Origin of the sequence: Cupriavidus sp. Agwp_2 (assembly GCF_040784895.1) — a bacterium.
Lineage (GTDB): Bacteria > Pseudomonadota > Gammaproteobacteria > Burkholderiales > Burkholderiaceae > Cupriavidus.
Genome location: NZ_CP088084.1, coordinates 916,867 through 1,141,059, shown reverse-complemented (window position 1 = coordinate 1,141,059; position 224,193 = coordinate 916,867). Strand labels below are relative to the sequence as shown.

Here is a 224,193-nt window from a genome sequence, read left to right as displayed (position 1 = left end):
ATCACGTAGCCGAGGCCCCAGGAGCGCAGCCACGTCAGCGCAAAGCCTTCCGAGAACCCCATATTCAGAGCGAGCAGGGCGAAGGAGATGATCCCCGTGGTCACGACACCCATCGACAGTGCGAAGGCGATTTTCCGTTTCAGATGCAGGTCCATGGCTACTTCCTTTGTGATGAAAAAATACCAATCGGTATATTTTGGGGCAAAAAAATCAGGCGAGGTCGACCACGGTTTTTTCCACTGCCGACATGACGGCCTTGTTGTAGGCCGCGTTTCCAGTCAGCCGCGAGATCATGACGGCACCCTCGATCAGCGCGATCAGGGTGACGGCGGCCTGCTCGGGATCGACGTCCCGGCGGAATTCCCGCGAAGCAATGCCTGCCTTGATGACCGATACCAGATTCGACTGCCAGCTCCGGAAAGCCTCCAGGGCCTTTTCCCGCAGGGCGGGGTGGGTGTCGTCGGCTTCAATGGCGGTGTTGAGCAGCGGGCATCCGCCCTCCGGAAAACCTTCAGGAAGGTTTTCGTACACGCCAGTCAGGGCAAGCAGCTTTTCCATGCTGGTGGTTTTCGCGGCCATTTCGTTGCGGACCGCGGATTGCACCTGCTTCCAGTTGTGGTCGAATGCAGCCAGAGCCACCTCTTCCTTGTTGGCAAAGTTGCCGTAGACACTGCCCTTGGTCAGGCCGGTGGCCTCGGTCATGTCGGCCAGCGATGTTCCGGCATAGCCCTTTGTGTTGAAAATGGGCGCTGTCTTCTCGACGATGAGCTGGCGGGTGCGTTCGGCTTTGTTCATGCAGGCCAGAATATACCAATCGGTATTTTTGTCAAGGACAGTCCATCCATGTGATGGCTGGCCCATGTCGCACGAGGTGTCAGCCGAAGCAAACGCCATGATTCTCAGTCCTGGTGCTGCACTTCCGGCGGGCGGCGAAAGCTGATTGCCAGGCGGTTGAATGCATTCATCAGGCTGATGGCCATCGTCAGGTCGGCGAGTTCCTTTTCGCTGAAGACCGCTTCGGCCCTGTGGAACGCGTCGTCCGGGACGTGCGTTTCCGCTACGCGTGTCACCGACTCCGCCCATTCGAGTGCGGCCTGCTCGCGCTCACTGAAAAGGTCGCCTGCCTCGCGCCAGGCTTGCACGAGTGCGAGCTTCGTGACCGACACGCCTTTCTTCAACAGGTCTCGCGTGTGCATGTCCAGGCAGTAGGCGCAGCCATTGATCTGGCTGACGCGAAGATAGGTCAACTCCACCAGGACGCTGTCCAGCCCCGACTGCAGGATGTATCCGTAGACATTGCCGAATGCCTTGACACCGCCAGGAGACACTTTTGTGTAGTCCAGCCTCATTTCGTGCTCCCTTCGTAAGTCGTCAGGTTTTTCTCGCCGCTATCCACCACGAACACGGCCAGGAGCTTCGCCGGTTTTGTCCGGCTCGCGTTGCGGCTGACCGGATGATGCGATCCGGGCTCTTCGTGGAAGCTTTCGCCGGCCTTGTAGACGCGCTCCGGACCGTTGTCCACCTTGCTCGCAATGCTGCCTGAGACCACATAGGCATAGATGAACGCTGACTTGGCGTGGTAGTGCGGCACCGAGGCGCCGCCAGGCGGATAAACGACTTCCACGGCGACGATCGATTTCCCCGGAATGTTCGTGATCGATCGCGAGAAGTTTTCCTTCACCGTTTCTTCGGGGCCGTGCGCGGCCGCGGCGCCGCTGAATGCCATGGCGGTTGCCGCCATGAATGGCAAGAGAATGCGTTGGGGTTTCATGTCGATCTCCTAGGTAAAGCCTGGTCCTGAGTTTTAACTGCGACTTATACAGTCGTAGTAACGATAGTGGATCGTCAGCGAAAGCGCAAGTCCTGCGCGCAGGTTCACCGTGCGAGGCAGGCACTAAAAAAATCTTGCGTTTCTTAACTACGACTCATATGATCGTAGTTAAGGGCCGGATGTGCTCGGATTTCGCCGACGCATCCATGCGCGCCACGCAACCGCAACCGCAACCGCCGGCCCTGTCACACGAAACCGAGGTTTGATTCAGGAGCTTGAAGATGTCCCAACGCATTCTTGTCATCGGCGCCGGCTTTGCCGGCATGTGGAGCGCACTGGCTTCGGCCCGTCTGCTTGACCAGGTCGGGCGCACCGACGTGGAAATCGCGCTGGTCGCGCCGGAACCCGAACTACATGTCCGCCCGCGTCTCTATGAGCAGAATCCGAACGGGATGAAGGCGCCGCTGCAAGAGATCTTCAAGGCCGTCGGCGTGCGGTTTATCCAGGGGAGGGTGGAGCACATCGACGTCGCGAACCGCAATGTGAGCATTGCGGGTGTCGGCACGGAGGGCTCGCGCCAGCGCATCGGCTATGACCGCCTGGTGCTCGCCGCGGGAAGCCGGCTGTTCCGTCCGCAGATTCCTGGCCTGGACCAGCATGCATTCAATGTCGACCAGGTCGCCGACGCAGCGCAGCTCGAAGCGCATCTCCATAACCTGGCCAGCCGGCCGGATCGTGCCGGGCGCAATACGGTGGTGGTCGCGGGTGCCGGCTTCACCGGCATCGAGACGGCCGCGGAAATGCCGGCCCGACTGCGCGAAGTCCTGGGCGAGGACGCCGCAGTGAACGTGATCATGGTGGAGCGCAATGCCGAGATCGGACCTGACCTGGGTGCGGGGCCGCGACCGGTGATCACGCAGGCGCTGACGGAGTTGGGCGTGACCTGGAAGCTCGGCTCTGGCGTCGCTGCCGTCGATGCGACCGGCGTGACGCTTGAGAGCGGCGAGCGCATCGAGGCGGATACGGTGATCTGGACGGCAGGTGCCCGTGCCAGCGAACTTACCGCGCAGATTCCGGCGGAGCGCGATGGCCTGGGCCGGCTGCACGTCGATCGCGATCTCAGGGTCAGGGGTGTCGATGAGGTGTTCGCCACCGGCGATTGCGCCTATGCCGCGACCGATGACGAAGGCAACTTTGCGGCGATGTCCTGCCAGCACGCAATGAACCTCGGCCGTTCGGCGGGGCACAACGTGGCGGCGGACCTCGTGGGCGAGGCCATGATCCCGTATAGCCAGCCGAAGTATGTGACCTGTCTGGACCTGGGGCCGTGGGGCGCTGTCTACACGGAAGGCTGGAACCGGCAGGTCAAGCTGACCGGCGGCGTGGCCAAGGCGCTGAAGACGCGGATCAATACCGAGTGGATCTACCCGCCGAGCGCGGATCGTGCGGAAGCGCTGGCGCTGGCTGACCCGCGCCGCATCGTTGTTGCCTGACGGCACGCGCAAAAAGCAAACAGGGCGATCCAACGGATCGCCCTGTTTGCATTGCATCCGCTGCAGTCCTGTGCGCGGAGCGAGGGAGCCTCGATGCGCTCAGGCGCTCTCGCGTTTTCGTGCGCGCAGTTTCCGGCCTGTCGCCCCGCGGGTTGGCTGCCCGGTCCGACAACCACCGCACCGCGTGTCCGCCATAGCTGGCGGGCGCCTTGTCGGTAGTGCGCTGGGCGAGATCGCGGGCCGGGCCGCAAGGACGCCTATAGTGAAGGCCGGCACCGCTCTCCTGCCTCCCACGCCATGCCATCCCGAAAGACAGCCGTCCGCGCCCTCGTGGCCACCTGCGTGATTGCCGCGTTGCTCTTTGCGCCGCTCCCCTGGCAGCCGATGACAAGGATCCACAGCGAAGCCACGATCCAGCGGCCGCCCGCGGAGGTGTTCGAATATGTCTCGACGCCTGCGAACTGGCCGGCATGGCATCCATCGTCGCTGGCGGTGCGCGGCGCCACCGACCATTCGCTGCAGGCGGGCGAGCAGGTGACGGAGGACTTCAGGGTAGCGGGGCGCGAAGGGACAGTCGTGTGGACGGTAGCGGAGCGCCGGGCACCGACATCCTGGCGCATCGACGGGGACATCGATGGCAGGAAGGCGGGGACGGTCACCTACACGCTGACGCCGGTCGGCGCCGGCACGCGGTTCGAGCGTGAGTTCACTTACCAGGCGCCGACCTTGCTGTTTTCGCTGCTCAACTGGGCAGCATTGCGCAAGCAGGTCGAGGCCGAGTCGACGGAAGCGGTGCGGCGCCTCAAGGCCAGGCTTGATGGCGGCGCACGCTTGGAGTAGTCCTGCGTCGCCCTACCGGGGTTTGAACGTCAGCGCCAGCCCGGCTTCGGCCTCCAGCATCTGCCGGTCCTGCCCGGACACCAGCAGCCCCTCGCTGCGCGAGCGCAGCGCCTGCGCCGCTTCGCGCTCGCCCGGCATCGCGATCGCATCGAAGCCGTCGGCGAGCGGCGAGGCCTTGGCGCGGCCGACCAGTTCGTCCGCGCGCGCGAAGTAGTCGCCGAGCGGCAGCCCCGCATCGGGCCTGAACGCGATAAACGCATGCCCGACGTCCTGCGGCTGCGTGAAGTCGCTGTTCTGGTTGCGTACCTCTCCGCCGAAAGCAGCACCAGACATCACGCCCGCCATCAGTTCCATCATCAGCCCGAGCCCGGAGCCCTTCGGGCCCGCCATCGGCAGCACCACGCCATCGATGGCGGCATTGGGATCGGTGGTGGCCTGGCCGTTGGCGTTCAGCGCCCAGTCCGGCGGGATCGCTTCGCCACGGCGCGCGGCGCGGCGGATCTTGCCGAAGGCCACCACGGAAGTCGCCATGTCCAGCATGATCGGCGTACCGCGCGCCGGTGCGGCAAAGGCAAAGGGGCTGGTGCCGAGAAATGGCGTGCGGCCGCCCCAGACCGGCATCAGCGGCGGCGCATTGGTCAGCACCAGCGCGCCGAGGCCCGCATCCAGCGCCTGCTGCAGGTACGTCGCCGCCATCCCGAAATGATTGCTGCGCGAGGCCAGTACCAGGCTGATGCCGTGCTGCCGGGCGCGTGCGATCGCCTCGTCCATCGCCTTGCGGGCGACGATGTAGCCCATGCCGTTGTCCCCGTCGACATGGGCCGTCGCCCCGTTGCCAGGGGTCACCGCCAGTGTCGGCGCGGCATTGACCAGCCCGAGACGCAACCGCTTGGTATAGACCGGGATGCGTCCGATGCCGTGCGAGGCAACGCCGCGCGCGTCGGCATCGACCAGGCAGCCGGCAACGTAGGCGGCATCGCCGGCGGGCAGGTAGGCCGCGAAGATGTCGGTCACGGCTTGCAGGAGGCAGGGATAGGGCGTCGGGTTCGTGTCCACGGTCATACCTGAGAAGAAGGGAGGAAGTCGGACAAGGGTGCGCGTCAGCTCAGCTTGATCTGCGCCTCGCGGATCAGCGCGCCCCACTTGGCGTGTTCGGCGCGGATATGCGCGGCAAAGGCCGTGGGCGAGGTCGGCGTCGCGACGCTGCCTTCCTGCTTCAGCCGTTGCTGGACGTCAGCCCGCGCCAGCACTTGCAGCGTGGTAGCGGACAGCTTGGCCGTGATGTCCGCCGGCAATCCAGCAGGCGCGACCAGGCCCAGCCACGTGGTGGCCTCGAAGCCCGCGAAGCCCTGTTCGGCGACCGTCGGTACCGACGGCAGCGCCGACAGCCGCTGCGCGGAGGTCACCGCCAACGCACGGATACTGCCGGCGGCCAGCTGCGGCATCACCGAGACCGCATTGCCGAAATAGGCCGGCACCTGTCCGCCCAGGAGGTCGTTCATGGCCGGGCCCGCGCCCTTGTACGGCACCTGCATGACCCGCACGCCGGCACGCCGCGCCAGCATTTCGCCGGCCAGGTGCCCGACCGTGCCGTTGCCGGCCTGTGCGATTCCCATCTCGCCGCTGCGCGCCCTGGCTTGCTGCAGGAAGTCGGCCAGCGCACGGAACGGCGCATCCTTCCGCACTACCAGCACCACCGGTTGCGCCGCCACGCCCGCAATCGCGGTGAAATCCTTGAGCGGATCGAACGGCATCTTCGGGTAGAGGCCCGGATTGATGGCGAGGTTGGCGGCCTGGCCCATGCCGATGGTGTAGCCATCCGGCGCGGCCTTCGCGACCATGTCCAGGCCGATATTGCCGCCGGCACCCGGCTTGTTGTCGACCACCAGGGTCCAGCGCGCCAGCGTGGTCAGTTTCTCGGCGATCAGGCGCGAGGTGGCATCGGTGCCACCGCCAGGCGGGAACGGCACCACCAGCCGGATGGGCTTCTGCGGCCAGGGGCCCTGGGCGCGTACCAGGCCGGAAGCGGCCAGCGCCGCGGCGGCGCCGCACTGGAGGAATTGGCGTCGTTGCATCGTTGTCTCCGTCATCGTTATGGGTAAGCCGGCGCGGATGCCGCTCAGACTGGCAGGCCCTTGGCCCGCAGCGTGGCGTCGAAGCGTTCCGGGTCCGAGGTGCCAGCCGCATTGCCGGCGCGGATCTTCGCTTCCTTCTGCAGGTGGGCGCGGGTGCGCTCCAGCACGTCGGCCGCCTGTGCCGCCGGGACCGCGATCACGCCGTCCGCATCCCCCACGACCAGGTCGCCCGGCAATACGGCCATGCCGGCGCAGACCACCGGCACGTTGATCTCGCCAGGGCCGTCCTTGGTCGGGCCGCGATGGGTATTGCCGCGCGCAAAGATGGGCATGCCGTCTTCCGCCCATTCCAGGACGTCGCGGATCGCCCCGTCGATCACCAGCCCGCCGAGCCGCCTGGCCACGCAGGTGGTGCGCATCAGGCCGCCGACCAGCGCCTGGGTCAGGTCTGCCCCGCCGTCGATGACCAGCACATCGCCGGCGCGGACCATCATCAGGGCCTTGTGGATCATCAGGTTGTCGCCGGGGCGCACGCGCACGGTCACGGCGGGCCCGCACAGCACGGTCTCCGGCCGGCGGTGGTAGGGGCGCAGGCCGATGGTGCCGACCTGTCGGCTCATCGCATCGCCGATCGCCGCCACGGGCAGCTCGCGGAATGCCGCCAGCAGCGCGGGCGCGAAGCCGTCGGCGCAGGGGTTGATGCGATATCCCGCCGGCCAGGACAGGGCGGTGGCTTGCTCGGTGCTCATCGGGGTCTCCTTGGGAAGCATCGTGGAATGGGTAAGGGGATAAGGGGGCAAGGGGAAAGGGGTCAGGCGCTGCGCCGTACTGCCGGCGCGAGAACGCCTGGATTCACGCACCACGCCGGCGCGGGCGGCGTCCCTTGCAGGTAGCCGAGCACATTGCGCACGGCACCGCTGGCCATGGCGGCCAGCGCCGCGGGCGTGGAGCCGCCCACATGCGGGGTCAGCACGACGTTGTCGAGCGCGAGCAGCGGGCTGTCCGCGGGCAGCGGTTCGACGGCCATGGTGTCCAGCCCCGCGGCATGGAGATGGCCGCTGCGCAGCGCGGCGGCCAGCGCCGCTTCGTCGACGACTTCGCCGCGCGCGGTATTGACCAGGATCGCGCTCGGCTTCATCGCGGCCAGTTGCGCCTGGCCGATCAGGCCGCGCGTCTGCGCGGTCAGCGGAATGTGCAGGCTGACCACGTCGCTGACGGAAAGCAGGGCGTCCAGCGTGTCGCAGCAGTCGACGTCGGCGGGCCGTGCCGCAGCCCCGGCCAGTGCGGGATCGAACGCGGCGACGCGCATGCCAAGCGCCAGGCACACGCGCGCAACGCGCTGCGCCACCTGCCCAAAGCCGACCAGCCCGATGGTGCGGCCGTGCAATTCCACGCCATCCTGCGCGCGCGACCACCGGCCAGCACGCAGTTCGCGATCCATCCACGGCACGCGGCGCGCCGCCGCGAACATCAGCGCCAGCGTCAGCTCCGCCACGGACTGGGCATTGGCGCCCGGCGTCACGTAGACCGGGATGCCGCGGGCGGTGGCGGCGGCGACATCGATATTGCTGACGCCTACGCCGTGCTTGGAGATCACTTTCAGCGTCGGGCAGGCCTCGATGGCCGCGCTGGTCAGCTCGACGGTGCGCGAGATCACCGCATCCACCGGCAGGGTGGCGAGCAACGCCTGCAGCGCTTGCGGGTCACTTTCCGGCAAGTAGTGGACGCGGGCGTTGGCGGCTTCCAGCAGGCGGACGCCGGCATCGGCAAGGCGCGGCGCGGTAACGAGGACGGTGTAGGGCATGGCTCGGATCGGTTGGAGGATGGAGCGAATTCTTGTCCGCCGATTCGATGCCGTCCAGCTTATAATTTTTTGGTTTTGATAAACGAAAGTAATCAGTCGGGCCAATCATAGCGACGGCCGACTGCATGCCGCGGAGCGCTGCCATGGACCTGCGTGACCTCAAGTACTTCCTGGCCGTCGCCAACGCCGGCAACTTCCGCCGCGCCGCCGAACTGGTGCACCGCAGCCAGCCGACCCTGACCAAGGCGGTCGACCGCCTTGAAGCCTCGCTCGGCGCCGCGCTGTTCGAGCGCGACGGCAGGGGCCAGAAACTGAGCGCGGCCGGGGTCGCGCTGCGCGCCCGCGCCGCCGGCCTGCTGCAGGAGGCCGACCTCGTGCGCGACGAGGTGGGCGCCATCGCGCGCGGCGTGGCGGGCACGGTCAGGCTGGGCAGCGGCCCCCTCGGCGCGGAATACCTGCTGCCGCCCATCTGCCAGATGCTGCTGCGCGAAGCCCCCAACGTGGTGCTGCAACTGAGCATCCGCCACAACTACGAACTGCGCGACGACCTGCGCGAAGGGCGCGTGGATGTGATCCTCGGCTTCGTGCCGGACCAGGAGGATGACGAGTTCCACTGCGAGACGCTGCTGAAGGACACCGTCGTGGTCGCGGCCGCCAAAGGGCATCCGATCTTCCGCGTGCGCAAGCCCGGGCTGGAGTCGCTGGCCGGCTATCGCTGGGCGCTGCCCAACCGCGCGGTGCCGAGCCGGAACTGGCTCGACCAGACCATGGAATCGCGCAACCTGCCGCGGCCCGTGGTGCAGATCGAGACCAACTCGATCCCGCTGATCCCGCGCGTGGTGGCCGACACCGAGCTGCTGACCTTTGTCTCGCGGCGCACCTTGCTCGCCAGTGGCGGCGACCTGCTGGAAGTGCCGCTGCCGGCGGCCACGCTGGTGCGCAATTTCGGCGTGACGTTCCGCAGGGGGGCGCCGCTGTCGCCGGTGGCGGACAGGCTGATCGGGCTGCTGCACGAGTTCGGCAAGACCTTGTTTGACCGGCTGGATTGACCGGTAGCACGGATGCCAAGACCGCCGCGTGTGCCGCCGGGCGCATAACGCAGCGCGAGCCGGCGAGCGCCATCCGGCTTGTACTTCGGCGTGGATGATGTAATACGTATCCATGCCGTGACCTCGCGCAAAAGTCGGCCTTTGTTCGCCTGGCAGCGAGAGACCGCCCAACAACCCGGGCTATCGCCCCGTCATCTCCTCGGGAGGGGAATGATGGAACAACTGCTGGTTGACGCGGTAATCTTCCTCGCCGCGGCACTGCTCGCCGTGCCGCTGTCGGTGCGCTTTGGCTTCGGCTCCGTGCTGGGCTACCTGATCGCCGGCGCGGTGATCGGGCCCTGGGGGCTGCGGCTGGTCACGGATGTTGATTCGATCCTGGACGTGTCCGAGCTGGGCATTGTGCTGATGATGTTCATCATCGGCATTGAAATGGACTTCGAGAAGCTGTGGGCGATGCGCCGCTCCATCTTCGGCTACGGCGGAATCCAGGTCGCGCTGTGCGCGGCGCTGCTGGCCGCGATCTTCATTGTCTTCGGCGTGCAATGGCGGGTTGGCGTGGCGGCCGGGTTTGCGCTGTCGCTGTCGTCCACGGCGATGGTGATCGCGATCCTGGAGCAGAACCGGCTGATGGACGCGCCCGTCGGCCAATCCAGCTTCGGCATCCTGCTGTTCCAGGACATTGCCGCGATCCCGATGATTGCCCTGTTGCCGCTGCTTGCGCCGGTGGCGGCGGACGCCGGCATGTCCAGCGGCTGGGCTTCCGCGGCGAAGGCGCTGGCCATGCTCGCGGCGGTCGTCGTGATCGGGCGCTTCGTGCTCAAGTACGTGCTGCGCATGATCCAGCGCAGCGGCACGCGCGAGATCTTTACCATCTTTGCGCTGCTCTGGGTCATCGGCATCGCGCTGCTGATGCACGTGGTCCACCTGTCGATGTCGCTTGGCGCGTTCGTGGCCGGGCTGCTGCTGGCCGGGTCTGAATGCCGCCACGAGATCGAATCGGACATGGCGCCGTTCAAGGGCATCCTGCTCGGCCTGTTCTTTATCGCGGTCGGCATGTCGATCGATTTCTCCGTGCTGGCCAGCAAGCCGCTGCTGGTGGCGGTGCTGGTGGTCGCCCTGGTGGTGGGCAAGTTCCTGGCACTGATGTACCTGGCGAACCAGATCGAATTGCCGCGCCAGCATCGCATCTACTTCGCCCTCTTGCTGTCACAGGGCGGTGAGTTCGCCTTTGTCGTGATGGGCGCCGCGCAGGCGGCGAACCTGATCGACGCCGAGCAGCTCTCCGTCGTCACGGTCGTCGTTGCGCTGTCGATGGCAACGACTCCACTGCTGTTGCTTGCCCACCGCAAGCTGCCACGCACCCGCGCGGCACCGCGCCAGGCTGAGGCGGATGGCCAGTAGCGGCCCGAGTTCGCCAGCGCCGCAAGCAACCCGATCGCGCCACGGAGGTGCCTAGCGATGACTGTCCTCAACTGGCTGCGCCGTCGCGGCAAGCATCCGGACGGGGCGCGCGATGCAGAGCGCGCCGCGCTGGCGGAGCGCGTGACCAGGCTTTGCCCATACGTGCGGCTGGTGGGGGGCTACCGCAAGCAGCTTGCCCCGGCGCTGGCCATCGCCGACCGGTACGTGCGCGATGTGGTGGCGGGCTTGCCGCCGGCGTCGGTGGCAAGCGAGGCAAGCTGGGACAGCGATCCCTATATCCATGCCTTCTTCGGCACGGCGCAGGACGTCATGCCGGTGTTCAGCCGGTCGCCGGACCTGCGCGACTATTTCAGCGGCGCAGCGTCCGCCGCCGAGGCCTATTGCGTGCTCGGGATGGACAAGCTGGAACGCCGCACGCTGGGTGTGGCGCTGGAAGGCGATGTCATGCGCACGGAGGTGCCCCAGACCACGGTCAGCTTCGCCGATCACCAGGTCAGGATCTGCGCGCCGACCGAAGCGGCGCTGCGCGAGGAAATCGCTTCCCGCATACTGGACCAGCTCGCGCTGCAGGCACTGGGCGATGTGGCTGGCGGCACGTCCCGGCGCGACCGCATCGAGCGCGAGCAGACGCTGCTGACCACGCGGCTGCACCTGCTGGAAAAGCAGGGCGTCGGCATGCGCAGCGTGCTTGGACAAGGCGGCGAGGCGCAAGCCGGCGAGCCCGAGCGGCTGCGCGAGCAGGTGGCACAGAACGAGGCTGCGCTCGCGGCACTGAGCGAAGAGGGCGCGCAGGGCGGCCGGGCCGGCATGCCGGAGCGCCAGCTGCACGCGCTGGTCGACGCGCTGACGCATGCCGAGGCCAGCTTCAAGGTCGAGCGGGAAGCGGTGCGGCTGAGCGCCATGAACATCGTGCTGCCGCCCGGCAGTGCCGGGCCCGGCGCGGACCTCCAGCTGATGACCGCGCGGGTTCCCGGGGATCCGCCGCTGGTTCGCACCTTTGCGCTGGTGTGCGTGGCCCGCGCCGGCATGTTGTCGCCCATGCAGTTGCTCGATGAGGCGGCGCGCATGCTGTGAGCCCGCGTGGAGCGGGCCGCCCCGGCGTCAGGCCATTGCCAGCACCAGGTTGCGATAGATCTCGCACGCGCCGTCCAGCTGCTCCAGCGCGATCGATTCATCGATGGTATGCGCGTCCTCCTCGCACCCCGGCCCCAGCCCGATGGTCGGGATACGGCGGCGGCCGGCCGATTCGGAGCCGTTGGTGCAGAACGCCCAGCTTCCGACCTGCGGCGAACGCCCGGCTTGTGCGATGGCGCGCACCGCGGCCTGCACGAGCGGGGTGCTTTCCGGCTGCTGCCATGCCGGCAGCCAGCGGGTCGGCCGCGCCGATTCGCCGGTGAAGGTCCGCACCTCGTCGTCGGACACCGCCAGTGTGAAGTCATGCAGGCCATTGGCGCGCAGGCAGCTGCCGATCTGGCCGAGGATGTCCTCGCGCGTCTCGCCGCCCAGGGTGCGGCGGTCAAAGCGGATGGTGGCCGAAGTCGGGATCATCGAGATCGACGGATACGGCGATGAGACGATATCCGTCGGCACCAGCAGTGCGGCGCCAAGGACCGGGTCGACCGGCAGTTGCAGGCCTTCCAGCGCCGTCAGCGCACGCGCGGCGGCGAGCAGAGGATTGACGCCAAGGTGCGGCGTCGCCGCATGCGCGGGTTTGCCGTGGAAGGTGAGCTGGATTTCCAGCCGGCCTTTCTGTCCCGTCTTGACCTGCAGCTTCGAAGGTTCGCAGATAACCACCGCATCCGGCTCGCAACGGCCCAGCACCGATGCCAGCGCATGTCCTTCGATCACTTCCTCCAGCACGCTGGCGCAAACCGCGACGCGCTTGCGCAGCGGCCGCTCCCGTGCCGCGGCGGCAACGCCGCAGATAGCGGCGGCGATGCCGCCCTTCATGTCGGTGCTGCCGCGCCCGTACAGCCGGCCGTCGTGGATGGTGCCGCCGAACGGCTCGAAGCGCCACGTGCCGGTGACAGGCACCACGTCCATATGGCCGTCGAACAGCAGCGCCACGTCCGCGTCCTCGGGGCCGATCAGCCCGAGCACGCTGCCGTTTGCGTCCATCGTTACCGACGTGAAGCCGGCTTCGGTCATGCGTCGGGACAGCAGGGCAGCGAGGTCGCCCTCCTGGCCAGACAGGCTGGGAATGCGCACCATCTCGCGGGTCAGCGATGCGACGTCACTGAGATTGCTTGCGGGATCGATCATGTCGGTAAGTCTCTTGTTGTCAGCGGTTGACCAGCGCGGCCGGCACGCGCAGCACCAGCAGCGCGCCGATCACGGTGAAGGAGGCGAGGAAGTACATGCCCCAGTCGGTCGAGCCCGTGAGGTCCTTGATCCAGCCGATGGCATACGGGCTGGCAAAGGCGGCGAGGCCGGCGAAGGAATTGATCGCCGCAATGCCGGCCGCCGCGCTGCGCCCTTCGAGGAAGGCGGTCGGCAGGCTCCAGAACAGCGGCGAGCAGACCATGCACCCGGCCGCCGCCACCGACAGCATCGCCACCGCGAACGCGGGGTTATGGCTGAACATCGTGCTGAGCGCCAGGCCGGTGCCGCCGACGAGAAACGGGATGACCATGTGCCAGCGGCGCTCGCGCGTCTTGTCGGAATGCCGGCACACCAGGATCATCGACACCACCGCGAACGCATTCGGGATCGCCGTCAGCAGGCCGACGTCGAGCAGCGAGACCACGCCCGTCGAGCGGATCACCGATGGAATCCAGAACGCCAGGCCCGAGAGGCTGGAGACCGTGCAGTAGCAGATCAGCGCCATATGGATCACGCGGCGGTCGCGGAACAGCCTGAGCAGCGATACGTGCTCGGTCTTGCTTCCCTTTTCCGCCGCGATGTTGTGGGCGAGGCGGTGCTTCTCGGCCGCGCCCAGCCAGCGTGCATCGGCGATGCTGTCGTCCAGGTACCAGAGCACGGCAAGGCCCAGCACGACCGATGGAATCGCTTCGAGCAGGAACATCCATTGCCAGCCGGCAAAGCCGTAGTGCTCGTGCATGCTCTCCATGATCCAGCCCGACAGCGGCCCGCCAAGGATGCCGGCCACCGGCACCGCGGTCATGAAGACCGCGATCACCTGGCCGCGCCGGTGCGACGGGAACCAGTAGGTGAGGTACAGGATGATGCCGGGATAGAAGCCCGCCTCGGCGGCGCCGAGCAGGAAGCGCAGGATGTAGAACTGCGTCGGCGTCTTTGTCAGCGCCATGCAGGCCGAGATGCAGGCCCACAGGATCATGATGCGCGCCAGCGTCTTCTTGGCGCCGATGCGGTGCATCAGCACGTTGCTCGGCACTTCGAACAGGAAGTAGCCGATGAAGAAGATGCCGGCGCCAAGGCCGTACACCGTGTCGCTGAACTTGAGCTGGTCCAGCATCTGCAGCTTGGCGAAGCCGACGTTGACGCGGTCCAGGAAGGCCGCCACGTAGCAGGCCATCAGGAACGGCAGCAGTCGCCAGGCCACCTTGCGGTAGAGCGCGTTGTCGTGCGCTGCCATCGTGTCGGATGTGTTCGGGGTCGCGGCCGGGGCGCGAAGCGCCGGCGCGGATTGCAGGGAATCGCTCACTATGTTCCTCCTTTGGATTTGGTGAGACAACAACGCCCCCTGCGGGCGCCCGAAGGCGCCTGCATGTTCTTTTTATCTCGATTAGGGAAGGGGGCGGGAAAGTGCGCCGGTTACGCGGCGGCCAGCGCCTGCGGTGGTGTGGCGCCGCGCTGGCTGGTGATGCGGCCGTAGGCCTCGGGGCGGCGGTGCCGCGCGAAGTTGAAGGTCGTGGTCTTGTACGACTGGCACAGGTCGAGGTCGCAGCGCGCGATGGCCAGCTCGTCGCCCTTGGTCGAGCAGGCCGCGACGATCTCGCCCGACGGCGCGATGATGCAGGTGCCGCCGATCATCTCGCAGCCCTCTTCCTTGCCGGCCTTGGCCACGCCGACCACCCAGGTGCCGTTCTGGTAGGCGCCGGCCTGCATCACCAGGTGGTTGTGGAACATCGACAGGTCGTCGTGCTCTGGCGCGGGCGGGTTGTGCACGGGGGTGTTGTAGCCCAGCAGGATCATTTCCGCGCCTTGCAGGCCCATCACGCGATAGGTCTCCGACCAGCGGCGGTCATTGCACAGCGCCATGCCCATGACGCCGCCGAACCCCTGCCAGACGCCGAAATCGTCGCCCGGCTCGAAATAGCGCTTTTCCAGATGCTGGAAGGCGCGCCAGGGCTCATGCTGGTCGTGGCCGGGCAGGTGCACCTTGCGGTATTTGCCGATGATCTTGCCATCGCGGCCGACGAGGATGGCGGTGTTGTAGCGCCGTTCCGCGCCACCTTCGCGCGCCAGTTCCGCATAGCCGAGATAGAAGCCGATGCCGAGCCGCGCGGCGGTGTCGAACAGGATGCGCGTCTCGGGGCCGGGCATCTCGCGCTCGTAGAAGGCGTCGAGGGCTTCGGGGTCTTCCATGTACCAGCGCGGGAAGAAAGTGGTCAGCGCCAGTTCCGGGAACACCACGAGGTGGCAGCCCATTTCGTGGGCATGGTGCAGGTGGGCCAGCAGGCGGGCGACGACGTCGCGGCGCGAGTCGCTGCGCTGGATCGGACCGAGCTGGGCTGCGGCAACGTGGACGATGCGGGACATGATTGGGAGTCTCCTGTTATGCGGGGAATGTCAGGCGGCAAGTTCGAGCATCAGGTCGAGCAGCACGTCGGCGCCAGCCTGGATGTCGCGGTCGTGGGTCAGTTCGGCGACGTTGTGCGAAAGGCCGGCCACGCTCGGCACGAAGATCATGCCGGCGGGGCACATGCGGGCGAGTATCTGGGCGTCGTGCCCGGCGCCGCTCGGCATGCGCCGCACGCTGTGTCCGTGCCGGCGCGCGATGGCTTCGACGCGGTCGACCATGCCGGCGTCGAACGCCACCGGTGCGAAGTCGGCCAGCGTGCGCTGGCTGAGGCGAACGCCCTCGGCCTTCGCCACGTCCTGCGCATAGGCCAGCGTGCGCTGCACCGCATCCGTCAGCACGGCGCCGTCGGTATTGCGCAGGTCGACCGTGAACACCGCGCGGTTCGGGATCACGTTGACGAGGTTCGGGAAGTACTGCACCTGGCCGACGGTTGCGAGCTGCGCGCCGCCCAGCTCGCGCGACAGGTCGCGCACGAAGCAGGCGACGCGCGCGGCGACCAGGCCCGCATCGTGGCGCAACCGCATCGGCGTGGTGCCGGCATGGTTGGATGTGCCCTCCACGGTGAATTCGGTCCAGTGGATGCCCTGCACGCCAGTGACCGCGCCGATGGCGATGTCCTCGTGCTCAAGCACCGGGCCCTGCTCGACATGCAGTTCGACGAAGGCATGCACGCGATTGCGGCCCACTGGCGCAGGGCCGGCATAACCGATCCGGGAAAGGTTCTCGCCAACCGTGGTGCCATCGATGCCGCGCGTGCCAAGCGCCTGCTGCAGTGGCAGGTCGCCCTGGAACACGAGGCTGCCCATCATGTCCGGGGCAAAGCGCGCGCCTTCCTCATTGGTGAAGAACGCAACCGCCAGCGGGTGGCGCGTGACGATGCCGGCGTCGTCCAGCGCGGCCATGACTTCCAGGCCGGCGAGCACGCCGAGATTGCCGTCGTAGCGCCCGCCCGTGCGCACGGTGTCGATATGCGAGCCGGTCATTACCGGCGGCAGGTCTTCGCGGCCGGCGCGCACGCCGACCACGTTGCCGATACCGTCGATGCTGACCGCCAGTCCCAGCTCGCGCATCCACGACACCACCAGATCGCGCCCCGCGCGGTCTTCGTCGGTCAGCGCGAGCCGGCAGACCCCGCCGCCGTCGATGGCGCCGACTTCGCCGAGCATGGCGATGCGGCGCAGCAGCCGAGGCAGGTCGATCCGCGCGGTTCGCGCAAGGTCGAGGGTCGCGTTCACGCTGCCTTCCTTACGTCTTCCGGCAGGCGGCCGACGATGCGCTGGTACAGCGCCACATCGGTCGCGCCTTCGCTGCCGAACACCAGCACCCGGCTGGCGGCGTCGAGGCCAAGCTGTTCGCGCGTGGTGGGATCTGCCATGGCGCCAAGGCAGCCGGCCAGCCCCGCGACCGCCGATTCGCCGGCGACGATGGGGGCATCGCCATAGCGGCCGTCGGCCAGCAGGCGCACGCTTTCCAGCGCGGAGGCATCGTCGATGGTCAGGAACGCATGCGCGCCGGGATGCAGCACTTCCCAGGCCAGCAGCGAGACTTCGCCACAGGCGAGCCCGGCCATCACCGTGTCGAGGTCGCCATGGACTGCCACCGGCTTGCCGGCGCGAGCGCTTTCATACAGGCAGGCGGCCTGGTCCGGCTCGACCACGATAAAGCGGGGGCGCTTGTCGCCGAGCACTTCCCAGAAGTGCGCGCACACGGCGGCTGCGAGCCCGCCCACGCCTCCCTGCAGGAACACGTGGGTCGGCAACTGGCCGTCCGGCAACTGGCGCAGCGCCTCGTCGGCCATCACCGCGTAGCCCTGCATCACGTCCTTGGGCACTTCCATATAGCCTTCATAGGAGGTGTCCGAGACCACGAAGCGCCCCAGCCGGGCCGCGTCCTCGGCCGCCTGGCGTACCGAATCGTCGTAGTTGCCCGCGGTGCGGACCACCTGCGCGCCGTATTGCTCGATGGCGGCCTTGCGGCCTTCGCTGACGGTGGCGTGGATATAGATCACGCACTGGCAGCCGAAGCGTTGCGCGCCCCAGGCCACGGAGCGGCCGTGGTTGCCGTCAGTGGCGCAGGTGACCGTGATATCCCGCACCGCGTCGGCATAGCGGCCCGATAGCAGGTCGTCGACCGACACGTCGCCCACACCCAGCCGGCTGCCGATCTCGCGCACCAGCAGGCGGCTGACCGCGTAGGCGCCGCCCAGCGCCTTGAAGCTGCCCAGCCCGAAGCGGTCGCCTTCGTCCTTGTAAAGGATCTGTGCGACACCGGCGGCTTGTGCAAGGCCATCGAGTGCGACCAGCGGCGTCGGCGCGTAGCCCGGCCAGCGGCGGATCTGCGTGGCGGCGCGGGTAAAGGCTTCGCCGCCGAGCACGGCTTGCTGGCGCGTGCCGTAGGGCGCGCCGGGCGTGGCCGCCGGGTTCAGCGCGCACTGCAGCTTCAGGTTGGGGAGCGGGTGGTTCAAGACAGTCTCCTGGGTTGGGTTCTAGCGATGTAAATCGCCGTAGTGGTCATGCAGCGATTCGATTTCTTCGAGCCGCTCGCGCGCCGCGTCGCCGAGGATCAGCGCGAGGCCTGTGCAAAGGTGGTTGATCAGGCTGACGGCCGCGACATAGGAGTCGAACACCGCCGCACCGTGGTTGACGCAGCGAAGCACCACGTCAGAGCGCGCCGGCAGGTCGGTCGCGCTGGGGTCGGTCAGGATCACGACCTTGGCGCCGACGCGGTTGGCGTGGGCCACCATGGGCCACAGCAGCGTCACGCGCCGGCGGAAGTCCATCACCAGCAGCACGTCGTCTGCGCCGAGGTCGGCCAGGTCTTCAGCAAGGTTCAGCCCGGCGCCCGGCGCCAGCGTCACGCCCGGCCGCAACTGGGTCAGCAGCGCCCACGCGTATTGCGCCAGCACGCGGCCGTTGCGGAAGCCGGCGATAAAGACCCGCCCGGCGCCGGCGAACAGCGCGACGGCGCGCTCGACATCGGCCGGATTCAGGCGGTCGAAGGTCTGGGCGAGGTTCTGCAGGTCATTGGACAGATGGCGTGCCAGCGGCGCCTGGTCGTCGGCAGGAGCCTGCACGCCGGCCAGCTCGTACAGCGGCGAGCCGCGGTCGGCCTCGTCGCGCAGCAGGGCGCGGACTTCATTGAAATTCTCATAGCCGAGGCGGCGGAAGAACCGCCCGGCGGTCGCCTTGGACACGCCGGCCTTCTGCGCCAGTTCGGTAGCCGAGTAGGCGGCGAGGTTGCCAATGCACTCCAGGGTCACGGCGGCCAGGCGGCGCTCGCTTTCGGTGAGCTGGTCGTTCAGTGCGAGGATCTTGTCTTGCAACGATGAGGTCATGATCGGGTCCGAATGAAACTTCGGTTTCAGAAATATAGGCTGATGAAACTTTGGTGTCAAACAAAATTATTCATGAAACTTTGGTTTCATGATGGGGATTGTCGCGCACATGCGAGCGTCGGGTCGAGGGCGGCCCTCGCTTCGCTAAAATCACCCGATAGCGGTTTCATTCCAAAAGGCTCAAGCGTGGCACTCCAGCAGGGTTTCATCCTGACCCGGCATTGGCGCGATACGCCGGCCGGCACCGAGGTCGAGGTCTGGCTGGCCACCGACGACGGGCCGCGCCGGCTGCGCCTGCCGTATCAGCCGTCGATTGCATTTGTCCCCGAGGCACAACGCGAGCGTGCCGAGGCGCTGCTGCGCCGCGAGCGCGAGGTCGAGTTGCGCCCGCTGAAGTTGCAAGACTTCCGGGGCAGGCCGGTCATGGGCCTGTACTGCCAGCAGCATCGGCAGCTGATCCAGCTCGGCCGTTCGCTGCGCGAGGCCGGCATCGACCTCTACGAAGCCGATATCCGCCCGCCCGAGCGCTACCTGATGGAGCGCTTCATCACGGCGCCGGTCTGGTTCGAGGGCGAGCCGGACGGCGACGGCGTGCTGTGCAACGCCCAGCTGAAACCCGCGGCGGACTACCGGCCCACGCTACGGCTGGTGTCGCTCGATATCGAAACCAACGCCTTCGGCGAGCTTTACTCGATTGCGCTCGAAGGCTGCGACCAGCGCCAGGTCTACATGCTGGGCGACGCGCCAGCGGCACCGGTCGATGTCGATTTCTCGCTCGAATATTGCGCGGCACGACCCGAGTTGCTGGAGAAGCTGAACCAGTGGCTGGCCCATCACGACCCCGACGCGATCATCGGCTGGAACCTGGTCCAGTTCGACCTGCGCGTGCTGGTCGAGCATGCCCGCCGCTTGCAGGTGCCGTTGCGCCTCGGCCGCGGCGGTGCGGAACTGGAATGGCGCGAGCACAACGCACAGCAGCACTATTTCGCCAGCGCGCCGGGACGGCTGATCATCGATGGCATCGAGGCGCTGCGTTCGGCCACGTGGAGCTTCCCGTCGTTCAGCCTGGAATCGGTGGCGCAGACGCTGCTCGGTGAAGGCAAGGCGATCGACAATCCGTACGACCGCATGGATGCCATCGACCGCATGTTCGAGCAGGACAAGCCGGCACTGGCGCGCTACAACCTGCGCGATTGCGAACTGGTGACGCGGATCTTCGAGAAGACGGAACTGCTGTCATTCCTGCTGGAGCGCGCCACGGTCACGGGACTGCCGGCCGACCGCAGCGGCGGTTCGGTTGCCGCCTTCACGCATCTCTACATGCCGCTGATGCACCGGCAGGGCTATGTCGCACCCAACCTCGGCGAGCTGGCGCCGGAGGCCAGCCCGGGCGGCTTCGTCATGGATTCACGGCCGGGGCTCTACGAATCGGTGCTGGTGCTGGACTACAAGAGTCTCTATCCGTCGATCATCCGCACCTTCCTGATCGACCCCATCGGCCTGGTCGAGGGCCTGGCGCATCCTGGCGATGCCGACTCGGTGCCCGGTTTCCGCGGCGCGCGCTTCTCCCGGACGAAGCACTGCCTGCCGGCGATCGTCGCCCGGGTCTGGCAGGGCCGCGAGGCCGCCAAGCGCGACCGTAACAAGCCGCTCGCGCAGGCGCTCAAGATCATCATGAATGCGTTCTATGGCGTGCTGGGGTCGAGCGGGTGCCGGTTCTTCGATCCACGGCTGGCGTCATCGATCACCATGCGCGGCCACGAGATCATGCGGCAGACCCGCGCGCTGGTCGAGGCGCGCGGCTACGAGGTGATCTATGGCGACACCGATTCCACCTTCGTCTGGCTGCGCCGCGCGCGCACGGAAGCCGATGCGCAGCAGATCGGCCGCAGCCTGGTCGCCTGCGTCAACGACTGGTGGCGCGACCACCTGTGGCAGACCTATGGCCTGGAAAGCGCGCTTGAACTCCAGTTCGAGACCCACTTCCGCCGCTTCCTGATGCCGACCATCCGCGGCACCGACCTTGGCAGCAAGAAGCGCTACGCCGGCCAGGTGGAGCGGGCCGACGGCACGGTCGAGATGGTGTTCAAGGGGCTGGAGACGGTGCGCACGGACTGGTCGCCGCTTGCGCAGCAGTTCCAGCAGACGCTTTACGAGAAGGTCTTCAACCGCGCGCCATACCAGGACTATGTGCGCGACATCGTGCGCCGTACGCTTGCCGGCGAGCTCGACGAGCAGCTGGTTTATCGCAAGCGCCTGCGGCGCAAGCTGGAGGACTATCAGCGCAACGTGCCGCCGCACGTGCGGGCTGCCCGCATCGCCGACGACTACAACGAGCGCCACGGCCGCCCACGCCAGTACCAGCATGGCGGCTGGATCAGCTATGTGATGACCACGGCAGGGCCGGAGCCGCTCGAATGCCGATCCGCGCCGATCGACTATGGCCACTACGTCGGCAAGCAGCTGCAGCCGATTGCCGATGCGATCCTGCCGTTCCTGGACGACGACTTCGAGCGGCTGTTGTCGGGGCAGATGACGCTGTTTCCGCAATAGGCCAGCGTGACAGCACCCCTGGCGTCAGGCGCCTGCCTGATGGATGGCCGCCAGCAGGTCGTCAGGATGGACCATCAGCTCGCGGACTTGCCACAGCGCCGGATATTGGTTGAGTACGCTGCGCCACCGGGGCGATTCCAATAGCCCGTGCCAGACAGGGGCAAGAATCGCCGCTTCCGCGGGTTGGCCTTCCCACAGGTCGCTGGCGAATTCGAGGCTGGCCTGCGCCGACAGCAGCTGCATCCGGCTGGCCGCACTGAGCAGGCGCGGCCTGGCTTCGGCGGGCGCATCGCAGCAATACAGCACCAGGCCTGCCAGGCCGGCCTGACTGGCCTCATCGGTGCGCAGCGCGCTGAGCGAGGCACCGTGCAGGCGCACGGTCCCTTGCTGCGTTTCGAACGCATAGACGACGTCCTTGTCGGCATGTGCCAGCAAGTGCAAGCCGCGCAGCAGCTTCGGCAGGTCAGTCGTGGCGGCATCGACGGAGGCCTTGGCCTCTGCGAGCAGGCAGATTTCCCAGGCTGGTGCTGCATCGGATGCCGGCAGTTGCCTGAGCAGGACGGCGTCCCATTCGGTCTTGGCACGTTCATGCGTGGCGGGGATCGAGGCCGGTACGCGCATCGAGGTCACGACGCGGTATGACGCCTGCGCTCGCTCGGCCTCGTTGAGTCGCTGCGCCAGTGCCTCCAGTGCCTGTGCGGCCTGCGCTTCGGTGGCGGCGCCACGCTGGCGGGCGGCGGCGCCTTGCGCACTGGCCGTGGCGCTTCCCGAGCGCGGGCCATGCCGGTCCCATAGCTCCCGGTATTGGCGCACCAGGTCATCCGCCTCCAGTGCTTCGAGACGCTGCAAGCGCTTCAGCGCGGGACTGTCGAGCAGCCGCGCCAGGCCCGGCGCTTCGCTCGCTATCTCCGGCATATCGAGCAGGCCACGTACGGTATCGTGCAGCGCGGACCACGATGACGCCGAGGTGGACGCATGAAGCCGGGCCAAGGCCTCACGCTGCGGACCCGGCGCGAGACGCTGCTGCCGGCCCGGATGGGCGATCGCGTTGACGGCCATGTAGACCTGGCGGCGATCGGGGTCGGCGCCCGCGGACAACGACGCGTACTCGCGCACGTGCGTCGCCCGGTGCCGCATGACCATGGCCTGGAAGACCGGGTCGCCGGCGTCCGTGCGCAACGCTTCGCGGATCAGGTGCGCGAGCGCATCGATAAAGCGGTCTTTCAGGGCCGCGGCTGGCGTTTCACCGCTTGCCATCGCCGCGCGGGCCTGTTCGATTGCGAGCGCGAGCGTCGTTGCCGGGCTGGCTGCCTGCTGCCCGGATAGCTCGGCGGCGCTGGCCGGCAGGCGATAGCGGCGCGCGACGGCGCGCAGTGTTGCATTGAGCAAAGGAGGCGAGGGCAACGGTGGCATGGCAAGGGGCGGCACAGTGCGGCACAGGGGCGGCACAGGGGCGGCACAGGGTCGATGCACGCGGATCTGGTCAAGTCTCGACAATCCGTACGGGTTTGTCCACCGTGCGGGGGCTCGCTGTACGTTATTGACGGGTTTCATGACATGCGGCGCGTTGCCGGAAATCCGGCCGTGACCGCCCCCGGCCGCATGGCGTCGCGGCGTTTCCACAGCCCGGTCCGTACGCTTCCTTATTCGCCTTGCGCCGTAATAGAATCGGGACTTTACAAATAGCGTGCCGGGTACCGACAGGGTTGACGCGTCCTGTCGTCAAGGTCCTGGCATGACAACAATCTCCGGCGACCGCGTGGCCGGGCAGGGCGGGTCGATTCACACCGTATGCACGCATTCACGTATGACGCCGTCCTGGCGAACGACGGAGCGGAATGGGCCCGCGACGACGAGGCGGATGGCGCGATGCCAGCCCCCGCCGGGCGGCACGGCTGGGCCTTGCTGGAAACGTCGGAAGGGCTGGCCCTGCATGTCAGTGTCACCGGCCAGATCCTGAACGCGACCCGGGCGTCGGGCGCGCTGCTGGGCCTTCCGTACGCGTATCTGTGCCGCGCGGCCATGCGCGACATTCTTCCCATTGGCGAATACGAACGCGCCGCGGCGCTGTGGCAGGCCTGCCTGCTGGATGGCCAGGCCCGGCGGGCCACCGTCCGGTTCAACGATGCCTCGGCCGGAACCCGCTACCTGGAGCTGCATGTCTGCCGCGACATCGACGAAGCCGGGCTGGCGTCGCTGCTGCTGTTCGGGACCGATGTCACGGCGTGGATGCAGAAGCTGCAGCAACTGACCGAGCAGTCGCTGATCGATCCGCTGACCGGGATCGGCAACCGCGACCTCATTCGCCGCCGCATTGAACAATACCTGGCCGGGGAGCATTCGGCGGGACGCCGGCTCGCTGTCGCGCTGATGGACCTGGACGGATTCAAGAAAATCAACGATTCCCTCGGGCATGGCGCCGGCGATGCCTTGCTCAAGGAAATGGCAGCCCGTTTGCGCGGCGTGCTGCGCGGGACGGACACCGTGGCGCGGCTGGGCGGCGATGAATTTGTCTTGCTGCTCGAAAACATCGTAGCCGACGAAGCCGCAGCCGACATCCTGGAACAGGTCATGCGGATTTGCCGGCAGCCATTCCAGCTGTCGGCGCGCCAGATCCGCGTCACCACCAGTATCGGGCTGGCCTTCGCCACCGGTGTCGAGGATTCCGACGCCGAGCTGCTGCGGCGCGCCGACCGGGCCATGTACGAAGCGAAGGCGCTGGGCGGCAATCGGTATTTCCGCTATTCGCCGGAGTTCGACGAGAAGCTGAACGAGCAGTTCCGGATCGAGCAAGACCTGTTCGAGGCCGTGCATAACGGCGAATTGTCCCTGCAGTACCAGCCCATCGTCAGCCTCGACGGCAGCAACCTGTGCGCGGTCGAGGCGCTGATGCGGTGGGAGCGGGCCGGCCGCCCCGTGTCTCCCGAGATCTTCGTGCCGGTCGCTGAAAACAACGGCCTGATCCATCATCTCGGCGCCTGGGTGCTGCGCTGCGCTTGCGCCCAGCTTGCCATGTGGGATGCAAAGGGTGCGCAGGTCGGCTACGTGTCGGTCAATGTGTCGCCGGTGCAGTTCAGCCATCCCGGCTTCGCCGACCAGGTGCGCAGCGCGATCCGCGATACCGGTGTCAGCGCCGGCCGGCTGGTGCTGGAAATCACCGAAGGGGCGCTGATGATCGATCCCGAAGCGGCGGGCAATGTCCTGACCGAGTTGCGGGCGCTGGGCATCCGCTTTGCCGTGGACGATTTCGGCACCGGCTACTCCAGCCTGTCGTACCTGCGCCGGTTTCCGCTGTCGGCGCTGAAGATCGACCGCAGTTTTGTTGCCGACATGGTCGATTCGCCGCACGCGCAGACCATCGTCTTTGCGGTCCTCTCGCTGGCGCGCGAGCTTGGGCTGGTGGCGATCGCCGAAGGCGTCGAGACGGCATGCCAGCGCGAGCTGCTGGCCGCGCAGCGCTGCGAGATGGCACAGGGCTGGCACTATGGGCGCGCCATGAGTCCCGCCGACCTCGAAGCGGCTTTTGCCGCGGGCAGGTGGCGCCTGGACGCCCCGACCCTGTTGCCGCAATGAGGCATGGCCATGGATAAACAGGCATTCCTCGACCAACTCTGGGCCCGGCTGGCCGAGCAGGGCGATTTTCCGACGCTGCAGTATTGCATCGATCATGTGTTCAGTTCGCTGGATGCGGAGCGCAACGTCGGCGAAATGGCCAGCAGCATCTTGTCGGACTTCAGCCTGTCGCAGAAGATCATCCGGCTGTCCAACTCCGCCATGTACCGCTCGTTCGGGGGCGAGGTCACCACCGTTTCGCGCGCGATCATGGTGCTGGGGGTGGATACGGTCATCCATCTGACGCTGGGCGTGCGCGTGCTCGACTTCTTCCAGACCATGCCGGAAAACCGGCCACGGGCCGCGCAAGCGCTCAAGCAGGCCATGGTCGCGGCGGAATTCACCCGGACCCTGGCGGAAGCAAGGGGCATCGCCGACGGGGAAGAGGCCGTGGTCTGCACGCTGATGCACCATGTGAGCCGGCTGCTGCTGATCCTGTATGTGCCGGAGGCGTGGGACCGCATTACCGCAATGTGCGAGGCCGGCGCGCAGGCCGGCGCGCAGATCAGCGAGGACGAGGCCTGCCGCGAAGTCCTGGGCGTGTCGCTTGGCGAGATCGCCCGGGCGGCTGCGGTCAAATGGCGTTTGCCGCCGCTGATCGCCGGCGCCATGAGCGCGCCCCCGTTGCCGGAAGGCGCCATGCCGGAGACGCACGCCGACTGGCTGGGCGCCGTGGCCCGGTTGTCGTCGCAGGCGGCCGCGTCGATCCTCTCGGGCCAGGGCGACCCAGCGGCCGACAGTCCGTTGGCGGCCGATACGGCGCTGCGGGCGCAGGCGGAACGGCTGGGCCTGGAGCCGGGGCACCTCGGGCGGGCGCTGGAGCAGGCCAAGGTGCTCACGACCTCGATGGCGGCCACGGACGCCGCCAGCCAGGCCGGGGACGACGCCGGCGAGCAAGGCGGCAACCCCGCCGACGCGCTCGCCAGGCTGCAGCGGGCGGTCGCCGAAGTCCGGCAGGAGGGCAGGGCGATGTCCATTGCCGAGCTTGCGCCCTTTGCGCTGGAGTCCGCCATGCGCGCGCTGAATTTCTCGCGCTGCTTCCTGATGCTGCTGAATCCATCGGCGCGGCGCTTCGGTGCGCGGCTCGGCTTTGGCGAAGGCATGCGCGACAAGCTCGACCAGTTGTCCTTCGAGGAAGGCTTCGTTCCGGACGTGTTCCACTTCGCCACGCTCGCTGACCGGCCATTGCTGATCGAGGACACCTTTGACAACGAGGCCGCGCATCGCGTGCCGCGCTGGTATCGCGAGGCCATGCCCGATGCCCGCGCGCTGCTTCTGATCCCGGTGCGGGTGCGCAATCGCTGCGTTGCCCTGATTTGCGGCGACTGGGGCAACGCGCGCTTCACCGGGGCACTGTCCGGGGAGGAGGCCGACGCGATCGCCCAGCTGGCGGGAGAGATTGCGGCCGGCTTCCTGCGGTCGGCGCCGGCGCGCTAGGCCGGCGGGGCTGGCGCTGCTGCCTCCGGGACCTTCTTCAGGCAGCCCCGGGGAACGGTGCTGCGCTGCACACATGGATTTGTAGCGCGCCAAGGCACACAATGCCTGCATGAAAGCCGCCCTGCATCCTGCCCGCGCCGTCGCCATGGGGTTCCTGCTGGCCATCGTTGCGGGCAGCGTGCTGCTGATGCTGCCCTGGGCGCGCGAAGGCGGCGGCAGCGTGCCGTGGCTGACCGCTTTTTTTACGGCGGTGTCCGCGGTGTGCGTGGCCGGGCTGATCGTGGTCGATACCGGCACGTACTGGTCCGGCTTTGGCCAGGCAGTCATCATGGTCCTGTTCCAGCTTGGCGGATTCGGCATGATGACGGCGTCGACGCTGCTGGGGCTGATGGTCAACCGCTCGCTGAGGCTGCGCACCAAGCTGCTGACCCAGGCCGAGACCCACGCGATCGGGCTGGGCGATGTCGTCGGCGTGGCCAGGCTGGTGCTGGTGGTGACCATCGGGGTCGAACTGGTGCTGGCGGCCTGGCTGGCGTTGCGGCTGCATTTCCTCTATGGCGCGCCGTGGGACGACGCCGCCTGGAACGGGCTGTTCCATGCCATTTCCGCCTATAACAATGCCGGCTTCTCGACACATGCCGACAGCCTGATCCGCTATGCGGCCGACCAGTGGGTGCTGATGCCGGTGATGGTGGCGGCCCTGGTCGGCGGCATCGGTTTCCCGGTGCTGCACGACCTGCGCAACAAGACTTTCCGCCCGCACCGCTGGTCTCTGCACAGCAAGCTCACGCTGGCCACCACCGGGGTGCTGTTCCTGGTAGGCCTGGTCGGGGTGCTGATGTTCGAGTGGACCAACGCACGCACGCTCGGCCCGATGGCGCCGGGAGACAAGCTGTTGTCGGCGGCGTTTGCCTCGGTCTCCGCGCGCACCGTCGGCTTCAACACCATCGACATCGGCGGCCTGACCCATGAAAGCATGGCGCTGCACTACTTCCTGATGTTCGTCGGCGGCGGCAGCGCCAGTACCGCGGGCGGCGTCAAGGTCGGCACCATTGCCATCCTGGCGCTGCTGGTGATCGCCGAGATCCGCGGCCGCGGCGACAGCGAAGCCTTCGGGCGCCGCGTCAGCAGCTCCGCCCAGCGGCAAGCGATCACCGTGCTGGTGCTGGGCAGCGCGCTGACGACGATCGGAACGCTGGCCATCCTGTTCGTCACGGAATTCCCGACCGACCAGGTCATCTTCGAGGTCATCGCGGCCTTTGGCTCCGCGGGCCTGTCCACCGGCATCACCGCCGACCTCCCGCCGTCGGCGCACCTGATCCTGGCCGCGCTGATGTATGCCGGCCGGGTCGGCACCATCACGCTCGCGGTATCCCTTGCCATGGGCGAGCGTCGTACGCCGTACCGTTACCCCGAGGAGCATCCAATTGTTGGCTAGATTGTTTTCCGAACAGTTCGCCTTCTCGGCAGGCGACAGCGTGGCCGTGATCGGGCTCGGGCGCTTTGGCGGTTCCGTGGCGCAGTCGCTGATGCGCCTGGGGCATGACGTGATGGGCATCGACCGGGATCCCGACCTGGTGCAGCGCTGGTCCAACGTGCTGACCTGCGCGATCCAGGCCGACTCGACCGACGTCAATGTCATGCGCCAGCTCGGCGTGGCCGATTTTTCACACGCCATCGTGGGCATCGGCACGGATATGTCGTCCAGCCTGATGACCCTGATGGCGCTGACCGAGCTGCAGATCCAGGACATCTGGGTCAAGGCGTTTACGGCCGAACACGGGCAGATCGCGGAGCGCATCGGTGCGCACCATGTGGTCTATCCGGAAGCGGACATGGGCGCGCGGGTCGCCCACCTGATTACCGGCAAGATGATCGATTTCATCGAGTTCGATGACGGCTTCGCCATTGCGCGGATCCATGCGCCGGCCTGCACCCATAACAAGACCTTGCTGATGTCCCACGTCCGGGAGCAATTCGGGGTGACGGTGGTGGGTATCAAGCGGGGCAACGCGGAGTTCGAGCACGCCACGGCGACCACCATGGTCCTGCCCGGCGACCTGCTGGTGGTGTCGGGCCTGACCAGCAAGATCGAACGCTTCGCCGGCAGTTCGGAAAAGGTTTAGGGGCGCGGGGAAGAGCCGCAGGCCGCCGTGTAATATCCCGTAGTTATTGCAGCGCAGCGAGCACCCAGGAGAAGGGCATGACCCTTGCCGATACCGTCCCGCCCCCCGACCTTTACATCACCGCCGAACTGGAGCGCCGGCCTCCGAAAGCCATTGACTACCAGGGCGAGAAGCTTGCGCTGAAGGACATCGCCGCGCAGATGCTCAACCATCCCGGGCAGGTGCTTCCCCGGCTGGTCGAACGCGCGATGCAGCTGACCGGCGCGGCGTCGGCCGGGATCAGCGCGTTCGAGCCCGAGCATGGCACGCCGGGCCTCTTCCGCTGGCGCGACCTGCGCGGCAAGCTTGCGTCCTTCGAAGGCGCCACCACGCCGCGCGACTACAGCCCTTGTGGCGTATGCCTGGACCGCTTCGAGCCGACCCTGACGCGGCATCCGGAACGTTACTATGGCTGGATCGCCGAGGCGGGCGTGGTCTGTCCCGAGGTGCTGCTGGTTCCGCTATACATGGCGCACGGGCAGCCGCTGGGCACCCTGTGGATCGTCGCCGAGGAAGCCGGGCACTTCGATGCCGGGCACGCCGGCGTGATGCAGGAGCAGGCCTCCTTCGTCGGCATTGCGCTTGCCATGCTGCAGAATCAACGCCGCCTGCAGGAGGCGCTGGAGCGGCAGGAAATGCTGACGCGCGAGATGGACCACCGCGTGAACAACGTATTCGCCGTCGTGGATGGGCTGATCCATGCCAGCAGGCTGTCGGCCGGTTCGGTGGACGGCTATGCCAGGAGCCTGTCCGGCCGGTTGCACGCGCTCGCCGCCGCGCATGCACTGGTGCGCGAGGCGTCCGGCACGGAGGCGGATGGCCCGCCAGCCTCCGCCGGCACCTTGCATGAACTGACCCGGGCCATCTTCAAGCCCTATGAAGCGTCGGGCCAAGCCTCGGACCGGACCCGCCTTGTCGTCAACGGTGCCGATGTGCTCCTTGGCAACCGGGCGATCATTAGCCTGGCGCTCGTCTTCCACGAGCTTGCCACCAATGCGGCAAAGTACGGCGCGCTGTCCGAGGAAGCCGGGTGTGTCTCGGTGAGCTGGGAGCGCTGCGGGGAACATCTCGCCGTCCGCTGGCACGAAGAAGGCGGCCCGCCAATCCAGGGGCCCAGCCAGCGGCAAGGGTTCGGCAGCATCCTGTTGCGCAATACGCTTACCCGTCAGCTCGGCGGCACGTTCGAACTGGATTGGCGCGAGCCCGGGCTGGCCGTCATGTTTTCCCTGCCGCTGTCCAGGCTGTAGCGCGCTGCCGGTGACGCGACCTCGGCGTCAGGCAGCCGCGGCCCCTGCGACAGACAGCGCCGATTCGAGTCGATTGCCGCCCAGCGATTTCGCGCGGTAAAGCGCCCGGTCCGCGGCGGCAAGCCCGTCGGCCAACGCCGGCACTTCAGTGTCGAACTGCGCCAGCCCGATGCTGACCGTTGCCGCTATCCGGATGCCGTCGATGCGCTCGGGAATGGCCCCGGCGAAGCGCCTGGCAACAGACTCCCCCAGCGCGCGGGCGCGGCGGGCGTCGTCCCCGCTTAGCAGCGCCGCGAATTCTTCGCCACCGATGCGCGCCAGCAGCGCGTGGGGGCCAAGGACCTCACGCGCGGTTTCCGCAAAGAACTTCAGTACCTTGTCGCCCGCCTGGTGCCCATACCGGTCGTTGATCGCCTTGAACTGGTCGAGGTCGAACGCGAGCACGGCGACCGGGTCGGCACCGGACGCACCGCCCGTGCCTCCCGTGCCTCCCGTGCCTCCCGTGCCTCCCGTGCCCCCCGTGCCTCCCGTGCCTCCCGTGCCCCCCGTCAGCCGCGCGCCTTCTTCAAAGAACCACCTGCGGTTGCCAAGCCGGGTCAGGTAATCGGTCTGGGAGTCGCGCAGCAACTGGCCGTGCGCCTCCTCGCGCACGAGCTTGAGCAGGGCCATCGGCAACAGGACCGAGTACAGCACGCCTTCGTAGATCGTGATCTTGCTGGCAAACGACTGGACAGACGGTCCGTACGCCATCACCAGCCATGGCAGCACGCATGCCCGGGTGGCATAGAAGAGGGCATGGATGCCTGTCACCGCGACGACGACGCGGCGCGCATGCAGCGCTTTCATCGGCTCGCAGCGCAGCATCTCCAGCGTTGTCAGCACGCTAACCAGCGCGATCGGGAACGAGCTGACGTAGTTCCACATGGCATCCTGCCAGCGCATGCCCGCCGCCGCCCACAGTAGCGCCATGCCAATCAGCACGGCGGCCGCCAGGGCGCGGTACTGGCGTCCCCGTAACGAGGCGACCGCGGAAAGGATCAGCAGGTAGCCGCTGAGAATGACGAGGTTGCTCAGGGCCGGGCCGATCGCACCAGGCAAGTCACGGCGGAACAGCACCGCCGCGCAGCCGGCGGCGAGCGTCGCGAAGCCCGCTGCCAGGGTCCGCAACGCCTTGCCGCGGCTGGGATGGGTCCGATGCTCCCAGAACGTCATCCCGGCACTGGCGAGAAGGGTTCCGATGGCAAGGAGGTAAAGAGTAAGAAGATCGACGTACATCCCAAATGTAAAGACATGGCGCCTGCAGATTGCGCCGTGAGGCGAATTCTACGTGGGAAATACGACAGCAGCCTTGCCACGGCAGCGGGTAGAAAGTGCCTTGGCAGGGATCCACTGGCAGGCAAAACCTTCACGACCGCGTTGCCGGACCGGACTGCGGGCGCTGGCATGGACGATGCAGGGTTTCACGATCGTTCCTGACGCCGAAGGAGTCGGCAAATGGCCAAACGGTTCGTGAATCGCCGGCGCGCTGCGGGCATTCGCGGACACAGGCGCGCTGACGGCAACATCGCATGGACTGCACACCCCCGGAAAACCGCATTGCCTCCCTGTTCGCGGCACTGAGCCCGCGTGAAGGCATCCCGCTGCCAGGGCGGGGGCAGACGCTGGCGCGCTGGCAATTGTTGTCTGCCGTGGCGGCAACGCATGGCGCCGTGGTCATCAAGCTGTTCGAAGCCCATGCCGACGCGCTCGCGATCCTGGCGGAGGTAGCACATGCCACGGCGGCCGCGGACACCACCTGGGCGATATGGGCCGCCGAGCCGCCGGACGCGCGCGTCGGCATGACGGCCATGCCGGGCGAGCCCGACGAAGCCCAGTGCAGGCTGGCCCTGCAGGCGGGTATGGCGGGTATGGCGGGTATGGCGGGTATGGCGGGTATGGCGGGACCGTTGACGCCGGTGCGGCTGCATGGCCGCAAGGCGTGGTGTTCCGGCGCGGCGGCGGTGTCGCATGCGCTGCTGACCTGCCGGGACGAAGCCGGCTCGGCCCGGCTGGCGCTGATCGATGCGCGCGCCCCGGGCGTGACCGTGACCGGCGATGGCTGGCATGCGGTCGGCATGCGCGATACCGGCAGCGGCGACGTGCTGCTGGACGACTGCGCGGCGCTCTGCATTGGCGGTCCCGGCGCCTATATCGACCGCCCCGGATTCTGGCACGGCGGAGCAGGCATCGCGGCGTGCTGGTATGGGGCCGTGACGCCGCTGGCGCGGGCCGTGCGCGACACCGTGCAGCGCCACCAGAATCCCCACGCGGCGGCGCACCTGGGTGCCATCGACGGCGAACTGCGCGCCGCGGCGGCGCTGCTGCGCGAGACCGCGGCCTGGATCGATGCCCATCCCGCCGCGGATGCCTTCGTGCCGGCCATGCGCGTGCGCGCCGTGGTGGAAGCCGCGGCCCGGCGCGTGATGCATCGTGCCGGCAATGTGCTCGGCGCAGGACCGCTCTGCCGCGACCAGCGGCTGGCCCAGCTGTATGCCGACCTGCCGGTGTTCCTGCGTCAGAGCCATGCGGAACGCGACCAGGCGGCGCTGGGCGCGCGGCTTGCGGATGACGCGGGTGGGCCTGCCTTCGAACACGCGCTGTGACAACGCAAGCGGAGGGCACACGATGATCGGCGTGGTGGTGCCGGTGCATAACGAAGAACAGTATCTCGAGGCTTGCCTGATCGCGCTGACGGTCGCCTGTACCCATCCGCTGCTGGACGGCGAGCCCGTCGTGATCGTGCTGGTGCTGGACGACTGCAGCGATCGCTCTGCCGCCATTGCCAGGCGGCACGCCCGCCGCCATCTGCCGGCCGGCCATCTCACCTGCCTGACGATCGCCGCGCGCAACGTCGGCAAGGCCCGCCATGCGGGCGCCGTGCACCTGCTGGCGCGGCAGGCGCGCTGGCTGGCGTTTACCGACGCGGACACGCGCGTGGCGCCTGACTGGCTGGTGGCCCAGCTGGCGTTGCGCGCCGATGCCGTATGCGGGCTGGTCATGGTCGACGACTGGAGCCTGCACCCCCCGCATGTGCCGGTCCTTTTCTACGCGCATTACCGCTGGCAGGACGAACATCGGCACGTCCACGGCGCCAACCTGGGCGTCTGTTCGCACGCCTACCGGCGTACCGGCGGGTTTCCGCCGCAGGCCACGCACGAAGACGTCGCGCTGGTGCTGCGGCTGATGGCCATCGACGCCAGGATCGCGTGGAGCTGCCAGCCCCGGGTCGTCACCAGCGGCCGTCCGCGCGGCCGGCTGCCCGGGGGATTCGCCGATCATCTCGCGGCGTTGGCGGCTGCGCCGGACTTGCCGTCGCCGCCGCATGACGGCGCCGGCGAGGCAACGGCGCCCGAGGGCGTCTAGCGCCGCGGGCGCCATGCGTCGTCGACGGCACGCGCGCGTATTGCCATGCGGCTTATCGCGCCCACAAAAAGATTCACTTCACTTCGCGGCTCTCGTCATAGAAGATTTCCGAGCGTCTCCATCGCTGGCCTGAAAGCGCAATTGGCCGGGCGATTGTCCAGTCAACCGGAGTTCACTATGGCACGCATACCGGCCCTGACCCTGCTCGTCATCGCGCTGGCGGCCTGCAGCAGCACGCCGCCAGCGCCGCCGCCCGCCGCACCCGCGACATCGGCCGCGCCCGCAGCGGCGCCGGCCAGCAAGGCACAGCCGCAGCCGCAGGCGCAGCAGAATGCGGTCGATCCCGCGGCCATCCAGGCGCTGAACGACATGGGCAAGTACCTGCAGTCGCTGCGCCAGTTCGAGGTCTTCATCGACTTGTCGGGCGAACGGGTGCTGCAGGACGGCCAGAAGCTGCAGCACACCGCCACGGCTGACCTGGATGTGCAACGGCCGGACCGGCTGCGCGCGCTGATGCGCAGCGCGCGCTCGCAGCGCGACCTGATCTATGACGGCAAGCAGGTCACGCTCTACTCGCCTGCGCAGAAGTCCTACTCGCAGGTGGACTTCAGCGACAACCTGGGCGTGCTGGCGCAACGGCTGCGCGAACGCTTCGGTGTCGAGATTCCGTCGGCCGACCTGTTCCTGTGGGGCACGCCCGCGGCGCCGCTGGACAACATGGAATCGGCCATGAATGCCGGCCAGGACATCGTCGGCGGTGAACTGTGCGACCACTATGCTTTCCGCCAGGGACAGCTCGACTGGCAGATCTGGATCGCCACGGGCAGCCGTCCGCTGCCGCGCAAGCTCCTCATCACCAATCGGGCCGACGAGGCCAGGCCGCAGTCGGTCACGCTCTACAAGTGGAACCTGACCCCGAGGTTCGGCACTTCAGCGTTCGCCTTCACGCCGCCCAAGGACGCCAGGAAGGCGGAATTCGTTCCCCTGAAGGCCACCCGGTAACGGGGCAATGGACAAAAGGAGCATTGCCATGACCTACACATTCGCAAAGCCGCTCGCAGTGTGCACGGCCGCGCTCGTGCTGGTGGCGTCCGGCTGGACCCCGGTGGCCGAGGCCGCCCGCGGTGGCGGTGGTGGCGGACATGCCGCAGCCGGTGGACACGCTGGCGGCGGGCAGCGCGCCGCTGCCGGCGGCGGTAACCGCGAAGCGCGGCAGGTGAACAACCAGCGAGCCGACGCGCGCACCAACAACGTTCGCAACACCAGCGTCAACAACGTCAACGCCAACCGCAACGTCAACGTCAATTCGAACCGCAACGTCAACGTGAACGTCGACAGTCACGGCGGCTGCTGCGGCTGGGACAACGATTACCACCCGGTAGCGACTGCCGCCGCGGTGACCGCGACGGTGGCAGTGACGTCGGCGGTGGTGGGTTCCATGGTGCGCTCGGTCCCGCCGAGCTGCGTGCCGGTCAACTACGGCGGCATGGTCTACCAGCAGTGCGGCAGTACCTGGTACATGCCGCAGGGGCCGCAGTACGTCGTGGTCAACCCGCCGTACTGAAGACAGGCCTGAGCGCGCCGGGCTGGCTGCCTCGCCGGCCCGGCGGGCTTACCCATGGCGCAGCTGCAAGTCATGGAATGACACCAGTTCACCGGCCATCGCACTGGCCGCCACGGTGGGCGGGCTCGCCAGCCACACCTGCCCGGGCCCCGAGCGCCCGGGGAAATTCCGGTTGATCGAGCTGACCGTTACCTGCCCGGCCCGTTCCGACGAGCCCGGCCCGCAGTTGGCGCACGCCCCGCACGACGGCTGCAGGATGCGCGCGCCGGCCGCGTTGAATGTCTCCATGTAGCCCTGGCGGATGCAATAGTCCCTGACGTCGGTGGTGCCGAACTGCAGGTAGAGCGTGACATGCGGCGGCAGCCGCAGGCCGCGCTGCACCGCCCAGTGCAGCACCTCGTGGTACAGGTCGAAGTCCTCGCGCTTGCCGGCGGTGCAGGAGCCGCCGTAGGCGATATCCACGCGCACGCGCCGGTCCAGCGCTGCCAGCGGCAGGCCGTTGCCCGGATCGCCGGGGCGTGCCACCATCGGGCCGAGCGTGCTGCAGTCGAGTTCGATGGTGGCCGCGAAGGCGGCATCGTCGTCGCTGCGCATCCACGGCTCGATCACGAAATCGATGCCGCGACGCTCCTTGAGAAAGCGCACCGTCTGCGCATCCGGCGCGACGATGCCGGTGAAGCCGCCCAGCTCGGCGCACATATTGGTCAGTGTCGCGCGTTCGTCGATGGACATCGCGCGCACGACGGGACCGGTGAACTCGAACACCTTGCCGACCCCGGCGCCGCCCTTGATCGCAGCCTGCGCCAGCAGGTGCAGCACCACATCCTTGGCCGTGACGCCCGGCGCAAGGGCCCCGTGCAGTGCGACGCGGATGCTCTCGGGCATGGTCATGCGGACCGCGCCCGTCACGAACGCATTGGCCATGTCGGTGGTGCCGACGCCGAAGGCCACGCAGCCCAGCGCGCCACTATGCGGCGTGTGCGAGTCGGTGCCCACCACGACCTGTCCCGGCAGCGCATAGCGCTCGGCCATCATCGCGTGCGAGATGCCCGCGGCATGGCCGCCGTCGTCGGCACGGGAAGCCTCCTCGGTCAGCGTGCGGTGGCAGCGCAGCTGGTATGCGTCGACGAACTCGCGCTGTGCCGCGCACATCCTCGCAACGTTGTCGACCAGCCCGCCACGCACGTGCGCCGGGCTTTCATTGACGTAGGAGGTATGGTCCTCGAACACCACGATGCGCTCGGCATCCCTGAGCCGCAGCGGCTTGCCGAAGGTGGCGTGCAGCATGTGGGCGCACATGCCGGTGTAGTACTCGTGGATGAAGCGCCAGTCGGCGCGCACGAAAACGCCGTCGCCCGGTTGCGGGCTTGCCGGGGTGACCGGCGTCGCCAGCAGGTGGCGGTGGACGATTTTCTCGAACAGGGTCTGCGGTGCCGCGGGCGGCGTCGCGGCCGCCGGTTCGACGATGCCCAGGTATTGCTGGCCGAACTTCAGCAGCCCCCCGCTCAGCAGGATCGACGCGGCCAGCGTGTCGCGTCCGGCCACCAGCGTTTCGGCGGGGATCGGCTCGCCTGCCTGCAGGCGCGCAAGCAGGCCGAAGTCGGTCGAGGTGAACAGGCCGATGTTGTCCGCGTTCTGGCGATAGATGCGTTCGAAGCTGCGCGCGATCACCAGCCTGATGCCGGCCAGCTTTTCCGCCGCGGGACTATGCTCGCGCGACGATCCCTTGCCGTAGCGGTTGCCGGCGACCGTCACCGAGAAGCCGCCCTCGCGGATCGCCCCGGGCGCGACCGGGCAGGTGCCTTCGACCTTGTAGCCCATATAGGGATAGCGGCCAAGCTTGTCGTCGTAGTGCGTCAGGATCGGCACCGGCGTGATCTCGTCGGTGGACACGTCGTCGCGCAGAGCCCCGGCTTGCTCGGGCGTGATGGCCTCGCCGCGCAACTGGCGCGCCACGGCATCCGCCGAGTCGGCAAGGAACAGGATGCGGCCTGGGAAATCGGGGGCGCTCATGGAGGTCTCCGGTGGCACGGTGGCACGGTTGGCAGATGGGCGGCACTTTACTGGCTGCGGGGCGTGGACACGAAGCGCTGATCCGGCATCTCTGCTATCTGCCGGTGGCATATCAGGGTTAACCCGTTGTGCTGTGTGTGGCGCGGACGGCAGGCACAGGCAGGCGGTAGTATCGGGACGAAACGAGGCTCGCGGGCTCGCGGCCCGGCATCCTGAATGACCATGCATCGCATCGACCCCGTCAATATCCAGCTGTTCCTCGCCGCGGCACGCGAAGGATCGATCAAGCGCGCGGCGGAAACCGAACACATAGCGCAGTCGGCGCTGAGCCGGCGCATCGCCGAGCTGGAGCGCAGCCTGGGCGTGGTGCTGTTCGTGCGTTCGCCCGCGGGCGTGGTGCTGACCGATGCCGGCGCCCGCGCGCTCGAACTGGGCCGCAAGCTGAATGAGGACATCGCCAGCTTCGCGCGCGAAGTGCAGGATCTGGGCGACCAGGTTGCCGGCGTGGTGCGCGTGTCGGCCAGTCCGTCGGCCATCATCGGCTTCCTGCCCGAGCGCCTGCATGCGTTCAAGGCGGCGCATCCGCTGGTCGAGATCGCGCTGTATGAACGCTCCACCGCCGAATCGATCCGCGCCTGCCTTGACGATCGCGTCGACATCGGCATTGGCGTCGCGGCCAAGACGCCTGGCGGCCTGGAGTCGTGGCCGTTCGCCAGCGATCCGCTCAATGTCGTGATTCCGTCTTCGCACCGGCTGGCGCGGCGCAAGCGCATTCGCTATGCCGAAGTGCTGGAGCATCCGCTGGTGGTGGTGCAGTCCGGCGGCGCGCTCGACCAGGAACTGCGCGAGCAGGCGGCGAACCTGCGCCTGCCGTTCAACCAGAGCGTGACGGTGTCCAGCTTCGAAGCCGCATGCCGCATGGTGGAAGCGGGCCTGGGCATCGCCGTGCTGCCGGCCAGCGCCGGCGCTGCCTACGCCGGCACGCGCGGCTTTGTGCGCGTGCCGCTCGACGAGCCCTGGCGCGAGCGCCAGCTGCTGATCTACGCGCCCTACAAGCAACCGCGGCTGCGGGCGATCGCGGCCATGATCCGCGCGCTGCAGCCGGGCACCGCCGAGGCTATGCCAGCCTGAGATACCCCGTCCAGCGGATTAGCACTCTGCCGCGCGGCGGCGCAGCCCTACACTCCGACCCAAAGCCACCGCTCACGGTGCGATTCAATAAACGGAGACAAGGAATGCGGACAACGCTGTTTCGGCGGGCGTGCCATGCGCTCGCCAGCTTCACGACCCTCGCCGCGCTGGGCAGCCTGCCAGTCGCAGTCAATGCGCAGGAAACCAAGCCGGTCAGGCTGATCGTGCCGACCCAGCCGGGATCGCAGGCCGATGCGGTGGCGCGTGCGCTGAGCCAGCCGCTGGGCAAGCACCTGGGCCAGTCGGTAGTGGTCGAGAATATCGCCGGTGCCGGCGGCGTGCCGGGCACGCAGCAGATCGTCAGGGCGCCGAAGGACGGCTCGACCCTGGGCCTGATCTCGTCGAACCACGTGATCAACCCGTTCATCTACAAGAACCTGCCCTATGACTCGCTCAAGGACATCACGCCGATCACGGTGATCGGCACGCTGCCGCTGGTGCTGGTCGTCAATCCATCCGTCGGCGCGCAAACCACCCGTGACCTGATCGCGCTGCTCAAGTCAAAGCCGGGTGAGTTGAACTATGGTTCGTCGGGCAACGGCACGGTGCTGCACCTGGCTGGCCAGTTGTTTGCCAGCGAAGCGAAGGTGGATATCCGGCATGTGCCTTACAAGGGGGCTGGCAACTACACCACAGACCTGATCGGCGGCCAGGTGCAGGTCGGCTTCCTGACGGTGCAGGCGGTGCTGCCACTGATCAAGGCCGGCAAGCTCAAGGCCATCGCCGTGTCGACCACGCAGCGCGTGCCGGCCTTGCCGGATGTGCCGACGCTGGCGGAGTCGGGCCTGCCACGCTACAGCTTCGATGCCTGGCTGGCGATCGTCGGTCCTGCGGGTTTGCCGAAGGCGAACGTCGCGGCGCTCCAGTCCAGGATCCAGGCCACGCTGCAGGAGCGCGACGTGCTGGAGCATCTGGCGGCGCAAGGCGTGGTCGTGGCCGCCACGGGGGCCGACGCGGCCGTGCCGTTCTTGCGCAACGAACTGGACAAGCACGCGAGGATCGTCAAGCAGGCGGGGGCGACGCTGAATTGAGGCAACGTGCTTGAGGCAACGTGCTTGAGGCAACGTGCCTGAACCCGGGCCCGCCGCTTGCGGCGGGCCTTGTTTTTTTCAGCCTGCCTACAGCGCCGGGCAATCCTCGGAATCCGCGACTGCCGCATGTTGCGCCGGTTGCGGTGGGCTTGCCACGAACTGCGCTGCCGGATGTCCCGGACCGGGGCCTGCCTGTCCCAGGCGCGCACCGCGTTGCAGTGCCACGTGGACGGCTTCGCCCTTGCTGCGTACCCCGAGCGTCTTGTAGACGGCGTGGCAATGGCATTTGACCGTCGCCACGGAAACGTTCAGCTGCCGGCTGATGGTCTTGGCGGGATAGCCGCGCGCGAGCAGTACCAGGATTTCATATTGGCGCGGCGTGAGGCCGAGCAGGTGGGCTTCGCCGGGAGCGTTCACGTCGCCGGGCGAACGCAACGCCACGGTCTGCGGCTTCCCCGCGCTGCCCTTGCGCGTGCCATCGTGCGATGCCACCGCGACACCCGGCCGCTGGCGGAACGGCCCGAGGCTGACCTGGTAGCCGCTGGCGACCAGCCGGATCGATGCCTTCAAGACATCGGGCCCCACCGATTTCGGCAGGCAGCCCACCACGCCCGCCGTGACCTTGTCATCGACCCAGTTCGCGGGCGCGTAGTCGGACAGTACCAGTATCCGCGCTGCAGGCCAGGTCCTGCCGACCTGGCACAGCAACTGCCACGCTGCCTCCGGATCCTCCGGCAGGCCGAGCACGACGAATGCGATGGCTTCACCGGCGGCGCGAGGCGCGGCGATGCTCGCCGGATCGACCGTGACGACCTCACCGACGTCCTCGGCGTCTTCCAGCGTCCTGCACAACGCAACCCGCAGCAAAGCGTGGGATTCAATCAACAGCACCTTCATTGCACGCTTCTCTCTTGCGCGCGGACGCGGCGCCGTGGCCGCGGCAGGGGCGGCAGGCGGCGCGTCCGGCGACCGTGGGTTATGCGGCGACCCGCCCGGCGACAGCCGCCGCCGTGGCGTGGCTCAGCCTGGATTGCGCGAGTTCAGCCGCTTGCTGGAAGCGGGCCTGGGCCAGCTGGGCAAGCCCGGCCTGCGTTTCCGCGGCGATCTCGCACACCTGCCGCGTGTAGGCGCAGGCCTTGTCGGCGGCAAGCGGCGTCAGGGCACTTTGCAGTTCAAGAACCTTGCGCAGGTCCTTGCTGGCGAACAGCGCCTGCATGCGTTGCTGGTTTTCCTCGAAGGCCAACTGGGCGGTCTGCAGGTTCAGCTCGGCGATCCGCTGGAAGCCGGCAAACAGGATGCTGGAGAAGGCGAAGCAGTCAGCAAAGCCGCTGCCGTTGGGGACAGCGAACTGATCGGGCGCGAAAACGGGCATGCAATGGTTTCCTTTGGTCCGCCTGGGCTCAATGCCGGACGACAGGTTGCTGGTAAACACACAACCGGATTGCGTCGAAAGAGGCACCCGGCGTGCTGCGTTGCATCATTTCGCGACCCATTTTAGAGTAAGCACTCTAGACAATGTGGTGTGCCGTCCTAGGGGGATTCCCCGATGGTTTCAGCGTTTTTGCACGATTTTGTATTTTCGCTTTCGTTTTCGATGAGCCTCGCGCTGAGGCGCCCTGGAATCCGCCAGGAGGTAGGGTGGATCACCCAAAAACGCAGTATCCTTCCGTCACGCACGCCACCATAAAGCCACTCTTGCGCCACCCTTATCGCCGGCATCCCATCTTCGCCGGCCTCCTGCTTGTTGTATTCCTGACAGTTCAGCTGGCAGCAGTCGCGTACGCCTGTACCGGTAGCCGCTACCAGATGGAAAACAGCGGCACCGCGGCGGCGATGACCGAATCGTGCGCGGACATGGCGGCCGGCAGTGATGACCAGGGCATTGACCAGAGCGGGCTATGCCTGGCGCACTGCCAGGCCGATTCCAAGAGCTCGGACCATGTATCCCCGCAGATTCCGGCATTCCTGCCGGTGCTGAGGAGCATCGTGGAACCCACGCGCGTGGTCCTTGCCGAGGTTCGCGTCGCGCTGCGCGCAGACGTGGCGGCACGCGGGCCGCCGCCGCTTAACATCCTTCACTGCAGTTTTCAAACGTAGCCTCCAGATCGACGTCCATTCGGTGCTGCCCCGCCAGATCCGGGCAGCTGTCGTCGCTCATGGAGGCTTTATGCTTTCTCTTCGTCGCCTGACCCTGGCGCTGCTCTGCGCGCCTGCCCTGGGCCTGGCGTGGTCGCATGCCGCGGCTGCGCAAGCCGCCCCAAACCTTTCCCTCGCGGAATCCGTCGCGCTCGCGACGACGCACGCGGGTAATGCCGAATCCTCCGTCGGAGCCGTCGAGTCGGCCATGCAAATGGCGGTCGCCGCTGGCCAGTTGCCGGACCCGGTGCTCAAGCTCGGGCTCAACAATGTCCCCCTGAACGGGCCGGACCAGTTCTCGCTTACCCGGGACTTCATGACCATGCGGTCCGTCAGCGTGATGCAGGAATTCACGCGTCCGGACAAGCGGCGCGCACGGGTGGCGCGACTGGAAGCGGAGGCGACCGCCGCCGAGGCGCAGCGTGCTGTCGGACTGGCCAGCGTGCAGCGCAATGCGGCCGGTGCCTGGCTCGATCGATGGTATGCCGAACAGACCGGCGTCCTTCTCGGGCACCACGGCCATCCTCTGGACCTGGCGCTTCAGGCGGCGGCGGCCGCCTATCGCAGCGGGCGTGGCTCGCGCGCGGATGTCCTGGCGATGGAGCTGGAAATCCAGAAGCTGCATGACCGCCTGGATGAAAACCAGGCCGCCGTTGCCACGGCCAGGCTCAATCTTGAGCGCTGGGTCGGGCCTGCGGCAAGTCGCCCATTGTCGGAGCGTCCGCCGCTCGACGTTCCGCAAGGCGTCCAGCAGCTGGCGCAAGGCGCATTCGACTCGGTGCCAGAGATCACGGCGGCGCAGCGCGAAGTGGCGCTGGCGGAGTCGGAGATCCAGGTGGCGACGGAAGCCCGGAAGCCGGATGTGACGGTCGAACTGATGTACAGCCAGCGCGGCCCGGCTTACTCGAACATGGGGTCGCTCAACGTCAGCTTCCCGGTGCCCTGGGACCGGGGCAATCGCCAGGACCGCGACATCGCAGCCAGGCTGGCACAGGCCAATGAGGCGCGTGCCAGGTTCGAAATCATCCGCCGCAATACGCAGGCCATGGTGGGCGCCAAGGTCGCCGAGTTGCAGCGCAACCTCGGGCGGCTCAAGCGCTACGACGAGAAGACCTTGCCGCTCGCCAGCGCGCAGGCGGATGCCGCGCTCACGGCCTACCGTGCCAATACCGGGTCGTTGCTCGCTGTCGCCGAGGCCAACCATCGGGCCATCGACCTGGCGGTGGAGCGCCTGGCGCTGGAAGCGAAGACGGCAAAACTCTGGGCCGACCTGGCCTTTCTGGTCCCGCTTCCCACCGCGCAATCCGAGCCGGCCACCAAGGAGCTGAAATGAAGACCCCGGTCATTGCAGTGGCGGCAGTTTTCGTTGTGGTCTGCGCCGCCATCTATGGCGCCTATCAGCTGGGCGTCGCGCGCGGGACGCAATCGGTGCAATCGGCGCAGTCGTCCGTGGCAACCGGCGCGCACCCTGCGCTCAAGGCTGGTGACACCGATCCGAAGACCGGCAAGAAGATCCTGTACTGGCATGACCCGATGGTGCCCGGCCAGCGTTTCGACAAGCCGGGCAAGTCACCGTTCATGGACATGCAGCTGGTGCCTGTCCACGCGGATGGGGAGGGCGCGGGCAGCGGCGTCACGGTCGACAGCCGTGTCGCACAGAACCTCGGCATCCGCACGGCCGAGGTCAAGGCCGGCCGGATCAGCGCCGTGCTCGAGGCGCCCGGCAATGTTGCCATCGACGAGCGCAGCGTCCAGGTGATTCAGGCGCGAACGAACGGCTTCGTCCAGCAGGTCGCGGTCAAGGCGACGCTTGACCCGGTTCGGCGCGGGCAAGCGCTGGTGACGGTGTACTCGCCCGACTGGATCGCCGCGCAGGAAGAATACCTCGCCGTGTCCCGCATTGCCGCCGATGGCCGGTCTGACCTGCGCAATGCGGCCAGGGCCCGCATGCTGCAGGCAGGCATGACGCCAGGCCAGGTCAGCGTGGTCGAGTCAACCGGCAAGCTCCAGCCCCATCTTGGCATCGTGAGTCCGGTCGACGGCATCGTGACCGAGGTCGCGGTCCGCGAGGGCATGACGGTCTCTCCGGGCATGACGCTGTTCCGCCTGGCCGATCTGAGCCGGATCTGGGTGATTGCCGAGGTCCCGGAGGGGCAGGCCCGCGCCATCGCTTCCGGCCAGGCGGTCAAGGTGTTGCCCACCGGCGCAACCGAGCCACTGGCCGGAAAGATCGAAACCGTCCTGCCGGACGTCAATCCAGCCACGCGTACCATCAAGGTGCGTATTGTCCTGGCGAACAAAGGCAGGCAGTTGTTGCCCGGCATGTTCGTGACGGCCCGGTTCGACAGCGGTGACCAGAAAGACGTGCTGATGATTCCGCTGGAGTCCGTCATCCGCACCGGCCGGCGCAGCATCGTCATGGTGGATGCCGGCAACGCAGGCTTCGTGGCAACCGAAATCAAGACAGGGCGCGAGGCCGCGGGCATGGTGGAGGTGGTGGACGGCCTTCAGGCGGGCCAGAAGGTGGTCACTTCCGGGCAATTCCTCATCGATTCGGAGGCCAGCCTGCGCGGCACCGCGGAACGCATGGGTGCCACCCCGGCGGCGTCCGCGCCGGCGGCGGCAGCGGCGCCCGAGCACGAGGGCCTCGGACGCATCGAGGCAGTCAACGGCACTGACAGCCTGACGATCTCGCACGGACCGATACCCTCGGCGCAGTGGGGCGCGATGACCATGGATTTCGCCGCGCCGCCTGCGGGCCTGCCCAAAGCGCTCAGGCCCGGTGACCGCATCCGCTTCCGCTTCCATCTGGACAAGGACGGCGTGGCGATCCTGTCATCGATCGAGCCGGCCGGCGTTACCCCGGGGAGCAAGCCATGATCGCCCGGCTCATTCTCGCCTCCATCCGCAACCGCTTCCTGGTCCTGCTGGCCACGGTCATGCTGACCGCATGGGGCTTGTGGGCGGTGCGCAGTATTCCGCTCGACGCGTTGCCGGACCTGTCCGACGTGCAGGTCATCATCCGCACGCCATTTCCCGGCCAGGCACCGCAGATTGTCGAGAACCAGGTCACGTATCCGCTGACCACCACCATGCTGTCGGTGCCAGGCGCCAAGACCGTGCGCGGCTATTCATTCTTCGGCGACTCCTTTGTCTACGTGTTGTTCGATGATGAAACCGACCTCTACTGGGCTCGTTCGCGGGTGCTGGAATACCTGAACCAGGTGCAATCCCGCTTGCCCGCCGCGGCCCGGCCGGCATTGGGGCCGGACGCCACCGGCGTTGGCTGGATCTACGAGTACGCGCTGGTGGACAAGACCGGACAGCATGACCTGAGCCAACTGCGTGCGCTGCAGGACTGGTTCCTGCGCTTCGAGCTGAAATCACTGCCCAACGTCGCCGAGGTCGCCTCGCTGGGTGGCATGGTGAAGCAGTACCAGATCGTGCTGATGCCGGATCGGCTGCGCGCCTACAACCTGTCACAGGCCAGGGTGCTGGCGGCGCTCAAGGGCGCCAACCAGGAGACCGGCGGCTCGGTGCTGGAGCTGGGTGAAGCGGAGTACATGGTCCGCGCCAGTGGGTACCTGACGACACTCGACGATTTTCGGCAGATACCGCTGATGACCAGCGAAGCTGGCATACCGGTGCGGCTGGGAGATGTCGCCGTCATCCAGCTCGGCCCCGAGATGCGGCGCGGCATTGCGGAGCTCGACGGCCAGGGAGAGGTGGCCGGCGGCGTCATCGTGATGCGCTCGGGCAAGAACGCGCTGGAAACCATCGAGGCGGTCAAGGCCAGGCTCGCCACGTTGCAGACGAGCCTGCCGGCTGGCGTGCAGGTTGTCACCACCTACGACCGGTCCGCCCTGATCAACCGGGCGGTGGAAAACCTGACGCACAAGCTGGTCGAAGAGTTCATCGTCGTCGCGCTGGTCTGCCTGGTCTTCCTGTTTCACCTGCGCTCCGCGCTGGTGGCCATCGTTTCCTTGCCGCTGGGGGTGCTGGCAGCGTTCCTGGTCATGCGATACCAGGGGGTCAATGCCGACATCATGTCGCTGGGCGGGATCGCCATTGCGATCGGCGCCATGGTTGACGCCGCGGTTGTCATGATCGAGAACGCTCACAAGCATCTGGAGCACTGGCATGCCGACAATCCGGGAGCCGAGCTGAGCGCGCACGAGCGCTGGGACGTGATCGGCGAGGCGGCGGCAGAGGTGGGGCCCGCGCTGTTCTTCTCGTTGCTGATCATCACGCTATCGTTCATCCCGGTGTTCACGCTCGAGGCGCAGGAGGGGCGGCTGTTCTCGCCGCTGGCCTTTACCAAGACCTATGCCATGGCCGCGGCGGCGGGCCTGTCCGTGACGCTGGTGCCAGTCCTGATGGGCTACATGATCCGCGGCAGGATCCCTGCAGAGCAGTCGAATCCGCTCAGCCGATGGCTGATCCGCGCCTATCAACCCGTACTGGCCAGGGTGCTCGCCTGTCCCAGGGCCACCGTGGCAGTTGCCGCGCTCCTGCTGCTTGCGACCGCCTGGCCGGTCATGCGGACCGGCGGCGAGTTCATGCCGCCCCTCGACGAGGGAGACCTGCTGTACATGCCGTCGGCGCTGCCGGGGCTGTCCGTCGGCAAGGCAGCGCAGTTGCTGCAGCAGACCGACCGCCTGATCAGGACCGTGCCAGAGGTGGCCACCGTGTTCGGCAAGGCGGGCCGCGCGGATACCGCGACCGATCCGGCGCCGATCGAGATGTTCGAGACCACCATCCGCTTCAAGCCGCGTGAACAGTGGCGTGCCGGCATGACGACCGACAAGCTGGTGGAGGAGCTTGACCGGGTGGTGAAGGTGCCCGGCCTGTCCAATATCTGGGTGCCGCCGATCCGCAACCGGATCGACATGCTTGCCACCGGCATCAAGAGCCCGGTTGGCATCAAGGTGGCTGGCACGGACCTGAAGGAGATCGACCGCCTGGTGACGCACATCGAAGCAGCCGTCAGGACGGTACCCGGCGTCAGCTCGGCGCTGGCCGAGCGGCTGACCGGCGGGCGCTATATCGACGTCGACATCGACCGCATGGCGGCCGGGCGGTATGGACTCAACATCGAGGATGTCCAGCGCATCGTGTCGTCGGCAATCGGCGGCGACAACGTTGGGGAAGTCGTCGACGGGCTGGCGCGTTTTCCCATCAATGTGCGTTATCCACGCGACTACCGCGAATCGGTCGAGCAACTGCGCAGCCTCCCCATCGTGACCGACAGGGGCCAGCAGATCGTCCTGTCCGACGTTGCGCGGATCCGGGTGGTGCAGGGACCACCGATGCTGCGCAGCGAAAACGCCCGCCTGTCCGGCTGGGTGTACGTGGACATCCGCGGACGCGACCTGCGCTCGGCCGTTCACGACATGCAGGCCGCCGTGGCCAAGGCGGTGCCGATGCCGGCGGGCTACTCGCTGAGCTGGTCGGGGCAGTTCGAGTACCTGGAGCGGGCGAGTGCGAAGCTGAAGATGGTCGTGCCGTTCACGCTGCTGATCATCTTCGTGCTGCTTTACCTGGTGTTCGGTCGACTCGACGAAGCGCTGCTGATCATGGGCACGTTGCCGCTGGCGCTGATCGGCGGGTTCTGGCTGCTTTACCTGCTGGGCTACAACCTGTCAGTGGCCGGCGTGGTCGGCTTCATTGCGCTGGCCGGCGTGGCGGCGGAGTTCGGCGTCATCATGCTGCTTTACCTGAAGCAAGCCTGGAGCGAGCGCGAGGACCGTGGCGAGACCAGCCAGGCCGCCCTGATGGAAGCCATCCAGCAAGGCGCCGTATTGCGTGTGCGCCCGAAGGCCATGACGGTCGCGGTCATTCTTGCTGGCCTGCTTCCGATCATGTGGTCGCATGGTACCGGCTCGGAAGTCATGCAGCGCATTGCCGCCCCGATGGTCGGCGGCATGGTGACCGCGCCGTTGCTTTCCCTGTTTGTCGTGCCGGCGGTGTACCTGCTGATCCGCAGACGCAAGGCAAGACCCACTCCACCTTCTACCCAACCTTCGTTTCAAGAGGAATCAAGATGAAACGCGTCAACACTCTCGCAATCGTGCTGGCCCTGGCGGGCATGCCGGCGGCATTTGCCGCAGGATCGATGGACGGCATGGACATGAAGCCGTCAACCGGATCGAAGCAGGCTGCCCGCCCCGTTGCGGCGGAAATCAAGAAGATCGATGTGACGGCCGGAAAAGTCACCCTCAAGCATGACCCGATCGAAAACCTTGGCATGTCAGCCATGACCATGGCGTTCCCGGTCAAGGATCGCGCTTCGTTGAAGCATTTCAAGGAAGGCGAGTCGGTGTCGGTCATATTCGACAACATCAACGGCAAGCCGACCGTCGTGGAGATGCAGCGCAAGTAAGCGCGGCAGGCACGTGTCGCCGCAGCGGCGCGTGCTTGCCATACACAGTAGAATCGCTGCGACTCCACGCCGAACCACATGCCATGCGGATTCCCCCGGTAAAGGCCATCATCGCCTTCGAAAGCGTCGCCAGGACCAAGAGCGTCAGCCGCGCCGCGGAGGAACTGGGTTTGACGGCGTCCGCCGTCAGCCACCAGATCAGCAATCTCGAGGAGATCCTGGGCCAGGCGCTGTTCTTCCGGCAGGGCCGCGGCCTGGCGCTGTCGCCGGTGGGCGAGCAGTACCTGCGCGATGTCACGGGCGTGCTTGCCGACCTCAACCGCGCCACCGAGCGCGCTTCGAGCCCGGCCAATGTCGAGATCCTGCGCGTCCATTCAAGCCCGAGCTTCGGCCTGATGTGGCTGCTGCCACGGCTGGAATCGTTCCAGGCCGACAACGGCGATATCCAGCTCAACCTGTCGTGCTCGTATGAAGACGTGCCGTTCACCAGCGGCTACTACGACGTCGATATCCGCCACGGCTACGCCCACTGGCGCGACCTGCAGGTGAAGACGCTGCGGCGCGAGACGATTGCGCCGCTGGCCTCACCCGCCTATCTCGAAAAGCATCCGATCCGTACACCGGACGACCTGCTGGCGCAGCGGCTGATCTATTCCGAGACGCCACTGGTGCAGTGGCAGCAGTGGTTCGCGCGGTTCGGGGTGCCGGCTTCGCACAAGAAGACCTTCGATTTCACTTTCGACCGCTCCTACATGTCGCTGGAGACTGCCGCACTGGGGCTGGGGGTGGCGCTGGAAAGCACGCTGCTGGCATCGGTGCAGATCGGCAAGGGCGCGCTGGTGCCGGTGTTCGACGACAGCCATGCGGTGGAGGTGGGCAGCCACCACGTGGTCTATCCGGCGCAGAACGCCGAACTGCCGCGCGTGGCGCGCTTCCTCGCCTGGCTCGACCGCCAACTGCCGGCGCCGCGCTGAGCCGGCGCCCGGCAAGTGCCTGCCGCGGCGCGGGAATCGGCGCCCCGCCGCCGTCGTTTGAAAATTTCTCAGCAATAGCTGAGGCAGACAGCGTTGATCGGCAAGCCGCCAGCGACAAAACTCGACACATCCCAAGTCCAATTTCAAGGAGACAAAGATGCTGGTCGAGAACAACGTAGTCATCATCACCGGCGCGGCCTCGCCGCGCGGCATCGGCAAGGCCACCGCCATGGCCTTCGCCGCGCAGGGGGCCACCGTGGTCATCCTGGACCTGCGCCTGGAAGACGCCCAGGCTGCCGCCGGCGAACTGGGCGACCAGCACCTGGGCCTGGCCTGCGATGTGACGGACAAGGCCGCCTGCGAGCGCGCGGTGCAGGCCGTGCTGCAGCGTTACGGGCGCGTCGATGCGCTCGTCAACAACGCCGGCATTACCCAGCCGGTGCGCACGCTCGATATCCAGGCCGCCAACTACGACGCCGTGCTCGACGTGAACCTGCGCGGCACGCTGTACATGTCGCAGGCGGTGCTGCCGCAGATGCGCGTGCAGCAGCGCGGCAGCATCGTGTGCATGTCGTCGGTTTCGGCGCAGCGCGGCGGCGGCATCTTCGGCGGCCCGCACTACAGCGCGGCCAAGGCCGGCGTGCTGGGGCTGGCGCGCGCCATGGCGCGCGAGTTCGGCGCGGACGGCATCCGCGTCAATTCGATCACACCGGGCCTGATCCAGACCGACATCACCGGCGACAAGCTCACGCCCGAGATGCGCGCCGACATCATCAAAGGCATCCCGCTGGGCCGCCTGGGCAATGCCGCCGACGTGGCCAACGCCTGCGTGTTCCTAGCGAGCGACATGTCCGCCTACCTGACCGGCATCACGCTCGACGTCAATGGCGGCATGCTGATCCACTAAATTCAAGTGAAGCCGCCCGACAGAGGCGGAACCTTCAACAGCCGGGGCACCGCAGGGCGGCGCCGCCAGGCAGGAGACAACCGATGAAGACCAAATACGCGGCTTCGCCCATTGGCGGCGAAGCGACGCTGCACGCCGATTCCGCCACCTTCGAGACCCGCACCTACGCCAAGGTGGTGAAGCGGCTGATTCCGTTCCTGATGCTGTGCTACCTCGGTGCCTACCTGGACCGGGTCAATGTCGGCTTCGCCAAGCTGCAGATGCTGAGCGACCTGCAGTTCAGCGAAACCATCTACGGCCTGGGCGCCGGCATCTTCTTCCTCGGCTACTTCCTGTTTGAAGTGCCGAGCAACGTAATCCTGCACAAGGTCGGCGCCAAGCGCTGGCTGGCGCGCATCATGCTGACCTGGGCGGTGATCTCGGCGTGCTTCGCCTTTGTCACCACGCCGACCCAGTTCTACGTCCTGCGCTTCCTGCTGGGCGTGGCCGAGGCCGGCTTCGCGCCGGGCGTGATCCTGTACATGACCTACTGGTTCCCGTCCGAGCGGCGTGCCAAGGCCTTGTCGATGTTCTTCATGGCGATCCCGCTGGCGGGGATGGTGGGCGGGCCGCTGTCGGGCTGGATCATGCATGCCTTCCACGGCGTGGGCGACCTGGCCGGCTGGAAGTGGCTGTTCCTGATCGAGGCGCTGCCTTCACTGTGCCTGGGCGTGGCCATCCTGTACTACCTCGACAATGGCATCGACCAGGCGCACTGGCTGACCGACGTGGAGAAGGCGCTGCTCAAGCGCAATATCGAAGGCGACAACGCGCAGAAGATGGAGCACATGTCGATCCGCTCGTTCATGGCGGACCGTCGCCTGTGGCTGATGGCAGCGATCTACTTCTGCGTGGTGCTGGGCCAGTACGGGCTGACCTTCTGGCTGCCCACCATCATCCGCAAGGCCGGCGTCGCCGATCCGCTGTGGGTGGGGATCTACACCGCGCTGCCGTACCTGTGCGCCATCGTGGCCCTGCCGCTGGTGGGCATGAGCGCCGACCGCCGCCGCGAACGCCGCTTCCACCTGATCGTGCCGATGGTGGTCGCCGCCGCCGGGTTTGCCACCTTGCCGCTGCTGGGCAGTGTCAGCGCGTCGCTGGTGTGCCTGTGCATCGCCGCCGCCGGCATCCTGGCCTCGTCGTCGCAGTTCTGGGCGCTGCCTACCGCGCTGCTGGGCGGCATGTCGGCCGCGGCCGGGATCGCCGCAGTCAACTGCGTCGCCAACCTCGCGGGCTTCTTCTCGCCCGCCATCGTCGGCTGGCTCAACGACCTGACCGGCAAGTCCACCGCCGGGCTGGTGTTTATCTCGGCCACCGTGGTCTTTGGCGCGATGCTGGTGTTCCTGGTCCCCGCCAGGACCGTGAACCGCTGACGCCCCCCTTTTCCCCAAATGTTGATCGAACCGATTGCTGGAGACACCATGCAACAAGCATCCACCGACCAGGCCGTGTCCTTGCGGGAACACGCCTACCGCATCCGCCGCAACGCCTTGCTAATGGGCGAAGTCCAGGGCCAGGGCTATATCGGCCAGGCGCTCGATATCGCCGACGTGCTCGCCGTGGCTTACTTCGGCGCCATGCGCTACCGCCCCGAAGACCCCGAATGGGAAGGGCGCGACCGCTTCCTGCTGTCCAACGGCCACTACGCCATCGCGCTGTACGCGGCGCTGCTGGAAGCCGGCATCCTGCCCGCGGAAGAACTGGAGACCTATGGCAGCGACGACAGCCGCCTGCCGATGTCGGGCATGGCCAGCTACACGCCCGGCATGGAGATGTCAGGCGGCTCGCTGGGGCAGGGCCTGACCATTGCGGTGGGCCGTTGCCTGGGCCTCAAGCGCAAGGGCTCCGGCAACTTCGTCTACACGCTGTTCTCCGACGGCGAGCTGGACGAGGGCGCGATCTGGGAGGGCATCCTGTCCGCCGCGCACTGGAAGCTGGACAACCTGATCGCGATTGTCGACGTCAACAACCAGCAGGCAGACGGGCCCTCCACGCAGATCATGGCGTTCGAGCCGCTGGTGCCCAAGCTGGAAGCGTTCGGCTGGTTCACGCAGCGCGTCGATGGCAACGACATCGACGCCGTGGCTGCCGCCTTCCGTGCGGCGCGCGAGCACAGCGGCGCGCAGCCGCGCATGATCATCTGCGATACGCGCATGGGGTGCGGCGTGCCGTTCCTCGAACAACGCGAGAAGAACCACTTTATCCGCGTGGATGCCCATGAATGGCAACTCGCACTGCAGGCCCTGGAAGCCGGGAGACAAGCATGAGCAATACCATCGCTACCACCAACGCCACTACCAACGCCAAGCCGAAGCTGAAGACCTCGGCGATGATCGCCTCCATTGCCGGCGAAGGGCAGGCCACCCGGTCCGCCCCCTTCGGCCACGCGCTGGTGGAACTGGGCCGCCAGAAGCAGAACGTGATCGGCATGACCGCCGACCTGGGCAAGTACACCGACCTGCATATCTTTGCGCAGGCGTTCCCCGAGCGCTATTACCAGATGGGCATGGCCGAGCAGTTGCTGATGGGCGCTGCCGCCGGCCTTGCGCACGAGGGCGCGCAGCCCTTCGTCACCACCTACGCGGTGTTCGCCACCCGGCGCGCCTATGACTTCATGCACCAGACCATTGCCGAGGACAACCTCGACGTAAAGATCGTCTGCGCGCTGCCCGGGCTGACCACCGGCTACGGCCCCAGCCACCAGGCGGCGGAAGACCTGGCGCTGATGCGGGCCATGCCCAACATGACCGTGATCGACCCGTGCGACGCGATCGATATCGAGCAGATGGTGCCGGCCATTGCCGCGCACAACGGCCCGGTGTACGCGCGCCTGCTGCGCGGCAACGTGCCGGTGGTGCTGGACGAGTACGACTACAAGTTCGAGCTGGGCAAGGCCAGGCTGCTGCGCGACGGCGCCGAGGTGCTGGTGATCTCGTCCGGCATCATGACCATGCGCGCGCTGGAGGTGGCCAAGGCGCTGGAGAAGGACCGTATCGGCGTGGCGGTGCTGCACGTACCGACCATCAAGCCGCTCGATACCGAGACCATCCTGCGCGAAGCCAGGCGGCAAGGGCGCCTGGTGGTGGTGGCCGAGAACCACACCGTGATCGGCGGCCTGGGCGAGGCCGTGGCGGCCACGCTGATGCAGGCGGGCACCGTGGTGCCGTTCCGGCAGGTCGGGCTACCCGACGCCTTCCTCGATGCCGGCGCGCTGCCCACGCTGCACGACCGCTATGGCATCTCGGCGGGCGTGATGGCGCAATCGATCCGCAACTGGATCGCCTGACGGCCGTCTTGCCCATCACCAATGTCATTCCCGCGTTCGCGGGAATGACAGCAGGGCTCAGATCCCCGCTAGCGCGTGACGCAGCAGCAGCGCCGACAGCACGAACATCGTCACGCCGATCAGCCCGTCCAGCACCCGCCAGGCCCACGGCCGCGCAAACCACGGCGCCAGCCAGCGCGCCCCGAATCCCAGCAGCCCGAACCAGAACAGGCTGGCCGAACTCGCGCCCGCCACGAACCAGCCCCGCAGCGCCGCCGGCTGCTGCGCGCCGATGCTGCCGACCAGCAGCACCGTGTCGAGGTAGACATGGGGATTGAGCAGCGTGAACGCCGCCGCCTGCGCCAGCGCGGCACCGCGGCCCAGGCGGTCCTGTCCGGCCGCCGCCCGCAGCTGGTGCGACTGGCGCGCGCGCTTCAGTGCCCGCCATCCGTATAGCGCCAGGAACGCTGCGCCGGCCAGCGCCAGTGCGCGCGCCAGGCCGGGGCTCTGGCCCAGCGCCCCGGCCATGCCCATGACCCCTCCCGCAATCAGCAAGGCGTCAGCAACGGCGCAGAACAGCACCACGCTGCCGACATGCTCGCGGCGCAGGCCCTGGCGCAGCACGAACGCGTTCTGCGCGCCGATGGCGACGATCAGGCCGAGGCCCAGGGCCATGCCCTGTAGTGAAACCTGTACCGAGACCGACAAAGGAAGGTAAGGGGTGGCGAATGGCGTCATCATGGGCGCAGCTTGCCTGCACGCGCCGATGAAGACAAACTATCTTTCCTTTATTCAGTTTAGAAAAACTTAAGCCATGCTGGACTACTCGGCACTCTCCGCGCTGGCCGCCGTGGTGCGCGAAGGCAGTTTCGAGCGCGCTGCCCGCGCGCTTCATGTCACGCCATCCGCCATTTCCCAGCGCATCCGGCTGCTGGAAGAGCGGCTGGGCTGTGCGCTGGTGGTGCGCGACCAGCCTTGCCGCGCCACGGAGGCGGGCCGCAAGTTGTGCCAGCACGTCGACCGGGTGCGGTTGCTCGAGCAGGATTTGCAGGGAGCGTTGCCGGCACTGGCGCCGGAAGGCATTGCGCGCGTCGTGCTGCCGGTCGCGGTGAATGCCGACAGCCTCGCGACCTGGGCCGCGCCGGCCATTGCGGCCTTCGCGGCGGCCAGCCCCGTGCTGATGGAAGTGGCCGTGGACGACCAGGACCACACCACCGAGTGGCTGCGCAGCGGCGCCGTGCTGGCGGCCGTGACCGCGACGGCGCGCCCGGCGGCAGGCTGCAACAGCCAGCCGCTGGGGGCCATGCGCTACCTGGCGGCCGCCAGCCCGGCCTTCGTGCGGCAGCACTTTGCCGGCGGCGTGGGTGCCGGCACGCTGGCCAAGGCCCCCAGCCTGGTGTTCAACACCAAGGACGAACTGCAGGTGCGCTGGGCGCGGCGGCAGTGCCATCGGCACGTGGAACTGCCCCGGCACACGCTGCCTTCGTCGCAGGCCTTCGTGACCGCGGCGCTGGCGGGCATGGGCTGGGGCCTGCATCCGCAGTCGCTGATTGCGCAGCACCTCGACGACGGCTCGCTGGTCGAGCTGGTGCCGGGTACGCCGCTGAACGTGCCGCTGCACTGGCAATACGCGCGCGCCGCGTCCGGATTGCTCGACGGCCTGAGCCGCAAGGTGCTGGCCGCCGGCCGCGCCGCGTTGCTGCCCCCCTGACTTGCCAGCGGCAACTCACCGGCTTGCCGTCGTCAGTCGTGCAGGTGCTCGTCGACGAAGCGCCGGAACAGCGCCATGCTCGGTGCCTCGGTCCGGCCCGCCAGCGTGAAGAACGCATACCTGGGACCATCGTCGACCGCCGGCGTGGTCACCAGCTCGCACAGCTTGCCCTCGGCGATTTCCGTCCGCACCGCCGCGACGATGCTGAACAGGATCGCGTCCGAGACCAGCACGGCCTCGACCAGGCTGCGCACGTTCTCGCAGCGCAGGCTCAGGCAATGCTCCGGGTCGGCGCGCGGGCCAAAGCGCTTGACCAGCCCGCGCGCGACTTCCGGGCTCAGCGGTGCCGACGCCAGCGGATAGCGCATGACATCGTCGAAGGTCACGGCGTCGCCGGCGGCGGCCTGCTGCAGCAGGGGATGCCCGGCGCGGCAGATGAAGCGGCCCTGCAGCTGCGCCAGCAATTCATGGCGCAGGTCGGTGGCGGGCGCCACGCTGGTGACCTCGACGATGACCGCGTCCAGCGTGCGCTGGCGCAGCTGGATCATCAGCGCATCGGAAGTGCCGAGCGACACCGCCACCTGGATGCCGGGGTGGTGCATGGCCATGTGCCGGAGAAAAGGCGTCATCAGCACCGCGCCGGGGCCCGCGCCCAGCCCGACGCGGATGGCGCCGAGGTGATGGCGGTGGAACAGTTCGACGCTGCGATGCAGCTCGGCCTCCTCGAACAGCATGCGCCGGGCCCGTTCCGCGATCAGCTCGCCCAGCGGGGTCAGCACATTGCGCCGGCCATGGCGGTCGATGAGCTTGCCGCCAAGCTCGTCCTCCAGCGCCTGGATGCTGCGGCTCAGCGCCGACTGGGTCAGGTGCAGGCGCTGTGCCGCGCGGCTGAACGATTCCACGTCCGCAACCATGAGCAGGTGCCGCAGGTGTTTGAGGTGCATCGATGCCTTGTGAATGAGTTTTATGAATAAATTCTAGACGAGTAATGCATTGGACACATAGCAGGCTGGCCGATACGATCCGTCGCACAACACCCACACAAAGCGACGCAAGGCGCCCAGGAGACTGCCATGACCCCAATCCGATTCCAGAACATTGCCCGCCGGCTGCTGCGCGGCGCGGTGGCCGGCCTGCTGTGCGTAGGCCTGGCGCCGGCCTACGCCTACCCCGACCGGCCGGTCACGCTGCTGGTGCCGTTTCCGGCGGGCGGGCTGTCGGATGTGGTGGCCCGCAACCTCAATGCGCCGCTCGCCCGGCAGTTCGGCCAGCCGGTCATCGTCGAGAACCTCGGCGGCGCCGGCGGCGCGATCGCCGCGCAGAAGGTACTGCATGCGCCGGCCGACGGGCACCTGCTGTTCCAGGCCGGTCCGGGCGAGCTGATCACGACGCCGCTGGCCAACGCCGCCATCAAGTACAAGAGCGAGGACTTCCGGCTGGTCCACATGGTCGGCGCGGTCGACCTGGCCATCCTGGTGCGCAAGGACCTGCCGGTGAAGGATGTCGATGAACTCGCCGCCTATGCCGCGCAGGCGGCCCGGGCGGGCAAGCCGCTGACGTACGCCAGCGTCGGCGTCGGTTCGCTCTATCACCTGCTGGGGGCACACCTGTCGCAGACCATCGGCGCACCGATGACGCACGTGCCCTACAAGGGCGGCGCGCCCGTGATCCAGGACCTGGTGGGCGGCATCGTCGATATCTTTATCTCGCCGTTCGGCAAGCCCGATATCGAGCGCATGCGCACCGGCCAGGTCAGGATGCTGGCGGTGCTGTCGCCGAACCGGCTCGACGCGGTCAAGTCCGTGCCGAGCGTCAATGAAAGCAGGGCGCTGCGCGGCTTCAACTACTCGACGTGGGCCGGCGTGTTCGTGAAGAAGGACACCGCCGAGCCAGTCGTGCAGGCGCTGCACAAGGCGCTGGCGCAGACGCTGGCCGAGCCGGCGGTGCGCGCCAGCCTGGATGCCGCGAACCTGCCCGCATCCCGTCCGGCATCGCTGGCGGACAGCCAGAAGGCGTACCAGCAGAGCATCGACCAGTACCGCGGCATTGCCCGTGCCATCGGCCTGCAGCCGCAATGAAGGAAGCCATGCATCCCATCCTGGCAGCGCTGCGGGACAGCGCCGAAGCCTTCGTTGCCATCCGCCGCGATCTCCATCGCCATCCGGAACTTGGCTTCGAGGAACACCGCACCAGCGACATCGTGGCCCGCCTGCTCGCCGAATGGGGCTACGAGGTGGAGCGCGGGCTCGGCACCACCGGCGTCGTTGGCCGGCTGCGGCGCGGCAACGGCGGGCGCAGTCTCGGCATCCGCGCCGACATGGACGCGCTGCCGATGGCGGAAGCCACCGGGCTGCCCTATGCCAGTTGCCATCCCGGCGTGATGCACGCCTGCGGGCATGACGGGCATACCGCCATGCTGCTTTGCGCAGCCAGGCATCTCGCGCGGCATGGCAACTTCAGCGGCACGCTGAACCTGATCTTCCAGCCGGCGGAGGAGGGGTTGGGCGGCGCAAAGCGGATGATGGAAGCGGGGTTGTTCGACAAGTACCCGTGCGATGCCATCTTCGCCATGCACAACGTCCCGGGCACGGCGCCGGGCCGGTTGCTGCTGCGCCAGGGCGCGGCGCAGGCTTCGGCGGATAACGTGACCATCACGCTCGCCGGCATCGGCGGCCACGCGGCGTTCCCGCACAACGCGGCCGATCCGGTCGTGGCCGGTGCTTCGATCGTGATGGCGTTGCAGACCATCGTGGCGCGCAATGTCGATCCGCTGCAAGCGGCGGTGATCACGGTGGGCGCGTTCCAGGCGGGCACCGTCTCCAACATCATTCCCGCGCAGGCGGTGCTCCGGCTGAGCGTGCGCGCGCTGGACCGCCGCGTCCGCGAACAGCTCGAACAGCGCATCCGCGAACTGGTGGCCGCGCAGGCGCAAAGCTACGGCGTGACGGCCCAGGTCGACTACGAGCGCGGCTATCCGGTGTTGGTGAACACGCCGGCGGAAACGGCGCTTGCCGGCCAGGTTGCGCTGGAGCTGCTGGGGCCCGGCCACGTCGACCGCCAGGCGCCGCCGATCGCGGCGAGCGAGGACTTCGCCTTCATGCTGGACGCGGTGCCCGGCTGCTACCTGTGGATCGGCAATGGCGAAGGGGCCGAGGGTGGCTGCATGGTGCATAACCCCGGCTACGACTTCAACGACGGCAACATCCCGGTGGGCGCGGCGTACTGGGCGCTGCTCTGCGAGCGCTTCCTGGTGGACCAGCCATGGCCGGCGCATGTGACGAACGCGGCCGCCCGGACACCTGCCTAGGCCGGCCTGCCGCTCTGCTGCACCAGCCATTGCCGGAAGGTGCGCGCGACCGACGTCTCCACCCGGTCCCGATGCCACAGCGCGTAATAGCCGCCACCGAGTGTGGCGCTGGCCTCGCAGGCGCGTACCAGCCGGCCGTCCTTCAGGCAGCCGTCGATCATGTGGCGCCAGCCCAGCACGATGCCGTGGCCTTCGATCGCGAGCTGCACCAGGATCGGGTAGGCGTTCGACACCACGGTGTTCTGCACGCGTGCCTTGCCCAGCCCGTTCTGCGCCAGCCACGCCGGCCACGACATCCACTGGCGCTGCGCGTCTTCCAGCACCAGCAGCGTCTCGCCCGGCAGGTCGGCCACCGCCAGCCGCCGGCCGCGCAGGTAGCCGGGCGCGCAGACCGGCACCACTTCCTCGTCGTAGAGCCGCTGCGCGGCCAGTCCTTGCGGCGGGCCTTCGCGCAGGTAGTACAGCGCGACGTCGAAGCTGGTGTCGACCAGTGACGCGAGCCCGTCGCTGACGAACAGCCGCACCTGTACGTCGGGATGCTCGGCGCGGAATTGCGCCAGCCGCGGCGCGATCCACAGCGTGGACACGCCCGACGACGCCGCCACCGTCAGCTCGGTGCTGCCCTTGCGCCGCATCACGCTTTCGGTCGCTTCGGCGCAGTCGACCAGCAGGCGCTGGATCTGCTCGGCGTATTGCTGGCCGCTGACCGTCAGGCTCAGCGCGCGCGGCCCGCGCTCGAACAGTTTCTTGCCGAGGAAGCGTTCCAGCTGCGCCACCTGCCGGCTGATCGCGCTCTGCGTCAGGTGCAGTTCCGCGGCCGCGCGGGTGAAGTTGCCGTGCCGCATGGCCGCCTCGAAGGCGACCAGGCAGGGAAGGGGAGGAAGGGGGGAGATGCGCATGGGACGGCCGGACGTCGGGGAACCAGCCGCCCATCTTAAGGGAAAGCCAGCCGAAGGCTTACCCCTGCCGCGCGTGGATGCGCCCGGCCTGCATGACCAGAGAGATATGCTCGCCCTGGCCGCACAGCAGGCTGATGTCCTGCAGCGGGTCGCCGTCGACCACCAGCAGGTCGGCCAGCGCGCCGGCCTTGACCGTGCCAAGCTCGTCCTCGCGCTGCAGCACCGCGGCGGCAATCGAGGTGGCCGAGCGGATGGTCTCCAGCGCGCCGAGCAGTTCGGCGCGGATGCGGAACTCGTCGGACTGGTAGTGGTGCATCTCGCCCAGCAGGTCGGAGCCGAAGGCCATCGGCACGCCGGCCTCGGCGTAGATCGCCAGCGAGTTGCGGCCGGCCTCGCGCACGGTCTCGATCTTGGCGACCGATTCCGGCGGCAGGCCCAGGCGCGCGCCGTCGCGGGCCAGCGCATCGTAGGTGACCAGCGTCGGCACCACGAAGGCGCCGTGCTCGCGCATCACGCGCGCCGCCGCGGCATCGACCAGGTTGCCGTGCTCGATGGTGCGCACGCCGCAGCGGATCGCCCGCGTGATGGCGCGGCCGGTGTAGGCGTGTGCCATCACGTAGGTCTGCGCGGCTTCGGCCTCGGCCACGATCGCGCGGATCTCGTCCTCGCTGTACTGGGTGTTGCCGATCGGGTCGGTCGGCGAGGCCACGCCGCCGGAGGCCATGATCTTGATCTGCGTGGCGCCCTTCTGGATTTCTTCGCGCACGGCCAGGCGCACCGCGTCGACGCCGTCGGCAACGCGCGCGATGGCGCCGGCACGGAAGGCGCACGAGCAGGGCTCGAGCACGTCGGCGCGCGGGCGGAAGTCGCCATGCCCGCCGGTCTGCGACAACGCCTTGCCGGACGGGAAGATGCGCGGCCCGGGGATCAGCCCGGTGGCCACTGCCTGCGACAGGCCCCAGTCGGCGCCGCCGGCATCGCGCACGGTGGTGAAGCCGCGCTCCAGCATCGACTTCATGATCGGCATGGCGCGGAAGGCCACCAGCACGTTGGGCTGCACCGCGTTCACGCCGAGGTTGGCCAGCGCGGCCAGCACGTGCACGTGGCAGTCGATCAGGCCAGGCATCACGGTCTTGCCGGCGACATCGATCTGCCGCGCGTGCGGCGCCACGATGCCTTGCGCGGAGACTTCGACGATGCGCTCGCCTTCGATCAGCACATCGGCGCGCGGCAGCGCGGTGCCGCGGGCGGGGTCCAGGACGTTGCCGCCCTTCAGCAGGATCTGGTTCATGGTCATTGCTTGCGGAGGTAGGCAGGTTCGCGCACCAGCAGCGTGCCGGCGAAGCTGATGGCGGCGGCGATCATCACGTAGAGCGCGGGCGCCATGGTGCTGCCGGTGGTGGCGATCAGCCAGGTGATGATGAAGGAGGCGAAGCCGCCGAAGATGGTGACCGCCAGGTTGTAGGCGACCGACAGGCCGGTCGACAGCACCTTGGCCGGGAACATCTCGGAGAAGGCCGCCAGGATCGGGCCGGTATAGCCAGCGATCAGCACGCCGAACACCAGCTGGAACACCAGCAGCGAGAACAGGCCCGGGACCTGGTTGATGTACACGTACATCGGCCAGGCCAGCACGAAGATCAGCGCGGCCGAGCCCGACAGCAGGATGCGGCGGCCGTAGCGGTCGGCCAGGCGGCCCACCAGCGGCGCGAATACCAGGATCGCCATGCCGCCGACCATGCCGGCCACGAAGCCCGACGACTGCGGCACCTTCAGCACCTTGACGGCATAGGTCGGCATGTAGAACAGCAGCACGTAGGTGCATACCGTCCACAGGATCACCATCGAGAAACTGGCGGCGGTCTGGCGCGGGTAGTCGCGCAGCACTTCCTTCAGCGGCGAATCGGTTTTGTCCTTGGTCTGCTGGAACGTGGGCGTCTCATCGAGGTGATGGCGGATGTAGTAGCCCACCGGGCCGATCAGCATGCCGATCAGGAAGGGCAGGCGCCAGCCCCAGCTGTTGAGCGCCTCGGGCGGCAGCGACGAGGTGACGAAGGTGCCGACCGCCGCGCCCAGCAGCACGGCCACGCCGATGCTGGCCTGGATCCAGCTGGAGTAATAGGCGCGCTCGCGTTCGGGCGCGTACTCGGTCAGGAAGGCGGTGGCGCCGCCCATCTCGCCGCCGGCGGAGAAGCCCTGCAGCAGGCGCGCGAGCACGATCAGCATCGGCGCGAACAGGCCCACCTGCTCATAGGTGGGCGCGATGCCGATCAGCGTGGTGCCCACCGCCATCAGCAGGATGGTCAGCGACAGCGCCGCCTTGCGGCCGACGCGGTCGGCATAGATGCCGATGATGATGCCGCCCACCGGCCGCATGAAGAAGCCGACGCCGAAGGTGGCGACGGCCAGCAGCAGCGACGACAGTTCGTCGCCGGTGGGGAAGAACAGCCGCGCGATGATGACCGCGAAGAAGCTGTAGACGGTGAAATCGAACCACTCGAGGCCGTTGCCGATGACGGTGGCAACGATGGCGCGGCGCCGCTGGCTGGCGCCGATCGGCGCGCTCAAGCGGTCAAGGGTTGGGTTGGCTTGCATGTCACTCCACTCCAGGCGACAGATCAGGGCTATGGGCTACGGAAGATGCCGGGCGCGTATGCCAAAGGCATCGGCAGGCATCGGTAGGCAAGCCGATGATAGGTGTCGGCCCGATGATGAAAAAAACGATATCTGCGCATGGAGGCATGCGCGTAGCGCATGGCGGGGCGGGCGAGGCGGGCGGTGGACCACGGCCAAGCCGCGCCGGGGCAAGGCTGGCGGGCAGCAGGCCGGAAAGCCTTATGCCACGCCGCTGGCAAGGGCGAAACAGGGCATATCAGGGTTTGCCCTGATGCCGGCGCAGGGCATGCGCGCCGCGCATGCCTCGGGCTCGGGCCGCCGGCGCTCAGCCGGGCTCGCGCCGCAACCCCCGCCGCAACGTCTCCACCAGCGCATGGCGCACCGCGCGGGCGCTGGCATCGCTCATGCCGAACAGGTACTGCGCCGACACCCCGCGCATGGCGCCGATGATTGCCACCGATTCGGCCAGCGGGTCGACATCGGCGCGGATATTGCCCGCTTCGATGCCGCGCCGGATATGCCCTTCCAGGATCGCCACCGATTCGCGGTTGAGCCGGTCCAGCGCGTCGGCCACCGCCCCGCGGGTGACCACGCTTTCCGACAGCAGCACGTGCAGCGCGCGCAGCGTGGTGTCGAGCGACGGGTGCCGGCCGACGTAGAAGCCGACGATCCCCAGCACGCTTTCCAGCCCGGGGGCCCAGTTGGCCACCTCCTGGCGCACATCGCGCACGTCCTTGCCGATCTGCTCGACCAGCGCCACCAGCAGTCCTTCCTTGTGGCCGTAGTGGTGCGCGGCAAGGCCGCGGCTGTAGCCGGCGCGTTCGCCCACCTCGCCCAGCGTCAGGCCGGCGATGCCTTTTTCGCACACCAGCGCCATGGCGCTGTCCATGATCCGGCGCGCGGCCTCGTCGCGCCGCTCCTTCTGCGTGCGGCGCCGGGCGGGGGCCGGCGCGGCCCCGACTTCGGTCGTCATCTGTGTTTCTCCGTGGGAATCCGCCGTGGACACGCCGATGGTAACGCAGTGATGCGGGCATAACCCCGCCGCGGCGCCTCGGGATTTCACTTACTTGTTTATCAACAAGCAAGTTATAAGCTTCTCCGGCGGGCATGCCCGACCCACGGACAGACCGGCCCGTCGCGACAAGAAGACCACCAGGAGACAGCTGTGACCGTAAGCGTTTCAAGCAGGAAAGCCTGTGCCGTGGCGATGACGGCATGCGCGCTCGGGTGGCTCGCCACCCCGGCGCTGGCGAACCCGGCCGAGGCCGCCGACTACCCGAAGAAGCCGATCCACATGGTGGTGCCGTCGACCGCCGGGGCCGGCGCCGACATCCTGGCCCGGCTGCTCGCCGACAGGCTCGGCAAGACGCTGGGCCAGCCGGTGGTGGTGGAGAACAAGCCCGGCGCCAGCAGCGTGATCGGCACCACGGCGGTGGCGCGCGCCCAGCCGGACGGCTACACCATCCTGTTCACCTGGACCGCGCTGATCCAGTCGTCGGTGCAGAAGACGAAGCCGCCATATGACGTCTTTACCGACCTCGCGCCGGTCGCGGAAGTGGCCCGCTCCAGCTTCGTGCTGATCGGCGCCGCGTCGGCCCAGACCGGCAGCGCGAAGGATTTCATCGCGACGGCGAAGCAGCGGCCGGGCCAGTACAGCTATGGCTCGTACGGCAACGGCACCTCCTCGCACATCCTCGGCGAGCTGTTCAAGCAGAGCGCGGGCATCAGCATGGTCCACGTGCCGTACCGCGGTGGCGCGCCGCTGCTGTCGGACCTGCAGGCGGGCCATATCCCGGTGGCGTTCCTCGATTTCGCCAGCGCGCGCGCCAATGCCGGCAACGAGCGCATGAAGATGCTGGCCATCACCAGCAGCGAGCGGTCGCCGTACTTCAAGTCCACGCCGACCTTCGGCGAACTCGGCATCCGCGGGCTCGACCTCGAAGGCTGGTTCGGCGTGCTCGCGCCGGGCAAGACCGACCCGGCCATCGTGCAGAAGCTGTCGGCGGCCGTGGCCAAGTCGTTGCGCGACCCGGACGTGTCCCGGCGCATGGAAGAGCTGGGCGTGACCGTGGTCGGCAACAGCCCCGACGAGTTCGCCGCCAAGCTGCGCCGCGACGAAGAGAAGTGGCGCACCGTCATTACCAACGCCGCTATCCGTGCCGACTGAGGCGCCGACCGATCCGGAACCATGACGATGATCCACGCTTCGCCTTCCTTCTTCTCGCTTGCGCTGGCGGCACTGCGCCGCTATCCCGAACGCATCGCGTTCCAGTGGGCCGGCGGCCGGCTGACATACCGGCAGGCCACCAGCCTGATCGGCTGCTACCAGGCTGTGCTGGCGCGGCATGGCATCGGCGCCGGCACCCGCGTGGCCCTGCTCAGCGCCAACCGTGCCGACAGCTGGTGCGCTGGCATGGCAGTGCAGGGCCTGGGCGCTGCCGCCAGCTGGCTGCACCCGATGGGCTCGCTCGACGCGCATTGCTTCCAGGTCGAGGATGCCGACGTTGCGGCGGTCATCGTCGATGCCGCCAGTTATGGCCACCGCGCCGGCGAGATCGCGGCGCGCCTGCCGGGCAGCCGCATCCTGACGCTGGGCGCCGCCGATGCCGGCACCGACCTGGCGGCGCTGGCAGAGGCGGCCGGTGCTGCCGAACCGGTCGACCATTCGTCGGCCAGCGCCATGGCCACGCTGTCCTATACCGGCGGCACCACCGGCCGGCCCAAGGGCGTGATGAAATCGGGCGGCGCCAACGGCCATGTCGCGCTGCAGATGCTGGCCCATTTCGACATGCCGCCGGCGCCGCGCTTCCTGGCGGTGGCGCCCATCACCCACGTCACCGGCACCAATGTCGTGCCGACGCTGCTGCGCGGCGGCACGGTCCACCTGATGGCGCGCTTCGACCCGGACGAGATGGCCGCCACCATCGCGCGCGAACGCATCAACGCGACCATGATGGTGCCGACCATGGTCTATGGGCTGCTCGACCATCCGCGCTTCGATGCCTTCGACCTGTCTGCGCTGGAAACGCTGCTGTACGCTGGCGCGCCCATTTCGCGCCAGCGGCTGATCGAAGGCATCGAGCGCATCGGCCCGGTGTTCTGCCAGCTGTATGGCCAGTCGGAATGCTCGCCCATGACCGCGCTGCGCAAGGAAGACCACGACCTGTCGCGGCCGGCGCTGATGGACGCCTGCGGCTTTCCGCTGGCAGGCTGCGAAGTGCGCCTGCTCGACGACGACGACCGCGAGGTGGCACCGGGCCAGCATGGCGAGATCTGCGTGCGCAGCCCCGCCGCGATGAGCGGCTACTGGCGCCAGCCGGAACTGACGGAGCAGGCCTTTGCCGGCGGCTGGCTCCATACCGGCGACGTTGCCGTGGCCGATGACTGCGGGCGGCTGGTTATCGTCGACCGCAAGAAGGACATGATCGTCAGCGGCGGCTTCAACGTCTATCCGCGCGAGGTCGAGGACGCGCTGGCCACGCACCCCGCGGTCAGCATGGGCGCGGTGATCGGCGTGCCGGATGCCAAATGGGGCGAGGCCGTGACCGCCTACGTGGTGCTGCGCGACGGCAAGTCGGTGTCGGCGGAAGAACTGATCCACCACGTCAAGGCGCTCAAGGGCAGCGTCAATACGCCCAAGCGCGTGGAGATCGTCATGGCCCTGCCGCTGACCGCGCTGGGCAAGCTCGACAAGAAGGCGCTGCGCGCGCGCCACTGGAGCGGCCAGGGCCGCAACGTTGCCTGATCCCGAAAATGTCTTCCTACTGCACCGATATGAACGCCATCCCTGCTCCCGGCCAGCGCCTGCCGCAATCGATCACCCGCCGCCTGTCGCTGCCGCTGATCGCCGCGCCGATGTTCCGCGTCTCAGGTCCGGACCTCGTGCTGGCCGCGTGCCGTGCCGGCGTGATCGGCTCGTTCCCCACGGCGAACTGCCGCTCGACCGGGGAACTCGACGCGTGGATGACGCGCTTCGGCGCGGAGCTCACGCCCGACGACGCGCCGGTCTGCCCCAACCTGATCATGCGCCGCGAGGCATTGCAGCAGGAACTGGACTGCCTGCTGCGGCACCGGGTCGAAATGGTCATCACCAGCGTGGGCGCGCCGGATGCGGTAGTCGGTCCGCTGCACGAGATCGGCTGCCTGGTGCTGGCCGATGTCGCTTCGGTGCGGCATGCGCGCAAGGCCGTGGCGGCAGGCGCCGACGGCCTGATCCTGCTGACCGCCGGCGCGGGCGGTCAGACCGGGTGGGCCAATGGCTTTGCCTTCGTGCGCGCCGTGCGGCAGTTCTTCGACGGGCCGGTGGTGCTGGCGGGCGGCATCTCCGACGGCGTGGGCCTGTTGTCGGCACAGGTGCTAGGCTGCGACCTCGCCTACATGGGCACCCGGTTCATCGCCACGCGCGAGAGCATGGCCGTCGACGGGTACAAGGACATGCTGGTCAGCAGCGAGCTGGACGACGTGATGCTGTCGCGTGCCTTCACCGGGCTGGAAACCAACACGCTGCGTCCGTCGATCGTCGCCAGCGGCCTCGATCCGGCCAACCTGCCCACCGACATGACCCGGGAGCGCGCCGATGCGCTGTACGGAAGCCAGGGGTCCGCCGGCATCAAACGCTGGCGCGATATCTGGAGCGCGGGGCACTCGGTGTCGGGTGTCGCGCAGGTGGAGTCGGTGGGGGAACTGGTGGCACGCACGCGGCAGGAATTCGACGGAGCGCGCGCGGCGGCGTACCGGGCGCTGGCGCCGGTGGCTTGCGCGTGACGCGCCTGGCGCGATCCGCCGCACTACATCACGCGCCCGAACCACCACAGCGACAGCAGCCCCGCCATCGTCGCCAGCAGCGCGCCCAGCGCGGTGAAGAACGCGGTGACTTCCACCTGGTCGCGCTTGTCGAACGCCAGCTTGGCGTGGAGCGCGCGGTACACCTTCTTCAGCTGGGCCGTATCTTCCAGCCGGAAGTACTCGGCGCCGGTCGCGTCGGCGACCTGCTTCAGCACCCTCTCGTCCAGCCTGACGCGGGACGACATGCCGTCGACCGACAGCACCACGCCTTCGGGCGTGCCGACGCCCACGGTATAGACGCGCACGCCGTGGGTGGCGGCGAGTTGCGCGGCCTGCAGCGCGCCCGGGCCGGCGTTGCTTTCGCCGTCGGAGAACACGACGATCGCGCCCGCGCCGTATGAGCCGGGCGCAACGGCATCCGCGTCGCTGTCGCTGGAAGAGGAGGAGCCGCTGCCCGAGACCGCCGGTTTCTTCGGCTGCGGAGTGTCGTCGTTCATCAGGCGTTCGGCGTCGTTGGTGGCCTCCGGCAGCAGCGCGGTCAGCGCGATCAGCAGGCCATTGCCCAGCGCCGTGCCGCCCTGCGGCTTCAGGCGTTCGATGGCGGCAGCAACGTCGTCCTTGCTGCGGCTGGGGGCCTGCGCCACGGCGGCGGTGCCTGCCATCGCCACCACGCCGACGCTGACGCTGGAGGGCTGGTCGGCAAGCAAGACCCTGGCGGCCTGCTGCGCGGCGCGGATGCGGCTGGGCTTGATGTCCTGCGCGCGCATGCTGCCGGACAGGTCGATGACCAGCACCACCGTCTTGATGCGCGAGGGCAGCGTCAGCACGGCCTGGGGCCGCGCGATGGCGATGATCAGCGCGGTCAGCGCCAGCAGCGCGAGGACGGGGGACACGTGGCGGCGCCAGCCTGCGCCGCCGCGGATGGCCACGCCGACGGTCTTCAGCGCGGGGTAGTGCACGGTCGCGCGCCGGCGGCGCGCATCCAGCCACAGGTAGCCGCCCGCCAGCACCAGCACGGTCGCGAGCCCCCACAGCATGCTCGGCCACAGGAAGCTGAAGACAGGCAGCCGGCTTATCGCATCGGTCATGCTGCACCCCTGGCGGTTCCCTGCCGGTGACGCCGCTGGCGCGTGAAGTGCAGCAGCGCCAGGTCCAGCCGGGCGTAGGTCGACAACGTCAGGCACTGCACGCCGGCGCGCGCGAAGGCCTGGTGCAGCTCGGCCTCGCGCGCTTCGGCCGCGGCGGCGAAGCGCTTGCGGAAGGCCGGGTCATGCGTGTCGACGAAGATCTGCTCGGCGGTCTCGGCATCCTGCAGCACGACCAGGCCCAGGTCGGGCAGGGCCAGTTCGAGCGGATCGACCAGCCGCACCGCGACCACTTCATGGCGCCGCGCCAGCATGCCGAGCGATGCCTGCCAGCCGGTCGCGCTGATGAAGTCGGACACGACGAACACGACCGAGCGGCGCCTGGCGACCGAGCGTGCCTGCTCCAGCAGGTCGCGCAGCCGGGTTTCGCCCGGGCACGCCGCCGGCGTGGCATGCATGCGGTCGAGCACGTGCAGCAGCTGGCGCCGGCCCGAGCGCGCGGGGATGACAGGCGCAGCGGACGCAGCGGACGCAGCCTTGTCGGTGGCGCCGCCATAGAGCACCGCGCCAACGCGGTTGCCATAGCGCGTCAGCAGCAGCGCCATCACGGTGGTGAAATCGGTGAGCAGGTCGCGCTTGCGCACCGCGCCCGACCCGAACTCGACCGACCCGCTCAGGTCCAGCACGAACCACGCGGAGACGTCGCGGTCTTCCTGGAACTCGCGCACGTGCGGGGTCTGCAGCCGCGCGGTCACGTTCCAGTCGATATGGCGCACGTCGTCGCCGGGGCGGTATTCGCGCAGGTCGGCCAGGTCGAGCCCGAAGCCGCGGAACAGCGTGCGGTAGTCGCCCTGCAGCAGGCCGTCGAGCCGGCGCACCACTGTCCATTCCAGCCGGCGCAGCAGCGCCTCGGTCTGCTTCGACCCGACCGCGGCCACCGCTGCGTTGGCTGCAGCGGTGGCCGCCGCTTTTGCAGATGCGGCAGCAGGCGCCGGGGCGTCCGCCCCGCGCCGGAACCTAGCGCTCAGCCGCCCGAACATGGGATTCCAGCGGCCGCTCGGGGAGCGGCTGCGCCTGCAGGATGCGGCCGATGAGCTGGTCGGCGGTCACGCCGTCGGACATGGCTTCGTATGACAGCGCCAGGCGGTGGCGCAACACGTCCGGCACCAGGTCGGCCACGTCTTCCGGCAGCGCATAGTCCCGGGCGCGCAGGAAGGCCAGCGCGCGCGCGCCCTCGATCAGGCCGATGGTGGCGCGCGGGCTGGCCCCGAAGGCAATGTAGCGGTCCATGTCTTCCACGCCGTAGCTGCCGGGCTTGCGGGTAGCCGCGACCACGCGCACCGCGTACTGGATCAGCGCGGGATCGACATAGACCTTGCGGCACGTCTCCTGCAACGAGGCCAGGTGCTCGGGCGTGGCGATCGCGCCCACGTTGATGCGCGGGCCGGTGACGCGGTTGACGATCACGACCTCTTCTTCCTCGCTCGGGTAGCCCACCAGCACCTTCATCATGAAGCGGTCGACCTGCGCCTCGGGCAGGGGGTAGGTGCCTTCGGTCTCGATCGGGTTTTGCGTGGCCATGACCAGGAACGGCGAGGGCACGCGGTGGGTCTCGCCGGCGATGGTGACCTGCTTTTCCTGCATGACTTCGAGCAGGGCGCTCTGCACCTTGGCCGGCGCGCGGTTGATCTCGTCGGCCAGCAGCAGGTTGGCGAAGACCGGGCCACGCACGGTGGAGAATTCGCCGGTGCCCTGGTTATACATGCGGGTGCCGACCAGGTCGGCGGGCAGCAGGTCGGGCGTGAACTGGATGCGCTTGAACGTGCCGCTCATGGTCCGCGCCAGCGTGTTGACCGTCAGCGTCTTGGCCAGCCCCGGCACGCCTTCGACCAGCAGGTGACCGCCGGCAAGCATCGCCACCAGCACCCGTTCGAGAAAGTGGTCTTGCCCGACGACCACGCGCTTCACCTCGTACAGCAGGCGTTCCATCAAGTCGGCGCTGTCCGCAGCACCCCTGGCTTGGTCGTTCATAGGCCCTCACGTTTCAGAAAGGAGAAGATCCGATGGCAACGCCGGCGTTTTCGATGGTGACGGCAAAGCCGATGCCAAGGAAAGTGCCGCTCTGGTTAGGGTTGAGGATGGCGGTGACGATGCCAACCACTTCGCCGTCCATGTTCACCAGCGGCCCGCCCGAGTTGCCCGGGTTGGCCGCGGCGTCAAACTGGATGAGCTTGTCCAGGCTCTGCTTGTGGTCAGGCGAGACGAACTGGCGGTCGAGCCCTGACACCACGCCGGCCGACACCGACGGGCCGATGCCGAACGGAAAGCCCACCGCGACGACTTCGCTGCCGGGCGCCAGCTCGCGGCTGGAGCCGAGTGTCGCCGCCGGCAAGTCGTCGGGAATGGATTTGGGCCGGAGCACGGCGAGGTCTTTCTCGGGGATGGCCTGCACCACTGTGGCTTCGGACATGTGGCCGTCGTGGAACCTGACCTCCAGCCGCTTGGCATCGGCGACGACGTGGTAGCTGGTCAGCACCATGCCGCTTTCAGTCACGACCACGCCCGAGCCGATGTGGCGCGCTTCGCGCTTGCCGCCGGCCGGATCCTTGCCGTCGGGCGGGTCGCGCTTGGCAAGCTCATCCTGCGGCGCGGGCTGGGCGGGCGGTGTCGATTTGCGCCGTGTGGCAGGGGGATCACGCTTGGCCTTCGGCGCCGACGCGGCTTCCACGGGTTGTTCCGCCGGCGTATAGCTGCGGATCTCCACCACCGATTCGCGCACCGCCTCGGCCGCCCTGGCCGTGCGCGACGGCAGGCTCTTGGTCTGCAGCGTGTGCAGCACCGCCGCGTCGATGTCTGCCTGCTTGAGCACGCGGGGTGGTGGCTGCGACCGCCAGGCGATGGCCGCGCCCGCCGCAATGACCACGACGACCGCCGTCGAGACCAGCCCGTAGATCGTCACCCGTTTCATCGCAGCCCCCCAGGTCCCGTCCCGCCTTGGAAAATACAGTACCATCCTCTTAACCACGCGCCAAGGAGCAGGGCATGCAGTTTCTCTGGCCGCAGATGCTCTGGTTGCTGCTGGCGCTCCCGGTGCTGGCAGCGGCCTACCTGTACCTGCTCGCGCGGCGCAAGAAATCCGCCCTGCTGTATGCCAGCCTTGCGCTGCCCCGCGCCGCGCTGGGCCCGCGCCAACGCCTGCGGCGTCACATCCCGCCCCTGCTGTTCCTGATCGCGCTGGGCGCGGCTTTGCTGGCCTGCGCGCGGCCCACCGCCACCGTTACCCTGCCGTCCGACACCATCACGCTGGTGCTGGCCATGGACACCTCGCGCAGCATGGAGGCCACCGATGTGCCGCCCACGCGCATCAGCGCCGCGCAGCAGGCCGCGCGTGACCTGATCGTGGGACTTCCGGCCAGCGTGCGGCTCGGCATCGTGTCCTTCGCCGCCACCGCGACCGTGGTGCTGCCGCCGACCAGCAATCGCCAGGACATGCTCGACGCGCTCGATCGCTTCCAGCTGCAGCGCGGCACCGCCACCGGCAGCGGGCTGATCCAGGCGCTGGCGGTGCTGTTCCCCGACGACGGCATCGATCTTGAGGCGATTCTCTTCAACGACGCCGCGAACCCGTTCGGCCGCAGTTCGCCGTCGCTGGACGAGGCCGCCGCCGCGGAGGCCGCGCGCAAGCGCGACCAGAAGCGCCAGCCAGTGCAGCCGGGCACATACCGGCACGGCGCGGTCATCCTGCTCAGCGACGGCCGGCGCACCACCGGCCCGGACCCGATCGACGCCGCGCGCATGGCGGCCGAGCGCGGCGTGCGCGTCTATACCGTCGGCTTCGGTTCGCCGCAGGGTGCCAGCATGCCGGAGTCGAGCCTGTCCTACTTCATGCAGCTCGACGAACCCGCCCTGCGCGCGGTCGCGACGCTGACGGGCGGCGAATACTTCCAGGCGGGATCGGCCGCCGACCTGACCAAGGTGTATCGCCAGCTCAGCGCCCGCTTCGCGCTGGAGCGCCGGGAAACCGAGGTGAGTGCGTTGTTGTCCGCGGCAGCCGTGCTGCTGCTGGTGCTGGCATCGGGGCTGTCGCTGCTGTGGTTCCGGCGTTGACAGGGCCCCGGCGTTAAGAGGAGCCAGCGAGGGCAGGTCGCGTCACGTGGCGCGACATGCGGCACGACACTTGGCGCGTCACGTACCGGTCACTTCGTAGCGTTTCGTATCACAGGCGATTCGCCCTGCGCGTCGGCGCGGCACGCAGGGACAGTACAATGCCGGACGCTTGATTTACCGGACCTGCCTTTTCCGCCACCCCGACCGCTTCGCCCATGTCTAATCTCATCGTCCACGGTGGCACGCCCCTGCGCGGCCGCATCATCCCCTCCGCCAACAAGAATGCCGTGCTGCCGGTGCTTTGCGCCACGCTGCTGACCGACCAGCCGCTGCGCCTGCACGGCGTGCCGGACATCACGGATGTCCGCAAGATCCTCGATATTTTCCGCATGCTGGGCAGCGATGTCCGGCTCGATGAAGCCACCGGCACGCTCGACCTGCACCACCGCGACACCACTTTCGACGCCACCTCGCACCGGCTGCCGGAAGAAATGCGCTCGTCGATCATGCTGGTGCCGCCGCTGCTGGCCCGCTTCGGCGTGGCGCGGCTGGAAGACAACGTCAAGGGCTGCACGCTGGGCGTGCGCGAGATCGACCCGCACGTCGACATCTTCCGCTCGTTCGGCGGCGAGGTGGAGCGCGCCAGCGGCTCGCTGCTGGTGCGCAGCGGCGGCCCGCTCAAGCCCACGCACCACTGGCTCGACTATGCCTCGGTGACCACCACCGAGAACTTCGTGCTGTGCGCGGCCGCCGCCGAAGGCGAATCGACGCTGACCAATGCCGCGTCCGAGCCGCATGTGCAGGAGTTCTGCCGCTTCATGCAGATGATGGGCGCCGATATCGACGGCATCGGCACCTCGCGCCTGACCGTGCGCGGCGGCGGCCGGCTGCGCGGCGGCGAATTCACCTTCGAGGAAGATTTCCACGAGATCACCACCTTCCTCGCGCTGGGCGCGATCACCGGTGGCGACGTGGTGGTGCGCAACAGCACGCCGGGCAATTTCCCGCTGATCGACCGCACCTTCGCCAAGTTCGGCGTGCAGGTGGTGCATGAGGACGGCTGGTCGCGCGCGCTGCTGCAGGGGCCGCTGAAGGTGCAGACGCCGTTCACCAGCAACGTGCTGACCAAGGTCGAGGCCGCGCCGTGGCCGTATTTCCCGGTCGACCTGCTGCCGATCTTTATCGCGCTGGGCGTGCGTGCGCAGGGCAACGCGATGTTCTGGAACAAGATCTACGACGGCGCGCTGGGCTGGACCGGCGAGCTGTCGAAGTTCGGCGCGCATGTGTTCCAGTCTGACCCGCACCGGCTGATCACCTTCGGCGGCAATCCGCTGACGCCCGCCGTGGTGGAAAGCCCGTACATCATCCGCGTCGCGATTGCGCTGTTCATGGTCGCGGCCAGCATCGAAGGCCGCTCGGAGATCCGCAACGCCACGCCGATCCGGCGCGCGCATCCGCGCTTTGTCGAGAACCTGCGCAGCCTCGGCGTCCATGTCGAGTGGACCAGCGAGGAATAATTACAACCCTGCCCGTGGCGCGAGGGCGGCCTGCACCTCGATGACCAGCAGGCTGCCCCTCAAGGCCCGCGCCGCCCCACTGGTTGTAGCGCTCGAAGGCACCTGCCAGGCATGGCGGACGCGGCGCGACAGCGTCGCCACGCCATGCTGCCGCAACCATCCTTCGATATGCGGCCGCCCCGTCTAAGCAAAGAAGAATCCCTGCGTTCGCAAGCGCGCGTGCGGTCCTTACGATGTCAGCTTCGTCGACGACACACGAGGGGAAGCTACAGATGGCACGACGCAACGACCAGATCCGACTGGGCGCGTTTCTCTACCCCAGCGGCCACCATATCGCCGCATGGCGCCATCCGGACGCCAAGGCGGATGCGGGCATCGATTTCCGGCACTACGTCGAACTGGCACAGGCCGCGGAAGCGGCGAAGTTCGACCTGGTGTTTCTTGCCGATGGCGTCGGCACGCGCGGCGACGATGTCGAGTTCCTCAGCCGCACCGCGCACAGCTACCAGGCGCAGTTCGAGCCCATCACGCTGCTGTCGGCGCTGGCCGCGGTGACCTCGCGCATCGGCCTGGTCGGCACGGCCTCCACCAGCTTCAACGAGCCGTACCACATCGCCCGCAAGTTCGCCTCGCTCGACCACATTTCAGGCGGCCGCGCCGGCTGGAACCTGGTGACTTCGTCGAGCGCGCATGAGGCGCGCAACTTCAACCGCGACGATCATTTCGACCACGCCGACCGTTATGGGCGCGCCGAAGAGTTTGTCGACGTGGTGACCGGGCTGTGGGACAGCTGGGAAGACGATGCCTTCGTGCGCGACAAGGCCGCCGGGCGCTTCTACGATCCCGCCCGACGCCATGTGCTGGGCCACAAGGGCGCGCACTTCTCCGTGCAGGGGCCGCTGAACGTGGCGCGTGCGCCTCAGGGACATCCGGTGGTGGTGCAAGCGGGCTCGTCCGAGGCCGGCAAGGAACTGGCGGCACGCAGCGGCGAAGCGGTGTTCACGGCGCAGCAGACGCTGGACGACGCCATTGCCTTCTATGCCGACCTGAAGGGGCGCCTGCCGCGCTATGGCCGTTCGGCCGACGACCTGAAGATCCTGCCCGGCGTGTTCCCGGTGGTCGGGCACAGCGAGAGCGAAGCCAGGGAAAAATTCGAGCAGCTGCAGTCGCTGATCGATCCGGTCGTGGGCCTGGCGCTGGTGGCGGGCCTGAGCGGGGGCTTCGACCTGTCGGGCTATCCCCTCGACGGCCCGATCCCGGAGCTGCCGCCCACCAACGCCAGCAAGAGCCGCCAGCGCCTGTTGATCGACCTGGCCCGGCGCGAACAGCTGACGATCCGGCAGTTGTACCAGCGCGTGGCCGGCGCGCGCGGCCACTGGCAACTGGTCGGGACGCCGGCGCAGATCGCCGACGAACTGGAGGCGCGCTTCCTGGGCTACGGCGCAGACGGCTACAACATCATGTCGCCGCTGCTGCCCGGCGGCCTGACGGATTTCATTGCGCTGGTGCTGCCGGAACTGCGCCGGCGCGGCCTGTTCCGCGAGGAGTACACGGGAACCACGCTGCGCGAGCACCTGGGCCTGGCGCGGCCGCAGCACCCGGCGGTGCGCAACCGGCGCGAGCCGGGCCACGTGGCCTTGGCGTAAGGCAGACATGAGGGGGGCCGCCGCGCGGCGGCCCTGTCACGGGCGCCGCGAGCGGTCGTCTTCCCGGCGGCCCCAGCCGGGCGGATAAAGCGGATGACGCAGCGCGGCATACACCAGAACCACGGTTGCCACGGCGGTGATCCAGTCGAGCAGGTCCATAACCCTCCTTGCGGCCCCCGGGTGACTGGCATGCGCGGGGGAACGCTTCCACCATAGTCCAGCCCTGACGGCAGGGGAACTAAGGTGTACGCAGAACCATATGCCCGCGGCAATGGTCCGCGCCGGCCGGGCTGCGCTAGACCTGTTGCTGGAACGCCAGGTAGTAGCCGTTGCAGTCCGTCATGCCGAACTCGTGCGAGCCGTACGGCATATGCTGCAGCGGCCAGCTGATGGCCACCTTGTCCTTGACCTGCGCGTAGTAGCGCGCCACATCCGGCACGGAGATGTAGACGGTGCCGGTCAGCCCCGGCGTGGTGGCGGGCCAGAGGGGCTGGTCGGTAAACAGCAGCCTGGCACCGTCTTTTTCCACCGTGATCGTGTTGCCGGCGGATGCCACGACCCGGAAGCCGAGCGCGGTGTCATAGAACGACCCCGTCTGGGCGAGGTCAGTGCAATGTAGAAGCAGGGTCAGCGGCATCAGTGCTCCGGCGGCGGCATGGTGACGCCGCAGGCATGCGCCACGGCCAGCAGCTTGTCGAGATCCGGTGCGCCGGGCTCGATTTCCTCATCCAGCCGCGTGAACAGGCGCGAGGCGTTGCCGTTGTGGCTGGTGACCGAGACCATTTCGCCCCCGCCGGCGCCGAAGCGGAAGTAGTGCGTGGTGCCTGCCGGCACATGGACAAAGGTGCCGGCGACCGCCTGGACTGCCTGCCCGCCATAGCCGATCTCGATCGTTCCGCGCGTTACGAAGAATGATTCGTCCCAGTCGTGGCAATGCGGCGGCGGACCGGTGCCTTCGTCGCCCTGCTGCAGGAAGACCTCGTAGCCCTGCGTGGCGGTGTTGGAGGCGAGTACGGTGATCTTCTCTCCGACCACGTTGAGTGCGCGCGCATACGCGTCCGGCGTCACCACAAAGGGTTCTGGCTTCATGATTCGCGCCTCCGTCTGTCGGGACCTGGATCCGGGAATGGCACCGGCGCCCGTGCCGGGCGCCGTGGTGTCAGCCTATTCTAGGCGCGGGCGCCGGGCTGTCCTAGCCCGGAATGCCGCACGCATGGCTCAGCCGCGCGCTCCCGCGTGGTGCGGGCAGCCCGGCGGCGGCTCGCCGATCAGGCTGCGCGCCGACCACAGCTCGGGGAACGGCAGCTCGTCCAGCGTCGGCTTCAGCCACGCGACGCCCTCCGTGCCGAAATAGGCAGGCCGCGTGCCGAAGGTGCGGCGAGTGGCCATCAGGTGGCGGAATTTCCAGTCGGTGAACGCTTCCGCCAGGTCGGCGAGCGTCTCGCCAAGCTGCACCAGCCCGGCGTTGCCGTCCGCGTTGGCGTAGATGTCGCGCCAGGCTTGCTCGACTTGCCGGTGCGGCACGTATGGCTCGGCCAGGTCCCGGTCCAGCAGTGCGCCGGGGATGGCCACGCCCGCCCGTGACAGGTAGGCGAGCACGTCGTCATACAGGCTTGGCGCGGACAGCGCTTCGTTCAGCATGGCCCAGCGCTGCGGCTGCGGGACGAAATGCTGCAGGTGCTCGCGCTGCTTGATGCCGAGCAGGTAGACCATGTGCCGGTAGGTCCAGCCCTGCAGCGCGGTGTCCTTGCCGTGGGCTTCGCCGACACGCGACAGCATCGCCAGCAGGTCGTTCGGCGTCATCCACGCGATCGAGCGCCACGTGGCGTTGAGCGGCGCGTGGTGGGCGATCACGCGCTGCAGCGCGCGCAGCGCCGCGGCGAGGTCGCCGGCGCGCAGGTGGCCCTGTGCCGCCTGGAGCTCGCGGATGATCAGCATCCAGAGCAGCTCAGAGACCTGCGCGACGACGATGAAGCCGAATTCGCCGGGATGGCCGCTGACCGGGCGCTGCAGGCTGTGCAGCGCGTCGGTCTGCAGCCACGCGCTGTAAGGGGTGTGCCCGGCCGCGTCCTGGTCGGGCGGGGCGGACGTGGTGGACGTGTCGCGTGTGGCAAGTTCTGCGGCTTGTGTGGGGTTCATGTCGTGCTCCTCCGGGTGGCAATGCGCTTCAGCAAGGGCTTCAGGCAAGGTTGTGGTCTGGGCTGGACGGCGCCTCCAGCAGGCGTTCGATCTCCAGTGCGATCTTCAGCAGGGCGCCGTCATCGCCGGGGCGGGTGACGACCTGCATGGCGGCGGGCAGGCTGCCGTCGCGGGCGGGCAACGGGATCGAGATGGCCGGGAAGCCGGCGAGGTTGAACGGGGCGGTATAGCCCATCAGCGCCTGGCGCACCGTGCCGGACCAGCCGTCGATCGCGATCGAGTCGGCGCCGTGCGGCGGTGCCAGGCACGGGCAGGTCGGCAAGACCAGGTAGTCAACGGTCGACAGCAACGCCCGCAGCGCGCGGATCAGCCGGTGGCGGGTTTGCTGGGCCTGCGCATAGTCGCCCATCAACAGGTCTCCGGCCAGGGCCAGCCGGCCCTGCGTTGCCTCGCTGTAGCACGCGGCAATACGCGCCGCGTCGTTCCTGCGGAAGTGTTCCATGGCGGCCTCGGCCAGCACGATGCCAGCGAAGGCTTCGTAGGCGCCGTCGAACAGGTTGACGGCGGGCAGGGCCTCGCAGGAAAGCACCTTGCCGAGCCTGGCGATGGCGTCATCGAACGGGGCCGCGACCGCCGCCTCGGGCGGTACCGGCGGGATGCCCGCCAGGACGCCAAGCCGCGCCGACAGCCACGCATCGCTCTCGGGGATGGCGATGCCGAACGCCTCCGCCAGCACGATGATGTCGTCGACGCCCCCACCCAGGAGGCCAGGATGGTCCAGCGTCGGCGCCAGCGGGAAGATCCCGCGCGTCGGCAGTGCGCCCAGCGTCGGCTTGAAGCCCGCCACGCCGCAGAGCGCCGCCGGAATCCTGACCGAGCCGCCGGTATCGGTGCCGAGCCCGGCCGCCACGGCACCGCCGGCGATCGCCGCGGCGGCACCGCCGCTGGATCCGCCCGGGATCCGGCGCGTGTCCAGCGGGTTCAGAGTGTCGCCGAAGGCTGCGCTCGCGGTGGTGACGCCCCACGCGAACTCATGCGTGGTGGTCTTGCCGACCACGATCGCGCCGCGTTCCACCAGGGCCTGCACTACCTCCGCATCGGCGCCCGGCACGTGGCCCAGGTATGCCTCGGAGCCGTAGCGGGTCTCGATGCCGCGGGTATCGATCAGGTCCTTGACCGCAATGGGCAGTCCTTCCAGCGGCCGCGGCTGGCCTGCCTCGTAGCGGCGGTCGCTGTCCGCCGCCGCCTTGAGCGCGCGCTCCCAGTCGATTACCGAAAAGGCATTGAAGTCGCGCTTGCACGCTTCGGCGCGAACCAGGGCCTGCTTGATCTCCGCATGGGCCGTCGTGCGGCCATGGCGGAGCGCGGCGAGCGTGCCGCGCAGGCCCGGGCTGGGGGCGAGGGCGGGGCGGTAGTCCGCCGTCTTCACCACAGGCCCTCCAGCAAGGCATCGAGTGCGGCGTCATGGCCATCGCCAAGGTCGCCAACCTCGTCCGGATAGTGTTGCCGCAGCAGGGCGGCGACTTGCGCCAGCTGCGCGCGGTCGAAGCCGACCATGCGCAGGCGGTCAGGCAGGCCCAGTTGCGCGACTGCCCGCGCGATCCTGTCGGCCAGCATTGCCGCCGCGTCCTGGCCCGCGTGGCCGGCGCAGAAGATCCGCAGCTTGTCGCCATAGCGTGCGCCGCAGGCGCGCAGCACCGGCGCCAGGGTGATGCACGAGGTAACGCTGTGCGGCAACCCGAAGGTGCCGCCGAGGATATGCCCGATGCGGTGGCTGAGGCCGTAGATCACCGACGCCGGGAAGAAATAGCTCTGCCACGCGGCAAGCTGCAGCTGCAGCAGGTCGTCCGCCGTGATCCGCCCCGTGGCCAGCGCCTGCGCGGTATCGAGCTGGCCCGGCCACTTCTCCAGCACCGAAAAGAACCGCGCCACGCCAGCGGCCGCCAGCATCGCGTGCGGATGGCCTGCATCGACCTGGCGCATCCCTTCCACGGCATGGTCGATGCCCTTGATGGCCGATGACAGCAGCAGTTCGCGCGGGGTATGGCGCAGCAGCAGCGGGTCGAGGGCCACCACCTTCGGCACTGTCTCGCGCACGGCATGGCTGCGCTTGAACGGCTCGGGCCCCGTGGTCTCGGTCACGCCGAAATAGTGCGAGAACTCGGATCCCGACAACGTCGTCGGGAAGGCCGCGATGGGCAGGTAGCGGCCGGTCTGCTGGTGGTGCAGGTGCGAGACCGCCTTGGCCGCGTCGAGCACCGAGCCGCCGCCCAGCGCGAGGATCGAATCCGCCTCGGCGCGCACGCAGGCGTCCAGCGCGCGGCGCACGCCGGTATCCGGCGCATGCGGCGGCAGGTCGGTGAAGATGCCGGCGGCGCCTTGCACGTGCGGCTGCAGGTGCCGCGCATGGAAGTCGCGCAAGGGCTCGACGGTAAAGGTCAGCGGGCGCCGGATGCCGTGCTTGCCGAGCGATGCGGCGGCGGCCGGCAGGATGTCGTGGCCCCACAAGACCGCGTCTTGTGGCAGGCAGTTCAGCTGGTTCATCAGTCTCCTCCAGGATGACAGCGCAAGCGGCTGGTCTCTGGATGGAAACGATAGTGGAATGGCCCGGCGTTGAAAGCCTGCCAGCGGCGAACGCAGCGTCCGGGAATCCCGAACGCGGGACTTGCGCGTGCGCCGGCCCCGCTCAGGAAGGATCGAACGCCGTGATCCGCGGAAACTCGGTGGCCAGGAAATCGACCAGCGACCGCACCGCCGGCAGCAGCCCGGTCCGGTATGGAATCAGCGCCGAGATGCGCGCATCCGCGGCGATCCAGCCCGGCAGCACCTGCCGCAACACGCCGGCCTGCAATTCCTGCCGGCAGATATAGCCAGGCAGTGCCGCCACGCCGATATTGGCGCAGGCCGCTTCCTTCAGCGACATCATGCTGTTGCTCTGGAAGCGCGGCTCGACCGGCAGCGTGAAGACCCGGTCGCCGGGGCCTTGCAGCTGCCATTGCAGCGGCCCCTTGCGTGCCATCGAGATGATCGTGTGTGATGCCAGCTGCTCGGGCTGCTCCAGCGGCGGCATCCGTTCCAGGTAGCCCGGGCCCGCGAACAGGCACCACGGCGCGCGCGCCAGCGGCCGCTGCACCAGGTTGGAATCCTGCAGGGGCCCGGTATGCCCGCGGATCGCAAGGTCGAAGCCTTCGCCGACGATGTCGACGAGCCGGTCGGTGGCGACTTCCACGAAACCGACCTTGGGATGCTTGCTCAGGAACGCCGGCAGGATATTGCGCAGCGCGAACTGCGCGACCTCCACCGCGACCGTGACGCGGATGATCCCGCTCGGCTCCGCCATGCGCTGGCGCATCGCCTGCTCGGCGACCTCGGCGCTCTGCAGCAGCGCGACCGCGTACTGGTAGAACTCGGCGCCCACGTCGGTCACGCCGAACTGGCGCGAAGTGCGATTGATCAGCCTGACGCCGAGCGATGTCTCCAGCTCCTTGACCCTGTGACTCAGCGTCGACTTGGGCAGCCGCAGGCTGTCGCCGGCGGCCGTGAAGCCACCGCGGTCGACCACTTGCACGAAGTAATAGACGTCTTTCAGGTCGAGCATCGGACTGGTTGGGGAGGTGTCTGCGTTCGCTCGCATGGTACTGCCTGGGTGCGCGCTTTGCCATGGTGCGGCGCCAGTGTGGCGCCACCGCAGCGATTGTTCGGCGCCCTTGGACATTGCGTACGAGCGTGGGGGGCTGCTCAACCGGATGGGAGCCACTAAGCTGCATTGCACGATAAGAGGAGACACGAACATGGATGTTGCAGGTGTAGTCGATGCGCTGATCCGCGGGCGCCAGACCAAGCGCGGCTTTCTCGATCGCGCGGTGCCGCTCGATACCGTGCGCGAGATTCTTTCCGTGGCGCGCTACGCGCCGAGCTCCAGCAATACGCAGCCGTGGCGCTGCTACATCGCCGTCGGCGACGCGCGCAAACGGCTCGCCGATGCCGCGGTGGATGCGTACCGGGCCGACCCCGAGAACCTGGAGCCTGAATACCCCTTCTTTCCCACGCCGCTGCATGAACCCTATTCGGCGCGCTTCAACACCTTCCGCGGCCAGCTCGGCGATGCGCAGGGTGTGCCGCGCAGCGACAAGGCCGGGCGCAGGCGCGACGTCGAGCGCCAGTTCCGCTTCTTCGACGCGCCGGTCGGCCTGATCTTCACCATGGATCGCCGCCTGGAGCGCGCCAGCTTTATCTGCTACGGCTGCTTCCTGCAGAACATCATGCTGGCCGCCCGCGCCAGGGGACTGGACACCTGCCCGCAGCAGATCTGGTCGCTGCAGTTCACCGTGCTGCGCGAGCACCTGGCCATTCCGGAAAGCGAAATGGTAGTGGCGGGCATGTCGCTCGGCTACGCCGACGACAGCCTGCCGGAGAACCGGATGCAGCTGCGCAAGCTGGAGCTGGAAGAGTTTGTTTCGGTCGTCGGGGCGTGAGCGCCGGCGACAGCGCCGCCATGCCGCATTTTTATTTATTCGCATGGTTTAACTTCAAGTGGGAGAGACAGATGTCGATGATCAAAGGGTTTCATCACCTGACCGCGGGTGTCAGCGGCGCGCAGGAAGACGTGGATTTCTACGTCAGCTTGCTGGGGCAGAGCCTCGTCAAGAAAACCGTGCTGCTTGACGGCGACGACCCCATCTACCACCTCTATTACGGCAACGCCAACGGCGATCCCGGCACGCTGGTGACGTCGTTCCCGTTCCGGCAGAAGGGCGTCAAGGCGCGTCCCGGATCGGGCCAGGTGCGTGTCATCAACTACTCGGTGCCGCGCGACGCGCTGGAGTTCTGGCGCGAACGCTTCGCGTCCAGGGGCGTGGATTACGACGCGGACATGACTGAACGCTTCGGCGAACGACGCCAGCGCTTCTACCACCCCTGCGGCATCGAGTTTGACCTGGTGGAAACCGATCACGACGCGCGCCCGCCATGCACGGCCGCCGGCATTCCCGCCGACGTGGCCATCCGTGGCGTGCACAGCGTCACGCTGTCGCTGCGCGAGGTTGCGGAGTCGATCCTGTTCATGACCGAGGCGCTGGACTTCCGCCATGTCGACACGTCCGGTCCCTACCATCGCTTCGAGACCTACACCGGTGGCCCGGGCATGGTGGTGGAATTCCTGCACGAGCCCGACCGCCTGCAGGGGTCGTCCATCTATGGCGAGGGCACGATCCACCATGTTGCCTTTGCCGTCGACAGCGTGGCGCAGCAAATGGTGCTGAAGGACCGCTTCATGGCCATGGGCCATATCGACACTTCCGAGTCGGTCAACCGCAACTACTTCCGCTCGATGTATTTCAAGTTGCCCGGCGGCGTGATCTTCGAAGCGACGACCACCGACATCGGCTTCGCGATCGACGAGCAGCCCGGCCACTTCGGCGAGGAATTCCAGCTGCCGCCCTGGCTGCGCGAGCGCAAGGACGAACTGCTCGGCCGGCTCGAGCCGATCGCCGTCTAAAGCTTTGTACCTTTACCTCAACTTCCAATGACGATGTCCAAACCTAAAGTCCTGATCGCCTTCTATTCCCGCAACCGCAACACGGAGATGCTGGCCAGGGCCGTTGCCGAGGGCGCCATGGAGCTTGGCGCCGAAGTGCGGCTGCGCCGGGCCCGCGAAGTCGTGGGCCCGGACGTCATGCACCAGGCACCGGGCTGGCTGGAGAACGCCACCGCGATGAATGCGCGCTACGAAGCACCGACGCCGGCTGACGCCGAATGGGCCGATGCCATCGTGTTCGGTACGCCGACGCGCTTCGGCTCGATCGCAACCGAGCTGAAGGCCTATATCGATGGCCTGGGCGGCCTGTGGTTCCAGGGCAAGCTGAATGGCAAGGTCGGCTCGGTGTTCGGTTCTGCCTCGTCGAAGCATGGCGGCAACGAATCGACGCTGCTGTCGATCTACACGCCGATGGCGCACCTGGGACTGATCATCGTGCCGCTTGGCTATGCCGATGCGGTGATGTTCAAGGCCGGCACGCCTTACGGCGCCACCCATGTGTCGAACCGCGACGCCGACCTGCCGGATGACGATCACCTGGCGGTCGCGCGCTTCCAGGGCCGCAGGGTGACCAGTGTCGCCCTGGCGCTGCACGGCCATGGCGAGGTCGCCGCGGTGCCTGCCGCGGTGCCTGCCGCAGTGCCTGCATGAGATAGCGCGGGAAGGTGGCGCAGGTAGGTAGCGCAGGAAGGCAGCACGATTCACCCCGGCGGGCCGGCCTGACTGGTGCCCGCCGGGCAACGCCATGGGTACCGCCAGCGCCTAACGCCCGCGATCTCCGTCAACTACCCTTTCTTCCATGCGGCACCCCGCCGCGATCGGTGCCCCGGGCATCGCCCCAATCGTCCGGTCCAACAGGAGATACCATGACGCAACGCATCAACTACATCAAGCAATCCCCCGAACTGTTCAAGAAGTACCTGGAATTCAGCACGCTGCTCGACAACAGCGCGATCGAGGCCTCGATCCGCGACCTGGTCGAGATCCGTGCCATCAACGGCTGGAACCGCGTGAACGTAGCCTTCCGCACGGTGCCAGGGTCATCCGACAAAGCCTACGGCCTCGACAAGGCCAACCTGGAATAACCATCATGAAACGCGCCAGACAATACGGCATCGCCGCGCTGGTGCTCAGCGGACTGCTGGCCCTGCAGCCAGCGGTGGCGGCACCCCCGGAAGCCAAGGTCACGCTGCTGACGACGGAGCCCTTGCCGCAATACCCGGGCAAGGAAGTGCAGATCATCCTGGTGGAATATCCGCCCGGTGGCGCCGACCCGATCCATCGCCACGATGCGCATGGATTTATCTATGTGCTGGAAGGGACCATCGTCATGGGCGTCAGGGGCGGCAAGGAAGTCACGCTGACCGCTGGCCAGACCTGGCATGAAGGCCCTGACGATATCCATTCGGTGGGGCACAACGCCAGCAAGACCCAGCCGGCGAAATTCCTGGTGATGCTGCTGAAGAACAAGGGTGCGCCGATCCTGACGCCGGTGAAGTAGGGCGCAGCCGTGAGGACGAAGGGGCGCGCTGGCGCGCCTTCGTTCTTTGCGGCCAGGTCGAAGGACTTACTTGGCAAACGCTTTGTATTCGGCAGCCGCTGAATCCGGTCGGCAGGCGCATCAACGGCCCATCAGCGGCACATCAGCTCCCCATCAGCTGCCGCACGCATGGATCAGGAATTCCCGCAGCGCATCGGCCGGCTTGCCCAGCTTGCGACCCGGCTGCCACAGCATGCCGACCTCCATGTCCGGCACCGCGTTGGCGATCGGCCGGGCCTCGATCTGCTTGCCCTCCAGCGACCACGGGCGGTACACCATGTCGGACAGCACGGTGACGCCGAAGCCGTGCGCGACCAGTCCGCGCAGCGCCTCCATCGATCCGGTGCGGAAGGCGACATTGGGCGCGAGCCTGAGGCTGCGCCAGTAGCGCATGGTCGATTCCTCGGCCTCGTCCACCGTGATCAGGATGTAGGGGTAAGCGGCGATGTCGCGCAGTGACGGCCGCTCGACCTCCAGCAGCGGATGGCTGGCCGAGGTCCACAGCTGGCGCCGGGAGCGCATCAGCGTGTGGCGCTTGAAGCGCTGCGGCCGCTCCAGGTTGGACAGCAGGGCGATGCCCAGCTCGATCTCGCCCGCCAGTACGGCGCGCTCGATGTCCGGCCGGTCCATGTCGAGCAGGTCCAGCTCGATATCGGGGTAGTTGGTGCGGAAGCGCGCCAGCAGGCCCGGCAGGAAGTAGCCGAGCACGGTATAGGAGGCGGCCAGCCGCACGCTGCCCTGCAGGCCGTGCACCTGGAAGCGTGGCTCGCGCAGCGCATCCTCGACCGAATCCAGGATCTGGCGCGCATGCTGGTAGAACAGGTGGCCTTCCGCGGTCAGCGTCACGCCGTGCGGCCGCCGCTCGAACAGGCGCACCGCCAGCCGCTGCTCCAGCGCCAGCACGGCATTGGTCACCGCCGATTGCGACACATGCTCGGCGGTGGCCGCCATCGAGAACTGTCCGGTTTCCGCCGCCGCGACAAAGTAGCGGAACTGCCGCAATGTGATTTCCTTGGCAAGTCTCTCCGAGCTTTCGCGCGCCTGGGCCATGATCGTCTCCGGGATATCCGTTTTGCAGATATCAGGTGTTGGAATTCTTGATTTTACGATAGCGAGCGGCCTTCCTACACTGCTCCGGACACCAGAATAAGCACGGAGACATCGTGAACGCACCCCTACCCCACGCCCTGCTCGACACCCTGGCCAGCACCAGCCTGGATGACAAGTACACCCTCGACAAAGGCCGCGTCTACATGAGCGGCGTCCAGGCCCTGGTCCGCCTGCCAATGCTGCAGAAGGCGCGCGACCGCGCCGCCGGCCTGAACACGGCCGGCTATATCTCCGGCTACCGCGGCTCGCCGCTGGGCGGCGTCGACCAGGCGCTGTGGAAGGCCAAGCAGCACCTGGCAGCCAGCGACGTGGTGTTCCAGCCCGGCGTCAACGAAGACCTGGCCGCCACCGCGGTATGGGGTTCGCAGCAGGTCAACCTGTTCCCCAACGCCTCGCGCGACGGCGTGTTCTCGATGTGGTATGGCAAGGGCCCGGGCGTGGACCGCTCCATCGACGTGCTCAAACACGCCAATTCCGCCGGCTCGTCGCGCCATGGCGGCGTGCTGCTGCTGGCCGGCGACGACCATGCCGCCAAGTCCTCCACCGTCGCGCACCAGTCCGAGCACGTGCTGCAGGCCGCCGGCATTCCGGTGCTGTATCCGTCCAACGTGCAGGAATACCTCGACTACGGCCTGCACGGCTGGGCCATGAGCCGATATTCCGGCCTGTGGGTGTCGATGAAGTGCGTCACCGACGTGGTCGAGTCGACCGCCTCGGTCGAGATCGACCCCGACCGCGTGCAGGTCGTGCTGCCGCAAGACTTTGCCATGCCGGCCGGCGGCCTCAATATCCGCTGGCCAGATACTCCGCTGGAACAGGAAGCGCGCCTGCTCGACCACAAGTGGTACGCGGCGCTGGCCTATGTCCGCGCCAACCGCCTCAACCGTGTCGTGCTCGATTCGCCCGACGCGCGCTTCGGCATCATGACGGCGGGGAAGGCTTACCTCGATGTGCGCCAGGCGCTGGTCGACCTCGGCCTCGATGACGAGACCTGTGCCCGCATCGGCATCCGCGTCTACAAGGTGGGCTGCGTGTGGCCGCTGGAGGCGCATGGCGCGCGCGAGTTCGCCACCGGCCTGGAAGAAATCCTGGTGGTGGAAGAGAAGCGCCAGATCCTGGAATACGCGCTCAAGGAAGAGCTGTACAACTGGCGCGAGGACGTGCGGCCCAAGGTGTTCGGCAAGTTCGACCAGCGCGGCAACGACGGCGGCGAATGGTCGGTGCCGCGTGGCGACTGGCTGCTGCCGGCGCACTACGAGCTGTCGCCGGCGCTGATCGCCAAGGCCATCGCCCGGCGCCTGGAGCGCTTCGACCTGCCTGAAGCCGTGCGCGCCCGCATTGCCGCGCGCGTGGCGGTAATCGAGGCCAAGGAGCGCGAGGCCGCGCAGCCGCGCATCGCGGTCGAGCGCAAGCCCTGGTTCTGCTCGGGCTGCCCGCACAACACCTCCACGCGCGTGCCGGAAGGGTCGCGCGCGCTGGCCGGCATCGGCTGCCACTACATGACCTTGTGGATGGACCGCAATACCGACACCTTCAGCCAGATGGGCGGCGAAGGGGTGGCGTGGACCGGCCAGATGCATTTCACCAGCGACAAGCATGTGTTCGCCAACCTGGGCGACGGCACGTACTTCCACTCGGGGCTGCTGGCGATCCGTGCCTCGATCGCGGCCAAGGCCAACATTACCTACAAGATCCTGTTCAACGACGCGGTGGCGATGACCGGCGGCCAGCCGTTCGACGGCGTGCTGACTGTGCCGCAGATCGCCCACCAGGTGCTGGCCGAGGGCGCCAAGAAGCTGGTCGTCGTCACCGACGAGCCGCAGAAGTACGGCGATGGCAGCATGCTGCCGTCCGGCGTGACCGTGTTCCATCGCGACCAGCTCGATGCCGTGCAGCTTGAACTGCGCGACACCGAGGGCGTCACCATCCTGATCTACGACCAGACCTGCGCCACCGAGAAGCGCCGCCGCCGCAAGCGCGGCACGTATCCGGATCCGGCCAGGCGCGCCTTTATCAACGACGCAGTCTGCGAAGGCTGCGGCGACTGCTCGGTCAAGTCCAACTGCCTGTCGGTGGAACCGCTGGAAACCGAGCTGGGCACCAAGCGCCGGATCAACCAGTCGTCGTGCAACAAGGACTTTTCGTGCGTCAACGGCTTCTGCCCCAGCTTCGTCACCGCCGAGGGCGCGCAGGTGCGCAAGCCGGCGGCGGCGGGCGGCAAGGGCGCCGGCGCCGATTTCGACGCGCTGCCGCTGCCTTCCCTGCCCGCGCTGGAACGGCCGTACGGCGTGCTGGTGACGGGCGTGGGCGGCACCGGCGTGGTGACCATCGGCGGCCTGCTCGGCATGGCCGCGCACCTGGAACGCAAGGGCGTTACCGTGCTCGATATGGCGGGCTTGGCGCAGAAGGGCGGGGCGGTGATCAGCCACGTGCAGATCGCGCCGGCGCCGCACGACCTGCATGCCACGCGTATCGCCACCGGCGAAGCGCGGCTGGTGATCGGCGGCGATGCCATCGTCTCGGCCTCGTCCGAGGTGCTGTCCAAGACCCGGCACGGCGTCACCGCCGCCGTAGTCAACAGCGCCAACACCCCGACCGCCGAGTTCATCAAGAACCCGAAGTGGAAATTCCCCGGCGCCAGCGCCGAGCAGGACCTGCGCAACAGCGTGGGCGAGGCCAGCGCGTTTATCGACGCCAGCGCATGGGCAGTGACGCTGCTGGCCGATGCCATCTACTCCAACCCGTTGCTGCTCGGCTTTGCCTGGCAGAAGGGCTGGATCCCGCTGCAGCATGCCAGCCTGCTGCGTGCGATCGAACTCAACGGCGTGTCGGTCGAGAAGAACCGCCAGGCGTTCGAATGGGGCCGGTATCTGGCGCACCACGGCGAGGCTGCCGTGAAGGCGCTGCTGCCGGATGCGCCGGCGCATCCGGCCCACGTGGTGGCGATGCCGCAGACGCTGGACACGCTGATCCGCAAGCGCGAGTCGATGCTGACCGACTACCAGAACGCCGCGTACGCAAACCGCTACCGTGAAGCGGTCGAGCGCGTCCGTGCCGCCGAGCAGAAGCTGGGCGCCGACCGCAAGCTGCCGCTGACCGAAGCGGTGGCGCGCAACCTGGCCAAGCTGATGGCGTACAAGGACGAGTACGAGGTGGCGCGCCTCTATGCCGATCCGTCGTTCCTCGACAAGCTGCGTGCGCAGTTCGAAGGCGAGCCCGGCCGCGACTACCAGCTCAACTTCTGGCTGGCCCCGCCCACGCTGACGAATGCGGGCAAGACTGACAGCAAGGGCCATCCAGTGAAGCGCCGCTTCGGCCCGCGCACGCTGACCGCCTTCCGCTTGCTGGCCCGCCTGAAAGGCCTGCGCGGCACCGCGTTCGACGTGTTCGGCAAGACCGCGGAACGCCGCGCCGAGCGCGCCCTGGTGGCCGGCTACCTGGCCATGGTCGAAGAGTTCGCTGCGTCGCTGAGCGCCGACAAGATGGACACGGCGCTGGCGCTGGCTGCCTTGCCCGACGACATCCGCGGCTACGGGCACGTCAAGGAAGCCAGCATGCAGGCGGCCGCCGCGCGGCGCGAGGCCCTGCTGGCGCAGTACCGCGGGGCGGCACGCCGGGCCGCGGCCTGATCCGCGCCGCATGCAACCGGGGGAAAGCCCGGGCTGGCCGGACCTGACATGGTCCGGCCACAATCGGCTATCCTCCCGGCTGCACCGGAGAATCCCTTGACGCAAGACCCCGTATTCCCCCGCAAGACCCCCACCGACGATGACGCCATACTGCGCCGCGAGGCCATCCGCTGGATGGCCGAGCTGCCCGAGGCCGTGCGGCCGGTGGAACTCGGACGCGCCTTCCCCCGGATCGTCAATACCGTCGCCGCCAAGTGGTTCGATGCGGTCGGCTGCCGGGAGTACCTGAGCGGCCTGCAGTTCGACGACCGCGGCGGCCGCCAGGGCTTTTCGTTCGCGATCGTGCAGGAGATTGCCGCGCTGCGCGAGCATTTCGACGCGGTCTATCCGCCGGGCCACGACGTCTGGCAGAAGGCCTTCGATGCCGGCCAGCGCTGACGCGGCTGGAAGCGGAGGCCCTGCGCAGCTGCCGGAGGACGCAACGGTGTTGCAGGCCCCGGCACGGAGCTGACAGAGGGACGGGGCTGACAGAGGGACGGAGCTGACAGAGGGACGGAGCGGGCAGAGGGTCGGGGGACGGAGGGACGGAGCCAGAAATCAAAAACCTGCAGATCAGACCCGGGACCACCCGCGCTATAGTGGTGCGGCCATTCACGGCATGACCGCACAAGGAGTTCTCCATGGCCGTCTTCTCCCTTGCCGCCACCGTGCGCCGCACCGCGTGGCTCGCCGTTCCGGCGTCCCTGCTCGTCCTGTCTGGCATCGCCAATGCGCAACTCGGCGACTTGCTGAAATCGACGCCCCTGGGCGGCGGCACCGGCGCCACCCAGGGCGCTAGCGCGCTGGGCGGCCTGGGCGGGCTGTCGCTGTCATCCCTCACGTCCGGCACTGCCGGCAACGCCGCCGGCGTGATCGAGTTCTGCATGAAAAACAACTACCTGAACGCCGATGCCGCCACTTCCGCGGTGAAGGACAAACTGCTCGGCTCGGTGTCCGGCGGGAGCCAGGACAGCGGCTACACCGATGGCTCGCGCGGCATCCTGTCCACCAGCGGCGGCAACAAGCTCGACCTGAGCAGCAGCGGCCTGAAGGCCGAAGTCACCAAACAGGTCTGCGACAAGATCCTGGCGCAGGGCAAGTCGATGCTCTGACCAGCCGCGCCACGCGCCCGCGCCTTCACTTCCCGACATTGTCATCGCGGCGTGATAACGTCGCGCGAGGAAAATTTCACGGGGGGAGCAGGCATGCAAGCGGGCATTGTCGAGGCGGGCTATGGATCGGACCCGGTCGGCCTGGTCAGCGGTTTCCTGTTCGCGCCCGGCGGCGCCGTGCGCGAGATCGATTCGCGGGGCGCTGCGGCATGGCTGCAGCAGGCGCCGCAGGATGCCGCGCACGAGCTGCCCCTTCGCCCCTTCGGCCCCTTCCTCTGGCTGCATTTCAACCTGTCGCACAGCGCCTGCGAACGCTGGATGAAAGCGCACCTGGAGTTGCCGGACGAGTACTTCGAGGCGCTGCGACAGGGCTCGCGCTCGACGCGGATCGAGCGGCAGGACGCCGCCTTGCTGGCCGTGGTCAACGATGTGATCTACAACTTCGGCGTCACATCGACGGACATCTCCACCATGTGGGCCCATGCCGACCACCGCCTGCTGGTCACGGCGCGGGCGCGGCCTTTACGCTCGGTGGACCGGCTGCGCGAGGCGGTGCGGCACGGCGAGGCCTTCCGCTCGCCGCTGGACCTGATGGTGCACCTGCTGCGCGACCAGGCCGACGTGCTGGTGCAGATCGTGCGCGAGACCGGCGTGAACGTCGACCAGATCGAGGACCAGCTGCTGTCGCAGCGCCTGCAGGGCAACCGGGCCGACCTCGGCGCGATGCGCCGCGGGCTGGTGCGGCTGCAAAGGCTGCTGGCGCCCGAGCCGGGCGCGCTGTTCCGGCTGCTGAACCGGCCGCCGGCGTGGCTGCAGGAAACCGACCTGCAGGAGCTGCGCGAATCGACCGAAGAGTTCTCGCTGGTGCTCAACGACCTTGCCGCGCTGGTCGAACGCATCAAGTTGCTGCAGGAAGAGATCGCCGCCAAGCTCAACGAGCAGACCAACCGCACGCTGTTCACGCTGACGCTGGTCACCGTGCTGGCGCTGCCGATCAATATCGTGGCCGGCTTCTTTGGCATGAACGTGGGCGGCATCCCGCTGGCCGAGCATCCGCACGGATTCTGGGTGCTGGTGGCGCTGGTGGCCAGCTTTACCGTGCTGGCGGGGCGCTGGGCGTTCCGCAAGCAGCAAGGCTAGGTGCGCCCCGGCCGGGCTGGCATGCCGCCAGTGTGTGCCGGATCCCCTCGGCGTACGGCGTCTTGCGGATCGGCCCGATCAGCCGCCGCGCACGAGCGCTACCTGGCCGCACACGCGGTGCCGCAGTCACTGGAGGAACTGGCCGGGTTTGCCATGATCGGCTTCGACCGGGAGACGCCGTTTATCCGCCGCCTGCTGGAGCGCTTTCCGGCGTTTCCTTGCGAACGCAGGGCCTTCCGCCCCGACAGTGACCTGGCGCAACTGGGCGCCATCCGCGCCGGGTTCGGCATCGGCGTGTGCCAGTCCGCGCTGGCGGCGCGCGACCCGCGGCTGGTCAGGGTGTTGCGCGGCGAGTTTTCCGTGCAGATGGATACGTGGGTCGCCATGCACGAAGACCTGCGCGCCAGCGCGCGCTGCGCGGCCACGTTTGCCGCGCAGGTGGCGGGACTGCGCGGCTACGCGGAAGGCGCGTAGCCGCGGCGCCTGTCAGGTGGCGCTCTTGCGATCCCTGCGAGCGCTGCTGGCGCAAAGCGCAAGGATCGCAGCCGGGCCGGCACTGCTCAGCCAACTCCGGCGCTACTCAGGCGTGACGCCAGTGGCCTTGATCATCCGGGCCACCACCGGCTCCTGCGTATCGAACTCGCGCCGGAATTCGGCACCGCTGCTGCCGGCCGGATCGAGCGACAGCGCATCGAGCCGTGCGCGCATGGCCGGGGACTGGATCGAGGCGCGCGCTTCGGCTTCCAGCTTTGCCTGGATCGGCGCCGGCGTGCCGGCACGCGCGAACAGGCCGATCCAGGCCGGCGAGCGCAACTCCTGCTCCGCCAGGCCGGCCTCGGCCATGGTCGGCACGTCGGGCAGTTCCCTGATGCGCTTGTCGCCAAGCACCGCCAGTGCGCGGATCCGGCCGCTGCGGACCTGCGGGCCGAGCGTGGTCATCGACCCGACCGCCCAGGCGATGTTGCCGCCGATCATGTCCTGCACCATCGGCATTTCGCCCTTGTAGGCGACATGGGCCATGTCCAGGCCGCGCGACTGGTTGAAGTAGGCGCCGACCAGGTGCGGCAGCGCGCCGACGCCGTAGGAGCCGTAGCTGACCTTGCCGGGGTTTTTCGCGGCCCAGGCCAGCAGTTCCTGCACGTTCCTGGCCGGCACGTCGCGGTGGACGGCCAGGATGATCTTGCCGACGGCGAGCTTGCTGATAAATGCCAGGTCGCGCCGCGCGTCGTACGAAACGTTGCGGTACAGGTGCGGCGTATTGACCAGCGGCGTGGAGTGAGTGAGCAGCAGGGTATAGCCGTCCGGCGCGGCGCGGGTCACGGCCTGGACCGCGATCACGCCGTTGCCGCCGCCCTTGTTGTCGACCACAACGGGCTGGCCCAGTCGTTTGCCAAGGTCTTCGGCCAGCGCGCGGGCCACGGCGTCGGTGGCGCCGCCCGGTGGCGCGGGCACGACCATGGTGATCGGGCGCGACGGGTAGCCTTGCGCGCTGCATGCGGCGCTCCAGGCGCCAAGGGTCATCGTGGCGATCGTGGCGATCGCAATCAGGAATGGTTTGCGCATCTTGTTCACCTTGTAAGGAGGGAGGGATCGGCGTGGCGCCTCAGCTCCCGGTCATTTCCTGCTCCTGCAGTTCGCGCCATGCGATCTTGCCGGTGGCGGAGCGCGGCAGGCGCTCGACAAACTGCACGATGCGCGGTGCCTTGTAGTTGGCCATGCTGGCCCGGCACCAGTCGATCAGCGCTGACTCGGAAGCCTGCTGCGCGCCGTCGCGCAACACGATCACCGCCTTCACGGTCTCGCCGCGGTGCGGGTCGCGCGCGGCGATGACGCAGGCTTCGAGGATGGCGGGGTGGGTGTGCAGGATCGCTTCGACCTCGGCCGGCCACACCTTGTAGCCCGAGGCGTTGACCATGCGCTTGAGGCGGTCGCGCATGCGGAAGTAGCCGTCGGCGTCGACGCTGGCCAGGTCGCCGGTGCGGAAGAAGCGCTTGCCGTCGATGGCGATAAAGCTCTCCTCATTGGCGCAAGGCTTGTTCCAGTAGCCCAGCATCACCTGCGCGCCGTGCACCACGATCTCGCCGACCTCGCCCTGCGGCACTTCTGCGAGCGTCTCCGGGTCGATTACGCGTGCGTCGACGCCGTAGGTCGGCACGCCCAGGTGGCCGGTGCGCGGCGCCGCCATCGGGTTGGCGATGATGAACGACGCCGTCTCGGTCAGGCCGTAACCTTCGACGAACTGCAGCCCGTAGCGCTCCTTCATCAGCCGCGCGGTGCTGTCCGGCACGGCCGCGCCGCCGCCGACCACGCACGCCAGGCTGCCCAGCTCGAACGACTCGAGGCCGGGCTGCGCGAAGAACTCCACCAGCATCGGCGGCGGCGCGGCCCAGAACGTGACGCGGTGGCGCGCGATCAGCTGGGCGGCGGTGCGCCGGTCCCAGCGCGGCAGCAGCACGATGGTGCCACCCAGGTACACGGGCGCGTTGATGCCGCTCTGCAGCCCAAGCAGGTGGAACATCGGTGCCACCGCCAGGAAAGTCGATTCGGCATGCGAACGCCGCCACAGCTGCGAGCCCGCCACCGACACCATCACCGTGCGGTGCGTATGCATGCAGGCCTTGGGCGCGCCGGTGGTGCCCGAGGTATAGGGCAGCATGCACAGGTCGTCGGGCGTGCTGCCATAGACATGCGGCGCAAGCGCGCACGCCATCGCATGCCTCCAGTGAACCGCCCCGTCGGGCAAGGCCGCGCCATCGCTGCGCGCGCGCACCCAGTCGGGAATGGCCAGCGTGTCGTCGTCATGCCCGGGCAGGGCATCGCCGTAGTGATGCACGATCAGGTGCCGCAGCGGCGTCTGCCCCAGCAGCGGCGCGATCTGGCCGCCCAGCTCGCCGGCGGCAAAGGCCGCGACCGCGCCGCTGTCGGTAACGATGTGGCGCAGCTCGTCGGCCAGCAGCATGGCATTGGCCGGCACCACCACCGCGCCGGCGCGCAGGATGGCAAAGTAGGCAACGATGAACTGCGGGCAGTTCTGGCTGAACAGCACCACGCGGTCACCGGGATAGACGCCGCAAGCGTGCTGCAGGTAGCCGGCCATGCGCTCGGCCTGCGCCAGCAGCGCGGCGTAGGTGGTGGCGCCATGGTAGAACTGGATTGCCACCTTGTCCGGGAAGCGCCTCGCTGACAGCGCCAGGTTCTCGAACACGGTGGTGTGCGGCGGATGGAACACGCGCGGCACGTCGCCGAGCGTGATGCGGGGCCCGGCCGACAGCGGGCCGGCCGGCGCGGCGACGATGTTTGCGTCGCCGGCGGGATCGATGGTCATGGAGGTCTCCTCTGTGGGATGCGGTGGCCGCGCGCACGCGGCGGCTTTCAGAATGCGGTGTCGCCGTCCAGCAGCCGGCGCGCGATATTGCGGCGCTGGATCTCCGAGGTGCCGTCCGGGATGCGCATGGTGCGCGCCCAGCGGTAGCCCGCTTCCAGGCGCAGCTCGTTGGTCAGACCCATGCCGCCGTGGACCTGCATGGCGCGGTCGAAGACCCGGCCCACCATCTCGGTGGCTGCGGCCTTGACCATCGACACTTCCTTGGTGGCGGGCTTGCCGTGGTCGACCAGCCAGGCGCAATGCCGGATCATTGACTTGGCGGCGTAGATGTCCATCGCGCTTTCTGCCAGCATGATCTGCACGGCCTGATGCTCGGCGATGGGCTGGCCGAAGGTCTTGCGCACCCTGGCGTAGGCCAGCGCCTGGTCCAGCGCCCACTGCGCCAGCCCGACGCAGCTGGCGGCCATGCTCAGGCGGCCGGCGTTGACGCCGTCCAGCGCCACGCTGAGGCCGCGGTCCACCGGGCCGAGGCGGTGGCTGTCGGGCACGCGCACGTTGTCCAGCGAGATGATGCCGATGTCGGCGCCGAGGTGGCCCATCACCGGGATCACGCTGGGCACCGAGAAGCCAGGTATATTGGTGCGCAGGAAGAAGCCGGTGATGCCGCCGCGTCGCGCACGGGCCTGCTCTTCGTCGGTGATGGCAAAGATCATGGCGTAGTCGGCATACGGCGCGTTGGTGATCCATTGCTTGGTGCCGTGGATGACCCAGTGGTCGCCGTCGCGCACGGCGCGCGTGCGCATGCCGAGCACGTCGGAGCCGGCATCGGGTTCGGACAGGCCGAAGCACATGGTGCTCGCGCCGCTGGCCAGTTCGCCGTGCACGGTCTCCAGCAGCGCGGGCTCCATGTGCCTGAGCACCGGCGACAGGCCGTTGGTGAAAGGCGAGGGCAGTACCACGGTCTGCACCAGGTGGCGCTCCGGCCCGCAATGGGCGTTCAGGCGCTCCTGGATATAGACCGCCGCCTGCGGGCCGAGGCCGCCGCCACCCAGCGACTCGGCGCTCAGTGCGGTATAGAAGCCCAGCTCAGCCGAGCGCATGCGCACCTGGCGGCGCAGTGCCAGCACTTCGGGCGCGTAGCGGCCGTCGGCGGTGTAGACGGTGCGCTCGCTGGCCAGCAACGCGCGGTGCTCGTGCTCTAGCGCCGCGACCTCGCGGTCAATGAACTTGAGCAGGGCGTCGCCGAACTCGACCCATTCGCTCGGGATCTCGAAATCCATCTTGGTGTTCTCCTGGTGTGGTATGCCGGGTATGGCCGCGCCGCCTAGCGCACGGCGCCGTGGTCGCGAAGGTGCCGGATCTCGTCCTGGCCGTAGCCGGCGGCCAGCAGGATCTCGTCGGTGTGCTCGCCCAGCAGCGGCGCGCGCCGGCGCACTGCACCGGGCGTGCGGCTGAGCTTGATCGGCACGCCGGCGATCTTCACCGGCTGCGCGCTGCCGGGCTGCTCCACGTCGACCAGCATGCCGCGCACGCGGTAGTGCTCGTCCTCGAAGATCTCCGCCGAGGTGTAGACCGGGCCGAACGGCACCTTGCCGCCCAGGCACCGGCCGATCTCTTCCTTGGTGCGGACCGAGGTGAAGGCCTCGATCGCATCGATAACCTGCTGCGCGTTGCGCACGCGCGCGGCGTTGGTGGCGAAGGCCTCGTCACGGCCCATCTCAGGGCGGCCGATGGCGATCGCCAGCGCTTCCCAGAAGGCATCGGTGGCACAGGCGATCGACACATGGCCGTCGCGCGCGCGGAACAGCCCGAACGGGCACAGCAGCGGATGGCGGTTGCCTTCGGGCGCCGGCACGGTGCCGGTATAGGACGTCTGGTAGACGATGCGCTCGCACATCGCCAGCACCGCGTCGGTCATGGCAACGTCGACGAACTGGCCCTCGCCGGTGTCGCGGGCGCGGTGCACCGCGGCCAGGATGCCGATGCACAGCATCAGCGCGGGAATGGTGTCGCCCACGCCCGGCCCGATCTTGGTCGGCGTGTCACGGTCGGCACCGGTGATGCCCATCATCCCGCCCATGGCCTGCGCGACCACGTCATAGGCCGGCCAGCGCGCGTACGGGCTGGCGCCGCTGCGCGGGTCGCCGAAGCCGCGCACGGTGCCGTAGACCAGCCGCGGGTTGGTGGCGCGCAGCGTTTCGTAGCCCAGTCCCAGGCGCTCCATCACGCCGGCGCGGAAGTTCTCGACCACGATGTCGGCGCCGTCGATCAGGCGGTGTACCAGCGCGCGGCCGGCCTCGGTCTTCAGGTCCACGGCAATCGAGCGCTTGTTGCGATTGACGCTCTGGAAATAGCCGCCGTAGCCGCGCAGGTCGTCGTCCTGGCAAAAAGGACCGGTCACGCGGGTGCCGTCGCCATCCATGGTTTCGACCTTGATCACTTCGGCGCCGTGGTCGGCCAGCATCTGGGTGCAGAACGGGCCGGCCAGCATCTGCGTGAGGTCGATCACGCGCAGCCCGGCAAGGGCGCCACCGGCGGCGGTGGCAGCGCTGGCGGCAACAGAATGCGTGGAAGCTTGCATGTCAGGCTCCGGCATCGGTCAGGCTTCGGCCTTGCCCATCAGCGCGTCGGAGATGATGCGCATCTGGATTTCCGAGGTGCCTTCGAAGATCTTGGTCAGGCGCGCGTCGCGCCAGTAGCGCTCGGCGGCGAAGTGCGTGGTGTAGCCGGCGCCGCCGTGGACCTGCAGGCCCTCGCTGGTGACGCGCTCGGACATCTCGCTGGCGAACAGCTTGACCATGGCGGCCTCGGTCGAGCAGCGCTGGCCATCGTCGATCTTTTCGCAGACGGCATAGAGCAGGGCACGCGCCGCTTCGATCTGCGTGGCCATGTCGGCCAGCTTGAAGCGGATCGCCTGGAAGTTGCCGATCGGCACGCCGAACTGCGCGCGCTCGCGTGCGTACTGCAGCGAATCTTCCAGGCTGCCCTGGGCCAGCCCGATCGAGCGCGCGGCGGTGTGGGCGCGCGCGGTCTCCAGTCCGGCGGTGGCGAGGTAGAAGGCCTTGCCTTCCTCGCCCACCATGCTGGAGGCCGGCACGCGGCAGCCGTCGAAGGCCAGTTCCCAGGTGGTCCAGCCGTGGTAGCCGATCTTGGGGATCACGCTGCCCTTGACGCCCTCGGGCAACCGGCCGCGCGGCTTTTCCACCATGAAGGCAGACAGGCCGCGGTGGCGCGCACGCGGATCGATCTCGGGATCGGTGCGGCACACCACCAGGATGAAGTCGGCCTCGTCGGCGAAGGTGCACCAGTACTTGCTGCCGGTGATGACCCATTCGTCGCCGTCGCGCACGGCGCGGCAGGCGATATTGGCCACGTCCGAGCCGGCATTGGGTTCCGACAGCGAGAACGCGCCCAGGAACTCGCCGCGCGCCATGCGCGGCAGGTATTCGGCCTTCTTCTCCGGGCTCAGGCCCTTGAGCGCACCGATCAGCCCGTTGCCGCGCGCGATCAGGCTGCCCACGCTCATCCAGGCGCGCGACAGTTGCTCGGCCACCAGGCAGTACTCGTAGGCGCCCAGCCCCAGGCCGCCGTATTCCTCCGGGATCAGGATGCCGAAGTAGCCAAGCCCGGCCATCTCGTCGATCAGTTCGCGCGGGATCTGGCCTTTTTCGGGATCCAGCTTGTTGGCGATGGGCAGCACGCGCTCCATCGTGAACTGGCGCGCGGCTTCCTGGATCATGCGGCGCTCTTCGGTCAGTTTTTGCACTTCTGCACTCCTTTCAGGCGATCCGTGTGGCGCCGTCGTTTTCCGTGTATGTCCGTACATAATAGATCGAAGATCGGGTGGGCAGGCAAGCCCGATAGCTGCTACCCACCCGAATAAGGTGGGTTGAATCGGGCTTAATTCGGCAGGTTTTGGGGTATGCGCGGCGAAAGTTGACAGCCCCGTTTTTGCCGTACACTATGTACGGACATAATCGATTCGGGGTTAGACCCCGGCGGAGAGCGAGGAAAGACAATGCAGAAGGACCGCACCGGCAACTTTTTTGAAGACTTCCGCGTGGGCATGCGCATTCGCCATGCCACGCCGCGCACGCTGACGGAAGGTGACCGCAGCCTGTATATCGGCCTGACCGGCAGCCGCACCGCGCTGGGCACCGCCGACACCTGTGCCGCGCAGCTGGGCCTGCCGCGCCGGCCGCTGGAAGACCTCCTGGTGTTCAACACCGCCTTCGGCAAGACCGTGCCGGACATTTCGCTGAACGCGGTTGCTAACCTGGGCTATGCCGAAGTGCGCTTCCTGGCGCACGTCTGGCCGGGCGACACGCTGGCGGTAGAGAGCGAGGTCATCGGCCTGAAGGAAAACTCCAGCCGAAAGAACGGCGTGGTCTATGTGCGCTCGACCGCGCGCAACCAGCATGGGCACGAGGTGCTGAGCTGGATCCGCTGGGTCATGGTGCACAAGCGCGACCACGGCGCCGCTTGCGGGCAGGCCATGGTGCCGGCGACCGAGCCGGTGGTGCCGGCGGCGCGTCTCTGGCACGGCGACCTTGGCCCCGCGGTGCGCGAGATCTGCGGGCTGACCGGCGTGGACGACCTGTGGGAAGACTATGCGACGGGCGAACGGATCGACCACCCCGGCGCCATGACGGTCAACGACAGTGACCACAGCATCGCCACGCGGCTCTACCAGAACACCGCCAGGGCCCACTTCGACGGCTTCGCCATGGCGGCGGCGGGCGGCCAGCGGCTGGTGTACGGCGGCCACGTGATGTCGCTGTGCAAGGCGCTGTCGCATGACGGGCTGGAAAACGCGCTGTCGATCCTGGCCATCAACGGCGGCAGCCATGTCAATCCGACCTACGCCGGCGACACCATCGCGTGCGCGACCCAGGTGCTGGACAAGCCCGACCTGGGGCTCGCGCACGTCGGCGCGCTGCGCCTGCGCACCATCGGCATCAAGAACGCACCCGCCGCCGCCGTGGTGTTCCCGCCAGCGGGCGAGGGCAAGGCCGCGCATCCGGCCAACGTGGTGCTCGACCTCGACTACACCATCGCCATCCCGCGCCGCGGCCGCTGAGCGGCTTACCACCGGCCTACCCCCGGCCACCCCCCGGCTTACCCCATTCGCACTTTGCACCAGGAGATACCCATGACCACCACCCATCCGCGCGACGCGCTGTTTGCCGGCGAGAAGCCCTTCCCCGTACTGGCAGCGTGCGAGCACTTTGCCGGCAGCGAGAAGCTGATCGGCAAAGCCTTCGACCTGCAGGTCGAGTACGGTCCCGTGTTTGACGTGACCTGCGATTGCGAGGACGGCGCAGCCGCCGGACAGGAGCGCGAGCATGCCGCCATGGTGGCGCGCATGATCGCTTCGGAGCGCAACCGGCACGGCCGTGCCGGCGCACGTATCCATGACCCGTCGCATCCGGCCTGGCGCCAGGATGTCGACATCATCGTTGGCGAGGCCGGTGCGCGCCTGGCCTATCTCACCATCCCCAAGGCCACCAGTGCCGCCCAGGTGGCCGAGGTCATCGGCTACATCGGCCAGGCCGCGCGCAACGCCGGCCTGCAGCGCGAGATCCCGGTCCACGTGCTGGTGGAAACGCACGGCGCGCTGCGCGAGGTGTTCGAGATCGCCGCGCTGCCACACATCGAAGTGCTGGACTTCGGCCTGATGGACTTCGTCAGCGGCCACCACGGCGCCATCCCTGCGGCGGCGATGCGCAGCCCCGGCCAGTTCGAGCACGCGCTGCTGGCGCGCGCCAAGGCCGACATGGTGGCCGCGGCACTGGCCAACGGCATCGTGCCGGCGCACAACGTCTGCCTGAACCTGAAGGACGCGGCAGTCATCGCCGGCGATGCGGCGCGTGCGCGCAACGAGTTCGGCTTCCTGCGCATGTGGAGCATCTACCCGGCGCAGATCCTGCCGATCGTCGATGCGATGCGTCCGGACTTTGCCGAGGTGGAAGACGCGGCTGGCATCCTGTGCGCCGCGCAGGACGCGGAGTGGGGGCCGATCCAGTACCAGGGCGAACTGCATGACCGCGCCACCTACCGCTATTTCTGGGAGGTGCTGGAAAAGGCCAGGGTGACCGGCATGGCGCTGCCGGCGCAAGCCGAACGGCGCTTCTTCGGCGCCTGAGCCTGCGGGGCGGCGGCCAGCGCGTGGCTTACAATGCGCGTCAGCCATTGCGAGCCACCCGCCCCAAGCCGCCATCAAGCAGCCATCGTCACCCCATGCGCAACGAACTGAAGGACAAGCCCGCCGCGGCGCCCCGCTATGCCGAACTGGCCAGCACGCTGGTGCGCGACATCCAGGAGGGCCGCCGCGTGGTCGGCAGCCTGCTGCCCACCGAGCCGGAACTGGCCGGGCAGCACGGCGTCAGCCGCCACACGGTGCGCGCCGCGCTGGCGCTGCTGCAGGACTGGGGCTATATCTCGCGCAAGAAGGCGGTGGGGACCATCGTCGCGAGCGCCAACCCCGATGCCGCATACACGCAGTCGTTCGGCACCGCCGAGGATCTCGTGCGCGTGGCCGCCACGGAGGTCCGCAGCATCGGCTCGTCGCGCCGCGTCACGCTGGACCGCGCCGACGCGCGGCTGCTGGAAGCGCCGATGGGCAGCGAATGGCTGCGTTTCAGCGGCACCCGCGTCGACGCGCGCAAGGGCAATACGCCGGTGGCGCATGCGGAGATCTACATCGATGCCGCGCTGGCGCACCTGGAGCAGGCCATCCGCGACAACCCGCAGGTGCTGATCAGTGCGCTGATCGAGCGCGAATGCGGGATTGCCATTGCGGAGATCCGGCAGGTCATCCACGGTGTGCTGATCGACGGGGACCTGGCGCAGGAGCTGGGCACCGAAGCACGCACGGCGGGCCTGCGGCTGATCCGGCATTACAAGGACGCGCAGGGCAAGATCCTGGAAATCACCGACACCATCTACCCGGCCGACCGCGTGACCGTGGCGTTCCAGCTCCGGCGCAGCCGCGTGCAGCCGTAGCATGGCGGCACCGCCTGCACGGCGGGGTTCCTCGCGCTAGCCGGAGCGTGCCTGCTGGCGCAAAGTGTGAGTGCGTGCGGCGAGATAGGGCAGGTTTGCCGCGACAAAGAGCGCCAGCAGCAGCGCGCCCGCGCTCCACGCCAGCGCCGGCACCCACGGCAACAGGCTGGCCAGCACCGCGCCCTTGGCGGCGCCGGACGCCACCATGGCAATGCGCAGGAAGGCGGCGATGGCGAGCACGGCAAACACCAGTCCGGTGAACCTGCCTTCACTGCCCACGTGGCCGGCATCCAGCGCGGCATTGGCCGCGGCGCCGAACATGATGCCCCACATGCCGCCGGCCAGGCATTGCGCTACCAGTACCGCCTGCAGCGACGCGGCGGCAGTGAAGCCGGACAATGCCAGCGCGCCCAGCACCGAGGCGGCGAGCAGCAGCACGTAAGCAGGAAAACGGCGCAACCATGGCGTCTCGGGCAGCAGCACGCACAGGGCAAAGCCGATCCAGAACGCCGGCATCACCCGTACCAGCTCGGCGCTGGCAACGAAGCGCAGGTAGCCAGGCGCCGAATTGATCGCGGTGTGGACCTGGAAGCCCAGCGCGAGCAGCCAGACCGCCGCGAACAGCAGCCACAGGCGCCGCAGGCCGATGCTGGCAGGCGGCTCCGCTGCGGCACGCCGGGATGCCGGCGGCAGTTCGACCCAGCGCAGCGCGATCACGGCGAGCACCAGGGCCGCGCTGGCCGCGACAAAGGGAATCAACGGGGAGGCCTCGCGCAGCCGCGCCGTCAGCACCGGCGCCACCGCACCTGCCAGGCCGATGCCGAGCAGCGACGCCGCCACCAGGAACGACGAAGCCGATCCTTGCAGCCGCCGCGCGATGATCACCATGGGCGGCGCGCGCAACGCCGAAGAGCTGGCGGCCCATAACGCCGTCAGGGCAAGCAGCAGAAGCGGTGAGGAAGCGGACGGCAGCAACACGAACGCCAGCGCGGAAACCACCGACAGCGCCAGGATCCAGCCGCCGAGCCGGCGCATGCCGTTGGCGACACGGTCCGCGGCGATGCCCAGTGCCAGGTCCATGGCGACAAAGATCACCTGGTCCATTACCAGGATCCACGCGACGTGCGCGCGAGGGATGCCGGCCTGCGCGGCCAGTTGCGGCAGGAACGCCACGTAGAGGGTCCACGTGACCGCCAGCAGGAACTGCACGGAGCAAAAGATCAATGCGTGCATGCGGCCCACCTTGCCCGATGTTTTTCTTGGAAGGATAGGGCAAGGAAGGCGCAACGACAGGGGGGCGAAGGCTCGGTGGTTACTGAGCCTTGCCGCTGTTGACCGCGACGGGCGGCCGGCGCGCTTTCAGTCGCCGGACCTGACCGAGCGGACCAGGTTGTTGCGCAGCGTCGCGACTGCCTTCTGCAGCCGCGCGAATTCGTCCGGCGTCAGGCCGGTGGCATCGGCGAGGCTGCCTTCGAGGCGCTTTTCGCGCAGGCGCCGGCCGTTGCGGGTCAGGCTGACCCGCACCTGGCGCTCGTCTTCGGGATCACGCTGCCGTTCGACGAAGCCCATGGCTTCCAGCTTCTTCAGGATCGGCGTCAGGGTGTTCGATTCCAGGAAAAGCTTTTCGCCGAGGCTGCCCACGGTCTGGTCGTCTTCTTCCCACAACGCCACGATGGTGATGTATTGCGTGTAGGTCAGCCCGAGCTGTTCGAGGACGGGCTTGTACGCCTTGCCGAACGCGAGGTTGGCGGAATAGACCGCGAAGCACAGGAAATCGGACAGTTTCGGATCCGCGGTTGCGGCCTTGTCGTTGGCTTTCATGCTCTGGCTCCCGTGTCTGGATGGCGATGCGTGGAATTATAAATCGTATGCGATTGTATCGGTGATGCGATAACCGGATGCGACTCTTGGGCCCCGTACCGCGCCTTGGCGGGCGTGGTGCGGGGCCGCGCGCCTGCGTCAGCCGGTGATGACGTTGATCGCCACGTCGATATTGCCGCGCGTGGCCTTGGAGTACGGGCAGATTTCGTCAGCGGCATGCGCCACCGCCGTCGCCACGTCGTGCGGCACGCCAGGCATGCGCACGTTCAGGCGGGCCTGCAGCAGGTACTCGCGGCCGGTCTGGCCCAGGTCCACCTCGATCTCGACGGCAAGGTCGGCCGGCAGCGTCAGCTTGTGTGCCTTGGCTGCAAGGCCCACGGCGCTGATATAGCACGCCGACCACGCCGCCGCGAACAGCCGCTCGGCGGTGGGGTGCGCATCGCTGCCATTGAAGACATGGACCGGGTTGGCTTCGCTGCCGGGCGACGACAGGCGCATGTCAACGGTGCCGTCATGGCCGCGGGGCGTGTTGCCGGCGGCGCTGAGGATGGTGTAGGTCTTGCCGGTGGCCAGGACTTTGTCGATCTTGCTCATGGTGGGGTTCCTTTCGGTGAGGGTGGTGACTTTGATATCGTATGCGATTACATCGTATACGATATTAATTGGTAAAAAATAAGCAGCTTCCGCTGATTTGTCGCAAGCGTTTCAATCGCATGCGATGGAAAGCATAATGGGATACGGATCGACTGAAGTCAAGGAGAATTTCCACGCCATCTTGCAGGTGTGCAGGGCCGGGCTCAGTCTTCTTCGACAAAGAATTCAATCGCCTCCTGGCCGGCATCGCCGGGCGGCGAGAACGTGATCCAGCCGTGGCCCCGCAGCGTGATCTCGTCGCGGCGCAGCATCAGGTTGTCTTCGCCGTCGATGCGGACGTGGGTGCCGTTGGAGCTGCGGTCGATCAGGACGAAGCGGCCGCCGCGCGGCTCGACGGTAGCCTGGAAGCGCGAGACCTGCCGGTCCAGGATGACGATGCTCATGGTGGCGTCGCGGCCGATGGTCAGCGGCGCCGAGGTGGCGTCCATCTCGAACAGGGTGTCGCGGTAGCGCAGCGACAGGAACAGCGAGCGGCGCGCGGCGACGTCCACCGGGGCGACCAGCGTCAGCTCGGTGTTCTGTTGCCAGATCGCCTCGTAGAGTTCCACCAGCTGGTGCTTGCCCCGCACCTGGATCGGATATAACGCGCGCGTCATCTGCCGCAGCGGTGCCGACAACTGCTCCACCGCATGCTTGCTGGTGATGATCTGCCCGCGCGAGGCCAGCTTGACCAGCCGCGCGGCCAGGTTGACCGTGTCGCCGAACACATCGCCGCCTTCGTCCGACAGGATCGGGCCGTGATGGAAGCCGATATGGATCGACAAGGCAATGCCGGCGATTGGCGCCAGCCCGGCCACGCCTTCCTGCATGTCGAGTGCCGCCTGCATCGCCTGGTCGGCGGCGGGGAACAGCACCATGATCTCGTCGCCGATAGTCTTGACCACGCGCCCCTGCGCCTGCGCGGCGCGCGTCTTCATCAGCGCCAGGCAATGGCGGATGGCGGCGAGAGCCACCGCGTCGCCGGCCTTGTCGTAGAGCCGCGTGCTGTCGCAGATGTCCGCGAACATCACGGCGCCGTCGCATTGGTCAGCTGGCGAACCTGGATCCTTTTGCATCACCGGCGAGATTGTCAGTTTTCCGGGTGGGCCGCGCCGGGCTACTTCAGGCGCGCCACGTCTGCATGATAGGAATTCCACTGCCGGATTGCTGCCCGCACGCGCTCGCCGCCAGTGCGCGAACGCTCAGGTGTGGCGTGGCGCCGACTAGAATGAATCAGCCTGCTTTTGTCCCTGCAACCCGTGAGGAAGATGCCATGGCGGAAATCGAGAAAGACAAGGTCGTCGGGGTGCTGAACCAGATACTGGAAGCCGAACTCGCCGGGGTTGTGCGCTATACGCACTATTCCTTCCTGGTGTTCGGTTTCGGCCGCATCCCCGTGGTGTCGTGGCTGCGCGAGCAGGCCGACGAATCGCTGCTGCATGCACAGCAGGCCGGTGAGTGGATCACCACGCTGGGCGCCTATCCCTCGCTCGGCATCGCCAAGCTGCTGGACAGCCATACCACCGATATCGGCACCATCCTGCGCGAATCGCTGGCCAACGAGCGGCAGGCGCTGGAGCTGTACCGCCAGTTGCTTGGCCTGGTCGAAGGCCGCTCGGTGGCGCTGGAAGAATATGCGCGCGAGTCGATCCAGCTGGAGGAACTGCATGCCGGCGAGGTCGAGAAGATGCTGCGCAAGCCCGGACAAACGTAGCCCCGGGGCGGCATGCATCGGGGCACGCACGTGGCCCGGGTGACGGAAAGGTTGCCCGAGCCCGCTGGCTCGCCTAGACTGGAGTGCGGCCGGCGCCCAGCGCAAGGCTGGCGTACCGATGTGAACCTTTGCGACTTGCACCGCAGGGAGACGATCGATGTTGCCCACGCCCATTTCCGAGAAGACGCTGTCCCGCGGGTTGCTTGACGTACTGATCCGGGCCGGGCTGATCGCCGTCCTGGCGATCTTCTGCTTTCAGATCTTCCACCCGTTTGTCGACCTGTTGCTGTGGTCCGTGATCCTGGCGGTGACCATCTACCCGCTGCAGGTCAGGCTGCGCGCGCGGATGGGAGGCCACGACGGGCGTGTCGCCACACTGATCGTCGTGCTGGTCCTTGCCATCATCCTGGTGCCGACCTACCTGCTGGGCCAGGCACTGATAGATTCGGTGGAGAACGCCATCGCCATGGTCAGGGACGACCGCGTGCATATCCCGATGCCGGCTGAATCGGTCGCCGCGTGGCCGCTCGTCGGGCAGCGGCTCTACGATTTCTGGCTGCAGGCGGCCACTGACCTGACCGCGGTGATGGAAAAGCTGATGCCGCAACTCAAGGGCTTCAGCCTGGCGCTGCTGGGCAAGCTCGCCGGCGTCGGCGTAGCCCTGCTGATCCTGCTGTTCGCGCTGATCATCGCCGGCATCATCATGGCCTATGGCGAGGAAGGGACGCACAGCGCCAGGCGGATCGCCTCGCGCGTGTTCGGGCCGGAGCGCGGCCCCCGGCTGGCCGACCTGTGCACCGCCACCATCCGCGCCGTGGCGCAGGGCGTGGTAGGCATCGCCTTTATCCAGATGCTGCTGATCGGCGTCGCCTTCGTGGTCAAGGGCATCCCCGGCGCCGGCCTGCTGGCGCTGGCGGTGCTGCTGCTCGGCATCATGCAATTGCCGGCGACGCTGATCACCATCCCGGTGATCGCCTTTGTCTTCGCCACCGAGGGCGCCAGCCTGGCGACCATCATCTTTGCCATCTACACCTTCGTTGCGGGTCTGGCCGACAACGTGCTCAAGCCGCTGATGCTCGGCCGCGGCGTGGACGTGCCGATGCCGGTGGTGCTGATTGGCGCGCTGGGCGGGATGGTCACCGGCGGTGTCATCGGGCTTTTTATCGGACCCGTGATGCTGGCGGTGGCCTACCGGTTGTTCTGGCAGTGGGTTGAAGACCAGCCGCCGCCGCAGCCAACCCAGCAGGTTCCTGAATCCATCGAGCAGACCGCGGAATAGCGTAAGCCGGCTCGCCCCATGCCCGACCGCAACCGGCTCAACGGAATGCTGCTGGCCGGCGCGCTGTGCCTGGGCGCGTGCGCGCGGGTGGGGCCGGACTTCCAGCCGCAGCGCGAGGCGTGGACGCCGTCATGGGACAGCCCCGCGCTGCAGGGTGCCACTGAGCAGCGCCCGGCGCCCGACATCCGGCAGTGGTGGCAGGTATTCGACGACCCGACGCTGGAGCGCCTGATCGCCGAGGCCGATGCCAACAACGCCGGCCTGCGCATCGCCGGCCTGCGCGTGATGGAAGCGCGCGCGCAGCTCGGCATCGCCCAGAGCGGCCGCTACCCGCAGTTGCAGCAGGTGAGCACCGACGTGCTCTATACCTCCAGCCGCCAGGCCGGCGGGCGCAACCCGCAGAACAACCGCTTCTGGCAGTTCAGCGCGGGTTTTGACATTGGCTGGGAGCTGGATTTCTGGGGGCGCTTCAGCCGCGCCATCGAGTCGGCCGATGCCGCGTATTTCGCGGCGCGCGCCAACCACGAGGATGTGCTGGTCCTGCTGCGCGCCCAGATGGCCGAAACCTATTTCGCGCTGCGCACGGCCGAGGCGCGGCTGCGCATCGCGCGCGACAATGCCCGGCTGCAGCAGCGCAGCTATGAAATCACCGAGCGCCTGTTCCGCAGCGGCGAGACCGACGAGCTCGACCTGCAGCAAGCCAAGACGCAGTACCTGGGCACGCTCAGCAGCATCCCCGAGTTCGAAGGCCAGATCCTGCGTACGCGCAATGCGCTGGCGGTGCTGGCGGGCCATCCGCCCGGCGCGCTGCCGGAGCTGCCCGACCTGGCGGAGCGGGAAGGGGCCTTGCCACTGATCGACCGCGCCGTGGTGCAGGACGTGCCCGCCAGCCTGCTGCTGCGCCGTCCCGATGTGCGCGCCGCAGAACTGCAGATCGCGGCACAGTCCGCGCTGATCGGCGTGGCAGAGGCCGATCTCTACCCGTCGGTGTCTCTGCTGGGCAGCATCGTATGGTCTGCCAGCACGCTGGCCGGCACGCCCAACGCGCTGGCGCTGGTTGGCGGGCCGAGCCTGCGCTGGAACGTGTTCGACTATGGCCGCATCCGCAACAACGTGCGGGTGCAGGATGCGCGCTTGCAGCAGCTGATCGTGGCCTACCAGGACGCGGTGCGGCAGGCCGCGCGCGAAGCGGACGATGCCGCCAGCAGCCTGCTCAAGTCGCTGGAGCGCGAGCAGATCCTGCGCGACGGCACCGTCGCCGCCAACCGCTCGCTGTCACTGGCCAATTCGCTCTACCGCGAGGGCTATTCCGACTTCCAGCGCGTGCTGGACGCGCAGCGTGCGCTGGCGGCCCAGCAGGACGCCTACGTGCTCAACCGCAGCAGCGCCGTCAGCAACCTGATCGCGCTGTACAAGGCGCTGGGCGGCGGGTGGCACAGCGAACTGCCGCTGGTCGATCCGGCCACGCGCCAGCAGATGCAGCAACGCACCAACTGGGGCGATCTGTTCGACGAAGCCGCGCGGCCGGCCGTGCCCGCCAGCGCCGGCGTTCCTGCGACACCACGGCAGGTATCCAACGCGGAGGCCCGATGAGCGACGCGCCGCAGCCCGCAGCAGTCCCGCCGCCGCCTCCGCCGCCAGCGGCGGCGCCGGCCGCCGATCCGGCAAAGAAAGGCATCCGCTGGGTGCTTGTGCTGATTGCCGTCAGCCTGGTGTGGTACCTGATGGCCGACCGGCTTACGCCGTACACCTCGCAGGCGCGCGTGCAGGCCTTCGTGGTGCCGGTGGCATCGGAGGTCTCGGGGCGCGTGACGCGCGTCCAGGTGCGCAACAACCAGGACGTGGCGGTTGGCACGGTGCTGTTCGAGGTCGACCCGCAGCACTACCGGATCGCCGTCGACCGCGCGCGCGCCGACCTGGAATCGACGCGCCGGCAGATCGGCGCCAGCACCGCCGGCATTGAATCGGCGCAGGCGGCGCTGCGCGCGGCGCGCGCCAACGAGGTCAAGGCGCGTCAGGACAGCGAACGCCTGGAGCGCCTGTACCGTGAGGACCAGGGCACGATCTCCCTGCGCCGGCTCGAGATCGCGCGCGCCAGCCTGGAAGCCGCCACCGCCCAGGTTGCCGCGGCGCGTGCCGAGGTGCAGCGTGCGCGCGAGCAGGAGGGCGGCAGCGCGGAAGACAACGCCAAGCTGCGCAGCGCCGCCACCGCGCTGGAGAAGGCCGAGCTGGACCTGGCCAATACCAGCGTGCGCGCGCGCTCGGCCGGGCTGGTCACCGACCTGCGCACCGAGACCGGCCAGTTTGCCGCCGCGGGCAATCCGGTCATGACGCTGATTACCATCCACGACGTGTGGATCAATGCGGAGATGACCGAGAACAACCTTGGCCACGTGGTGCCCGGCACGCCGGTGGCGATCGTGCTGGATTCGCTGCCAGGGCGGATCTTTACCGGGCGCGTTCGCAGCGTCGGCTACGGCATCAGTGTCGGCGGCCCCCCCACGCCGGCCGGCAGCCTGCCGACGGTGCAGAACAGCCGCGACTGGCTGCGCCCGGCCCAGCGTTTCCCGGTGACGGTGGAGTTCGATCCGGGGCAGCTGTCGTCGCTGCGCGGCGTGCGCGTGGGCGGGCAGGCCGAAGTGATGGCGTTCCCGACGGAGGGCAACCCGCTCAACCCGCTCGGCCGCGCCTTCCTGTACCTGATGAGCTGGCTGTCGTATGTCTACTGACGGCCCCGTGCCGGCACCGCTACCGTCACCGCCATCACCACCGCCGCTACCTTCGCCGCGCGCACGGCGCGCGCTGCGCCTGGCCAGCGGCACCGCGTTGTGCCTGGCGGCCAGCTTCGGCCTGGGCCTGCCGATCCCGATGCTCGCCCCCGTGCTGGCGGTGTTCCTGCTGGCCAGCATGAACCGTCCGCTGGCCCTCAAGGCCGGCGTGGGCCTGTCGCTGGTGGTGATGCTGACCACCGGCAGCGGCCTGCTGCTGATTCCCCTGCTGCGCCACTACCCGGCGAGCGGCGTGCTGCTGACCGGCCTGTGCCTGTTCCTGGCATTCCGCGATGGGCTGCGCGGCGGCAACAACCTGGTCTCGACCTTCCTGGTAGTCGGCCTGACCATGATCTCGTCGGCCGGCACCTTCGACTTCGGCCTGGCCGTGACGGTCATCGCCGCGCTGGTCAAGGGGCTGCTGCTGGCGGTGCTGGCGCTGGCGATCGGGCACTGGCTCTTTCCCGAGCCCGCGGGGACGCCGCCGGCGCCAGCGGCCAGCACGCTGCCGGACGACCTGGCGGCGTGGGTGGCGCTGCGCGCGGCGCTGGTGGTGATGCCCGCCTTCCTGCTCACGATGACCGATCCCACCGTCTACATGCCGATCATCATGAAGGCCGTCAGCCTGGGCCGGCAGAGCTGCACCACCTCCGCGCGCAACGCGGGCCGCGAACTGCTGGGCTCGACCCTGCTCGGCGGCCTGCTGGCGATCGCGTTCTGGGGCGCGCTCAGCCTGTTCGTGCACCTGTGGATGTATTTCCTGTGGATGCTGCTGTTCGCGCTGCTGGTGGCGCGCAAGCTCTACGGGCTCAGTCCCACGCGCCAGGCGCCCGGCTTCTGGCTCAATACGCTGGTGACGCTGGTCATCCTGCTGGGGCAATCGGTGCAGGACAGCGCGGCCGGCAAGGACGTCTATACCGCCTTTGTCGTGCGCATGGGGCTGTTTATCGGCGTCACGCTGTACGCCTGGCTGATGATCGAACTGCTGGACCAGCCGCGCGCGGTGCGCCGGGCAGCACGCTGATACGGACGACGCCTGCTATCCCAGCGCCAGCCCGCCATGCGCCAGCAACTGGCGGAAGACCGCCAGCTGGGTGTCACCGGTCTCGGCCAGCCGGTGGCAAACGTGGACGTGCGCATCCATGTCGCTGTGGCCGCGCAGCGCGTCCTTGCACTCGCGCTCGGAAATCTCCAGGTGTACCCCGGTCAGGATGGCGCGCCCGTAGCCGACGCGCGCGGCCACGATGGCGGGCGGGGTGCTGGCCATGCCCGTGTAGACCGCCAGCACCTGCGTACCGGGGCCGGGCTCGCCCCCGAAATCGAACAGGCAGCCGCCGTGGTAATGCGTGTAGAGCGAGACCGGCGCCGGTGTCAGGTGGTCGGTGGTGCGGATCTCCACGGCGGCGGCGGTGCGCGGCGTGCCGTCGTACAGGCGTCCGCCGGTGAGGTCCGGCAACGAGCCGACCGCCACCGCGTCGACAAAGCGCAACTCGCGCGCGCCGCAGATCGCACCGGACGTGCCGGCGTGAAAGGCAAGTTCGCGGCACGCGTAGTAGGCGCCGGCGCAGATGCCGAGGTAGACGCCACCCCTCTCGACGAAGCTGCGGATGCGTGCGTTGGGTGCGCCATTGAGCGCCGCGCAGTAGGGCAGGTCGGCACCGCCGGGCATCACGAACATCACCGCGTCGTCGAACAGCGTGCGGTCATGGCGGATATCGTCGGCCATGACCGCGCGGATTTCATAGGCGCCGGCCTGCAACTGGTGGCCGATGGTGCGCATCAGGCAGGCGGTCCAGTCGGAGGCGCCGGCGTCGACATAGGTCAGGATCTGGGGCTTGGACATGCTGGTCGTGGCGATTGGTTCGGGGTGGCACAGGCAACGCGTGCCCCTGGCCAGATTTCTACCTTAGTTTGCGCGCTGGCGCAGTACCGGCTTTCCTGGGTGCCGCCCGCGCCGCCATGGTTTCACCGACGGCTTCGCGTACGCATTCCGCCAGCAGCGCCGCCGCGCGCGTCTGGCCGGTACCCGCCTGCGCGATCACCAGCGGCTGGCGCACAGTTTCCTCCAGGATCGGCTTTTCCACGACGCTGGCTGACTGGCCGGACGCCGGCGCCTGCGTGATCAGCAGCGCCGAACCAAGCCCGTTCGCCACCATGCTGCGCGCCAGCTCCAGCGACGTGGCGCGGTAGCGCACCTCCGGCTGCAGGCCGAATTGCCAGAACGGCGCCATCAGGAATTCGCGGCTGTGCGGCAGGTCGATCAGGATCAGCGGCTCGCGCGCCAGCGCGTGCAGCGAGATCGCCGCCTTGCCGCGGGCCAGCTTCGAGCCGGCCGGCACCAGCCCATAGGGCCGCAGTTCCGCCAGCACTTCGCGGCCGATCTCGGCAGGCAGGCCCACGTCATAGGTCAGGGCCAGTTCGATCTGGCCGCCGTGCAGCCAGTCTTCGAGCTGGGCCAGGTCGCCTTCGACAAAACGCACCGCCAGCCTGGGATAGCGCTCGCGCGCCACGCGCAGCACCGCCGGCTGGTAGGCCGGCGCCAGCGTGCGGAAGACGCCGATGCGCACTTCGCCGGCGTCGCCGTCGCCACGCTTGTCAATCTCGAATGCCGTCGCCGCGCCCAGGATCTGACGCGCTTCCGCGAGCTTGCGCGCGCCGAAGCGCGTCAGGGCCAGCTTCGTGCCGGCGTCGCGTGCGAACAGGGCTTCGTCGAACAAGCCTTCCAGTTCGCGGATGGCAACCGAGATGGAGGGCTGCGAGACGTTCAGCAGCCGCGCCGCTGCGGTGGTGCTGCCGGTTTCCGCCGTGGCGGCGAAGTAGCGCAGCAGGCGCAACGAGACGCGCGCGGGAGAGGTTGGCGAAGGCATTAGAAAAGCCTATAGGTGCTACTAGAAATCAATATTTTACTTGATAGCCTGCGCTGCGCAGAATCGGCTGACTGGAACCCGTTGCCGGGCCCGCAAGCCCTGGAGGAACAAGACAATGACCCACCTGTCCGATTTGCCGCTGGCCGGCGTCCGCGTGATCGATTTCTCGCGCGTGCTCGCCGGCCCCTATTGCACCGCGCTGCTCGGCGACCTCGGCGCCGAAGTGATCAAGGTCGAGCCGCCCGGTGGCGACGACTATCGCGCGGTCGGCCCCTTCGCCGACGGCAAGAGCGGCCTCTTCTCCGCGATGAACCGCAACAAGCAGAGCATCGTGATCGACCTGAAGACGGAGGACGGCCTGGCCGTCGCCCGTGCGCTGTGCCGCGGTGCCGACGTGGTGGTGGAGAACTTCCGTCCCGGCGTCGCGGACAAGCTCGGCATCGGCTACGCCGCGCTGCGCGAACTGAACCCGTCGCTGGTCTACGCCAGTGTGTCGGGCTTCGGCCAGACCGGCCCGGAATCGCACCGGCCGGCCTACGACATCATCCTGCAGGCGATGTGCGGGCTGATGGATGCCACCGGCGCGCCCGACGGCGCGCCGACCATGCTCGGCGAAGCCGTGTCCGACGCCGTCAGCGGCCTGTTTGCCTCGTGGGGCGTGCTGGCCGCGCTGCTGGCGCGCGAGAAGACCGGGCGCGGCACGCATGTCGATGTGTCGATGTTCGACGCCACGCTGAGCCTCAGCGCCACGCTGGTCGCGCGCTACGCGGCCACCGGGCTGGCGCCGCGGCGCGTGGGCAACCGCCATCCGTCGTCCGCACCGTTCGGCGCCTACCGCGCCGCGGATGGCTTCTACGTGGTGGCGGTGCTGAACAACAAGCTGTTCCAGGCGCTTGCCGACGCCATTGGCCAGCCGGCGATGGCGCAGGATCCGCGCTTTGCCGATGACGAGACGCGATGCCGCTTCGAGTCCGACCTGCGCGCCATGCTGGAAGGCTGGTCGGCCACGCGCACCGTGGCGGAGGTAAACGCGGCGCTGGGCGCAGCGGGCATCCCGGTCGCGCCGATCCGCAATGTCAGGGAAGCGCTGGAAAGCGAGCACGCCGCGCATCGGCGCCTGTTGACCGAGGTGCCCGACACGGACGGCGGCACGGTGCGCCTGCCGTCGCAGCCGGTCAAGTTTTCCGCGTACGGCGCCAACCGCGTGACGCCCGCGCCGGCACTGGGCCAGCACACCGAGGCCATCCTGGCCGCGCACGATTTCAATAAGGAGAAGCAACATGCATAAGCGAATGGGCGTCGAAGCGGAAGACCTGGAGATTGCCGATGCGATCGGCCGCTTTGCGCAGAGCGAGCTGGCGCCGAACGCCGCCGAAGTGGACCGCGCCGAAACCTCCACCACGCGTTACGTGCCGCAGCTTGCCGAGCTTGGCCTGATGGGCATGAACCTGCCGGAACGCTGGGGCGGCACCGAGACCTCGCCCGTTGCGCTGATCCTGTCATTGGTCGAAGTCGCGAGGGCCTGCGCTTCGACCTCGTCGATGATCGGCGCGCACTACCTGGCCACCGACTCCATCCTGATCGGCGGCGACGACAGCCTGCGCGAACGCTACCTGCCCGCCGCCGCCGCCGGCCGCAAGCTGGGCGCGTTCGCGCTGACCGAGCCGCGCGCCGGCTCCAACCCCGCCGACATGGCCACGCGCGCCACGCCCGAGGGCGACGGGTACCGCCTGCGCGGCGTCAAGCATTTCATCTCCAATGCCGACGCCGCCGACTTTATCGTCGTCTACGCCAAAACCGATCCCGCCGCCGGCACGCGCGGCATCAGCGCTTTCGTGGTGGATCGGCACAGCGCCGGCGTGGAGGTCGCGCCCGCCGAGAAACTGATGGGCATCCGCGGCGCGCCGGCGCACGAGGTGGCGCTGGACTGCTTCGTCCCGGCCGCCAACCGGCTGGGCCCGGAAGGCAGCGGCTTCCGCACCGCGATGAAAGTGCTCGACAACAGCCGCCTCGACGTTGCCGCCACCAGCCTCGGCATTGCCGAAGCGGCGCTGGCGTGCGCGGTCGACTGGGCCCGGCAGCGCCAGGTCGGCGGCGAGCCGCTGGCGCGCAAGCAGGGCCTGCAGTGGATGTTTGCCGACATGCGCACGCGTCTGGAAGCGGCCTGGCTGCTGACGCTGCAGGCCGCGGTGCGACGCCGCGACGGCGAGCCCTTTACCGAGCAGGCATCGATGGCCAAGCTCTACGCCTCGGAGACGGTCGCCTTTGTGACCGATACCGCATTGCAGGTCCATGGCGGCTACGGCTTCACCCGCGAGATGCCGCTGGAGCGGCTGGTGCGCGACGCGCGCATCCTGCGCATCTACGAGGGTTCTTCGGAAATCCAGCGCACCGTGATTGCGCGCGCGGTGCTGGCGTAGGGCAGGCGCAGCAAGACGCCCAGGCCACGCCCAGGCCACGCCCAAGCCACGCCCAGGCCGCATCCGGCGATCTCGCCCATTCAGGAAAACGACAAGGGCGCAGCTGCCCGCCGCTGGCTATAGTCTGCGGGGGCCGCGCGCCGCTTGCGCAATCAATGCAATCAATGCAATCAATGCAATTGATGCGCAACTGGCATGAATGCATGCGCGTCCCGACTCAATCCGAAGGACCGGACCAGGCAGGGCGGCGGACGGCCCTGCAAAGGGGGAGGCATGGACGTCGAACTGCAGCGCGCCATATTGAACAACATCCCGGACCAGGCCTGGCTGAAAGACGCCAGCTCGCGCTACGTGCTGGTCAACGATGCCTTCATGGCCGCATGCGGACGCACCGAGGCCGAGATCCTGGGCAGCACGCCGGACCAGGTCTGGTCGGCGGAATGGGGCCAGGTCTACCTCGATACCGACAAGTCGGTGGTCGACAGCGGCGTGCGCCGCCGCTACGAGGAAAGCCGGCATGGCAAGGACGGCAGCGTGCGCTGGTTCGACACCATCAAGATGCCGATCCGCAACCCGCGCGGCGAGGTCATCGGCACGGTGGGGATCTCGCGCGATATCACGGACCGCAAGCGCTCGGAGCAGGAGCTGCTGGCTTCGCGCGCGCAGCTGCGCGAGCTGTCCGCGCACCTGCAATCCGTGCGCGAGGCCGAACGCACCCGTATCTCGCGCGAGCTGCACGATGAGCTGGGCCAGTCGCTGACCGCCTTGCGCCTGGGCCTCAGCTTCATCGAGGCACAGCAGGGGCCGGCTGCCGACGACGCGTACCGCAAGCACGTGCAGATGCTCAAGGAGATCGCGGACTCGACCGTGGCAGCCGTGCAGCGCATTGCGGCGGACCTGCGCCCGCCGGTGCTGGACGAACTGGGGCTGGCCTCGGCGATCGACTGGCTGGTCGAGTCGGTGTCCGAGCGCAGCGGCATTGCCGGCGAGACCGCGCTTGAGCCGGTAGCGGACCTCAGTGCGGAAGTCAGCACCGCGGTCTTCCGGATCGCCCAGGAAGCCCTGACCAATGCCTGCCGCCATGGCCAGGCCGATCGCGTGCGTGTTGAGCTGCGCGAGGCGGACGGCATGCTGCGGCTGGTGGTTGCCGACAACGGCTGCGGCATCGATACGTCCGTCACCGGCCGCCGCCGCAGCCTGGGTTTGCTCGGCATGCGCGAGCGCGCGCTGATGCTGGGGGGCAAGCTGATGGTGACCAGCGAAAAGGGCTGCGGCACGCGGATCGAGGCGCTGATTCCGCGCGACAGCGTTGCCGGGGCTACCGGCGCTACCGGGGCTACCGGAGGAGACACCAGATGATCCGCATCCTGCTGGCCGATGACCACACCATCATCCGCGACGGGCTGAAGAAGATCCTGTCCACCGTGCCGGACATGCAGGTGGTGGCCGAGGCCGCCGACGGCAACGAACTGCTCGCGCTGCTGCGCGCCGAACTGCCGGACGTGCTGCTGCTGGATATGTCGATGCCGGGCCGCAGCGGCATCGTGCTGATCCAGCAGCTGCAGGCCAGCTATCCCACGCTGCCCGTGCTGGTGCTGAGCATGTACCGCGAGTCGCAGTACGCGGTGCAGGCGATCCGCGCCGGCGCTGCCGGGTATCTCACCAAGAATGTCGAATCGGACCAGCTGATCGGCGCCATCCGGAAGGTGGCGCGCGGCGGCACCGCGGTGTCGGCCACGATTGCGGACAAGCTGATCGGGCAGGCGCGGCAGCCGCTGGCAGCCTTGCCGCATGCGCGGCTGACGGCGCGCGAACTGCAGGTGTTCCAGATGCTGGCCGAAGGGCAGGGCATCAATGAGATCGCACTGACGCTGTCGCTCAGCGGCAAGACGGTCAGTACGCACAAGGCCAACATCCTGGCCAAGCTGGAACTCTCCTCCACCGCCGGGCTGGTGCACTACGCCATCCGGCACGGGTTGCTGGCAGAAGCGGGAGAGCTCGGGGAGGCCAGCCACACCCCATAGCATGGTGCGGCGCAGCTAGGCCGATCCTTAGGTCGAATTCAGCCGATCCTGATGCAGCCGGCGCGCGCCGGCACCTACGCTTCAGGTCACGGGGCAGCGGCTCCGGCAGAACCACAAGACCTGAGGAGACACGCCATGCAGCTGGACCTGCTGATCCGGGACGTGTGCGTCCGCGACGACGCGCCCCTGACCGATATCGCCATCCGCGACGGGCGCATTGCCGCCATCGAACCCGGCATCGACGCGCCGGCGCACGAAGTGATCGAAGCCGGCGGCCGCGCCGCCATCCCGGGCCTGGTGGAACCGCACCTGCACCTGGACAAGGCGCTGCTGCATCGCCGGCTGCCCGCCCGGCTGGGCACGCTGGACGAGGCCATCCGCGTCACCGGTATCCTGAAAAGCAAGCAGCAGCGGCACGACGTGCTGGACCGCTCGCGCCAGGTGCTGGACATGGCGGTCCGGCACGGCACCGTTGCGATCCGCGCCCATCCCGACGTCGACCTGATCCAGGGGCTGATCGGGGTGGAGACGCTGCTGGAACTCAAGGCGGAGTACCAGGACCTGCTCGACCTGCAGATCGTGGCCTTCCCGCAAGAGGGCATCCTGAAGTCGCAAGGTACGCGCGAGCTGATGATCGAGGCCATGGACATGGGCGCGGACGTGGTCGGCGGCTGCCCGTACAACGAGCTCAGCTGGGCCGATACCGTGCGCCATATCGACATGGTGTTCGAGCTGGCGCAACGCTATGACGCGCCGGTCGACATGCATGCGGACTTTGCCGACGACACCGCCGACCAGCGCTTTGCCGCGGTCGACTACATCGCGCGCAAGACCATCGAATGCGGCTACCAGGGCCGCGTCTCGCTGGGCCATGTGACCAGCCTGGGCGCGCTCGACACGGCGCAGCTGGAGCCGCTGGTGGCGCAGCTGCGCGAGGCCGGCATCAGCATCGTGACCCTGCCCGCGACCGACCTGTACCTGGGCGGGCGCAAGGACGCGCAGAACCAGCGCCGCGGGCTGACGCCGGTGAAGGCCCTGCATCACGGCGGGGTCAACGTGGCGTATTCGTCCAACAACATCCGCAATGCCTTCACGCCGTTCGGCAAGGCCGACATGCTGCAGATCGGCAACATGCTCGCGCACGTGGCGCAGCTTGGCGTGCCGGAGCACCAGCTCGCGGTGCTCGGCATGGGCACGCACAACGCCGCGCGCGCGATCGGGCTGCAGGACAGCTATGGCCTGGAAGTGGGCCGGCAGGCCGATATCGTGATCCTCGACACCTTCAAGGTGGCGGACGCGCTGATCGACATTCCGCCGCGCCTGTGGGTGGTAAAGCGCGGCCGCATCACGGTGGTGACGCAGCACCGCTGCGACATCCGCCGGCACGGTTGCTGCGCGCACTGAACCGCCCCCATACCTTTCAAGCTTTCCAGGAGACGATCATGAAGAAGCTGCCCGCCGAAGTCGTGGCCTCGCTGCTGGCCATCACCACCGTTCCGATTGCCGCGCATGCCTCGCACCTGCCGCCGTGGGCCATCTTTATCAGCTGGGCGGCGACCTTTGCCATGGGCGGGCCCTCGCCGGAGAACCTGAAGAAAATCTGGCCGACCTTGCCGGTGGGATCGCTGTTCGCGTTCGTGATCGTGCTGTGCTTCAGGCAGGCCGCCGAGCAGTTCTCGGGGCCGGCGCTGATCGCGGCGGAGATGGTGATCCTGTTCATGCTCAACGCCAGCATGATGTTCCTGGCGCGCGTCTTTTACACGCTGCGTTTTATTCCCGGGATGTTCTTCGGCTTTGCCTCGTACTTTGCCACGCTGTTCGGCGGCTTCGGGCCCACGCCGGGTGATCCCGTCGCCGCGCTCGGCGCCGTCATCGCCATGAATGCAATGGGGCCGGCCTATGCCTGGATCAAGGCGCGCTACTCGGCGCCGGAAAGCCTGGTCGAGCGCCCATGGCCGGCGCACAAGCGCGAGGCCTGAGCCTCCATCACATCGTCATCATCATCGCGGCTGCCCGCGCGGCGCGGCGCAGCCAGTCTTTCCGGGGGAGTGGGCATGGAACATACGATTGAAGTCGATCCCTGCGGCGGCACTTCGCGCAGGGCATTCCTGGCAGGCTCGGCGGCGCTGGCGGGCAGCACGATCCTCGCGCCAGCAGGCGCCGAGGCGGCGCAGGACGCCGCGCCGGCCGCGCCCGCCGCGCGAAAGGGCCTCGCGCATTCGGATGCGGGCATGGTCACCAGCCCGCACGGGCTCGCCAGCCAGGCGGGGCTGGAAGTGCTGAAGGCAGGCGGCAATGCGATCGAGGCCGCGATTGCGATCGGCGCCGTGCTGGGCGTGACCTATCCGCATTTCACGGGGCTGGGCGGCGATGCCTTCCTGGTGATCAGCGACCGCGACGGCAATGTGCGCTCGTTCTCCGGGATCGGGCAGGCCGCTGCAGAATCGCCTGGCTACAGTGGCGCCATCCCGTTGCGAGGGCCGGGATCTGCGCTGACCGCGGCCGCGACGGTCGCGATCTGGGACCGTGCCTTTGCCTTCAGCAAGAGCCAGTGGGGCGGTACCCAGTCGTGGTCGGCACTGCTGGCGCGCGCCACCGAGTACGCGGCCAACGGCTTCCCGGTCACGCCGTCGCAATGCTTCTGGCAGGAGTTCCGCGCCGCGGACCTGCCGGCCTGGAGTGGCTTCGGCCGCGTGTTTGCCCCCGACGGGCGCATGCCGAAGCCGGGCGAAATGTTCCGCCAGCCCGAGCTGGCGCGCACGCTGGACCGGCTGGCGTCGCAGGGCGGACGGGAGTTCTATGAGGGCGATATCGCCGGCCGGCTTGCGGCAGGGCTGGCGCAGGCCGGCTCGCCGTTGCGCGCCAACGACCTGGCGCGCTGCCAGGCACGCGAGGAAGTGCCGCTGCGCGTTGCCTACCGTGGCGGCGAACTGCTGGGCCTTCGTCCGCCCACGCAGGGCGTGACGACGCTGGAGATCATGGGGATCCTCGACCGCTTCGACCTGTCGGCCGTGCCCGAGGGCAGTGCGGACTACTATCACCTGCTGGTCGAAGCCGTGAAGCTGGCGTTTCTCGATCGCAATCGCTACGTTGCCGATCCCGATTTTGTCGACGTACCGGTGGATCGGCTGCTGTCGCGCCGGCACCTGGATGCGCAGGCGCAACGCATCCGCATGGCACGGGCCATGCCGTGGCCGCATGTCTACCAGCCCGGCGACACGGTGTATATCGGCGCGGCCGACCGCGAGGGCCGCTGCGTCAGCATGCTGCAGACGGTGTATTTCGACTGGGGCAGCGGCGTGGTGGTGGGCGACACGGGCGTGCTCTGGCATAACCGCGGCGCGTCGTTCAGCCTCGATCCCGCCAGCCCCAACGTGCTGCAGGGCGGCAAGCGGCCCTTCCATACGCTGAACCCGGGCATCTACCTGAAGAACGGCCGGCCGCGGCTGCTTTACGGCACGCAGGGCGCCGACGGACAGCCGCAGACGCTGGCGGCGGTGCTCACGCGCATGATCGACTACGACATGGATCCTCTGACCGCGCTTGGCCGGCCGCGCTTCCTGCTGGGCAAGACTTTCTCGGACAGCCGCGACAGCCTCAAGCTCGAACAGGACGCCGGCCGGCAGGTGTTCAGTGAACTGGCGGCGCGCGGCCACCAGCTGAGCCCGATCCCGGCGCAGAGCCAGCTGGCCGGGCATCCGGGCGCGATCCGGATCGGTCCGAAGGGGCAGCTTGCCGGCGCGCACGACCCGCGCAGCGACGGCCGTGCGCTGGGGCTGTAGCCGGCGCGCGGCTAGCCGCGCCCGCGCAACGGCTTCAGCAAGTGGGACAGGCCGTTGTGGTCAAGCTCGTGCATCAGCGCCAGCAGCCCGCCAATCTCCCCTGGCGGGAAGCCTTCGCGGGCGAACCAGTTAAGGTAGTTGCCCGGCAGGTCGGCGATCACCGTGCCCTTGTGCTTGCCGTAGGGCATGGTGACGCTGACGAGCCGCTTCAGTGCATCGGAATCGAACGGAGTCATGGTGGCGTCAAATCGGCAGGGCGCTACGCTACCACAGCTTGCGCCCGCCGTTGACGCGCGGGGACTGGCGTCAGGCGCCGTCGAGGAAGGAGCTGCGCTGGCCCAGGCGGGTGCCGAGCGCATCGGGGGCCAGGCTCATGCTGGCGGGGTCGACGGCGCCGGCCGGCGCGGCTGCCTGCATCGGATCGACCGGGGCAGGCGCCATGCCCGGTTGCGCGGGCTGGCCTGCCGGTGCGTACGGGCTGGCTGCGCCCGGGGCTTGCGCGACTTGTGCGGACGGCGCGGTGGCCGGCATGGCTTGCATCGGCTGCGCGGACAGCGCCGGCGGGGTGGCTTGCATCGGTTGCGTGGCTGGCATCGGCTGGGCCGGTTGAAGGGGCTGGGCCTGCTGTGCGAACAGCGGGTAAGACGCGACCATCGCGCCAGCCATCAACAGGGATTTCGCCAGATGTTGCTTCATGCGTGTACCTCCAAAATTGCCTTCAGGCATGGGAAGGGCCACTTTAGCGCCGAGCCACCTGACATTCTGTTTGTTTTTGCAACGGTGATTTACCAGCCTTGCCAAGCCCGCGTGAGCGGGTTAATTACGCGCGCGATGCCAGCGCCACCGCTTCCACCTCCACCTTGAGCCCAAAGTGCAGCGGGCCGGTGGGCACCACCGCGCGCGCCGGCCGCGCTGCGCCCGCCCACGCGGCGTAGATCGCGTTGAAGGCAGGCCAGTTGTCGATGCTGTCGACATAGACGCGCACCTGCACCAGCGCACCGATGCTGCTGCCGGCTGCTACCAGCGCGGCTTCGACGTTGGCCAGCACTTGCATGGCCTGCTCGGCGAATGGCGCGTCGGCCAGCTTGCGGCCGTCCGGCGTGATCGGCAGTTGCCCCGAGATGAAGACCATGCCGTTGGCGACGGTGGCGTGGCTGTAGTGTCCGCCCGGGGTGGCCAGGGTGTCCGGGGAGATCGTCCGGATCGTGCGGTCGCTTGTGTCGGGATTACCAGCCATGCAGTCGGCTCCATTCGGTGGTCTCGCCGTCGGCGGCGAGCGCGTGGTACGTGGGGAACTGCGCACCGGTGGCGCAGGCGTGATTGGGCAGGATACGCAGCAGCGTGCCGATCGGGAAGCGCGCGGCGATATCGCGGTCAGGCTCGCCCTCGCGCGACAGGATGCCGTGTTCCTGGTTGGCGCCGCTGAGCACATAGCCGTCGATGGCCGCGCCGTCGAGCGCGCACACCTGGCCGTAGCCGAAATCGCGCTTCTGCTTCTGCGTGCCGCGGTCGCGGCTCATCGCCATCCAGCCCGCGTCGACGATGGCCCAGCCCTTGTCCGGCTGGTGCCCGATCACTGTGGTCAGCACGCTCAGCGCGACGTCGCCGGTGGCGCATACGCCAACGTTGTGCATGACCAGGTCGAAGAAGACGTAGACGCCCGCGCGCACTTCGGTCACGCCCTCCAGGCCTTGCGCGGACAGCGCGGTGGGCGTCGAGCCCACGCTGACCACAGCGCACGGCAGGCCCGCCTCGCGCAGGCGCTGCGCCGCATGCACGCAGCCGGCGCGTTCCTGCTCGGCCATTGCCACGAGCGCCTCGGGCGTGTCCAGGTCGTAGCTGGAGCCGGCGTGCGTCATCACGCCGCCCAGTCGCGCGCCGCCTTCATGCAGCACGGTGCCGACTTCGATCAGCGCCGGCTCGTCCGGGCGGATGCCCGAGCGGTGGCCGTCGGTATCGATCTCGATCCAGACCTCGAACGCTTCGCCATGCGCGGCGCCGAACGCCACGATGGCGCGTGCGGACTCTACGCCGTCGGTGACGATCCTGAGGTCGCAGCCCTGGCGCCGCAGCGCCAGCGCCTGCGGCAGCTTGCTGGCCACCATGCCAACGCCGTAGAGGATGTCGCTAATGCCGTGGGCAAAGAAATGCGCGGCCTCCTTCAGCGTCGAGACGGTGATGCCGCTGGCGCCCGCATCGATCTGCGCGCGCACGACCGGCGTGCATTTGCTGGTCTTGGCATGCGGGCGGAAGCGCACGCCGAGTGCATCCATGCGCGCCTGCATGCGGTCGATATTGCGCTGCATGCGCGTGGTGTCGATCACTGCCGCCGGGGTTTCGAGTTGCGCCAGCGGGGTTGGGGAAAGGGTCATGTCGTTCACGGGTGGTTCGGTCAATCGAGGTGGCATGGTGTCCTAGTGTAGGAAGCAAACGGTAGCCCGTGGTTAAATGGCGGAACATCAATCGTTAAGCTGAAGTGAATGATCCAGATCGAGGACTTGCGCCTGGTCGATGCGCTCGCGCAGTCGCCGTCGCTGAGCGCGGCCGCGCGTTCGCTCAATGTGACGCCGCCCGCGCTGTCGGCACGGCTGCGCAAGCTGGAAGCCACGCTGGGGCTGGCGCTGGCCACCCGCACCGCCAGGCGGCTGAGCCTGACGCCCGAGGGCGAGCGCTTTGCCCGTGAAGGCGCGGCGCTGCTGGCGCAGCTGGAGGCGTTGCCGGAATCGTTCCGGCGCGAGGACAGCCGGCTCACGGGCACGCTGCGCATCGCCGCGCCGTTCGGCTACGGGCGGCACCACGTGGCGCCGCTGCTGGCGCGCTTTGCCGAGCGCCACCCGGGCCTGCGGCTGCAGCTGGACCTGCGCGAGACGCCGTGGCCTGACCGCCATGATTCCGATGCCGTGATCCACGTCGGCGCGGTGCGCGACTCGTCGTGGATCGCGCGCACGCTCGCGCCCAATGCGCGCTGGCTGTGCGCGAGCCCCGGCTACCTGCGCCAGCACGGCACGCCCGCCGCGCCGCGCGACCTGCTCGACCATGCCTGCATCTGCATCCGCGAGAACGATGAGGACGTGACGCTATGGCGCTTCCGCCGGCCAGCCACGCGGGCCGCCAGGCGCCCGCCCGCGCGCGAAACCGTGCGCGTGGTGCCGGCCTATACCAGCAACGACGGCAGCGTCGCGCGCCAGTGGGCGGAACAGGGGCTCGGGCTGGTGCTGCGCTCGGAATGGGATGCGGCCGATGCCATCGCGCGTGGCGCGCTGGTGCGGGTGCTGGCCGACTGGGAGTGCGACAGCGCCCCGGTGACCTTGCTGGTGCCCACGCGGCGCGGGCGTACGGCCCGCGTGCAGGCGCTGATGCAGTTCCTGGAGGAGGCGCTGGGCAGCGGACGCGGCAGGGCCGACGGCAAGGGCCGCCGCTAGCGCAGCGAAAGCGCCGGCGCGGTTACACGTTGCTACGTGCCTAACGTTCTGCCAACACCTGCGGCCGCGGGGCGCCGCTACATTGCCGGCCAGGAGGACATCACCATGCGAACAATCCTGGCCGCCTGCGCTCTCGCGGGCGTCGCAGTCATGGGCCCGGGCACCGCCCAGGCCCGCGTCAACGTCGATATCGGCATCGGCGTTCCGGGCTATGCCGTGGCGCCGCCCCCGGTCTACTACGAGCCGGCGCCGGTCTATGTGGCACCACCCCAGCCGGTGGTCGTGGCGCCGGCCTACTACGACGACGGGCATGCCCGCGCCTGGCGCGAACAGCAATGGCGGGAGCGCAAGTGGCGCGAGCGCGAGTGGCGTGAACAGAGGCGGCGCGAGCGGGAATGGCGCCGCTGGCACGATGGCTACGACGATTGAGTGATGCCCGCGGCCTATGGCGCCTGAGCGTCTACGTTCGCTGTCGCTTTCCGTGCGAACCGGATGAAGCGCGGGTTCCGGCCGCCTTGACCCGGGTCAAGGCCCAATCGGTCTTGCCGCCTAGACTGGATGCAAACAAGACCGAAGCGAGGGCATCATGGCCTACGACAGCATCCTGGTCCACCTGGACGGCAATCCACAGTCCTGCCGCCGCCTGCACCTTGCCGGCCGCCTTGCCAGCGCCGCCGGCTGCCCGCTGATCGGCCTGCTGGCCGGGCGCGTGCCCGACCCCGGCTGGTCCTACCGCACGGGCAATGCCCAGCGCTGCCTGGCCGAAGACCAGGAGCGCCGCCGGCTGCAGCGCGAAAACATGCACTGCGCCTTCGAGGCAGTCACCCGCGAACTGGAGGTCGTGGCCGATTGGCGTGCCGTCGATCGCGACCCCGTCACGCTGGCGCTGCGCGAAGCGCGCGAGGCCGGGCTGATCGTGTCGGGCCAGTACGATGGCGACAATATCGAAGGCCCGGTCGCGCGGCAGTTGCTGGAAGCGCTACTGCTGGAATCCGGCCGGCCCACGCTGGTGGTCCCGTGCGCCGGCGAATTCAGCACCGTCGGCACGCGCGTGCTGCTGGCCTGGAATGGCAGCCGCGAGGCCGCGCGTGCCCTGCATGACGCGCTGCCCCTGCTGGCTGGCGCGCAAGTCCGCGTGCTCGGCGCCCATACCGCTGCCAAGGAGTTGCGCGCCGATGCCACGCCAGTCAGCCACGCGGTGCAGGTGCTGGAACGGCAAGGCGCCTCGGTCGAGGTCGAGCACGGCCCCGGCGGCGCCGACCTGACCATCGGCGAGCTGATCCTGTCGCGCGCCGCGGACTTTGGCGCCGACCTGATCGTGATGGGCGCCTACGGCCATGGCCGGCTGCGTGAGCTTGTGCTTGGCGGCGTGACCCGCGTGCTGCTGCAGTCGATGACCGTGCCGGTGCTGTTCTCGCACTGAAGCCCGCGCCGCCGCAACCTTCTTGCCGTCTTACTTCAGCTGCGAGGCAAATTCCTCCAGCTGCGTGATGCAGGTATTCCAGCCCTCATGGAAGCCCAGTTCTTCATGCTGCTTGCGCGTGGCCTCGTCCGGATGCATCACGCGCGCGGTGTAGCGCGTGCCGTCGCCTTCGTCTTCCATGGTGATGACCGCGGTCATCGACAGCCATGGCGTGGCCGGGCGATAGCCCGCGACCAGTGCCGAGGTGGAGACGATGCGCTCCATCGGCACCACCTCCAGGAAGCAGCCGGGATTGTCGCTGGTGCCACCGTCGGGGCCTTGCATGAAGGTATGGAAGGCGCCGCCGGGGCGCAAGTCGAAGGCGCGCACCTCGGTGGTCCAGGGCTTGGGGCACCACCATTGCCTGAGCAGTTCCGGATCGCTCCACGCGCGCCAGACCTTGGCGCGCGGGGCCTTGAGCAGGCGCGAGATGACCAGGTCCCGGGTGGCTTCAGGGCTTGTGTTGGGGCTTGCGTTGTTTCCGTTCGGCATCAGACAGTTCCTCCTGGTGAAGCGCTTCGACAAAGGCGGCGAGGCGGTCGGTGCGGGCCTCCCAAAGCGCATGTTGATCGGCCAGCCATTGCTGCGCCTCGGACAGCGGCTGCGGCACCAGCTCGCAGGTGCGCACGCGCCCCGTCTTGCGCGAGCGGATCAAACCGCTGCGCTCCAGCACCTGCAGGTGCTTCAGGAACGAGGGCAGTGCCATCGCGAACGGGGCTGCCAGCGCCGAGACCGTTTCCGGACCGCCTCCGAGCATGGTGACGACGGCGCGGCGGGTGGGATCCGCCAGCGCGTAGAAGACGTCGGACAGCTCGGGAACGGCAGATAAGGCGGATTGGGCGGACTGGGCGGACTGGTCGGCGTAATGGTTAGCCATGTGGCTAAGTATAGGAATGCCGTCGCGTCTGGCAAGGCAAAAAGGCAAACGCCCCGGCGACGGCCGGGGCGCGATTTGCAGGGCGCGTGTTATTGCTGGCGCACGTAGGCCGCCAACGCGCGTACTTCGTCGGGCTTCAGGCTGGCAAACGGCGGCATCGGCACCGCGCCCCACTTGCCGCTGCTGCCGCCGCGGATGCTGGTTTCGAGCTTCGCCTGGGCCTGCGCATCGTTCTTGTAGCGCACGGCGACCTCATGGTAGGCCGGTCCCACCACCTTCTGCGTCACGCTGTGGCAGCTCAGGCAGGCATTCTTTGCCAGCAGCCCCTGCAGGTCGACGCTGGCCGCGGCGGCGCTGGGGGCAGGGGCGGCGGCCGGTTTGCCGGCCTTCTGCGCGATCGCCACGATCTCGGGATCCCTGGCCTTGGCCGAGCCATACGCCACGGCAAGGTAGGCGCCGAGCTGCTCGACCTCGGCATCGTCGATCGGCGCGCCGTAGGCCTGCTGCATCTTCTTCATCTCGGCGGTCCATTGCGCCAGGCTCAGGCCGGGCGGCTGGTAGGAGACGTAGTCGGCCGAATGGCAGATCGCGCATTTCTGCATGGCGATGCCGTAGCCCGGCAGCTTGGCGGGTTTGAGCTTGATGTTCTCCGCCGGCAGCTTGATGTCCTGCGGCGCGGCGCAGGCACTGCCGGCACCGAGCAAGGCGAGCGCCAGCAGCGCGGGGGCGATGGTTGCTTTCATGGCGCGTTCCTCAGGCGATGGTGACCGGCGTGGCTTCGATGACATTGCGGCGATAGCCGGCGGGGTTCCAGCTGGCCTTGGCCGGTTGGGTCTCGCCGTTGTTGCTGGTGGCGCGCACCATCAGCACCGCGGGGCCTTTGCGAGCGAACTTCACCGGCAACTGCCACGCGCGGAACGAGAAGCGGCCCAGGTCCTCCCCGAGCGTTGCGGCCTGCCAGTTCTGCCCGCCATCGACCGAAACCTCGACGGTGCGGATGCCGGCGCCGCCGTCGAAGGCGATGCCCTTCAGCGCCACGGTGCGGTCGGCCGGCAGCCTGGCGCCGCTTTCGACGCTGGTGATAAAGCTGCGCACGGCCAGCGTCGAGATCGGCCGCGTCCTGGCGGGCGGCGTGCCGGGGGCCACGCACTGGCAGTCGTTGTCCGGCACGCGGTAGCCCTTGGTCATGAAGAACGCGTCATGGCCCTCGAACGGGTGGTCGAGCACTTCGATCTCGGACAGGTGCTTGATCCAGTAGGTACCGAAATATCCCGGCACCACCAGCTTGAGCGGATAGCCGTTAAGCAGCGGCAGGTCTTCGCCGTTCATGCCCCAGGCCAGCAGCGGTTCGCCGTTCATCGCGTGCGCGATATCGAGCGACTTGCGGAAATCCGGCGTGCTCGGCAGCACCGGCGTATCCATGCCGTTGAAGGTCACGACCTTGGCCCCGGCCTTGACGCCCGCATGCTCCAGCACCTTGCGCAGCGGCACGCCGGTCCAGCGCGCATTGCCCATCGCGCCGTTGGCGAGCTGCGCGCCGAACACGCGCGGCTCGGCAAAGCCGCGGCTGTTGCCCGAGCACTGGTTTACCGCGACCACCTCGACCGGGTCGGCCAGCTTCTTGAGTTCATCCAGCGACAGCCGCAACGGCTTGCCGACGTGGCCGCCCACGCTCAGCCGGTACGTGTTCAGGTCCACCGACAGCGGGATATTGGCCAGGTGATAGCGCACGAAGAAGGCGTCGTTTGCCGTGATCGGCCCTTCGTTGAACGTGGAGAAGGGCGTTTCCAGGTGCGGCGGGCGGGTGCTGACGCGCACCAGCGGGCGCTTGCCGGGATAGCGCACCAGCGGGCGCGGGCCGTCGGCGAGCGTGACGCCGTCGGTCGCCTTTGCGGCAAGGGCGCCAAGCGGCGAGGCGACCAGCGCCAGCCCGCCTACATGGCGGACGAAGCGGCGGCGCGCGGGGGCGTAGTGGGGATTGCGGTGGGGGTTGCTGTCGGGGGCGACGGCAGGCTCGGCGGGATGGGTCTTGTCTCGCATGGGGGCTTCCTCCTTGGCGCTCGCGGGGTCGGGCGCGATGCGTTGTGGCGCACACTTTGCTCCGGCAGCGTTAGCTTGTGAAACGGGTTTTCCTGCTAGCTGTTATCGATTTAGTCGATATAGGGCTTGAGGTGGCCGGAGAAACCGCTTGCATCGCAGTTTTGGTTTCCCTACACTTACAAAAACGTTTTTGTTAGCGGAAATCCATAACATCTGAGGCGAACTGCGCACAGACGCAGCGGCTTGGCCACCGGCCACCGCACAACCGCCCGGCACACCAAACGAGGAGCCTTTAAATGTCCCACGCCGCCCCCGCGCCGGTGGACGAACTGCTGCCATGGCGGCGCCTGTTCGTCTTCGGCCTCCAGCATGTCCTTGTCATGGCCGCGTCTCCGATCGCGTCCGTGTTCCTGATGAGCAAGGCGCTCAACTTCCCGCCCGCGCTGGCGGTGCAACTGCTCAGCGCCACCTTCGTGATCTGCGGGCTGGGCACGCTGCTGCAGTCGCTCGGCAAGCGCGGCATCGGCGCCAGGCTGCCGTTCGTGATGCTGCCCGGCGGCGCGCCGATCGTGCTGTTTATCCTGATCGCGCAACAGACCGACGTGCAGACCGCTGCCGGCGCGGTGATCCTGACCGGCGTCTTCTATTTCTGCGTGCTGCCGGTGTTCCGGCGCTGCCTGCGGTATTTCCCGCCGGTGGTGGTGGGGACGATGCTGCTGCTGGTGGCGATCAACCTTGCGCAGGTATCGGGCCGGCTGGTCGCGGGGCATCCTGCCGCGGGCACCACGGTCGATCCGCTCAACCTGCTGCTGGCGTTTGCCACCATCGCCTGCACGGTGGCCGCGTCGCGGTTGCTGACGGGCATGCTGGCGCAGCTGGCAATCCTGCTGGGATTGCTGGGCGGGGCGCTGGTCGCGGCGCTGACCGGTGCCTTCCATGTCGGCCATGTGTCGATGACGCCGGTCATCGCGCTGCCCACGCCGTTCCCGTTCGGCATGCCGACCTTCGACGTGGTGGCCGCGATCCCGCTGATGGTGTTCGCCGTGATCTCGATGGTGGAGGCGACCGGCCAGACGCTGGCGATCAGCGATGCGGTCGGCAAGCCGGTGGACCAGCAGCGCGACGTGCCGCGCACCATCCGCGCGGATGCGCTGACCTCGCTGGTGGGCGGGATGTTCGGCACCTCGCTGGTCATCACCAGCGGCGAGAACATCGGCATCGTCCGTGCGACCGGCGTGCGCTCGCGCTTCGTCACCGCGGTGTCGGGCGCGATCCTGGTGGTGTTCGGGCTGCTGGTGCCGGTGTCGTCGCTGATCAGCGCGATCCCCGAGGCGGTGGTAGGCGGCACCGGGCTGGTGGTGTTCTGCATCGTCGGCACCATGGGCATCGACATGCTGCGCAAGGTCGACCTGCGCCATCACGCCAACATGTATGTCGTCGCGGTGGCGCTGGCAGTGGGCCTGCTGCCGATCCTGGTGCCTGGCATCTATGGCGGGCTGCCGGCCAACCTGCGCATCCTGGTCGGCAATGGCGTGGCCATGGGCGCCATCACCGCCGCGCTGCTCAACTTCCTGTTCTTCCACACGGGCTTGCGTGCCGCGGCACCGGCCCCGGCGGTCGGCGACGATGCCGCCGCCACGCACTGATCCCGTTTCCTGAATCGCAATGACTCGACACGATGCAACCTCGCCGGCCTGGCCCGGTGAAAATACTCCGGCACTGCTGCCGGACCTGTTCAAGCAACCGCGCATCCTGCTGCCGGAATGGACGCTGCTGCGCCAGGGCGCGGTGCGCGGGCATGCGGTGGTAGTGGAGGATGGCCAATTCACGGCCGTGGGCAGCGCCGATGAGGTGAAGGCAAGGTTCCCTGAACTGGAAACCCTCCCGCTGCCGCGCATGCTGCTGATGCCGGGCATGATCGACACGCACCACCACCTGACGCAGTCGTTCGGCAAGTCGCTGGTGTTCGGCGAGCCGTCCGAAATCTTCCGTCGCGTCTGGGTGCCGCTGGAGGGCAGCCTGACGGCGGAGCACCTGTACCTGTCGTCCAAGCTGGCGGCGCTGGAAGCGCTGCGCGGCGGCTTTACCACCGTGGTCGATGCCGGCACGCGCAGCGAGGCGGGGCTGGATGCGATCGCGCGCGCGGTCACCGATGCCGGCGTGCGCTGCGTGCTGGGACTGATCTGCAACGACAAGCCCGGCGCCGAAACGCTCGACGCCGCGCCAATCCTGCGCCGCGCCGCCGCGCACCTGGACAAGTACGCCAGCGACCCGCTGGTGGCGCCGTCGCTGGCGATCTCGATCCCCGAAGTGGCCTCCGACGCGATGCTGCACCACGTCTACCAGCTCTGCGCCGAGTCTGGCCGCATCTTCCAGACCCACGCCAACGAGCATCTGGTCGCGGTGGAGCGCTCGCTCAACGCCTGCGGCCGCCGGCCCATCGAACACCTGGCGGCGGTCGGCGCACTGGGGCCGGCGGCGCTGCTGGCGCATGCCACGCTGGTGACGCCGCAAGAGATCCGCCTGCTGGCCGATACCGGCGCGGCGGTGGCCTACAACCCCGTAGCCAGCGCGTGGAAGGGCAACGCGGTAGCGCCCGCCGAAACCATGGCGACCTTCGGCGTGCGCCTGGGCCTCGGCACCGACGGCACCCGCAGCGACGCCTTCCGCCTGCTCGACTACGCCGAGGCGGCGCAACGCTTTGCCTTCGGCATCGGCGTGGGCGATTCGTCGTGCGGCGCCGGCTGGCGCTGGGTCGACATGGCCACGCATGACGCCGCCGATGTCGCGGGGCTGGGCGCACTGACCGGCGAGATTGCCACCGGCAAGCGCGCCGACTTCCTGCTGGTCGACCTCGACGTGCCCGAGCTGGCGCCGTCGTGGGACCTGACCTGGGAGTTGGTGCGACTGGCCAATCGCGACCAGATCCGCGCGGTGTTTGTCGACGGCAGCCTGCGCCTGTGGCAAGGCTGGCCAACCGACTGGGATGCCCGCGCGCTGATGCAGGCCATCCACGCCATGGCCGCGGACACCGTCGCGAACGCGCCGATCCGCAAGCTGCATGACGCGGCCGACGTGCACCGCGCGCGCCATGCCTCCGGCATCGCAACCGGCGAGGCAGCGTGACGATGGACATGACGTGGTTCAGTGTCGGCGTGGCGGTCTTCACCGGCGCGCTGATCCAGGGCGCGACCGGCATGGGCTTCGCGCTGATCGTGGTGCCGGTGCTGGCGCTGGCCGCGCCGGCGATGCTGCCGGGCGCGTTGCTGCTGGCGATGCTGCCGCTCAATGCCTATGTAGCCTGGCGCGAGCGCCACGCCATTGACCTGCGCGGCGCGGGCTGGATCAGCGCCGGGCGGCTGGCGGGCACCTTCGGCGGGCTGTGGGTGCTGGTGGCGATGCCGATGGCGTGGCTCAATGCGCTGGTCGGCGGCAGCACCATTGCGGCCGCGCTGGCCTCATTGCTGGCGCCGGCCTTTACGCCGGGGCGGCTGACGTTTGCCTCGACCGGGCTGATCACCGGCGTCACCGAGACCGCCACCGGCGTGGGCGGCCCGCCGCTGGCGCTGGCCTACCAGCACGCGCCGGTGGCAACGCTGCGCGCGACCGTGGCGCTGTGCTTCCTGGTCGGCGAAGTGATTTCGCTGGTGGTGCTGGCGCTGAGCGGCAAGCTCGGCATGGAGCAGGTGTTCTACGCCGCCGGCCTGTTGCCGGTGCTGGGCGTGGGCATGGTGGCCAGCCATCTGGTGCACCGGCGCATCAACCAGCGCATGCTGCGCATCGGCGTGCTGGTGTTCGCGCTGGTGTCGGGTGCGGTGGTGCTGCTGCGCGGCTAGGCCAGGGGCTATGCGGCTGGCGTCGACGAGGCCCGCACCACCAGTTCGGGTGCGGGCCCGGCGATCACCGTGTGGCTGCGATCGCCGGAGAGGTGGGCGAACAACAACTCTACCGCCAGCGACGCCACCCGCTCCAGATGCAGGTTGACCGCGGTGATCGGCGGCTGCGCGCCGCGGGCGCGGATGCCGTCGTAACGGGTGGCCAGCAGCACGTCGTCGGGCACGCGCTTGCCCAGGCTTTGCAGGTGGGCCATCGCGCCCACCGCAAACGCATCGACCGGCGCGCACAGCGCATCGAGCTGCGGCATCTGCGCCAGCAGCTGCGCGCAGGCATCGGCACCGCCGGCTTCGCCGCGTTCCTCGGGCGCCTTGGCGATGTGGCAGGGCAGGCCGGCCGCCTGCGTGAATTCGCGATAGGCGCGCTCGGTTTCCACATATGACTGCCGCGGCGCGGCGCCGATCATCAGGCCGATATGCCGGCGGCCATGTCCATGCAGGTGTTCCAGCAGCAGGCGCGCGGTTTCGGCGGATTGCAGGTCGACGCAAGGCACCGGCGTCTCGGTCAGCGGCTCGCGCCCGATCGACACGATGCTGACGCCGCGCTCGCGCAGCCGTGCGATATGCGGGTCGCCGGCAATCGGCTCGATCACGATGGCGCCGTCGATATCGAGCGTATCGAGCAATCCGCCCGCGCCTTCCAGCGGCGGCACCAGCACCACGCCAAGCCCGCGCCCCATTGCCGCTTCGGCCGCGATCGCCGCCACTTCCATCATAAACCCCAGCCGCGACGTCCCGCCCGCCACCGCGAACGGCATCGACGACAGCAGCGCGATGCAGTTGGCGCGGCCCGACTGCAGCCGCTGCGCACGCACGCTGGGCCGGTAGCCCAGTTCCGCCGCGATGCGCTTGACGCGCGCGCGCGTGGCCGGGTCCAGCACGCCGCGGTCGTTCAGCGCGTGCGAGACCGTGGTCAGCGACACGCCGGCGGCGCGGGCAACGTCGTGGATGGTGAGGCGGCGGGGGCGGTCTGGCGTGGAATCGGTCATGCCGGGTTTGAGCTGGGAATCAGCCGGAGCATACATCAGCGGACATGGGCAGGTCAGCGGCGCGCGCCTTGCCCGGTTGGCGCCGACGACAATTCCTTCCAATGCTCGCGCGTGAATGCGTAGAGCGTGTCGAGCGCCGGCGACAGCACGCCGAACAATCGGCGCCTTCGACGCCGCGGGAGCGGATGCCATTTCCGCCCGCATGGAGTCTGCACTGGCCTGAGACAGCAGGCCTCAGGTATGGAACTCGCCGGTGGGGGCATCCGAAGAAGGCGGTTGCTCCCAGCCGCTGCGCTCGAATTCGGCGATCACCTGCGCCCCGAGCAACAAGAGTGTCGCCGCGATCTCCAGGCTCAGCAGCACCACGATCGCGGTGGTCAGCGAGCCATAGACCCGTCCCACCTGCGACAGCGTGGTGAAGTACCACACCAGCACATGGCGCGAGATCTCCCACAGCACCGCGGCGAGCACAGCGCCGCACAGGGCATGGCGCAGCGACAGCCGGCCCACCGGCATCACCATGTAGATCGACGTCAGCAGCAGGATCTCGCCCAGGAAGCCGAGCAGGTATAGGAGGGTGGTGGAAAGCCGGTCGAGCGACCAGTCATGGCCCAGCACTTCCACGTGACGTTCGCCGATGGCGATCAGCCCGCCCGAGACCAATGTCACCAGCAGCAGCCCTACACTCAGCACCGCGATATAGCAGTAAGGCAGCACCGCCGAGATCAGGAAATGCCGGCGCCGGATCGCCACCCGATGGACGAAGATCACCGACATGGCGTTTTCCAGCACGGTAAACGCCAGCGAGCTGAAAAACAGCATCGTGCCCAGCAAGACCCAGCCGACCGTGGCGCGGCTGCGCAGGAACGACGCCAGCTCGGGCACCAGCGCCCTGGACTGTCCCGGCACCACCCACTCCAGGTAGCGCGCCAGCGTCGACAGCAACAGCCGTGGGTCGATCACATGCGACAGCGCGATGACCATCAGGATCAGCAACGGCACGATGGACAGCAGCGCGTAATACGCAACCGCGCCGGCAAGCAGCAGGCCCTGGTTGGCGCGAAACTGGAGCAGCGTGCGCCACAGGAAGCGCCCCGGATGACGGAGCAGGTCGCGGACGCGGGCGTCGAGAAGCTGCATGGGGGGCACCGGAGAGTGCAGGTGCCGACATTATGCGTCGGCGGGCGCCCATGTGTCCGGCCCGAGGTGCCGGCAGCGCCCGCGCCGCGACGGCTTGCGCCGCGCGAAAATCAGATCTTGATGTCGATGGTCTGGCCCAGATGCGGCGGATTGCTGGCCGCAACCGGCTGGGGCATGGCCTGCAGCAGTGCAGCCACGCCTTGTGCCTGCATGTCCAGCGACTTGCGCAGCATCAGCAGGCCCACCGCATCGGCGCCCGGATCGCCAGCCAGGCCGGCGGTGACATTGGAAATTTCCATGAAGAGGATTCCTTGGTGAAGGTTGGGAGGGACGGCGGAACGGAACTGCCGCCAACACCCAATGACGGCCCCGGCCGTTCAACCTTGAGGGTGGCGCCTGTTCTTGAATGCTTCCGGCACGACCGAATATCACAGCTCCTGCCCTTCATCGATCACTTTCCGGCGTAGCTTTCAGGCTGCCCCGCGACAGTCGCCCATGCCTGCCACTCGCTACGCCAGCGGCGCCTCCGCCGGCGCCTGCGGCGCCCCGGCCGCCCGCCGCAAACAACCCAGCATCGCTGCCACCGCCGCGCGCGATTCGCCGTCCGCGCGCCAGTACATCGACACCGAGCCGAACCCCGCCAGCCGCAGCGGCACGATGCGCAGTGCCCCAAGTTCTTCCAGCCGGCGTGCGGTACGGTGCGAGGCCAGCCCGACCATGTCGCTGTTGTTGAACAGGGTCAGGTTCAGCACGGTAGAGTTGCTTTCCACGCAGTCCGCCGGCAGCGCGCGCCCGGCGCTGGCCAGCGCGCCTTCCAGCGCGTTGCGGATCGGCGTGCCGCGTGGCCAGACCACCCAGCGGTGGCGGTACAGGTCGTCCCAGGCAACCTTGCCGCCCTGTAGCAGCGGGTGCCGCGGCCGGGCGACGAAGTGGATCGGCTCCATGTAGAGCGATTCGGTGCGCATCTGCGCGTCCTGCAACTCCGGCGCAGAACGGCCCACCACAATATCCAGCTCGCTGCGCGCGAGCTGCCCCATCAGCCGGTCCATGGTGGTTTCCAGCAGCCGCACACTGGCGCGGGGCATCTGCTGCAGCAATTGCAGCGCGGCCAGCGGCACCGTGTCCGCCGCCGAGGCGCCCGAGGTGCCCACCACTACCAGCCCGCTGCCGCCGTCGCGCATGGCCTGCAGGTCGTCGCGGGCGGTGTCGAGTTGCGCCTCGATCCGGCGCGCGTGCTCGATCAGCGACTCGCCGTAGGGCGTGGGCCGCAGGCCGCGCGCCTGGCGCTCGAACAGCGGCAGGCCGATATCGTCCTCCAGGTCTTTCAGCCACTTGGAAAGCCCGGGCTGGGTGGTGTTCAGCATGGCGGCGGACTGGCTCATGTTGCCGGTCTCGGCCAGGCTCAGCAGCATCTGCAGGTTGCGCAGGCGCAGTCTCTGGGTCCAGTCCATGGTGAGTGACCTATACGGTAAATAGTATCGATAAGATGAAAAGTTCATTTCAAATCTTATAGGGCGCGGCGTATAACGACAACACAGACGGTGCGCAGTCATCCAGGCACCCACCCAAAAGCGCTCTCAAAACGCCCTGTACGAAGTTACGGAGACAGCATGTCCGAGCACACCCCAGACCCGGCCCGCGTGGCCTACTACGAAGAAATCGGCCGCAGCCACATGACCCCGTTGTGGGAGTCGCTGCACGCCCTGGTGCCGCCACAGCCGCGGCCGCAGATTGTTCCCGCCATCTGGAAGTACGCGCAGATCCGCCCGCTGGTGATGCAGGCCGGCGGCGTCATCAGCGCCGAGGAAGCGGTGCGCCGCGTGCTGGTGCTGGAGAACCCCGGCATCCCTGGCAAGTCCAGCATTACCTCAACGCTGTATGCCGGCCTGCAGCTGATCCTGCCCGGCGAGATCGCCCCCAGTCACCGTCATACGCAATCGGCGCTGCGCTTTATCGTCGAAGGCAAGGGCGCCTGGACCGCCGTCAACGGCGAACGCACCACCATGCATCCCGGCGATTTCATCATCACTCCGTCGTGGACCTGGCATGACCATGGCAACCCCGGCGTGGAAGACGGCGGCGAGCCGGTGGTGTGGCTCGACGGACTGGACATCCCGCTGGTGCAGCAGTTCGACGCCGGCTTTGCCGAGAACTACCCCGAGTCGCAGCAGCCCGTGACCCGCGCCGAAGGCGACAGCTTTGCCCGCTTCGGCCACAACATGGTGCCGGTGCGGCACCGCGTGATTGATCCCACTTCGCCGGTCTTCAGCTACCCGTACGCGCGGTCGCGCGAGGCGCTGGACCAGCTCTACCGCAACGGCGAGCTCGATCCCTGGGATGGCGTCAAGCTGCGCTACGTCAACCCGGCCACCGGCGGCTGGCCGATGCCGACCATCGCCACCTTCATGCAGTACCTGCCCGCGGGTTTCCAGGGCAAGACCTACCGCAGCACCGACGCCACCGTGTACAGCGTGGTGGAAGGGCGCGGCACGGTGCGCATCGGCGATGCACAGTTCCAGTTCGAGCCGCGCGATGTGTTCGTGGCGCCGTCATGGGCGCCGGTGCAGCTCGGCGCGCTGGAAGACGCCGTGCTGTTCAGCTATTCCGACCGGCCGGTACTGTCCGCGCTGAACCTGCTGCGCGAATCGCGCACCTGAGCCCGCCAACCCTGACCACAGCCGCCGCGCGCGGTGCCGGCCGGCACCGCCGGGCCGGCGCTCACCTGACAAATCCTTGGAAGCCTTGACCATGTCCTACGTCTTCACGCCCCCCGCCACCGTAGCCATCCCCGTTGCCGGCAGCGATGACCAGTTCGCCGTGCGCCGCGTCTACTGCGTGGGCCGCAACTACGCCGCCCACGCCCGTGAAATGGGCTTCGATCCCGACCGCGAGCCGCCGTTCTTCTTCTGCAAGCCGGCCGACGCCATCGTCCCGGTGCAGGCCGGCACCACGCTCGACCTGCCATACCCGGCGCAGACGCAGAACTACCACTACGAGGCCGAGCTGGTGGCCGTGGTCGGCAAGGGCGGTTCCGACATCCCGGTGGAGCAGGCGCTGGAGCACGTCTGGGGCTATGCCGTCGGCCTCGACATGACCCGCCGCGACCTGCAGATGAAGATGCGCGAGATGGGCCGCCCGTGGGAAATCGGCAAGGCCTTCGACGCCTCGGCGCCGGTCGGCCCGATCCACCGTGCCAGCGATATCGGCCACCCGCAGCAGGCCGGCCTCTGGCTGACGGTCAACGGTGAAACCAAACAACGCAGCACCGTGGCACACCTGATCTGGTCGGTGGCCGAGACCGTGGCCTACCTGTCGCAGTTTTTCCGCCTGGAACCGGGCGACGTCATTTTCACCGGCACGCCCGAAGGCGTGGGCGCGGTCAAGGCCGGCGACACCATGGTCACCGGCGTCGACGGGCTGGGCGAACTGACCGTGCGCGTGGTCTGACCCCGCGCCAGGCACAGCACACAGGCAATCCGACCATGCAGCTCTACAGCTTCTTCAACAGCTCGACCTCCTACCGCGTGCGTATCGCGCTGGCCCTCAAGGGCCTGCCGTATGACTACCTGGGCGTCAATATCCGCACCGGCCAGCACCGCGAAGCCGAATACGTCGACGGCATCAACCCGTCCGCTTCCGTGCCCGCGCTGGTCGATGGCGACTTCACGCTGGGGCAGTCGTTCGCGATCATCGACTACCTGGACGCGCGCCATCCCGAGCCGTGCCTGCTGCCGCAAGACCCCGGGCAGCGCGCGCGCGTGCTGGAGCTGTCGATGCTGATCGGCTGCGATATCCACCCGGTCAACAACCTGCGCGTGCTGCGCTACCTGCAAGACGTACTGAAGGCCACGCCCGAGCAGAAGGACGCCTGGTACCGGCACTGGATCGACGAAGGCATGGCCGGTGTCGAGCGGCTGCTCGCGCGCCACGGCCATGGCAAGTGGTGCTTCGGCAACGCGCCCACGCTGGCCGATGTCGCGCTGGTTCCGCAGGTAGCCAACGCGCTGCGGATGGGCTGCGACCTCAGCGCGTACCCGCGTGCCATGGCGGCCTATGCCCACGCCAGCGAGCATCCGGCCTTCGCCCAGGCGGCGCCGACACGCCAGCCAGATTTCATCGCCTGACGCCAGCGGCGCAGGCCAGGAGACAAGCATGAGCAGCACCAACAACGCGACCGGCAAGGTCCTTATCATCGGCGGCGGCATCGGCGGCCTGGCCGCGGCGCTGGCGCTGGCACGCCAGGGCATCCGCATCGAACTGCTGGAACAGGCCGAGCAGATCGGCGAGATCGGTGCCGGCATCCAGCTGGCCGCCAATGCCTTTGCCGCGCTGGATGCGCTGGGCGTGGGCGAGGCCGCGCGCGGCCGCGCGGTCTTTACCGATTACCTCAGCCTGCGCGACGCCATCGACACCCGCGTCATCGCGCAAGTCGATGTCGGGCAGGCGTACCGCGAGCGCTTCGGCAACCCGTATGCGGTGATCCATCGCGCCGACATCCACCTGTCGATCCTGGAGGCGGTGCAGGATCATCCGCTGATCACCTTCCGCACCAGCACCCGCGTGGAGCAACTGCTGCAGGACGACCACGGCGTGACCGTGATCGACCAGCACGGCGAACACCACCGCGGCGACGCGGTGATCGGCTGCGACGGCGTCAAGTCCGCGATCCGCCAGGCGCTGATCGGCGACGAGGCACGCGTGACCGGCCACGTGGTCTACCGCGCCGTGGTCGACGTGGCCAACATGCCCCGGGACCTGCAGGTCAACGCCCCGGTGGTGTGGGCCGGCCCGCACTGCCACCTGGTGCATTACCCGCTGCGTGGCGGCCAGCAGTACAACCTGGTGGTGACCTTCCACAGCCGCGAACAGGAAACCTGGGGTGTGCGCGACGGCAGCAAGGAAGAAGTGCTGTCGTATTTCGAGGGCATCCACCCGCTGCCGCACCAGATGCTGGACCGGCCGAACTCGTGGAAGCGCTGGGCCACCGCCGACCGCGACCCGGTCGAGCGCTGGAGCTTCGGCCGCGCCACCATCCTCGGCGATGCCGCGCATCCGATGACGCAGTACGTTGCGCAGGGCGCCTGCCAGGCGCTGGAAGATGCCGTGACGCTGGGCGCGGCGGTGAAAGCGGCGGATGGCGACTACGCTACGGCCTTCAAGTTGTACGAGCAGGCCCGCATCCCCCGCACCGCGCGCGTGCTTTACGCCGCGCGCGACATGGGGCGTGTCTACCACGCCAAGGGCGTCGATCGCCTGGTGCGCAACAGCCTGTGGACCGGTCGCAGCCAGTCCCAGTTCTACGACGCGCTGCGGTGGCTGCACGGCTGGCGCGCGGAGAACTGCCTGAGCCCCACGCCGTGGCTGTAAGCCGCTGAGCGCGGCGCTTTTCCCCGCAATGACCCGATAGCAATCCGGCGGCCCATGCCGCCGCCGGGCCCTCGCACGCCCCTAATCCTGGCATCAAGGAGGAGACACCATGCCTGCCAGCCAACCGCTTGACGTCACCGCGTTCATCGACCGCCAGCCGCTGTCGGCGTTCCAGGTGACCATCGTCGTACTGTGCTTCCTGATCGTCGCCGTCGACGGCTTCGATACCGCCGCGATCGGCTTTATCGCGCCCGCCATCCGCGCCGAATGGCAATTGACGCCGGCACAGCTGGCGCCGCTGTTCGGCGCCGGGCTCGGCGGCCTGATGGCCGGCGCCTTCCTGTTCGGCCCGCTGGCCGACCGCTTTGGCCGCAAGGGCGTGCTGGTGCTGTCGGTGCTGTTCTTCGGCGCGGCCAGCCTGGCTTCTGCTTGGTCGAATGACCTGTGGACGCTGGTGCTGCTGCGCTTCCTGACCGGGCTGGGCCTGGGCGGCGCCATGCCCAACGCGATCACGCTGACCTCGGAGTTCTGCCCGGACAAGCGCCGCTCTTTCCTGGTCACCACCATGTTCTGCGGCTTCACGCTGGGCTCCGCCTTCGGCGGCCTGGCCTCGGCCGGGCTGATCGACGCCTTCGGCTGGCGCTCGGTGCTGGTGGCCGGCGGCGTGCTGCCGCTGCTGCTGGCGGTGGCGCTGGTCTGGATGCTGCCGGAATCGGTGCGCCACCTGGTGATGACCGGCAAGTCTCGCGAGCGCATCGTCGCCACGCTGCAGAAGATCGCCCCGCATGAAGACCTGCGCAATGCCAGCTTCGCGGTGGGCGGGCAGCGGGTCACCACCTCGCCGGTGCGGCACCTGTTCCGCCCCGAGCTGCTGCGTGGCACGCTGCTGTTCTGGCTGACGTTCTTCATGAGCCTGCTGGTGATCTACCTGCTGTCGAGCTGGCTGCCGACGCTGCTGCGCAGCACCGGGCATTCGCTGCGCACGGCTGCGCTGGTGACGACCATGTTCCAGGTCGGCGGCACGGTGGGCGCCATCGCGCTGGGCTGGCTGATGGACCGGATCAATCCGCACTATGTGCTGGCTTCCAGCTATTCGCTGGCGGCGGTGTGCATCGCGGCGGTTGGCAGCTTTGCATCTGAACCGGTCGCCGCGGGGTTTGCGGTGTTCCTGGCGGGGTTCTGCATTTCCGGATCGCAGGTGGGGGCCAATGCGCTGTCGGCCAGCTTCTATCCGACGGACTGCCGCGCCACCGGCGTGAGCTGGGCCAATGGGGTGGGGCGCATGGGCTCGGTGGTTGGGTCCGTGGGCGGTGCGACGATGTTGTCGTTGGGAGTGGGGATGCCGGCGCTGTTCGTGCTGATCGGGGTGCCGGCATTGGTTGCCGGGATGTCGATGTTCTCGCTGGGCGTGGTCAGGCGGGAGAGGACGGTGGAGAGGCTGGCGGTCTGACCTGGGCTTCGACCGGGGTGGTCGTGGCTACATGGCCGCGCAGGACCGGGGGCCGGGAACGCCTCGGCCGGGACCGGCCCGCCGATCAGGTAGCCCTGCAGGACATCGCAGCCGAGCCTGGTCAGGGTGGCCTGCTGCGCGGCGGTCTCTATGCCCTCGGCGACGATGGTCAGGTTGAGGGTGCGGCCAAGCGCGATGATGGCGGCAACAATGGCGGCGTCGCCGCTGTCGCGCGCAAGGTCCCGCACGAAGTCGCGGTCGATCTTCAGTTCCTTGGCCGGCATGCGTTTGAGATAGAGCAGGCTGGAGTGTCCCGTGCCGAAGTCGTCGATGGCGATGCGCACGCCCATCTCGTCGAGCTGGCGCAGGATCGCCAGGCTGCTCTCCATGTCGCGCATCGCCGTCGACTCCGTGACTTCGACGGTCAGGGCGCGCGGGTCGAGCCGGTGCTTCTCGATCGCGGCGTGCACCGTGTCGATCAGCGAAGGGTGGCCGAACTGGACGGCGCTCAGGTTCACGGCGATGGTCCACTGGCTGCGTCCCGCGGCATGCCAGCGGGCAAGCTGGGCGCAAGCCTCGTCCAGCGCCCACGCGCCGATCTGCAGGATCAGGCCGCTCTTCTCCGCCAGCCCGATGAACTGATCGGGCATCAGCAGGCCACGCCTGGGATGGCGCCAGCGCAAGAGCGCCTCGGCGCCCAGCACGCTGCCGTCGGATGCCGCGATCTTCGGCTGGTAGTGCAGCTCGAATTCGTTGCGCGTCAGTGCCAGGCGCAGGTCCTGTGCCAGCTCCAGCCGCGCCTGCGCATCGTTGTTCATGGCATGCGTGAAGAAGCAGCAGCTGTCGCGGCCCGATGCCTTGGCGTGATGCATCGCCGCGTCGGCATTGCGCAGCAGCGTGCGCTGCCCGGTACCGTCGTCCGGATAGATGGCGATGCCGATGCTGGCGGAGATCTGCAGGGACTTGGCGCCAACCTGAAGCGGCTCGCGCAGGTCGTCGAGGAGGCGCATGGCAAGGGCGCTGGCCTCTTCGGGCGCTTCGATCACGGTCAGCAGCACGATCTCATCGCCGCCGAGCCGGCCGGCGATATCGTCGGTGCCGAGATTGGCGCCGATGCGCCGAGCGGCTTCGGCAAGCACGTGATCCCCGACATGATGGCCGAAGGAATCGTTGATGCCCTTGAATCCGTCCAGGTTGATGAACAGCACCGCCATGCGCTGGCGATGCCGTGCGGCGGCCTGCAGCGCCTGCTCGAAACGGTCTTCCAGCAGCGCGCGGTTGGGCAGCTTGGTCAGCTTGTCGTGCAGCGCCAGGTACCCGAGCTCCTGTCTCGCCGCCGCCAGCGAGGAGGCCAGCGCAGCGGTGCGGGCCTCCACCCGCAGGTCTTGCATTGCCGTCACCAGGGCCATCGCCAGCACGCAGATGGTGATGACCAGGATCGGCAGCGCCAGTTCGTCGCCCGCGAGGCCGGTGTCCGCGGCGCCGCAGACGCTGCCGGGCGCGAAGCGCGCAGCCGCCATGCCGATATAGTGCATGGAAGCGGTGGCGAGGCCCATCAGCCCGGCCGCACCGAGGCGAAGCCGCGTGGTGTGGCGGCCGTGGTGGCGAAGCTGGAAGGCCATCCACAGCGCCGTGCCGCATGCCGACACGGCAACCACGATGGACAGCGCCACCAGCAGCGGGTCATAGTCGATGGCGGGGTGCATGCGCATCGCGGCCATGCCGGTGTAGTGCATGCCCGCCACGGCACCGCCCATCAGCACTGCGCCCAACGCCAGCCGTCGCCACGGCAGGGTGTCCGTGCAGACCAGCCGCAGCGCGAAGCCCGACGCCGCCACCGCGATCAGCAGCGAATACGCGGTCAATGGCAGGTCATAGCCCAGCGGGATCGGCAGCTGCAGTGCGAGCATGCCGATGAAATGCATCGACCAGATGCCAAGTCCCATCACCACGCTGCCCGCGGCAAGCCAGACCTGCGCGGCACTGCCGCGCGCGTTGGCCAGCCGGCTGACCAGGGTCAGCGCCGTATAGGACGCCATCGCCGCCACCAGCACGGAGAAGAGCACAAGAAGATTGTCGTAGCGAGGGGCGAGCACGAATGAAAGCTTGGGGGGCGAAAATGCAGGAACGACGGCAACGGACCGGAATGCTACGCGCAATCAGCGCAAGCAGCAGCGCAAGCAGCAGCGCAAGGAGCGCAAGCAGCACCGACAGGCGACCGTGGTCGCCGTGATCGTCGGTATCTTCGGTATCGTTCCCCTCCTCAGAACGGCAGCGGCCCGACCGCTGACCGGGGCGGCGCAGGCGGGAAGCCGATCGGGTCCGTCTGGCGCTGCAGCGCGTAGCGCACGTACATGCCGGCGTACCACTGCCGGTAGTCGCGCGCATTGTCGATGCCGACCAGGCCCCCGACGTACAGTTGCTGCGCCGCCTGGTACTCCAGGGCCCCCACCAGGTTGTAGGCCAGGCCGGTCTTGGACTGGCCGGCATAGACCGCCGAGGTCTGGCTGGTCAGGTTGTTGGCCCTGGCGAGCGCCACCGCGGCATTGGCCGCGGCCTGGGCGCCGGCATTGGTCGGGAAGTACGGGGCGTCGTCCTCGTTGAACGCCTGCACGCCCAGAGCGCCCCGCACATGGTAGGACAGCCGGCCGCTGCGTCCCTCCAGCGCCAGCGGCACGGTGACCGAGAAGTAGGTCTGCGGGCTGAAGTAGCCGCCATGGCCAAAGGTGAAATAGCGCAGGTTCTCGCTGTAGCCCATCGACGTGAAGTTGATGCCCGAGGTGAAGCGCTGCGTGTCCGAGTCGACCAGCTTCATGTAGAAGCCGCCGCCGCCTTCCCACTTGTTGTTGCGCGCGACATCGTGGCCGGTCAGCACGCTGTAGCCGCCGTAGCCGTAGATGCCGAACGAACCGTCGCTCCAGCCGAGTTCGGCGCGGCCGCCGGTCGCCATCACGCCGCCCCAGGTCAGGCCAGCGCGCTCGTCGCGCGCGCCCGCGTAGGACAGCAGGCTGTCGGTGACCGGGCGGCGCGCCGCGGCCAGGCCGAGCGTGGTCCGCTGCGTCAGCGGCAGGTTCAGGCGCGCGCCGGCGTTGACATCGGTGTAGCGGAAGCCGAGCGGCGTGCTGCCGATGTCCACGCCGAAGCGCTCGGCCTCGTAGGCCAGGCCGAGCGCCACGCCAAACGCACTCTGCGAGCCGGCCGACGTTGCATTCAGGTTCTGGCCGAACAGGTTCTGGCTGGTGCCGGGCACGGCCCAGCCCTGCGGTCCGGCGCCAAAGCGGCTGCCGTTGTTGAAGTCCGAGCCGACCGTGCCCGCATCGAGCGCAACCGGGGTGACCCGCGCCACCAGCTTGCCGTCGCCGACCGGCACCTTGCCTTCGGCCACCACCTGCAGTTCGGTCAGCTGGCTCATGCCGGAGTCGCCGCTGCGGCCGCGCAGCATCGGGCCGCCCGCGAACGAGCTGGTGCGTTGCTGCTCGATCTCGCGCAGCTCCTCCAGCGCGGTCTTCGGGCCGGCGGGCGCGGCTGGCGTGTCGGCATCGGCCAGCCAGGGCAGGCGCGACTGCGCGCCAAGCGCAGGCTGACCCTGCGGTGCCGCGTACGCCTGCGTGGCCACCATTTCGGGCTGCGCATACGGTTGCACAGTCGGCTGCGCCGCGACGGCCGGCGCGCGTCCGGCCTTGGCCGGGCGTGCCGCGGCGCTGGCGGTACCGGCAGCCGCAGGGTAATACGAGGCCGGCGCCATCATCGGGGCTTGAGCCGCCGCTACCGCAGGGGCGCCAGCGGGCTGCGGGATATATGGCTGTCCCGGCGCCGTGCCGGCGGCCTGCCGTACTGCCATCCCCGGCACGGGCGGGTACGGCGCGGGCGATCCTGCCGGCGGCAGCGTCGACGCCTGCCGCTGTCCCGGCAGCCCGACGAAGGGATTGGCCGGCACGCGGTCGAAGCCGCCGCCGGGCTGCATACCGGCGCTGGCTACACCCGCGCGGCTGCCTTCGGCCGCGACCGCGGCGCGGAAGTACTCCGCCGCCCTGGCATTCTTGCCTTGTGCCTTGTACAGGCGGCCGGCCGCGGTCAGCACGTCCGGAGAAGCGGGTGCCTGCTTCAGGGCCGGCTGCAGGGCACGCTCGGCCCAGCCGTATTCCCTGGCGGCCGTGGCGGTACCGATGGCGGCCAGCCGCAGGTCGAGATTGCCCGGTTCCTTGGCCAGCACGCTTTCATAGAGCGAGAGTGCCTTGTCGTTCTCGCCGGCCTGCGCGTACATGCGCGCCAGGCTGGCCCGCACCGACGGGTTGCCGCCGCGCTCGGAGAGTGCCGTGGCGAGGGTGTCGTAGGCGGCGACGAGATCGCCCGCCGCGGTCAGCGCGTCGGCCTGCCGGACGATATAGGCGATGCGGATATCGTCGTAGCCGCGCCGCTGCTCGGGCGTCATTCCGGCGCCGGCGAGCTGGCGCAGCAGGCCGGCCAGCTCCATGTCCTGCTGCGCCTTGAGCAGCACCGCTGCGTACTGGAGCTGCATGCCGACATCGGGCACCACCGCGCGGCGCATCGCATTACGCATCAGCGACAGCGCCCGCGCGGTGTCGCCCGCGTCGGCGTAGCCCTGTGCGATGGCCCCGGTCAGTTCCGCGTCCTGTCCGGCAAAGCGCTCGGCCTGCTGCAGCACGCCGATGGCGGCGGCCTGCTGGCCGGCAGCGGCCAGTTCGCTGGCGCGCGCGGCTTCGGCGTGGACCCACAGGCGTCCCTGGAGCTTGCCCATGTCGGCGCTGCGCCGGTTGGCGGGCACGCGCTCGAGCAGGTCCAGGCCACGCTGCCATTCATTCGATTCGGCGGCGGCCAGCGCGCTGGCGTAGAGCGCTTCGGGGTCGTCCGGCACGGACATCAGCAGGTTGTCCATGACGCCGCGCGCCTGGTCCTTCATGCCCATCGCGAGGTACAGGCGCGCGACCTCCAGCCGCACCCACGCGTTGGTCGGGTCGGCCGCCATCGCGTCTTCAAGCAGGCGGCGCGCGCCGGCCGTGTCGCCTTGCTGCATGGCCTGGCGGGCCTGTGCGCGGGCCTGGTCGGCGCGCAGCCGCCCGAGCGGGGCAAGCTGCCCGCGCTGGGCCGGCGTCATGCGCTCGACCAACCCCAGTGCTTCCGTGGTCTTGTTCTGTGCCTGGAGTACCTCCACCAGCCCGCGCGTGGCCGCAGCGTTGCCGGGCTGCGCGCGCAGCACGCGGCGGTAGCCCGCCTCGGCGGCGGCGTATTGCCGCGCGTCGGCCTGCAGGTCGGCCAGTGCCACCTGCGCGGCGGGCTCGTTCGGCTCGATGCGTTGCGCCTGCTCCAGCAGGCGGCGTGCCTCGGTGGCATTGCCCGCGTCGCGCTGGGCGGCGGCACGCTGCACCAGCAGCCAGTAGCTGGCGCTGTTGCTGGCCTGGCGGTAACGGCTGCCGGAGCCGTGGCGCGACGCGCGCGCGAAGTAGTCCGCCGCTTCCGCGAACTGTTCCTGCCTGAGCCGCAGCACGCCCATGCCGCCGAGCGCATCGGGATCGTTAGGCTGCTGCGCGAGTGCGCCCTGGAAACGCTCGCCGGCGCGCGCAAGGTCGCCGGCGTCCAGTGCCGCGAAACCCTGCTGCACGATGCCTCGCATGGCGTCGGTTGCCGCCGCGCCGGGCTGGCGGGCCGTGGCAGGCTGCCGCGTCGCGGCTTCCAGGCGGGCGCGGATGGCGGCGTCGTCAGGATGCGCCGCCAGCCAGGCCTGGTAGAGCGGGGCGTCCGCGGGGCGCTCGCCGAGCCAGCCCAGCGCGCGGCGCCAGCTCTCGGTGGCGTCCTTGCCAACGTCAGGGCGGCTGGCCAGGCTTTCCAGCTGGCGGATGCCGTCGCGGCGCGTGTTGTCGCGGTAGGTCAGGTGCTGCGCCAGTGCCAGCTGCGCGCGGGCATCGGCCGGGTTGGCGCGCGCCAGGCGCTCCATGCCCTGCCGTGCAGCGTCCCAGCCCTGCGCGGTGCCGCCCAGCGTCTGGTAGTACTCAAGCGCGAGGCCGCCCTGCGGCACGTTGCCGCCGGCGGCTTCCTCATAGCGCCTGACGGCCTGCTCGGATTGTCCGCTGCGCGCGAGCTGGCGCGCCTGCTCGACCTGTTGCCGGGCGCCGGCGGTACCGCCGCGCGCGATCTGGTCGCCCAGTTGCCTGGCCAGCGCGGAGTTTGGGGCCGCTTTCTGCAGGCGGTCCAGGTAGGTGCGCGCCGAGTCCGGCCGCCCCGCCTCCAGCTCGGCAACGCCCATGCCGTACAGTGCGTCTGGCTGCGCCGGGTTCAGGCGCAGCAGCTTCTGCCACACCTCGGCCGCGCGGTCCGGCCGGCTGCGCGCCTGCCAGTATTTGCCTTGCTCGACGAGCGCCTTGACGGGATCTTCCTGCGCCGCGGCGGGCCCGATACTCCCGGCCAGCAGCGCCAGCACCAGCGCATGCCTGCGCATGCGCCGGCTGGAGGACTCGCGAGTCCGGTTCATTGCCGTGCGCATGCCTTGTTTCCGCTCTTGCCCTGCAACCACCGCAGCTCCAGTTGTCCCGACGGGACGAAGTGATAGTGACCGTCGGCGTGCCCGAGTCCGAACAGGCCCAGAACGGTGTCGTAATAGGTCGCCCTGGCCGTGGCGTCGGCCAGGCCTTGCGCGCGTGCGCGCTGCACTGTCGCCACCGGCGAGCCGGCAGCCTGCAGGAAAGGCAGCAGCGCGGCCGAGAAGCCGGCCGGGCCTTCGCCTGCAAGCGCACCGGTGGCGGCGCGCATTTTTTCCGGCGGCGCCTGCCGGCCCTGCATCAGCTGCGCGACCGGGGCGAGCGTTTGCATCAGCCGGCGCGACGCGGCGTCGCCTTTGGGCGTGATGCCGGCCCACAGGTAGACACGGATGGCGTCGTAGCTGCCGACATCGCCCTTGTCCGGATCGATGCCCCAGCCCGCCGGCTGGCCCGGCCTGGACTGGTATGCGGACCAGTCCGGCACGATGCCGCGCGGGGCCACCGCCTGCACCATCGCGGGCACCTGGTTCGCCAGCGCGCCCCAGGGCCCGGCGGGGTCGAACGCGGCCAGCCGGCGCAGCAGCGGCACGGGCAGGTAGCTGGCGTTGAGACGCCATACGCGCGTGTTTTCCGCCTGGTCATGGACAAAGCCCTGCTTGCCGGGCAGCAGCATGGGGCCGAAGCCGGGCAACGTCACCACCTCGTGCTTCGCGACCAGGCGCAGCAGCGCGCGCGCGGCCTGCGCATAGGCGGGCGCCTTCCAGGCCCGCGCGGCTTCTGCAAGTGCGTACGCGTACCAGAGGTCGGCGTCCGAGGCCGGGTTGGCATCCAGGACACCCCATGAGCCGTCGTCACGCTTGCCCCAGCGCCAGGCGGGCAGCTTGTCGGCGAGATTGCCGCCGCCAAGGTTGGCCACGCTCCATTGCCATGCCTTGTCGAAGGTGGCGCGGTCGTTGGCGATCAGCGCGAACACCATCGCGTAGGACTGGCCCTCGGAGGTGCTGTGCTGCTCGCGCACGGACGGGTCGATGACGCGCCCGTCGGCCTGCATGAAGCGGCTGAGGAACTGCTCGTAGAGCGGCCACGGGCAGGCGGTACGCGCGGGGGCGGCTGCGACAGCCGGCAATGCGCCGGCAACCGCGCCCAGCGTGACGATGGCGCCCGCGCCGAGCAGCGCGCGGCGGCGCGGGTCGGGCCCGGTCGGGGTCATGCCTGGCCTGCCTTGCGGCGCCTGGCGCGCTGGCGCAGCATCAGGAACAGTACGGCGGCGAGCAGCGGCGTGGCCAGCGCCAGCATCAGCGCCATCGCGTACGGCCGCTGCGACAGCCACCAGTGCACATAGGTCCAGGGATTGAGCTTGCCAACATGGTAGTTCTGCTGCGCCGCGAGGCTGTCGACCGACGTGCCGCGCACCAGCACCAGGCTGCCCTGTACCCGCGGCAGGCGCTCGGGGTCGAGCAGGGTATCGGTGACGGCATGCAGGCCGCCCGGCGTGTTGCTGGTGATGGCGACCACGCTGCGGCCGGCGGCCAGCGGCGACTCGAACCCGGCCAGCGCCGCATCGGTGCCGGGGCTGTTGAGCGACAGGTTCGCTTCGACCGGGCGGTTGCGATTGCCGTCGGCACCGTTCCACCAGCCCATGACGGTGTCATAGACCCCCGTCAGCGTGAAGCGCTTGCCCGCGCTGGCCAGCGACACCGGCATCTGGTCCGCCCATTGCGTCAGCAAGGGCTGGCTCTGCGCGGTGCCGATCACCAGCAGGTCGCGGTCGGCCACCTGCTGGACCTCGGCGGGCGCGGCGATCCTGACGCCGGTCGCCGGGTAGCCGGTCGACTCGCCCATGCGGCCCATCATCGTCAGGTAGGTCGAATAGTCCTCCGCCGATGGCGTTGCCGGCAGCACCACCGCGGTCTCCGACAGGTCGGCCAGCCGCGTGAACGGGAAGCCGCTGTTGCCGAAGGCGGCCAGGTCGGGCAGGGCGATGAAGTGCGGCAGGCCCGAGATGTCGATGGTCGAATCCGGGTCGATGGCGCCCTTCACGTTGTCGACCAGCACGTCCTTGCAGGCGCCTTGCTTCAGGTAGTCGTAGTAGTAGTGGAACTGCAGCTGCGATTGCGCCGGCAGCATGAACAGGGGCAGGTGCAGCGTGTGGCGTGCCGGCACCGAGCCGTCGGGCAGCACGCGCGCGACCAGTTCGGAAGCCTTGCCCTGATCGTCCTTGAGCGAGCGCAGTGTGTACGCGCGCAGGAACTGGCGGTTGACGTTGACGTTCAGCGTGGACTTGTCCAACGTCGGGCGCGGCGTGTAGCGATAGCGCAGGTCGATCGGGATGCCGCGCGAGCGCCAGCCGAACAGGTCGGGCGGCACGCGGAAGTTCACGCGCACCAGGTCCGGCTGATAGCCGGATACGTTGAGCTGCTCCACCGGCATCAGCTCGCCGAAGCGCACCGGGCGGTCGCTGCGCAGCCAGTTCGGGGCATCGTAAGGCCTGCGCGGTGCCACCGCTTCAAGGCTCGTGATGGTGGCGCGCGGACCCGACAAGGCCTTCGCCCCAAGCACCAGCGCGCGCGCGGCGGTCTTCAATTCGGCGCTGTCGCGGCCCAGCACCAGCAGCAGCTTGCTGCCGGGGTCATTGGGATGGGGCACGACCGCCAGGGTCGGGCCATCGAGCTGCGGCAGCTCGATGCCGGCCGGGCGTTCCTGCTGCGTGGCGAACACGACGGCGTTGCCGCCGGCCGGCACCTGGTTGAGCGAAACCGGGAAGGTGGCGCCGCGGTAGCCCGCCAGTCCGCCGAACCACGACGACACCGCGCCCGCCGCTTCCAGCGCCGCCGGCGATGGCGAGCCGGCGAACACGAACGGCAGCTTCAGTCGCCGGACGTCGCGGCGGTCGAAGAAAGGCAGCGGCAACAGTGCCAGGTCATTGGCCAGCGCCATCGGCGTCACCGTGAGTTCCAGCACGCTGCTGTTGCTGACCGTGGCCCACAGGCTCGAATGGAACGGGTCTTCGCAATCGGTGGTGTAGTGGCCGATCAGCTGCAGGTTGAGCCGGTTGAATTCAGTGATCAGCCGCGGCTCCAGCGTCAGGTCCTTCTCCAGGTTGCTGCCGGCCGTGTCGCGCGGCACGGGCACGGTCTGCGCGACCTCGCCGTTGACCAGCACGTTGATGTGCGAGATCTGCGGCAGCAAAGCGGGGGAGTAGCTGTAGCGCAGCTTCAGGCGCGCACCGGTGACGACCTCGTCCGCGCGTACGGAAAAGGGCACGCCGTTGATCCCATCCACGCCACGCAGCTGGAATGGAAGATCCGCGCCGAGCTGCTTGAGCGTCATCGACACGACGCGGCTGCCAGAGCGGGCAGCGGGAACGCCGGAACCAGCCGTGTCAGTGGTCGTGGCAGATGTCGTGGCAGGGGCGGCGCCAACCCCCTGCGGCGCGCGCGGCTGCGCCTGCGCTGCAGCGCACGCGCTAGCCGCGAGCAGGGGAATGACGCAACGGGCGAGCAGGCTGCGGACCGGAGTGGGCGGCGTCATGATTCAGGCGAATTCCTTGTTGCCAGGTTGGGTATGGGATCGGATGCGGCCGACAGGGTCGGGCGGAGCCACTGCAAGCAAAAAGCCGGGGATCGCGGAGCAGGCGTTTCAGGTGCGTGCCGCCTCTCCGCGCCGCATCAGCTTGCGCAGCTCACGGCCAAGGTGGAAGGTCACGTTGCGGAACCCAAGCAGGCCGATCTGCATGATCTGGCCCAGCGCCAGCCGCGGCGTGTCGTGCCGCTTGGCGCCCCAGGAATCGAGCCATGCGTCGGCCCGGGAGAAGGTGCACTGGATGAAGGCCATTTCCTGCGCGGGGGTCATCTGCTCCAGGCGCAGGCCGGTATGGTTCTGCCCCTGGAATACCACATGGGCCGGGAACACATGCTCGGCGTTCTGCAGGTATAGCGAGACCCCGACCCTCTCACCGACACGCGCCACCACGCCCTGGGGCAGCCGGATGCCGATGCCGCGCTCGGCAAAGTCCACGGTCTCGCAGGTCACGGCGCGGCCGTCGTCGAAGCGCAGCGTCGCGGGCAGCTTCATGGCGACGCGGTGCGCTTCGCGCACCTGCCGCGTCTCGCTTGCCACCGCGATCGATGCGCCGATGATGATCAGGTTGTAGGCGGTCCACAACAGGTTCAGGACCACCGTGATCGCTTCATCGGGCATGCCATGGCTGCCCGCTGCGAGCTGCCAGATGCCCAGGCCGAAGCCCAGCAGGTTGAATACCAGCAGGACCAGGTAGGGGCGCGAGATGATCCAGTCGAAGTACGCCTCCTCGATGACGCCGCCCTTGGGCGTCACGTTGAACTTGCCCGCCGCCGGGTTGATAAAGGCGACCAGCGTCGGCCGCATGATGTACCACGCGAGCACCGACTCGTAGACCTCGTTCCAGAACGAATGCCGGAAGCGGCCCTGGATGCGCGAGTTCGTCATGTTCGCGTGCAACAGGTGCGGCAGCGCAAAGATGGCGATACTCAGCGCCTGCGCATTGATGACGTGCGCGCCGAACAGCAGGTACGCCAGCGGCGCCGTCAGGAACACCAGCCGCGGCAGCCCGTAGAAAAAATGCAGCATCGCGTTCAGGTAGCACAGCCGCTGCGGCAGCGACAAGCCGGGCCCGAGCAGCGGATTGTCGATGCGGCAGATCTGCGCCATGCCACGGGCCCAGCGGATGCGCTGGCCAACGTGGCCGGACAGGCTTTCCGTGGCCAGCCCCGCGGCCTGCGGGATGGCCAGGTAGGCGGTGCTGTACTTCAGCCGGTGCAGCTTCAGCGCGGTGTGGGCATCCTCGGTCACGGTTTCGACCGCGATGCCGCCAACCTCCAGCAGCGGCGCGCGCCGGATGATCGCGCAGGAGCCGCAGAAGAAGGTGGCGTCCCACAAATCGTTGCCGTCCTGCACCAGCCCGTAGAACAGCTCGCCCTCGTTGGGCACGTCCTGGAAGGTGCGCAGGTTCTTCTCGAACGGGTCGGGCGAGAAGAAGTAGTGCGGCGTCTGCAGCATGGCCAGCTTGCGGTCCTTCAGGAACCAGCCCATGCAGAGCTGCAGGAAGGAACGCGTCGGGATGTGGTCGCAGTCGAAGATCGCGACATACTCGCCGCTGGTCTGCGTCAGCGCCGCATTGATGTTGCCGGCCTTGGCGTGGCGGTTATTGTCGCGCGTCAGGTGCCTGACGCCGACCTTCTCGCAGAAGGCGCGGAATTCTTCGCGGCGGCCATCGTCCAGCACGTAGACGTTGATCTTGTCGCGCGGCCAGTCGAGCGACATTGCCGCGAAGACCGTCGGCTTCACCACCGACAGCGGCTCGTTGTAGGTCGGGATGAAGATGTCCACCGTCGGCCACTCCGCCAGGTCCCGCGGCATCGGCAGCGGCTTGCGCTGCAGCGGCCATGCGGTCTGGAAGTAGCCAAGCACGAGCACCACGAAGGCGTAGGCCTCGGCCGCCAGCAGCCCGGCACCGAAGGCCATGTCGACCCAGGACTCGAAGGCCGTGGTCTCGGTCAAGCGCCAGTACATATAGCGGCTGGTGGCGGCCAGCGACAGGATCACCATCATCAGCGTGGCGAGGTGGCCCCTGGTCCGGGAAAGCCATACGGCCATCAGGTAGCAGGCCGCGGCAAAGCCGACCTGCTGCCAGAAGTCCAGCGGCACGGTCACGACGATCGCGAACAGCAGCAGGCCGAGCAGCAGCCCCGCCGTGCGGCCGGCGACGTTGTCGAACGGCAGGTCCGCCAGCCATTGGGCCAGGCCGCTCCTCGGCGACGCCGGCGCGCTGGCGGGCCTGGAAGGCTTCGGGGAAGTCATCAGGCTTGCTCTTGAAGGGTGGCTTGTGGGGTGGCTTGGGGGGTGGCCTGCAACCTGCCGCGCAGCCAGGTGGCGCAGCGGCGGATGTCCTGCCCGGCCTGGCTGTGCGGGCTGCGTTCAACGACGGTGCAGTCGTGCGCCAGCGCCTCCGGGACGGCCTGGTCCTGGTGGATGACGCCGAGGACGCGATCGCCCAGCTGGTTGCGCAGGACTTGCACCACGTCCTTGCTCAGCTGGCGCGCCATGTCGACCTGGTTGATGACCAGTGCGTGGCCGAGGAAGTCGGAGCGGCGCTCGCAGTAGGTACGGATCAGGTCGTCCATCAGCGGCAGGGTGGCGTACGACGCCGCATCCGGAAGCGTCACCACCAGGCAGACGTGCGCACACGACAGTGCCTGCCGCATGTAGGGCGACGGGCCGGGCGGGGTGTCGATGACGACAATGTCGTCTTCGGCCAGCCCGAGCGCGCCCAGCTGGGTGCGCAGCCAGTTCGGATGCGTGGCCAGGTGCTGCTCGAAGGTGGCGCGGTCGGACTCGTTGAGGCTGCCAAACGGCATCACCAGTGCGCGCCCGCCCGGCCAGATGCTTTCGAGCCAGCGCTCGCCGGCGAGCGTGGCGCGGGCGTGGCCGGCGACGTCCTGCACCGGCATGCCAAAGTGCAGGCGCAGCGCATTCTGCGGGTCGAGGTCGATGGCGAGGACACGATTGCCGGCCTGCGCCAGCGTATCGGCGAGCGTGGCCGACAACGTCGTTTTCCCAACTCCGCCCTTGGCGGAGACAACGGCTACGATTTTCACGGACGGATGCTCAGCTGCGCTTCAGGCGATCGAGGAAGGAACGGCGGGCCGGCGTGTGCTCCGGCTGCGCCGCCGGCATGGCCTGGCCCTCAAGCCGCGCGAAGACCTGGGTCAGCGGAGTATGGCCGGCGGGTCTTGGGGCGGCAGCGGGCGCGGCAGCGGCCGGCCGGGGTTCCGCGGCGACATCGGCGGTTGCCGGGGCATTCGCCCAGCCAGCGGGTTGCAAGGGCTGTGCTGGCGTGTTCAGGACCGGATGGGGCGCGCCGGCCTGGACCGGCGGCTGGACCGGCGCGGCAACGACCGGCTGCGCGGCGGCGGGCGCCACCGGCATGCCGATCCCCAGTGCCTGCACCGGCGGCACCACTGTGTTGCGATCTACCCGCAGCGCAGCGAGCAATGGCCAACGCTGCTGGGCCTCTTCGGCAGCGTCCTCGCGGACAATTTCGCGGTAGGTCTCGGGGTGGCCACCAAAGCGGCTGAACAGCTTGGACAGATCGTCGGACTGGCTCATGGCAACAGGAAATCGCCCGCGCCCCGGGCAGGAACGCGGCACGGCTACGGAATCAATGGACTGGGGTGGTGGAACCTGTGGCTGTTCAGCGTCCGAGCCGGAAGCTCATGCTTCCGGTCGCATCGAATGGTGACGCTGGCGTAACCTGCAGCAAGCCGGGCGATCCGAGCGACTGGAACCAGTGCTGGTAGGCGCCAGTCAGGAATGCGGCCTGCCAGGGCGCGGCAATGCCATCATCCGGCCGGGAGCGGGGCGCGCAGTGGTGGCGCACGAGCAGGGCATCGCCGGTGTCGGAAATGCTGGTCCAACCCCAGTCGATGTCCAGCCAGGTCTGTGCGATGGCGCGTTCGAGATCTTCAACCGTATTGCAGGCGCCGAGCGGGAAACGTGCGGCGAAACGGGCGCCGGCCGCTGCCATGATCGCGGTCACGCCGGCATCGCTCAGTTGTGCGGACATTTCCTCGACCAAGGCTTCGATGAAATCACGCCATTGTATTGAGGCGTGACGCTCGGTCAGGTATTGAAGTAAAGCATCGTCCACTTAAGATTCCCCGTTCTCGTCTTATTTTTCTGCGGAACGAATGGTGGCCGATTGTTTAGGTCTGCGCAAAGGTTTTGTAAAAAACACACGATGCGCGCCAGCAACACCTTTTTGGGAAAGCTATGGAAAGCTATGGAAATCTATTAAGTACCTACATATAAATGGAAATGTCGCGTCAAAGTCATTTCAATCTGGCATACGCCATTTGCGGCGCTTAATTCTCACGCGCACCAAAGTCGGGCCTTAAACAACCGCGCGATCGCAGAGGGGCGTCATCGAGCCGAATATGCCAAAAATGCCGAAACGGCATTAAATTGAAATATTCGGCGGCTAATCATTCCACGTCAATCACCCGCCCCGGACACAGAATCAAATTCGGATCCAGCGAACGCTTAAGCAAGCGCATCAACCCCAGCGCCGCCGGCGTGCGCGAATGCCCGAGGAAGGGCTTCTTGTGCGTGCCGATGCCGTGCTCTGCGGAAATGCTGCCGTCGAATTCGCGCACCTTCGGATAGAGCACCTCACTGATCTCATGCTCCGGAAAATTTTCTGCGGTCGCGCCAGGCAGATAGACACTGACATGCAGGTTGCTGTCGCCCACATGGCCGAAGTTGACCAGCTCGGCGTGCGGCCACCGCGCCAGCACCGCCGCGCGCAGGCTCTCGGCGAAGCGGCCGATCTGGCCGATCGGCAGGCTGACGTCGTAGGCGGCATTGGGCGCCCACATCACGGGGAACTCGGCGACCGCGTCGCGCAGTTTCCAGAAGCTCTCGGCTTCCTTCTCGCTGGATGCCACCGCGGCGTCGGTGATCAGGCCGGCTTCCATCGCCGTTTCCAGCATGGATTCGAAGGCCGCGGCGTCCTGGTCGGCGTCATTGCCCTGCAGGTCGACCAGCACATAGAACGGCGAGCCGGCCGGCAGGGGGGCGCGCACGCCGGGCACGCGCGTTGTCACCAGGTCATAGAAATCGGCCCACATCGCCTCGAAGGCCGAGACGCGGCCGGACAGGCGGCGCTGCGCATGACGCAGCAGCGCCACCACGTCTTCGTAGCTGCGCAGCGCGCACAGCGCGGTCTGCGTGCAGCCTGGCAGCGGCGCGAGCCGCAGCACGGCGCGCGTAATCACGCCGAGCGTGCCTTCGCTGCCGATAAAGAGCTGGCCCAGATCGTAGCCGGCGTTGTTCTTCTGCATCTTGTTGAGCGAGCTGACCACGGTGCCGTCGGCCAGCACCGCTTCAAGGCCCAGCACCTGCTCGCGCATCATGCCGTAGCGGATCACGCGGTTGCCACCCGCATTGGTGGCGATATTGCCGCCGATCTGGCAACTGCCGCGCGCGCCCAGGTCCACCGGAAAGAGCCAGTCCGCCGCGCGCGCAGCGTCCTGCACGGCTTGCAGCGTGGTGCCGGCCAGCACGGTCATGGTGCCGGCCTGCGCGTCGATCTCTTCCACGCCGCGCATGCGCTCGAGCGACAGCACCAGTTCGCCGCCGGCGGGCGTGGCGGCGCCCGCCAGGCCGGTCAGGCCGCCCTGCGGCACCACCGGCTGCCGGTGGCGATTGCAGATCGCCAGCACCGCCGACACCTCGGCCGTGCTGCGCGGCCGCGCCACCGCCATCGGCGGCTGGGGATCGAGCGGCGCGTACCAGTCCTTGCGGAAGCGGGTTTCGATGGCATCGCCAACTTGCAGGCCGGCGGAGTCGAGAACGCCGGCCAGTTCGGCCAGCAGGGCGGAGGGGTCTTGCACGGTTGCCATCGAGGGTCTTTCCGGTTGCGTGGATGAGCGGGGGAGAGTGCTTGGGCGCAGCCACGAATGCTATGGCAAGGCCGCGCATGGTGATAAGAGCCAATCGGCGCCGGCGCGGTGGCACCACGCCTTGCGCCCGGCTTCACGTGCTTGCCTTATGCACCGCTCCATGCTTCGTTGTTGATGCGCGCGCTGAACTCGCGCGGCGGCTGGCGCGTGCGGGCCAGGTGATCCATGGCGGGTTCGATGACTTCGGCCAGCTTGTGGAAGGCGGGGCCGATGTCGTCCTCCGGTACGCAGGCGTAGCCCAGCAGCAGCCCTTGCCGCGCCCGCTGCTCGTTGCTGTAGTAGCGCGACAGCGGCCGCGCCGACAGGCCCTGCGTACGCGCCGCCATGCTGATGCCGAGATCGTCGGCGCCCGGCGGCAAGTGCATCACCAGGTGCAGCCCGGCCTCATGCGTGGAGGTGGGCCAGTCCTGGCCGAAGCGCTTCGCAATGGCCTCGCGCAGCAGCCCCTGGCGCTGCGCATAGCGCTGGCGCATGCGGCGCAGGTGCGTGGCGTAGTGGCCTTCCTCGATAAAGTCCGCCAGCACCGCCTGCTGCATCAGTTGTCCCTCGCGGAACAGTTCCGACAGGCCGGTGGCGAAATGCGGCGCCAGCGGCTTGGGCAGCACCATGAAGCCCATGCGCAGCCCGGGGAAGAGCGTCTTGGAGAAGGTGCCCATGTAGATGACCCGGTCGTGCTCGTCCAGGCCTTGCAGCGAAGCCAGCGGCCTGCCCTCGAAGCGGAACTCGCTGTCGTAGTCGTCCTCGACGATCCAGGCGCCGCGCTGCCGCGCATATTCCAGCAGCATGCGCCGGCGCGTCAGGCTCATCACCGTGCCGAGCGGGTACTGGTGCGAGGGGGTGGCAAAGATAAAGCGGGGCGGGTCCTGCAGCGTGGCGGCATCGGGCGCGATGCCTTCGTCATCCACCGGCACCGGGATCACGTCGACGCCCGCGTTGGTCAGCAGGCTGCGCGTGCCCCAGTAGCCGGGGTCTTCCATCCATGCCTTGTCGCCCGGATCGGCCAGCAGGCGCGCGATCAGGTCGATGGCCTGGTGGATGCCGGTGGTCAGGATGATCTGCTCGGGCTCGCAGCGCACCGCGCGCGCCAGCCGCAGGTGCTCGGCCAGCACGCGCCGCAGCGGCATATAGCCGCCGTGGTGGGCATAGGTCAGCAGTTCCGGACGCGGGTTGCGCCAGTGCTTGTTCAGCAGCCGGGCCCAGGTCGCGTGCGGGAACAGCGAGACATCGGGCACGCCCGCCATGAAGGCGCCCCACTGCCGATCCGACGCGCCGGCGTTGGACACGAGGTGCATCCCGCGCCGTGACAGATCGAAACGGTTTGAATTTTGCTGCACTGCGGGCACAGGCGTGGTGCCAATCCGGGCACCAGGCTTGTGCAATGCACTATGGTCGGGAAAAGTCTGCGAGACAAAGGTGCCACGTCCGGTCGATGCGGTGACGTAGCCTTCTGCCAGCAACTGCTCATACGCGTACAAAACGGTATTGCGGGAAACCCCTATCTCCGTCGCCAGCAGCCGCGATGCGGGCAGCTTGCTGCCCGCGGAGATAGAGCCAGCAAGGATTTCCTGGCGAATCAGCTCATACAGCTGGCGGTTCATATGCGTCCCGTTGCGGTCCGCCTGCGTTCCCGCCGGGCGCTCCAATCGCTGCAGCAACAACTCGGACAGAATCGTTTCCTTCAAAGTGGCTCCAGCAAATATCGTGAATATGGATCTATGTATGGTACCAACGATCGTTTAATTTTCCATCCGTGGTTGGCGTCATCGAGAAATTTTTCGTGATTGCCGATCGATGCGTTGGCTTTGCGTCCCCTTGATGCGTCCCCCTCATGCGTCCCCCTCGCCAGGAGAGTTTTCATGTCAGGTCCCGATTCCCTCACGGTCAGTCTGTCCCCCGTACAGGCGGCGGTACCCACCACCGCTGAACTCTCGCAGGCCGTGCGTGAACTCTTGCCCTATATGGTCGAGAAGCTGTCCGGCTTCGTGGCCGCCAGGAGCCCGTCGGGCGAAGAGCAGCCCGCGGCGGACTTCATCGAGGGCGCGCTGGCCGAACTGGGCCTGGCTTCCGAGCGCATCGCGCTGCGCACCGAGGACATCCGCCACTTGCCGATGTACTCGCCGGCGTGCTGCCCGGACGGCGGCCGCTACAACCTGCTGGCGACGCACCGGCCCAGCGGCAAGGGCGGGCGCTCGGTGCTGTTCAACGGGCATCTCGACGTGGTGCCGACCGGTCCGGAATCGATGTGGAGCCAGTCGCCGTTCGCGCCGGTGGTTAAGGATGGCTGGCTCTATGGCCGCGGCGCCGGCGACATGAAGGGCGGCATCGTGTGCGCGCTGGCCGCGTTCAAGGCGCTTGCCAGCCTGGGCCTGCAGCCGGCGGGGGCGGTCGGCTTCAATGCCGTGCTGGAAGAAGAGAACACCGGCAATGGCGCGCTGGCCACGGTGGCGGCGCTGCGCAGCGCGGTTGGGGCCGGCAAGCTGGCATCTTTCGACACCGTGATCATTCCCGAGCCGCTGGGCGAGAGCCTGATGAGCGCGCAGGTCGGCGTGTTCTGGATGTTCATCGAGCTGACTGGCAAGCCGGCGCACGCGGCCTACATGACCAGCGGCGTCAACCCGGTCGAGGCAGGCATCGCGGTGATGGCAGACCTGCGCCAGCTGGAGGCCAAATGGAACCGCCCCGAGCACCGCCCGGCGGCTTACCGCGACCACGCCCACCCGATCAACTTCAATCTCGGCCAGATCCAGGGCGGCGAGTGGAACTCGTCGGTGCCGTGCACCTGCACGCTGGGCGTGCGCATCGGCTTCTTCCCCAGCATGGATATCGACGAGGCCAAGGCCACTGTGGAAGCGCGCATCCGCGCCACCGTGGAGCGCCTGGCCAGCAACCTCGAACTGCGCATCCGCTATGAAGGCTTCCACGCCCCCGGCTGCGAATTCGATCTCGACGTGCCCAGCATGCAGGCGCTGGGCGAAGCGCACCGCAAGGTCAATGGCACGCCGATCCGCCGCGAGGCGACCACGGCAACCACCGATGCCCGGCATTTCCGCATCGGCCTGGAAACGCCGGTGACCTGCTACGGCCCCGAGGCCCGCAATATCCACGGCATCGACGAATCGGTGTCGCTGGAAAGCATGGTGCGAGTGACCACGACGCTGGCCCAGTTCCTGGTGGACTGGTGCGGCGTGGAACCGGCCGGCGACGCGGCCTGAAGAAGCCGCGCGCAAGCACAACCGGCTTGCCATCCCAAAGTCATCACTGCTCCGAGCCAATCCGAGCCAAACTGAGGAACTGCCCGATGAACCGATTCACGATGCGCCTGACCAAGAGAGCATTTTCGATGGCGCTTGCCGCCGCCGGCCTGTCGCTGCTGCCGCTGGCATTGCCGGCAGGTAACGCCATTGCCCAGACCAAGGGCGGCACGCTGTCCGGTATCGTCCAGCCCGAGCCGCCGATCCTGGTGAGCGCGATGAACTCGCAGGCGCCGACGCAGTACGTCGCCGGCAAGATCTACCAGGGCCTGCTGACCTACAGCGCCGACCTGAAGCCGCAGCCGGAGCTGGCCAAGTCGTGGACCATCTCGCCGGACGGCCTGACCTACACCTTCGAGTTGCAGAAGGGCGTGAAATGGCATGACGGCAAGCCGTTCACGTCCGCCGACGTAGTGTTCTCGATCGACAAGATGCTGCGCGACGTGCACGTGCGCACGCGCGCGGTCATCAACAAGTACATGGCGTCGATCCGCGCGGTCAACGACAGCACCGTCGAGATCAAGCTCAAGGAGCCGTTCCCGCCGTTTATCTCGATGTTCGAGACCGGCACCATGCCGATGATGCCCAAGCACATCTACGACGGCACCGACTACCGCAACAACCCGGCCAACCAGAAGCCGGTCGGCACCGGCCCCTTCATGTTCAAGGAGTGGAAGAAGGGCGCCTATATCAAGCTGGCGAAGAACCCCAACTACTGGAAGGCGGGCAAGCCCTACCTGGATGAGCTGGTGTTCTACGTGATCCCCGATTCCGCCTCGCGCGCCGTGGCCTTCGAGAAGGGCGACGTGCAGGTGCTGCGCGGCGGCGATGTCGACAACGTCGACGTCAAGCGCCTGCGCGCGCTGCCCAACGTGGAGTACACCACCAAGGGCTGGGAAATGTTCTCGCCGATGGCCAGCATGCTGCTCAACGAGCGCAAGCCGCCGTTCGACAACGTCAAGGTGCGCCAGGCCGTGATGCACGTGCTCAACCGCAAGATGATCGTCAACAACATCTTCTTCGGCATGGGCAAGCCGGCGGTCAGCCCGTTCTCGTCGACCACGCTGTTCTTCGACAAGAACATGCCCGAGTACGACTTCAACCTGAAGAAGGCGCGCGAGCTGGTCAAGGCGTCGGGCGTTGACGTGGGCAAGTATCCGGTCAAGATCCTGTCGACCTCGTACGGCGCCAACTGGGATCGCCTAGACGAGTACGTCAAGCAGATGCTCGAGCAGCTCGGCTTCAAGGTCAGCATCGAATCGGCCGACGCCGGCACCTGGTCGGCACGCGTCAGCAACTGGGAATTCGACCTGACCACGACCTACACCTACCAGTACGGCGACCCCGCGCTGGGCGTCGAGCGGCTCTACGTGACGCGCAATATCGTCAAAGGCACGCCGTTCGCCAACGTGCAGGGCTACAGCAATCCGAAGGCTGACGAGCTGTGGGCCAAGGCCGGCTCGACCATGGACACCGCGGAGCGCCAGAAGCTGTACAGCGAGCTGCAGAAGATCCTGGTGACCGACGTGGCCAACGCCAACCTGTTCGAGGTGGAGTTCCCCACGCTGTATCGCAAGCATGTCAAGAACCTCGTGACCACCGCCATCGGCCTGAACGAGTCCTTCGACAACGTCTCGCTCGAGAAGAACTGAGCGAGACCGGAGCCACTGCCCGCGCCCGAGCCGGCGCGGGCAGGCAATCTTGAAGCCTGAAATCCGCTGCCATCGCCGCGCCCCGCATGGGGAACGGCGAGGGCCAGCTGCATCCCAGTGCCGTGGTGGCCAGCCCGGCCGCCAGCGTGGAGCAAGCCGTGAACTTTCTATCCTTTCTTGGCGCCCGTCTCGGAAAGGCCGTCGTGGTCGTCCTTGGCGTGGTCGTCATCAACTTCTTCCTGATCCGGATGGCGCCGGGCGACCCGGCCACCGTGATGGCGGGCGAAGCCGGTGCCGGCGACGCCGCCTTCGTCAACCAGCTGCGCGAGCAGTTCGGGCTCGACCAGCCCGTGATGACCCAGCTTGGCATCTATCTCAAGGGCGTGGCGCAGCTTGACCTGGGCTACTCATACCGCAACCACCTGCCGGTGCTGGACCTGATCCTCGACCGGCTGCCCGCGACCTTCCTGCTGATGAGCGGGGCGTTTCTCTTTTCCATCGTGCTGGGCGTGCTGCTCGGCGTGATCGCGGCGCGCACCCGCTACGAGAACCGGCGCCGCTGGATCGACAGCGCGGTGATGTCGGGCGCGCTGCTGCTGTATGCGACGCCGCTGTTCTGGCTGTCGCTGATGGCCATCATCCTGTTCTCGGTGGTGCTGGGCTGGCTGCCGGCCTTCGGCATGGAGACCATCGGCGCCGGCTACACCGGCCTGGCCCGCGTCAAGGACGTGGCGCTGCACCTGATCCTGCCGACGGTGTCGCTGGGCTGCTTCTTCATGGCCGTGTACGTGCGCCTGACGCGCGCTTCCATGCTGGAGGTGATGGGCATGGACTACGTCAAGACCGCGCGCGCCAAGGGCGTTCCCGCTGGCCGCGTGATCCGCGTGCATGTGCTGCGCAACGCGCTGCTGCCGGTGATCACCTTCGCTGGCATCCAGCTGGGCCAGATGGCCGGCGGCGCGGTGCTGACCGAAACCGTGTTCTCGTGGCCGGGCATCGGCCGGCTGATGTTCGATGCGCTGCTGCAGCGCGACTACCAGCTGCTGCTCGGCATCTTCTTCGTGACCTCGGCGCTGGTGGTGTTCTTCAACCTGGTGACCGACGTGATCTACCGCTTTATCGACCCCCGCATCGCCGCGGGTGGCAAGGGAGCCACCGCATGAAAGCCTTCCTGCAACGTTATTGCCGCAACTATGGCGCGGTGATCGGCCTGCTGGTGCTGTTGGGCGTGCTGGCACTTGCCGTGCTTGCGCCGATCTTCTACGAAGAGTCGCCGTGGCTGATGGTGGCCGAGCCGCTGGTGCAGCCGTTCACCGACCCGGCGCTTCCTTTTGGCACCGACATGCTCGGGCGCGACATCACCGCCGGCATGCTCTACGGCGCGCGGGTCTCGCTGCTGGTCGGCGTGATCTCCACCGCGGTGGCGCTCGCCGTCGGCATCGCCGTGGGCGCGGTCGCGGGCTATTGCGGCGGCCGTGTCGACGATGCGCTGATGCGCATCACCGAGTTCTTCCAGACCATTCCGCAGCTGGCCATGGCAGTTGTGATCGTGGCGATCTTCAACCCGTCGATCTATTCCATCGTCGCCGCCATCTCGGTGGTGTCGTGGCCACCGGTGGCGCGCCTGGTGCGCGGCGAGTTCCTGTCGCTCAAGCAGCGCGAATTCGTGCAGGCCGCGGTGGTGATCGGGCAGAAGCCGGTGCGCATCATCGCCACGCAGATCCTGCCCAATGCCATGTCGCCGATCATCGTGTCGGCCTCGTTCATGGTCGCCACCGCGATCCTGACCGAATCGGCGCTGGCCTTCCTGGGGCTGGGCGACCGCAACATGATGAGCTGGGGCTTCATGATCGGCGCGGCGCGCACCATGATCCGCGAAGCGTGGTGGATGAGTGTATGGCCCGGCGTGGCGATCCTGCTGACGGTGCTGTCGATCAACCTGATCGGCGAGGGCCTGAACGACGCCATGAACCCGCAGCTGCGCCGCCGCGGCGAGTGAGCGCCCGCCTGGAAATGCAAAGGACAACTGTGATGAAGACCAGCGACCAAGCGCCCCTGCTGTCGATCCGCGACCTCTCGATCGCGCTGCCCGCGGGCGGCGACCGCCCCTACGCGGTGCGCGATATCTCCTATGACCTGCATGCCGGCGAGATCCTCTGCATCGTCGGCGAATCGGGTTCTGGCAAGTCGATGAGCGCCAACGCCATCATGGGCCTGCTGCCAACCTACCTGAAGCCGGAGCAGGGCCAGATCCTGTTCAAGGGCCGCGACCTGCTGACGCAGGACGAAGCCACGCTGCTCGGCATGCGCGGCAAGGACATGGCCATGGTGTTCCAGGAGCCGCTGTCCGCGCTGAACCCGGTGATGACCGTGGGCGACCAGATCGCCGAGGTCATGCGCGTGCACAACGCCTGTTCGGGCGAGGCGCGTGCGCGCCGGGTGCTCGAATTGCTGGAGTTCGTCGGCCTGCCCGATCCGGCGACGCTGATGCATGCCTATCCGTTCCGCCTGTCGGGTGGCCAGCGCCAGCGCGTGGTGATCGCCATGGCGCTGGCGCTCGAACCGGCGCTGCTGATCGCCGACGAGCCGACTACCGCGCTCGATGTCACCACGCAGGCGCAGATCCTCGACCTGATCCGCCGTATCCAGGCCGAGAAGGGCATGGGCGTGATGTTCGTCACCCATGACTTCGGTGTGGTGGCCGAGATCGCCGATCGCGTGGCGGTAATGGAGAAGGGCGTTCTGGTGGAGATGGGCAGCGCCGACCAGGTGTTGAACCGCCCGCAGCATGCCTATACCAAGCGTCTGATCGGCGCGGTGCCGCACGGCCGTGCCGGCGAGCGCGGGCGCAACGAGAGCGAGACCGTGCTGGAGGTGCGCGACCTGCGCAAGACCTATGTGACCGGCGGCGGGCTCTTCACCAAGAAGCGCGTGGTGCATGCGGTGGATGGCGTCAGCTTCACGGTGCGCCGCGGCGAGACGCTGGGCATCGTCGGCGAGTCGGGCTCGGGCAAGTCGACCATCGGCAAATGCCTGCTGCGCCTGACGGATATCGATGGCGGCGCGCTGATGTTCGATGGCCAGGACATCGCCCGGCTGTCCGAGCGCCAGTTCCGCCCGCTGCGCCGCGACGTGCAGATGATCTTCCAGGATCCGTTTGCCTCGCTCAATCCCCGCCACACGGTGGGTCGCATCATCACCGATGGCCCGGTCGCCAATGGCGTGCCGCTGGCGGCCGCACAGGCGCGCGCCCGTGAACTGCTGCAGCTGGTGGGGCTGGAGGCGTCCGCGTTCGACCGCTATCCCAACCAGTTCTCCGGCGGCCAGCGCCAGCGCATCGGCATCGCGCGGGCACTGGCGCTCGAACCCAAGCTGCTGGTGGCCGACGAGTCGGTCTCGGCGCTCGATGTCTCGGTGCAGGCGCAGGTGCTGGAGCTGCTGGCCGACCTGCAGAAGCGCCTGAATATCGGCCTGATCTTCATTACCCATGACCTGCGCGTCGCCGCGCAGATCTGCCACCACGTGCTCGTGATGCACAAGGGCCGCGTGGTCGAGTCCGGCCCGCCGGGGCAGATCTTCGACGCGCCGCAGCACGCCTATACCCAGCGCCTGATCGGCGCGATTCCCGGCAAGGAATGGGACCCCACTCTGATCCGCGCCGCCGCCTGAGCGGCGCGGGCACCAACCACGTCGCAACCGCAAGAATAACTGGAGAGAAGTGATGAAGAACGCCGAACTGGTTCGCCGCAAGGACGCCGCCACCCCGCGCGGCGTGGGCGTGATGTGCAATTTCTACGCCGAGCGCGCGCTGAATTCGGAGATCTGGGATGTCGAGGGCAAGCGCTATATCGACTTCGCCGCAGGCATCGCCGTGCTCAACACGGGCCACCGCCATCCGCGCCTGGTCGAGGCCGTCGAGAAGCAGCTGGGGCGCTTCACCCACACCGCTTACCAGATCGTGCCATACGCCAGCTATATCGAACTGGCCGAGAAGATCAACCGCCGTGCGCCGGGCCGCTCCGCCAAGAAGACCGCATTCTTCACCACCGGCGCCGAGGCGGTGGAAAACGCCATCAAGATCGCGCGCGCCGCCACCGGCCGGCCGGGCGTGATTGCATTCTCCGGCGGCTTCCACGGCCGCACCATGATGGGCATGGCGCTGACCGGCAAGGTCGCGCCGTACAAGATCGGCTTCGGGCCGTTCCCGGGCGAGGTCTACCACGCGCCGTATCCGTGCGCGCTGCACGGGGTCAGCACCGACGATTCGCTCAAGGCGCTGCAGCACCTGTTCAAGGCGGACATCGATCCCAAGCGCGTGGCGGCCATCATCTTCGAGCCCGTGCAGGGCGAGGGCGGCTTCAACGTCGCGCCGACCGATTTCGTGCGCGCGCTGCGTGCGGTCTGCGATGAGCACGGCATCCTGCTGATCGCCGATGAAGTGCAGACCGGCTTCGGCCGCACCGGCAAGCTGTTCGCGATGGAGCACTACGACGTGGCGCCGGACCTGACCACCATGGCCAAGAGCCTGGCCGGCGGCATGCCGCTGTCGGCCGTGTGCGGCCGCGCCGAGGTGATGGACGCTCCCGCGCCCGGCGGACTGGGCGGCACGTATGCCGGCAACCCCCTGGCGGTGGCGTCGGCGCTGGCGGTGCTGGACGTGCTCGAAAGCGAAAAGCTGATCGAACGCGGCGCCGAACTGGGCCAGCGTTTGATGGCGCGCCTGGAAAACCTGCGCCCGCGTGTGCCGCAGATCGCCGAAGTGCGCGGCGTCGGCGCCATGGTGGCAGTGGAATTCCGCCAGGCCGACGGCAGCCCCGATCCCGACTTTACGCGCACGGTGCAGAACCGCGCGCTGGAAAAGGGCCTGCTGCTGCTGTCGTGCGGCGTGTACGGCAATGTGATCCGCTTCCTGTTCCCGCTGACGATCCAGGACGAAGTGATGAACGAAGGCCTGGACATCCTGGCCGAGGCACTGACGCGCTGAAGCGTTCGCTCCCATCGATACCAACGAGACATTCCATGCAACTCAAGGACTCCGGCCTGCTGCGTGCGCAGGCCTATATCGCCGGCAGCTGGCAAGATGCGGACAGCGGCGCCACCTTCACTGTCACCGATCCCGCCAGCGGCGCCCTGATCGGCACCGTGCCCGGCATGGGCGCGGCCGAAACGCGCCGCGCCATCGACGCCGCGCAGGCGGCACAGGCTGGCTGGCGCCGCAAGACCGCGCGCGAGCGCGCCGCGGTGCTGCGCGCCTGGTACGAACTGATGCTGGCCAATGCCGACGACCTCGCGCTGCTGATGACCACCGAGCAAGGCAAGCCGCTGGCGGAAGCGAAGGGCGAAGTCGTCTATGCCGCTTCCTTCCTCGAATGGTTCGCCGAGGAGGCCAAGCGTGTCAGCGGCGACGTGCTGGCCACGCCCGCCAACGACAAGCGCCTGGTCGTGGTCAAGGAGCCGGTCGGCGTATGCGCGGCAATCACGCCGTGGAACTTCCCGCTCGCCATGATCACGCGCAAGGCCGGCCCGGCCCTGGCCGCGGGCTGCGCCATGGTGCTCAAGCCGGCTGAAGACACGCCGCTGTCGGCGCTGGCGCTGGCCGTGCTGGCCGAGCGTGCCGGGCTGCCGGCGGGCCTGTTCAGCGTGATCACCGGCGACGCCATCGCCATCGGCGGCGAACTCACGGCTAACCCCGTGGTGCGCAAGCTCAGCTTCACCGGCTCGACCGAGGTGGGCCGCATCCTGATGCGGCAATCCGCCGACACCATCAAGAAGCTTTCGCTGGAGCTTGGCGGCAACGCGCCCTTCATCGTGTTCGACGACGCCGACCTCGATGCCGCGGTGGAGGGGGCCATTGCCTCCAAGTACCGCAACGCCGGCCAGACCTGCGTCTGCGCCAACCGGCTCTATGTTCACGACAAGGTCTATGACGCATTCGCCGAAAAGCTGGTGGCAGCGGTGGCAAAGCTGAAGGTCGGTTACGGCGTCGAGCCGGGCGTGCTGCAGGGCCCGCTGATCAACGAGGATGCGGTGGCCAAGGTCGAGTCGCATATCACCGACGCGCTTGGCAAGGGCGCGCGCCTGCTCGCCGGCGGCAAGCGCCATGCGCTGGGCGGCACTTTCTTCGAACCGACCGTCCTGGCCGACGTTACCCCTGCCATGCGCGTGGCCCGGGAAGAAACCTTCGGCCCGCTCGCGCCGCTGTTCCGCTTCTCCACCGACGAGGAAGCGATCGCGATGGCCAACGATACCGAGTTCGGACTGGCCTCCTATTTCTTCAGCCGCGATATCGGCCGCGTCTGGCGCGTCGCCGAGGCGCTGGAATACGGCATGGTCGGCATCAACACCGGCCTGATCTCCAACGAGGTGGCGCCGTTCGGCGGCGTCAAGCAGTCGGGGCTGGGCCGCGAGGGCTCGAAGTACGGCCTCGACGAATACCTGGAGGTCAAGTACCTGTGCATGGGCGGGGTGGACCGGTGAGCGCGCCGCAAGACCGGCCCAGGGCAGTCGGCACGGTGCAGGTCGACAACGAGCGCGTGGTCGTGACCGAGTGGCGCTTCGCGCCCGGCGCCGAGACCGGCCAGCATCGCCATGGCTACGACTATGTGGTGGTGCCGATGACCACTGGCGCGCTGCGCCTGCAGACGCCGGCCGGCGAGGTCACCAGCCAGCTGATCGCCGGCCAGGCCTACCACCGTCCGGCCGGCGTCGAGCACAACGTCATCAACGCCCACGAAGGCGAATGCGTGTTCGTGGAGATCGAGATCAAGCCGGCGGCCGGTGCCGCGGGCGGAGGAAGTTGCCAATGAGCCAAGCCCATCACAACCTGCGCGAGCGCAATGGCGGCCAGATCCTTGTCGAGCAGCTGCGCATCCAGGGCGTGCGGCGCGTATTCCTGGTGCCGGGCGAAAGCTACCTGCCATGCATCGATGCGCTGTACGACCACCAGGACGCGATCACGCCGATCGTCTGCCGCCAGGAAAGCGGCGCCGGCTACATGGCCGAAGCCCACGGCAAGCTTACCGGCGAGCCCGGCGTTTGCTTCGTCACGCGCGGCCCCGGCGCAACCAACGCCAGCATTGCCGTGCATACCGCGTTCCAGGACTCCACGCCGATGATCCTGTTCGTGGGGCAGGTGGGCAACGATTTCTACGAGCGTGAAGCCTTCCAGGAAATCGACTACCGCCGCATGTTCGGCCAGATGGCCAAGTGGGTCGCGCAGATCGACCGCACCGACCGCATCCCCGAGTTCATCGCGCGCGCCTTCGCGGTGGCGACGAGTGGCCGGCCCGGGCCGGTGGTGCTGGCGTTGCCCGAGGACACGCTGTGGGGCAAGGCCACCGTGGCCGATATGCCGCGCTACGTGCGCAGCCACGCGGCCCCGGCGCCGCACGCGCTGGCGTCCCTGGCCGCGATGCTGGAACAGGCCGAGCGTCCCTTCCTGATGATCGGCGGCTCCGGCTGGACCCCCGAGGCGATGCGGCAGATGGAAGGCTTCGCCGAACGCTTCGGCCTGCCGGTGGGGTTGGCGTGGCGCCGGCTGGAATGCTTCGACAACCACCATTCCAACTATGCCGGCCATGTCGGCTGGGGCATGGGCGAGGCACTGCGCGCGCGCATCCGCGAGTCGGACCTGCTGATCGCCGTCGGCACCCGCATGGGCGAGGCCACCACCGAGGGTTATACGGTGGTGGAAAGCCCGCTGCCGCGCCAGCGGCTGGTGCATGTGTATCCCGATCCGGAGGAGCTGGGCCGCGTGTTCCGCGCGGAGGTGCCTATCGTTGCCGACGTCGTCTCGTTCGCGGCCGCGGTGGACGGCCTGCGTCCGGCGCGAGAACACAATCGCGCCGCATTGGTGGAGCGCGCGCGGCACGACTACCTCGACAGCCAGAAGGCGCTGCCCGCGCCAGGCCCGCTGAACCTGAATCAGGCCGCCTGCCTTGTGCGCGAGCGCCTGCCCGACGATGCCTGCATCACCGTCGGTGCCGGCAACTACGCGGTCTTTCCGCACACCTATTACCGCTACAAGGGCGTCGGCACCAGCCTGGCGCCCACCGTGGGCTCGATGGGCTACGGGCTGCCGGCGGCCATCTCGGCCAAGCTGGAGCGTCCGGAACGCACCGTGGTCTGCTATGCGGGCGACGGCTGCTTCCAGATGAACCTGCAGGAGCTGGGCGTGGCCATGCAGTACCGCCTCGGCATCGTGGTGCTGGTGTTCAACAACGGCATCTGGGGCACGATCCGCGCCCACCAGGAACGCGAGTTCCCCGGGCGGACCATCGCGCTGGGCTTCGAGAACCCCGAGTTCGCCGAACTGGCGCGCGCCTACCGCGGCTACGGCGAAGTGGTCGCCAGCGACGCCGAATTCGGTCCCGCGCTGGACCGCGCGCTCGACTTTGCCAGCACGCACAGCATGCCGGCGCTGCTGGAGCTGCGCTACGACCCCGACGGCATCGCGCCGGGCATGACCCTGTCCGGCATCCGCGCGGCGGCGCTGGCGCGCCAGGCGGCAGGCTGAGCCGGCGCTTCTCTTCACAACCACTCAACACCATGCGTGCCTTCTTCTCGGATGATCAGTTGCTGCACGAGCCTCGCCAGTTCATGCGCGCGGGGCGGCTGTGCGCGCCGACCGACGTGCCGGCCCGCGCGGCGGCACTGCAGCGCGCGCTGGCCGCGCGCGGCATCGAACTGGCGGCGCCGCCCGATTGCGGGCGCGCGCCGCTGGAGGCGGTGCACAGTCCGGCCTATCTCGACTTCCTCGCCAGCGCCTACGCGCGCTGGCAGGAACTGGCGCGCCCCGGCTTCGAGCCCGGCATCGAAGTCCTGCCCAATCTTTCGCCGTATCACAACGGCAAGGTCGGCGAGCCGCGCCGGCCTGCGTGCCCGACCGAATCGGTGATCGCGCAGGCGGGCTACTACCTGGGCGACCTCAGCTGCCCGCTCGGCCCGGACAGCTGGCGCGCGATCCTGCGCGGCGCGCACAGCGCGGTGGCGGCGGCACGCCATGTGTGCGAGCGGCAGGACGGCGCCGGCATGGCCTACGCGCTGTGCCGTCCGTCCGGCCACCACGCCCATAGCGATCGCGCGGCCGGCTTCTGTTACGTCAACAACTCCGCCATCGCGGCGCAGACGCTGCTGGCCCGCTTCGGCAAGGTGGCGGTGCTCGACGTCGACGCGCACCACGGTGACGGCACGCAGCAGATCTTCTATCACCGCTCCGATGTGATGACGATTTCGCTGCATGCCGATCCGGCCGACTACTACCCGTTCTACACCGGCTATGCGAACGAGCGCGGCTATGGCGCGGGCTATGGCTACAACCTCAACTTCCCGCTGCCGCACGGCAGCGGCGACGCCGAATTCCTGTCGGCGCTGGACGGTGCGCTGGACGCGCTGCGCGACTATCGCCCGCAGGCGGTAGTGCTGGCGCTGGGCTTCGATACCTACGAGAACGATCCCATCAGCGTCCTGAAGGTCAGCATGGACGGCTACCGCGGCATCGGCGAGCGCATCCATGCGCTGGGCCTGCCGACGGTGGTGGTGCAGGAGGGCGGCTACGAGGTCGAGGCCATCGGGCGCGGGCTGGATGCATTCCTGGCAGGTTTCGCACCCGCGATCGCATAAGAAATGAATGGCGCAATCACCAATACTGGGAGAACTGCAATGACTAGCAAGATCGCCATCAACGGCCAGCGCCTGTGGCAATCGCTGATGGACCTGGCACGGATCGGCGCCACGCCGAAGGGCGGCAACGCGCGGCTGGCCCTGACCGCACTCGACGGTCAGGGCCGCGACCTGGTATGCGGCTGGATGCGCGACGCCGGCCTGACCGTGACGGTGGACCGCGTCGGCAATATCTTCGGGCGCCGCGCCGGGCGCAACGACGCGCTGCCGCCGGTGATGACCGGCAGCCATATCGATACCCAGCCGACCGGCGGCAAGTTCGACGGCTGCTTCGGCGTGCTGGCCGGGCTGGAAGTCATGCGCACGCTCAACGACCATGGCGTGACCACCGAAGCGCCGCTCGAACTGGCGATCTGGACCAATGAGGAGGGCACGCGCTTCGTGCCGGTGATGATGGGCTCGGGCGTGTTCGCGGGCATCTTCCCGCTGCAGACCGCGCTGGACGCCACCGATACCGAAGGCAAGCGCGTGGCGGACGAACTGCAGGCCATCGGCTATGCCGGCACCGACGAAGTGGGCGGGCGGCCGGTGGGCGCATATTTCGAGGCGCATATCGAGCAGGGCCCGGTGCTGGAAGCGGCGGACAACGTGATCGGCGTGGTCACCGGTTCGCTGGGGCTGCGCTGGTACGACGTCACCGTGACCGGTATGGAAGCGCACGCCGGCCCGACGCCGATGCCGCTGCGCCGTGACGCGCTCTATGGTGCCACACACGTGATGCAGGAAGTGGTGCGCATCGCCCATGACTTCGCGCCGCACGGCCGCGGCACCGTGGGCGTGGTCAATCTCCACCCCGGCTCGCGCAACGTGATTCCCGGCGCGGTCAGATTCACGGTCGACCTGCGCCACGAAGACGCCGGCAAGCTGGCCGAGATGGACGCCCGCTTCCGCGCCGCATGCGAGGCGCTGGCGCAGGGCCAGACCACCGGTGCCGCGTTCGACGTGAAGATCGACGACGTGCAGTACTTCCCGCCGACCCCGTTCGCGCCGGAACTGGTCGACCATGTGCGCCGCGAGGCCGTGGCGCGCGGCTACAGCCAGCAGAACATCGTCACCGGCGCGGGCCATGATGCCGTCTACATGGCCAGCGTGACCCCGACCGCGATGATCTTCGTGCCCTGCAAGGACGGCATCAGCCATAACGAAGTGGAAGACGCCCGCCCCGAGCACCTGGAAGCCGGCGCCAACGTGCTGCTCGGTGCAATGGTCGCGCAGGCGGGCGCATGACCGCCGCGGCGCCGGGCAGGTCCGACTGGTGGCGTGGCGGGCTGCTGTTCCTGTGCGTGGTGACGTTGTTCGCCACGGTGGATGCCACCGCCAAGCACCTGGTCGGCCGCTATCCCGCGCCGTTCCTCAATGCGGTGCGATACGGCGCCACGCTGGCAGTGGCGGTGGCCATGCTCGCCGGATCTGGCCAACTGCGCTTCTGGCGCACCCCGCACCGCGGCCTCTTGGTGCTGCGCGGTCTGATGCTGGCGGTGGTCGGCACCTGCTTCATGACCGCGCTGCTGTGGATGCCGCTGGCCGAAGCCACCGCCATCTATTTCATGGCGCCGCTGATGGTGGTGGGCCTGTCGCCGTGGATGCTGGGCGAGAAGGTCGGCCTGCGCCAGTGGCTGGCGGTAGGCGCGGGCTTCTGCGGGATGCTGCTGATCGTACGCCCCGGCGGCGCGGTGTCGTGGCTTGGCACCGTGCTGATGCTGGCCGCCACGCTGGCCTACGCCATGCTGCAACTGCTGACGCGGCGCATGGCGGGGCAGGTTGATGCGCGCGTGCAATACGGCTTTGCCGCGCTGATCTGCATGGTTGCCACCGGCGTGCCGGCGCCGTTCTTCCCGCCGCCGGTGTGGCCTGACCTGGCCGACTGGATGGCGATCCTGGCGATGGGGCTGATGAGCGCGGCGGCGCAGGTGCTGCTGATCCTGGCCCTGCAGCGCGCCCCGGCATCGCGCCTGGCGCCGCTGAACTATTTCCACCTGCTGCTGGCGCTGGTCTACAGCGCGCTGTGGTTCGGCCGCTGGCCCGACGCGCTGGCGCTGGCCGGCATCGCCCTGATCGTGGTCGCGGGCCTGACGCAGACGCTGCCGTCGCCCGCGGCCCTGTCAACCAAACGAGGAACCCCATGAGCGAAACTCGCGACCAGTCTTACTGGCAGACCCGGGCAGCGGCACTGCGCCCGCAAAGCCGCGGCTACATCGGTGGCGAATGGACCGACGCAGCCAATGGCGCTACCTTCGACACCATCAACCCCGCCACCGGTGCCGTGCTGGCCAAGGTCGCGGCATGCGGCGCGGCCGACGTCGACCGCGCCGTCGCGGCGGCACGCCAGGCCTTCGAGCAAGGCGTCTGGTCCGGGCTGGCACCGCGCGATCGCAAGGCCGTGCTGCTGCGCCTGGCCGCGCTGATCGAAACGCACCACGAGGAACTGGCCCTGCTGGAAACGCTGGACATGGGCAAGCCCATCGGCGACACGCTGGCCTACGACATTCCGGAAGCGGCGCGCACCTTCGCGTGGTACGCCGAAGCCATCGACAAGCTCTACGACGAGATCGCGCCCACCGGCGGCAACGTGCTCGCCACCATCACGCGCGAGCCGCTTGGCGTAGTCGCGGCCGTGGTGCCGTGGAACTATCCGCTGCTGATGGGCAGCTGGAAGGTCGCACCGGCGCTGGCCGCCGGCAACAGCGTCATCCTCAAGCCGGCCGAACAGTCGCCATTGACCGCTCTGCGGCTGGCCGAACTGGCTGCTGAAGCCGGCATTCCGCCCGGGGTCTTCAACGTGGTGCCGGGACTGGGCGCGCAGGCAGGGCAGGCACTCGGGCTGCATCCCGACGTGGATGGCATCGCCTTCACCGGCTCCACGGCCACCGGCAAGCGCTTCATGGAATATTCCGGCCAGTCCAACCTGAAGCGTGTCTGGCTCGAATGCGGCGGCAAGTCGCCGCATATCGTCTTCGACGACTGTCCCGACCTCGACCGCGCCGCGCAGGCGGCTGCCATCGGCATCTTCAACAACCAGGGTGAGATCTGCATCGCCGGTTCGCGCCTTTATGTCCAACGCGCCATCTACGACGCCTTCATGGAGAAGCTGGAGGCCCATGCCAGAGCGATGCAGCCCGGCGATCCACTCGACCCCGCTTCCGCCATGGGCGCCATCGTCGACGCGCGCCAGCTCGATCGCGTGATGTCCTATGTGGACGGCGGCCAACGCGAAGGCGCGCGGTTGCGCCTGGGCGGCGAACGCGTCCGCACGGACACCGGCGGCTACTTCCTGCAGCCCACCATCTTTGAATGCCCGAGCCAGTCGCTCAGCATCGTGCGCGAAGAGATCTTCGGCCCGGTGCTGGCCGTGACTTTGTTCGACACGGAGGACGAAGTCGTGCGCATGGCCAACGATTCGCCCTATGGGCTGGGCTCAGGACTGTGGACCGCCAATCTGTCGCGCGCGCACCGTGTCTCGCGTCGGCTGCGGGCCGGGCTGGTGTGGGTCAACTGCTATATGGATGGAGATATCACGGTGCCTTTCGGCGGGGTCAAGCAGTCGGGATCGGGGCGGGACAAGTCGCTGCATGCGCTGGACAAGTACACCGATTTGAAGACTACGTGGATCAATCTGGGGTAGATCTGCTGACGAGGCGCTGGGCTTCCAGCTCGCGTCTCGTCTGGTCCAGCTTTTCGGCAAGCAGTCGTTCATCGGGTAGTACGGTCCGATACTCGGCGGCCAACACTCTGTTGGACAGGCCTTCGAGGGAATAGCGCGCTTCCGAGGCACCCAGTTCCGTGCACAATATCAGCCCAACCGGGGGATTCTCCCCCGGTTTCATCCAATTCTCGCGTGCATAGTTCAGGTAAGGATGCATTTGGCCAGCGTCGGTGTATCTGAACTTTCCAACCTTGAGATCCACAACGAGCAGGCACTTGAGTCGACGGTTGAAGAACAGCAAATCAACGCGGAACCAACTGTCGTCGATGCGTAGGCGCCGCTGCCGGCCAATGAATGCGAAGTCATCGCCCAGTTCAAGCAGGAAGTCAGCGAGATGGTGAATCAAGGCGCCCTCCAGTTCCGATTCGGAGTATTCGTCCTTGAGATTCAGGAACTCCAGCACGAATGGGTCCTTGAAGGCTTGGTCCGGTGACGATGTGTCACTGGCTTCGATCTCCATGGCGCCTGTCAACATGGCTGCCTGGTTCGTCGAGAGTGCCGTGCGCTCATAGAACTGGCTGCCGATCTGGCGGTCAAGCTGGCGCACGCTCCAGCCACAGCGCAGTGCCTCGGCTTCATAGAAGTCCCGCGCATAGGCGTTCTTGACTGAGATCAGGCGCACATAGGTGGACCAGGGCAGACGCAAGGCCTGGGCGAGGACGGAAATATTGAGTGGCTCTTTGCGCACACATTTGCCAGACAGAGTCTGGCAAATCTTCTCTGCAGGCCAATATTGGTAGAACGTGCGCATCTGCTGCAGGTTTTGCCTGCTGAAGCCTCGGCCAAACCGGGAGGAAAGGTCGGATGCCAGACGTTCGAGCAATGCGTCGCCATATCCGGCGCGTTCTTGTCCGGCCTGTTCGAACTCGGTGATGCGTCGGCCGATTTCCCAGTAAGTAGCGGTCATGAGGGCGTTTACGCTTCTTGCGGCGGCGCTTCGCGCGGATTCCAGCAATGCCACGACTTCTCGCTGGATGAACGCGTACGCCTGGCTTTCGGGGAGTGCACTCGTCGTGGTCATGGTGTTGTCGTCAAGCTTGAGGTTAACGCGTTGGCGGATGCCCCGAAGCGCCGCCAACGCATGCGCCGCTACGCTGTGAGCGGATCCGCGTCCATCAACTCGGCCAGCTTCGCCTGCACCATGCCAAGCAGGCATAGCGCGCTGAAGCATTCCTCTGAACGTACGCTCAACTGCTCCAATAGCGCGAGCACGCCTTCAATGCCGGCGCGGATTTGATGCAGGGAAACACTGGTTTCGACTGGTTCGATCGTCATGGATGACACCTCACTAAGTGGATGTGGGCCACCCAGGCAAGTGAGGGTGGCGGGTCAAGAGCGAGGGTGGAAATACCGGAAGACGCGAAGAACCGGCCCAGCCTTGCGGCTGCCCCGCTCGACCCGCCATGGAACCAATTGGTTCGTGCGAGTACACAGACGTTGCCCATTGGTGCGGCAACGTCTGTTCGCATCAATTGCTCGGGTTTCCACGCCCGGTCACCGGCAATCCGATGACGCAACCAGTATTTCCGGCCTGCGCCACGAAGGCGATAAGAGATGTCGCATTCCTGTTGGGAAAGCGAAGCTTGCAGGAACGCGGCTCCCTAGGAAATCGCTGAGTCCTGAAAGCGGCGAAAGCGGATGGAGGAGGGAAGTACGGCCAGGCTTGGCGCGGCAGCGTGCAGGAATCACGCAGTCCAACGCCTCAGAAATTCCCTAACGAAAGACGCGGTTTCTCAGCTGAGCGCCAGCGTCACCGCAGCCTGCGCGTGCAGCGCCGTGGTATCGAACACCGGCAGCGCCACGTCACGCTGCCCGAGCAGCAGCGTGATTTCCGTGCAGCCGAGGATCACGCCTTCGGCGCCCTGCGCCGCGAGCGCGGCGACGATGCGTTGGTATTCGGCCCTCGCGTCATCGCGCACGATGCCGTGGCATAACTCTTCATAGATGACATCGTGCACCCGTTCGCGGTCCGCCTGCTCCGGCACTACCACGTCGATGCCATGCAACTCGCGCATCCGCCCGCGGTAGAAATCCTGCTCCATCGTGAAGCGGGTTCCGAGCAGGCCGACCCGCCGGATGCCGGCCTGACGCAACGCTTGCGCCGTCGGGTCGACGATATGAATGAAGGGCACGTTGAGCACGGATTCGATCGCCGGCGCTACGCGATGCATGGTGTTGGTACAGAGCAGCACGAAATCCGCGCCGCCGCCCTCGACCTGCCGCGCGGCCTGCTGCATGAGCCGGCCGAGTTCATCCCATTGCTCCGCGTGCTGGAGTGCCTTGATTTCCTCGAAGCAGACGGTGGCCATGAGGCTGCGGGCATTGTTGTGCCCGCCCAGCCTTGCTTTCATGTCTTGGTTGATCAGCCGGTAGTACTCGGCGGACGACTCCCAGCTCATGCCGCCGATCAGTCCGATTGTTTTCATGCTCTGATTCCCTTGCGCAGTCTGGCCCTTGTGACTTTGAGAAAAGTAGCAACAAAAGGCAGTAGCGGACAGGGACAATTCTGCTGATTCCCACCCGGCCAGTGCCGGCACGAAATGCGAAGAAGGCGAGATATGACAGGCGGCGGCTATCTCGCTTCCCGCTACAGCTTGCCTTCAAGCGACTTGCGCTCCAGCCAGATCTCCTGCACGAACGGGTCCGTCACGCCATAGACCCCGTGCCCTTTGCGCATGATCAGGTTCGTCGCCATCATCTCATTGACCACAGGCTGCGCTTCCTCGATGCGGACATCACGTCCCAGGGCAGCCGAGTAGGCAGCAGCGGACTCGCCTGAAAACAGGCCGCGGGCGTCACCATCAGCGCACGCAATGCGATCGAAAATTGCGGTAGCCAATCCGCCCAGCTGTTCGAGCTTCATCAGTTCAAGATCGGCAGCAGTCGAGCGGAGCGTGTTGGCAATGACTGGCAAGTGCTCGTCCGGATTGCTTCCGGAAGGCAAGTGGAAATGCAGTTGCCGCAAGGCTTTGATCATCTCTTCCGGCCGGTTGCCCAGTGCGCGGAAAGCCTGGACGGCAACGTCGAGAGATGGACGCGCGCTGAATCCTTCTGCCGACAAGCGTTCCAGCAGATGGGCGATGTAGTCTTCACCAAGCACGGGGTAGGAGACCGAGGTAGCGCCTGCAAAGGCCTGGTTGCGGCGCGCAGTCAGTTCGCCAACCAGCGCCCGGTGCGAGCCAGTGCCTACAAAGATGAAGTAGCCAGGCGTATTGGGGCGTGGATTGACGGCATCGCGGGCTGCCTTGAGTGCCAGTAGCATTCGGTTGCCCTCGTCGGAGGTGATGGCATGCTGGACCTCGTCCACGATCAGGACTACGTTGGTCCTGGCCTTGTCGACGACTTCGGCAAGGGCGTGGGCCAGCGTGGCACCGCCGGGCTCGCCAACGCTTTCAAGCTTGAACCCGAACTTGAGGCCAAAGGCGCCAAAGTCGGCACCGGACACTCGCTTGAGCTGCCTGAGGGCGGCGGAGCCCGGCTGCTCCAGCTCGGCGAGAGTCTTCTTTACCGCGGCAAGGATTAGGGACGCAGGGCTGCGTTGGGTGTCGCTCCAGAGGTCGACGTAGATGACGATCGCACCCTCGGCCTCCAGGGCAGGGACGAGGTCGTTGATAAGAAACGTCGTTTTTCCGGTGCGCCGCAAGCCCGATAGAAACAAGCCTGACCGTAGCCCTTCGTCCAGTACGCCGGGGTGGAGCAACTGCTGCGACATCTGGCTCGCAATGGCCGGGCGACGATAGATGTTTGTCATGGCGCACTTATTGGAAATTATTGGATTCCAATAATTATAGCCGAGTAATAATTCTCTCTAATTCATGAGGGCTGAGTGGCTCCGTACCCACTCTGGGTGACGAAAGGGATTCTTTTTGGCCGTTTAGCGCGCCGTTCCCTTTCCAAGACCAGCCACAAAGTCCTCCCCCTCTGGCAACCCTAAAGAGAAGCCGACCGGGAAGTTCACTGCAATCCCGTCTTCTCCTGCTGGGCGTCGCACCACCCCGCGGGCGCGCACGTGCGCATCCTCAAACAATTCCCCCGCCCCCAGCACCGGTGAGAACGGTATATCCAGCGGCCCGAAGAAATTCTCCCACTCGGCCAGGTCACGCGTCAGGAACACCGCCGCAAGCAGGTCATTGACCGCCAGCTTGTGCCCATAACGCCCGGCCCGCGTGGCATATCGCGGATCGCGCAGCGCAGGAAATTCCTCCCCAAGCGCCTCGCCCAGGTTGACCCAGAACTTGTTCTCCAGAATCCCCATCGCCAGATGCCTGCCGTCGCGCGTCTCGAACAGGTCGTTCTCCGGCATCACCGTCGGTGATTCCTGTGGCGCGGCCTCGTGCCCGCGCGCGGCCCAGGCGCCGTGGGCGGTCCATGACAGGATCGCGTCGTGGATCGACACGTCCAGATGCTGCCCCCGTCCGTGCTGCCGCGCGCTCATGATGGCAACAGCAAGCGACAGCGCGGCATATCCGGAGGCTGCATAGTCGGACACCCGCACACGCGGACGCGAGACCTTGTCGTGCACCTGCACCGGCGTCGCCCAGTAGCCGGCCAGCGCCAGGTAGTTGAGGTCATGCCCCGCATGGCTGGCGTACGGTCCGGTCTGCCCGAAGCCGGAGACCGAGCACAGCACAATGGCCGGATTGACCGCGGCCAATGCCGCATAGTCAAGTCCCAGCCGCTTCATGACGCCAGGGCGGAAGCCTTCCACCACGGCGTCGGCATTGCGCGCCAGTTCGAGGAAGGCCTCGCGGCCGGCGTCGGCTTTCAGGTCCAGCGCGATGGACTTCTTGCCGCGATTGAACTGCGCATACGCCGCGGGACTAAGCTGGCGGATGGAGTCGCCGCTGCCGGGCTGCTCCACCTTGATCACATCGGCTCCAAGTTGCCGCAGCAGGCTGCAGGCATGCGGGCCGGGCAGCAGCTGGCTGGCGTCGATGATGGTGACATCCTTCAGGCAGGACCATTCTGGTTTCATGTGCAATCCCGGTTCAATAGCAGGGCGCTCAGCCCAGGTCGCCGACCATGCCGATCGACTTCATCAGCTCGCCATAGCGGGAGTTGTCCGCGGCCACGACCGTGCCGAACTGGGCCGGGGTGGCGCTGCGGCGTAGTTCGCCCGCGTTGGCCTTGAGCTGCGCGTCGAACACGCCGGCATTCTGCAGCGCGGCAACCGCGGCATGGAGCTTCTGCGTCAGCTCGGCCGGGAAGTTGGCCGGCGCAAACAGGCCGCTCCAGTTGTCGATGACAAAGCCGGGCGGCAGCGCTTCGGCCATGGTCGGCACGTCCGGGAAGAACGGCGAGCGTGCGGCGGCGGTGACGGCCAGCACGCGCACCTGTTGGTTGCGCACATACTGGGTGGCCGTGCCAAGCACCGGCATGCCGAACTGGGTCTGCCCGGTCAGCATGGCGGTGATGATTTCCGGCGCGCCCTTGTACGGGATATGCACCGCGTCGCAGCCGGTCTGGTGCAGCATGGTTTCCACCGCCAGATGGGCGATGCTGCCCTTGCCGCCAGAGCCGTAGTTGAACTTGCCCGGCGCTTTCTTCATGGCAGCGACCAGCTCGGCCGCGGTCTTGTACGGCGACGATGCAGGCACGACCAGCGCAGTCGGCCCGCCGGAAAGCGCCGTGATCGGCGTGAAATCGCGCGCCGGGTCGTACGGCATCTTGCGGTACATGTGCACGTTGATCACGTGCGTATTGGCCAGAATGCCCAGCGTGTAGCCGTCCGGCGCCGCACGCCGCAGCGCGGTGGCGCCGATGATGCCGCCGGCGCCGGGCATGTTCTCGACCACCAGCGGCTGGCCGAGTTTCTGGCCCAGCTCCGCCGACAGCGTGCGGGCGGTATTGTCGGGCGTGCTGCCGGCGATGAACGGGACGATCAGCCGGATCGGCCGGTTGGGATAGTTGGCAGGGGCCGCGGCGCGGGCGGGCAGCAGGACGCTTCCCAGTGCGGCGGCGCCAGCGGTGGCGAGCCATTCTCGGCGGTTCATGCTAGGTCTCCGTGGTCTTTTTTGTCGTGTCCTGATGCCGGCGGCGTCCGTGCCGCCGGCACGGTCATGCCTGTTGCTGCTTTGGCGGCTGCGCTTGTTGCTGCAATGGCTCCAGTATCGCGCGCGCGATGGTGTTGCGCTGGATCTCGCTGGTGCCGGTGAAGATGCGGAACATGCGCAGCTTGCGGAAGGTCTGCTCGACCGGATGCCCGCGCGTAACGCCGACGTTGCCGTGGATCTGCACCGCCTTGTCGGCCACTTCGAAGCAGCGCTCCGAGACAAAGAGCTTGCATGCCGCGGCCTTCATGCGCAGGTCGGCGCCGGCATCGGCCAGCGCGGCGGTGTGCGCGATCATGCTTTCGCAGGCCCACAGCGCCGCGGCCATGTCGGCGAGCATGTGCTGGATCGCCTGGAAGCGCGCGATCGGGCCGCCGAACTGGCGCCGCTTGCCGGCGTATTCCACCGATGACTCGTAGGCGCGCATGGCCAGCCCCAGCATCGACGGGCAGTGCAGCAAGCGGTTCACGTTGATGCGCGACATGCCGAGCTTGAAGCCGTTGCCCTCGCCGCCAAAGATATTGGCGCGCGGCACGCGCACGTTGTCGAAGCGGATATCGCCGTCGATATGCTGGCCCGACATTGGCACGTACTCGTTGGTCACGGTCACGCCCGGCAGGTTCAGGTCGACCAGCACCGCGCTGATCGCCGGCGGCGTGATGGTGGCATCCGTCACGCACATGACGATGGCGAAGTCCGCGAACGGCGCGCCGCTGATGTAGTGCTTGCCGCCGTTGATCACCAGCTCGTCGCCGTCGGCGACCGCGGTGGTCTTGATGCTCTGCGCGTCCGAGCCGGAATGCGTTTCGGTCAGCGCGAAGCAGGTCGATTTCTCGCCGCGGATGACCGGCTCGAAGTACTGCTTCAGTTGCGCCGGCGTGGCGTACTTGAGCATGTTGCCTACGCGCGGCGGGCCGCCCAGGTCGCCCAGCACATGCGCCGCCAGCGTCGAGCCACTGGCGGCAAGGTCGGCCTTGAGCGCGCATTGCTCCTGGATGTTCAGCCCCTTGCCGCCGAGCGATTCCGGCAGGCAGGCGGCATAGAAGCCCAGTTCGTAAGAGCGGCGCCAGACATTGCGCAGCACCTCGCGCGGCCACTGGTCTTCGGAACCGAGACCCAGCTCCTGCTCCAGCGGGCGCAGCTCTTCGTCGATAAAGCGGCGGATGCCGGCGCGGGTTTCCAACAGCACGGGGTTGGTCAGATGATCGAACATGACAGGCGGGCTCCTTAGTTGACGCGGCGCGCCACGCCTTGCCAGTAGCGTTCGCGCACGATCTTGCGGGCCAGCTTGCCGCTGGCGTTCTTGGGCAGTTCGGCGACAAAGTCGACCGAACGCGGCGATTTGTAGTCGGCGATGCGCTCGCGGCAGTGCGCGATCAGCTGCTGCGCGCTGGCTTCTCGGCCCGGGCGCAGCGTGACCACGGCCTTGACGCTCTCGCCCCAGGTATCGTCGGGCACGCTGATGACGCAGGCTTCGAGCACGTCGGGGTGCTGGTACAGCGTCGCTTCGACCTCGGTCGGGTACACATTGAAGCCGCCGGAAATGATCATGTCCTTCTTGCGGTCGACCAGGTACAGGTAGCCGGCGTCGTCCACGCGCGCCAAGTCGCCGGTGTGCAGCCAGCCGTCGACGATGGTCTCGGCGGTCAGCGCGGGCTCGCCCCAGTAGCCCCGGAACACGTCTTCGCCGCGGATCACCAGTTCGCCGGTTTCGCCGACCGCGACCTCGCGGCCTTGCTCGTCGACCACGCGCACCTCTGTCTCGCCCAGCGCGCGGCCACACGACGCCAGGCGCTCGGGGTGGTTCGCGATCGCGTCGGCATGATCGGCGGTCGACAGGCGCGTGACGCCAGAGGTAGATTCGCTGGCGCCATAGCCTTGCGACAGGATCGGGCCGATGCGCTCCCACGCCTCGCGGATACGCGCCGGTGCCATCGGCGCGGCGCCATAGGCCAGCGTCTTCAGGCTGGACAGGTCGGCCTGCGCCAGCGTGGGCTCGGCCATCAGCATGTTGATCATTGCCGGCACCATGAACACGTGCGTGATGCGCAGCCGCGCCACCTCGGCCAGGAAGTGTGCGGGCTCGAATTTTTCGAAAAGCACCAGCGTCGCGCCCAGGTACAGGTAAGGCTGCATCAGCATGCCGGACGCGTGCGTGACCGGGCCGATCAGCGCCAGCCGGTCTCCGGGTCGAGCGGGGCGGTCCATGCCGGCCACCATCTTGCGCAGCGCCGCCATGCGGTTGCCGTAGGTCTGCATCGCCGCCTTGATCTTGCCGGTGGAGCCGGACGAGAAGTGCAGCACGGCGAGATCGCTGGCAGCGGGTGCGATGTCGGGCGGCGTGGTGCCGGCGTTGGCCAGCAGCGATTCGTAGCCGACATAGCCTGCGGGCGCGTCGCCGATGGCGATAAACGTCTCCACGCTGCCGAAGCCCGGCGTGGCGCGCGAGTAGCCGGTGTAGCCGGGGCCGGCGATCAGCACGCGCGGCGTGCAGTTCTCGACCACATCAGTGGCTTCCGCGGCGGTAAAGCGCGGATTCAGCGCGGCCTTGACCAGGCCGGCCTTGTACAGCGCGCACTCCAGCTCGACCAGCTCGGGCCGGTTGCGCGCCTGCACCGCCACGCGGTCGCCGTGCTGCAGCCCGAGCGCCAGCAGCGCGTTGGCCAGCCGGGTGGAGCGCTCTTCCAGCTGGCGGTAGGTCACCACCTGGTCCTGGTAGAGGATGGCGGGCTGGTCGCCCCAATAGCGCGCGGCGCGGCGCAGGAAGTACGCGAAACTCATGCTGTCTCCGTGATGCGAATGATGTTGTGCTACGGCTCTGCGCCTAAGTCTGTAAGATGGCGCCCATCACCACAATGCGGCGCTGGATATAAAGCCATAACCATCAGGAATGTGAGGCAATGGAGACGCGGGATCTGGACTACATCCTCGCCGTGGCAACGCACGGCGGCATCGGCAGGGCGGCGGAGGCCCTCGGGATCAGCCAGCCGGCCCTGACCAAGGCGGTGCAGCGGGTGGAGGCGCAGGCCGGGCTGCCGCTGTTCGAGCGTACCGCCAACGGCATGACCGCCACTTACGCCGGCGCGCGCTTCCTGGAGCGGGCGCGGCGCATCCGGCTGGAGTATGAGGACGGCATCAAGGAAATGCTCGGTATCCGCACCGGCGAGCAGGGCGTGCTGCGGGTCGGCTATTCGCCGTCGATTCCGGGTGGCGTGATCCTGGGCGCGTGCCAGCAGCTGATGCGTGAGCGCCCGGTCGCGCGGCTGCGCTTGCGGCGCCGGCTGGCGCGGGACGTGCTGGACCTGCTGGCCGCCGGCGAACTCGATCTCGCGGTGGCGCCGGTGCAGGCTTCAACGGACTTTGCGGTGGAGCCGCTGTTCGACGACCGGCTGGTGGTGGTGGCCGATCAGGGCCACGCGCTATTGCGCCGGCGCAAGCTGCGGCTGGTGGACCTGGCCGACCAGGAATGGCTGCTGCCGGAGGCGCATATCACGCTGCGGCAGCAGGTCGATGCCGCCTTCCGCCAGCGCGGCCTGCCGGCGCCGCAGCCGCGCGTCGAGATCGATTTCGGCAGCCCCTCGCTGTTCGCGCTGATTCAGGGTACGCAGATGCTGAGCATCGCCAACGAGGGCGGCGACGCCATGCAGCACGGCCTGCGCGCGCTGCCGCTGGAAGTGGAAGAGCTGGACCTGCGCCGGCGGATCGGCGTGCTGACCCGCGCCGGCGCGTACCTGTCGCCGCTGGCGCAGCGCCTGACGACGCTGCTGCGCGAGCACAGCCGCTGAGCGCGCTGAAGGTTATTGCAGCGGGATCCTGGCGACCGCCGCCAGCCGCTTCCAGCGCACGATCTCGTCCTTCTGGTATTGCAGCATTTCCGCCGGCGACGACAGGATCAGCTTGGTCGACTGGCGTGTGTAGTACTCGCGCACGTCGGGCGCGTTGCCAGCCTGCGTGAACAGGTCCTGCAGCCGCTTCACCACCGCCGGCGGGGTCTTGGCGGATATCGCCGCGGCCACCCAGTTGTACGCCAGGAAATCCGGCAGGCCGGCCTCGACGATCGACGGCACGTCCGGCAACAGCGGCGAGCGCTGCGGCGCGGTATAGGCCAGCGCCCGGACCTTGCCGCCGCGCACCAGTTCGATTGCGCCGGTGGCATCGACCACGGCAAAGTCCACGTTGGCCGCCATCACGCCGTTGATCGCATCGCCCGCGCCCTTGTAAGGCACCGCGGTGGTCTTGATCTTCGCCAGCTCGTTGAACCATTCGCTGTACAGCGTGTACGAGATCGAGCCCGTGCCGTAATTGAGCGCGCCGGGCCGCTTGCGCGCGTCCTCCAGCAGTTCCGCCAGTGTGCGGTAGGGCGAGCCGGCCGGCACGATGACCACGCACGGCCCGCGCGACAGCAGCGTGATCGGCGCGAAATCCGTCAGCGGGTCATACGGCAGCTTGCGGAAGGTGGCGGCGTTGGTCGACAGCGTGGAATTGCTGCCGATAAACACCGTGTAGCCGTCGGCCGGCGCGTTCAGCGCGGTCTGCACGCCGATAAAGCCGTTGCCGCCTGGCTTGTTCTCGACCACTACGCCCTGGCCGGTCAGCTCGCCGATCTTCTTGGCGAACATGCGCGCGGTGGTGTCGGTGCCGCTGCCTGCCGGGAACGGCACGATAAAGCGCATCGGGCGCGTGGGGAAGGCGTCTTCGGCAGCAAACGCCGGCAGCGTTGCGATGCCGGCCAGTGCCGCGGCGGCGAGGCCGAGGAAGCGGCGTCGCGAACGGTAAGGCTGTTGCATGGTGTCTCCTTTCGGTCGGAAAAACCCGGCGTGTTCCCGCCGGTGCGAGAAGTCGGTCACTCAGCGGCGCAGGCCGAGCAGGTCGCGCGCGATCACCCAGCGATGGACTTCGCTGGGCCCTTCGTAGATGCGCATCAGCCGGGTCTCGTTGGCCATCTGCTGCAGCGGCAGTTCCTTGGTCATGCCCATCGCGCCGAAGGTCTGCATCGCCTGGTCGATCACTTCCCACGCCATTTCGGTGGCGAAGACCTTGATCATCGAGACCTGCGTGCGCGCCTCTTCGCCGGCATCGATGCGGCTGGCGGCTTCATAGGTCATCAGGCGGCAGGCATGGATGCGCGTGGCGGCGTCCGCCACCCACCACTGGACCGCCTGGCGCTGTGCCAGCGGCGCGCCGAAGGTCTGCCGCTGCGGCGCGTATTCGCAGATCATGTCGAGCGCGCGCTGCGCCCGGCCGATGCACCACGCGGCCATCTGCACCCGGCGCGTGGACAGGCGCGCCTGCATCGGCGCAAAGCCCTGGCCTTCGGTGCCAAGCAACTGCGTGGCGGGGACGCGGCAGTCTTCCAGCACGACTTCATAGGTGGAATGGCCGCCGATCATCGGGATGCGGCGCTCCACGCGCAGGCCGGGCGTGCCGCGCTCGACGATAAAGGCCGAGATGCCGCCGCGCGCGCCCTTCGCCTTGTCGGTCACGGCCATCACGATGGTCCAGTCGGCGCGCGCCGCGCGGCTGATCCAGATCTTGCGGCCGTTCAGCACCCAGTGGTCGCCGTCGCGTTCGGCGCGCGTGGTCATCATGGCGGGGTCGCCCCCGGCGCCGGGCTCGGAAATGGCGATGGCCGATACCGTTTCGCCGCGCGCATACGGGTCCAGGTAGCGCTCGCGCTGGGCGTCGTTCGCGGTCAGCATCAGCATGCGCAGGTTGGGCGAATCCGGCGGCAGATCGTAGGGCGTGATGGTCTTGCCGAGTTCTTCGTTGACGCCGACCATCGCCACCACGGGCAGGTCGGCGCCGCCCATCTCCGTGGGCGCATCCAGTCCCCACAGGCCAAGCTCGCGCGACAGGCCGTCAAGGCGTGCGTGTTCTTCCGGCAGCAGCGCGTGTTCTCCGCCACTGGCCTCGCGGGCCAGCACCGCCGGCTCCAATGGGATCAGCTGGTCGCGCACGAAGCGCGCGACCAGGTCCTTGAGCATGCGGTGTTCTTCATCGAGCTGGAAATTCATGCGTGTCTCCTTGTTATTCCTGAGCGCCGGCGTGTGTGCCGGCATGCGCGGCGGGCAGGGCGATACCGGCTTCCTGCAAGACCTCGGCGGTGTGTTCGCCGAGCGCCGGCGCATGGCGGCGCAAGGACAGCGGCGTGGCCGAAAAGCGCGCGGCCGGGCGCACTTCGCGCAGCGGGCCTTCGGTGGGGTGCTGCGTCGCCTGGAACAGGCCCACGGCTTGCAGGTGCGGATGATCGACCAGCGCATCGAGCCCGTAGATCGGCGTGGCGGGGATGTCGAGCGATTCGAACAGCACCATCCATTCGTCGGTGCTGCGCTCAGGCGTCAGCTCGGCCAGGTGCCCGTACAGCGCGCGGATATTGGCATTGCGCTGCGCGCGGTCGCTGACTTCATAGCGGTCGGCAAGGTCGTCGCGGCCGACCGCGCGGAAGAAGGCTTGCCAGTGGCGCTCGGTATAGGGCAGCGCGCAGATCCAGCCGTCGCGCGTCGGCGCCGGGCGGCGGCCGCCTTGCAGCAGACGCGCATAGCCGGCGCCGGCGGGAGCGGGGTCGAAGGTCAGGCCACCCAGGTGCTCGGTCATCACGAATGCGGCCATGGTCTCCAGCATCGGCACTTCGACCGACTGGCCCACGCCGTGGCGTTCCCGATGCAGCAGCGCGGCCAGCACCGCGTTGGCCAGCGCCAGCCCGGTGGTCTTGTCGGCGATCAGGCTGGGCACGTATTCCGGCCGCTCGCCTGTGCCGGCGCCCAGCGCCACCAGTCCGCAGCCCGCCTGGATGATGTCGTCGAAAGCGGGCTTGTCGCGATGCGGGCCGTCCTGGCCGAAGCCTGTGGCCACGCAATAGACGATGCGCGGGTTGATGCGCGCGACCGCCTCGTAGCCAAAGCCCAGCCGCTCGATCGCCGCCACGCGCATGTTGTGCACCAGCACGTCTGCGCCGGCGATCAGCGCGCGCAGCGCTGCAACGCCCTCGGGGGTCTTCAGGTCGAGTACGACCGAGCGCTTGTTACGGTTCAGCGCCAGGTAGATCGAGCTCATGCCGGCGTGCTGCGACACGCCGTTGGCGCGCATCAGATCGCCTTCCGGACCTTCGATCTTGATCACGTCGGCGCCGAAGTCGGCCAGCACCTGCGTGGCCAGCGGGCCGAGCACGACCGACGTGAGATCCAGCACGCGGATGCCGTCGAGCGGGCCGGCGGGCGTGGCAGGGGTGTGGTGTTCAGGCACGGACGGCTCCTTAGCGGCGGTGGAATACCGGCGTACGGCGTTCCGCCATCGCTGCCACGCCTTCGCGGAAATCGTCGCTGCGGAACTGCCCACGCTGGATGGCCAGTTCGCGCTGGTTGACCTCGGCGATGCGGTCGGCCAGCCCCTCGCGCAGCGTGGCGCGCGTGGTTTCCACCGCCAGCGGCGCGGAGGCGGCGATCTCCTGGGCGAGCGCCATGGCGCGGTCGTTGACTTCAGCCTTGGCCACCAGTTCATCGGCCAGGCCGATGGCGACGGCGTCGCTACCGGAGATGCGGCGGCCGGTATAGAACAGCAGCGCGGCCTGCTGCTCGCCGACCAGCCGCGGCAGCGTCACGCTGAGGCCGAAGCCGGGGTGGAAGCCGAGCCGGTTGAAATTGGCGCTGTAGCGTGCCTCGGGGCAGGTCACCCGGAAGTCGGCCACCAGTGCCAGGCCCAGCCCGGCGCCAATGGCGGCGCCTTCGACCGCGGCGACGATGGGCTTGCGGTTGCGGTAGAGCTTCATCGCATGCACGTAGAAACCGGCCGGGTCGTTGGCGATCTCGCCCTGGCCGGCGCCGCTGAAGTCGGCGCCGGCGCAGAACGCGCTGACCCCGGAGGCCAGCACAATGGCGCGGCAGCTGGCGTCGTCGTCCAGGGCCAGCAGGGTGTCCGCGAGGCGGCGCATCACGTCGGCATCGACAAAGTTGTGCGGCGGACGGGACAGCACAATGCGGGCGACGTGGCCGTCGCGGCTCAGCTGGATGTCGGCATTGGATGACATGCGGGGCGCTCCTCAGTGTTGTGGGCCGGCGCAGGTCCGGCGGAGCACTCAGTATTCGCGCTGCCGCGCCTCGCCGCTATACTCGGATTTCGCTTACTGAAATTATGCGGAGATGGCTGATACAGCACCCGAAGCGGTGTCGACGCGCCGCGTGACCCACCAGACCGGCCGCTTTACCCGCGACACCGCTGGCAGCCAGTCGCTGGAGCGGGGGCTGGTACTGCTGCGCGCCTTCCGCGTCGGGACCACCAGCCTGACCAATGCCGAGCTGGCGGCGCGCACCGGCCTGCCGCGGCCGACCGTCAGCAGGCTGACGCGATCGCTGGTGGACGCCAGCTTCCTGCGCTACGACGTCAACGAACGCGCCTACCGGCTGGCGCCGGTGGTGCTGAGCCTGGCCGATGCCTTCCGCCACGCCAACCGCGCCGCGGATATTGCGCTGCCGCTGATGCGCAAGGTGGCAGAGGCCGACAAGGTCAACGTGGGACTGGCCGTGGGCGACAAGCTCGACATGGTGTACCTGGCCTCGATCCGCCACAGCCGCGACAGCGTCTCGCGCACGCGGCGCGTGGTGCCGGGCACGCGCGTGCCGATGGAGCTGACCTCGATCGGGCTGGCGTGGCTGGGAGCGCAGCCGGATGGTGTGCGGGAAGACATGCTGGAAGGTATTGCCGCGCGGCAGGGCGAGGCCTGGCCGGCCATGCAGGCACGCGTGCTGCAGGCGATCGAGCAGTCGCAACAGCGCGGCTTTTGCACCGCCGCATACCAGCAGGGGCATTTGCTGGCGGTGGGCGCGGCGTTCCGTGGCCCCGACCAGCAGCTCTATGGCCTGAACATCAGCTTTCCGTATTCAGCCAGCGAGCGCAGGCGCGACAACGCCCGCTATGCGGTAAAGCTGGCGCGGCTGATGGACGATATCCAGTCGGCGTGGCAGCGCGCCGGCGGCGGCTAGCGCCGGGCTCAGTACACCGGCGCCATGCCGGCGGGCCGGTTCTTGAAGCGCCGGTGGACCCAGTAGTACTGCTCCGGCATGGTCGCGATCTGCGATTCCAGGAAGGCATTCATGCGGCGCGAATCCTCCTCCACGGAGCCGGACGGAAAGCCCTCCAGCGGGTCGAAGATGCGGAGGCGGTAGCCGCGGTAGTCGGGCAGCACCTCGGTGGTAAAGGGCACCACGCGCGCGCCCGTCATGCTGGCCAGCCGCGAGGCCGACGTCAGTGTGCACGCCGGCACGCCGAAGAACGGCACGAACACCGAATCGGCCAGGCCGAAGTCCATGTCCGCCGCCAGCATGACCGGGCAGCCGGAGCGCAGCGTGCGCACCACCTGCTTGCCGCTGCCGCTGCGCGGGATCATCTCGGCACCAAAGCGCCCACGCTGCGTGCGCGCGATTTCTTCCAGCAGCGGGCTCGACATCTTGGTGTACAGCGATGCGACCGGGTGGCGGATCGAGTAGAACATGCACCCCGCTTCGATCGCGACGAAGTGGAAACCCAGGAAGATGGTTGGTTGCTCGGTGCAGGTGGACAGGTCGATGCGGGTGTCCAGTTCGATCAGCTTGTCCAGCCGCCCGGCATCGCCAAACCATTGCACGCCGCGCTCCAGGTAGCTGCGCATGACATGGCCGAAGTGGCGCCGCGCCAGCTGCTGCCGGGCGGCTTCGTCCATGTCCGGGAAGCACAGGGCCAGGTTGGTCAGCACGATGCGGCGCCGGCGGCTGGGGATCTGGTACAGCAGCTTGCCGATAGCGTCTCCCAGGCGCGCGGTCAAGCCGTAAGGCAGCGCCGCGAGGAGCTTGAAGACAGTGACGACTAGTGCGGCCCGGAGCCGATGGGTCATGAGGATCCTGTGGAGCGGTGGCGGCAGCGCGGCGTTCCGCCGGGCGGCTGCACGGTAATGATTGGGCGCCACGACAGGTGGCGGACGAGGGCGGGCGGGGCGCGCGCGGTCGGCAAGAGCAATGGCTGGCGGCCCGGCACGGCGATGGGCAACGCCTGGCGCGCACGGTGTGCGCGTCGGAACGTACGGAATGGGAGCGTTAGCGCGCAGTTGCGCTGCGAAGCGCGCACTGTAGCACGTTGCGACAGGCGGGCATGTACCGAGGTGTTACAACGTCGAAAAGTGTCCGCCACGCAACATCATGCGGGTGGCGCATGGCTTGACGCCCGGCTTCGGCGCCGCGCGCTCAGTGCTTCAGCTCGCCCAAGTAGTAGTTGATTTCCGCCAGCAGCGTATCGTGGAATTCGGCCGGCAGGGCGCGGTCGTCGGTCAGAGCCAGCAACTGGTCGACGCGCACGCGGAAGCGCCGCTCCACCCCGGCCTGGGCCGCCGGCGGCAACCCGGCGGCCAGGGCGCCGAGCAGTTCCCGTATCACCAGAAGGCGCGCGCCGTACTGGACCATGGCATCGCCCTGTGTCTTGAGGCTGGTGGCCAGCGGGTCCGGGCTGGCCGGTGCCACGGGCGCGGTGATGGCCGGCGCGGGGGGCACGGCATGCGCTGGTGCCAGGTGGCGTGCGTCGTTGGCGGCCTGGGGCGGCGTCGCGGCGCCAAGTATGCGGGACAGCAGGTTGATCCTGAACATCGGCAGGGCTCCCCGAGGGCAATCGTGAACGCCGCGCATGCGCGCGGCCGGCCGGTCTGGCTGACTTGCATATCTTGGAACGCCGTGGCGGCGCTGACAGTGCGGCAGGAAACAATGCCTGCCACCGGCGCGCGTTCAGGCCACTGTGCGCGCGACCGCCTTGCGGCCCTTGCCGGCACGCGCGGGCGGCAGGCACAGGCCGCAAACGAAATGCCGGCGCAGGCCATAGGCGTGGACCACGTAGTCGCCTGCGCAGCGACGGCAGCGCGCCAGCTGGAGCATGCCGTTCTCGTGAAAGCGCACCAGCGTCCAGGCGCGGGTAAAGCTGAGTTCCGCGGGTTCCCCGGTCACGGACAACTGCTCCCGGTAGACGCGGTAGCCCGACAGCACCGCGCGGATACCGGCCAGCCCGCCGGCGTCGCGCATGAATCGATAGGCGTTGAGCAGCATCGATGCATGGGCGTTGGGGCGCCATGTCACGAACCAGTCGGTGGAATAGGGCAGCATGCCCTTGGGCGGCGATTTCCCGCGCAGCTCCTTGTACAGCCGGACCAGCCGCACCCGCGGCAACGTCAGCGCCGATTCCAGCACCTGCAGGCGCGCACCCAGCCCAATCAGTTCGATGGCCAGCCGGATTTGCTCGACGTCATGCAGCATGCTCTTGCTGGTGGGCGGCGAAGACGAGGGTGGCGGGTCTGTGTCGGGGCGCAAGTCCATCGTTTCCTGAATGTTTCGCTGAATAGCGATGGATTCTATGGATGGCCGTTTTGTCATAACTCTGATATGCATCAAGAGTCGCTTCCCGGCCGGGTGTGTAGGAGAAGTGCCCACACGGTATAGGACGGACGCCGATTTTGCCTGTACACCCATGCGCTACCCTTCAAGAACACGTAAACGACTCGGGAGCAACCCATGGCTGCGAACTTCCTCATCAGGCAGACGCCCCAAGGCTGGGAACTGACGGTCGAAAGTGCGCGCAAGGGCCTGGTTCATTGCGAGGACCGGGACGTCGCCGTCAATATCGGCAAAGCCGCGGCAAAGCGGCGTGGTGTCGGGCTGATCGTGCAGGAAGATCCGGACGGCTGCGAGTCCGCGATAGGATTTACGGAGTCACTGGCCGCCTGAAGCGACGCAGCATCGGCGACGCAACATCGGGGATCCATTGCTGGACCCCATTGAGAAAATCCGGGATTTCCAGGCATCGCAAGGATGCTTACAACGGCGGGCGCTTTTTACAGGGCGCCCGCCGTTGCATTGGGTGACTTGCAGTCGCGCGCAATGGCGCGCGATGACTGTCGCAGTGGTACGGAACTTGCGCCCTCTGGCAACTGGTGCGGCGCGGTGGCATGCCGCCGCCGCAGTTCCCATCCGGCAGTTCCAATCCGCAGGAGATCAACCATGCATCCATTCCGGAATGAAGGCAGCAACTCGTGGTGGCGCGACGAAGAGGCGCCGCGGCGCGACCGTGCGGACGACCCGCGAGGCTATGGCGAGGGACGCTACGGGCAATCGGGCGGGCCGGCCCGCGACTACGGCGAAGGCCGCTACGAGGGCCGCCAGCGCCATGGCGGCGATGTGCGGGGTCAGGGCTATTACGGCAGCCGCCAGGAAGGTCAGGGCGGCCAGGGCGGCGGAGAAGACTGGCAGCGGTCCGGCCAGCGCGCGCCGTGGGACGACGATGAAGCGTGGCGCGGCAGCGCCTCGGACCAGGGCGGCAACGTGCGCGATGAGTGGGGCGAAAGCCGCCGCGGCGGCCAGGCGATGACCGGTCGCCAGGGTGGGATGGCTTCGAGCGGTAGCGAGTATGACCAGGGCTACGGCATTTCCGAGCGGCCGGGTTCGGCCGGGCGCAGTGCCGGCGATTTCGGCAGGCAGGGCGCGGGTGAACGGCGGTTTGGCCGGCAGCTGCGCGGGCGCGACCGCGTTGGCCCGAAGGGCTACCAGCGCAGCGACGATCGCATCCGTGAAGAAATCTGCGAGCGCCTGGCCCATGCGCCCCATGTCGATGTGCAGGACGTTGAGGTAGAAGTGGAGAGCGGGGTGGTGCGCCTGAGCGGCAACGTGCGCGATCGCCGCCAGAAGTACTGCATTGAAGACATTGCCGACGACGTGTTTGGCGTGCGTGAAGTCCACAACGGGATCCGGATGGGCTCGGCCGGACCGTTCGGCGTTTCGGGCCTTTCCGAGGGTGTAGGCGAGACGCGGAACACAGCTTCCGGCGCGGCCGGGCAAGGCCATGTCAGCGGTATCAGCAGTGCCGGCAGCGCGACCGGGTCGACCGCCAGCAGCTATGGCGGCGGCATGGAAGCGGGCAGTGGCGGCCCGGGTGCCGGCCGCGACAGCACCGGCGGCACGACGCGCCCCTGATTTCGCGCGGCGTCAAGCCACCGGAAAGCGGGGCTGCGCCGCTGGCGCGGCCCCGTCCGCTTTCACACCTCGCGACGCGGCGCGTCGGGCGATTCCTCCGGCGGCAAGCGGTCGTCGGCCTCGCTGCGCGGCTGCGCCATGCGGCGATGCTGCTCGGCCAGCACGTCCGCCGGGGTGACCATGGCAATCGCCGCTCGCAGCTTGTTCTGCCAGCCGGTGATGACTTCGCCTTCGCCGCGCATCATCGAATCGAAGCCGGTCCGTGCGACCTCGGCGGCATCGGCCTTCTTCTGCTGGCCGATCCGGGTGTCCAGCAGGTCCGCGCGCTCGAAAAACTCGGTCTCGGTCGCGCCGGGCATCAGGCAGGTCACGGTCACGCCGGTGCCCTGCAACTCGTGCCGCAGGGCGTACGAGAACGAATCCAGGAACGCCTTGGTGGCGTTGTACACCGCCTGGTAGGTGCCCGGCATGAAGCCGGCAATCGACCCCGTGATCAGGATGCGCCCGCTGCGCTGCTCGCGCATGCGCTGGCCAACCCGGTGCAGCAAATGGACGGTGCCGGTCACGTTGGTTTCCAGCACGTGCTGGATATCGGCAAAATCCTGATCCAGGAACGCGTGGCCGAGACCGCGGCCGGCATTGGCGCAGAGCACGTCGACGCGGCGGTTTTCGCAGGCCGCGCACAACTGCTCGATGCCGGCCGGCGTGGACAGGTCCGCCACCAGCGCTTCTACCTGGGCACCCTCGTCACGGAGTTGCGCGGCGGCAACTTCGATCTGCGGCTCATCGGCGGCGATAACGAGGTCATAGCCGTACCGCACGCAGCACCGCGCCAGTTCATAGCCGATGCCTGACGAGGCGCCGGTGATCACGGCAAGCAAGCCGGTGCGGACATGGGAGGGGGCAGGAGTGGGAGCAGGAGAGGGAGCAGGAGTGGAAGCAGGAGAGGGAGCAGGAGAGGGAATGTCAGCCATGATGGCCTCCGGGGACTGCGCAGCGGAGGACATTCTTACCGCCGCGTTGTAAGGTTTGGCGACACATGGCGCCAGCGGGACTTGCCTCAGCCCACGCGCCGCCAGGCATGTATGCCGAACCAGACCCCGAGCAATGCCACGATCGTCGCCAGCAGAGCCAGCGCCGCGCATGCCGCCGGCGCCAGCGAGCCGAACCAGGCAAAGGCATCGGTGCGCCGCCACAGCACCCAGGCGAGCGTGGCCGCCATCAGTACCAGAGCGGTCTGCGTCAGCGCTTCGACCACGCGCATGGGGCCGCGGGCGGTGCTGTCCAGGGGATCGCGGCGGGCTTCCGCGGCAATGACTTCGGGGTCTTCCATGGCGTTGCGCTCAGGAGGGCGGATGCCATGGTCGTGCAAGTCCCGTTCCCGGACGGGAATTACGCTGGCACAGGCTTCAGGCGGGTCAGAAGACGCCCAGCGCCAGCCCGGCGGCCAGCCCTTCGCCCAGTTCCGCGCAGCGCGCCAAGTCCTCCGCACCGATCTGCTTGGGCGCGAGAATGCGCTCCGGCGTCTGTGCGTGCGTGCAGACGATCAGCCCGGGCGCAACGGGGTTGAGGCGCCAGCCCGTGGCAATGCGGTCTACCTGCCGCAGTGCGTTCTGGCCATCGCTGCCGGCGCAGATCATGGCGGCGTAGGGACGGCCGTTGATGCGGTCCAGCACGGGGTAGTAACTGCGGTCGAAGAAGTCCTTCATCATCCCCGCGATGGCGGCGAGGTTCTCCGGCGTGGCGAACAGGTAGCCATCGGCGGCCAGCACATCGTCGGGCCCGGCCTCGGCCGCACGCTTGAGCACCACCACGACGCCCTCCTGCGCACGCGCGGCCGCCGCGGCTGCCTCGGCCATCTGGCGGGTGCCGCCGGTCATGGTGTGGTAGACGATCAACAGCGTTTTCATGCTTGCGTGCAGGGCGGGATGCGCGAACCCACTGTAGCACGCCGGGCGCCAGTGGCGACCTGGGAACTTTTACAACGCACCGGCGGACTGACCGGCATGGGCGCCGGCGTTAAAATGTGGCGCCTGTGTAGTTTCCGCCCCCGGTCCAGGAGTTTCCAAGATGCCTTCGCCGCGCTCGTCGCTTTCTCCGCGTTCCTTTTCTACCGCGCTTGCGCTGGTGCTGTCGCTTGGCTGCGCAGCGGCCGCTCAGGCCGCGGACGACGCGCCGAAGCCACGCGGACGCGACGAGGCTCCTGAAGCCCCCATTGCCTGCATGAAGGCGGTCAAGGCTGCGCTGCCCAACCCGGGCAGCTTCAAGTGGGTCAGTGCCAAGACCCGCAAGGTCGCGGAAGACGCCTACAGCGTGGTTGGCGATGTCGAATACGTCGCGCAGGACGGCGCGGCGCGCAAGGCCAAGGTGCAGTGCGACGTGATGCGCGCGCCCGGCAACCAGTTCGTAGTGCCCAAGGTTCGGCTGCCGCAGTAGCTCCAGCCGGGGAAGTCCAGGCACCTGCCGCACTGCGCGGCGTGATGCAAAGAAATGTGGATGCTGTCCATTTTCTTTGCTAGTCTATGTGTACGGCATCCACAAATGCCCGTGCCGGGCCCGTTGGCCGCAAACGCAAGGAGACTCCGAATGAAGACCGAAGCTCAGAAGGAACACCGCTGGCTGCAACGGCTGGTGGGCGAATGGATGGCCGAAGGCGAGGCCGTGATGGGACCGGACCAGCCACCGCAGAAATGGCAGATTCCCGAGCGGGTCACCGGCGTTGGCGAGCTCTGGGTACAGGGCACGGCGCAAGGCGACATGCCCGGCTGCGGCCCCGCCACCACCGTGATGACACTGGGCTACGATCCCGCCCGCAAGCATTTCGTCGGCACCTTCATCGGCTCGATGATGACCCACCTGTGGGTCTACGAGGGAGACCTCGACGCCGGCGGCCAGCAGCTGACGCTGCGCGCCGAGGGACCAGATTGTTCGGGCAATGGCCGCACGGTCCAGTACCGCGATGTGATCGCCTTCAAGGATGACAATGAACGGACGCTGACGTCATTCATGCAGGGCGAGAACGGCGAGTGGACCGAGATCATGAAAGCCACGTACCGCCGCAAGCGCTAGTGCGGCGCCCGTTCCTGCCGCTCAGGTGCGCTCTCCCGTGGCATGGGCGACGCGCGCCAGCCGGCGCCCGGGACCGCCAGGGCGGCGATGCTGGTCGTCCTGCGGGCTTTCCTGCGGGCTTTCCTGTTGGCTTTCCTGTTGGCTTTCCTGTTGGCTCACCGGCCGCTGCCGTTCCGCCTTGTGGCGTTCGGCATTGCGCCGCCGCCGGCGCCGCAGCAACAGCAGTATCGACGCCGGCAGCAGAAGCACCAGCGCCAGCAGCGCAAAAGTCGCCGGCCCCGGGTTGCGCGCCACGGCGGCGACGCGGTCGACCAGGAAGGCCGAGATCACGATGCCCGGCAGCATCCCCAGCGCCGTGCCCACCAGGCAGTCGCGCAGGCTGATGCGCGACGCGCCGACCACCAGGTTGACCAGCGAGAACGGCGCGATCGGCACCAGCCGCAACACCACCATCGCCAGCACGCCGTGCCTGCCGAGCTGGTGGCTGACCCGGTTCAGCCGCCGGCCGCCGAAGCGGCGCACAGTATTGCGGCCGAGCAGGCGGCCCGCCAGGTAGCCCGCGCCGGTGCTCAGCATGGTGCCACCCAGCGCCAGCGCGGCGCCATAGAGCGGCCCGAACACCACCACGGTCACGAGGATCAGCAGCGTGACCGGCAGCATGGTCACCGCCCCGGCCAGGTAGACCCCCATCATTGCCAGCGGCGCCATGGGCATGTCGTCCAGGCGCTCGACCACGGCCAGCAGCGCGCGGAAATCCGCCCATTCGCGCAGCGGCGTGTAGCGCCAGGCGAAGGCGAGCCCGGCCAGCACCAGCGCCAGCGCCACCATCACGCCGACACGGCCTACCACGCGTGGGCGCGCTTCGTGGCTGACGAATTCGGCCAGCACCTGGTCGCTGTCGATGGGCTCGATCGGGTCGAGCAGGTGGTCGGCCGGGGAAGCGGCGTCGAGGTCGTCCGGCAGCGGGGGCTCGTAGTCTTCCAGCGTGCGGCCGTCGTCACGCTGCAGCGCGCGGATGGCCGCCAGCAGGCTGCGCGTTTCGGCCACCTTGGCCTGGAAGGCCTCGGGCGCGATCTCAAGGTGCTCGCCCAGCAGCCGGGACCGCATGGCAGCGATGGCTTCGCGCACGCGCGGGTCGCCGCCTGAGGTCACCACCACATTGCACTCGGTGTCCAGCCCCAGCGAGCGGTTGCTGAGGTTGGAAGAACCAATGGTCAGGAAATCGTCGTCGATCACCGTTACCTTGCTGTGGACGTTGACGCATTCGGGCAGCAGCCCCGGTATCGTCGGGCAAAACAGGTGAAAGCGGTTGCCTGTGTCCGCCGCCCGCAGGCGCCGGTACAGGCGCGCGCGCAGCACGCCCATGCTGTGCGCCTCCAGCCAGCCGCTCTCGTTGCGTCGCGATACCAGCACGATATCGGGGCCATTCTCACGCCCCAGCCGTCCGGCCAGCGCCTTGGCGATCTCGCCCGAGCTGAAGTACTGGTTCTCCATGTAGACGCTGTGACGGGCCGACGCAATGGCGTCGCGCAGCAGCATGCGGATCTCGCTGACGCCGGGCTCGTCTTCGCACATGGGCATGGTGCGGGCGATGCCGACGCGCACGTCGGTCAGTTCCGGCTTCAGGCTGGGTGGCCACGGGTCCGCGGAGGTCTCTGCCATCGCCGAGGCCGGACGCGACCTGCGTCCGGTCGCGCGCAGCCAGCGATCCGCGCACAGGATGGCGAGCGCGGCGGCGGCCTGGCCATCGAGCACGCACTGGACGTCATGGAAGGGCGGGTAGGACTTGCCTTCGGCCATGCGCAGCGGTGCGCCGGGCGCGTGGTTGTTGTCGTCCCAGCGGCGCAGCGTCAGGTCCAGCCCGCCGACAAAAGCGACCTTGCTGTCGATCGCCACCACCTTCTGGTGGTGCGAGGCGCCGGGCGGATGGTTGCCGTCGAGCCGGAACGACAGGTGCCGGTGCGCCTGCCAGTGCGCGCTGGCCGACGGCAGCCATTCGCGCTCCATCGCCATCACCATGGCGTAATCCCAGCTCAGGATATAGATGCGAAGGTCGGGACGGCGGTCCGCCAGTGCGCAGAGGAAGTCGCGCAGCCCGTCAGGCAGGCCGTCCTGCGCGCCGTCGGGCACGAGTTCCATGCGGCTGTCGATGTCCCAGCCGAGGATAAAGATGGTGTGCTCGGCGCGCGGCAACGCTTCGCGCAGCGCGCGGAAATACGCGTCGCCGTCGACGAGCATGGCAAAGCGCTGGCACGGCTCGACACGCCAGCAGTTGCGCCCGGGCTCCAGTGTGAAGGCGGGCGGTTCCTGCAATTCATGCGGAGTGTCCGGCGCTGGCCGCGTCGGGGTGCCGGGCGGAATCTGTGGCCTCATGTCGCACGCTCAGGAGGATAAGCCTTAAGCGTCGCGCAAGTTCCATACCGGAGGGTGTGACGGGACTGCCGTGAGCGTTGCGGCCGTGGGAAGCGGCGTCCAGAGGCAGGGAAATAAGATGGGAAGGTGTGCGCGCCGCGTGTGCGCCGCGTGTGCGCTTTACCTGCCTTTGTAAGAACCGCACTGCCGGCGCAAGCGGCGCCGGCAGGTCTTACGATGCCTGGCGGCGCGCCGGGCGGGCGATGCCCCAAGCGTCAAGCAGCGGCTGGAAATGCGGCGTGGCCTCGCGCGCGGGCGGCGCCACCTTGCGCGGCGGCGGCAACGGCCGGCCGGTCAGTACCAGCAAGGTGTCGGCCTGCGAGCCAAGTTCTGGTTCGCCGGCATAGGCGACGACGCCCATTTGGCGGGCCGATTTCAGAGCGCGGGTCAGTTCCGCGGCATTCAGGCGGCTGGCGGCGGCAAGCCGGTGCCGGGGCATGGGCCCCTGGGCACGCAGGCTGTTCATCAGAGCCAGCACGCAATCCCGGGTGGTTCGATTCATGTCGCTGCGTGAGGAAGATTGGAGCATCCGCCTGGCCTCTTTGGGCCATATCGGATGCGGGAATCCATTCTTTCGCAGGGGTCATATCTTGCCAACCGGATATGACACTTGTTCACATTCTTCGCGCGATGCGTGGACGGAACCTTCCGTCAGTGCCGGGTTTGCGGATCGCCGCACGGAAACCGGTGTTCCGGGGCGAGAGCAGCCCCGGCGACGGCGCTCTGGCGGCGCCATCTGCGGGCCTGCCTGGCGTGCACATCGGTCGCCATTTCGTGGAGTTCAGCGATCCTGGCCTCAAGCGGGTCGGGATAGATGTCGAGCGGACGGTTTCTGAGTATGCGGGACATGACGGGGTCTCTGTAGGTGCCTGGTCTTAGTATTGGCACTGAAACGGTCGATTGCATGCAACGATTTCTAAACCGTTGATCTGACTCAACGTTGACTACGCAATGAACTGTTGCGGGCCATGACGCGAATGTCGCGGTCGGCGAGCATTCCCGCCGTCCGGGTCAGCTTTCAGTGTCCCAGGCGCGGCATGGTCCTGGACTCGCGGCAATCGATCTTGCGCTCGCGCACCATGCCATCGCGGCGATGGATGCACAGCGACACGCCGTCCTGGCGTGCCCGCAGCCAGCCCGCTGCGATGGCGGATTCCTGGGTGGGAAACTGCCGCGCCGTGGCTTCGCCGCCCCCGGCGCACGGGTATCGGTCGCTGTCCTACAGCCGAGGACATGTCGCGCCGTCGGCTGACACCGCGGTAGGACGAAAGCCGACTTTTCGCGCGGTTGTCGGTTGCTACGATCCAATTGCCGGTTGGGCATGAAGCTGCCCGGTCAAGCTATCCCGAGCTATTCCATCTGGCGGCGCATGCCGCTTCCACACGAAGCAAGGAGATCGTCATGAGAAAGCTATTCGCACTGTTTGCCCTCGCTGGCGTGATGCTGGTTACCGGTTGCAACACCATGGCCGGTGCAGGCAAGGACATCGAACGCGGCGGCGAGAAGGTGCAGGGCGCGGCAGAGAACACCAAGCAGAAAATGTAATCGACTGCCGACGCTCGCTTGCGCGGCAAATGGCCCGTGCCACTGGCACGGGCCATTTGTGTTTGGTTGGCAATGTCAGGTTCAGTGGCAGCTTCAGTGCGCAACCGACTCCGGCACGCGTTCCTCGTCGCGGCTGCGGCGCCAGCTTGCTGGCGGGAGCCCGAACTCGCGCTTGAAGGCGCGGCTGAACGCCGCCTCGGAGTCATAGCCGACCGCGCCCGCGATCTCGCCGATCGACCGGTTGCCGCTGCGCAGCTCCGCCGCCGCGGTGCGCAGGCGCCAGTGCGCCAGGTATTGCATCGGTGGCTGGCCGAGCAGATCGGTAAAGCGTTGCGCCAGCGCCGAGCGTGACAGCCCGACGTTGCCGGCGAGCTCGTCCACTGTCCACGGGTAGGCTGGGCGGGCATGCATGCGCGACAGGGCCCGCCCTACGTAGCGGTCGCGCAGCGCGGCCAGCCAGCCGCTTTCATTGTCCGGGAGCGTGTCAATACAGCGCCGCACCGCCTGCACGAAGAGCAGCTCGGACAGCTTGGCCAGCACCGTGGCGCTGCCCGCGCGCGGCTCGGCCGCTTCAGAGGTGGCAAACGCCAGCGCCGAGGACAGCCACGCCGACTCGATGCCATTGCCCAACCCCACTTTGAACAGCCGCGGGAGCGAGGTCAGCAGCGGGTTGCCCATGGTGTCGTCGAACCCGAGGAAGCCGCACACCATGCGCGTGGTTTCGCCGCCGCCCCCATACGACACGCGCATGACTTCGCCCGGGCTGTTGCGCAGCATGTCCGCGACCAGCGGCGCGGACTGCACCGGCTGCAGGTGCAGGTCGCTGCCCAGCACGTGTGGCTCGCCTTGCGGTACCACCAGCAGCTCGCCGGTCTCGACGCGCAGGCCCGGCCCCGTGCTTCCGACAAGGCGGGCCCAGCACACGCCTTCGGTTATCAGGTGGTAGGAGACGACGCGATCGGTGCCGGGCAGGAAGGCGTTGCGCAATTCAGCGTCCGCTTCAGACACCAGGCACCACGGCGACTTGAATTCGCCGTTGAGGAAGACGGCACCGCTCAGTTGCACGGCGCGCAGCAGGTCGGACAAGGCATCCATGGTCACTTTCCTCCAGATCCGGTGTTTCGCGCAAGAAAGCCGGACGCCCGATCATACGGGCAAGGGGACCGGGCTCCGATACTAGCATCGTGCTACGGGCCGGACAACGGCTCTGCGGCACGGATCAGACAAGCCGGAGACAACACCATGGAAACAGTTACCGCCCCCGATGCCAGCGCAGGTGCGCAGGCCGATTGGCTCGCACTTGCCGCGGCGCTGGGCCGCACCTTCGACACACGCGCCCCCGACATCGACGCGAGCGAGCAGTTCGTCAGCGCGAACTACGACGACCTGCGAGCGCATCGCTTCTTTGCCGCCGCCGTGCCGCAGGAGCTGGGCGGTGCCGGCTTGTCCCACCAGGAGCTGGGCGGCGTGCTGCGCGAGCTGGGCAAGTACTGCGGGTCGACCGCACTGGCCTTTGCCATGCACACGCATCCGGTGGCCACGGCGGCATGGCGCTGGCGCAATCAGAAAGCGCCGGTGGAAGGGCTGCTCAAGCGCGTGGCGGGCGAGCAGATGGTGCTGCTGGGCAGCGGCGGTTCGGACTGGCTGCAGGGCAGCGGCAAGGCCACGCGTGTCGAAGGTGGCTTCCGTGTGGACGGGCGCAAGATCTTCGCCAGCGGCGCGCCGGTGGCGGACTTGTTCATGACTTGCGCGGTGTACGACGATCCCGAAGCCGGGCCCACGGTGCTGCATTTCGCGCTGCCGATGAAGAGCCCCGGCGTGCGCGTGATGTCGAACTGGCACGCGCTGGGCATGCGCGGCACGGGCTCGCACGACGTGCTGCTTGAAGGCGTGCTGGTGCCGGACACCGCCGTCGCCGCGCGCCGCCCGCAAGGTGTCTGGCATCCGATGATGCATACCGTCTCGATGATCGCGTTGCCGCTGATCTACGCGGTCTACGTCGGCATCGCCGAAGCCGCGCGCGATATCGCCCTGCAACTGGCGCGGCAGCGTCGCCTCAGCGCGCATGCGGTGGAAGCGGCCGGACGCCTCTGCAACGAAGCCGAAGCCGCGCGCATGGCGCTGGATACGATGTTCGACGCAGCCGCGGGGCACGCGCCGGGTGCGGTGACCACCAACCGCATCATGTGCGGGCGCACGCTGGCTGCGCGCGCGGTGCTGGCGACCGTCGAAGCGGCCATGGACCTCGCCGGCGGCGCGGGCTTTTATCGCGATACCGGGCTGGAGCGGCGCTTCCGCGATGCGCAAGGCGCGCGCTTCCATCCGTTGCAGGCCGGTGCCCAGCAGGAGTACGCCGGACGCATGGCGCTGGGCCTGGATATCGATGCGCCTCCCGGCGAGGTGCGGCAGGCCGCGCAATGATGCCCGCACTGGCCCCGCTGCCGTATGCCACCGAGGCCTGCAACGACAGCGGCTGCGATGACCTGGGCGAGGCCTCCAGCGGCCTGGACCATGACGCCCGCGCACGTCGCGCCCTGCGCGATGCGCTCGGGCAGTTCGCCACCGGCGTGACGGTAGTGACCGCGGCGGACGCGGAGGGCAGGCCGGTCGGGGTGACGATCAACGCCTTCACTTCCGTCTCGCTGGCGCCGCCGCTGCTGCTGTGGTGCCTGGCGCGCGCATCCGGCAGCCTGCCGGCGCTGCGCGCCGCGCCCTGTCATGCCATCAACGTGCTGGGCAGCGGACAACTGGCCTTGTGCCGGCGTTTTGCCGGGCGTGATATCGACCGCTTTGCCGGTGTGGATTGCCGCCCCGGACCGTGCGGCACGGTGCTGCTGGCCGGCGCGCTGGCGACATTTATCTGCCGGCACCGCTCGGTGCGCAGGTTCGGCGACCATGTGGTGTTCGTGGTCGAGGTGATGGCCTACGGCGCGTCGCCCGGTGCGCCGCTGGTGTTCCATGGGGGCGGGTTTGGCGAAGGGACGGCGAGCATCGACGCCGGTGCGGCCTAGCGCAGCACCCGTGCTCCGCGGGCCTTGCCGGCGATCACCAGGGCAATGCCACCGAGCACGGCCACCGCGCTGACCGCGAGCCGCAGCGTCAGCGTTTCACCCAGCAGCACGATGCCGCCCGCCGCGGCAATGATCGGCACGCTCAGTTGCACCGTGGCGGCGGTGGCCGCGCGCAGGCGCGGCACCACCGCATACCAGACCACATAGCCAAGCCCGGACGTGACCGCGCCGGACAGCAATGCATACACCAGGCCCGCGCGGTCCAGCGAACGCTGCGCCTGCATCACCGCGGCCAGCGCCAGCGCCAGTGGTACCGCGCGCAGGAAATTGCCCGCCGTGGTCGTGACCGGATCGGCATTGCGCCGCCCGTGCAGCGAATAGATGCCCCAGGCGATGCCCGCCAGGATCATCAACAGGGAAGACAGCAGCGGCGGCGTGGCCAGTCCCGGCAGCAGCAGCCACACCAGCCCCACGAGCGCGAGCGCCAGGCCGATCCATTGCTGCATGCGCAGCGACTCGCCGGCCGCCAGCCCGTAGCCCGTCATGGTGGCCTGCACGGCAGCGAACAGCAACAACGCCCCGGTGCCGGCGCCCAGGCGCAGGTAGGCAAACGAGAACGCTGCGGCGTAGCAGAACAGCGCCAGTGCCGAAATCCAGCTGCCGGCCAGCGGCGGAAACCACGCCATGGTGTCGGAGCGCAGCAACCGGTGCTGCACCACCACGATGATCCACAGCATCGCGGCCGCCGCGGTGACGCGCGCCAGCGTGAAGCTGGTCGCGTCGATGGTGGTGCCTTCCAGCGCGAGCCGGCATAACAGGGAGTTGCCGGCGAAGGCCAGCATGGCCAGTGTGGTCAGCAGGACGGTGTTCGCACGTGGCATGCGGGCCAGGGGTCTATGCAGGCTCGACAAAGTGGCCGGGCTCAGGCCGCCGGCGGCGTGTCGCCGATGGCGAACGACGACAGGTGCTCGATCGCCCGCACCAGCGCGGAATGGTCCCAGCCGCTGCCGCCCAGGCCGTCGCAGACGTTGAACAACTGCTGGCACGACGCCGTGCTGGGCAGGCGCACGCCCAGCTGGCGCGCGGTGGACAGCGCCAGTTCCAGGTCCTTCTGGTGCAGGGCGATGCGGAAGCCCGGGTCGAAGGTCCGCTTGATCATGCGTTCGCCATGGACCTCAAGGATGCGCGAACTGGCAAAGCCGCCCATCAGCGCCTCGCGCACGCGCGCGGGATCGGCGCCGGCACGCGCGGCCAGCACCAGCGCCTCGCCGACAGCCTCGATGGTCAGCGCCACGATCACCTGGTTGGCCACCTTGGCCACCTGGCCCGCGCCGGCTTCGCCGACGCGCACGATATTCTTGCCCATCAGCTGCAGCAGCGGCAGCACGCGGTCGAACACTTCCTGCTTGCCGCCGGCCATGATCGACAGCGTGCCGGCCTTGGCGCCAACCTCGCCGCCGGAAACCGGTGCATCGACGTAGTCCACGCCCAGCGCCTCGATGCAGCGCGCGAACTCGCGCGTGGCGATCGGCGAGATCGAGCTCATGTCGATCACGGTGACGCCTCCCGGCGTCTCGGCGAGGCCGTCGGCGACGCCCTCCTTGCCGAAGAGGACCTGCTCCACGTCGGGCGTGTCGGGCAGCATCAGGATGATGGTTTCCGACTGCCGCGCGACCTCTTCGGCGCTGCCGCAGGCCTGAACGCCCGCGTCCAGCAGGGCCTGCGGCACGCCGCTGCGGGTATGGGCGAACACGGTATGCCCGCCGTCGACGACGTGCTGCGCCATGGGCTTGCCCATCACGCCAAGCCCGATAAAGCCGATCTTGCTCATGACAGTGTCCGGTGGTTGCGTGGGAGCGCCCGCACAGGCAGACGCTTAACTCTGATCATAGTCAGTCGCACGCCGGTAAGGCCGCGGATACGTGCGCCTGCCGGAGCAAGGAAAAAGCCCCGCGCCAATGCTGGCAACGGGGCTCATTGCGCGCTGGCGAGCCGCGCCGACGGGTCAGCGGCACGCCGCATCCTTGGCAGCATCGCCCGGACGCTGGCCCAGGATCTCGCGGATGCGGGCCAGGTACTGGTCGCCCACCGTCCGGTGCATGCGCGCGGCCTCGGCGGCGAACTGGCGCCGGCCAGGCGGGCGGATCCCGAGGCTGCGGCAGATTGTCGACAGGTAGGGCTTGCGGTCGCGGCCCAGGCGCAGCGCCACGGTCTGCAGCGCGGCATCGCCGATGCGCCCGCGCAGCCAGGCCAGCACCTGGCGGTCGTAGTCGTTTTGCACACGGATCAGGTGTTCCATAACCGGACTCCCACTGTTCATCCATACAGGTACTGTAAATATATACAGTATTCTGGCGGATGCAAGAAAAGTCCGCGTCGAGTGACTCAAGTGCTGCGACTAGCGACAAATTTCCGGAAAATCTGAGACGGAAACCGAAAGTTTCCGCGACATGGGGCACGGCGGGCATCTGCTTGGTACTGGACTGAGTCATGGTCTTCGCAGGGGAGGGGTTCTTCCCCGACCCTGGCAAACACCTTCCCAAATTTTGATGCGATCGAACTTGTTGCTGCCAATCCAAAGCTGCGTGCTCACCAAAAGCCAAGCACCTTCCACCAGACGCTCCCGACCACGGCGAAGATCAGCAGCTCCACCACGCACATCACAAAACCGACGCGCCACCAGGTTCCCATCGTGACAAAGCCGCTGCCGAAGATGATCGGCGAGGTGCCCGTCGCATAGTGGGTCAGCGTCATCATGATCGCCGAGCCGGCCGCCATCAGCAGCATGAACGGCACCACATACGCTGGCGGTATCAGATGGACTCCGACCGTCAGGAAGGCGAGCATCATCGCACTGATGTGCGCCGTCGTGCTGGCAAACAGGTAGTGCGAGAAAACGAAGACCGCCACCAGGATCGCGGCCGTGCCGCCCCAGCCAATGCCGCTGGCCACGATCGCGTCGCTCATGCCCTTAGAGAACCACCCGATCACACCCTGCTTGTTCAGTTGCTCGGCCAGCATGATCAGCGCACCGAACCAGATCAGCGTGTCCCAGGCGCTCTTCTCGGACAGCACGTCATCCCAGTCGATGGTGCCGGTAATGATCAGCACGAACAGGCCGACCAAGGCGACCACCGTCGGGTCCAGCGTTAGCGCCGGACCGAACAGCATCGCCGGAACGTTGGCCCACAGTAGCAGCAGCAGCGCGAAGGTGAAAATCATGACCATTTCCTTCGGCGACACAGGCCCCATCTTTGCAAGCTCGGCGTGCGCGTATTCCACCGCGTTGGGTGTGGCCTTGAGCTGCGGCGGCGACAACACATAGATCACCAGCGGCATCAGCAGCATACATAGCAGGCCGGGCACCAACATGCAAAGCGCCCAGTCCGTCCAGCTCAGATGCAGATTCTGATTGGTCGCCTTGGCGATGTAGTCCACCACCAGCGGGTTCGGGGCGGTGGCGGTCACGAACATCGCCGACGAGATAGGGTTGGCGTGATAGTTGACCAACGCCAGGTAGGTGCCGACCTTGCCCTCGGTGCCCGTGGCCGGGTCGGAGTCGAATGCGTTGGCGATCGACTTCATGATCGGATGCACGATGCCGCCACCGCGCGCGGTATTGCTCGGCGTGAAGGGCGCCAGTACCAGTTCACACGTGACCAGACCGTAGCCGATGCCTATCGTCCGTTTCCCCATCAGGGAGATGAAAATCAGGCCGATACGGGTGCCCAGGCCGGTCTTCTTCACGCCGCGGGAGATCAGGATGGCCACCACGATCAGCCAGATTAGCGGATTGTCGAAGGCGGTCAGCGCATCGGCGATCGCCCCCTTGGACGAAGTCGAGGTCACCTGTGACAGCGAGAGGATCACGATCGCCATCATCGCCATCACTCCGATCGGCATGACCTTCAGGATGATTGCAACGATTGTCGTCAGAAAGATGGCAACCAGGCCCCAAGCCTTGGGCGTGAGCCCCGCGGGCACAGGCAGCAGCAGCAGGGTGATCAGCACGACCGTCGTGATCAGGGCGGGGCCTAACCGGAACGGGACCACGCTGTTGAAGTAGAGGAACGCCGCTTTTAGTCTTGTGAGCATTTTTTGATCCCTCCCAGAAGAGTTGGTGGAGTTCTGGATAAGTCAGTGGCTGCGCTTCGCCACCCGCCGATCAGAGGAACGCAACCGAACGCGACCTGCACCACGCCAAGCGGGCATGGTTACCTAACGTCGTCCACCACCACCTCGTCCGCCACCAAAGCCACCCGCGCGTGCGCCACCGCCAAAGCCGCCGCCCCGGCCGGCCCCGGAATGCAGGCTCTGGTTGCCGCGACTGACGTCGCGCTGCACGGCGCTGCCGCCCCGGCCCACGCCCTGGAAGCCATTGTCCCGGCCACCGGTCGCATCGCGCCCGCGGAATCCGCCGCGGCCCGACGCATCGGCCGTGCTCCTGCCGAATTTCTCGCGCGTGGCGTTGTCACGATAGGCAACACCCTGGCGGTGCCGCGCATCATGCTGCCAGCGGCCTTTATCCAGCTTGCTGGCGTCAAAGTTGCGGTCGATATTGCGGGCCTTGTGGTGCTCCACATGGACGCCGCCGTTGTTCCAGTCGCAGTCGCCAAAAATGGCAATGGCCCCGGCCAGGCCGATACCCCATGCAATGCCGCCGAGGAAGGCGTCGCCAGGATAGTAAGGTCCGTAGGGCGGCCAGTAGTAGTACGGATAGCCGGCATAGCCCCAGCCGCCGTAGACAATGGCGGGGTCGTACACCGGCACGTAGATCACCTCGGGATTCGCCGGTTCGATGCGCACGATCGTTTGCTGCGTGGCTTCGGCAGCGGTTGCGGGTTCCACGATCACAGTCTGCTGTGCGCCCGACTTGAGATGCCCGGCTTGCTGGGCGCGCACGCGCAGGCGTTGCACGGCAGCCATCACATCCTTCTGCTGCGCCAGGAAGGCGTCTCCGAGCTTCTGGGTCCAGTCGAGCTTGTCACCCATTGGCCCAAGTATCTGCGGAAAGGCCACCAGCGATTTCACGCTGACATCCCAGGTCTCGTTCTGCACTGCCTTGACGGCGGCGTCGCCTTTCAGGTCAGGGTGTCCTTTGAGCCAGCGCGCGGCAAGGGCGACCTCGAGCGGATAGGTGGAAGCCATCAGCACCTGCGACAGCAGCGGATCGGGGTAGAGTGCGATCGGGGCGACCAGCGCCTCGATTTCTTCCGCCTTGTAGGGAGCGGGTTCGCTCTGGGCCTGTGTCGTGCCGCCGCCAGGCAGCGCGGATGCCGGCTCCGTAGCTGGCGGGCCGGCGCTCTGGCATCCGGCCAGCGCCAGCGCGCTGCAGCAAGCCATGGTCAGGATGCGATGCCTCATGGCGATACCCTCCGCCAGCCGGGCGCCGGGTCAAAAGACTTCGTTGCTGCTGCCTTGGCCGCGCTGTTGGCTCCAAGGTCGCGTTCATACACTTGCCCTTTGTGGCTGACGATGAAGCTCATCACGCCGGTTTCTCCGTACCGCACCGGCCAGGCCATGACCGCGAAGCCGCCGAACAGCTTGCCGTCGACGACATAGTTCAGCTTGCCGCCGTCGCCGTGCGGCCCTTGCGCGGTCAGCAGCTTGTAGTGGTAGCCGTGGTAGCCGTCCTTGCTTGCATTGCGCGTGCCGGCGTCGCGGAAAGCCGGGCCGAGCGGACTCGGTGGCTCATTCGAGGCGGTCGGCCAATAGAGCCCGTCTTGCTTGCCCGGGGAACTGGATAGCCTGTTCGCATAGACCAGGCGCTTCTCGCCATCGTGCATCGTCTGGGCATATTCGGTTTGCGCATCGCAGATGGCCTGCATGGTCTGGATCACGGCAAGCTCGTTGCGGCCGATGCGGCGCACGCGCATTTCCTCGACGCCCGCCCGCGTGTCGAATTGCCAGCCGCCCGCCGCTTTGACCAGCGGCACCGGCAGGGTCCAGCCGTCGTCGCCGACAGCGATGAAGGCGTGCTTGTCCGTCTGCTGCAAGCGGTGCGACTGCGCCCAGGCACTGTTGAACCGGTTCCGCACGTCGTCACCGGCTGGCGGAATGATGTCGCGGAAACTGGCGCCCAGCATGCGGCGCATGGCCGCTTCGTCGTCATTGCGCACCGCCTGCCCAAAGGCCGCCATCGCTGCATCGGGCGAGTCGAAGACCTGGCGCGCGAAGGCAAGCGCCGGGCTTAGCGCGAACAGGCAAAGGCAGGCTACCGCAGCGGCTGCGCCAAGGGGCACCCTTCGAGGGCGCACAATCACGCGGTTCCGGGACACCAGCGTCACCGCGATCAGGCCGATGGCGGCACCAGGGATGGGCTCGAGCATCAGCCCGACGATGACGCCGACGAAGATCGCGACGTACAGCCACGTGTGCAGTGCCAGCCCCTCGGGCGCGGGAATCAACGCGACCACGACCGCGGCCACGACGGGCGCAAGCGCCGTCATCAGGGTTTTCATGGGGCTTCCCCTAGGCAAAGACCTTCGCTGTGCTATGGTTTATATGACCTTTTCGGACAGTGCGCCAGTTAAATGTGCGGCTGGCGCCGCCGACACGACAGGATGTGAAATGGCACGTTTGAGCATCGAGGGGCGGCAAATCGAGGCACCGGCAAACTGTTCCATCCTGCAGGCCTTCCTGCACGCAGGGGAGACGCTGGTTGAAGGCGTGGGCTGCATGGGCCAGGGCGTCTGCGGCTCGTGCCGGGTCATGGTGCGGCGCAGCGGCGAGCAGGATGTACGCACGGCGCTGGCCTGCGAGACGCTGGTCGAGGACGGCATGCAGGTCGCGTTCCTGGACTACTTCACGGCGTCGGAGCGGCACGTCTATCGCATGGAGGAGGTCGGCGAGAGCTGGGAAGCCTTGCGGACGATTTCCACGGTGTTCCCCGAGGCCGCCCATTGCCGCCACTGCAGCGGATGCGACCGCGCCTGTCCGAAGGAGCTGGCGGTCCAGCAGGGCGTGCAGTTCGCCGTGGAGGGCAAGCTCAGCGCCGCCAGCCAGGTCTTCGACGAATGTGTCATGTGCAACCTCTGCACGCTGGCCTGCCCCGAGCATATCCGCCCCAACCATCTCGGCCTGTTCGTGCGGCGCATGATCGCGGCCCAGACGCTGCGGCCCGCCAATCTCATGCTGCGCCTGCAACAGCTCGAAAGCGGCGCGATGACGATCGACTTTGACGCACCAGGCGCGCAGCCGCCGCGCTGACGGGGGCAGACAAACATGCCAACCGGCATCCCATACGATGAAGCGCGCCGGCGGTACCGGCCCGGCGTCGCGACAGCGATGCGCAGCGACGACGACAGCGTCGAAGCGCTGCTCAAGGGCTATCACCCAGACCACGGGCCCAATGCGCGCGTTGCGCTGGCCGTCGGCGTGAACCGCGGCGAGCCCTGCCAGCCGGATCTTGCGCGCTGTCTGCAGGCTAATGCGCTGATTGACGATGTCGACATTGCCGGCGCCCAACTCGTCTCCACCGATGTGCTGATCATCGGCGGCGGCGGAGGAGGCTGCGCGGCAGCGCTCACGGCGGCCGGGCAGGGCGCACAGGTGATCCTGGCCACCAAGCTGCGCCTTGGCGACAGCAATACCGTGATGGCCGAGGGCGGCATCCAGGCGGCCATCGGCGAGGATGACAGTCCCCAGCTGCACTTCGAGGACACATTGCGCGCCGGTCATTTCCGCGGCGAGCCGGAACTGGTCGCGCAGATGGTGATGGACGGGCCCGATGTCATCCGCTGGCTGATCCGGCTGGGCATGATGTTTGACCAGGAAGAGGACCGGCCCTTTGGCGGCAACCTGCTGCGCAAGAAGCCAGGCGGGGCGTCGGCCGCGCGCATCCTGTCCTATCGGGATTACACCGGGCTGGAGATGATGCGCGTGCTGCGCGAGGCCGTGGACCTGGAACCGGGGGTTGCGGTGTGGAACCGCTGCCCCGCGGTCGAGCTGCTGTCCGACGAACGGGGCCGCTGCGCCGGCGCCGTGATCTACAACCTCGAATGGCGAACCTTCATGCTGGTGCGCGCGCGTGCCGTGATTCTCGCCACCGGCGGGGCGGGGCGCCTGCACCTGAACAGCTTCCCCACCTCCAATCACTACGGCGCCACCGCGGACGGCCTGGTGCTTGCCTATCGCCTCGGGGCGCGCCTGCGCGAGCTCGATTCGTTCCAGTACCACCCCACCGGCATCGCCTACCCGCCGCACCTGGCGGGCGGCCTGATCTCGGAAGCGGCGCGCTCGGCGGGCGCCCGGCTGCTCAACGGCGAGGGCGAGCGCTTTGTCGATGAACTCAAGCCCCGGGACATCGTGGCCTCGGCCATCCTGCGCGAGTGCGCGCAGGGCCGCGGCATCGAGCGGGGCGGACAGGTCGGGGTGTTCCTCGACACGCCGACGCTCGAAATGGAGAATCCCGGCATCCTCGCCAAGCGGCTGGTCACGCTGCGCCATCTGGCGCACAAGTGCGGGCAGGACGCGGCGCAGGAGCCTTTCCTGGTCTATCCGACCCTGCACTACCAGAATGGCGGCGTTGCCATCGACAAGGATGGCGCGACGAGCGTGCCGGGACTTTACTGCGTGGGCGAGGTTACGGGCGGCATCCACGGGCGCAACCGGCTGATGGGCAACGCGCTGCTCGACATCCTGAGCATGGGCCGGCGTGCCGGTGCCAGCGCGGCACAAGCGGGGCGCGCTGGGATGGCCGTGCGCGCCGGGATCGGCCACGTGCATGCGTGGCAGCGGGAACTGACGCTGGCCGGGCTGCCACTGCATGTCAAGGCACCGCAGCTGTTCCCCGGTTACGCCCATTTCGATCTGCGCGACGATGCCGGATTGCGCTCCGGCGTACGGGGCCGCACGGTCGGCGGCACGCGGTGATCGACCCACGGAGCGCGCGATGGAACACCTGAATCAGGTACTCCTCAACGAGGATATCCGCGTCGGTGCGGACCTGGATGGCTGGCTTGCGCGGGGCGGCGGAGAGGGGCTGGCCAGGGCGCTGCGCGAACCGGCCACGATCATTGCAGAAATCGAACAGGCGGACCTGCGCGGGATGGGCGGCGCCGGCTTCGCGACGCATCGCAAGTGGACGCCGGTGGCCGCTGCCGCCGATGGCGACAAATACATCATCTGCAATGGCAATGAAGACGAGCCGGGAACCTTCAAGGACCGGTTCCTGCTGGAACATACGCCGCACCAGGTGATAGAGGGCGCGCTGATCGCCGCGGCCGCCACCCGTGCCAACCACGTCGTCCTGTACGTCAATCCGCATCAGCCACTGGCGCTGGACAGGACCCGCCAGGCGGTGCAGCAGTGGCAGGGGCACGCGCAGTTCGCCGAGCTGGCGCAACTGGTCGGCGGGCCGGTATCGCTCAGCGTGGTGCCGAGCTCGGGCTTGTACATCGGTGGCGAGGAGACCGCGGTCATCGCGAGCGTGGAGGGCGGGTTCCCGTTTCCGCGCCGCAAGCCGCCTTTTCCCGCCCAGCACGGGGTGCATGGCGCGCCGACGGTCGTCAACAACACCGAGACGCTGGCCCACGTGCCCGGCATCCTGCGCCACGGCGCGCAGTGGTATCGCAGCCTCGGCACCGGCAATGCGGCGGGCACGAAGCTGTATTCGCTGTCGGGCGACGTGTTGCGGCCCGGGCTGTATGAGCTGCCGATGGGCACGAGCCTGGAGACGCTGGTGTTCGGGCATGGCGGCGGCATGCTCCAGGGCAAGGAATTCAAGGCGGTCTTTACGGGCGGTCCTTCCAATACCCTGCTGACCAAGCGCGACCTCGACGTGGCACTGGACTTTGATTCAGTGCGGCAGCGGCGCTCGCGGTTGGGGACCGGCGCGATGATCGTGGTGTCGGAAGGAACCAGCATCGTCCGCAAGGTGGCCGAGTATGTGAGCTTCTTCGCCCAGGGTTCGTGCGGCCAGTGCCCGCCATGCAAGGGCGGGACCTTCCAGCTGATGCGGCTGCTCAATCGGATCGATACCGGCCGCGGCGTGCGCGCGGACGTGGAAGCGTTGGAAAACCTGTGCCGCATCCTTCCCGGCAGCGGGCGCTGCGGCCTGATCGATGGCGCCGTGACGGTGGTGAACAGCTCCCTGGATCAGTTCCGGGAAGAATACGAGGCGCTTTTGATGGCATAGCCCCAGCAAGCGGACGCCCGACAGGGCATCCGGCGCGGTCATGGAGTCAACCATGCATTGCATTGCAACTTGTGTGCTGTCCTTGTCGGTGGCACTGGTCTCGGCATGCGGAAAGCGCGAGCAGCCACCTGCTCCGACAAGCGTCACGCCGCCAGTCGCCGGCAGCAGCGAAGCGGTGGCCGCGGCGCCACCGCAAGGCGCCAATGACAGACCTCGGCCCACTACCAACGGGCGATATCAAATCGTCGTCAATCCGACAGGCGCCCGCGCAGGCCCGTTCTTGCTCGATACTCAGGCCGGGCGCATCTGGCAATTGAGCGAGTTCCCTGGGCTTCAAGGCGCCCCGAGGGCGTGGCGCGAGATGACGATCATTGATGACACGGGCGAAATGGGGATCACAACGGCGCAGTTCCAGAAACTCTATCCGCCGCGACAGGTTGTGCCGCAGAGGCGGTAATACCAGCAAACTCTGGTTGGCATCACGTGGGGAAAAGGGTAGCGCTCTGATTCCAGCCGGCCTAAAGTTGTCGGGACGGCGGTGTCGCAATCAGCGTGGCCGCCATGCATGAACGTACCAGCTAGCCAAGCTGTCTTGGGAAAGCCAGAGTGGCTTGACGGCACAAGGCTGATCCATTTGGGAGGCGACATGTCCCATTCCTATGTTCTGAAGCTGATATCGCAAATGGCGACACTGGTACTTGCCAGCGCCACGTTTGCCAGCACGGCGTGGGCGACAGAGCAAGCGCAGCAACGCCGGGCCGGCCGTGACGTTCGCCAGGAAACGCGTCAGGATGCCAGGCAGACGAAGCAAGACTGTCGTGCCACCGACCAGCAAAGCAATGCGAATTGCCGGCAGGATAAGCGTCAGACTAAGCAACAGGGCCGCGAGACAGCACGCGATATCAAATACTAGACGCTTGCATAGGCCCTGCTAGTACCACTCTGACTTCCGTCACCTGGCCCCAGGCCGCGGCTGCCTCCGGCCGACCCGGAACCGTCACTCGCGGCCAGCACTGTCGTCGTGCTGGACATCAGGCCTTTTCCACGCGCGAAGCCATGGCGGCGATTTGCCAGGCGACCTTGCGCAGTTACGGAATTCGAGTCAGGCCAGGCGATGGCCAATGAAAACAAGGCATGACATCAAGGGTGGGACGATCAGCCAAATATATGTCCCGCTTTGTCAAATGAAGGCGAGGGCCCTTTGGTAAAATCCAGCGCCCTATGCAGCCAGTTTCGCCGGCTGGTCACGCCGCCCCGATCCACCCAAGCGTGCTGCCGGTCTGAGTTAACGCGCATGCCGCCACCAATCATCTCCGCCGTGATCGCCGACGATCACCCGGTAATTCAGCTCGCAGTCAAGGCTACCTTGAGCGAGATTCCGAATGTCCGGATTTCCGCAATATGCTCGTCAGGAAAAGAGCTCTTTGCGGCGCTACAAACGCAACAACCTGACCTTATCGTTACCGATTTCACGATGGAGCGTTCCCAGGTCAATGACGACGGTCTTCGCCTGATCCACCGGCTCAGGCAGTCCCGCCCAAATACGCCGATCGTGGTTTTCACGATGTTGACCAACGGCGGACTGCTCACGCGCATCAGGGAGATGGGCGTTGAGGCCATCGTCGGGAAGGACGAGGAGCCGGGCATCCTGAGGCAAATCTGCGTCGATGCCATAACCGGTACTGGCCAGCGCCTGTCGCCGGGCATAGCGGCCAGGATGTCAAGCGCGGGGGCGTTGGTCAACGGCACGGCAAGCCCGCTATCCCCCCGTGAGATCGAAGTTGTGCGGATGTTCGCGACTGGCAGCACTCTCACGCAGATCGCGGGATATCTCCATCGATCGCTCGCTACCATCGCGACGCAGAAGCGATCGGCAATGCGCAAGCTGAATATCACCAGTAATGCGGACCTTGTCACGTACGCACGCGACAACGGTCTTGCCTGATGCAGGACGAACGCGAGCGCTCGCAGCAATCGCCACTACACGCCGACCACTCGGTTGAGCGGAATCTGCAGCGGGAGCGCCGTGTGTTCTCGATGGTGGTCCTGCTGCTGGGGCTGGTCGCCATCGCGATCGCTTCGGCAGCCATGCTTGCCCGCCTGAATGGATCCCTGCGTGCCCAGGAGCAGGTCGCGCGCCTGTACGAGCAAGGCGTAGTCGATGCGGTGCTCGAACGCCGCAGCACCCTGACGGCGACGAACCTGATCCTTGAGTTGCGCAGCAATGGCAAAGTCCCCGTGGCGCACCGCGCGCATGCCGGCAGTCTGTGCACGCAGGTGTCTCCGTCCGCGCCTCCCGATCCCGTGTTGGAGCAGAGTTGCGACCAGGCCGTCCGGACGCTGACTGCCGCAAGCCAGAAGCCTTCGATCGAGATGATCTCGATTGCGAACGGGGCGACGTATCGGTATGAAGCGCCTGACGCATCGGGATCCGGCGTGGGGGCGACCCTTCCGCCGCTGTCGTCGTCAAGCATCACCTCGATGATTCTTGAACGGTTCCAGGGCCGCGACATGGATCTCTTGCAGGCAGCACGGGAGAAGCGCGTCGTATGGCTGGGCATTCCGGCGAATGCGGCCGGAGGGAGTCCGGAGATGGTTGGCGCATCGCTGGTCGCGAAAGGCGACGCACTCTACGCCATCGTGTTGACGCGGATCCCGCTGCAAGACTTGCTTCGGCCAGCCTGGCCGAACTTGTCGATCCCGGAGCCAATTGTCGTCGATCGCCTGGGCACGCCCCTGGTTGCTTCAGGTGAAGGGGCCAACGCACGGCGCCTGGACGACAGGCTGGAGGGACTTCCGGAGGGGCTGTTTCATTGGGTCCAGGACTATGGGTGGGCCCTGCGGCGCCCGCCGCTGGTTGCGGATTTCGGCCACCTTGTCTTCGCGCTGCCGCTAGGGCAGCAGTTCCGGGAAATGCGCGAGGAATTGCTTGCCACCGGCCTGATGACCGCTGCGCTGCTCGCCTTGCTGTTTGCGATGTATCGCTACTGGAACTATCGCTTCCTGACCGGCACCTATGCCGAGGCGGCACGCGCGCAGCAGCTATTGCACGAAGCGAGACTCGCCAGCGAGGCTGCGGCCAAGGCCAAGGTGGCGTTCTTTGCGTCGATGAGCCACGAGATACGGACGCCGCTTTCCTCGCTGCTGGGAAACATGGAGCTCGTGGCCCTCGGCACGCTGGGGCCGGAGCAGCGGGCGCGGGTAAGCGCCATGCAGGTGTCGGCCGAAGGGTTGCTGCAGATCGTTAACGACGTGCTCGATTTTTCGAAGCTCGACGTGGGAGCGATGCGCCTGGCGGAGGAGCCCGTCGTCGTCACGGAACTCCTCGGTCGCATTGCGATCTCGCACGCGCCGCTTGCGGCGCGGCGTGGGCTGAGCTTCTTCGCGGTATATGGCAAGGAGATTCCGGCGCGGCTCAATCTTGACCCGGTGCGCCTGACCCAGATCATCAACAACCTGCTTGGCAACGCGTTCAAGTTCACCGAGGCGGGGAAGATTGTCCTGCGCGCGCAATGGGTGGATGCAAACCTTGAGATCGTCATCACCGACACCGGCGTTGGCATACCGGAGGCGTACAAGGATCGGCTCTTCCAGCCATTCTCCCAGGTCGGCAACAATCGTCTCGCGCAGGCCGGCGGGACCGGGCTTGGACTGTCAATCTGCCTGCGGCTGGTGGAGCGGATGAACGGACGTATCACGCTGGACAGCGTATTAGGCGTTGGCACGCGCGTCACGGTTCGCCTGCCGCTCAGCACGCCGGGTGGGCACCAGACCCCGGCGCAATGGCGCCTGGCGCCGCACCGCGCCCTGGTCCTGTCCCGTGAGCCAGAGTGCCGCGAAGCAATGCTGAACCATTTCGACTGGGGATCATGCCAGCCGTCTTTCCGGTCGAACATCGACGAGCCCATTGACGGGGACCGATTCGACTGCCTGCTCGTGACCGAGTCCCTGGATCCGGCCCAGGTCATTGCGTGGTGGCGGAAGCCAGCCTCTATCGTATGGCTCAGGCAACTGGGCCCGCTCGTCCCGACCACGCGGCCGGATGGCAGCCGGGATGTGTCTGCCTACAGCCTGGCCGGTATCCATGCCGCTGTACAGGCGGCCCTCAAGAAAGCTCCGCAGCCTGAGCATGTCGGCGAAGTTCGTGTCGGGGCTGCCATGCACGATCAATCTTCAGCTCCTTTCGCGGGCCTTTCCGTGTTGGTCGCGGAAGACAATCTGCTGAACAGGAAGCTGCTGCGCGACCAGCTTCACCTGCTGGGTGCGAGCGTTATCGAAGCCGGCAACGGCAACGAGGCCTTGGCAGTCTTGTCGGAGCAGGCCGTGCACGCAGTGCTGACGGACGTGGACATGCCCGTCATGAATGGATTCGACCTGCTTCGTGAAATCAGGCGGCGCGGGCCGGAAGTACCCGTCTATGCCGTAAGCGCTAGCGCCAGACCGAAGGATGTTACCGAGGGGCTGGCAAGCGGTTTCACCGGCTATCTCACCAAACCGGTGTCGCTGGCGACGCTGGCTTCGGTGCTCGATGCTGTTGCCACCCGGGCCGAACCGCTACACACGGATGAAGGGGCGGCGCCAGTGCCGCTAACCGATGACGATCTCCCTGAACTGCCGTCGGTCGCCGAAGAATACGCCGAGGCGTTCCTGGCGCAGACCATGGTGGACCTGGACGAGTTCAAGGCGATCCGGGCAGCGCGAGACATCCGCCACCTGGAACGGCTGCTGCATCGTATCGCGGGGACGCTCGGCGTCGTCGGGCGCTCAGGACTGTCCGAAGTCTGCGCTGACCTGCACAACCACGTGGCTGAAGCCAAGCGCTGGGACGATGAGATCGAACTGCAGTCCGCCTTCATCATGCAAGGCCTGATGAGCGCATGCGAGCGCGGGCGTGGTGAGGACCGGGTCGCCTGCGGCTCCCGTCCGCTGGCTTTCTAACTTCTATGATTGTGAACACTCCTGCGCGCGGTCAGCATTGAGGGGACGGCTGGATGCCTGCTTAAGGCACCACTCGTCTTGGGTACTGCCCCCTTGCGAGGCCCTTGGTTTGCCCGCCTGTATGGCGGGCATTTTTTTATGTGCCCCGGCCGGGCGCATCGGCTAGCGCTGATTGCCGCCACACCGAGGCGCGAATCCCTGCCACCGGGGAAAGATGGCGCAATGCCCCGGACTGGCACCTCCTCAGGAGAGTTCATGAGCAATCGTAGAAGTCTTGCTCTTGCCGCGTGCACGGCATTGGTTCTGATCTCGGGTGCGGCCAATACGGCGCAGGCTCAGGTCTTGCTGAAGCCCATTGCCTATCCGCTGAGAGGACAGTCGGCCTACCAGCAGGCCAACGACGATGGGGCCTGCTATGGCTGGGCCCGGCGCGAGACCGGCGTCGACCCGGCCCGCATAGCGAGCACGCCAGCGCCGGTCATCCTGCCCGGCGGCGAGAGGATACGGGGCGCAGCGGGCGGAGCGGCTGCCGGGGCAGTGGTGGGCGCGATCGGCGGTGACGCGGGCAGGGGAGCTGCCGCGGGCGCGGCGGTCGGCACGGTCGCTGGTGGCGTCGCCCATCGCCAGCACCGCCGGCAGGCTGCAGCCATGGGCGCACAGGCGCAGGCCAGCAACGACTGGGCCATGACATCGTACTGGCAAGCCTGGCGTGCCTGCATGGCGGGCCGCGGCTATTCAGTGCAGTAAGCACCTCGGAAGGTGGACCGGGCTGGCGTCAGCCGGTCCATCCCGGAGAGCACGACGTCAGAGGCGCCCTAGAGAACGGCGCAGGCTTCTGCGCTGGCGGTAACGGCAAGATCTACCCGCGCATCATTGCGCAAGACCACGCAGAGGAAATTGCCGATGGCTTCGCCCGCGTGAGGATCTTCCCGCCACAGTTGTGGCAGGGGTGCGGTCGAGGCATGCAAGTCGCCCCGCTCGGGCGCGGCATGGGATTCCGTGCCGGCTATGGCATCGCTCCAGGTTATCGCGATGGGCCCCTCCGGCTTGGTGCCAAGGAAGCAGAAAGAGGGCGCCGACAGCGAGCGCCGCGACGCGGGTCCGGTCTCGCAAGTGCCGGCGCGTAGTTCCAGCACGTCATGATCGGTCTGATTGACGGTGACGATCTTTGTCCACGGCCAGGGCTCCTGGAACGGACTCCACGTCTCAGAGGTAGGGATTGCGCATCCGGAGATGGCGCTTGCCGTGGCAATGGCAATGACACAGGCAGAAATCGACGAAACAGCATTCATTGGATAGTCAATTCAGGTGAACCTGATATTCACCTGGGAGGGCATACGACGGCGCACAGGGTAAGCCGGCCTCGTCGTGGCGGCTATCAAAGGAATTCGAAATGTCGGGCGACGCTTGGGGCGCATCCATCCGACCCGCCCTCACTTTCTAATTTCTGTGATAGCCCCGCCTGCACCACCGGCATAAGGTGTGCACATTCACTGAGATCTGACTGGCCGCGCCGGTTTGCGTCGACGGTATCTGACCCACTTCAAAGGAACTACAGGAATGATCAAGCACTGCCTTTCGGCTGTCTCGAGAGCGGGCGCGGGCGCGCGCGGTCGTGGGGTGCCCAACCTTGTCATGGCCCTGCTGATTGCCGGCGCCGCGCAATCGTACGCGCAGATCCTGCCCGCTCAAGGGCAGCGAGACACCGCCGCGCAGCCGGAGGCCTGCTCAGGTACCGGCGCCGGCCTGCAATCCGCGGCCTGCCGTGCCGCCAGCAATCCCGGCCAGAGCAAGTACAACCTCCTGTACGCGGACGATGCGCCAGCCGGCAACAGCGAACGGTCATCCGGGCAGGTTTCAGCCAGCCCGTGCCGGAGCTGCCCGACGGATGCAGAATCCGGCCGGCAAGCCGGGCGCATGCCGGACAGCGCCGCCAGGAACAGCCGCAGCGAATCAGCGGGTACTACCTCGACCAGCACGCTGTAGTTCTCAACGCAACCGAGTACCTGGCAAGTCAAACACCGGGCCCTGGTGCCCGATCTCTCTACTTCCCCGATGAAACTGCGTCAATATCTGCTGGCGGGCCTTAGCCTGCTGGCAATGCATGAACCAGCGTTCGCCTCCTTCCTCAGCGGAAAGGCCCTGGAGAGCGCCGCCAATGCCATCTCCTGGGTGGTGGTGATATTTGTGCCGCTTGCAGCCATCTACCTGTTCTGGATGCTGCATATCTGGCCGGACAAGGTCGCTCACCGGAAGCAGCATCCGCAAAGGGAAGCCATCCATGCGCTATGCCTGCTTTCGCTTTTCTTCGGCGGACTGCTGTGGCCGATGGCGTGGCTCTGGGCACACACCAAGCCGGTGTTCTACCGGGCGGCCTATGGCACCGACAAACTGCCGGAAGACGAAGCCGCGCGAGGCGCGGGACATGCCCCCATCGGCCGGCCCGGGAACGTCGCGTCCCTGCGGGCGCCGGCACGCGGCGCTGCGTCCGGCGCAGGGGAGCAGAGCTGAATGGATGCGCTGCTGCTTGCTATCTACGCGCTGGCCGTCTGGCTGGTCTTCTTCAAGTTCAAATGGCTGCCATGGAACACGACGTCCATGGTCATCGTGGTCACGATTCCGGTGGTCGCGCTGACGCTGCTGGTCCTGACGCTGAACGTGGTGGCACCTTCGTCCCATGATGTCAGGGTGGTCGGCAAGGTGCTCCAGGTGGTGCCGCAGGTGAGGGGGCGCATTGTCGATCTTCCGGCCGAGGGTAACCGGCACTACAAGAAGGGCGATGTCCTGCTGCGCATCGACCCGACGCCCTATCAGGCCTCGGTCAGGCAGCTTGAGGGCAGGTTGATGGCGGACGACGCCGCGCTTGCCGAAGCGCAGGCCGCCGCTCGCCAGCTCAGCGAGTCAGTGCGCGGAGCGGCCGGCAAGGTTGCCACGGTACAAGCCAAGCTGTCGCTCGCCCGACAGCGGCTCACAGAACATGAGGCACTGCTCGCGGCAGGGGCCGGATCGAAGTTCGACCGGGAAGATGCCCTGGCGCGGCGGCACGAACTGGAAGGCGAACTGGTCAGCGCTCAAGCCGTCGAGGACGAGGCCAGGCAGAGGCTTTCGGCCAGGAGCCAGGGGGAATTCGCCGCCATCGCCACGGCGCGCGCCAAGCGTGCGGAAACCGAGGTCATGCTCGAGAACGCCCGATGGGAACTTGGCCAAACCGAGTACCGGGCGCCCGCCGACGGCAAGGTGGTGAACCTGCAGGTGCGCGTGGGCACGATGCTGGTCCCGTTTCCGTTCTCGCCGGCATTCAGCTTCGTTGAGGACGAGCAGGAAGTGGTCGCCTTCTACAGGCAGAACGAGCTTTACAACGTCAGGGCGGGCGACTTCGCCGAGATCTACCTGCCGACGCATCCGGGTGAAATCATCAAGGCAAAGGTGGATTCGATCGTCTGGGCGCAATCACAAGGCCAGTTTGCGCAGGGTGGAATGATTCCGAACACTGGTGCCACGGAAGCCGTGCCGAACCGGTTCGCGGTCAAGCTGGACCTGCGCGACGAATCGAAGGGCCAGATGCTTCCGGTCGGGGCTGTCGGCGCGGGTGCCGTCTACACCACGCACATGAAGATGTTCCATATCGTTCGGATGGTCTTCCTGCGCGTCAGTTCCAAGCTGAACTATCTGGTATTCAAGCTCCATTAAAGGCAAGCCTGTGTCGTCATCTTTCAACAAGACCATTCCGGTACTGCTGGCGCTGCCGCTTGCCATGCTCTTCGGCTGCGCCTTGCAGGCGCCGCCGGATAGCGCCAGCCTTCGAGACCAGGCCGTCCCGGCGCTTGAAGGGCAGCGCACCTGGGCAAGCTCGGCCGAAGCAGGCGAGCCCGCGGACGACTGGCTTGCAAGCTTCGACGATGCCGAGCTGCATCGGCTGGCCCGGGAAGCGATCGCGCACAACGGCGATCTCAGGCTGGCAGCGGTGCGCGTCGAGCAGGCGCAGGCACTCGTTACCATGCAAAGCAGCGGCCTGTTACCGAGCGCGGGCGTGAAGGGCAGGGCCGGGCAATCGGAAACCCAGTTCCTCTCGATTGGTGCGAGCTGGGAGATCGATCTCTGGGGCCGCATACGCGCACAATCGCGTGCCGCAAAATCCCAGTACGCCGCTACCTTGGACGAATATCTCTGGGCGCAGCGCGTCGTCGCAGCAACTACTGCCAAGGCATGGTTCACACTGATCCGGTCCGCAAAGCTGGAGGACCGGCAGCGACAGGCCGTGGCCGTAGAGGAGCAACTGGTGCAGATCAGCGAGCGGCGGGTTGCCATTGGTGCGGCACCGGACACCGAACCGGTGGAAGCGAAGAATGCGCTGCGCACGCAGGTGGATGCGCTCCGGAAGGCCGAACTGGCCAGAAGCCAGGCTGCGCAAGCCCTGGAGTTGATGCTGGGCCGATACCCTGCCGGGGAAATCGGAGATAGCGTGGCGAAGCTGGAGCTGCCCGCCATGCCCGTCGCCCCGCAGGCAGGCTTGCCTGCGGATCTGCTTGATCGCCGGCCGGACTTGACGGCTGCGGCACACCGCGTCGCCGCGGCCTTCGACCTGAGGCAGTCCGCCGAGGCAGCGCGGCTGCCAAGCATTTCTATCAGCGCGGCCATTACCGGCATCCGTAGCGACGTGCTGCTGCTCAACCAGGCCGGCACTCCGATCAAGGGACTGAACGGCGCGTTCTTCGCGCCGCTGTTCACGGGGGGAGAGCTCAAGGCCAGGGCGGACTACTACAGCGCCGAGCAGAAGGCCGCCATGATCGCCTATGGCAACAATGCCCTGCAGGCACTGGGCGAGGTCGATGCGGGGTTGCGTGCTGAATCGAATCTTGCAGACCGCACCAGGCAACTGCAGGATCGGGTGAACGAGAGCCAGCTATTGGTTCAGCGCGAGGAGGCACGCGCAAGCATTGGTGCTTCCGACCCGCGCGGGGTCCTGAGGGTTCGGCAGAAACTGCTGGCTGCCGAGATGGATCTGATCAACGTGCGGGGCGATCATCTCAATCAGCGTATCGCGCTATTGTTGGCGCTAGGGGGAGACTGGAGCAGCAAAGGGCAGATCTGATGCTGTCGGTGAAAACGCTGAAGGGCCGAAAAAGCATGCCAGTCAGCGCATGAGGCTG

203 protein-coding genes and 2 pseudogenes (1 of these 205 only partly in view) are annotated in these 224,193 nt (G+C 67.8%); 106 read left to right on the top strand and 99 right to left on the bottom strand.

Translation table 11 applies throughout. The features are described from left to right. The 4 genes in view from LPA45_RS22945 to LPA45_RS22930 are tightly spaced (at most 55 nt apart) and all read right to left on the bottom strand, a layout consistent with a single transcriptional unit that may run on beyond the window. Positions 1 to 155: the 5' portion of a DUF2798 domain-containing protein gene (locus LPA45_RS22945; RefSeq protein ID WP_116319794.1), read on the bottom strand. The gene continues 67 nt to the left of window position 1, outside the view; only the first 155 of its 222 coding nucleotides appear in the window; the start codon lies at positions 153 to 155; the stop codon falls past the left edge of the window. Between the two features lie 55 nt (positions 156 to 210). Next, positions 211 to 894, bottom strand: coding sequence for a TetR/AcrR family transcriptional regulator (locus LPA45_RS22940; protein ID WP_233528131.1), 684 nt, complete (start codon positions 892 to 894; stop codon positions 211 to 213). A 5-nt stretch (positions 895 to 899) separates the two neighbouring features. Then, positions 900 to 1,349, bottom strand: a complete 450-nt coding sequence (locus LPA45_RS22935) for a carboxymuconolactone decarboxylase family protein (protein ID WP_116319792.1) — start codon at positions 1,347 to 1,349, stop codon at positions 900 to 902. Then, a complete protein-coding gene (locus LPA45_RS22930; protein ID WP_116319791.1) occupies positions 1,346 to 1,771 on the bottom strand; it encodes a cupin domain-containing protein in 426 nt (141 codons plus the stop codon). Before LPA45_RS22930 ends, LPA45_RS22935 begins: the two co-directional genes overlap by 4 nt. Positions 1,772 to 2,052: 281 nt before the next feature. On the opposite strand from LPA45_RS22930, the gene LPA45_RS22925 reads away from it, so the two are divergent. Together LPA45_RS22925 and LPA45_RS22920 are read left to right on the top strand one after the other, a co-directional pair. After that, positions 2,053 to 3,264, top strand: coding sequence for an NAD(P)/FAD-dependent oxidoreductase (locus LPA45_RS22925; RefSeq protein ID WP_116319790.1), 1,212 nt, complete (start codon positions 2,053 to 2,055; stop codon positions 3,262 to 3,264). Positions 3,265 to 3,648: 384 nt separating this feature from the next. After that, entirely contained in the window at positions 3,649 to 4,104 is a 456-nt protein-coding gene (locus tag LPA45_RS22920) for an SRPBCC family protein (protein ID WP_317921383.1), read from the top strand. 12 nt (positions 4,105 to 4,116) lie between these two features. Here LPA45_RS22920 and LPA45_RS22915 read toward each other — a convergent pair whose 3' ends face one another. The 4 genes from LPA45_RS22915 to LPA45_RS22900 form a co-directional block, all read right to left on the bottom strand. After that, positions 4,117 to 5,160, bottom strand: a complete 1,044-nt coding sequence (locus LPA45_RS22915; RefSeq protein ID WP_317921381.1) for an Ldh family oxidoreductase — start codon at positions 5,158 to 5,160, stop codon at positions 4,117 to 4,119. A 44-nt stretch (positions 5,161 to 5,204) separates the two neighbouring features. Continuing rightward, complete coding sequence (locus tag LPA45_RS22910) at positions 5,205 to 6,179, bottom strand: tripartite tricarboxylate transporter substrate binding protein (protein WP_233528130.1); 975 nt, start codon at positions 6,177 to 6,179, stop codon at positions 5,205 to 5,207. 44 nt (positions 6,180 to 6,223) lie between these two features. Further along, positions 6,224 to 6,928, bottom strand: a complete 705-nt coding sequence (locus LPA45_RS22905) for an RraA family protein (RefSeq protein WP_317921379.1) — start codon at positions 6,926 to 6,928, stop codon at positions 6,224 to 6,226. A 62-nt stretch (positions 6,929 to 6,990) separates the two neighbouring features. After that, positions 6,991 to 7,983, bottom strand: a complete 993-nt coding sequence (locus LPA45_RS22900) for a hydroxyacid dehydrogenase (RefSeq protein WP_317921378.1) — start codon at positions 7,981 to 7,983, stop codon at positions 6,991 to 6,993. Positions 7,984 to 8,126: 143 nt separating this feature from the next. Here LPA45_RS22900 and LPA45_RS22895 point away from each other — a divergent pair, with 143 nt between their 5' ends. From LPA45_RS22895 to LPA45_RS22885, 3 genes are all read left to right on the top strand, one after another. Further along, entirely contained in the window at positions 8,127 to 9,032 is a 906-nt protein-coding gene (locus LPA45_RS22895) for a LysR family transcriptional regulator (protein WP_317921376.1), read from the top strand. Between the two features lie 213 nt (positions 9,033 to 9,245). After that, positions 9,246 to 10,433 (top strand): monovalent cation:proton antiporter-2 (CPA2) family protein, encoded by a 1,188-nt coding sequence (locus LPA45_RS22890; protein ID WP_116319783.1) that lies wholly within the window; start codon positions 9,246 to 9,248, stop codon positions 10,431 to 10,433. A gap of 57 nt (positions 10,434 to 10,490) precedes the next feature. After that, positions 10,491 to 11,528, top strand: a complete 1,038-nt coding sequence (locus tag LPA45_RS22885) for a hypothetical protein (RefSeq protein WP_317921373.1) — start codon at positions 10,491 to 10,493, stop codon at positions 11,526 to 11,528. 27 nt (positions 11,529 to 11,555) lie between these two features. Here the strand turns inward: LPA45_RS22885 and LPA45_RS22880 are convergent, their stop codons facing one another. The 6 genes from LPA45_RS22880 to LPA45_RS22855 form a co-directional block, all read right to left on the bottom strand. Then, the gene (locus LPA45_RS22880) at positions 11,556 to 12,716 is read right to left on the bottom strand and encodes a YgeY family selenium metabolism-linked hydrolase (RefSeq protein ID WP_317921372.1); all 1,161 of its coding nucleotides are present in this window, start codon (positions 12,714 to 12,716) and stop codon (positions 11,556 to 11,558) included. A gap of 19 nt (positions 12,717 to 12,735) precedes the next feature. Then, the gene (locus LPA45_RS22875) at positions 12,736 to 14,067 is read right to left on the bottom strand and encodes an MFS transporter (protein WP_376790693.1); all 1,332 of its coding nucleotides are present in this window, start codon (positions 14,065 to 14,067) and stop codon (positions 12,736 to 12,738) included. Between the two features lie 122 nt (positions 14,068 to 14,189). Continuing rightward, positions 14,190 to 15,137, bottom strand: a complete 948-nt coding sequence (locus LPA45_RS22870; protein ID WP_116319779.1) for an N-carbamoyl-D-amino-acid hydrolase — start codon at positions 15,135 to 15,137, stop codon at positions 14,190 to 14,192. Between the two features lie 30 nt (positions 15,138 to 15,167). Then, on the bottom strand, positions 15,168 to 16,346 hold the full coding sequence (locus LPA45_RS22865) for a M20 family metallo-hydrolase (protein WP_376790692.1): 1,179 nt from the start codon (positions 16,344 to 16,346) through the stop codon (positions 15,168 to 15,170). A 65-nt stretch (positions 16,347 to 16,411) separates the two neighbouring features. After that, a complete protein-coding gene (locus LPA45_RS22860; RefSeq protein ID WP_116319777.1) occupies positions 16,412 to 17,644 on the bottom strand; it encodes a diaminopropionate ammonia-lyase in 1,233 nt (410 codons plus the stop codon). Positions 17,645 to 17,665: 21 nt separating this feature from the next. After that, complete coding sequence (locus tag LPA45_RS22855) at positions 17,666 to 18,514, bottom strand: MurR/RpiR family transcriptional regulator (RefSeq protein ID WP_233528129.1); 849 nt, start codon at positions 18,512 to 18,514, stop codon at positions 17,666 to 17,668. 186 nt (positions 18,515 to 18,700) lie between these two features. Between LPA45_RS22855 and LPA45_RS22850 the strand changes: the two genes are divergently transcribed. Then, complete coding sequence (locus LPA45_RS22850; protein ID WP_116319776.1) at positions 18,701 to 21,067, top strand: DNA polymerase II; 2,367 nt, start codon at positions 18,701 to 18,703, stop codon at positions 21,065 to 21,067. 24 nt (positions 21,068 to 21,091) lie between these two features. On the opposite strand, the gene LPA45_RS22845 is transcribed toward LPA45_RS22850, so the two are convergent. After that, on the bottom strand, positions 21,092 to 22,480 hold the full coding sequence (locus LPA45_RS22845; protein WP_317921371.1) for a 3-deoxy-D-arabino-heptulosonate 7-phosphate synthase: 1,389 nt from the start codon (positions 22,478 to 22,480) through the stop codon (positions 21,092 to 21,094). A gap of 378 nt (positions 22,481 to 22,858) precedes the next feature. Here LPA45_RS22845 and LPA45_RS22840 point away from each other — a divergent pair, with 378 nt between their 5' ends. The 5 genes from LPA45_RS22840 (at position 22,859) to LPA45_RS22820 (ending at position 29,528) form a co-directional block, all read left to right on the top strand. Further along, positions 22,859 to 24,640: a bifunctional diguanylate cyclase/phosphodiesterase gene (locus LPA45_RS22840; RefSeq protein ID WP_317921370.1), complete on the top strand. Its 1,782-nt coding sequence runs from the start codon at positions 22,859 to 22,861 to the stop codon at positions 24,638 to 24,640. A gap of 9 nt (positions 24,641 to 24,649) precedes the next feature. Next, complete coding sequence (locus LPA45_RS22835; RefSeq protein WP_317921369.1) at positions 24,650 to 26,116, top strand: HDOD domain-containing protein; 1,467 nt, start codon at positions 24,650 to 24,652, stop codon at positions 26,114 to 26,116. 109 nt (positions 26,117 to 26,225) lie between these two features. Then, positions 26,226 to 27,554: a TrkH family potassium uptake protein gene (locus tag LPA45_RS22830; RefSeq protein ID WP_116319773.1), complete on the top strand. Its 1,329-nt coding sequence runs from the start codon at positions 26,226 to 26,228 to the stop codon at positions 27,552 to 27,554. Beyond that, the gene (locus tag LPA45_RS22825) at positions 27,544 to 28,242 is read left to right on the top strand and encodes a TrkA family potassium uptake protein (RefSeq protein WP_116319772.1); all 699 of its coding nucleotides are present in this window, start codon (positions 27,544 to 27,546) and stop codon (positions 28,240 to 28,242) included. The genes LPA45_RS22830 and LPA45_RS22825 overlap by 11 nt, the downstream gene beginning before the upstream one ends. A 77-nt stretch (positions 28,243 to 28,319) precedes the next feature. Then, positions 28,320 to 29,528 (top strand): HWE histidine kinase domain-containing protein, encoded by a 1,209-nt coding sequence (locus LPA45_RS22820; protein ID WP_317921368.1) that lies wholly within the window; start codon positions 28,320 to 28,322, stop codon positions 29,526 to 29,528. A gap of 27 nt (positions 29,529 to 29,555) precedes the next feature. Here the strand turns inward: LPA45_RS22820 and LPA45_RS22815 are convergent, their stop codons facing one another. Next, positions 29,556 to 30,803 carry a diguanylate cyclase gene (locus tag LPA45_RS22815; RefSeq protein WP_317921367.1) on the bottom strand — a complete coding sequence of 416 codons (1,248 nt, stop codon included), beginning with the start codon at positions 30,801 to 30,803 and terminating at the stop codon, positions 29,556 to 29,558. Between the two features lie 293 nt (positions 30,804 to 31,096). Here LPA45_RS22815 and LPA45_RS22810 point away from each other — a divergent pair, with 293 nt between their 5' ends. The 4 genes from LPA45_RS22810 to LPA45_RS22795 all read left to right on the top strand — a co-directional run bounded on the left by LPA45_RS22810 (position 31,097) and on the right by LPA45_RS22795 (position 34,494). Then, positions 31,097 to 32,170: an acyl-CoA dehydrogenase family protein gene (locus LPA45_RS22810; protein WP_317921366.1), complete on the top strand. Its 1,074-nt coding sequence runs from the start codon at positions 31,097 to 31,099 to the stop codon at positions 32,168 to 32,170. Positions 32,171 to 32,192: 22 nt separating this feature from the next. Then, positions 32,193 to 32,930, top strand: a complete 738-nt coding sequence (locus LPA45_RS22805) for a glycosyltransferase family 2 protein (RefSeq protein ID WP_317921365.1) — start codon at positions 32,193 to 32,195, stop codon at positions 32,928 to 32,930. Positions 32,931 to 33,107: 177 nt separating this feature from the next. After that, positions 33,108 to 33,932 (top strand): DUF2092 domain-containing protein, encoded by an 825-nt coding sequence (locus tag LPA45_RS22800; protein WP_116319767.1) that lies wholly within the window; start codon positions 33,108 to 33,110, stop codon positions 33,930 to 33,932. A gap of 28 nt (positions 33,933 to 33,960) precedes the next feature. Next, positions 33,961 to 34,494, top strand: a complete 534-nt coding sequence (locus tag LPA45_RS22795; RefSeq protein ID WP_116319766.1) for a hypothetical protein — start codon at positions 33,961 to 33,963, stop codon at positions 34,492 to 34,494. A gap of 48 nt (positions 34,495 to 34,542) precedes the next feature. On the opposite strand, the gene LPA45_RS22790 is transcribed toward LPA45_RS22795, so the two are convergent. Further along, the gene (locus LPA45_RS22790; protein WP_317921361.1) at positions 34,543 to 36,507 is read right to left on the bottom strand and encodes an aconitase family protein; all 1,965 of its coding nucleotides are present in this window, start codon (positions 36,505 to 36,507) and stop codon (positions 34,543 to 34,545) included. A 222-nt stretch (positions 36,508 to 36,729) separates the two neighbouring features. Between LPA45_RS22790 and LPA45_RS22785 the strand changes: the two genes are divergently transcribed. Then, entirely contained in the window at positions 36,730 to 37,638 is a 909-nt protein-coding gene (locus LPA45_RS22785) for a LysR family transcriptional regulator (RefSeq protein ID WP_116319898.1), read from the top strand. Positions 37,639 to 37,742: 104 nt separating this feature from the next. Next, the gene (locus LPA45_RS22780; protein ID WP_317921359.1) at positions 37,743 to 38,729 is read left to right on the top strand and encodes a tripartite tricarboxylate transporter substrate binding protein; all 987 of its coding nucleotides are present in this window, start codon (positions 37,743 to 37,745) and stop codon (positions 38,727 to 38,729) included. Positions 38,730 to 38,816: 87 nt separating this feature from the next. Here the strand turns inward: LPA45_RS22780 and LPA45_RS22775 are convergent, their stop codons facing one another. Continuing rightward, positions 38,817 to 39,626, bottom strand: coding sequence for a response regulator transcription factor (locus LPA45_RS22775; protein ID WP_317921358.1), 810 nt, complete (start codon positions 39,624 to 39,626; stop codon positions 38,817 to 38,819). A 79-nt stretch (positions 39,627 to 39,705) separates the two neighbouring features. Further along, positions 39,706 to 40,101 (bottom strand): TIGR01841 family phasin, encoded by a 396-nt coding sequence (gene phaP, locus LPA45_RS22770; protein WP_317921357.1) that lies wholly within the window; start codon positions 40,099 to 40,101, stop codon positions 39,706 to 39,708. Positions 40,102 to 40,424: 323 nt separating this feature from the next. On the opposite strand from phaP, the gene LPA45_RS22765 reads away from it, so the two are divergent. From LPA45_RS22765 to LPA45_RS22720, 10 genes are all read left to right on the top strand, one after another. Then, the gene (locus tag LPA45_RS22765; RefSeq protein ID WP_116319897.1) at positions 40,425 to 40,826 is read left to right on the top strand and encodes a hypothetical protein; all 402 of its coding nucleotides are present in this window, start codon (positions 40,425 to 40,427) and stop codon (positions 40,824 to 40,826) included. Positions 40,827 to 40,896: 70 nt separating this feature from the next. Next, positions 40,897 to 42,198 (top strand): TolC family protein, encoded by a 1,302-nt coding sequence (locus tag LPA45_RS22760; protein ID WP_317921402.1) that lies wholly within the window; start codon positions 40,897 to 40,899, stop codon positions 42,196 to 42,198. Beyond that, positions 42,195 to 43,745: an efflux RND transporter periplasmic adaptor subunit gene (locus tag LPA45_RS22755; RefSeq protein WP_317921356.1), complete on the top strand. Its 1,551-nt coding sequence runs from the start codon at positions 42,195 to 42,197 to the stop codon at positions 43,743 to 43,745. The genes LPA45_RS22760 and LPA45_RS22755 overlap by 4 nt, the downstream gene beginning before the upstream one ends. After that, a complete protein-coding gene (locus LPA45_RS22750) occupies positions 43,742 to 46,912 on the top strand; it encodes an efflux RND transporter permease subunit (RefSeq protein WP_317921354.1) in 3,171 nt (1,056 codons plus the stop codon). Before LPA45_RS22755 ends, LPA45_RS22750 begins: the two co-directional genes overlap by 4 nt. Further along, positions 46,909 to 47,247 (top strand): copper-binding protein, encoded by a 339-nt coding sequence (locus LPA45_RS22745; RefSeq protein WP_317921352.1) that lies wholly within the window; start codon positions 46,909 to 46,911, stop codon positions 47,245 to 47,247. Before LPA45_RS22750 ends, LPA45_RS22745 begins: the two co-directional genes overlap by 4 nt. 83 nt (positions 47,248 to 47,330) lie before the next feature. Next, the gene (locus LPA45_RS22740; RefSeq protein WP_317921350.1) at positions 47,331 to 48,221 is read left to right on the top strand and encodes a LysR substrate-binding domain-containing protein; all 891 of its coding nucleotides are present in this window, start codon (positions 47,331 to 47,333) and stop codon (positions 48,219 to 48,221) included. 157 nt (positions 48,222 to 48,378) lie between these two features. Next, the gene (locus LPA45_RS22735) at positions 48,379 to 49,128 is read left to right on the top strand and encodes an SDR family NAD(P)-dependent oxidoreductase (protein ID WP_116319756.1); all 750 of its coding nucleotides are present in this window, start codon (positions 48,379 to 48,381) and stop codon (positions 49,126 to 49,128) included. A gap of 83 nt (positions 49,129 to 49,211) precedes the next feature. Continuing rightward, positions 49,212 to 50,540 carry an MFS transporter gene (locus LPA45_RS22730; RefSeq protein ID WP_317921348.1) on the top strand — a complete coding sequence of 443 codons (1,329 nt, stop codon included), beginning with the start codon at positions 49,212 to 49,214 and terminating at the stop codon, positions 50,538 to 50,540. Positions 50,541 to 50,588: 48 nt separating this feature from the next. Then, the gene (locus LPA45_RS22725; protein ID WP_116319754.1) at positions 50,589 to 51,434 is read left to right on the top strand and encodes a transketolase; all 846 of its coding nucleotides are present in this window, start codon (positions 50,589 to 50,591) and stop codon (positions 51,432 to 51,434) included. After that, on the top strand, positions 51,431 to 52,453 hold the full coding sequence (locus LPA45_RS22720; protein WP_317921346.1) for a transketolase family protein: 1,023 nt from the start codon (positions 51,431 to 51,433) through the stop codon (positions 52,451 to 52,453). The genes LPA45_RS22725 and LPA45_RS22720 overlap by 4 nt, the downstream gene beginning before the upstream one ends. 57 nt (positions 52,454 to 52,510) lie before the next feature. Here the strand turns inward: LPA45_RS22720 and LPA45_RS22715 are convergent, their stop codons facing one another. Continuing rightward, a complete protein-coding gene (locus LPA45_RS22715; protein ID WP_317921344.1) occupies positions 52,511 to 53,173 on the bottom strand; it encodes a LysE/ArgO family amino acid transporter in 663 nt (220 codons plus the stop codon). Between the two features lie 73 nt (positions 53,174 to 53,246). Between LPA45_RS22715 and LPA45_RS22710 the strand changes: the two genes are divergently transcribed. Next, entirely contained in the window at positions 53,247 to 54,143 is an 897-nt protein-coding gene (locus LPA45_RS22710) for a LysR family transcriptional regulator ArgP (RefSeq protein ID WP_317921342.1), read from the top strand. A gap of 32 nt (positions 54,144 to 54,175) precedes the next feature. Here LPA45_RS22710 and LPA45_RS22705 read toward each other — a convergent pair whose 3' ends face one another. Continuing rightward, positions 54,176 to 55,087, bottom strand: coding sequence for a LysR family transcriptional regulator (locus tag LPA45_RS22705; protein ID WP_317921340.1), 912 nt, complete (start codon positions 55,085 to 55,087; stop codon positions 54,176 to 54,178). Between the two features lie 129 nt (positions 55,088 to 55,216). Between LPA45_RS22705 and LPA45_RS22700 the strand changes: the two genes are divergently transcribed. Together LPA45_RS22700 and LPA45_RS22695 are read left to right on the top strand one after the other, a co-directional pair. Next, complete coding sequence (locus LPA45_RS22700; RefSeq protein WP_317921339.1) at positions 55,217 to 56,221, top strand: tripartite tricarboxylate transporter substrate binding protein; 1,005 nt, start codon at positions 55,217 to 55,219, stop codon at positions 56,219 to 56,221. 8 nt (positions 56,222 to 56,229) lie between these two features. Next, positions 56,230 to 57,450, top strand: a complete 1,221-nt coding sequence (locus tag LPA45_RS22695; RefSeq protein ID WP_317921338.1) for a M20 aminoacylase family protein — start codon at positions 56,230 to 56,232, stop codon at positions 57,448 to 57,450. On the opposite strand, the gene LPA45_RS22690 is transcribed toward LPA45_RS22695, so the two are convergent. The 4 genes from LPA45_RS22690 to LPA45_RS22675 form a co-directional block, all read right to left on the bottom strand. After that, complete coding sequence (locus tag LPA45_RS22690) at positions 57,447 to 58,349, bottom strand: LysR substrate-binding domain-containing protein (protein ID WP_116319748.1); 903 nt, start codon at positions 58,347 to 58,349, stop codon at positions 57,447 to 57,449. The two genes, LPA45_RS22695 and LPA45_RS22690, sit on opposite strands and share 4 nt — an antisense overlap. Positions 58,350 to 58,407: 58 nt before the next feature. After that, positions 58,408 to 59,640, bottom strand: coding sequence for an amidohydrolase family protein (locus LPA45_RS22685; protein ID WP_317921336.1), 1,233 nt, complete (start codon positions 59,638 to 59,640; stop codon positions 58,408 to 58,410). Between the two features lie 2 nt (positions 59,641 to 59,642). After that, the gene (locus LPA45_RS22680; protein WP_317921335.1) at positions 59,643 to 60,944 is read right to left on the bottom strand and encodes an MFS transporter; all 1,302 of its coding nucleotides are present in this window, start codon (positions 60,942 to 60,944) and stop codon (positions 59,643 to 59,645) included. 346 nt (positions 60,945 to 61,290) lie between these two features. Then, positions 61,291 to 61,938 (bottom strand): TetR/AcrR family transcriptional regulator, encoded by a 648-nt coding sequence (locus tag LPA45_RS22675; protein WP_317921334.1) that lies wholly within the window; start codon positions 61,936 to 61,938, stop codon positions 61,291 to 61,293. Positions 61,939 to 62,172: 234 nt separating this feature from the next. Between LPA45_RS22675 and LPA45_RS22670 the strand changes: the two genes are divergently transcribed. The 3 genes from LPA45_RS22670 to LPA45_RS22660 are packed head-to-tail and all read left to right on the top strand — an operon-like array spanning position 62,173 to position 65,729. Beyond that, positions 62,173 to 63,132, top strand: coding sequence for a tripartite tricarboxylate transporter substrate binding protein (locus LPA45_RS22670; RefSeq protein ID WP_317921401.1), 960 nt, complete (start codon positions 62,173 to 62,175; stop codon positions 63,130 to 63,132). Positions 63,133 to 63,153: 21 nt separating this feature from the next. Further along, on the top strand, positions 63,154 to 64,710 hold the full coding sequence (locus LPA45_RS22665; RefSeq protein ID WP_317921332.1) for an AMP-binding protein: 1,557 nt from the start codon (positions 63,154 to 63,156) through the stop codon (positions 64,708 to 64,710). A gap of 29 nt (positions 64,711 to 64,739) precedes the next feature. Then, the gene (locus LPA45_RS22660) at positions 64,740 to 65,729 is read left to right on the top strand and encodes a nitronate monooxygenase (protein ID WP_317921331.1); all 990 of its coding nucleotides are present in this window, start codon (positions 64,740 to 64,742) and stop codon (positions 65,727 to 65,729) included. A 23-nt stretch (positions 65,730 to 65,752) separates the two neighbouring features. Here LPA45_RS22660 and LPA45_RS22655 read toward each other — a convergent pair whose 3' ends face one another. Genes LPA45_RS22655 through LPA45_RS22640 form a run of 4 tightly spaced genes read right to left on the bottom strand, consistent with a single transcriptional unit; the run spans position 65,753 to position 69,803 of the window. Further along, positions 65,753 to 66,838: a VWA domain-containing protein gene (locus tag LPA45_RS22655; RefSeq protein ID WP_317921330.1), complete on the bottom strand. Its 1,086-nt coding sequence runs from the start codon at positions 66,836 to 66,838 to the stop codon at positions 65,753 to 65,755. Beyond that, the gene (locus LPA45_RS22650) at positions 66,835 to 67,875 is read right to left on the bottom strand and encodes a DUF58 domain-containing protein (protein WP_317921329.1); all 1,041 of its coding nucleotides are present in this window, start codon (positions 67,873 to 67,875) and stop codon (positions 66,835 to 66,837) included. Before LPA45_RS22650 ends, LPA45_RS22655 begins: the two co-directional genes overlap by 4 nt. Beyond that, positions 67,853 to 68,866 carry a MoxR family ATPase gene (locus LPA45_RS22645; protein WP_317921328.1) on the bottom strand — a complete coding sequence of 338 codons (1,014 nt, stop codon included), beginning with the start codon at positions 68,864 to 68,866 and terminating at the stop codon, positions 67,853 to 67,855. The genes LPA45_RS22650 and LPA45_RS22645 overlap by 23 nt, the downstream gene beginning before the upstream one ends. A 13-nt stretch (positions 68,867 to 68,879) precedes the next feature. Next, a complete protein-coding gene (locus LPA45_RS22640; protein WP_317921327.1) occupies positions 68,880 to 69,803 on the bottom strand; it encodes a S1C family serine protease in 924 nt (307 codons plus the stop codon). Between the two features lie 74 nt (positions 69,804 to 69,877). Here LPA45_RS22640 and LPA45_RS22635 point away from each other — a divergent pair, with 74 nt between their 5' ends. The 3 genes from LPA45_RS22635 (at position 69,878) to LPA45_RS22625 (ending at position 74,105) form a co-directional block, all read left to right on the top strand. Then, the gene (locus LPA45_RS22635) at positions 69,878 to 70,942 is read left to right on the top strand and encodes a VWA domain-containing protein (protein ID WP_116319740.1); all 1,065 of its coding nucleotides are present in this window, start codon (positions 69,878 to 69,880) and stop codon (positions 70,940 to 70,942) included. Between the two features lie 215 nt (positions 70,943 to 71,157). Continuing rightward, positions 71,158 to 72,459: a UDP-N-acetylglucosamine 1-carboxyvinyltransferase gene (locus LPA45_RS22630; protein ID WP_116319739.1), complete on the top strand. Its 1,302-nt coding sequence runs from the start codon at positions 71,158 to 71,160 to the stop codon at positions 72,457 to 72,459. A gap of 272 nt (positions 72,460 to 72,731) precedes the next feature. Further along, positions 72,732 to 74,105 (top strand): LLM class flavin-dependent oxidoreductase, encoded by a 1,374-nt coding sequence (locus tag LPA45_RS22625; RefSeq protein ID WP_317921325.1) that lies wholly within the window; start codon positions 72,732 to 72,734, stop codon positions 74,103 to 74,105. Positions 74,106 to 74,141: 36 nt separating this feature from the next. Here the strand turns inward: LPA45_RS22625 and LPA45_RS22620 are convergent, their stop codons facing one another. The 7 genes from LPA45_RS22620 to LPA45_RS22590 all read right to left on the bottom strand — a co-directional run bounded on the left by LPA45_RS22620 (position 74,142) and on the right by LPA45_RS22590 (position 79,842). Continuing rightward, entirely contained in the window at positions 74,142 to 74,264 is a 123-nt protein-coding gene (locus tag LPA45_RS22620) for a hypothetical protein (RefSeq protein ID WP_271815877.1), read from the bottom strand. Between the two features lie 136 nt (positions 74,265 to 74,400). Continuing rightward, positions 74,401 to 74,742 carry a glyoxalase/bleomycin resistance/extradiol dioxygenase family protein gene (locus LPA45_RS22615; RefSeq protein ID WP_116319737.1) on the bottom strand — a complete coding sequence of 114 codons (342 nt, stop codon included), beginning with the start codon at positions 74,740 to 74,742 and terminating at the stop codon, positions 74,401 to 74,403. Continuing rightward, positions 74,742 to 75,194 carry a cupin domain-containing protein gene (locus LPA45_RS22610; protein WP_317921323.1) on the bottom strand — a complete coding sequence of 151 codons (453 nt, stop codon included), beginning with the start codon at positions 75,192 to 75,194 and terminating at the stop codon, positions 74,742 to 74,744. The genes LPA45_RS22615 and LPA45_RS22610 overlap by 1 nt, the downstream gene beginning before the upstream one ends. Positions 75,195 to 75,323: 129 nt before the next feature. Beyond that, positions 75,324 to 76,244 carry a tryptophan 2,3-dioxygenase gene (locus LPA45_RS22605; RefSeq protein ID WP_317921322.1) on the bottom strand — a complete coding sequence of 307 codons (921 nt, stop codon included), beginning with the start codon at positions 76,242 to 76,244 and terminating at the stop codon, positions 75,324 to 75,326. 40 nt (positions 76,245 to 76,284) lie between these two features. Further along, entirely contained in the window at positions 76,285 to 77,673 is a 1,389-nt protein-coding gene (locus LPA45_RS22600) for an amidase (RefSeq protein ID WP_317921400.1), read from the bottom strand. Then, the gene (locus LPA45_RS22595; protein ID WP_317921321.1) at positions 77,670 to 78,788 is read right to left on the bottom strand and encodes an iron-containing alcohol dehydrogenase; all 1,119 of its coding nucleotides are present in this window, start codon (positions 78,786 to 78,788) and stop codon (positions 77,670 to 77,672) included. Before LPA45_RS22595 ends, LPA45_RS22600 begins: the two co-directional genes overlap by 4 nt. A gap of 142 nt (positions 78,789 to 78,930) precedes the next feature. Further along, a complete protein-coding gene (locus LPA45_RS22590) occupies positions 78,931 to 79,842 on the bottom strand; it encodes a LysR substrate-binding domain-containing protein (RefSeq protein ID WP_116319733.1) in 912 nt (303 codons plus the stop codon). A 193-nt stretch (positions 79,843 to 80,035) separates the two neighbouring features. Between LPA45_RS22590 and LPA45_RS22585 the strand changes: the two genes are divergently transcribed. From LPA45_RS22585 to LPA45_RS22565, 5 genes are all read left to right on the top strand, one after another. After that, on the top strand, positions 80,036 to 80,719 hold the full coding sequence (locus LPA45_RS22585; RefSeq protein WP_116319732.1) for a nitroreductase: 684 nt from the start codon (positions 80,036 to 80,038) through the stop codon (positions 80,717 to 80,719). 71 nt (positions 80,720 to 80,790) lie between these two features. After that, positions 80,791 to 81,741, top strand: coding sequence for a ring-cleaving dioxygenase (locus LPA45_RS22580; protein ID WP_317921320.1), 951 nt, complete (start codon positions 80,791 to 80,793; stop codon positions 81,739 to 81,741). Positions 81,742 to 81,774: 33 nt separating this feature from the next. Beyond that, on the top strand, positions 81,775 to 82,431 hold the full coding sequence (gene wrbA / locus LPA45_RS22575; RefSeq protein ID WP_317921318.1) for an NAD(P)H:quinone oxidoreductase: 657 nt from the start codon (positions 81,775 to 81,777) through the stop codon (positions 82,429 to 82,431). Positions 82,432 to 82,646: 215 nt separating this feature from the next. Further along, the gene (locus LPA45_RS22570; RefSeq protein ID WP_317921317.1) at positions 82,647 to 82,865 is read left to right on the top strand and encodes a hypothetical protein; all 219 of its coding nucleotides are present in this window, start codon (positions 82,647 to 82,649) and stop codon (positions 82,863 to 82,865) included. A 5-nt stretch (positions 82,866 to 82,870) separates the two neighbouring features. Then, positions 82,871 to 83,281: a cupin domain-containing protein gene (locus LPA45_RS22565; RefSeq protein WP_116319730.1), complete on the top strand. Its 411-nt coding sequence runs from the start codon at positions 82,871 to 82,873 to the stop codon at positions 83,279 to 83,281. Between the two features lie 153 nt (positions 83,282 to 83,434). On the opposite strand, the gene LPA45_RS22560 is transcribed toward LPA45_RS22565, so the two are convergent. Beyond that, positions 83,435 to 84,370, bottom strand: coding sequence for a LysR substrate-binding domain-containing protein (locus LPA45_RS22560; protein WP_116319729.1), 936 nt, complete (start codon positions 84,368 to 84,370; stop codon positions 83,435 to 83,437). 113 nt (positions 84,371 to 84,483) lie between these two features. Between LPA45_RS22560 and LPA45_RS22555 the strand changes: the two genes are divergently transcribed. The 5 genes and pseudogenes from LPA45_RS22555 to LPA45_RS22535 all read left to right on the top strand — a co-directional run. Next, complete coding sequence (locus LPA45_RS22555) at positions 84,484 to 88,059, top strand: indolepyruvate ferredoxin oxidoreductase family protein (protein ID WP_317921315.1); 3,576 nt, start codon at positions 84,484 to 84,486, stop codon at positions 88,057 to 88,059. A gap of 96 nt (positions 88,060 to 88,155) precedes the next feature. Continuing rightward, positions 88,156 to 88,497 carry a hypothetical protein gene (locus LPA45_RS22550; RefSeq protein ID WP_317921314.1) on the top strand — a complete coding sequence of 114 codons (342 nt, stop codon included), beginning with the start codon at positions 88,156 to 88,158 and terminating at the stop codon, positions 88,495 to 88,497. Between the two features lie 242 nt (positions 88,498 to 88,739). Further along, positions 88,740 to 89,210, top strand: coding sequence for a DUF2501 domain-containing protein (locus tag LPA45_RS22545; RefSeq protein WP_317921313.1), 471 nt, complete (start codon positions 88,740 to 88,742; stop codon positions 89,208 to 89,210). Positions 89,211 to 89,303: 93 nt separating this feature from the next. Beyond that, positions 89,304 to 90,350: a transporter gene (locus LPA45_RS22540; protein ID WP_317921312.1), complete on the top strand. Its 1,047-nt coding sequence runs from the start codon at positions 89,304 to 89,306 to the stop codon at positions 90,348 to 90,350. Positions 90,351 to 90,437: 87 nt separating this feature from the next. Continuing rightward, positions 90,438 to 90,824, top strand: a pseudogene (locus tag LPA45_RS22535) (LysR substrate-binding domain-containing protein); the annotation flags it as partial. A gap of 102 nt (positions 90,825 to 90,926) precedes the next feature. On the opposite strand, the gene LPA45_RS22530 reads toward LPA45_RS22535, so the two are convergent. From LPA45_RS22530 to LPA45_RS22510, 5 genes are read right to left on the bottom strand one after another with little or no spacing between them, the layout of a single operon-like run. Next, positions 90,927 to 91,913 (bottom strand): tripartite tricarboxylate transporter substrate binding protein, encoded by a 987-nt coding sequence (locus LPA45_RS22530; RefSeq protein ID WP_317921311.1) that lies wholly within the window; start codon positions 91,911 to 91,913, stop codon positions 90,927 to 90,929. A gap of 40 nt (positions 91,914 to 91,953) precedes the next feature. Beyond that, positions 91,954 to 93,675, bottom strand: a complete 1,722-nt coding sequence (locus tag LPA45_RS22525) for a long-chain fatty acid--CoA ligase (RefSeq protein ID WP_317921309.1) — start codon at positions 93,673 to 93,675, stop codon at positions 91,954 to 91,956. Between the two features lie 47 nt (positions 93,676 to 93,722). Continuing rightward, the gene (locus LPA45_RS22520) at positions 93,723 to 94,955 is read right to left on the bottom strand and encodes an acyl-CoA dehydrogenase family protein (RefSeq protein ID WP_116319722.1); all 1,233 of its coding nucleotides are present in this window, start codon (positions 94,953 to 94,955) and stop codon (positions 93,723 to 93,725) included. A gap of 44 nt (positions 94,956 to 94,999) precedes the next feature. Then, positions 95,000 to 96,256, bottom strand: a complete 1,257-nt coding sequence (locus LPA45_RS22515) for a CaiB/BaiF CoA-transferase family protein (protein ID WP_317921308.1) — start codon at positions 96,254 to 96,256, stop codon at positions 95,000 to 95,002. An 18-nt stretch (positions 96,257 to 96,274) separates the two neighbouring features. After that, a complete protein-coding gene (locus tag LPA45_RS22510; RefSeq protein ID WP_116319720.1) occupies positions 96,275 to 97,441 on the bottom strand; it encodes an acyl-CoA dehydrogenase family protein in 1,167 nt (388 codons plus the stop codon). A 252-nt stretch (positions 97,442 to 97,693) separates the two neighbouring features. Between LPA45_RS22510 and LPA45_RS22505 the strand changes: the two genes are divergently transcribed. From LPA45_RS22505 to LPA45_RS22495, 3 genes are all read left to right on the top strand, one after another. After that, positions 97,694 to 98,755 carry a MaoC family dehydratase gene (locus tag LPA45_RS22505; RefSeq protein WP_116319719.1) on the top strand — a complete coding sequence of 354 codons (1,062 nt, stop codon included), beginning with the start codon at positions 97,694 to 97,696 and terminating at the stop codon, positions 98,753 to 98,755. A 72-nt stretch (positions 98,756 to 98,827) separates the two neighbouring features. Next, complete coding sequence (locus LPA45_RS22500) at positions 98,828 to 99,820, top strand: CoA ester lyase (protein WP_116319718.1); 993 nt, start codon at positions 98,828 to 98,830, stop codon at positions 99,818 to 99,820. 95 nt (positions 99,821 to 99,915) lie between these two features. Continuing rightward, positions 99,916 to 100,680 carry a GntR family transcriptional regulator gene (locus tag LPA45_RS22495; protein WP_317921304.1) on the top strand — a complete coding sequence of 255 codons (765 nt, stop codon included), beginning with the start codon at positions 99,916 to 99,918 and terminating at the stop codon, positions 100,678 to 100,680. A 36-nt stretch (positions 100,681 to 100,716) separates the two neighbouring features. Here LPA45_RS22495 and LPA45_RS22490 read toward each other — a convergent pair whose 3' ends face one another. From LPA45_RS22490 to LPA45_RS22475, 4 genes are all read right to left on the bottom strand, one after another. Next, on the bottom strand, positions 100,717 to 101,913 hold the full coding sequence (locus LPA45_RS22490) for an MFS transporter (protein WP_317921303.1): 1,197 nt from the start codon (positions 101,911 to 101,913) through the stop codon (positions 100,717 to 100,719). Between the two features lie 126 nt (positions 101,914 to 102,039). After that, a complete protein-coding gene (locus LPA45_RS22485) occupies positions 102,040 to 102,501 on the bottom strand; it encodes a MarR family winged helix-turn-helix transcriptional regulator (RefSeq protein ID WP_116319715.1) in 462 nt (153 codons plus the stop codon). Positions 102,502 to 102,639: 138 nt separating this feature from the next. Beyond that, a complete protein-coding gene (locus LPA45_RS22480; protein ID WP_317921302.1) occupies positions 102,640 to 103,095 on the bottom strand; it encodes an Ohr family peroxiredoxin in 456 nt (151 codons plus the stop codon). Positions 103,096 to 103,298: 203 nt separating this feature from the next. After that, on the bottom strand, positions 103,299 to 104,162 hold the full coding sequence (locus LPA45_RS22475) for an adenylate/guanylate cyclase domain-containing protein (protein WP_116319889.1): 864 nt from the start codon (positions 104,160 to 104,162) through the stop codon (positions 103,299 to 103,301). Positions 104,163 to 104,407: 245 nt separating this feature from the next. Here LPA45_RS22475 and LPA45_RS22470 point away from each other — a divergent pair, with 245 nt between their 5' ends. The 5 genes from LPA45_RS22470 to LPA45_RS22450 all read left to right on the top strand — a co-directional run bounded on the left by LPA45_RS22470 (position 104,408) and on the right by LPA45_RS22450 (position 109,919). Then, on the top strand, positions 104,408 to 104,848 hold the full coding sequence (locus tag LPA45_RS22470; RefSeq protein WP_116319713.1) for a bacterioferritin: 441 nt from the start codon (positions 104,408 to 104,410) through the stop codon (positions 104,846 to 104,848). Between the two features lie 157 nt (positions 104,849 to 105,005). Further along, positions 105,006 to 106,127: an AI-2E family transporter gene (locus tag LPA45_RS22465; protein ID WP_116319712.1), complete on the top strand. Its 1,122-nt coding sequence runs from the start codon at positions 105,006 to 105,008 to the stop codon at positions 106,125 to 106,127. Positions 106,128 to 106,145: 18 nt separating this feature from the next. Then, positions 106,146 to 107,720 (top strand): efflux transporter outer membrane subunit, encoded by a 1,575-nt coding sequence (locus LPA45_RS22460; protein ID WP_116319711.1) that lies wholly within the window; start codon positions 106,146 to 106,148, stop codon positions 107,718 to 107,720. After that, entirely contained in the window at positions 107,717 to 108,856 is a 1,140-nt protein-coding gene (locus LPA45_RS22455) for an HlyD family secretion protein (RefSeq protein ID WP_116319710.1), read from the top strand. Before LPA45_RS22460 ends, LPA45_RS22455 begins: the two co-directional genes overlap by 4 nt. Then, positions 108,846 to 109,919 carry a DUF2955 domain-containing protein gene (locus tag LPA45_RS22450; protein ID WP_116319709.1) on the top strand — a complete coding sequence of 358 codons (1,074 nt, stop codon included), beginning with the start codon at positions 108,846 to 108,848 and terminating at the stop codon, positions 109,917 to 109,919. The genes LPA45_RS22455 and LPA45_RS22450 overlap by 11 nt, the downstream gene beginning before the upstream one ends. A gap of 15 nt (positions 109,920 to 109,934) precedes the next feature. On the opposite strand, the gene LPA45_RS22445 is transcribed toward LPA45_RS22450, so the two are convergent. Next, complete coding sequence (locus LPA45_RS22445; RefSeq protein ID WP_116319708.1) at positions 109,935 to 110,738, bottom strand: BPL-N domain-containing protein; 804 nt, start codon at positions 110,736 to 110,738, stop codon at positions 109,935 to 109,937. 58 nt (positions 110,739 to 110,796) lie between these two features. Then, on the bottom strand, positions 110,797 to 111,762 hold the full coding sequence (locus LPA45_RS22440) for a LysR substrate-binding domain-containing protein (protein WP_317921296.1): 966 nt from the start codon (positions 111,760 to 111,762) through the stop codon (positions 110,797 to 110,799). A 115-nt stretch (positions 111,763 to 111,877) separates the two neighbouring features. Here LPA45_RS22440 and LPA45_RS22435 point away from each other — a divergent pair, with 115 nt between their 5' ends. The 7 genes from LPA45_RS22435 to ggt all read left to right on the top strand — a co-directional run bounded on the left by LPA45_RS22435 (position 111,878) and on the right by ggt (position 119,988). Then, positions 111,878 to 113,050 carry a CaiB/BaiF CoA-transferase family protein gene (locus LPA45_RS22435; RefSeq protein ID WP_317921295.1) on the top strand — a complete coding sequence of 391 codons (1,173 nt, stop codon included), beginning with the start codon at positions 111,878 to 111,880 and terminating at the stop codon, positions 113,048 to 113,050. Then, positions 113,043 to 114,182, top strand: coding sequence for an acyl-CoA dehydrogenase family protein (locus tag LPA45_RS22430; protein WP_317921294.1), 1,140 nt, complete (start codon positions 113,043 to 113,045; stop codon positions 114,180 to 114,182). Before LPA45_RS22435 ends, LPA45_RS22430 begins: the two co-directional genes overlap by 8 nt. A 273-nt stretch (positions 114,183 to 114,455) precedes the next feature. Continuing rightward, positions 114,456 to 115,541: a PAS domain-containing protein gene (locus LPA45_RS22425; RefSeq protein ID WP_317921293.1), complete on the top strand. Its 1,086-nt coding sequence runs from the start codon at positions 114,456 to 114,458 to the stop codon at positions 115,539 to 115,541. Then, on the top strand, positions 115,538 to 116,206 hold the full coding sequence (locus LPA45_RS22420) for a response regulator transcription factor (protein ID WP_317921292.1): 669 nt from the start codon (positions 115,538 to 115,540) through the stop codon (positions 116,204 to 116,206). The genes LPA45_RS22425 and LPA45_RS22420 overlap by 4 nt, the downstream gene beginning before the upstream one ends. 135 nt (positions 116,207 to 116,341) lie before the next feature. After that, positions 116,342 to 117,610, top strand: a complete 1,269-nt coding sequence (locus LPA45_RS22415) for an amidohydrolase family protein (RefSeq protein WP_317921290.1) — start codon at positions 116,342 to 116,344, stop codon at positions 117,608 to 117,610. A gap of 38 nt (positions 117,611 to 117,648) precedes the next feature. Continuing rightward, complete coding sequence (locus LPA45_RS22410; RefSeq protein WP_317921288.1) at positions 117,649 to 118,185, top strand: DUF1097 domain-containing protein; 537 nt, start codon at positions 117,649 to 117,651, stop codon at positions 118,183 to 118,185. A 75-nt stretch (positions 118,186 to 118,260) separates the two neighbouring features. Next, entirely contained in the window at positions 118,261 to 119,988 is a 1,728-nt protein-coding gene (gene ggt, locus LPA45_RS22405; RefSeq protein WP_317921286.1) for a gamma-glutamyltransferase, read from the top strand. 11 nt (positions 119,989 to 119,999) lie between these two features. Here the strand turns inward: ggt and LPA45_RS22400 are convergent, their stop codons facing one another. From LPA45_RS22400 to LPA45_RS22385, 4 genes are all read right to left on the bottom strand, one after another. Then, positions 120,000 to 120,224, bottom strand: a complete 225-nt coding sequence (locus tag LPA45_RS22400; protein ID WP_063240740.1) for a DUF3820 family protein — start codon at positions 120,222 to 120,224, stop codon at positions 120,000 to 120,002. Positions 120,225 to 120,294: 70 nt separating this feature from the next. Beyond that, on the bottom strand, positions 120,295 to 120,684 hold the full coding sequence (locus LPA45_RS22395; RefSeq protein ID WP_116319700.1) for a hypothetical protein: 390 nt from the start codon (positions 120,682 to 120,684) through the stop codon (positions 120,295 to 120,297). Between the two features lie 124 nt (positions 120,685 to 120,808). Continuing rightward, positions 120,809 to 121,225, bottom strand: a complete 417-nt coding sequence (locus LPA45_RS22390) for a RidA family protein (protein WP_317921285.1) — start codon at positions 121,223 to 121,225, stop codon at positions 120,809 to 120,811. Next, positions 121,215 to 122,360 (bottom strand): DSD1 family PLP-dependent enzyme, encoded by a 1,146-nt coding sequence (locus LPA45_RS22385; protein ID WP_317921284.1) that lies wholly within the window; start codon positions 122,358 to 122,360, stop codon positions 121,215 to 121,217. Before LPA45_RS22385 ends, LPA45_RS22390 begins: the two co-directional genes overlap by 11 nt. A gap of 108 nt (positions 122,361 to 122,468) precedes the next feature. Between LPA45_RS22385 and LPA45_RS22380 the strand changes: the two genes are divergently transcribed. From LPA45_RS22380 to LPA45_RS22370, 3 genes are all read left to right on the top strand, one after another. Continuing rightward, positions 122,469 to 123,410, top strand: coding sequence for a LysR family transcriptional regulator (locus LPA45_RS22380; RefSeq protein WP_317921282.1), 942 nt, complete (start codon positions 122,469 to 122,471; stop codon positions 123,408 to 123,410). Positions 123,411 to 123,515: 105 nt separating this feature from the next. After that, a complete protein-coding gene (locus tag LPA45_RS22375; protein WP_116319696.1) occupies positions 123,516 to 123,839 on the top strand; it encodes a hypothetical protein in 324 nt (107 codons plus the stop codon). A 157-nt stretch (positions 123,840 to 123,996) separates the two neighbouring features. Continuing rightward, the gene (locus LPA45_RS22370) at positions 123,997 to 124,833 is read left to right on the top strand and encodes a universal stress protein (protein WP_317921281.1); all 837 of its coding nucleotides are present in this window, start codon (positions 123,997 to 123,999) and stop codon (positions 124,831 to 124,833) included. A gap of 30 nt (positions 124,834 to 124,863) precedes the next feature. On the opposite strand, the gene LPA45_RS22365 is transcribed toward LPA45_RS22370, so the two are convergent. The 4 genes from LPA45_RS22365 to LPA45_RS22350 form a co-directional block, all read right to left on the bottom strand. After that, a complete protein-coding gene (locus LPA45_RS22365; RefSeq protein WP_116319694.1) occupies positions 124,864 to 125,364 on the bottom strand; it encodes an SRPBCC family protein in 501 nt (166 codons plus the stop codon). Beyond that, positions 125,324 to 125,749, bottom strand: coding sequence for a helix-turn-helix transcriptional regulator (locus LPA45_RS22360; protein ID WP_317921280.1), 426 nt, complete (start codon positions 125,747 to 125,749; stop codon positions 125,324 to 125,326). Before LPA45_RS22360 ends, LPA45_RS22365 begins: the two co-directional genes overlap by 41 nt. Positions 125,750 to 125,838: 89 nt before the next feature. Continuing rightward, the gene (locus LPA45_RS22355; protein ID WP_116319692.1) at positions 125,839 to 126,492 is read right to left on the bottom strand and encodes a c-type cytochrome; all 654 of its coding nucleotides are present in this window, start codon (positions 126,490 to 126,492) and stop codon (positions 125,839 to 125,841) included. A gap of 10 nt (positions 126,493 to 126,502) precedes the next feature. Beyond that, on the bottom strand, positions 126,503 to 127,789 hold the full coding sequence (locus LPA45_RS22350) for a molybdopterin-dependent oxidoreductase (RefSeq protein ID WP_116319691.1): 1,287 nt from the start codon (positions 127,787 to 127,789) through the stop codon (positions 126,503 to 126,505). Between the two features lie 296 nt (positions 127,790 to 128,085). On the opposite strand from LPA45_RS22350, the gene LPA45_RS22345 reads away from it, so the two are divergent. From LPA45_RS22345 to LPA45_RS22335, 3 genes are read left to right on the top strand one after another with little or no spacing between them, the layout of a single operon-like run. After that, positions 128,086 to 129,435: a uracil-xanthine permease family protein gene (locus LPA45_RS22345; protein ID WP_116319690.1), complete on the top strand. Its 1,350-nt coding sequence runs from the start codon at positions 128,086 to 128,088 to the stop codon at positions 129,433 to 129,435. Positions 129,436 to 129,454: 19 nt separating this feature from the next. Beyond that, positions 129,455 to 130,915, top strand: a complete 1,461-nt coding sequence (locus LPA45_RS22340; RefSeq protein ID WP_116319689.1) for an amidohydrolase family protein — start codon at positions 129,455 to 129,457, stop codon at positions 130,913 to 130,915. 2 nt (positions 130,916 to 130,917) lie between these two features. After that, positions 130,918 to 131,625 (top strand): sulfite exporter TauE/SafE family protein, encoded by a 708-nt coding sequence (locus LPA45_RS22335; protein ID WP_116319688.1) that lies wholly within the window; start codon positions 130,918 to 130,920, stop codon positions 131,623 to 131,625. A gap of 8 nt (positions 131,626 to 131,633) precedes the next feature. Here the strand turns inward: LPA45_RS22335 and LPA45_RS22330 are convergent, their stop codons facing one another. The 4 genes from LPA45_RS22330 to LPA45_RS22315 all read right to left on the bottom strand — a co-directional run bounded on the left by LPA45_RS22330 (position 131,634) and on the right by LPA45_RS22315 (position 135,262). Then, positions 131,634 to 132,671 (bottom strand): substrate-binding domain-containing protein, encoded by a 1,038-nt coding sequence (locus tag LPA45_RS22330; protein WP_116319687.1) that lies wholly within the window; start codon positions 132,669 to 132,671, stop codon positions 131,634 to 131,636. Between the two features lie 234 nt (positions 132,672 to 132,905). Next, positions 132,906 to 133,811 (bottom strand): YihY/virulence factor BrkB family protein, encoded by a 906-nt coding sequence (locus LPA45_RS22325; protein ID WP_116319686.1) that lies wholly within the window; start codon positions 133,809 to 133,811, stop codon positions 132,906 to 132,908. A gap of 110 nt (positions 133,812 to 133,921) precedes the next feature. Beyond that, positions 133,922 to 134,110, bottom strand: a complete 189-nt coding sequence (locus LPA45_RS22320) for a YjfB family protein (protein WP_116319685.1) — start codon at positions 134,108 to 134,110, stop codon at positions 133,922 to 133,924. A gap of 210 nt (positions 134,111 to 134,320) precedes the next feature. Beyond that, positions 134,321 to 135,262, bottom strand: coding sequence for a LysR family transcriptional regulator (locus LPA45_RS22315; RefSeq protein ID WP_116319684.1), 942 nt, complete (start codon positions 135,260 to 135,262; stop codon positions 134,321 to 134,323). A gap of 159 nt (positions 135,263 to 135,421) precedes the next feature. Here LPA45_RS22315 and gtdA point away from each other — a divergent pair, with 159 nt between their 5' ends. From gtdA to LPA45_RS22290, 5 genes are all read left to right on the top strand, one after another. After that, the gene (gene gtdA / locus LPA45_RS22310) at positions 135,422 to 136,468 is read left to right on the top strand and encodes a gentisate 1,2-dioxygenase (protein ID WP_116319683.1); all 1,047 of its coding nucleotides are present in this window, start codon (positions 135,422 to 135,424) and stop codon (positions 136,466 to 136,468) included. A gap of 91 nt (positions 136,469 to 136,559) precedes the next feature. Next, a complete protein-coding gene (locus LPA45_RS22305; RefSeq protein ID WP_116319682.1) occupies positions 136,560 to 137,258 on the top strand; it encodes a fumarylacetoacetate hydrolase family protein in 699 nt (232 codons plus the stop codon). A gap of 35 nt (positions 137,259 to 137,293) precedes the next feature. Further along, positions 137,294 to 137,935, top strand: coding sequence for a maleylacetoacetate isomerase (gene maiA, locus LPA45_RS22300; RefSeq protein ID WP_116319681.1), 642 nt, complete (start codon positions 137,294 to 137,296; stop codon positions 137,933 to 137,935). A 28-nt stretch (positions 137,936 to 137,963) separates the two neighbouring features. Next, the gene (locus tag LPA45_RS22295) at positions 137,964 to 139,178 is read left to right on the top strand and encodes a 3-hydroxybenzoate 6-monooxygenase (protein WP_317921276.1); all 1,215 of its coding nucleotides are present in this window, start codon (positions 137,964 to 137,966) and stop codon (positions 139,176 to 139,178) included. Positions 139,179 to 139,287: 109 nt separating this feature from the next. Next, positions 139,288 to 140,628 carry an aromatic acid/H+ symport family MFS transporter gene (locus LPA45_RS22290; protein ID WP_116319679.1) on the top strand — a complete coding sequence of 447 codons (1,341 nt, stop codon included), beginning with the start codon at positions 139,288 to 139,290 and terminating at the stop codon, positions 140,626 to 140,628. A 59-nt stretch (positions 140,629 to 140,687) separates the two neighbouring features. On the opposite strand, the pseudogene LPA45_RS22285 reads toward LPA45_RS22290, so the two are convergent. The 10 genes and pseudogenes from LPA45_RS22285 to LPA45_RS22240 form a co-directional block, all read right to left on the bottom strand. Then, positions 140,688 to 142,724 (bottom strand): annotated as a pseudogene (locus LPA45_RS22285) (putative bifunctional diguanylate cyclase/phosphodiesterase); the annotation flags it as partial. A 167-nt stretch (positions 142,725 to 142,891) separates the two neighbouring features. Then, a complete protein-coding gene (locus tag LPA45_RS22280; RefSeq protein ID WP_116319678.1) occupies positions 142,892 to 147,127 on the bottom strand; it encodes a cellulose biosynthesis protein BcsC in 4,236 nt (1,411 codons plus the stop codon). Then, positions 147,112 to 148,332 (bottom strand): cellulose synthase complex periplasmic endoglucanase BcsZ, encoded by a 1,221-nt coding sequence (gene bcsZ / locus LPA45_RS22275; protein ID WP_116319677.1) that lies wholly within the window; start codon positions 148,330 to 148,332, stop codon positions 147,112 to 147,114. Before bcsZ ends, LPA45_RS22280 begins: the two co-directional genes overlap by 16 nt. After that, positions 148,329 to 150,653: a cellulose biosynthesis cyclic di-GMP-binding regulatory protein BcsB gene (gene bcsB, locus LPA45_RS22270; RefSeq protein WP_317921275.1), complete on the bottom strand. Its 2,325-nt coding sequence runs from the start codon at positions 150,651 to 150,653 to the stop codon at positions 148,329 to 148,331. Before bcsB ends, bcsZ begins: the two co-directional genes overlap by 4 nt. Positions 150,654 to 150,761: 108 nt before the next feature. After that, entirely contained in the window at positions 150,762 to 152,960 is a 2,199-nt protein-coding gene (bcsA, locus tag LPA45_RS22265; RefSeq protein WP_116319675.1) for a UDP-forming cellulose synthase catalytic subunit, read from the bottom strand. Beyond that, the gene (gene bcsQ, locus LPA45_RS22260) at positions 152,960 to 153,757 is read right to left on the bottom strand and encodes a cellulose biosynthesis protein BcsQ (protein WP_116319674.1); all 798 of its coding nucleotides are present in this window, start codon (positions 153,755 to 153,757) and stop codon (positions 152,960 to 152,962) included. The genes bcsA and bcsQ overlap by 1 nt, the downstream gene beginning before the upstream one ends. A gap of 10 nt (positions 153,758 to 153,767) precedes the next feature. Further along, positions 153,768 to 154,268 (bottom strand): cellulose biosynthesis protein BcsP, encoded by a 501-nt coding sequence (gene bcsP, locus LPA45_RS22255; protein ID WP_116319673.1) that lies wholly within the window; start codon positions 154,266 to 154,268, stop codon positions 153,768 to 153,770. 85 nt (positions 154,269 to 154,353) lie between these two features. Further along, positions 154,354 to 154,809 (bottom strand): cellulose biosynthesis protein BcsD, encoded by a 456-nt coding sequence (bcsD, locus tag LPA45_RS22250; RefSeq protein WP_116319672.1) that lies wholly within the window; start codon positions 154,807 to 154,809, stop codon positions 154,354 to 154,356. A 334-nt stretch (positions 154,810 to 155,143) separates the two neighbouring features. Beyond that, entirely contained in the window at positions 155,144 to 156,562 is a 1,419-nt protein-coding gene (locus tag LPA45_RS22245) for an FAD-binding oxidoreductase (protein ID WP_116319671.1), read from the bottom strand. A gap of 146 nt (positions 156,563 to 156,708) precedes the next feature. Next, positions 156,709 to 158,304, bottom strand: a complete 1,596-nt coding sequence (locus tag LPA45_RS22240; protein ID WP_199414587.1) for a PLP-dependent aminotransferase family protein — start codon at positions 158,302 to 158,304, stop codon at positions 156,709 to 156,711. Positions 158,305 to 158,478: 174 nt separating this feature from the next. Between LPA45_RS22240 and LPA45_RS22235 the strand changes: the two genes are divergently transcribed. The 13 genes from LPA45_RS22235 to LPA45_RS22175 all read left to right on the top strand — a co-directional run bounded on the left by LPA45_RS22235 (position 158,479) and on the right by LPA45_RS22175 (position 174,828). Next, positions 158,479 to 159,834, top strand: coding sequence for an ArgE/DapE family deacylase (locus LPA45_RS22235; protein WP_116319670.1), 1,356 nt, complete (start codon positions 158,479 to 158,481; stop codon positions 159,832 to 159,834). A gap of 86 nt (positions 159,835 to 159,920) precedes the next feature. Then, positions 159,921 to 161,525 (top strand): ABC transporter substrate-binding protein, encoded by a 1,605-nt coding sequence (locus tag LPA45_RS22230; protein WP_317921274.1) that lies wholly within the window; start codon positions 159,921 to 159,923, stop codon positions 161,523 to 161,525. A gap of 158 nt (positions 161,526 to 161,683) precedes the next feature. Next, complete coding sequence (locus tag LPA45_RS22225) at positions 161,684 to 162,688, top strand: ABC transporter permease (RefSeq protein ID WP_317921273.1); 1,005 nt, start codon at positions 161,684 to 161,686, stop codon at positions 162,686 to 162,688. Continuing rightward, entirely contained in the window at positions 162,685 to 163,524 is an 840-nt protein-coding gene (locus LPA45_RS22220; RefSeq protein WP_029044537.1) for an ABC transporter permease, read from the top strand. The genes LPA45_RS22225 and LPA45_RS22220 overlap by 4 nt, the downstream gene beginning before the upstream one ends. A gap of 32 nt (positions 163,525 to 163,556) precedes the next feature. Beyond that, complete coding sequence (locus LPA45_RS22215) at positions 163,557 to 165,194, top strand: ABC transporter ATP-binding protein (protein WP_116319668.1); 1,638 nt, start codon at positions 163,557 to 163,559, stop codon at positions 165,192 to 165,194. Between the two features lie 52 nt (positions 165,195 to 165,246). Beyond that, entirely contained in the window at positions 165,247 to 166,509 is a 1,263-nt protein-coding gene (gene gabT, locus LPA45_RS22210; RefSeq protein ID WP_116319667.1) for a 4-aminobutyrate--2-oxoglutarate transaminase, read from the top strand. 35 nt (positions 166,510 to 166,544) lie between these two features. Next, positions 166,545 to 168,002, top strand: coding sequence for an NADP-dependent succinate-semialdehyde dehydrogenase (gene gabD, locus LPA45_RS22205; RefSeq protein ID WP_116319666.1), 1,458 nt, complete (start codon positions 166,545 to 166,547; stop codon positions 168,000 to 168,002). Beyond that, complete coding sequence (locus LPA45_RS22200) at positions 167,999 to 168,331, top strand: cupin domain-containing protein (protein ID WP_116319665.1); 333 nt, start codon at positions 167,999 to 168,001, stop codon at positions 168,329 to 168,331. Before gabD ends, LPA45_RS22200 begins: the two co-directional genes overlap by 4 nt. After that, on the top strand, positions 168,328 to 170,040 hold the full coding sequence (locus LPA45_RS22195; protein WP_116319664.1) for a thiamine pyrophosphate-binding protein: 1,713 nt from the start codon (positions 168,328 to 168,330) through the stop codon (positions 170,038 to 170,040). Before LPA45_RS22200 ends, LPA45_RS22195 begins: the two co-directional genes overlap by 4 nt. A 32-nt stretch (positions 170,041 to 170,072) precedes the next feature. Next, positions 170,073 to 171,146: a histone deacetylase family protein gene (locus LPA45_RS22190; protein WP_116319663.1), complete on the top strand. Its 1,074-nt coding sequence runs from the start codon at positions 170,073 to 170,075 to the stop codon at positions 171,144 to 171,146. Positions 171,147 to 171,185: 39 nt separating this feature from the next. Next, complete coding sequence (locus LPA45_RS22185; RefSeq protein ID WP_116319662.1) at positions 171,186 to 172,433, top strand: Zn-dependent hydrolase; 1,248 nt, start codon at positions 171,186 to 171,188, stop codon at positions 172,431 to 172,433. Continuing rightward, positions 172,430 to 173,332 carry a DMT family transporter gene (locus LPA45_RS22180; RefSeq protein WP_116319661.1) on the top strand — a complete coding sequence of 301 codons (903 nt, stop codon included), beginning with the start codon at positions 172,430 to 172,432 and terminating at the stop codon, positions 173,330 to 173,332. Before LPA45_RS22185 ends, LPA45_RS22180 begins: the two co-directional genes overlap by 4 nt. Next, on the top strand, positions 173,329 to 174,828 hold the full coding sequence (locus LPA45_RS22175) for an aldehyde dehydrogenase (RefSeq protein ID WP_116319660.1): 1,500 nt from the start codon (positions 173,329 to 173,331) through the stop codon (positions 174,826 to 174,828). The genes LPA45_RS22180 and LPA45_RS22175 overlap by 4 nt, the downstream gene beginning before the upstream one ends. Here the strand turns inward: LPA45_RS22175 and LPA45_RS22170 are convergent. From LPA45_RS22170 to LPA45_RS22135, 8 genes are all read right to left on the bottom strand, one after another. Beyond that, entirely contained in the window at positions 174,815 to 175,930 is a 1,116-nt protein-coding gene (locus LPA45_RS22170; RefSeq protein WP_317921272.1) for a PDDEXK nuclease domain-containing protein, read from the bottom strand. The genes LPA45_RS22175 and LPA45_RS22170 overlap by 14 nt on opposite strands. A 68-nt stretch (positions 175,931 to 175,998) precedes the next feature. Then, positions 175,999 to 176,184 carry a hypothetical protein gene (locus tag LPA45_RS22165; protein ID WP_116319659.1) on the bottom strand — a complete coding sequence of 62 codons (186 nt, stop codon included), beginning with the start codon at positions 176,182 to 176,184 and terminating at the stop codon, positions 175,999 to 176,001. A gap of 458 nt (positions 176,185 to 176,642) precedes the next feature. Next, positions 176,643 to 177,335: an aspartate/glutamate racemase family protein gene (locus tag LPA45_RS22160; RefSeq protein WP_116319658.1), complete on the bottom strand. Its 693-nt coding sequence runs from the start codon at positions 177,333 to 177,335 to the stop codon at positions 176,643 to 176,645. Between the two features lie 161 nt (positions 177,336 to 177,496). Next, positions 177,497 to 178,660: an AAA family ATPase gene (locus LPA45_RS22155; protein ID WP_317921268.1), complete on the bottom strand. Its 1,164-nt coding sequence runs from the start codon at positions 178,658 to 178,660 to the stop codon at positions 177,497 to 177,499. Between the two features lie 123 nt (positions 178,661 to 178,783). After that, positions 178,784 to 179,884 (bottom strand): CoA transferase, encoded by a 1,101-nt coding sequence (locus LPA45_RS22150; RefSeq protein WP_317921267.1) that lies wholly within the window; start codon positions 179,882 to 179,884, stop codon positions 178,784 to 178,786. Positions 179,885 to 179,912: 28 nt separating this feature from the next. After that, entirely contained in the window at positions 179,913 to 180,902 is a 990-nt protein-coding gene (locus LPA45_RS22145) for a tripartite tricarboxylate transporter substrate binding protein (protein WP_116319655.1), read from the bottom strand. A 64-nt stretch (positions 180,903 to 180,966) separates the two neighbouring features. Beyond that, positions 180,967 to 182,172, bottom strand: coding sequence for an acyl-CoA dehydrogenase family protein (locus LPA45_RS22140; protein WP_116319654.1), 1,206 nt, complete (start codon positions 182,170 to 182,172; stop codon positions 180,967 to 180,969). Positions 182,173 to 182,186: 14 nt separating this feature from the next. Further along, positions 182,187 to 183,740, bottom strand: a complete 1,554-nt coding sequence (locus tag LPA45_RS22135; RefSeq protein ID WP_116319653.1) for an AMP-binding protein — start codon at positions 183,738 to 183,740, stop codon at positions 182,187 to 182,189. A 119-nt stretch (positions 183,741 to 183,859) separates the two neighbouring features. Here LPA45_RS22135 and LPA45_RS22130 point away from each other — a divergent pair, with 119 nt between their 5' ends. Then, positions 183,860 to 184,744, top strand: a complete 885-nt coding sequence (locus LPA45_RS22130; RefSeq protein ID WP_116319652.1) for a LysR family transcriptional regulator — start codon at positions 183,860 to 183,862, stop codon at positions 184,742 to 184,744. Positions 184,745 to 184,756: 12 nt separating this feature from the next. Here the strand turns inward: LPA45_RS22130 and LPA45_RS22125 are convergent, their stop codons facing one another. From LPA45_RS22125 to LPA45_RS22110, 4 genes are read right to left on the bottom strand one after another with little or no spacing between them, the layout of a single operon-like run. After that, positions 184,757 to 185,746, bottom strand: a complete 990-nt coding sequence (locus tag LPA45_RS22125) for a tripartite tricarboxylate transporter substrate binding protein (RefSeq protein ID WP_116319651.1) — start codon at positions 185,744 to 185,746, stop codon at positions 184,757 to 184,759. Positions 185,747 to 185,806: 60 nt separating this feature from the next. After that, positions 185,807 to 186,973 carry an acyl-CoA dehydrogenase family protein gene (locus LPA45_RS22120; RefSeq protein WP_116319650.1) on the bottom strand — a complete coding sequence of 389 codons (1,167 nt, stop codon included), beginning with the start codon at positions 186,971 to 186,973 and terminating at the stop codon, positions 185,807 to 185,809. 13 nt (positions 186,974 to 186,986) lie between these two features. Then, complete coding sequence (locus LPA45_RS22115) at positions 186,987 to 188,201, bottom strand: CaiB/BaiF CoA-transferase family protein (protein ID WP_116319649.1); 1,215 nt, start codon at positions 188,199 to 188,201, stop codon at positions 186,987 to 186,989. A 10-nt stretch (positions 188,202 to 188,211) separates the two neighbouring features. Next, a complete protein-coding gene (locus tag LPA45_RS22110) occupies positions 188,212 to 188,982 on the bottom strand; it encodes an enoyl-CoA hydratase/isomerase family protein (protein ID WP_116319648.1) in 771 nt (256 codons plus the stop codon). Between the two features lie 112 nt (positions 188,983 to 189,094). Here LPA45_RS22110 and LPA45_RS22105 point away from each other — a divergent pair, with 112 nt between their 5' ends. Next, positions 189,095 to 189,934, top strand: coding sequence for an IclR family transcriptional regulator (locus LPA45_RS22105; protein ID WP_116319647.1), 840 nt, complete (start codon positions 189,095 to 189,097; stop codon positions 189,932 to 189,934). A gap of 8 nt (positions 189,935 to 189,942) precedes the next feature. Here the strand turns inward: LPA45_RS22105 and LPA45_RS22100 are convergent, their stop codons facing one another. The 3 genes from LPA45_RS22100 to flhC all read right to left on the bottom strand — a co-directional run bounded on the left by LPA45_RS22100 (position 189,943) and on the right by flhC (position 192,220). Beyond that, the gene (locus tag LPA45_RS22100) at positions 189,943 to 190,821 is read right to left on the bottom strand and encodes a lipid A biosynthesis lauroyl acyltransferase (RefSeq protein ID WP_116319646.1); all 879 of its coding nucleotides are present in this window, start codon (positions 190,819 to 190,821) and stop codon (positions 189,943 to 189,945) included. Between the two features lie 346 nt (positions 190,822 to 191,167). Next, a complete protein-coding gene (locus LPA45_RS22095; protein ID WP_317921263.1) occupies positions 191,168 to 191,563 on the bottom strand; it encodes a hypothetical protein in 396 nt (131 codons plus the stop codon). A gap of 135 nt (positions 191,564 to 191,698) precedes the next feature. Continuing rightward, a complete protein-coding gene (flhC, locus tag LPA45_RS22090; RefSeq protein ID WP_233528141.1) occupies positions 191,699 to 192,220 on the bottom strand; it encodes a flagellar transcriptional regulator FlhC in 522 nt (173 codons plus the stop codon). Between the two features lie 255 nt (positions 192,221 to 192,475). Here flhC and LPA45_RS22085 point away from each other — a divergent pair, with 255 nt between their 5' ends. Together LPA45_RS22085 and LPA45_RS22080 are read left to right on the top strand one after the other, a co-directional pair. After that, complete coding sequence (locus LPA45_RS22085) at positions 192,476 to 192,688, top strand: hypothetical protein (protein WP_317921262.1); 213 nt, start codon at positions 192,476 to 192,478, stop codon at positions 192,686 to 192,688. Positions 192,689 to 192,961: 273 nt separating this feature from the next. Continuing rightward, positions 192,962 to 193,930, top strand: coding sequence for a BON domain-containing protein (locus LPA45_RS22080; RefSeq protein ID WP_116319642.1), 969 nt, complete (start codon positions 192,962 to 192,964; stop codon positions 193,928 to 193,930). A 62-nt stretch (positions 193,931 to 193,992) separates the two neighbouring features. On the opposite strand, the gene LPA45_RS22075 is transcribed toward LPA45_RS22080, so the two are convergent. The 3 genes from LPA45_RS22075 to LPA45_RS22065 form a co-directional block, all read right to left on the bottom strand. Next, positions 193,993 to 194,811 (bottom strand): SDR family NAD(P)-dependent oxidoreductase, encoded by an 819-nt coding sequence (locus LPA45_RS22075; protein ID WP_317921261.1) that lies wholly within the window; start codon positions 194,809 to 194,811, stop codon positions 193,993 to 193,995. Positions 194,812 to 194,990: 179 nt separating this feature from the next. Beyond that, a complete protein-coding gene (locus tag LPA45_RS22070) occupies positions 194,991 to 195,263 on the bottom strand; it encodes a hypothetical protein (RefSeq protein WP_116319640.1) in 273 nt (90 codons plus the stop codon). An 85-nt stretch (positions 195,264 to 195,348) separates the two neighbouring features. Beyond that, on the bottom strand, positions 195,349 to 195,840 hold the full coding sequence (locus LPA45_RS22065) for a flavodoxin family protein (RefSeq protein WP_317921260.1): 492 nt from the start codon (positions 195,838 to 195,840) through the stop codon (positions 195,349 to 195,351). Positions 195,841 to 196,000: 160 nt separating this feature from the next. Between LPA45_RS22065 and LPA45_RS22060 the strand changes: the two genes are divergently transcribed. Both LPA45_RS22060 and LPA45_RS22055 read left to right on the top strand, forming a co-directional pair. After that, entirely contained in the window at positions 196,001 to 196,366 is a 366-nt protein-coding gene (locus LPA45_RS22060; RefSeq protein ID WP_116319638.1) for a DUF2880 domain-containing protein, read from the top strand. A 150-nt stretch (positions 196,367 to 196,516) separates the two neighbouring features. Next, on the top strand, positions 196,517 to 196,999 hold the full coding sequence (locus LPA45_RS22055) for a DUF1579 domain-containing protein (RefSeq protein WP_116319637.1): 483 nt from the start codon (positions 196,517 to 196,519) through the stop codon (positions 196,997 to 196,999). A 21-nt stretch (positions 197,000 to 197,020) separates the two neighbouring features. Here LPA45_RS22055 and LPA45_RS22050 read toward each other — a convergent pair whose 3' ends face one another. From LPA45_RS22050 to LPA45_RS22040, 3 genes are all read right to left on the bottom strand, one after another. Beyond that, positions 197,021 to 199,372 carry a VTT domain-containing protein gene (locus LPA45_RS22050; RefSeq protein WP_367395109.1) on the bottom strand — a complete coding sequence of 784 codons (2,352 nt, stop codon included), beginning with the start codon at positions 199,370 to 199,372 and terminating at the stop codon, positions 197,021 to 197,023. A gap of 211 nt (positions 199,373 to 199,583) precedes the next feature. Next, positions 199,584 to 199,913: a hypothetical protein gene (locus LPA45_RS22045; protein ID WP_233528125.1), complete on the bottom strand. Its 330-nt coding sequence runs from the start codon at positions 199,911 to 199,913 to the stop codon at positions 199,584 to 199,586. Between the two features lie 516 nt (positions 199,914 to 200,429). Then, positions 200,430 to 200,558, bottom strand: coding sequence for a DUF2188 domain-containing protein (locus LPA45_RS22040; RefSeq protein ID WP_233528140.1), 129 nt, complete (start codon positions 200,556 to 200,558; stop codon positions 200,430 to 200,432). 254 nt (positions 200,559 to 200,812) lie between these two features. Between LPA45_RS22040 and LPA45_RS22035 the strand changes: the two genes are divergently transcribed. Continuing rightward, entirely contained in the window at positions 200,813 to 200,956 is a 144-nt protein-coding gene (locus LPA45_RS22035; RefSeq protein WP_029044501.1) for an entericidin A/B family lipoprotein, read from the top strand. A 93-nt stretch (positions 200,957 to 201,049) separates the two neighbouring features. Here the strand turns inward: LPA45_RS22035 and LPA45_RS22030 are convergent, their stop codons facing one another. Further along, entirely contained in the window at positions 201,050 to 202,051 is a 1,002-nt protein-coding gene (locus LPA45_RS22030; RefSeq protein WP_116319634.1) for an AraC family transcriptional regulator, read from the bottom strand. Between the two features lie 147 nt (positions 202,052 to 202,198). Here LPA45_RS22030 and LPA45_RS22025 point away from each other — a divergent pair, with 147 nt between their 5' ends. Both LPA45_RS22025 and LPA45_RS22020 read left to right on the top strand, forming a co-directional pair. After that, a complete protein-coding gene (locus tag LPA45_RS22025) occupies positions 202,199 to 203,377 on the top strand; it encodes an acyl-CoA dehydrogenase family protein (protein ID WP_116319633.1) in 1,179 nt (392 codons plus the stop codon). Next, complete coding sequence (locus tag LPA45_RS22020) at positions 203,374 to 203,967, top strand: flavin reductase family protein (protein ID WP_116319632.1); 594 nt, start codon at positions 203,374 to 203,376, stop codon at positions 203,965 to 203,967. Before LPA45_RS22025 ends, LPA45_RS22020 begins: the two co-directional genes overlap by 4 nt. Here LPA45_RS22020 and LPA45_RS22015 read toward each other — a convergent pair. The 6 genes from LPA45_RS22015 to LPA45_RS21990 form a co-directional block, all read right to left on the bottom strand. Further along, positions 203,964 to 204,848, bottom strand: coding sequence for a DMT family transporter (locus LPA45_RS22015; protein WP_116319631.1), 885 nt, complete (start codon positions 204,846 to 204,848; stop codon positions 203,964 to 203,966). The genes LPA45_RS22020 and LPA45_RS22015 overlap by 4 nt on opposite strands. A gap of 41 nt (positions 204,849 to 204,889) precedes the next feature. After that, positions 204,890 to 205,798 carry a 2-hydroxy-3-oxopropionate reductase gene (locus LPA45_RS22010; RefSeq protein ID WP_317921256.1) on the bottom strand — a complete coding sequence of 303 codons (909 nt, stop codon included), beginning with the start codon at positions 205,796 to 205,798 and terminating at the stop codon, positions 204,890 to 204,892. Positions 205,799 to 205,972: 174 nt separating this feature from the next. Further along, the gene (locus LPA45_RS22005) at positions 205,973 to 206,266 is read right to left on the bottom strand and encodes a hypothetical protein (protein ID WP_116319629.1); all 294 of its coding nucleotides are present in this window, start codon (positions 206,264 to 206,266) and stop codon (positions 205,973 to 205,975) included. Positions 206,267 to 206,556: 290 nt separating this feature from the next. Further along, positions 206,557 to 208,062, bottom strand: a complete 1,506-nt coding sequence (locus tag LPA45_RS22000) for a DASS family sodium-coupled anion symporter (protein ID WP_271815878.1) — start codon at positions 208,060 to 208,062, stop codon at positions 206,557 to 206,559. A gap of 123 nt (positions 208,063 to 208,185) precedes the next feature. Continuing rightward, positions 208,186 to 209,331, bottom strand: coding sequence for a DUF3300 domain-containing protein (locus LPA45_RS21995; protein ID WP_116324065.1), 1,146 nt, complete (start codon positions 209,329 to 209,331; stop codon positions 208,186 to 208,188). Continuing rightward, positions 209,328 to 210,428, bottom strand: coding sequence for a DUF2950 domain-containing protein (locus LPA45_RS21990; protein ID WP_116324064.1), 1,101 nt, complete (start codon positions 210,426 to 210,428; stop codon positions 209,328 to 209,330). The genes LPA45_RS21995 and LPA45_RS21990 overlap by 4 nt, the downstream gene beginning before the upstream one ends. A 109-nt stretch (positions 210,429 to 210,537) precedes the next feature. Between LPA45_RS21990 and LPA45_RS21985 the strand changes: the two genes are divergently transcribed. The 8 genes from LPA45_RS21985 to LPA45_RS21950 all read left to right on the top strand — a co-directional run bounded on the left by LPA45_RS21985 (position 210,538) and on the right by LPA45_RS21950 (position 219,790). Beyond that, positions 210,538 to 211,176 (top strand): 4Fe-4S dicluster domain-containing protein, encoded by a 639-nt coding sequence (locus LPA45_RS21985; protein WP_271815879.1) that lies wholly within the window; start codon positions 210,538 to 210,540, stop codon positions 211,174 to 211,176. Between the two features lie 15 nt (positions 211,177 to 211,191). Next, the gene (locus LPA45_RS21980) at positions 211,192 to 212,841 is read left to right on the top strand and encodes an FAD-binding protein (protein ID WP_116324056.1); all 1,650 of its coding nucleotides are present in this window, start codon (positions 211,192 to 211,194) and stop codon (positions 212,839 to 212,841) included. Between the two features lie 19 nt (positions 212,842 to 212,860). Next, positions 212,861 to 214,105, top strand: a complete 1,245-nt coding sequence (locus tag LPA45_RS21975) for an NADH-quinone oxidoreductase subunit F (RefSeq protein ID WP_271815880.1) — start codon at positions 212,861 to 212,863, stop codon at positions 214,103 to 214,105. Between the two features lie 52 nt (positions 214,106 to 214,157). Further along, on the top strand, positions 214,158 to 214,562 hold the full coding sequence (locus LPA45_RS21970) for a hypothetical protein (RefSeq protein ID WP_116323420.1): 405 nt from the start codon (positions 214,158 to 214,160) through the stop codon (positions 214,560 to 214,562). A gap of 225 nt (positions 214,563 to 214,787) precedes the next feature. After that, positions 214,788 to 215,018: a hypothetical protein gene (locus LPA45_RS21965; RefSeq protein ID WP_116323459.1), complete on the top strand. Its 231-nt coding sequence runs from the start codon at positions 214,788 to 214,790 to the stop codon at positions 215,016 to 215,018. Positions 215,019 to 215,399: 381 nt separating this feature from the next. Continuing rightward, complete coding sequence (locus LPA45_RS21960) at positions 215,400 to 216,050, top strand: response regulator transcription factor (RefSeq protein ID WP_116323421.1); 651 nt, start codon at positions 215,400 to 215,402, stop codon at positions 216,048 to 216,050. Beyond that, complete coding sequence (locus LPA45_RS21955; RefSeq protein WP_116323422.1) at positions 216,050 to 219,043, top strand: hybrid sensor histidine kinase/response regulator; 2,994 nt, start codon at positions 216,050 to 216,052, stop codon at positions 219,041 to 219,043. The genes LPA45_RS21960 and LPA45_RS21955 overlap by 1 nt, the downstream gene beginning before the upstream one ends. A 255-nt stretch (positions 219,044 to 219,298) precedes the next feature. Beyond that, complete coding sequence (locus tag LPA45_RS21950) at positions 219,299 to 219,790, top strand: glycine zipper family protein (RefSeq protein WP_116323423.1); 492 nt, start codon at positions 219,299 to 219,301, stop codon at positions 219,788 to 219,790. Positions 219,791 to 219,858: 68 nt separating this feature from the next. On the opposite strand, the gene LPA45_RS21945 is transcribed toward LPA45_RS21950, so the two are convergent. Beyond that, positions 219,859 to 220,335, bottom strand: coding sequence for a hypothetical protein (locus tag LPA45_RS21945; RefSeq protein ID WP_116323424.1), 477 nt, complete (start codon positions 220,333 to 220,335; stop codon positions 219,859 to 219,861). Between the two features lie 343 nt (positions 220,336 to 220,678). On the opposite strand from LPA45_RS21945, the gene LPA45_RS21940 reads away from it, so the two are divergent. From LPA45_RS21940 to LPA45_RS21925, 4 genes are all read left to right on the top strand, one after another. Further along, positions 220,679 to 221,029: a hypothetical protein gene (locus tag LPA45_RS21940; RefSeq protein ID WP_233528441.1), complete on the top strand. Its 351-nt coding sequence runs from the start codon at positions 220,679 to 220,681 to the stop codon at positions 221,027 to 221,029. 69 nt (positions 221,030 to 221,098) lie between these two features. Then, positions 221,099 to 221,554 carry a DUF3302 domain-containing protein gene (locus LPA45_RS21935; RefSeq protein WP_116323426.1) on the top strand — a complete coding sequence of 152 codons (456 nt, stop codon included), beginning with the start codon at positions 221,099 to 221,101 and terminating at the stop codon, positions 221,552 to 221,554. Further along, positions 221,555 to 222,733: an HlyD family secretion protein gene (locus LPA45_RS21930; RefSeq protein ID WP_116323427.1), complete on the top strand. Its 1,179-nt coding sequence runs from the start codon at positions 221,555 to 221,557 to the stop codon at positions 222,731 to 222,733. Positions 222,734 to 222,743: 10 nt separating this feature from the next. Continuing rightward, positions 222,744 to 224,135: an efflux transporter outer membrane subunit gene (locus LPA45_RS21925; protein ID WP_116323428.1), complete on the top strand. Its 1,392-nt coding sequence runs from the start codon at positions 222,744 to 222,746 to the stop codon at positions 224,133 to 224,135. The last annotated feature ends 58 nt before the right edge of the window (positions 224,136 to 224,193 follow it).

Excerpts from the sequence above, each read along its gene's own strand:
- LPA45_RS22545 (WP_317921313.1), top strand. The coding sequence starts at position 88,740 with ATGGCCGTCTTCTCCCTTGCCGCCACCGTGCGCCGCACCGCGTGGCTC.
- LPA45_RS22020 (WP_116319632.1), top strand. The coding sequence starts at position 203,374 with ATGATGCCCGCACTGGCCCCGCTGCCGTATGCCACCGAGGCCTGCAAC.
- LPA45_RS22760 (WP_317921402.1), top strand. The coding sequence starts at position 40,897 with ATGCTTTCTCTTCGTCGCCTGACCCTGGCGCTGCTCTGCGCGCCTGCC.
- LPA45_RS21935 (WP_116323426.1), top strand. The coding sequence starts at position 221,099 with ATGAAACTGCGTCAATATCTGCTGGCGGGCCTTAGCCTGCTGGCAATG.
- LPA45_RS22345 (WP_116319690.1), top strand. The coding sequence starts at position 128,086 with ATGTCCCACGCCGCCCCCGCGCCGGTGGACGAACTGCTGCCATGGCGG.
- LPA45_RS22450 (WP_116319709.1), top strand. The coding sequence starts at position 108,846 with ATGTCTACTGACGGCCCCGTGCCGGCACCGCTACCGTCACCGCCATCA.
- bcsA (WP_116319675.1), bottom strand. The coding sequence starts at position 152,960 with ATGACTTCCCCGAAGCCTTCCAGGCCCGCCAGCGCGCCGGCGTCGCCG.
- LPA45_RS22395 (WP_116319700.1), bottom strand. The coding sequence starts at position 120,684 with ATGAAGCAACATCTGGCGAAATCCCTGTTGATGGCTGGCGCGATGGTC.
- LPA45_RS22185 (WP_116319662.1), top strand. The coding sequence starts at position 171,186 with ATGACTAGCAAGATCGCCATCAACGGCCAGCGCCTGTGGCAATCGCTG.
- LPA45_RS22110 (WP_116319648.1), bottom strand. The coding sequence starts at position 188,982 with ATGTCATCCAATGCCGACATCCAGCTGAGCCGCGACGGCCACGTCGCC.
- LPA45_RS22505 (WP_116319719.1), top strand. The coding sequence starts at position 97,694 with ATGCAGAAGGACCGCACCGGCAACTTTTTTGAAGACTTCCGCGTGGGC.
- LPA45_RS22680 (WP_317921335.1), bottom strand. The coding sequence starts at position 60,944 with ATGCAAGCCAACCCAACCCTTGACCGCTTGAGCGCGCCGATCGGCGCC.
- LPA45_RS22745 (WP_317921352.1), top strand. The coding sequence starts at position 46,909 with ATGAAACGCGTCAACACTCTCGCAATCGTGCTGGCCCTGGCGGGCATG.
- LPA45_RS22590 (WP_116319733.1), bottom strand. The coding sequence starts at position 79,842 with ATGCTCGACCTGAAAGACGTCTATTACTTCGTGCAAGTGGTCGACCGC.
- LPA45_RS22175 (WP_116319660.1), top strand. The coding sequence starts at position 173,329 with ATGAGCGAAACTCGCGACCAGTCTTACTGGCAGACCCGGGCAGCGGCA.
- LPA45_RS22570 (WP_317921317.1), top strand. The coding sequence starts at position 82,647 with ATGACGCAACGCATCAACTACATCAAGCAATCCCCCGAACTGTTCAAG.
- LPA45_RS22560 (WP_116319729.1), bottom strand. The coding sequence starts at position 84,370 with ATGGCCCAGGCGCGCGAAAGCTCGGAGAGACTTGCCAAGGAAATCACA.
- LPA45_RS22710 (WP_317921342.1), top strand. The coding sequence starts at position 53,247 with ATGCTGGACTACTCGGCACTCTCCGCGCTGGCCGCCGTGGTGCGCGAA.
- LPA45_RS22060 (WP_116319638.1), top strand. The coding sequence starts at position 196,001 with ATGCCTTCGCCGCGCTCGTCGCTTTCTCCGCGTTCCTTTTCTACCGCG.
- LPA45_RS22920 (WP_317921383.1), top strand. The coding sequence starts at position 3,649 with ATGACAAGGATCCACAGCGAAGCCACGATCCAGCGGCCGCCCGCGGAG.
- LPA45_RS22580 (WP_317921320.1), top strand. The coding sequence starts at position 80,791 with ATGTCGATGATCAAAGGGTTTCATCACCTGACCGCGGGTGTCAGCGGC.
- LPA45_RS22415 (WP_317921290.1), top strand. The coding sequence starts at position 116,342 with ATGCAGCTGGACCTGCTGATCCGGGACGTGTGCGTCCGCGACGACGCG.
- LPA45_RS22940 (WP_233528131.1), bottom strand. The coding sequence starts at position 894 with ATGGCGTTTGCTTCGGCTGACACCTCGTGCGACATGGGCCAGCCATCA.
- LPA45_RS22730 (WP_317921348.1), top strand. The coding sequence starts at position 49,212 with ATGAAGACCAAATACGCGGCTTCGCCCATTGGCGGCGAAGCGACGCTG.
- LPA45_RS21940 (WP_233528441.1), top strand. The coding sequence starts at position 220,679 with ATGGCCCTGCTGATTGCCGGCGCCGCGCAATCGTACGCGCAGATCCTG.
- LPA45_RS22305 (WP_116319682.1), top strand. The coding sequence starts at position 136,560 with ATGTCCTACGTCTTCACGCCCCCCGCCACCGTAGCCATCCCCGTTGCC.
- LPA45_RS22615 (WP_116319737.1), bottom strand. The coding sequence starts at position 74,742 with ATGCCGCTGACCCTGCTTCTACATTGCACTGACCTCGCCCAGACGGGG.
- LPA45_RS22640 (WP_317921327.1), bottom strand. The coding sequence starts at position 69,803 with ATGAAACGGGTGACGATCTACGGGCTGGTCTCGACGGCGGTCGTCGTG.
- LPA45_RS22165 (WP_116319659.1), bottom strand. The coding sequence starts at position 176,184 with ATGACGATCGAACCAGTCGAAACCAGTGTTTCCCTGCATCAAATCCGC.
- LPA45_RS22160 (WP_116319658.1), bottom strand. The coding sequence starts at position 177,335 with ATGAAAACAATCGGACTGATCGGCGGCATGAGCTGGGAGTCGTCCGCC.
- LPA45_RS22365 (WP_116319694.1), bottom strand. The coding sequence starts at position 125,364 with ATGCCGAACGGAAACAACGCAAGCCCCAACACAAGCCCTGAAGCCACC.
- LPA45_RS22355 (WP_116319692.1), bottom strand. The coding sequence starts at position 126,492 with ATGAAAGCAACCATCGCCCCCGCGCTGCTGGCGCTCGCCTTGCTCGGT.
- LPA45_RS22045 (WP_233528125.1), bottom strand. The coding sequence starts at position 199,913 with ATGAATCGAACCACCCGGGATTGCGTGCTGGCTCTGATGAACAGCCTG.
- LPA45_RS22610 (WP_317921323.1), bottom strand. The coding sequence starts at position 75,194 with ATGAAGCCAGAACCCTTTGTGGTGACGCCGGACGCGTATGCGCGCGCA.
- LPA45_RS22010 (WP_317921256.1), bottom strand. The coding sequence starts at position 205,798 with ATGAGCAAGATCGGCTTTATCGGGCTTGGCGTGATGGGCAAGCCCATG.
- LPA45_RS22755 (WP_317921356.1), top strand. The coding sequence starts at position 42,195 with ATGAAGACCCCGGTCATTGCAGTGGCGGCAGTTTTCGTTGTGGTCTGC.
- LPA45_RS22895 (WP_317921376.1), top strand. The coding sequence starts at position 8,127 with ATGGACCTGCGTGACCTCAAGTACTTCCTGGCCGTCGCCAACGCCGGC.
- LPA45_RS22685 (WP_317921336.1), bottom strand. The coding sequence starts at position 59,640 with ATGAACCAGATCCTGCTGAAGGGCGGCAACGTCCTGGACCCCGCCCGC.
- LPA45_RS22025 (WP_116319633.1), top strand. The coding sequence starts at position 202,199 with ATGGAAACAGTTACCGCCCCCGATGCCAGCGCAGGTGCGCAGGCCGAT.
- LPA45_RS22635 (WP_116319740.1), top strand. The coding sequence starts at position 69,878 with ATGCAGTTTCTCTGGCCGCAGATGCTCTGGTTGCTGCTGGCGCTCCCG.
- LPA45_RS22675 (WP_317921334.1), bottom strand. The coding sequence starts at position 61,938 with ATGACGACCGAAGTCGGGGCCGCGCCGGCCCCCGCCCGGCGCCGCACG.
- LPA45_RS22795 (WP_116319766.1), top strand. The coding sequence starts at position 33,961 with ATGACCTACACATTCGCAAAGCCGCTCGCAGTGTGCACGGCCGCGCTC.
- LPA45_RS22900 (WP_317921378.1), bottom strand. The coding sequence starts at position 7,983 with ATGCCCTACACCGTCCTCGTTACCGCGCCGCGCCTTGCCGATGCCGGC.
- LPA45_RS22050 (WP_367395109.1), bottom strand. The coding sequence starts at position 199,372 with ATGAGGCCACAGATTCCGCCCGGCACCCCGACGCGGCCAGCGCCGGAC.
- LPA45_RS22885 (WP_317921373.1), top strand. The coding sequence starts at position 10,491 with ATGACTGTCCTCAACTGGCTGCGCCGTCGCGGCAAGCATCCGGACGGG.
- LPA45_RS22775 (WP_317921358.1), bottom strand. The coding sequence starts at position 39,626 with ATGAAGGTGCTGTTGATTGAATCCCACGCTTTGCTGCGGGTTGCGTTG.
- LPA45_RS22420 (WP_317921292.1), top strand. The coding sequence starts at position 115,538 with ATGATCCGCATCCTGCTGGCCGATGACCACACCATCATCCGCGACGGG.
- LPA45_RS22145 (WP_116319655.1), bottom strand. The coding sequence starts at position 180,902 with ATGAACCGCCGAGAATGGCTCGCCACCGCTGGCGCCGCCGCACTGGGA.
- LPA45_RS22470 (WP_116319713.1), top strand. The coding sequence starts at position 104,408 with ATGGCGGAAATCGAGAAAGACAAGGTCGTCGGGGTGCTGAACCAGATA.
- LPA45_RS22655 (WP_317921330.1), bottom strand. The coding sequence starts at position 66,838 with ATGACCGATGCGATAAGCCGGCTGCCTGTCTTCAGCTTCCTGTGGCCG.
- LPA45_RS22835 (WP_317921369.1), top strand. The coding sequence starts at position 24,650 with ATGGATAAACAGGCATTCCTCGACCAACTCTGGGCCCGGCTGGCCGAG.
- LPA45_RS22490 (WP_317921303.1), bottom strand. The coding sequence starts at position 101,913 with ATGCACGCATTGATCTTTTGCTCCGTGCAGTTCCTGCTGGCGGTCACG.
- LPA45_RS22905 (WP_317921379.1), bottom strand. The coding sequence starts at position 6,928 with ATGAGCACCGAGCAAGCCACCGCCCTGTCCTGGCCGGCGGGATATCGC.
- LPA45_RS22140 (WP_116319654.1), bottom strand. The coding sequence starts at position 182,172 with ATGTTCGATCATCTGACCAACCCCGTGCTGTTGGAAACCCGCGCCGGC.
- LPA45_RS22525 (WP_317921309.1), bottom strand. The coding sequence starts at position 93,675 with ATGACCATCGATCCCGCCGGCGACGCAAACATCGTCGCCGCGCCGGCC.
- LPA45_RS22005 (WP_116319629.1), bottom strand. The coding sequence starts at position 206,266 with ATGGAACACCTGATCCGTGTGCAAAACGACTACGACCGCCAGGTGCTG.
- LPA45_RS22135 (WP_116319653.1), bottom strand. The coding sequence starts at position 183,740 with ATGAGTTTCGCGTACTTCCTGCGCCGCGCCGCGCGCTATTGGGGCGAC.
- LPA45_RS22150 (WP_317921267.1), bottom strand. The coding sequence starts at position 179,884 with ATGAAACCAGAATGGTCCTGCCTGAAGGATGTCACCATCATCGACGCC.
- LPA45_RS22000 (WP_271815878.1), bottom strand. The coding sequence starts at position 208,062 with ATGCTCACAAGACTAAAAGCGGCGTTCCTCTACTTCAACAGCGTGGTC.
- LPA45_RS22785 (WP_116319898.1), top strand. The coding sequence starts at position 36,730 with ATGCATCGCATCGACCCCGTCAATATCCAGCTGTTCCTCGCCGCGGCA.
- LPA45_RS22880 (WP_317921372.1), bottom strand. The coding sequence starts at position 12,716 with ATGATCGATCCCGCAAGCAATCTCAGTGACGTCGCATCGCTGACCCGC.
- LPA45_RS21950 (WP_116323423.1), top strand. The coding sequence starts at position 219,299 with ATGAGCAATCGTAGAAGTCTTGCTCTTGCCGCGTGCACGGCATTGGTT.
- LPA45_RS22695 (WP_317921338.1), top strand. The coding sequence starts at position 56,230 with ATGCATCCCATCCTGGCAGCGCTGCGGGACAGCGCCGAAGCCTTCGTT.
- LPA45_RS21970 (WP_116323420.1), top strand. The coding sequence starts at position 214,158 with ATGCATTGCATTGCAACTTGTGTGCTGTCCTTGTCGGTGGCACTGGTC.
- LPA45_RS22865 (WP_376790692.1), bottom strand. The coding sequence starts at position 16,346 with ATGCTCGGCGAAGTCGGCGCCATCGACGGCGGCGGGGTCTGCCGGCTC.
- gtdA (WP_116319683.1), top strand. The coding sequence starts at position 135,422 with ATGTCCGAGCACACCCCAGACCCGGCCCGCGTGGCCTACTACGAAGAA.
- LPA45_RS22195 (WP_116319664.1), top strand. The coding sequence starts at position 168,328 with ATGAGCCAAGCCCATCACAACCTGCGCGAGCGCAATGGCGGCCAGATC.
- LPA45_RS22520 (WP_116319722.1), bottom strand. The coding sequence starts at position 94,955 with ATGGATTTCGAGATCCCGAGCGAATGGGTCGAGTTCGGCGACGCCCTG.
- LPA45_RS22095 (WP_317921263.1), bottom strand. The coding sequence starts at position 191,563 with ATGTTCAGGATCAACCTGCTGTCCCGCATACTTGGCGCCGCGACGCCG.
- LPA45_RS22935 (WP_116319792.1), bottom strand. The coding sequence starts at position 1,349 with ATGAGGCTGGACTACACAAAAGTGTCTCCTGGCGGTGTCAAGGCATTC.
- LPA45_RS21955 (WP_116323422.1), top strand. The coding sequence starts at position 216,050 with ATGCAGGACGAACGCGAGCGCTCGCAGCAATCGCCACTACACGCCGAC.
- LPA45_RS22380 (WP_317921282.1), top strand. The coding sequence starts at position 122,469 with ATGATCCAGATCGAGGACTTGCGCCTGGTCGATGCGCTCGCGCAGTCG.
- LPA45_RS22125 (WP_116319651.1), bottom strand. The coding sequence starts at position 185,746 with ATGCAACAGCCTTACCGTTCGCGACGCCGCTTCCTCGGCCTCGCCGCC.
- LPA45_RS22625 (WP_317921325.1), top strand. The coding sequence starts at position 72,732 with ATGGCACGACGCAACGACCAGATCCGACTGGGCGCGTTTCTCTACCCC.
- LPA45_RS22440 (WP_317921296.1), bottom strand. The coding sequence starts at position 111,762 with ATGCCTTCGCCAACCTCTCCCGCGCGCGTCTCGTTGCGCCTGCTGCGC.
- gabT (WP_116319667.1), top strand. The coding sequence starts at position 165,247 with ATGAAGAACGCCGAACTGGTTCGCCGCAAGGACGCCGCCACCCCGCGC.
- LPA45_RS22800 (WP_116319767.1), top strand. The coding sequence starts at position 33,108 with ATGGCACGCATACCGGCCCTGACCCTGCTCGTCATCGCGCTGGCGGCC.
- LPA45_RS22930 (WP_116319791.1), bottom strand. The coding sequence starts at position 1,771 with ATGAAACCCCAACGCATTCTCTTGCCATTCATGGCGGCAACCGCCATG.
- LPA45_RS22485 (WP_116319715.1), bottom strand. The coding sequence starts at position 102,501 with ATGAAAGCCAACGACAAGGCCGCAACCGCGGATCCGAAACTGTCCGAT.
- LPA45_RS21990 (WP_116324064.1), bottom strand. The coding sequence starts at position 210,428 with ATGAAAACCCTGATGACGGCGCTTGCGCCCGTCGTGGCCGCGGTCGTG.
- LPA45_RS22890 (WP_116319783.1), top strand. The coding sequence starts at position 9,246 with ATGGAACAACTGCTGGTTGACGCGGTAATCTTCCTCGCCGCGGCACTG.
- LPA45_RS22810 (WP_317921366.1), top strand. The coding sequence starts at position 31,097 with ATGGACTGCACACCCCCGGAAAACCGCATTGCCTCCCTGTTCGCGGCA.
- LPA45_RS22475 (WP_116319889.1), bottom strand. The coding sequence starts at position 104,162 with ATGTTCGCGGACATCTGCGACAGCACGCGGCTCTACGACAAGGCCGGC.
- LPA45_RS22155 (WP_317921268.1), bottom strand. The coding sequence starts at position 178,660 with ATGACAAACATCTATCGTCGCCCGGCCATTGCGAGCCAGATGTCGCAG.
- LPA45_RS22530 (WP_317921311.1), bottom strand. The coding sequence starts at position 91,913 with ATGCGCAAACCATTCCTGATTGCGATCGCCACGATCGCCACGATGACC.
- LPA45_RS21960 (WP_116323421.1), top strand. The coding sequence starts at position 215,400 with ATGCCGCCACCAATCATCTCCGCCGTGATCGCCGACGATCACCCGGTA.
- LPA45_RS22665 (WP_317921332.1), top strand. The coding sequence starts at position 63,154 with ATGACGATGATCCACGCTTCGCCTTCCTTCTTCTCGCTTGCGCTGGCG.
- LPA45_RS21930 (WP_116323427.1), top strand. The coding sequence starts at position 221,555 with ATGGATGCGCTGCTGCTTGCTATCTACGCGCTGGCCGTCTGGCTGGTC.
- LPA45_RS22335 (WP_116319688.1), top strand. The coding sequence starts at position 130,918 with ATGGACATGACGTGGTTCAGTGTCGGCGTGGCGGTCTTCACCGGCGCG.
- LPA45_RS22645 (WP_317921328.1), bottom strand. The coding sequence starts at position 68,866 with ATGAACGACCAAGCCAGGGGTGCTGCGGACAGCGCCGACTTGATGGAA.
- LPA45_RS22235 (WP_116319670.1), top strand. The coding sequence starts at position 158,479 with ATGTCAGGTCCCGATTCCCTCACGGTCAGTCTGTCCCCCGTACAGGCG.
- LPA45_RS22180 (WP_116319661.1), top strand. The coding sequence starts at position 172,430 with ATGACCGCCGCGGCGCCGGGCAGGTCCGACTGGTGGCGTGGCGGGCTG.
- LPA45_RS22400 (WP_063240740.1), bottom strand. The coding sequence starts at position 120,224 with ATGACTCCGTTCGATTCCGATGCACTGAAGCGGCTCGTCAGCGTCACC.
- LPA45_RS22035 (WP_029044501.1), top strand. The coding sequence starts at position 200,813 with ATGAGAAAGCTATTCGCACTGTTTGCCCTCGCTGGCGTGATGCTGGTT.
- LPA45_RS22425 (WP_317921293.1), top strand. The coding sequence starts at position 114,456 with ATGGACGTCGAACTGCAGCGCGCCATATTGAACAACATCCCGGACCAG.
- LPA45_RS22120 (WP_116319650.1), bottom strand. The coding sequence starts at position 186,973 with ATGAATTTCCAGCTCGATGAAGAACACCGCATGCTCAAGGACCTGGTC.
- LPA45_RS22315 (WP_116319684.1), bottom strand. The coding sequence starts at position 135,262 with ATGGACTGGACCCAGAGACTGCGCCTGCGCAACCTGCAGATGCTGCTG.
- LPA45_RS21980 (WP_116324056.1), top strand. The coding sequence starts at position 211,192 with ATGCCAACCGGCATCCCATACGATGAAGCGCGCCGGCGGTACCGGCCC.
- LPA45_RS22430 (WP_317921294.1), top strand. The coding sequence starts at position 113,043 with ATGCATAAGCGAATGGGCGTCGAAGCGGAAGACCTGGAGATTGCCGAT.
- LPA45_RS22100 (WP_116319646.1), bottom strand. The coding sequence starts at position 190,821 with ATGACCCATCGGCTCCGGGCCGCACTAGTCGTCACTGTCTTCAAGCTC.
- LPA45_RS22565 (WP_116319730.1), top strand. The coding sequence starts at position 82,871 with ATGAAACGCGCCAGACAATACGGCATCGCCGCGCTGGTGCTCAGCGGA.
- LPA45_RS22290 (WP_116319679.1), top strand. The coding sequence starts at position 139,288 with ATGCCTGCCAGCCAACCGCTTGACGTCACCGCGTTCATCGACCGCCAG.
- LPA45_RS22585 (WP_116319732.1), top strand. The coding sequence starts at position 80,036 with ATGGATGTTGCAGGTGTAGTCGATGCGCTGATCCGCGGGCGCCAGACC.
- LPA45_RS22870 (WP_116319779.1), bottom strand. The coding sequence starts at position 15,137 with ATGTCCCGCATCGTCCACGTTGCCGCAGCCCAGCTCGGTCCGATCCAG.
- LPA45_RS22220 (WP_029044537.1), top strand. The coding sequence starts at position 162,685 with ATGAAAGCCTTCCTGCAACGTTATTGCCGCAACTATGGCGCGGTGATC.
- LPA45_RS22295 (WP_317921276.1), top strand. The coding sequence starts at position 137,964 with ATGAGCAGCACCAACAACGCGACCGGCAAGGTCCTTATCATCGGCGGC.
- LPA45_RS22030 (WP_116319634.1), bottom strand. The coding sequence starts at position 202,051 with ATGGATGCCTTGTCCGACCTGCTGCGCGCCGTGCAACTGAGCGGTGCC.
- LPA45_RS22845 (WP_317921371.1), bottom strand. The coding sequence starts at position 22,480 with ATGCCACCGTTGCCCTCGCCTCCTTTGCTCAATGCAACACTGCGCGCC.
- LPA45_RS22130 (WP_116319652.1), top strand. The coding sequence starts at position 183,860 with ATGGAGACGCGGGATCTGGACTACATCCTCGCCGTGGCAACGCACGGC.
- LPA45_RS22660 (WP_317921331.1), top strand. The coding sequence starts at position 64,740 with ATGAACGCCATCCCTGCTCCCGGCCAGCGCCTGCCGCAATCGATCACC.
- gabD (WP_116319666.1), top strand. The coding sequence starts at position 166,545 with ATGCAACTCAAGGACTCCGGCCTGCTGCGTGCGCAGGCCTATATCGCC.
- LPA45_RS22500 (WP_116319718.1), top strand. The coding sequence starts at position 98,828 with ATGACCACCACCCATCCGCGCGACGCGCTGTTTGCCGGCGAGAAGCCC.
- LPA45_RS22780 (WP_317921359.1), top strand. The coding sequence starts at position 37,743 with ATGCGGACAACGCTGTTTCGGCGGGCGTGCCATGCGCTCGCCAGCTTC.
- LPA45_RS22245 (WP_116319671.1), bottom strand. The coding sequence starts at position 156,562 with ATGGCAACCGTGCAAGACCCCTCCGCCCTGCTGGCCGAACTGGCCGGC.
- LPA45_RS21975 (WP_271815880.1), top strand. The coding sequence starts at position 212,861 with ATGGAACACCTGAATCAGGTACTCCTCAACGAGGATATCCGCGTCGGT.
- LPA45_RS22595 (WP_317921321.1), bottom strand. The coding sequence starts at position 78,788 with ATGAACCAGCTGAACTGCCTGCCACAAGACGCGGTCTTGTGGGGCCAC.
- LPA45_RS22725 (WP_116319754.1), top strand. The coding sequence starts at position 50,589 with ATGCAACAAGCATCCACCGACCAGGCCGTGTCCTTGCGGGAACACGCC.
- LPA45_RS22705 (WP_317921340.1), bottom strand. The coding sequence starts at position 55,087 with ATGCACCTCAAACACCTGCGGCACCTGCTCATGGTTGCGGACGTGGAA.
- LPA45_RS22650 (WP_317921329.1), bottom strand. The coding sequence starts at position 67,875 with ATGTTCGGGCGGCTGAGCGCTAGGTTCCGGCGCGGGGCGGACGCCCCG.
- LPA45_RS22540 (WP_317921312.1), top strand. The coding sequence starts at position 89,304 with ATGCAAGCGGGCATTGTCGAGGCGGGCTATGGATCGGACCCGGTCGGC.
- LPA45_RS22925 (WP_116319790.1), top strand. The coding sequence starts at position 2,053 with ATGTCCCAACGCATTCTTGTCATCGGCGCCGGCTTTGCCGGCATGTGG.
- LPA45_RS22700 (WP_317921339.1), top strand. The coding sequence starts at position 55,217 with ATGACCCCAATCCGATTCCAGAACATTGCCCGCCGGCTGCTGCGCGGC.
- LPA45_RS22015 (WP_116319631.1), bottom strand. The coding sequence starts at position 204,848 with ATGCCACGTGCGAACACCGTCCTGCTGACCACACTGGCCATGCTGGCC.
- LPA45_RS22815 (WP_317921367.1), bottom strand. The coding sequence starts at position 30,803 with ATGTACGTCGATCTTCTTACTCTTTACCTCCTTGCCATCGGAACCCTT.
- LPA45_RS22215 (WP_116319668.1), top strand. The coding sequence starts at position 163,557 with ATGAAGACCAGCGACCAAGCGCCCCTGCTGTCGATCCGCGACCTCTCG.
- LPA45_RS22480 (WP_317921302.1), bottom strand. The coding sequence starts at position 103,095 with ATGAGCAAGATCGACAAAGTCCTGGCCACCGGCAAGACCTACACCATC.
- LPA45_RS22735 (WP_116319756.1), top strand. The coding sequence starts at position 48,379 with ATGCTGGTCGAGAACAACGTAGTCATCATCACCGGCGCGGCCTCGCCG.
- LPA45_RS22445 (WP_116319708.1), bottom strand. The coding sequence starts at position 110,738 with ATGTCCAAGCCCCAGATCCTGACCTATGTCGACGCCGGCGCCTCCGAC.
- LPA45_RS21945 (WP_116323424.1), bottom strand. The coding sequence starts at position 220,335 with ATGAATGCTGTTTCGTCGATTTCTGCCTGTGTCATTGCCATTGCCACG.
- LPA45_RS22280 (WP_116319678.1), bottom strand. The coding sequence starts at position 147,127 with ATGCGCACGGCAATGAACCGGACTCGCGAGTCCTCCAGCCGGCGCATG.
- LPA45_RS22455 (WP_116319710.1), top strand. The coding sequence starts at position 107,717 with ATGAGCGACGCGCCGCAGCCCGCAGCAGTCCCGCCGCCGCCTCCGCCG.
- flhC (WP_233528141.1), bottom strand. The coding sequence starts at position 192,220 with ATGCTGCATGACGTCGAGCAAATCCGGCTGGCCATCGAACTGATTGGG.
- LPA45_RS22105 (WP_116319647.1), top strand. The coding sequence starts at position 189,095 with ATGGCTGATACAGCACCCGAAGCGGTGTCGACGCGCCGCGTGACCCAC.
- LPA45_RS22820 (WP_317921368.1), top strand. The coding sequence starts at position 28,320 with ATGACCCTTGCCGATACCGTCCCGCCCCCCGACCTTTACATCACCGCC.
- LPA45_RS22715 (WP_317921344.1), bottom strand. The coding sequence starts at position 53,173 with ATGATGACGCCATTCGCCACCCCTTACCTTCCTTTGTCGGTCTCGGTA.
- bcsP (WP_116319673.1), bottom strand. The coding sequence starts at position 154,268 with ATGAGCCAGTCCGACGATCTGTCCAAGCTGTTCAGCCGCTTTGGTGGC.
- LPA45_RS22170 (WP_317921272.1), bottom strand. The coding sequence starts at position 175,930 with ATGACCACGACGAGTGCACTCCCCGAAAGCCAGGCGTACGCGTTCATC.
- LPA45_RS22910 (WP_233528130.1), bottom strand. The coding sequence starts at position 6,179 with ATGCAACGACGCCAATTCCTCCAGTGCGGCGCCGCCGCGGCGCTGGCC.
- LPA45_RS22855 (WP_233528129.1), bottom strand. The coding sequence starts at position 18,514 with ATGACCTCATCGTTGCAAGACAAGATCCTCGCACTGAACGACCAGCTC.
- LPA45_RS22320 (WP_116319685.1), bottom strand. The coding sequence starts at position 134,110 with ATGGAAATTTCCAATGTCACCGCCGGCCTGGCTGGCGATCCGGGCGCC.
- LPA45_RS21995 (WP_116324065.1), bottom strand. The coding sequence starts at position 209,331 with ATGAGGCATCGCATCCTGACCATGGCTTGCTGCAGCGCGCTGGCGCTG.
- bcsB (WP_317921275.1), bottom strand. The coding sequence starts at position 150,653 with ATGACGCCGCCCACTCCGGTCCGCAGCCTGCTCGCCCGTTGCGTCATT.
- LPA45_RS22630 (WP_116319739.1), top strand. The coding sequence starts at position 71,158 with ATGTCTAATCTCATCGTCCACGGTGGCACGCCCCTGCGCGGCCGCATC.
- LPA45_RS22790 (WP_317921361.1), bottom strand. The coding sequence starts at position 36,507 with ATGAGCGCCCCCGATTTCCCAGGCCGCATCCTGTTCCTTGCCGACTCG.
- LPA45_RS22690 (WP_116319748.1), bottom strand. The coding sequence starts at position 58,349 with ATGCGCATCTCCCCCCTTCCTCCCCTTCCCTGCCTGGTCGCCTTCGAG.
- LPA45_RS22370 (WP_317921281.1), top strand. The coding sequence starts at position 123,997 with ATGGCCTACGACAGCATCCTGGTCCACCTGGACGGCAATCCACAGTCC.
- LPA45_RS22230 (WP_317921274.1), top strand. The coding sequence starts at position 159,921 with ATGAACCGATTCACGATGCGCCTGACCAAGAGAGCATTTTCGATGGCG.
- LPA45_RS22325 (WP_116319686.1), bottom strand. The coding sequence starts at position 133,811 with ATGCAGCTTCTCGACGCCCGCGTCCGCGACCTGCTCCGTCATCCGGGG.
- LPA45_RS22460 (WP_116319711.1), top strand. The coding sequence starts at position 106,146 with ATGCCCGACCGCAACCGGCTCAACGGAATGCTGCTGGCCGGCGCGCTG.
- LPA45_RS22385 (WP_317921284.1), bottom strand. The coding sequence starts at position 122,360 with ATGACCCTTTCCCCAACCCCGCTGGCGCAACTCGAAACCCCGGCGGCA.
- wrbA (WP_317921318.1), top strand. The coding sequence starts at position 81,775 with ATGTCCAAACCTAAAGTCCTGATCGCCTTCTATTCCCGCAACCGCAAC.
- maiA (WP_116319681.1), top strand. The coding sequence starts at position 137,294 with ATGCAGCTCTACAGCTTCTTCAACAGCTCGACCTCCTACCGCGTGCGT.
- LPA45_RS22605 (WP_317921322.1), bottom strand. The coding sequence starts at position 76,244 with ATGAACCCCACACAAGCCGCAGAACTTGCCACACGCGACACGTCCACC.
- LPA45_RS22375 (WP_116319696.1), top strand. The coding sequence starts at position 123,516 with ATGCGAACAATCCTGGCCGCCTGCGCTCTCGCGGGCGTCGCAGTCATG.
- LPA45_RS22330 (WP_116319687.1), bottom strand. The coding sequence starts at position 132,671 with ATGACCGATTCCACGCCAGACCGCCCCCGCCGCCTCACCATCCACGAC.
- LPA45_RS22620 (WP_271815877.1), bottom strand. The coding sequence starts at position 74,264 with ATGGACCTGCTCGACTGGATCACCGCCGTGGCAACCGTGGTTCTGGTG.
- LPA45_RS22830 (WP_116319773.1), top strand. The coding sequence starts at position 26,226 with ATGAAAGCCGCCCTGCATCCTGCCCGCGCCGTCGCCATGGGGTTCCTG.
- LPA45_RS22750 (WP_317921354.1), top strand. The coding sequence starts at position 43,742 with ATGATCGCCCGGCTCATTCTCGCCTCCATCCGCAACCGCTTCCTGGTC.
- ggt (WP_317921286.1), top strand. The coding sequence starts at position 118,261 with ATGGAACATACGATTGAAGTCGATCCCTGCGGCGGCACTTCGCGCAGG.
- LPA45_RS22065 (WP_317921260.1), bottom strand. The coding sequence starts at position 195,840 with ATGAAAACGCTGTTGATCGTCTACCACACCATGACCGGCGGCACCCGC.
- LPA45_RS22720 (WP_317921346.1), top strand. The coding sequence starts at position 51,431 with ATGAGCAATACCATCGCTACCACCAACGCCACTACCAACGCCAAGCCG.
- LPA45_RS22085 (WP_317921262.1), top strand. The coding sequence starts at position 192,476 with ATGGCTGCGAACTTCCTCATCAGGCAGACGCCCCAAGGCTGGGAACTG.
- bcsZ (WP_116319677.1), bottom strand. The coding sequence starts at position 148,332 with ATGACCCCGACCGGGCCCGACCCGCGCCGCCGCGCGCTGCTCGGCGCG.
- LPA45_RS22390 (WP_317921285.1), bottom strand. The coding sequence starts at position 121,225 with ATGGCTGGTAATCCCGACACAAGCGACCGCACGATCCGGACGATCTCC.
- LPA45_RS21985 (WP_271815879.1), top strand. The coding sequence starts at position 210,538 with ATGGCACGTTTGAGCATCGAGGGGCGGCAAATCGAGGCACCGGCAAAC.
- LPA45_RS22670 (WP_317921401.1), top strand. The coding sequence starts at position 62,173 with ATGACGGCATGCGCGCTCGGGTGGCTCGCCACCCCGGCGCTGGCGAAC.
- LPA45_RS22340 (WP_116319689.1), top strand. The coding sequence starts at position 129,455 with ATGACTCGACACGATGCAACCTCGCCGGCCTGGCCCGGTGAAAATACT.
- LPA45_RS22055 (WP_116319637.1), top strand. The coding sequence starts at position 196,517 with ATGAAGACCGAAGCTCAGAAGGAACACCGCTGGCTGCAACGGCTGGTG.
- LPA45_RS22465 (WP_116319712.1), top strand. The coding sequence starts at position 105,006 with ATGTTGCCCACGCCCATTTCCGAGAAGACGCTGTCCCGCGGGTTGCTT.
- LPA45_RS22515 (WP_317921308.1), bottom strand. The coding sequence starts at position 96,256 with ATGCAAGCTTCCACGCATTCTGTTGCCGCCAGCGCTGCCACCGCCGCC.
- LPA45_RS22740 (WP_317921350.1), top strand. The coding sequence starts at position 47,331 with ATGCGGATTCCCCCGGTAAAGGCCATCATCGCCTTCGAAAGCGTCGCC.
- phaP (WP_317921357.1), bottom strand. The coding sequence starts at position 40,101 with ATGCCCGTTTTCGCGCCCGATCAGTTCGCTGTCCCCAACGGCAGCGGC.
- LPA45_RS22410 (WP_317921288.1), top strand. The coding sequence starts at position 117,649 with ATGAAGAAGCTGCCCGCCGAAGTCGTGGCCTCGCTGCTGGCCATCACC.
- LPA45_RS22190 (WP_116319663.1), top strand. The coding sequence starts at position 170,073 with ATGCGTGCCTTCTTCTCGGATGATCAGTTGCTGCACGAGCCTCGCCAG.
- LPA45_RS22360 (WP_317921280.1), bottom strand. The coding sequence starts at position 125,749 with ATGGCTAACCATTACGCCGACCAGTCCGCCCAGTCCGCCCAATCCGCC.
- LPA45_RS22435 (WP_317921295.1), top strand. The coding sequence starts at position 111,878 with ATGACCCACCTGTCCGATTTGCCGCTGGCCGGCGTCCGCGTGATCGAT.
- LPA45_RS22080 (WP_116319642.1), top strand. The coding sequence starts at position 192,962 with ATGCATCCATTCCGGAATGAAGGCAGCAACTCGTGGTGGCGCGACGAA.
- LPA45_RS22350 (WP_116319691.1), bottom strand. The coding sequence starts at position 127,789 with ATGCGAGACAAGACCCATCCCGCCGAGCCTGCCGTCGCCCCCGACAGC.
- LPA45_RS22070 (WP_116319640.1), bottom strand. The coding sequence starts at position 195,263 with ATGGAAGACCCCGAAGTCATTGCCGCGGAAGCCCGCCGCGATCCCCTG.
- LPA45_RS22840 (WP_317921370.1), top strand. The coding sequence starts at position 22,859 with ATGCACGCATTCACGTATGACGCCGTCCTGGCGAACGACGGAGCGGAA.
- LPA45_RS21965 (WP_116323459.1), top strand. The coding sequence starts at position 214,788 with ATGGCGACACTGGTACTTGCCAGCGCCACGTTTGCCAGCACGGCGTGG.
- LPA45_RS22805 (WP_317921365.1), top strand. The coding sequence starts at position 32,193 with ATGATCGGCGTGGTGGTGCCGGTGCATAACGAAGAACAGTATCTCGAG.
- LPA45_RS22495 (WP_317921304.1), top strand. The coding sequence starts at position 99,916 with ATGCGCAACGAACTGAAGGACAAGCCCGCCGCGGCGCCCCGCTATGCC.